We start from the raw sequence: 224811 nt of genomic DNA, 5'->3' as shown, positions 1-224811 counted from the left end.
GAGGTAAAGCCCCCGGTCGCGCGCCTTGTTCAATTCATTGATCAGCTGTACGGCTTCGCCAAAGTTTCCTTGCTCGAGGCTGTCGACCAGTTGGCGGGCATTGCTTTTCAGGGTCGACTCGAGGTCAACCTCGTTGGAGTCATCGTGTTCCATAACAACCTCGCGGCAGACATCAGCCGTTAACTCGCTCGAAGATTTTTTCGATCTTTTCCTTGAGCACCTGAGCGGTGAAGGGCTTGACTACGTAGCCATTCACACCGGCTTGTGCGGCCTCGATGATCTGATCGCGCTTGGCTTCCGCCGTCACCATGAGCACCGGCAACTGCTTGAGTCGCTCGTCGGCACGCACGGCGCGCAGCAGATCGATACCGGTCATGCCCGGCATGTTCCAGTCGGTTACCAGAAAATCGAAATTGCCGCTCTGCAGCATGGGCAGCGCGGTTACCCCGTCATCAGCCTCTGCCGTATTGGTGAACCCCAGATCACGCAAGAGGTTCTTGATGATCCGTCGCATCGTCGAGAAATCATCGACGATGAGGATTTTCATGTTCTTGTCCAAGTCGACCTCCGTACAGTCCTAAAACGCCTACACCTTGTGCAGCGCTTATTAATCGTGAAACCGGCCTGGCTGAACGCCGCAAACCATTGCGCTCGGCTTTGCTGCGTTCACTGTGTGCCCCGCCCTGCTGTGCTGCATTTACCACAAGGACTGGCTCGACCAACTCCAGTCCCTGTACAAATTCCTATGCGCGCCACTCCCCCAACCGCGCCCGTAAGCGCGCGGCACACTGACTATGCAGTTGGCTGACCCGCGATTCACTCACCCCCAGCACCTCGCCGATTTCCTTGAGGTTCAATTCCTCGTCGTAGTACAGCGACAACACCAGCCGCTCACGTTCCGGCAGATTGCTGATGGCATCGGCCAATGCAGCCTGGAAACGACTGTCTTCCAGTTCATGCGAAGGCCCGTGATGCAGGGAACTCGTGTCTTCCTGCAGACCGCCGTTTTCGCCCTCCTGCAAGAGGTCGTCGAAACTGAACAGGCGGCTGCCCAAAGTGTCGCCAAGAATGCCGTAGTAATCTTCGAGACTCAATTGGAGTTCGGCAGCAACCTCGTGATCTTTAGCGTCACGACCGGTTCTGGCCTCAATTTTTCGTATTGCATCACTGACCATGCGGCTGTTGCGGTGCACCGAACGCGGCGCCCAGTCACCCTTGCGTACTTCATCGAGCATGGCGCCGCGGATGCGGATACCGGCAAAGGTCTCGAAACTGGCGCCCTTGCCGGCATCGTACTTACGCGACGCCTCGAGCAGACCGATCATGCCGGCCTGGATCAAGTCGTCGACCTGTACGTTGGCGGGCAGACGGGCCAGCAGGTGGTAGGCGATGCGTTTTACCAGCGGCGCGTGGCGCTCGATCAACTGATGCTGTGAATCTCGTGCTTGTGCCTTGCTGTACATTCGGAGTCCAGAGGCTGTCGTCATACAGCCGTGTCTGCAGTCGGTTGTTGCACCAGGCGCTCCACGAAAAATTCCAGATGGCCACGCGGGTTGGCCGGCAAGGGCCATGCATCGACCTTCTGGGCAATCGCCTTGAACGCCAGCGCGCACTTCGAACGAGGGAACGCCTCATACACCGCACGCTGTTTCTGTACGGCCTTGCGAACCGATTCGTCGTACGGCACCGCGCCCACGTATTGCAGCGCGACGTCCAGAAAACGGTCGGTCACTTTAGTCAGCTTAGCAAAGAGATTGCGGCCTTCCTGGGGGCTGTGCGCCATGTTGGCGAGGACCCGGAAACGGTTCATGCCGTGGTCGCGATTGAGTAGCTTGATCAGCGCGTAGGCATCGGTAATGGACGTCGGTTCGTCGCACACTACCACCAGCACTTCCTGGGCCGCGCGCACGAAGCTGACCACTGAGTCACCAATACCGGCAGCGGTATCGACGATGAGCACGTCAAGGTTCTCGCTGATGTCGCTGAAGGCCTGGATCAGGCCGGCGTGCTGCATGGGCGTAAGCTGCACCATCGCTTGAGTACCGGAGGCGGCGGGCACGATACGAATGCCGCCAGGCCCCTGCAGCACCACATCACGCAGGTCGCACTCGCCGTCGATCACGTCAGCCAGGGTGCGCTTGGCGGTAAGACCAAGCAGCACGTCCACGTTGGCAAGGCCCAGGTCGGCGTCCATGAGCATGACGCGCCGACCAAGGTCGGCCAGTGCCAGCGACAAGTTCACCGACACATTGGTCTTGCCAACGCCGCCTTTGCCGCCAGTCACCGCGATCACCTGTACGGGATGCATACCCATGTTATCTACACACCTTATTCTGACTTCACTGTGGGCCCTGGGGCCATTGTGCGCTGTCGCGGCGAGCACGACCAGCGCGTCACCGTATTCAATCCGTTCAACCGGCCTGTCTGGCAGGGTTCTGATAGAGCCCTGCGAACATATCGGCCATGGTGTCTTCGCTCGGCTCGTCCGGCGCCTGCAGACCGACAGCGCGACTGACCAACTGATGGCTGCGCGGCACGTGTACGTCATCCGGGATGCGCGGGCCATCTGCCAAGTAGGCTACCGGCAGACGATGGCCAATAGCCAGCCCCAATACCTCACCCATGCTGGTAGCCTCATCCAGTTTACTCAGAATGCAGCCCGCCAGCCCACAGCGCTTGTAGCTGTGATAGGCCGCCTTGAGAACCTGCGCCTGGCTAGTGGCGGCCAGCACCAGGTAATTGCGTGCGTTGACGCCGCGGCTGGCCAGCGCCTCAAGCTGCATGCGCAGCGCCGGATCATTGGCGGGCAGGCCAGCGGTGTCGATCAGCACCACACGCTTGCGAGCCAGCGGTACGAGCGCCTGGGTCAGCGACTGACCCGGATCGACCTGGGTCACCGAGACGCCAAGAATCCGGCCCAGGGTCTTTAGCTGTTCCTGAGCGCCGATACGGTAGCTGTCCATGCTCACCAGCGCGATGCTGGCCGCGCCATACTTGAGAACGTAGCGCGCGGCCAGCTTGGCCAGGGTGGTGGTCTTGCCCATGCCGGCGGGGCCGACCAGCGCGATCACGCCGCCCTCTTCCATCGGCTCCTGCTTGGGCGTCTGAATCGAATGGGCAAGGTGCGCCAGCACCATGCGCCAGGCTTTGCGCTGATCGGCAATCGAGGCGACCCGCTCGAGCAGCACGCGCGACAGCTCTGCTGGTACGCCCATACGCTGCAGACGGCGCCACAGTGTGGCCTGCTGCGGGCGACGGCTCTGCATCTGCCCCCAGGCCATCGACCCCATCTGCATTTCGATCAGCTCACGCAGGCCATGCAGCTCGGAGCGCATGGAATCCAGCGCCGACTGATCGACTGCCGCCGCAACCGGCTTCTGCTGTTGACGCTTGAGCACGGCATCCAGGCTGTCGGCAGGCGGCGTGGCAGCTGCCGCGCCAAACAGCTGACGGTCCTTGCCGGCATCGGCCTGGGTACGCATGGTCAGCTCGGCATGGGCCGACGCTATCTTCGACTGGGTCTTGCGCAACTCGGCTTCCAGCGCAGGGTTGGCCTGACGTGCTGGCACAGGCGGAGCCTGATAATCGAGTGCAGCCGTCAATTCCACGCCACCGGCCACACGGCGGTTGGCGATGATGGTCGCATCGGCGCCCAGCTCATCGCGAACCAGCTTCATGGCTTGGCGCATATCGGCAGCGAAAAAGCGTTTGACCTGCATGGCCCGTACCCTCGATTAGTTCTGCCCCACCGTCGCAACGATGGTGACCTGCTTGTTGTCCGGAATTTCCTGGTACGCCAGAACATGCATGCTCGGGACGGCCAACCGGGCGAAACGCGAGAGCATTCCCCGAACCGGCCCGGCCGCCAGCAGAATCACTGGCTTGCCAAGCATCTCCTGACGCTGCGCTGCTTCCACCAGGGAACGCTGCAGCTTCTCGGCCATACCAGGTTCGAGGAGGATGCCATCCTCGGAGCCCTGACCGGCCTTCTGAAGACTGTTTAGCAATATCTGTTCCAACCTTGGCTCAAGGGTGATCACAGGCAGCTCCGGCTCTAGTCCCACGATGTTTTGCACGATTGCACGAGACAGCGCGACGCGAACTGCCGCGACCATGGCGGCGGGATCTTGACTCCTCGGCGCGACGTTGGCGATGGCTTCAGCGATGGTGCGAATGTCACGCACTGGCACCTGCTCCTGCAGCAACGCCTGCAGCACCTTGAGCAGGGTCGACAGGGAAATCAGCCCGGGCACCAGCTCTTCGGCGAGCTTGGGAGAGCTTTTCGCCAGCAATTGCATCAGTTGCTGGACTTCCTCATGCCCCAGCAGCTCGTGGGCGTGCTTGTGCAGGATCTGATTGAGGTGGGTGGCCACCACGGTGCTGGCGTCCACCACGGTGTAGCCGAGCGATTGCGCCTGGTCGCGCTGGCCCGGATCGATCCACACGGCTTCGAGGCCGAACGCCGGATCTCTGGCGGCCACCCCGTTGAGGGTGCCGAACACCTGGCCGGGGTTGATCGCCAGCTCGCGATCCGGGTAGACCTCGGCTTCAGCGACGCTGACGCCCATCAGCGTCAGGCGATAAGCGTTAGGTTGCAGATCCAGGTTGTCGCGGATATGCACCGACGGCATCAGGAAACCCATTTCCTGGGAAAGCTTCTTGCGTACGCCCTTGATGCGCGCCAGCAACTGGCCACCCTGATTGCGGTCGACCAGCGGGATCAGCCGGTAGCCGACTTCCAGGCCGACCATGTCCACCGGCACCACATCGTCCCAGCCCAGCTCCTTGACCTCCTGGGCGCGCTGGGCTGGCAGCAGCTCCTGCTGGCGCTGCACTTCGATGACTTCGGCTTCCTTGACCTTGCGCTGCTTGTTGGCGATCCAGTAGGCAGCGCCAGCCGCCACCAGCCCGAGGCTGATGAACGACATGTGCGGCATGCCAGGCACCAGGCCCATGGCGATCATGATGGCGGCGGATACGGCCAGGGCACGCGGCGAGGCGAACATCTGGCGGTTGACCTGGGCACCCATGTCTTCGGCGCTGGATACGCGTGTCACCATGATGGCGGCGGCGGTGGACAGCAGCAGCGAGGGGATCTGCGCGACCAGGCCGTCACCGATGGTCAGCAGGGTGTAGATGCGCCCGGCATCGCCGAAACTCAGGCCGTGCTGCAGCATGCCGATGGCCATGCCGCCGATGAGGTTGATGAACAGGATCAGCAGGCCGGCGACGGCGTCACCGCGCACGAACTTGCTGGCACCGTCCATGGAGCCATAGAAGTCGGCTTCCTGGGCCACTTCGCTACGGCGCTTCTTGGCCTCGACCTGATCGATCAGTCCGGCATTGAGGTCGGCGTCGATGGCCATCTGCTTGCCGGGCATGGCGTCCAGGGTGAAGCGTGCGCTCACCTCGGAAATACGCCCGGCCCCCTTGGTGACGACCACAAAGTTAATGATCATGAGGATCGCGAACACCACGATACCGACCACGTAGTTGCCGCCGATCACCACCTCACCGAAGGCCTGGATCACCTTGCCCGCAGCGTCGTGACCGTCCTGGCCATGCAGCAACACAACGCGCGTCGACGCCACGTTGAGCGCCAGGCGCAACAACGTCGCAGCCAGCAGGATGGTCGGGAACACGGCGAAATCCAGCGGCCGCAGTGCGTAGATCGCCACCAGCAACACGACGATCGACAGCGCGATGCTGAAGGTAAACAGCACGTCGAGCAGAAACGGCGGGATCGGCAGCATGACCATGGCGAGCATGACCAGCAGCAACAGCGGAATGCCGAGATTGCCGTTGCGCAGCCCCGACAGGTTGCTGCGAACGTTGCCAATCATCTGTGCGCGATCTACTGCCACGTGTTTACCCCGACTGATTCAATCTTTTGACGTCCAGAACGCCTTTGCAGCCGGTATTGCAAGAACCTTTCCAATTCGTGAAAAAGCCCGGCCCAGAAGGCACGGCACAAATTCCCCGAGCGCTGTGAAGACGAAAACACGAACCCCGCTGGCGAAGCCCAGTCACAGCCAATGAACGTTGGATTCACCCATCAAGGAGAACACCATGAAACGCTGGATGATGGCCGCACTGGCCAGTTGCTGCGCGGCGAGCCTTCAGGCTGCCGACAAGACGGTCGAACTCAATGCCGTGGATGCCAATGGCATCGGCAGTTCGGTAGGTAAGGTGGTGATCAGCCAGAGCACCTACGGTGTGGTGTTCACGCCTGAGCTGCATGATCTGGAACCTGGAATTCACGGCTTCCACGTACACGGCAAACCCAGCTGCGAGCCGGCGCCCAAGGATGGCAAACCATCGGCAGCCGAAGCCGCTGGCGGCCACTGGGATCCGAAAAACACCGGCAAACACGACCTGCCATGGGGCGACGGCCATATGGGCGATCTCCCTGCTCTACTGGTGACCGCTGACGGCAAGGCCAGCCAGCCGGTATTGGCGCCGCGCATCAAGAGCGTGGACGAGCTCAAGGGCCTTTCTCTGATGGTCCATGCCGGCGGCGACAACCATGCCGATCATCCCAAGCCTCTGGGCGGCGGCGGCGCACGCGTCGCCTGCGGCGTGATCGAGTAACGGGCTGGGCGCAGTCTGCCAGATGCAGGCTGCGCTCACTCATTCGTCGCGGCGCAGATCAGGCGGGATTGGCAGATCCTTGAGCGGCGCCGGACGCTTGCCCTTGCCGGCCTGGAACTGGCGAATCTGATAGACGTACGCCAGCACCTGCGCGACGGCGAGGTAAAGACCGGCAGGGATTTCCTGATCGAGCTCGGTGGTGTGATAGATCGAGCGCGCCAACGCCGGCGACTCCAGTATCAGCACATTGTGCTCGGTGGCGATCTCGCGGATTTTCAACGCAGTGAAGTCGCCGCCCTTGGCCAGCAACATGGGCGCCTGGCCGGTTTGCGGGTCATATTTAAGAGCCACTGCGAAGTGGGTCGGGTTGGTAATCACCACGTCGGCCTGGGGGACGGCCTGCATCATGCGCTGCTGAGTCATCTGGTGCTGCAGCTGGCGGATGCGCTGCTTGACCTCGGGTTTACCCTCGCTGTCCTTGTACTCGTCCTTGACCTCCTGCTTGGTCATCATCAGCTTTTGCTTGTTGTCCCAGAGCTGAAACGGCACATCCACGGCAGCGATCAGGATCAGCCCGAACGACATCCACAACGCGCTCCAGCCGACGACTTGCGCCGAGTGCATAATGGCCGACTCGATCGGTTCGTTGGCGATCGCCAACAGATCAGCGCGGTCCTTCGACAGCACCACCAGCGCCACCAGCAGGATGACGATGAACTTGGCCAATGCCTTGAGCAGCTCGATCAACGCCTTCATCGAGAACATGCGTTTGAGCCCGGAGAGCGGGTTCATGCGGCTGAACTTGGGCGCCATGGCCTTGGCCGAGAACAGCCAGCCACCCAGGGCAATGGGCCCTACGATGGACATCACCAACAGCACGACCAGCAGCGGCAACAGCGCATCCAGCGCCAGCTGCCCGGAGGCGGCCAGCCACAGCGCCATATTGCGCTCATCCATCAGGATTTCGCGTGGCAGCGAAAAGTTGCCGCGCATGATTTCCAGCATGGCATTGCCGATCGAGCCACCGGTGGCCAGCAGCCCGCCAGTGCCGGCCAGCATGATGGCGAAGGTGTTGAGCTCCTTGGAGCGGGCGATCTGCCCTTTTTCACGAGATTCCCGGCGGCGTTTCTCCGTGGGTTCCTCGCTCTTGTCGGCACCGCTTTCCGACTCGGCCATCAGCGGGCCCTCGCCAGTTCACGCAGCATGATCAGCGCCTCGCTCGCGATGGCCTGATAATGCGCCAGGATGTCAGCTAGAGAAATCCATACGATCACCATGCCTAGCACTAAGGTGAGCGGGAAACCGATGGAGAAGATGTTCAGTTGCGGCGCGGCGCGGGTCATCACCCCGAAGGCGATGTTCACCACCAACAATGCGGTAACGGCCGGTAGCACCAGGATCAGCGCGGCGCCCATTACCCAGCCGAGCTTTGTGGCCAGCTCCCAGTAGTGCTCGACTTGCAGGCCGGAGCCCGGCGGCAGGGTCACGAAACTCTCGGCCAGTACCTCGAACACCACCAGATGCCCGTTCATGGCCAGGAACAGCAAGGTCACCAGCATGGTGAAGTACTGGCCGATCACCGGCACCGAAATGCCGTTGGCCGGATCGACCATGGAGGCGAAGCCCAGGCCCATCTGCATGGCGAGGATCTGCCCCGCCACCACGAAGACGTGAAACAGCAGCTGCAGCACGAAGCCGAGCATCACGCCAACGAGAATTTCCTGTGCGATCAGCATGAAGGCCTGCAGGCTGATCGAATCGACCTGCGGCATCGGCGGCAAGGTGGGCACGATGACCACACTGATGGCGAGCGCGAGGTACAGGCGCACCCGAGTGGGCACCAACTGCGTGCCGATGATCGGCATGACCATCAGCAAGGCGCCGATGCGAAACAGCGGCAGCAGGAAGCTGCTGACCCAGCTGCCGATCTGCGCATCGCTCAGCTCGAACATCGAATCAGCCGATCAGCTGCGGAATGTTCATGATCAGGTTCTGCGTGTACTCCATCAGTTGCTGCACCATCCACGGCCCGGCAACGATAAGGGTCAGCAGCATCACCAGCAGGCGCGGCAGAAAGCTCAGGGTCTGTTCGTTGATCTGGGTAGCGGCCTGGAACATCGCCACCAAAAGGCCCACCAGCAGGCTGGGCATGACCAACAGCCCGACCATCAGGGAGATCAGCCAGAGTCCCTCACGGAACAGATCGACTGCAACTTCAGGGGTCATGTGAGCCTCGCTACAAGGTGCCGAAACTACTGGCTAGGGTGCCCATGATCAGCGCCCAACCGTCGATCAGCACGAACAGCATGATCTTGAACGGCAGGGAAATGATCAGCGGCGACAGCATCATCATGCCCATGGCCATGAGGATACTGGCCACCACCATATCGATGATCAGAAACGGGATGAAGATCATGAAGCCGATCTGGAACGCGGTCTTGAGCTCCGAAGTCACGAAGGCCGGCACCAGGATGGTCAGCGGCGCCGCTTCCGGCGTGGCGATGTCGGTACGCTTGGACAGACGCACGAACAGTTCCAGATCGCTCTCGCGGGTCTGCGCCAGCATGAAATTCTTGATCGGCACCTCGGCCCGCTCGATGGCCTGCTGCGCCGGCAGTTGCTGATTCAGATAAGGCTGCAAGGCCTCGCGGTTAATCTGGTCGAACACCGGCGCCATGATGAACATGGTCAGAAACAGCGCCAGGCCGATGAGGATCTGGTTGGACGGCGTCTGCTGCAAACCCATGGCCTGACGCAGGATCGAGAACACGATGATGATCCGCGTGAAGCTGGTCATCAGCATCAGGAACGCCGGGATAAAACTCAGCGCCGTCATGATCAGCAGGATCTGCAGGCTGACCGAGTATTCCTGCTGCCCGTCGGCGTCGGTGCTCAGGGTGATCGCCGGAATCGACAGCGGATTGCTGCCCTGCTGGATCAATGGGCTGGGCGATGATGGTTCCTGAGCGAAGGCCAGCGAAGTCCCCAGCGCGAACACCAGCACAAGCAGAAGTCGCAACATCAGGACTTGTCCTTCTGGTCCTTGCCCAGCAGTTCCATGAGGCGCTGGGAGAATTCGGTGGATGCCGGCTCGGCATCAGGCAGGTGAACCGGCTCGCCCATCACGTGCAGCGAGTTGATGCGCCCAGGTGTGAGGCCTAGCAGAATCTGCTCGTTGCCGACCTGCACCAGCACCAACCGATCACGGGGGCTCAGCGCCTGAGTGGCGACGATCTTGATCACCTTGCCATTGTTGGGGCCCAGACGCTGCACGCGGCGCATCATCCAGGCGAGCAGGAAGATCAGGCCAATCACCAGTAGCAGGCCAATCACCAGTTGCGCCAACTGGCCGGCGATACCGCCGCTGGCGGCAGGCGCCTGGGCAGCAGGTTCGGCGGCGAAGGCGAAGCACGGCAGCGCAAGGAGTGCGAGCAGGAGTCTGTTCATGGCGTCAGCGCAGCTTCTTGATGCGTTCGCTGGGGCTGATCACGTCGGTCAGGCGAATGCCGAACTTCTCGTTGACCACCACCACTTCGCCATGGGCAATCAGGGTGCCATTGACCAGCACATCGAGCGGCTCGCCGGCCAGGCGATCGAGCTCGATCACCGAGCCCTGGTTGAGCTGCAGCAGGTTGCGAATGGTGATGTCGGCATTGCCCACTTCCATGGAAATGGACACCGGAATATCGAGGATCACATCCAGATTCGGGCCTTCCAGGTTAACCGGATTGTTGACCTTGGGCATGCTGCCGAATTCTTCCATCGGCGCACGGGGCGCCGACGGCTGGCTGGCCGCACTGGCGGCCAGCATCGCGTCGATATCGTCCTGCCCGCCTGCATCTCCGGACTCGGATAGCGCGGCCGCCCACTCATCGGCGAGCGCTTGTTCTTCGGGGCTGGTTTGTTCGTTCTCGTCTGCCATCGTTCAACCTCGGCTGGCGTTTATCGGCTTGGCTACGCACAGGGCGCGGCGGAAATAGTGGGCTAGCGGTGACGATCAACCGGATCGAGTACCTGTAGCGAGAGGTTGCCCTTGTGCGAACCGAGCTTGACCTTGAAGGACGGCACGCCGTTGGCGCGCAGAATCATATGCTCGGGCAGCTCTACGGGAATCACGTCGCCGGGCTGCATGTGCAGGATGTCGCGCACCTTGAGCTGACGGCGCGCAACGGTGGCGCTCAAAGGAACGCTGACATCGAGAATGTCTTCGCGCAGGGCCTTGACCCAGCGTTCATCCTGATCGTCCACGTCGGACTGGAAGCCGGCGTCGAGCATCTCGCGAATCGGCTCGATCATCGAATAAGGCATGGTCACGTGCAGATCACCGCCACCGCCATCGAGTTCGATGTGAAAAGTCGACACCACGATGACTTCGCTGGGGCTGACGATGTTGGCCAGGGCAGGATTGACCTCGGAGCCGACGTACTCGAAGTTGATGTCCATTACCGCCGCCCAGGCTTCACGCAGGTCGACGAAGGCCTGATCGAGCACCATGCGCACAACACGCAGTTCGGTGGGGGTGAATTCACGCCCTTCGATCTTGGCGTGACGGCCGTCGCCGCCAAAGAAGTTATCGACCAGCTTGAACACCAGTTTGGCGTCCAGAATGAACAGGCCGGTTCCGCGCAACGGCTTCATTTTCACCAGGTTGAGGCTGGTAGGCACGTACAGGGAATGCACGTACTCGCCGAACTTCATCACCTGCACGCCACCAACCGCCACATCGGCCGAGCGGCGCAGCAGGTTGAACATGCTGATGCGGGTATAACGGGCGAAACGCTCGTTGATCATCTCCAGGGTCGGCATGCGCCCGCGCACGATGCGATCCTGGCTGGTCAGGTCATATTGCTTGACGCTGCCGGGCTCGACGAACTCCTCGGTTTCCACCAGGCCATCGTCGACGCCGTGCAGCAGCGCATCGATCTCGTCCTGGGACAGCAGGTCTTGTACAGCCATTAGCGAACTCCCGCCCTATTGCAACACGAGGTTGGTGAACAGCACCTGCTCGACAGCCACCTTGCCGGTTTCCTTCTCGGCCACTTGCTGCACGCTGGCGGTCGCCTGCTGGCGCAGCATTTCCTTGCCAACCGGGGTGATCAGGCTGGCGAAATCCTGGCTGGAAAACAGCATCACCAGGTTGTTGCGCAACACCGGCATATTTACTTTGAGCGCGTCCATGGCTGCCTGGTCGCGCCCCATCAGCGCAACGCTGACCTGCATGTAGCGCGGCTTGCCGTTCTGGGTGAAATTGACCACGAAGGCCGGCGTCAGCTCTTCGTAGATTGCCGGCTGCTTGACGGGCGCGGCGTTCTCGGCCTGCGCATGCTCGGCCTCTGGCTTGGCGTTGTCCTTGCTGAGAAAGAACCAGGTGCCGCCGATCGAGGCGCCCACGGCCAGCAACAGGGCCAATACGATGGCGATGATGAGCTTGAGCTTGCCTGGCGGCTTGCTGCCTGCTTCGGGAGCAGCGGCGGGAGGCGCGTTCTTCTTTGCCATGCCAAAAATCCGTCACGGAGCGGAGAACCCTCCGCTTTCAATGGGTTAAGAGCAAGTGTTATGCCAGCTCATAGATGCGGCTGCAATCACCGAGCGCGCCATGTTACGCGAAAGCGTGATGCCTGACCCGACTCGCAGCGCGCCTTAAAACGCAAATCACCCTGCCGATATATCGAGCAGGGTGATTCGAAGTCTAGAACAGCCGCCACAAAGCGGGGTCGTCAGGCGTAATAGTCGACCATACCGCGACCAGCGCCCTGAGCCGGGTCGCGGATCTCGACACTACCGATCACCCGATCCTCGCCCTCGCCACTCGCGCTGCCCTCATCCACCATGCGGCTACCGCGGCCACGGCCATCGCCTTCCTGTCCCTGCCAGGCACGGCCCTGGGACTGGTCGGAAACGTTGACGTCCGCCAGGTTCATGCCCTGCTGGGTGAACATCTCGCGCAGGCGATGCATCTGGCCTTCCAAGGCCTCGCGCACGCTGGGGTGTGCGCTGGCGAAGCTGATCTGGGTCTGATCCTGGTTGAGGCTGATGCGAACGTCGAGACGCCCCAGCTCGGCGGGATCAAGCTGAATCTCCGCGGACTTGAGGTTTTGGCTGGACATCCACATCACCTTGTCCACCACACCCTCGCTAAAGCCAGCTTGTTGCATGGCCAGCGGCTGGCCAGGCACCACGGGCGCCCGACCGACCTGAGCGGTCTGCTGACCAATTGCCTGACTCAGCGCGCTGAGCTTGCTGACGAATTGTTCGGGCGGGGTGTCGGCCGAACTCTCCTTAAGCGCTTCCAGCCCTTCGGTGCTGAGTTCGAAAGACGGCAACGGCGTCGTTTCGCTGGATTCACCTTCCATAGCGCTGCTCTTCACGCCCATTGCAGCCATGGCACTGGCGAACGCCTGGCCGCTGCTGGCCGATGATGAGGTCGCCGCGCCGCCTGGCGTGGCGGTGGATTGGGCAGCGGCTTTCTCCTGAGCGCCGACCTCAAGCGCCAATTGCACGGCAGGCTGCTGGTTTAGTGCGTCGATTTCCGGATCGAAGCTGGCCTCGGTCATGGCAGCCGGGGCAGAGCCGATCAGACTGGGCGATACATCAACAGCCGGCGCAGCCTCGGGCTGCTCTTCGAGTACCTCGGCTTGTGGCTCAGGCTGGAACAGGCCCAGCAGCATCAGCGGATCGACAGCGCCCTCTTCGAGTTTAGGTTCTTCGGGCAAATCCTTGCCGCTATCGGCAACCACTGGCTCGGCGGCAACGGCCGCTGCCGGATCGCTGGCGCTTGCCTGGGGGTCGGCCTTGCCGTCGCGTGCTGACTTGGCGGCAGCGTCCTGACGCTCGGCGGCCTTGGCCTGACGCTCCTTGGCGTAGACCTGGGAGAAGCTGGAACCCTCCTGCTTACGCGGTTGCGCTGCGCTCTGCGGGGCATTGGCCGGCGCAGCCTTCGGCTTGGGGGCAGCCGCAGGGGTCAGCAAAAGATCTGGGGCAACGGGCATGAACGCTCTCCGCTTGAATAATGGCGTATACCTTGGCAAAGCAAAGGTCGGGCCAATTATTTCCAATAGCGGTCAGGCGGCAGGAAACCGCTGACGTTCGGACTTCAGCAGAATGCGCAGAATGGCGAACTCGCGTTGGATACGCGCAACCAGTTGCGCCGACTCGTCCAGTTCGCCACGGCGGGCCAGCTCCTCAAGCTCCCGGCAGGACTCGGCCAAGGCTCTGGCGCCCATATTGCTGCAACTGCCCTTGAAACTGTGGGCGGCGCGGCGCATCTCGACGGCGTCCTGGTGCTTCTCAGCCAGATGCAGCAGGCGCAGGCGTTCCTCAGAGTCGGTCATGAAGGTATCCAGCAACACCGGATACTCATCCTCCATGATCTCCTGCAGGGAATTGAGTACATCACGATCAAGATGATTGTCGGACACCCTAGACTCCAGGCCGGCCTCGAATGACGGTACGTCATTACGCGAGCCCGCTGGGGTCGCGCGCGAAAGCCGGGATTATGCCTGCGTGGTCCAGGAAAACTCCACACTGACCCGACGTCCGTCAGGCGACCACTCGCAACGCTCGCTGAACTGTCGGATCAACGCCATGCCACGCCCGCTGAAGCCACCGGCAGTGTGCTCGCGAGCAAGTACCTCCGCAGGATCGAAGCCCACGCCGCTGTCCTCGACACTCAGTGTCAGACGCCCACCACCCGGCTGCTGAGTCACATCGAAGACTACACTGACGCAGCCATCCTGCAGACTGTCGAGCCGCTCGGCACGCAACCGATAATATTCGGCGAAACCTGCCGCATCACGCTTGAGCGAAGAATCCAGCCCCAGCACACCATGTTCCAGCGCATTGGTATACAGCTCGCACAGCACGCTGTAGAGATTGCCGCCGCTGCCGCGCAATCCAGGCACTTCGAGCAGCAACTGCAACAGATGGGGCAACGGATAATAGTCGCGCAGGGTGGGGCCGCGGAAATCATAGCGTGCCGACCAACTCTCAGGGCCGCTCTGGGACTCACTCGCCGCTAACGGCGGTCGGCTGACTGCACTCTCCTGGACCATCGTCACTTCGACCAGGCTGACATCGTCGCGGGCTTCACCGTGGAATGCTTGCAGGGCCTGTTGAATATCGGCGAACAGCCGCGACGGGTCGTGACTGGCATCCAGCACGCCAAGTAGGCGCTGCTCTCCGAAGAGCTCGTCATGCTCGTTCTGCGCCTCGAGCACACCGTCAGAAAGCAGAAAGACCCGGTCGCCCAGCTCCAGCGAATAGGACTCGTAGCCGTCACGAAAACTGTCCGGGTCGAGCACCCCCAAAGGTAAGTGATGCGACACCAGCGGTACCCGCTCACCACCCTTGCGCAGTACATAACCGGCGGGCAAGCCACCGCCCCAAAAATCGACCATGCGCCGGCGAAAGCTAATGTTCAAAAGCGTTGCACAGCAGAACACGCCGCGAGGCAAAATGCGGCGTAGCTTGGCGTTGCCTTCGTGGAGAATCTCCACCAGCGAGTGCCCCTTGCCAGTCATGCGGTAGAACACTTCCGCCAGCGGCATGGCACCGATCGCCGCCGGCAGGCCGTGACCGGTGAAGTCCCCAAGCAGTACGTGCATGTCGCCGCTGGGATGAAAGGCAGCCAGCAGCAGATCGCCATTGAACAGCGCATACGGCGATTGCATATAGCGCACATTGCCAGCGCCCAGACAGCCGGAGTGCGCCACCTTGTCAAAAACAGCCTTGGCGACCAGTTGTTCGTTCTGCAGGTGCTCGTTGTGTCGGGCGATCTGGTCGCGCTGACGCAACACCTCCTGATGAAGGCGCCGCAACCGATCCATGGCGTTGATTTTGGCTTCGAGGATCACCCGACTGTAGGGCTTGGCGAGAAAATCATCGCCGCCCGCCTCCAGGCAACTGGCCAGAGCCTCCTCCTCGCTCAATGAGGTCAGAAAGATGATCGGCACCATAGCCTCGCCCGCCATGGCCTTGATCCGCTTGGCGGCTTCGAAGCCATCCATCAGCGGCATCAGCGCGTCCATCAGCACCAGCTGTGGGCGCTGCGATTCGAATAGCGCCACCGCTTCCAGGCCATTGGCGGCAGCCAGCACCCGATGCCCCTGGCGACCTACGATGGTCGACAGCAGCATGCGGTCGGTGGCGCTGTCCTCGGCGATCAGGATGGTGAGCGGTGAGGCCTTCATAGCGCCTCAGTCGATCTGGAAAAGCTGTTCGAAGTTGGAAATGGAGAGAATCTTGCGCACATCGGCATTGCAGTTGAGCAGCCGAATCTGCGCACGGTCGCCACCGGCATGGTCACGCAGCAGCAGCAGCATGCCGAGCGCCGAGCTGTCGAGGTAGGTGGTCCCCTTGAGGTCGACCGTGTAACGCTTGGGGCGGATATCGACACGCTCGTAGGCGCGGCGAAATTCCTGATGGGCGCCAAAATCGAAGCGACCTTGAATGGTGATGGTCAACTCTTGCCCGTCTTCCGAGGGCAGCGAGGTGATGGGCATGAAACACTCCTTGATATCCGGGATACCCGCAGCCCGCTATGGCGAGCCAACCTGGCCAAAAGCTGCTATGGCGAGCAGCCGATAGCTTGTTGACCCGTATGGTGATGCGGTGTCTCACCTGTTTTTCCTGGCCCTGCCCAGCCCGCACTCCGGCGTACTGAATATCGGCAATAGAAGATTTAGCACTAGCCTGCGTCAGCGGCAACCATCATTCCAGGGAATCACGTCGTGGTATGCGCTGGGACAGCTCATCGAGCAGCTTCTGCTCGCGCTTATCCTCGGCCAGACGCGCCTCGTCCAGATAGCGCTGCACCAGTTTGCGCAGCCCTTCGAGCCGCGCATAGCGCTGTTGCCAGACATCACGAACCTTGTCCACGTTGTTGCGATGCCAATTCACCGCCTGCTGCTGCTGGGCAATAGCCACGTCGAGCTGTGACAGGAAGCGCTGGTAGTTCATCAACCACTGGCCAGAGACCCCGCGCTGGCCCTCGCCCATCCATTGCTGCTGATAGCCCTGCAGGTATCTATCCAATTCGGCCAATTTGCTCTGTGCCTGCCCTAACAGCCCCTGGGCACGGCCAAGCTGCAGCGCCGCCTCGCGCTCGGCCTTCTCGGCCATATCGACTACCGGCGCCAGGCGCGCCGCTCGGCTGTTGGCCACGGGTTAAGACGCCGCTGTGGGGTTGAGCACTGCCGCCAGCAACTCGCGACTGCTATCCAGGCTCTCGCTCTCGCCAAGGGCCTGACGCAGGTAGCGCACCATCACTGGTTGACGGGCAATGGCCAGGTCGGTGTCGGCATCGCCGCCCGGGACGTAGGCACCAACGCTGATAAGGTCGCGGCTCTGCTGATAGCGCGACCACAGCTGCTTGAAGCGCTGGGCGTTGCGCATATGCTCGGGGCTGACCACCTGGGGCATCACCCGGCTGATCGAGGCTTCGATATCGATGGCCGGATAATGGCCTTCTTCGGCAAGGCGCCGGGACAGGACGAAGTGACCGTCGAGCACCCCGCGCGCGGCGTCGGCGATGGGATCCTGCTGGTCATCGCCCTCGGAGAGCACGGTGTAGAACGCCGTGATCGAGCCGCCGCCAGCCTCTGCATTACCGGCGCGCTCGACCAGACGCGGCAGCTTGGCGAACACCGAAGGTGGATAGCCTTTGGTAGCGGGTGGTTCGCCGATGGCCAAGGCGATTTCCCGCTGGGCCTGGGCGAAACGGGTCAGCGAATCCATCAGCAGCAAAACGTTCTTGCCCTTGTCGCGGAAGTATTCGGCGATGCGCGTACAGTACATGGCGGCACGCAAGCGCATCAGCGGCGCATCGTCGGCTGGCGAGGCGACGACCACGGAGCGCTTGATGCCCTCCTCGCCAAGAATCTCGTCGATGAATTCCTTCACCTCGCGACCCCGCTCACCGATCAGGCCGACCACGATGATCTCGGCTTCAGTGAAGCGGGTCATCATGCCCAGCAACACCGACTTACCCACCCCGGTACCGGCGAAAAGGCCCAGACGCTGGCCACGGCCGACGGTGAGCAGGCCGTTGATGCTGCGAATGCCGACGTCCAGTGGCTCGCTGATCGGGTGGCGCTTGAGCGGGTTGATGGTCGGCCCGTCCATCGGCACCCAATCCTCGGCCTTCATGCCGCCCTTGCCATCCAGGGCGCGCCCGGCGCCATCGAGCACCCGACCAAGCATCGACATGCCCATGGGCAGGCGGCCGGTATCCGGCAGCGGCACCACACGGGCGCCCGGCGCGATACCGGCCAGGCTGCCGACCGGCATCAGGTAGATCTTGCCGGAGGAAAAGCCCATCACCTCGGCCTCGACCTGCACCGGGTGATAGCTGTCGTCGTTGATCACCAGGCAGCGGCTACCCAGCGCGGCGCGCAGGCCTTCGGCTTCCAGGGTGAGGCCGACCATGCGCAGCAGGCGCCCTTCGACGATAGGCTGGGTCGGCAGTTTGACGGCCTCGCCGTAACCTTCCATGCGGCGGGCGAAGCTCAGGCGCTCAAGGCGCATCGCTGGCGTCCAGATCGATGACCATGTCGGGAGTGCGTGGCGTGGTGGCATGCTCGCGTTGCTGCTCGAACAGCTGCTTGATTGCCTGATTCAGCCGGGTTTCCACGCTGGCGTCGATACGGCTGTGCTCGCTTTCCACCCGGCAGCCGCCCGGCAGCAGCGAGTCATCCTCGAGAATCCGCCAGCTTTCCTCGTGACGATCGCGCAGTGCCTTGACCAGCTCGAAATCCTGGGGATTAAGGTGAATGCGGATATTTTCCGCGCCCATTGGCAACAGCTTGAGCGCCTCGCGCAACACTTGGCGAATCTGGCTGGAGTCGCGGCTCAGTTCACGCTGGATGACTTCGCGGGTGATCTGGCCGATCAACGTGACCAAGGCGAGCTCCAACTGCTTGTCCTGCTCGGCGATTGGCTCGAACAGATGCAGCATGACCTGCTCGAGCGCCTGCACGCGCCCGGCCAGAGTGGTATCAGCTTCCTGCTTGGCTTTGAGTTGGCCGGCGCGAAAGCCATCCTTCTCGCCCGTGGCGAAGCCCTCGTTGTAGGCGTCCTGGCGGATGGCCTCGAGCTCGTCGAGCGTCAAGGGTTTGACATCCTCGAGGGCCACCTCCTCGCTTTCCTGAGGCGGAGGTGGCGCCTCGGCAGCCAACGGCTCAGGGTCCGGCGCCTGCTCTTGAGACTCATCGTTTTCGTCGAAGCTAGGCAACGACCAGCGATCGACGCTGCGCACATCCTTGGCGCGAATCAGTTCGCTGACAGGTTCCTTGCCGGCCATGGGTTACACCATCTCCTCGCCGCCCTTGCCGCCCAGCACGATCTCGCCGGCCTCGGCCATGCGTCGGGCGATGGTGAGAATTTCCTTCTGCGCCCCTTCCACGTCGCTGACCCGCACCGGCCCTTTAGCCTCCAGGTCATCTCGCAGCAGCTCGGCGGCGCGCTTGGACATATTCTTGAAGACCTTTTCCTTGATCGCCTCGTCCGCGCCCTTGAGGGCCAGCACCAGCACATCGGAGGAAACCTCGCGCAGCAGCGCCTGGATGCCGCGGTCGTCGACGTCGGCCAGGTTGTCGAAGACGAACATCAGGTCCTCGATCTGCGACGACAGGTCCTCGTCGATCTCGCGGATCGAATCCATCAGCGGCCCTTCGACCGAGCTGTCGAGGTAGTTCATGATATCCGCGGCGCGCTTCACACCGCCCATGGTGGCACGGGTAGTGTTGGAGCTGCCGGAGAACTGCTTCTCCAGAATCAGGTTGAGTTCCTTGAGCGCCGCGGGCTGTACGGTATTCAGGGACGACACGCGCAGCACGATGTCCAAGCGCACCTTGTGATCGAAATGGCTGAGTACTTCGCCGGCCTGATCGGGGTCCAGGTAGGCGACCACGATGGCTTGAATCTGCGGGTGCTCGTAGCGGATCACGTCGGCGACCGCTCGCGGCTCCATCCACTTCAGGCTGTCCAGACCGCTGGTGCTGCCACCGAGCAGAATGCGGTCGATCAGGTTGCCGGCCTTGTCCTCGCCCAGCGCCTGGGTGAGCATCTTGCGAATGTAGCCGTCGGCGCCCACACCCAGGCTGGTCTGGTCGCCCACGGTGTCGACGAACTCACCCATCACCTGCTCGACCTGCTCGCGGTGAATATTGCGCATGGCAGCCATGGCCACACCCACGCGCTGAACCTCCTTGGGGCCCAGATGACGAAGCACCTGGGCGGCGTCGGTCTCACCCAGCGAGAGCAGAAGAATCGCGGCCTTCTCGACCTTGCTCATCTTGGCGGCAGTGCGGTTCTCACTCATCGGCATTGATCCAATCTTTGACTACCTGGGCGACACGGCCCGGATCTTCGGCGACCAGACTTTTGATCGCGTTCAGTTGTGCATCATACCCCTCGCTCGGGCTCGGCAACATAATGCTTTGCGGCCCGCCGAGGCTTACCCGATCAGAGGACAGGCCGTCGAGACCGCCCATTTCGCCGAGGTCGACGTCGCCGTCGCGGCCGCCACCCGCCAGAGCCAGATCCTTGCCTTTGCCACCACCGGTGATGTTGTTGAGTACCGGGCGTAGCACGAACCACACCAGGAGGAAGATCAACAGCGCAGGGAACAGCGACTTGAGACCGCCCATGGCCATCAGGAACAGATCGCTCTGGTACCACGGTACATCGATCACTTCCGCGGTTTCGCTGCTGAACGGCGTGTTGATCACGCTGACGCTGTCGCCACGGCTGGCATCGAAGCCGACCGAGTCCTGAACCAGGCGGGTGAAGCGCGCCAGATCGTCGGTGGTCCACGGTACGCGCGTGGTTGCGCCGGTGGCCGGGTCGACACGCATCTGGTCATCGACCACCACGGCGACAGAAAGCCGGCGCAGGCGACCCTGCTGCTGCTTGGTGTAGCTGACCGAACGATCGAGCTCGAAGTTGCGGGTCGACTGGTCACGCTTGTCGGCCGGATACGGCGCCAGCATCGGCTGGCCGGTAGCCGGGTCCATGATCTGCTGACCATTGGCATCGACCAGTGGCTGACCGGGGGCGATCGGGCCGCCAGGCGCCGCGGCGCCGCCAGTTTGCTGCGGGGCGGTAGCCGGGCCAGGCGGCTGATTGCTCAGGGCACCGGGTACGCCCTGCGGGCCGCTGCCGCTGCTGCGCTGTTCATTGACCTGCTGCTCGCTGCGCAGGGCCGGCTGGTCCGGATTGAAGGTTTCCGAAGTCGACTCGACGGCGCTGAAATCCACGTCGGCGGAGACTTCAGCCTTGTAGCGGCCGACGCCCAGCACCGGTTGCAGAATGTTGTGCACGCGCTGGGTGAACAGGCTTTCCATGCGGCGGCTGTAATCGAACTGCTTGCCGGCCATGCTCAGCTCGGACATTTCCTGCTGATCGGACAGCAGATTGCCCTTCTGGTCGACCACGGTAACTTGGGCCTTGTCCATTTCCGGTACGCTGCTGGCGACCAGATTGACGATGGCCATCACCTGGCTCGGTTCCAGGCTGCGCCCGGCGTACAGTTCGACCAGTACCGAGGCGCTGGGCTTGCGCTCGTCACGCACGAACACCGAACTCTTCGGAATCGCCAGGTGCACGCGGGCGGCCTTGACGTTGTTCAGGCTCGACACGGTGCGCGCCAGCTCGCCCTCCAGGCCACGGCGATAGCGGGTGGCTTCCATGAACTGGCTGGTGCCCAGGCCCTGCTCCTTGTCGAGGATCTCGAAACCGATGCTGGTATCGGTCGGCGCTACGCCGGCAGACGCCAGGCGAATGCGCGCCTGGGCCAGATCCGAGGACTTGACCAGTAGCGCGCCGGAGTTCGGTTCAACGGTGTAATCGATATTGGCGGCGGTCAGGGTTTCCATCACGCTGCGCGCATCCATGCCCTCGAGGCTGCCATATAGCGGCTTGTACTCGGGCTGTTGCGACCACAGCACCACGGCGAAACCAATCGCTACGCTGGCGGCCAGGCCGATCAGCAGGCCGGCTTGGCGCAACAGCGGCATGTCGGAGAGGTTTTCCAGAAAGGTCAGCCCGAACAGCGGCTTCTTCGGCGCGTTGTCAGCGGCAGTGGCGGGTACGTTTGCAGCGAGCGTGTCGGCCATGATGGAAATCTACCCCTTAAACCGGCATCTGCATGATGTCTTGGTAGGCCTGGACCAGCTTGTTGCGCACTTGGGTCATGGCCTGAAACGAGACACTGGATTTTTGCGAGGCGATCATCACGTCGGTCAGGTCGACGCCGCTTTGGCCCATCTCGAAAGCGGTAGCCAGTTGGCTGGCGGCATTCTGGGTTTCGCTGACCTTGCTCACCGCCTGACCGAGCATGTCCGAGAAACTCGGCGCGCCAACTTCTTGAGCCTGGGGCACAGCCGGTTTGCGCGCCATGGCCTCGGCCTGCATCGAGCGCATTTCCAGCATTAGACGATTGAACGCGACACCCTGACTCATGACCTTTCCTCCACCTGACCGCGGTTTTTTGACGCCGCGAGTGCTTTGCTGAGGGTGATTGCAACAAAGGTGCCAACTACTGGAAGCGCCATAAACACGTTGCTTGCCAAGGGCTTGAAGCAGAAAGCAGGCCAGCTCTGGCGAAGCGACGCCAGGAAAAGCGCCCCCATAAAAAAGCCGCGCCTTTCCAGCAAAAGGCGCGGCAAGGATGGAGGGATTACTGGCTGACGGTCAGTTTGGCGCGGTTGCGTTCGAGCAAGGCTTCACCGATGCCTTTGACTTCGAGCAGCTCGTCCACCGAGGCGAATTCGCCGTGGGTATCGCGATAGGCGACGATAGCCTGCGCTTTCACCGCGCCCACGCCGCTAAGCTCGCGCTGCAGGGTTTCGGCGTCGGCGGTATTGAGGTTGACGGGATTGAGCTCGGCCACTTGCTGGGCCACCGGTTCGGTAGCCGGCGCCTTGGTCGACTCGTTGGCGCCGGCCAGCAACGTGGCGCTGGCGGCCAGGGAAAACAGCAAGGCTTGCAGGGTAGTTTTCAGCATGATTAGACGTCCTTTTCGTGTTCGACTCGAGTTGAGCGACGCGGGTACTCCATACGCCGCATGATCAAAACTAGTCCGCCCGAATCGGGTGTCAACGAATGGCTTTGTAACCACTCTTTCCGCGGCTATCTAAACCCCCCTCTCGCCGCTAAGATGCGCGTCTCCATTTACCATGCGTGTTCGACCATGCCCGCCAACGCCCGCTTTCCCCTGCTCCCGTACCTCTGTGCCTGCATCGTCGGGCTTCTTGCGCTGGGCAGCCTCTGGCAAACCATCGGCAAGCCCGTGGTGCTGGCCGACGCCGCCACGCCGACCCACAAACTGCAATGTGCGTCTTACACGCCGTTCGGCAAGGATCAGTCGCCGTTCGATCTGCCCCTGCAGATCAACCCCGAGCAGATGGACACCGACCTGGCGCTGCTGGCCCAGCGTTTCCAGTGCATTCGTACCTATTCGGTCACCGGCCTGGAAAAGCTGCCGGAGCTGGCCCGCAAGCATGGCCTGAAGTTGATCACCGGCGCCTGGGTCAGCCGCAACCCGCATGACACGGACGTCGAGATCCAGGGCCTGATCAAGCTGGCCAAGGAAAACCCGGATGTGGTCGAGGCGGTCATCGTCGGCAACGAAGCCCTGCTGCGCAAGGAAGTCACCGGCGGGCAGCTGGTCGAGCTGATCAACAAGGTCAAGGCTGAAATCACTCAGCCGGTCACCTACGCCGATGTCTGGGAGTTCTGGCTCAAGCACCCGGAAGTCGCGCCGGCAGTGGACTTCATCACCATTCACCTGCTGCCGTACTGGGAAGACAACCCGGCCGGCATCGACGCGGCCTTGCACGAAGTGACCGAAGTGCGCGAGCTGTTCGGCAAAAAGTTCGCGCCCAAGGACATCATGATCGGCGAGACCGGCTGGCCCAGCGAAGGCCGCCAGCGGGAAACCGCCGTGCCGAGTCGCGTCAACCAAGCCACCTTCATTCGCGGTTTCGTCGCCCTGGCCGAGCAGCACGGCTGGCGCTACAACCTGATCGAAGCCTTCGACCAACCCTGGAAGCGCGTCAGCGAAGGCGCGGTGGGTGGTTTCTGGGGCTTGTACGACGCGGATCGCCAAGACAAGTCGGTTCTCGCCGGCCCGGTATCCAACCTACCGCACTGGCCGCTGTGGCTGGCCATCAGCGCAGGCGTTCTGGCCGTCGGCCTGCTGATCGGTGGTCGCCCGAGTTCGACGCGCAACGCTGTGCTTCTGCCGCTGATGGCGGCACTGGGCGCGGCCTGTATGGGCCTATGGGCGGAGTTGGCCTGGGTGACCAGCCGCTATATCGGCGAATGGCTGTGGGCCGCCGCCCTGCTCGCCCTCAATCTGCTGGTGCTGGCCCATGCCACACTGGCGCTATCCACCGCGCAAGGCTGGCGAGCAAAGGCTTTCGGCTGGCTGGAGCGGCGTGCAGGCTGGTGGCTGGCGGCAGCCGGCTTCGCCGGTGCGGTGATGATGCTGGCAATGGTCACCGATGCGCGCTACCGCAGCTTCCCCAGCGCCGCGCTGCTGCTGCCGGCAGTGGTCTATCTGCTGCGCCCAGTAGCGGCCCCGCGCCGGGAAATCGCTCTGCTGGCCGTGCTGATCGCCGCCGGCATCGTGCCGCAGCTCTATGAAGAAACCCTGGGCAACCTGCAGGCCATCGGCTGGGCCATCACCAGCGCACTGCTGGCTGCCGCGCTGTGGCGTAGCCTGCGACTCTCGAAGAACCGCTAGAAATGCCGCGGGTGCTGCGCTTGCCGCGCAGCGCCCGATTTGGTTAGTGCGTCGCCGTGACAGCCGGCGCGCGTACCAAACGCAGCAGCGCCAGCACCACAGCGAATACCGCCAGGCTAGCGGTGTACAGCGCCAGCGCCGGCACGCCGAGCAGCAGCCCCGGCACCGCCAGGCGCCAGCCCCAGACGCCAGGCACCACGAATGCCAGCAGCGCACAGCCCAGGGCAGTCAGGGCAATGATTCGCAGGTGAATCATCCAGCCCAGGGTGCCACGCACCTGGCAGGCCAGAAGGCCGGGATCGTCGACGCAGCGACCGACCCACTGATCGCCCTCCATGAGCAGGTAGCGCAACGCATAACTGGCGACCACGCAGGCGAGCGCTGCAATCACCAAGGCGACGATGGATGAACGACGAGGCATGCTGCACTCCAGAGGGCTTGAAAACGGCGCTCAGCATAATCTCACGGCAGGCGGATGCAAGCGGCAAATAAGGAGGTGCCGATAGTGACGTGAGTGCCCGAGTGCAAGGCCGTTGGCGGCTCAACCGCCTTCTGGTATACCCATTGCCAGCGCAGCGAAATTTCCCATGGCACTTTGACACAACCGCGATTGTCCTACTCATCGCGGCTGATGCCGAAAGCACCGGCTTGCCGGCCACCTCTGAAAAGAATGTTCTCTTCCAAAGGGACTTTGTATGTCTTTCATTCCCCGTCTTGCAGCCCTGCTCGGCGCCCTGCTGTTCAGCGTCTCCGTCTGGGCCGCCGACGTTGACCCGCAAACCTACGGCTATCCGCTGACCAACCCGTTCGAAGCCACCATCGCCACCACACCACCGGATTTGCGCCCCAAGCTGCCCGAAGACGCGGATATCAAGCAGGGCGATTACCAGGTTCGCCTGCGTCCGGAGCGTGAGTTTCAGCTGCCTGACAACTTCTGGGCGGTAACCAAGATGAGTTATCGCCTGGCCGAGCAGGATGGCCCGGCACCGCTGATCTTCATCATCGCCGGCACGGGCGCGCGTTATTCGAGCAGCACGCCCGAATACCTGAAGAAGCTGTTCTATGGCGCGGGCTACCATGTCGTGCAGCTGTCCTCGCCTACCAGCTACGACTTCATGACCTCCGCCTCGCGCTTCGCCACACCCGGCATCAGCCGCGACGATGCCGAGGACATGTACCGCGCCATGCAGGCGGTACGCGCCCAGCACCCGCGCCTGCAGGTCACCGATTACTACCTGACGGGCTACAGCCTGGGCGCCCTGCATGCGGCGTTCGTCAGCCAGCTGGACGAGACGCGCCGCAGCTTCAACTTCAAGCGCGTGCTGATGCTCAACCCGCCGGTCAACCTTTACACCTCGATCACCAACCTGGATCGACTGGTGCAGACCCAGGTGAAAGGCATCACCAACCGCACCACCTTCTATGAACTGGTGCTGGCCAAGCTGACCCGCTACTTCCAGCAGAAGGGTTACGTAGATATCAACGATGCCCTGCTCTACGACTTCCAGCAGTCCAAGGAACACCTGACCAACGAACAACTGGCCATGCTGATCGGCACCTCGTTCCGCTTCTCGGCCGCCGACATCACCTTTACCTCGGACTTGATCAACCGCCGCGGCCTGATCACTCCGGTCGATTATCCGATTGGCGAGGGCACCAGCCTGACGCCGTTCTTCCGCCGCGCGCTGCAGTGCGACTTCGACTGCTACATGTCAGAACAGTTGATCCCCATGTGGCGAGCCCGCTACGACGGCGGCAGCATGAGCCAGCTGATCAACGAGGTCAGCCTGTACGGCATCGAGGACTACCTGAAGAACAGCCCCAAGATCGGTGTGATGCATAACGCCGACGACGTGATCCTCGGCCCTGGCGACCTCGGCTTCCTGCGCCGCACCATGGGCGATCGCCTGACCGTGTACCCCTACGGCGGCCACTGCGGCAACCTCAATTACCGCGTCAACAGCAACGACATGTTGGAGTTCTTCCGTGGCTAAGTCCTTTACTACTCTCGCACTGTTCGCTGCCGTGTTGAGCTGCGGCACCGCCTCCGCCCAGACCACCGTCGAGGACGATGGCTTCAAGCAGCCGCTCAAGGAACTCAAGTTCAACCCGGGCCTGAACCAGCGCGAGTTCGAGCGCTCGACCCTTTCGGCACTGGAAATCCAGGATCCGCTGGAGTCATGGAACCGCCGGGTCTACCACTTCAACTACCGCTTCGACGAATGGGTGTTCCTGCCTGTGGTCGACGGCTACCGCTACGTCACGCCGACCTTCATGCAAAAGGGCGTGACCAACTTCTTCAGCAACCTGGGCGACGTGTCCAACCTGGTCAACAGTGCCCTGCAACTCAAAGGCGAGCGCGCCCTGAACACCACCGCGCGCCTGCTGTTCAATACCACCATCGGCGTGGTCGGTCTGTGGGACCCGGCCACCCTGATGGGCCTGCCCAAGCACCGTGAGGACTTCGGCCAGACCCTGGGCTTCTATGGCACCCCGGCAGGCCCCTACCTGATGCTGCCGATTCTCGGCCCGTCCAACCTGCGCGACACCACGGGCCTCGTGGCGGACTTCGGCATCAACCAGCAGATCAACTACCTCAACGTCGCTGAGGCTAGCAGTGCTCACCCCGAGATCATCGTTCTCAGGGGCATCGACCAGCGCTCCACCACCAGCTTCCGCTACGGCCAACTGAACTCGCCATTCGAATACGAGAAGCTGCGCTTCTTCTACACCGAATCGCGCAAGCTGCAAATCGCCGAGTGAACACTCGGGTGGCGCTGCAAGGCGCCACCCGCTACATCGATATTCTCGATAGATGAGTTGACCTTTTCCCAACCATCTGACGGATCGGCTGGCCTACCATGGACGCATCACTTTTCACGGGAGACAGCCCCATGACCCAACTACGCCGAGTCCTTGCCATTCAGCCAGGGCAGCCTGCCTCAGACGGTGCCGGCGTGCGTCTGAACCGGGTCATTGGTGGTGCTGGTATCGAACGTTTCGATCCGTTTCTGATGCTCGACGAGTTCAGCACCGACAATGCCGACGACTACATCGCCGGCTTTCCGCCCCATCCCCACCGTGGCTTCGAGACCATCACCTACATGCTTGAAGGGCGCATGCGCCATGAAGATCACCTCGGTAACGTGGGCCTGCTGCAGGGCGGTGACGTGCAATGGATGACTGCCGCGCGGGGCATCATCCACAGTGAAATGCCCGAGCAGGAACAGGGCGCCATGCGCGGTTTCCAGTTATGGCTGAACCTGCCTGGCCGCGAGAAGATGGCCGACCCGCAGTACCGCGACATCCCCAACGCGCAGATTCCGCGTCTGCACACTGAACAGGGTGTCGAGGTCGTGGTAATCGCCGGCAGCTTCGCCGAAGGCCAGCAGCGTCAGGCCGGTGCCGTGCAGCGTCCGGATACTGAGCCCCAGGTCTTAGACCTGCGCCTGCCCGCTGGCAGCGTCGTACGCCCCGAGCTTCCCGCCGGCCACCGCGCCCTGCTGTACGTCTACCAGGGTAAGGCACAAGTGCAGGACAGCCACGAGGCCCACGCTGGCCGACTGGTACGCCTGGATGATCAGGGCGAGCTGCTGATCAGCAGCGCTGATGGCGCCGGCGTGCTGCTGATCGCCGGCAAGCCGCTGAACGAGCCGATCGTGCAGTACGGGCCTTTCGTGATGAACAGCCGGGAAGAGATCGAACAGGCGCTGCGTGATTTCCGTGATGGCACCTTTGGCTGAAATCTCCTTCAGCGCTGGTGATTGCGCTTGAACGTGTCCTCGCCCATCGCAGCGATATGCCCTTCGATCAGCGCATCGAAGGGCTTGAGCAGCGCCCGGTAGTCAGCGGGCGCTTCGAGTACATTCAGGGCTTCGACGATGGCCTCCAGTGTCGACAGCGAGCCCTCCATCGGCGCCTTGCGCAGGCGATAGCGTGATGGCGGCGCGTCGGCCAAGGTCACCCGTGGCAGGCCTGCCAACAGAGGATTCATATAGAGAATTTTGCGAGCCTTGCGCCATGTGCCATCAGGCACGATCAACCGCACAGGCAGTGGGTCTGCATCACCAGGCAGTTCGCTGATCGCCCGCGCCTGCTCACCCGGAAACAGCAGGCAGGTGCGATAGCCGGGCTCTGCCACCCACTCCGGTAGCGCCTCGAATACCTCACCAACCCACAACGCGGCACTACGCAGCCCCAGTACAGCGAGATTCGCGGTATTGAGCGCGTGGTCGACTTCAGTAGGGTGCTGCAGCACCAGCACTTCGGTGCGACTGGGCAAATCGGGAATCAGGGCGCACAGGCAGTGGCTGGCCGGGCGCCTGCAGCGCGAACAACGGGGGCGTGGCATAGGGCGGGTCTCCTCGACCGCGCAGTGTGCCACAGCACGCCCGCGCAGCCGAGGGCAGAGGGTCAGCGGTTGAAACGCTCGGCCAGGCTGTGCAGGTAGTCGGCCATGCTTTCCAACTCCTTGCCGATCGCCGCGCCCTGATGGGCCTGCTCGGCGCCCTGCTCGGAGAGCTGGGCGATGCGGGTAATCTGCCGGCTGATATCGTCGGCCACCTGGCCCTGCTCCTCGGAAGCCGCGGCGATCTGCTGGCTCATGCCGCTGATGCGACTGACAGATTCACTGATGCCGTCCAGCGCAATGCGCACCGCTTCTACGCTCTGCACGCTTTCACGGGAGATCTCCTCACCGCGACCGGCCGTGGCGACGGCGCGCTCGGCACCGGCCCGTAGCGACGCGATGATCTGGTGAATCTGCTGGGTCGATTCGCGAGTACGCGAGGCCAACGAACGAACCTCGTCGGCCACCACGGCGAAGCCCCGCCCCTGCTCGCCGGCACGGGCTGCTTCGATGGCGGCGTTGAGGGCTAGCAGGTTGGTCTGCTCGGCAATCGAGGTGATCACATCGGCCACGCTGCCGATCGATTGGGTGGAGTTGGCCAGATCGTTTACAGCCTGGCCGATATCCACCACAGCCTTGGCCATGTGCTGCATGGATTCCAAGCTACCACCGGCCAGCTGTCGCCCTTCCCGAGCCAATCTGTCGGCCTCTTCGGCCGCATGGCTGGTAGTCTGCACGTTCTGGGATACTTCTTGAATGGTCGCTGCCATCTGGTTGATGGCGGTGGCCGACTGGTCAGTTTCGCTGCGCTGCTGATCGAGCATCTCGGCGCCTGAGCGCGAGAAACCCGCGGCCTGGGCCGCCTGCCGCTTGACGTTGACGCCGGCATCTTCGAGTCGCGTCAGCGCCGTCTGCAAGCGCGCCTCTTCGCTGATCATCGCCATGTCGAGCAAGGCCTGGGCACCGCGGCTGTCGCTATAGGTGAGCGCCACCAGGCTGCTGGTAAACGCCTTGGGATGCTCCGCCAGGGTACGGCGAATCAGTGCGCGCTTGCTGTACAGCTGATAGGAGCCCAGCGCAGCCATCACCGCGACCACGAGCGCCGCCAGCCACACGCCGGAAAGCGTGCTCTGGGCGGCGAGGATTACCAGCGCGGTGACAATCAGCGGCCAGGAGCGAATCAGGTCATAGGTCAGGTGTTCGATTTTCGGCACGGGCGCTTTGCCGGCGCGCAACCTTGCATACAGCGCCTCGGCGCGACGCTTCTGATCTTCGCTGGGCAGTGAACGCACGGATTCGTACCCGGCCACCTTGCCATTCTCGTAAACGGGCGTGACATAGGCGCTGACCCAGTAGAAATCGCCATTCTTGGAGCGGTTCTTGACGATACCCATCCAAGGCTTGCCCTGCTTGATGGTGTCCCACATGTGGCCGAATACAGCTGGCGGCATATCGGGATGGCGCACCAGATTGTGCGGCTGGCCGATCAGCTCTTCACGTGTAAAGCCGCTGATCGCCACAAAGGCATCGTTGCAATAGGTGATCTTGCTGCTCAAATCAGTGGTGGAAATCAACCGCTCGTGGCCGGGAAAAGTCCTTTCCCGCTGAGTTACCGGAAGATTCTGACGCATGGTTGCAGTCCTTTAGTACGTGAAGGGTACGTCCTTTCCGCTCAACTATGTCTAGCACAGCAAAATAGCCGCGCCAGCACGGGCAGGCGGTAACGCTCAAACGCTGAACAGAAGACAAGCGCGAAGCCGCCAGCCGGCTCCGTGCCATACCCTCCCGAACGGGTCTGCTTTTTTGTCGGCAATTTTTTGAACGACTTGAGAATACGTTGAACCAAGTTCACGGCCGCTTGTCGGCAACGCGCGCGTCTCAGCACGCTGGGTACCAGCAATAAGGGCTATTGGAATAGGCAAAGGGTAATGCCGGATACATAAGTGAAAGGGCGAGCCCCCATGAAAATGGTTCGATGCTTACGTATCGAACCGATCAACATGTCACTTATCGATAAAAGAAAACGAGCGCCAATCACCTCCAAGGCGTTGACGACTCAAAACAAGCGCCTAAAAGGACGCTTGTGGGGGAATTTCACGGGGGTGGATCAGTGGCGGCGACGGCGCTCTTCGGCCAAGCGACGCTGCTCTTCGCTACGAATTGGAATGGGCTGCATGCGCGGGGCAAACAGGGCATTGAGCTGGGCAGTGATTTTTTCGAACCAGTTTTTCATAAGTGCATCCTCGAACTGCGCACGGCTTTGGTGACCGCTTGACTTGAGAGTAGCCCAAACCCTGGCGCGAGTGGAGAGCCAAGCAGCCTCAAAGCGTTGCAAGTCGCTACCGACTGTCGCTTTGTTTGTCAGCCAGCACGTCCCGCCTCGCCTTAAAACTGATATTCGATGCCCGCACCCGCATACCAGGAGCGCCCGGGCGCCGCTTCGTAAAAACGGCTGTTGCCATCGCCGACAATTACCGAGCCGACGTATTGGCGATCCAGCAGGTTATCCAGGCGCAGGGTCTGGTGGGTTTTCCAGGGGCCGAAGTGCTGCTCGAATCGCGTGCGCCAATTGAACACTGTGTAGCTCGGCGCCGCTTTCTCGGTATTGGTGTCTTCGACGTAGACCTTGCTGCGGTAAAGCCCCTCAAATGCCGTACTGATACCATCGACCGGCTTCCAGGCCAGCTCGCCAAATAGCGTGGTGCGAGGTACGCCGGGCAAATCGTTGCCTTTATCGATGCTGTTGTTGCCGGCGACGAAGCGCGAATCATAAGTCGCGGCCAGGTAGGTGTAGGCCAACGCAGCCGACCATTGTTCGGTGAACTGACTTTCGACGCCCAGCTCGAAACCGCGCCGCAGGGTCTTGCCGGCGTTCTGGTAGCTGGTACGGCCGTCGCGATTTTCCAGCACGACGATCTCGTCGTCAGTGTTGATCTGGAAGATTGCGGCATTGATGCGAGTATCTCTGGCGACTCGGGCTTTCAGGCCGATTTCGTACTGAGTGCTTTCAGAAGGTTCTAGGCTGTAGTTGAAACCGGCATTGCCCTGGGAATAAGCCAACTCGGCCTGGCTTGGCGTTTCAAAACCCTTGCCGACGCTGACGTAGCCATTCAGATCCGGCGTAAAAGCGTAGCCAACGCTTACCGATGGCGTGGCCTTTTCGTAGCGTTTGGTGCCACTGTCATCGCCATTGGCGCCGACGATGTACTTGTCATCGACATCCACTTCCACGGTGCTGTAGCGCAGGCCGCCCTGCATAGTCCAGTTGCCGATGGTCCAGGTCGCTTGGGCGTATGGATCCAGGCTGGTAACGGTGTCGACTTCATCGCGTCGCAAGTTGCCTTTTACCCCATTACTGGCACCCGAAAAATTCTCATATCCACGGCGATCATCGCGACTCTGATCGTAATCGAGCCCGAACACCAGACGCAGGTCCCCGCTTATCCCGTCCACCGGCTGCAGCCAACGAATGCTGCCGCCATGAAACTCACGGTCGAAGTCGACGACGCCGCCGCTGTTGTTCGGGTTGTTTTGCGGCCCACGTGGAATGGCCAAGTACTGAACCACCCTGCGTTTGCCCGCATAAACAGTGGTCTGCAGCGTAGAGTCTCCAAAATAGCGCTCGTAGTTGGCGCCCAGCTGCTGATGATCGATGCTCTTGCGAGTATTGAAATCCAAGGCGTTGGTCGCCACAGAACGCGGATCCGCCTTATAAGCCTCCCACGCCTGCCCCAGCGGATCCTGGGTGCCGTTCTGCTCCAGGCTGCTATAGATCAGCGCCAGCTTGCTGTCTTCATCGGGCTTGAAATTGAGCTTGGCGAAGGTCTGGTCACGGCGCGCGGCGCTGTGGTCGCGATAGCCGTCGGTGTCCATGCGCGAGGCGTCGAGCACGAAGCCCACGCCGTCAGCTTCGCCTTCGGCGGTGAGGTGATTGCGGCTCAGGCCGTCGCTGCCAATCAGCGTCTCGGCGCCGATACGCGGGCGACCCGCACCATCGCGTGAGAACACCTGGATCACCCCACCGGCGTTGCTGCCGTACAACGTGGAAGCCGGCCCGCGCAGCACTTCGATGCGTTCGGCGGTGTCGAGGTTGAAGGTCGCCGCCTGGCCCTGCCCGTCCGGGGTGCTGGCGGGAATGCCATCGGTGATCAGCTTCAGCCCCCGCACGCCAAAGGCCGAGCGCGCCCCGAAGCCACGGGACGATATCTGCAGATCCTGCGCGTAGTTCTGGCGGTTCTGCACCACCAGCCCGGGCACCCGCGTCAGCACTTCCGAGGCGTTGATGCCCAGCTGACCGTCACTGATCTGTTCGCGGTCGATGCTGTCCACCGAAAACGGCAGGTCGAAGCTCTGCGCCTCGCTGCGCGAGCCGCTGACCACGCTGGGCTCAAGCACCAGCGTATCGGTCGCCTCCTGCGCCTGCGCAGTGCCCGCCGCCGCACAGCCACATAACAGGATGGCGCGGCTCAGGTGGGAGAGTTCGAAGGGGCGCGATGGGGGGCTACAGCTCATTGGAAGATCCTTTCATAGTTCGACTCGGCGCCCCGTGGCGCAGCCACCCGGATCGAGTGGCCCAGGCAAGCGGGAGACTGACCGCTGGCCAGCTCAGCCACGCGGTCGCAAAGCCCGCCATTGTGACCGGTGCAGGCCTGAGGTGCGACCTGCAGGCCTGCGCCGTCGTTCAAACAATAGTGAGTCCCGGGCGCCTCGAGCACGCGACCATGGGCACGCCGCGCATTGCGACGGTAAGCCTATACCGGCGGACGGTGAGCTTGCCTTGCGTGCATCATCCAGCAACACTGCCGCCCTTCTTTAGATGACTGGAGCCCGCCGTGCGCCCTGCCGACATGCTGCGCCTCTTGCTGCTCGCTGCAATCTGGGGGGCCAGCTTCCTGTTCATGCGTATCGTCGCGCCAGTGATTGGCAGTATGCCGACCGCCTTCTTTCGCGCCTCCATCGCCATGCTCGGCCTGCTGGCAATCCTGCTGCTGATGCGGGTGAAATGGGACTTTCACGGCAAACTTGGCTTTTGTCTGGTACTCGGCGTGATCAATGCCGGCATCCCCTCGGCCATGTACAGCATGGCGGCGCTGGTGCTGCCGGCGGGTTACTCGGCGATCATCAATGCCACCACGCCGATGATGGGCGTGCTGATCGGTGCCTTGTTCTTCGCCGAAGCGATGACGATGAGCCGCGCGGCGGGTGTCGCCCTGGGCCTGTTCGGCGTCGCCGTGCTGACCCGCAGCGGGCCGGCGGAACTGGACATGGGCTTGCTGCTGGGCGCCTTCGCCTGCTTGCTGGCGACAGCCTGCTATGGCGTGGCCGGTTTTCTGACCCGGCGCTGGATCGCAGGCCGGCTGGATAACCGACTCACCGCGTTCGGCAGCTTGTTGGGCGCCAGCCTGTTCCTGTTGCCGCTGTTCGCCGGCTCACTGGCCTTGGGAGCGCCAACCAGCTGGGGCGGCTGGCTGGAATGGGCATCGCTGCTGGGCTTGGGGCTGGGCTGCACGGCGTTCGCCTATGTGCTGTATTTCCGCCTGCTCAACGACATCGGGCCGATCAAGGCATCGACCACCACCTTTCTGATCCCGATCTTTGGCGTGCTGTGGGGCGCGCTGCTGCTCGGCGAGCCGTTGTCCTGGGCGCATCTGTACGGCGGCGTGCTGATCGCTATCGCGTTGTGGCTGGTGGTTCGGCCTACGAAGAATCTGGCGACCTAGGTAGAGCCCTTCGTGATTAGGCGGGAGCCGATACTTTTTCGTCCGACCTAAACGCGGTGTCGAACGGTGAAGTTGGTGGGCTGCGCCCACCCTACGGGGAGGCGCGAAGTTGAAGGCAAGCCGAGATTAGCGGCCTACCGTGGGAGCGGGCTGGGACGCCTGGTTCATGCCCGCGAATCGGGCGCATGGTTCCCTCCCACATTCGACAGAACCGGCTCGACTCTCCGTCGGTTCGTGACCAGGCAATATCTACGCGTTAGCTCGTCACTCGTTCAGCTTGATCGGCTCGCCCCTGGCGGGCGCTGGAGACGAGCCAATCAATAGTGCCGCCAGCTACTTACTGCTGCAGTTCCTGCTCGGTGAACAGGTCGCTGAACAGCATGCTGGTCAGGTAGCGCTCGCCGGAATCGGGCAGGATCACCACGAGGGTCTTGCCCTGCATCTCCGGCTGTTCGGCCAGGCGTACCGCTGCGGCCATCGCCGCGCCGCAGGAAATCCCGCAGAGAATGCCTTCTTCACGCATCAGGCGCAGGGCCATGGCCTTGGCGTCTTCGTCGGTGACCTGCTCGACGCGGTCGACCAGCGACAGATCGAGGTTCTTCGGCACGAAGCCGGCGCCGATGCCCTGGATCTTGTGCGGGCTGGGTTTGACTTCATCTCCGGCGATGGTCTGGCTGATCACCGGCGAAGAAACCGGCTCGACCGCCACGGACAGGATCGCCTTGCCCTGGGTCTGCTTGATGTAGCGGGAGATGCCGGTGATGGTGCCACCGGTGCCGACGCCGGACACCAGCACATCGATGGCGCCCTCGGTGTCGTTCCAGATTTCCGGGCCGGTGGTTTTCTCGTGGATCGCCGGGTTGGCCGGGTTCTCGAACTGCTGGGGCATGTAGTACAGCTCGGGGTTGGAGGCGGCGATTTCGGCGGCTTTCTCGATGGCGCCCTTCATGCCCTTGGCCGGCTCGGTCAGCACCAGCTCGGCACCCAGCGCCTTCAATACCTTACGGCGCTCCAGGCTCATGGAGGCCGGCATGGTCAGCATCAGTTTGTAGCCACGGGCGGCGGCGACGAAGGCCAGGCCGATGCCGGTGTTGCCGGAGGTCGGCTCGACCAGGGTCATGCCCGGCTTGAGCACTCCGCGGGCCTCTGCGTCCCAGACCATGTTGGCGCCGATCCGGCACTTCACCGAATAGGCCGGGTTTCGGCCTTCGATCTTGGCCAGGATGGTCACGCCCTTGGGCCCGAGGCGGTTGATCATCACCAGCGGAGTGTTGCCGATAGCCTGGGCGTTGTCTGCGTAAATGCGGCTCATGGTATACCGGTTCCTTGTCATGACTGAGCCCGTCAGCCTATGCCTCAAGCCCAGGCGCGTCCAGCGTCTGGAAAGTCGAACTCAGGCCGATCGGCGGCAGTCCACTTCCACACACCGCGCAACCGGACACCTCCGATGAAACGTCGCTACAGCCTGCCCCTGTGGATCTGCCTCGGCCTGCTTGCCCTGCTGCTGGCGGTGCACGTCGCCCTGCCCTACATGGTGCGCGACTACCTGAACGAAAAGCTGGCCGAAATGGGCGACTACCGCGGCCATATCGATGACATCGACGTGGCACTGTGGCGCGGCGGCTATCGGATCAACGGCTTGCGCATCGTCAAGGTCAACCAGGACCTCCCCGTCCCTTTCGTCGACGCACCGCAGATCGATATCTCGGTGAGCTGGAACGAACTGCTGGAAAAACGCGCCGTGGTCGCCCGGGTGGTATTCGAGCGCCCGGAGGTCAACTTCGTCGACGGCAAGAGCCGCGAGGATTCGCAGACAGGTGAAGGCACCGACTGGCGCGAACAGCTGAACAAACTGTTGCCTATCACCCTAAACGAAGCGCGAATCAACGACGGCACCCTGGGTTTCTACAACTTCAATTCCTCGCCGCCGGTGAAGCTCAAGGCCAACGCCATCCAGGCCAGCTTCTACAACCTGACCAACGTGGCGGACGAACAGGGCGACCGCGTCGCGCGTTTCGAGGGCAAGGCCAAGCTGATGAACCAGGCACCGCTGGAAGCCAGTGCCGTGTTCGACCCTTTCCACAACTTCCAGGATTTCGAGTTCCGCGTGCGCGCCACCAACATCGAGCTGCCACGCCTGAATGACCTGGCCAACGCCTACGGTAAGTTCGACTTCAAATCGGGCACCGGCGATATCGTCATCGAGGCCTTCGCCGAGGACTCCCAGCTCAGCGGCTACATCAAGCCACTGCTGCGCAACGTCGAGGTGTTCGACTGGCAGCAGGACGTAGAGAACCAGAACAAGGGTTTTTTCCGCTCGATCTGGGAAGCGGTGGTCGCCGGCAGTGAAAAGGTGCTGCGCAATCAGCCGCGTGACCAGATCGCCACCCGTGTGGAACTGCGTGGCAGCACCAAGCAACAAAACGTCAGCGCCTTCGAGGCCTTTATCGGCATCCTGCGCAACGGCTTCGTGCAGGCCTTCAACAGTGGTTTCGAACGGGACGCCGCTGAAGAGCCGTGAGCCGTCCATTCAGTGACTGAATACCTCGGCGGCGTTCACAGTTACAAGCTGCACGAGCTATAGTCGGCGCTTTCGCATTCGCCTGCCCCGCGTGAGGATTCCCGATGAAGTTCGAAGGCACCGAGCACTATGTCGCCACCGATGACCTCAAGCTGGCGGTCAATGCCGCTATTACCCTGCAGCGCCCGCTGCTGGTCAAGGGCGAACCGGGCACCGGCAAGACCCTGCTCGCCGAGCAACTGGCCGAGTCCTTCGGCACGCGGCTGATCACCTGGCACATCAAGTCGACCACAAAGGCGCACCAGGGCCTGTACGAATACGATGCGGTCAGCCGCCTGCGCGACTCGCAACTGAGCTCCGACAAGGTTCACGACGTTCGCAACTACATCAAGAAAGGCAAGCTCTGGGAAGCATTCGAGGCCGAGGAGCGCGTTGTCCTGCTGATTGACGAAATCGACAAGGCCGACATCGAGTTTCCCAACGACCTGCTGCAAGAACTCGACAAGATGGAGTTCTACGTTTACGAAACCGACGAGACGATCAAGGCCAAGCACCGGCCGATCATCATCATCACCTCGAACAACGAGAAGGAGCTGCCGGATGCCTTCCTACGCCGCTGCTTCTTCCACTACATCGCCTTTCCGGATCGCCAGACCCTGCAGAAGATAGTCGACGTGCACTACCCCGGTATCAGCAACAGCCTGGTGGCCGAGGCGCTGGACGTGTTCTTCGACGTGCGCAAGGTACCGGGCCTGAAGAAGAAGCCATCGACCAGCGAGCTGGTCGACTGGCTCAAGCTGCTGATGGCCGACAACATCGGTGAGGCGGTACTGCGCGAGCGCGACCCGACCAAGGCCATTCCGCCGCTGGCCGGTGCATTAGTGAAGAACGAGCAGGATGTACAGTTGCTCGAGCGTCTCGCCTTCATGGCTCGTCGCGGTAATCGCTGATGCATAGTGGCAGTTGCCTGTGCGGCACGGTGAAATACCAGATCGACGCCCCCATCGAGTCGGCCAGTCATTGCCATTGCAGCCAGTGCCGCAAAGCCCATGGCGCGGCGTTCGCCAGCTACGGCAATGTGCGCCGCGAGCATTTTCGCTTCACCGAAGGTGAGGCATCGGTCAGCACCTTCAGTTCTTCGCCCGGCGTGAGCCGTACCTTCTGCCAGTGCTGTGGCTCGAACCTGCAATGGTTTTCCGAGAAGCCTTACCCCAAGTGGGTGTCGGTGGCACTTGGCACCCTGGACACGCCCCTGCCGACGGTCGAGCAGAAGCACATCTACACCCGCTCGAAGGCCGACTGGTACTGCCTCAACGACGGCCTGCCCGTCGATGACCGCCACTGAGGACGCGCCATGCTGCTCAACCTGTTCAACGAAATGCGCGCGGCCAAGGTGCCGGTGTCCCTGCGCGAGTTGCTAGACCTGATCAGTGCGCTCGAGCACAAGGTCGTGTTCGCCGACATGGACGAGTTCTATTACCTGGCTCGTGCCATTCTGGTGAAGGACGAGCGGCACTTCGACAAGTTCGACCGGGCCTTTTCCGCCTACTTCGACGGTTTGCAGAACCTCGATCAGCCCCTCGAAGCGTTGATTCCCGAAGAGTGGCTGCGCAAGGAATTCGAGCGTTCACTGACCGACGAGGAACGCGCGCAGATCCAGTCGCTTGGCGGTCTCGACAAGCTGATCGAGGAGTTCAAGAAGCGCCTGGAAGAACAGAAGGAACGCCACGCTGGCGGCAATAAATGGATCGGCACCGGCGGCACCAGCCCCTTCGGCTCGGGCGGCTACAACCCGGAAGGCATCCGCGTCGGCGATGCCGGCAAGCGCCAGGGCAAGGCGGTCAAGGTGTGGGACCAGCGCGAGTACAAGAACCTCGACGACTCGGTGGAGATCGGCACGCGCAACATCAAGGTCGCACTGCGCCGCCTGCGCAAGTTCGCCCGCCAGGGCGCCCAGGACGAGCTGGACCTGGACGGCACCATCGACCACACCGCCCGCGACGGCGGCCTCTTGAACATCCAGATGCGCCCGGAGCGACGCAACACCGTCAAGCTGCTCCTGCTCTTCGATATCGGCGGCTCGATGGACGCTCACGTGAAGGTCTGCGAGGAGCTGTTTTCGGCCTGCCGTACCGAGTTCAAGCATATGGAGTATTTCTACTTCCATAACTGCGTGTACGAATCGGTGTGGAAGAACAACCTGCGCCGCACGTCCGAGCGGGTGTCCACCCACGACCTGCTGCACAAGTACGGCGCCGACTACAAGGTGGTGTTTATCGGTGACGCGGCCATGGCGCCCTACGAGATCACCCAGCCTGGCGGCAGCGTCGAGCACTGGAACGAGGAAGCGGGTTACCTGTGGCTGCAGCGCTTCATGGAAACCTACAAGAAGCTCATCTGGATCAACCCCTACCCGCGCGAAGCCTGGGACTACACCAGTTCGACGCGCATCATACGCGATCTGATCAACGACCAGATGTTCCCGCTGACCCTGCAGGGCCTGGAAGACGGCATGCGTTTTCTGGCCAAGTAGTTGCGCACCTGTAGCCTGGGTCGAGCGAAGCGGCACCCTGGAGATGGGCAACCTGGGTACCGCTTCGCTCGACGCAGGCCACGCAACTTGCGCAATACCGAATATCGCGTGGTGGGTTCATGCACGCACTAGCGCATGCGCGGCGTCTGTCGCTCGGGCACGCTGCGACGCTCGCGGCGCCGGAATGGCAGAGCCAGCAACAGCAGGATGCTTTCCACCACCCATGCGAGGAACAGTGCGCAGGCGATACCCCAGGCGATTGCTTCAGGCGCGAGGAGCACCTGGTAGCGATAGGCTGCGCGGGTTTCCGCCAGCAACTGTGAGTCGGCCGCGGTCGCCAGGTGCCAAACCTGTCGATACCACGGCCCCTGCATGGCCAGGGACTCCTGCTCCAGCAGCGCCGAGCGTTCGACCAGCAGGCCGACGCTGCGCGCATCGCTTTGCATCACCGGGTCGCTGCTATTGCGGTAGTGGCCGACCAGTCGCTGCAAGTCGCCATCGAAGAAGCGCCGGGCAGTGTCGCGAAAGCCGCTCAGGCTCTGCTCGGACTCCAGGCGGTGGGCTTCGACGCGCTTGGCGTAGTCATCGATGAAGCCGGGCACCTGAACGCCCAGGAGCAGCCCCAGAGCGAACAACGCCAGACGCAGATAACTTCGAATCATCCTTCCCTCGCGGCCCCGCCACGCGGGACATCTGTCAGTTGCTCAGGCCCTGGGCGATGCACTCGCCCGCGCGCCACAAACGCCATTCACCCGGCTGGTAGACCGACCAGGCTTCGTTGTCGGTCAACGGCTCGGTGGCCAGCACCGAAACTACGTCATCGGGCGTGGTTTCGGCGTGAAAATCCACGCTCATATCGGCGTCACGCAAGTGCGCAGGGCCGAACGGCGCACGCCGGGTGATGTGCGCCAGCTTGGTGGAGCAGAAGCTGAACAGCCAGTCGCCGTCGCTGAGCAGGCAGTTGAACACGCCATGCTGTCGATAGGCCGCGCACGCCGCGACAAGTTCAGGCAACAGCACCTCGACCGGCACGGCTTCCGGGAAGGCGGTGCGAATGCGGTTGAGCAGATCGCAGAAGGACGACTCGCTGTCGGTGTCGCCCACTGCGCGATAGAAGCTCAGGGCTGGGCGGAAGTCGGCCAGTTGGCCGTTATGGGCGAAGCACCAGTTGCGCCCCCACAGTTCACGCACGAAGGGATGGGTGTTGGCCAGGCACACCCGGCCGACGTTGGCCTGGCGGATATGGCCGATTACCACTTCGCTCTTGATCGGGTAGCGCTGCACCAGTTGCGCCACTTCCGACTCGCTGCTCGCCCGCGGATCCTGAAACAGGCGCAGGCCGCGCCCTTCATAGAAGCCGATGCCCCAGCCATCACGATGCGGCCCGGTACGCCCGCCCCGCTGCATCAGCCCGGTAAAACTGAAAACGATATCGGTAGGGACGTTGGCACTCATGCCGAGCAATTCACACATGGCCGGGCTCCCGACTGGTCAGGCTTACAAACGCGGTTCGACGCGCGCGCCGCGGCCGCTGCGTGGCGCCGAATAAGTGGGTTCTTGCTCCTGATGCAGACGCTCGCGCAGGGTCAGGTCGCTGTCCTCGCCCTCCTGCTCTTCACGCGCCGCCTTGCGCGCCTTGGCGCGACTCAGGAACGGCCAGCGAATGGCCACGAACACCAGGTAGACGGCAAAGGCGATCATCCCGTACATGGCCAGGTCCGCCACCGCGCGCCAGGCATTGCTGCCGACCTTGAACAGCAGATCGAGGGCGACGATCGCCACGGCCGGGGCGAACAGATCCTTGGCCGGGTCGACGATGGTCGGGCAAAACAGAAGGATCGCCACCAGCACGCGCAGCGGCTCGCGCAGGTAGCGCCACATCCAGCTGGTCAGCTTGAACCACACCAGCAGGCAGCCCAGTGCGGCAATCGCATAGGCGCCCCAGGCGAGGAGATAGTCGTTTTCGATCATGAGGGCGGTGTTCCCTGGCTTGACTGGGCTCGCGCAGGCGGCAGCGCATTTACGCGGTCGCCAGACGACAAAGGCGCTTATGATAACGGCTTTTACCCGGTTCGGCGCCTTCGCAGCCTTCCTAAAAACCAGTCGCAGCAGTTTTTGGAAACGCCCCAAGGTCGCCCCGCGCTCTGGAGACACTCATGACCACCGCCCCCATCGCCCGCAAGGCCTCTGGCGCCGATCCCTATAACTGGCTGGAAGAACGCGATAGCGACGAGGTACTGGAACACCTGGGTGCCGAGAACGCCTACCTGGAAAGCCAGCTGGACGACCTGCCGCTGCGCGAGCAGCTGTTCCAGGAAATCAAGGCGCGCATCCGCGAAACGGACCTGTCGCTGCCCACGCCCTGGGGCGACTACCTCTATTACCAACGCACCACGGCAGGCGATGAGTACCCGCGCCACTATCGCTGCCCTCGCCCGACCGATGACGGTTTGGCTATCGATGAAAAGGCCGAGCAACTGCTGCTGGATCCCAACGAGATTGCCGCAGGCGGCTTTCTGTCCCTGGGCGCCTTCAGCATCAGCCCAGACCAGCAGCGCCTGGCCTACAGCCTGGACACCAGCGGCGACGAGATCTATCGGCTGTTCGTCAAGGAGCTGGCTAGCGGCACCATCACCGAGCTGCCGTTCGAGAACTGCGACGGCAGCATGACCTGGGCCAACGACAGCCAGACCTTGTTCTACGGCGAACTGGACGACACCCACCGCCCTGCCACCCTGCATCGTTTTCGCCTGGGCGATGCGCGCAGCAGCCAGGTTTTCCACGAAGCCGACGAGCGTTTCTTTCTCAGCTGCTATCGCAGCAGCTCCGAGCGCCAGCTGGTGCTACTGCTGGGCAGCAAGACCACCACGGAATGCTGGGTTGTCGATGCCGAAAGCCCCGACCGGGCCTTTCAGTGCCTGGCACCGCGCGAGGAAGGCCACGAGTACTACGCCGACCACGGCAAGCTGGACGGCCAGTGGGCCTGGCTGATTCGCAGCAACCAGAGCGGCATCAACTTCGCACTGTACAGCGCAGCGCCCGAGCAGCCCAGCCGGCCTCACTGGCAGGAACTGGTGGCGCATGACGAACACGTCATGCTCGAAGGGGTCAGCCTGGCGGAGTCGGCGCTGGTACTCAGCCTGCGCGAAGGCGGCTTGCCGGTGATCGACGTGCGTCCGCAGGGCATGGCCGGCTACCGCGTCAGCCTGCCGGATGCGGCCTACAGCTTGTACGTTCAGGACAGCCTGGCGTTCGCCAGCCCGGTGATTCGCCTGCGCTACGAGGCGCTCAATCGGCCAGCGCAGATCCGCGAGCTGAGCCTGGCCGACGGCACCCAGAAGGTGCTCAAGGAAACACCGGTACTTGGCGACTTCGATGCTGATGACTACCTGAGCCAACGTCTGTGGGCGACCGCGCCGGACGGCACCCAGGTACCGATCAGCCTGGTGGCGCGCCGTGATGCCCTGGGCCAGGCAGCGCCACTTTATCTATATGGCTATGGCGCCTACGGCGAAAGCCTCGACCCCTGGTTTTCCCACGCACGGCTGAGCCTGCTCGACCGCGGCGTGGTGTTCGCCATCGCCCATGTGCGCGGTGGCGGTGAACTGGGCGAAGCCTGGTATCGCGCTGGCAAACTCGCCTACAAGCAAAACAGCTTCAGCGATTTCATCGCCTGCGCCGAACACCTGATCGCCAAGGACTTCACCAGCGTCTCGCAGCTGGTGATCAGCGGCGGCAGCGCCGGTGGTCTGCTGATCGGCGCCACGCTCAACCTGCGCCCGGAGCTGTTCGCCGCCGCCATCGCAGAGGTGCCCTTCGTCGACGTGCTCAACACCATGCTCAACCCGGAACTCCCGCTGACGGTCACCGAGTACGACGAATGGGGCGACCCCAACGAGCCCGAGGTGCACGCGCGGATCAAAGGCTACGCCCCTTACGAAAATGTAAAGGCACAGCGCTATCCGGCGATCCTCGCCGTGGCCGGCTACAACGATAGCCGCGTGCAATACTGGGAGGCCGCCAAATGGGTGGCGCGGCTGCGTGAGCTGAAGACCGACAACAACCTGCTGCTGCTCAAGACCGACCTCGAAGCCGGCCACGGCGGCATGAGCGGCCGCTACCAGGCCATTCGCGATGTGGCCCTGGAATACGCCTTCATCTTCAAGGTGCTCGGCATAAGCGCGGCAGGCTGATAGCGGGTGATCGCAGCGGACGGCGTCAGTCAGGAACCTGCTCGCCTGGCTGCTCGGGGATCAGCTCATGCGGGTCCTCGGAAGCGTCATCGGCCGCTTCGGTGGAGCCGTCGTTGTCGCGCCCGTCACGAATCACCGGCGGGGTATCGGGGTCGACCTTGGAAGGGTCCGGTACCTGCGGCGTCTGAGTGGCGCCAGCCGGCTCGGGTGGTGCCGACTGAGGCTGCTGCGCCTGGGCAATGCCGGCCATCGACAGCAGGCTGATCAGCACGAGTGACGGGGTGCGCATGGTCTGTACTCCAAAAAGTGGAACGTGCTGCGTTGGGCATTGGCCGCCGACGGAAAGTGCAGACTGATTGCACAGCCCCAACTATATACTGCGCCAAACGCCAGCCAGGAACGATCATGAGCAGCCCAACCACGCCGACCTCCAAGCTCGACCGCATTCTCGCCGAAGCCCAGCGCAGCCGTGAAGAAGGCTACCGGGACAAGGCGCTGGGCATGTACCCTCACGTCTGTGGCCGCTGCGCCCGCGAATTCTCCGGCAAACGCCTGAGCGAGCTGACCGTGCACCACCGTGACCACAACCACGACAACAACCCCCAGGACGGCTCCAACTGGGAGCTGTTGTGCCTGTTCTGTCACGACAACGAACACGCCCGCTATACCGATCAGCAGTATTTCAGTGAAGGCTCCACGGCCAGCCAGACCGGACCGAAGACTACCCATAAGGCGTTTGCCAACCTGGCCGAGCTGCTGCAGAAAAAGTCCTGAGAAGCGTATAAAGCCCACAAACCGTATAATGCCGACCCTTTTCTCGAGGCCTGGTCCGTGGGCAACAAACGATACAGCTGCATCGGTCTCTACAATCCGAAATCGCCGGAAAACGTCGGCGCCGTGATGCGCGCCGCTGGCTGCTACGGCGTGGCGTCGGTCTTCTACACCGGCAAACGGTATGAGCGCGCCCGCGACTTCGTCACCGACACCAAGCGTGTGCACCTGGATATTCCGCTGATCGGCATCGATGACCTGCAGAAAGTCATCCCCTTGGGCTGCACGCCGGTCGCCGTGGAACTGGTCGATGGCGCCCGTCCCCTGCCCACCTACACGCACCCGGATCGTGCCTTCTATATCTTCGGCCCCGAAGACGGCTCGCTCGACAAGAGCATCCGCGACTGGTGCGAAGAAGTGGTCTACATCCCCACCGAGGGCTGCATGAACCTGGCGGCCACGGTCAACGTGGTGCTCTATGACCGCCTGGCCAAAGGCAACAACACCCGCACCGGCGCCAAGTACTGAGTCAAATCGCAGGCAAAATAAAGCCCGGCTAATGCCGGGCTTTTCGCATAAGGGCCTAGAGCTAGCAGCGATCAGGCGAAGGTCTGGCCTGCTGGGGTACGGTCGAAACCATCTTCGGCGACAGTCTGGCCTGCCGGGGTGCGGTCAAAACCGTCTTCAGCAACGGTCTGACCTGCTGGAGTACGATCAAAGCCATCTTCAGCGACAGTCTGGCCTGCCGGAGTACGGTCGAAACCATCCTCGGCGACAGTCTGACCTGCCGGGGTGCGGTCAAAGCCATCTTCAGCGACAGTCTGACCTGCCGGGGTGCGGTCAAAGCCATCTTCGGCCACTTTCTGAGTGCTGATCGAGTGCGAAGTGTTGGCGTCTACCGGGCCTTGGGGCAGTGCGAATGCAGCGCTGGCAAGGGTGGCGATGAACAGGCTGGCGATAAATTCAGTTTTCATGGTGAGCTCCTTGGGAGGACGTAAGTGGGTATGGAGCTCATGTTACTCAAGAAAATTTGATCAAAAACTTGATCGCGCAAATAGTAAAGATCGACTCCATTGATATCTATATAAGCCCTTGTAAATAAAAAAATTTATTCTTTTAAACATGTCCTAAACGGCAGCATACCGGGCATTTTAGGCACAAAAATAAAGATCAAAAAAATAGATAAATCTAGAGATATGTGGGTTTTAACGCTGGAACCAACAGTTTTTCAGCGCACTGAGATGCAGATCCAGGGCTGGAACGCGAAGTTTTCGAGAGCAGAAGCGCCTATGCGTACAGAGATCATGCATAGGGCTGGGGAGGGATCGACCACCGCGCATCATCTGCGCGATGGCCTAAAGGATCAGCGCAGCAGCCGGGTATCCAGCACCTTGGAGCTGCGGCCCATGACGTTTTCGGTAATTTCGATAAAGTCCTTGGTGCTGGCCTTGTCCAGGCGCATCAGGCCGCGGGCCACGTCGTCGAGGGAGCGCTGCTGGCCATCCTTGGTCGCCTGGCGAATCTCACGGTCGAGCTCCTGCAGCAGCAGTACTGCCCGGGCGGTAACTGGCCCGGTGGAGGTTTCGGTACGCAGCGACTTGACCGGCTTGCTCCATTTGATCAGGTGCTCGCGGACTTTCTGGTAGCGGTCTTCGCTCAGCCCACCGGCGCGACGCATCACCTCAATAGCGTAGTACTCGGCGATGCCTTCGCTGATCCAGTCGCTCTTGTCGGTGTCGCTGATGCGGCTGAACACGTGCACCAGCTCGTGCACCAGGGAGCTGGTGCCGTTCTCGCTGACCAATGGGCGGTCGGCATGCATGAAATAGGAATTGGGCGCCGACAGGCCACCGCGCCACATCGGGTCACCGGCGCCGACCACCAGCAGCTTGGCGGGGTCGCGCGGGAATACTGCCTGCATTTCCGGCCAGACGAAGGTCAGCAGGGTCAGCGCATCCATCCGGCGCATGCCCTCGCCCACCGGTGCGGCGACGGTCACCTGGGTTTCGCCGAGCTTGGCGCGGCGGGTGCCGATCTTGCCAGCCAGGATCCAGCCCGTAGGCCGGTCGAACTTGCGCTGCGGGTTGTCGATGCGAAACTTGTTCTTGCCGACTCGCGGCCAGCCGGTCTCGACGCTGCGCCAGCCCTTGGGCAGGTCGAACTCCAGGCGCGCGACCAGATCAAGGCCGTCGACCTGATTGAGTACCGCGCTGGGAATCAAATCATCACCGCGCAGCAGTGCCCAGTCCTCGGTCATGCGCGCATCGAAACGCCCTTCCCCGCGCGGATGATCGACACGCACCTTGTAGCTCAGCGTGCTCTTGCCCTTGGCCGGCACCCACAGGCCGCGGTCATCGCCTTCCGGCTTCCACTCGCCATCGGCCTTGAAGTCGCTGTAATAACCCTCGTCGCCGAGGTTGAAATTTAGCCCGCGCACACGCTCGCCCTTTTCCAGGGTGATGCTCACTTCTGCCTCGTCGCTCTGCGGCAGGAATTTGACCTTGTAATCCAGATCGACCTTTTCGGCGGCCCACAAGGGTGTGCCGGTACTCAACAGAACAGCGGACAGCAGCAGGCAGCGAATCGACATACGGGAGACTCCAGAACGGACAAGCGATACGTCACGGGGATCAGCGCACAAAAGACTATGCGCAACGGGGTCATCAAACACCAGCGCGCTTATACGAGCCTTAACGGCTCACCACAGACACTCAGCCGGCGCGAAAGATCAGGTGATCTTCCCAGTCATCCTCGGCCACGGCGTTCTCACTGAGCATGCGCCCGGCCTGGGAAATGCGCTCGCGGTGCACGGCGTCGGGGTCGCCGCATACCAGGTGATGCCAGGACGGCAGATCCTTACCCTCGCTGACCAGCCGATAACCGCAGGTCGGCGGCAGCCACTGGAACTGATCGGCCTGGGCCGGAGTGAGCTGGATACAGTCGGGCACGAAGGCCTTGCGATTCGGGTAGTCGCTGCAGCGGCATGTCTGCAGATCGAGCAGCTTGCAGGCGATGCGTGTGTAATACACCGCGCCGTCGTCCTCATCCTCCAGCTTCTGCAAACAGCACAGCCCGCAGCCGTCGCACAGCGACTCCCACTCCTGGTGGTCGAGCTGCTCGAGGGTCTTGTGTTGCCAGAAGGGATGCGCAGGTGCGGCCATGGTCGAGCTTGCAGGGAGGAAACGAAAAGGCCGGCAGTCTAGGTCTGCCGACCGCACAGTACAAGCTGCGCGCGACGGCGCGCTCAATAGCCGCGGGCGAAATCCACCAGACCGTGCAGCTCGGCACCGGCCTGATAACGCTGCAGGTTGGCCAGGAACAACTCGACCAGCAGGTGCGGCAGGGTCGGCGCCGCGCTGTGCCCGGTCAACGTCAGATTGCGCGCGGTCCAGAATGGATGGCCGGGCGGCAGCGGTTCTTCGCGGCAGACATCGATCACCGCCGCGGCCAGTTGGTCAGCAGCCAGCGCGGCGACCAGATCCTCATCGACCACCGACGTACCACGCCCGGCGTTGATCAGCACCGCCGAGGGCTTGAAGCCAGCCAGCAAGGCGGCGTCATAGATATCCCGGGTCGCGGGCGTATTGGGCAGCAGGTTGACGACGTAATCGGCCTGGGCCACCAGCCGAGGCAATTCGCCGAGCGCGGCCACTTCCGTGAACGGCGCAAGGGTTCGCGGGCTGCTGGCAACGCCGCTCAATTCGACGTTGAACGGCTGCAGAAAGCGGGCGACCGCTGCGCCGATTTCACCGGTGCCGACGATCAGCACCCGGCGCCCGGCCAGGCTGCCCGGCAGGCGGCCATCCCAGCGCTGCTCACGCTGCGCCTGCTGGCGGGCGACCAGCTCGCGCTCATGGGCGAGCATATGGCACAGCACGTACTCGGCCATGATCTGCCCGAACACGCCGACCGCTCGAGTGAGCGGGTAGTCCTGGGGCAGGTCGTCCGCCAGCAGCGCTGTAATGCCTGCCCAAGTCGACTGCAGCCAGGCCGGCTTGTGGCCGGCGCGCAGCACGCTGGCGAACAGGTCGGGCTCGCCCAGCCAGATCGGGCAACGGGCGGCCTGTTCGGCCAGCGCCGCGCCCTCGCCCACGACGAGTTCGAGCTGTGGCGCAGCTTGCTGCAGCAATCGCTGGTACTCGGCGTGATCCTGCTCGGCGATCAGTACACGCATGGCATCGCTCTCCCCTCAGACCGGATCGTTACGGCGCAGCAGTTCCTCGGGAAGATGCTGGATGTAATCCTCTTCCGGCGGCGGCATCTGCAGGTGATAGCCCTGGTTGTCGAGGTTCTCCAACACCTTGGTGATGTCCTCGCGGGCCAGGGTGCGCTCTGGCGTGAGCACCATGTCGAAGGCATGCACGGGCGCGCCGAAGGCACCCAGCAGTGGCTCGGGCACCCGGCTCAGCGCGTCGGCACGCAGCACGTAGAGGTACATCTCGTGCTTGCGCGGGCTGCGGTAGATCGAGCAGATACGTTTCAAGCAGCTTCTCCTTCATCGGCCAGGCAATCGAGCAACGCCTGGCCCATCAATTCACGCCGCCAGCCGCGCAGGCTGTCGGGCAGGCGGTAGGGGCCGTTCGGGTAGCCGCTCTTGAGCAGCGCCTCGAGGGTCTTCTTGCGCAGCATCAGCTCGGGGACGATTTCCAGGCGCTCGCCTTCACGCTGGCCGATCGCGCGCAGCTTCTTGAGCAGCCCAGAGGCTTCGATCGGCAACGGCTCGGGCATTGCAGGCGGCCACTCGGCCGGTGGCAGTGCGGCGGCCTCGCGAATCAACTGCAGGATGGTCTCGCCATCCTGGCGCACGGTTTTCGGGTGCATGTCCTCGATGCGCGCCAGGCTGACCAGGTCGTTCGGCTGATGGCGCGCCAGCGGCCATAGCGAATGCTCGCGCAGGATACGGTTGCGCGGCTGATTTCGCGCCCGCGCCTGACGTTCACGCCAGGCACACAGCGAACGCAATACGGCCAGTTGCGCGCGGGACAGCTTCCAGGCCAGCTTGGCTTCGCGGTAGGCGTCCTCGGGCGAGGTCTCGCGGCGCAACCCGGCGGCCAGCTCAGCGCCGTCCTCGAGCACCCAGGCGTTCTTCTCGGCGGACAGCCTGGCCTGCAGGCGACGATAGAGTTCGGCCAGGTGCACGACGTCTTCGGCGGCGTAGCTGACCTGGGTCTCGGACAACGGGCGCTGCAACCAGTCGGAGCGGGTCTCACCCTTGGGCAGTTCGATCTCCAGCACGGCCTGCACCAGGCGCGAATAGCCCATGGAGAAGCCGAGATTGAGGTAGCCGGCGGCCAGTTGGGAGTCGAACAGCGGTGCCGGCAGGCTGCCGGTCAGGCGCAGGAACACCTCCAGATCCTCGCTGCAGGCGTGCACTACCTTGACCACCTGCGGGTCTTCGAGCAATGCGGCGAACGGTGCCCAATCGCCGATCAGCAAGGGGTCGATCAGGTAGGCACGCTCGCCCTCGCTGACCTGCAGCAGACCGGCGATCGGGTAGAAGGTATCGACACGCATGAACTCGGTGTCCAGCGCCACGAAGGGCTGTTTGCGCCAGACAGCGCACTGCGCTGCCAGGCTGGCGTCGTCTCGAATCCAGACAATTTCGATGGTCACGCGGCTCTCCCGTAAAGATTGCCGCGCAGTATATCCCGTGAGCCTCTGCCGTGCGCTCATGGCAACTCATTGCGCAGTTGCGCCCGCAAGCCATCGGAAACGCACAGCATGGGTTCGCGCAGTTCATCGGCGATCATGCCCTGCAATGCCAACGCGGCCTTGACCGGCGCGGGATTTGGCTCGCTGAAGGCCAGGCGTATCCACGGCAACAGCTCACGGAACAGCGTACGCCCGGCAAACAGGTCACCCTCGCGCAGCAGGCTGACCACCCTGGCGAAGTCGGCGGTACGCAGGTGCGCGGCTGCGGAAATGGCGCCGCTGCCGCCCAGGCACAGGGTGGCGAAGATCTGCTCGTCCTCGCCGGTGAGCACATCGAGCTGGCCATCGGCGATCAGCGCCTGGGTCTTGCGCACGTCACCACCGCAGTCCTTGATCGCCACGATGCGCGGGTGCCGGGCCAGTTGCCGCAGGGTCTGCAGTTCCAGGGTCACAGAGCTGCGATAAGGAATATCGTAAAGAATGATGGGCAGCCGCGAGGCCTCGGCGAGAGCCAGGAAGAACGCCTGCAAACCGTCTTGCGACGGCCTTATGTAGTACGGCGCCGGTACCAGAATGCCGGCCAGCGGGCGGCGCTGGATCCGCTGCAGGCGGGCCAGCACTGCCGCCTGGTTGTTGCCGGCAAGACCCATCACCACGCGGCTGGCCGGCACCACCTCGAGCACGGCATCCAGCACCGCCAACTGCTCCTGTTCATCCAGGGCTGCCGCCTCGCCGCTGGTGCCGCAGACCACCAGCCCGGCCGCACCGCTTTCGATCAAATGCGCCGCCAAGGATCGCAATGCCGGCAGATCCACCTGCCCGCCGCGAAACGGCGTTACCAACGCAACCCAGATACCGGAAAATGTAGACATGCTTGCAACTCCTCGGTGTAGACCGTCTGGTCACCGTCGATGGAGTGCGGGAAGGGAGTGTAGCGAAGGGATGCTTCGACTCTGCGCCTCTGTCCTGTCAGCCCATCTGACGGGACAGCGCGCCCCGGTCAAATGAGCGACTGTTTCTTCGACTTGCCAGCGTCCAGGCACACGCACGCATCCATGGCGACAAGGCCAGGATTGGGGCACGTGGGCAGGGAGATGATGAACATGGACAGCTCGGCAGGACGATATGGGCCTGATACTGCCGAAGCCGACGCAGCGGTGTCAATCAGGTCGATGCGAAGTTTCAACCGTGGCTGCAGTTCCAATTCGATCTATGCAGGCCGCGCCAAATCTTCAAACGATTTAAAAACAGCCCTTTACTGCATGAATATCCCACTACGCTTCAAGTTGAGCGGCTAAGATCCGCTCCCAGTGGGATTTATCGATTATCACACCAGAGCATCGACGCCTAAGGCAGCTTTAATTCTGCCGCCAGCACCCTCCCCCACCGGTCACCTCTGTGTAGAGGCTCGTATGGGAATCGCCGCCAGTGACCTGAACCAGCACGTTATCCGCCCGACCTTGATGTATTTGAACTGCCAATGCGTTGCCGCCGAAGCCCTGCTATTGGGCGTTGCCGCCTGCCAGACGTCCCTGGGCGCAGAACTCGACAACCATAGCGGCTATGGCCTGTATCGGATTTCCGCCACTCATCACCAGCAACTCTGGGATCACTATCTGGCTACCGACCCGGAGCTGGCCAGTCGAGTCAGAGGCCTGGCCAGTCAACACGCGTTCCTGGGCGCGCCGCATTTCGAACTGACGGTCAACCTGCGCTACGCCACGGCCATCGCCTGGCTGTTGATCGAGCAGCGCTGCAAGACCCTGCCGGCAGCCGATGATCTGGGCGCTCAGGCACTGATCTGGCAGCAGGTTTTCGCGCCCTGCAGGCAGCCGAACGAATTCGTTCGCGCCTGGCAACGCTGCATCCGGCACAGCGCGACCGCCGCTTGAAAAACTGACTATCTGGTCACAGGTGCCAAGCGGCGAAAGGCTCTATATCCTGCATTTCAGGGACAGCAACACCTCGACGGATCGTGTTTACCCTGAACTTTCGAAAGTGGCCCCGAGTCAGCAGCGAGAGTTCCCCGACCCTGCCAAGGAGTACCCCGTGAGTAAAACAATGCTAAGAACCGGCCTGGCAATCGCCATCGCAACCACCTCCACCTACGGCCTGGCCAGCGGCTTTGCGCTCAACGAGCAAAGCATCTCTGGCATGGGCCTGTCGTTTGCCGGCCGTTCTTCCGCCGCTGACGATGCCAGTACTGTCTTCGGCAACCCGGCCGGTATGGCGCGCATTCAGCGCGAACAGGTCAACTTCGGCGTCGCGGCTATTCATGCCAAGAGCCGGATCAGCAACACCAGCAGTACGACAGCCCCAGCTGCGGGCGGTGGTGGCGCAAACGTTGGTAGTAACGACGGCGATATGGTGCCGGACACCGGTGTGCCAATGGGTTATTACGTCAAACCACTGGATGAAAAAGTGGCCTTTGGCGTGGGTGTCTATGTGCCCTTCGGCCTGGCGACCGATTATGAGAATGGTTTCCAGGGTCGCTATTTTGCCGACAAGAGCTATGTACGCGTCATCACCGTACAACCGACGCTCAGCTATCGCTTCAATGACAAACTGTCGGTGGGTTTCGGCCCGACTTTCAACCATATCGAGGGTGAACTGAGTTCTTCGCTGACCAACCCCTTTGGCCCGGCTGGCTCAAATGACGGCAAGGTCAAGGTTAAGGGTGACGACACAGCAGTGGGCTTCAATGCCGGCGTGCTTTACGAGTTCACACCCCATACTCGCGTCGGTGTGACCTATCGCTCTCGGGTAAAATACGAACTTGAAGGCGACACCCGTGTATCCGGACCAGGGGCTGCAATCGCTACATCTGCTGGCAAATACGACGCTTCGCTTGATGTGACAACACCCGAATCGGTGGATATGTCCTTCACCCACGAACTGAACGATGCTTGGACACTTTACGCTGGTAGCACTTGGACTCGCTGGAGCCGCTTCAAGGAGCTGCGTATCGAAAACGAAGGTGTCGGCGGTGCCTTTGCAGGCTCGTTAGGCACCATTGTCGAAGAACAGAACTGGCACGATACCTGGGCGCATGCCGTTGGCCTGTCCTACAAGGTCAACCCACAGTGGGTGCTACGTACCGGCCTCGCCTTCGATCAGTCGCCAATCAACAATACCGATCGTTCGCCGCGCATCCCTTCGGGTGACCGGACCATCTTCAGCCTCGGCGCAGGCTGGAGCCCAACCGATGACATGACCATCGACGTGGCCTACTCCTATCTGAAGGAAGAGGACGTCGACGTCAACCGCAGCAGCGCGGCGCGTGGTAGCTACAACGCCACCTACAAAAACAGCGCTCATGGTCTGGGGGCCTCCCTGACCTACCGATTCTGATAGAAGCAAGCCCGTGCTCAAAAGGCACGGGCTACGCAGTTTTAGTCAGCTAAAAAAGCATCGCGGCCATGGGCCGCTCCCACGATCAGGTAGGAGCGGCCCATGGCCGCGACGCATTCCGATGGCGAGCAAAGCCTCAAGGCTTTGAAGCAATCGCCTTCTCGATAGCCGAGATCAGTTCGGGATCGTCCGGCTTGGTCATGCTGGAGAACCGCGCAATCACCTGCCCCTGGCGATCGATCACGTACTTGAAGAAATTCCAGCGCGGTGCGGCCGTCTGCCGGGCCAGTTCCTTGAACAGTGGGATGGCCTTGTCACCGGTAACGGGCTGAGTCTCGCTCATGGTAAAGGTCACGCCGTAATTCACGTAGCAGACCTTGGCCGTTTCCTCGGCATCGTCAGATTCCTGCTTGAAGGAGTCCGACGGCACGCCAAGAATTTCCAAGCCTTTGTCGCGATAGCGTTTGTTGAGCGCTTCCAGCCCCTCGAACTGCGAGGTGAAGCCGCAGAAGCTCGCAGTATTGACCACCATCAGCGGTTTGCCGGCGAACTGCTCGCACAGGTCGATCTTGTCCTTGGAGCGCAACTTGGGCAGCTCGCCCTGGTCCGCCAACAGCGCTGGGCATTGGGCAGCCTGCAGCGGAGCGCTCAACGCCAGCAAAGCCAGGGGCACGGTAAACAATGAGAGTCGCATCGAATCGCTCCTTATCGGTAGTCGCTCAGCAAAGGCTCATGTTCAGCTGCATGATCGCCAGCCCACCTGCGCGCCAGGCCCAGAAGATCAGAGTCAGCACGACAAATCCGACCAGTGCTGCCAATGCGAAGGTAGGCTTGAGGGTCATGCCTGGGCTCCTTGCAGACGCGCTACGGGTTGCTCGCGAACCGGCCAGTTGAGCGCGGCGGCAAGCACGCTGAGCAGAATTGAGATCTGCCAGACCAGATCATAGCTGCCCGTGTGGTCGTAGAGGTAACCGCCGAGCCAGCCGCCCATGAACGAACCCAGCTGGTGGAACAGAAACACGATACCGCCGAGCATCGACAGGTTGCGCACACCGAACAGGGTCGCCACGGTGCCATTGGTCAGCGGCACCGTGGACAGCCACAGCAGCCCCATGGCGATGCCGAACGCATAGGCCGTCCATACGCTCAGCGGCACGCTGATGAACAGCGTGATGACCACACCGCGGGCCAGGTACAGGGCGCTGAGCAGCCTCGGCTTGGAACGGCGCCCGCCGAGCCAGCCGGCAATGTAGGTGCCGAACACGTTGAACAGCCCCACCAGCGCCAGCACCGTGGTACCGACGATGGCCGGCAGATGCTGGTCGACCAGGTACGCTGGCAGGTGCACGCCGATGAAAACCACTTGGAAGCCGCAGACGAAAAAGCCCAGCGCCAGCAACCAGAAACCGGAATGGCTGCAGGCCTCGCGCAGTGCCTCGCCCAGGGTCTGCTGCGGGCCCAGGCTCACCTGCGGGCGATCCTTGATCATCAGCGCCAGCGGTACGATCAGCGCCACCATCATGCCCAGGGCGATCAAGGCAGCCGACCAGCCCAGCCAGCCGATCAGCCCCAGGGTGCCCGGCAACATGGCGAACTGGCCGAAGGAGCCGGCCGCCGCAGCGATGCCCATGGCCATGCTGCGCTTCTCCACCGGCACGGCCCGACCGACGACGCCGAGAATCACCGAGAACGAGGTGCCCGACAGGCCGATGCCAATCAGCAGCCCCGCGCTGAGCGACAGCGACAGCGGCGAGTCCGCCAAGCCCATCAGCACCAGGCCCGCTGCATAGAGCACGCCGCCAACGATGATCGCCCGCTGCGCGCCGAAACGGTCGGCCAGGGCCCCGGTAAACGGCTGTGCGATGCCCCAGATCAGGTTCTGCAAGGCGATGGCGAAAGCGAACACGCCACGCCCCCAGCCGAAATCCGCGCTCATCGGCGACAGGAACAGGCCGAAGCCGTGACGGACGCCAAGGGACAGGGCGAGGATCAGCGAAGCCCCCAACATGATCCAGACGCTGGTACGCCAAACCGAATTCATTGCATGTCCTTTTGTTGTAGGTCGAAACGGGAAATGGCAGTGGCACCGCCCTGCCCGTCAATCCAGGCTGGCGAGCAATTCGTCCAGCGCTTGCAGATGATGCGGTTGTAGCCGTTGCTTGAGCTCGAGCTGCACACCCTGCCAGGCGTCCAGCGCCTCGGCGATTAGCTTCTCGCCTCTGATGGTCAGGCTCACCAGGCGATTACGCTGATCGGCGCCGTCCGCGAGGGCCACCAGGCCGCGCCCTTCGAGCACCCTGAGGTTGCGACCCAGCGTGCTGCGCTCCAGGCCCACCGCGTCGGCCAGACCAGTGATGCTCGGTTGATCGAGCCGTTGCAGGTGGCGCAGCAGAGAATACTGGGCAACGCTCAGCCCGACACCGCTCAAGGCGTCGTCGTAGAGCTTGCTGACGCCACGACTGGCGCGACGCAAGCGAGTGCACAGGCATTCGGTCGGCAACATGAATATAGGTATATACCCGTAATTTGGCTTTAACAAGCTATGCGCTGCCGAATCGGGCGAAAGCCGAACACGGTGCCGTTCGGGCTTAAGTCCTATTCACAATTTTTATGCGCTGAAGCGGTAACTACAAGGCAGAAGCGGACATCACTGACCCATTGTGGGAGCGGGCCATGCCCGCGAAAAGTCACGGGCATGGCCCGTTCCCACAGGATAGGTGGACGGCCGCTTCCGCCCCACTCAGCTTCCAAAATCGGCGAACCTGGGCCGGAAGATCATGAACTGGCTCTTAGCTGACCTGCAGCGCCGCAGCGAGCAGCACAGCGCACTCGATCAGTTCCAGCAACGCACCCGCCGTATCGCCGGTCGTGCCGCCGAGGCGCTGCAGCATCATCCGGCGCAGCCAGAGGAAGACGCCCGCTACCGCCACCATCACCCAGAAACCGCCGAGCAGCAGGCCGAACAACGTGGTAACGGCCAGCGCGACCGTGGCGCTGAAGCGCGGCAAATGGGCTTTCAGCGCATCGCCCAGCCCGCCGGGTCGCACATAGGGCGTGTATAGAAACAGCGCCAGCAGCGCCCCTCGCCCCAGCACCGGCGCCAGCAGCAACACGAGGTGATCACCCTGTTCGAGCAGTGCCAGCAAGGCGGTGAACTTGAGCAGCAGCAGCAATGCCAGCACCACCACGGCAATCGGGCCGCTGCGCGGATCCTTCATGATCGCCAGGGTGCGCTCGCGGTCACCGAAGCCGCCCATCCAGGCATCGGCGCTATCGGCCAGGCCATCGAGGTGCAAGGCTCCGGTCAGCCCTACCCAGAGGGTCAGCAACAAAGCCGCCTGCAAAGGCACCGGCGCACCGTCGAGAAGATGAATGGCAACGAGCAAGAACCCACCGATCACCGCGCCTACCACTGGATAGAACAGCAGCGAGCAGCCCATCTGCTGCGGCGTGGGCATGCCCGCCAGGCGCACCGGCAAACGGGTGAGAAATTGCAGGGTGATCCACAATGGCGTCATGGCAGTTCCTGTAACCCGTGCCCATCGAACTGCAGGTGCACGCGCTGGCCGTGGGCCACGCTGACCTGCAGTAGTTGCTCGCGCGGCAAGCCCCGCGCCCGGGCCAGCAACAGGCGCATTACGCCACCGTGGGTGATCACCAGCAGTTGCCGCTCACGGTACTCGGCGTGCAATCGTTGCAGCGCAGCCAATACCCGTGCTTCGAAAACCGGCAACGGCTCACCGCCCGGCGGTGTGAACCCGTAGGGATCGGCCCAGAAGCGGCCAAGATCATCCGCATTGGTCTCCATCAGTTGCGCGGCCGTGCGCCCTTCCCACTCGCCGAAATGCAGCTCCTGCAGACCCGGCTCGAATTGCAGCGGCAGGTCGCGGGCAGCCGCCAGCTCCTCGGCAAACCGCGCACAGCGCTGCAGCGGCGAGCTGACCAGCGCATCCCAGTGCTCATCGGCCTGCACGGCCGCACTTAACTGCGCCCAGCCTGCTGCGGTCAGGGCGTCATCGAGGCTGCCACGCAGGCCGCCACCCTGCTCGGTCTCGCCGTGGCGTAGCAGATGCAGGATCACGCCGGACGATCCGCAACCGCCGCTTCGGCGAAGGTAGCCATGCCGTTATGCAGCGCGCAGGCCAGGCGCAGCATCGGCACCACCAGCGCCGCGCCGCTGCCCTCGCCCAGGCGCAGACCGAGGCTGACGATCGGCGTGGCCTGCAACGCAGCGAGCACCCGCTGATGGCCAGGCTCGGCGCTCTGGTGGGAGAACAGTAGCCAGTCGCGGCAGGCCGGGTTCAGGCGCACCGCCAGCAAGGCCGCAACGCTGCAGATGAAACCATCGACCAGCGCCACCACGCCCTTCTGGGCGCAGGCCAGGTAGGCGCCGGTCAATGCGGCGATCTCGAAGCCGCCCAGGCAACGCAGCGCTTCCATGGACTCACCGGCAGCGCTCTGGTGCAGCTTAAGCGCCGTTTCGATCACCTGCGCCTTGTGGGCAACGCCGGCCGCCGCCAGGCCGGTGCCGGGGCCAACCAGCTCGCTTACCGGGCAGTCGAGCAACAGGCAGGCCAGCGCCGTGGCTGCCGTGGTATTGCCGATGCCCATTTCGCCACCGATGAACAGCTCATGGCGCTGTTCGGCAGCACGAATCACACTGTCGCGCCCGGCCTGCATGGCGATCAGCGCCTGGGCCGGGGTCATCGCCGCCTCGCGCATCAGGTTGGCGGTACCCGCGCCGACTTGCAGATGACGGACGCCCGGCAACGGTTCGAGCGGCTCGGCAGTGCCCAGATCGGTCACTTCCAGGGCAGCGCCCAACTCGCGGGCCAGCACGCTGATCGCCGCCCCGCCGGCCACGAAGTTGCGCAGCATCTGCCCGGTCACCGCCTGCGGATAGGCGGAAACGCCTTCGGCGACCACGCCGTGGTCACCGGCGAAAATGGCGATCCACACCTTGTCGATCAGCGGCCGCTCACGGCCCTGTAACGCTGCCAAGTGCACCGCCAGGCGCTCCAGTTCACCAAGCGAGCCAGCCGGCTTGGTCAACTGGGTCTGGCGAGCCGCGGCCTTGTCGCGCGCCACCGGGTCAAGCGGCTGCGTGGAATTGAGCCACCAGTCGAGGGTCATAACGGGTCTCCCTTGAGAATCATCGGCAAGCCGGCAACGGTAAGCACCACGCGCTCGCAGCGTTCGGCAACGGCCTGGTGCAGCAAACCGGCGGCATCCACGTAACGGCGGGTCAGCTCGCCCATCGGCACCACACCAAGTCCGGTTTCGTTGCTGACCAGAATCACCCGGCCAGGCAAAGTTTGCAGGCCCGCCAGCAGCGCGTCGCACTCGCGGTCCAGATGCGCCTCGTCGTCCAGCATCAGCAGGTTGGTCAGCCACAGGGTCAGGCAGTCGACCAGCAGGCAACGCTCTGGCGAAGCCTGCTCTTCGAGCACTTGCGCCAGCGCCAAAGGCTCCTCGACCAGCCCCCACTCGACCGGGCGGCGGTCACGGTGCGAACGGATACGGCTGTTCATTTCACCGTCGAGCGGTTGGCTGGTTGCAACATAGACGACCTCCAGCCCGGACTCAGCAGCCATGCGTTCGGCCAGGCGACTCTTGCCCGAGCGGGCGCCGCCAAGAATCAGCTCACGCATCTAGCGCGCCTCCTCGTCCAGACCGCAGAGCGCGCGCAAGGCGGCCGTATCCAGATGATTTTCGACCAGATCGGCCAGGCGCTCGATATCGCGCTCGCGCAGCGCGTGGTAATCCACGGTCTGCACGTCACGCAGCCCGGCCCAACGCAGCAATGCGCTGCACGCCGCCGAGGACTCGAACAGCCCGTGCAGGTAGGTGCCCATGACTTGGCCATCTTCGCTCAGCGCGCCATCGCTGCGGCCATCGTCGAGCCTCACCGCGGCGCGCTGCAGGCCAGCGCCGGCAGTCACCCCGGCATGGATTTCGTAGCCGCTGATGGGAGCATCTTCCAGGCACAGCCGGCCACTGACGTTGCGCAGCTGCTTGTGCGGCTCCAGCACGGTATCAATGTGCAGCAGGCCGAAGCCGTCGCTGCCACCCGCCGGCCCTTCCAGCCCTTGCGGGTCCTCGACCCGACGCCCGAGCATCTGCAAGCCGCCGCAGATGCCCAGCAGCTTGCCGCCATAGCGCAGGTGCCGGTCGATGGCCGCCGCCCAGCCGCCGCTGCGCAGGAAGGCGAGATCGGCGCGCACGCTCTTGGAGCCGGGCAGGATGATCAGGTCGGCCGGCGGAATGGCTTCGCCGGGGCCGACGAAGGTCAGCTCGACCTGGGGGTGCAGGCGCAGCGGATCGAAATCGGTGTGGTTGCTGATCCGCGGCAACACCGGCACCACTACCTTGAGCACCTGATCGGCCTTGCTCACCTGACGCCGGTCGATGGCGTCCTCGGCCTCCAGGTGGAAATCCATCAGGTACGGCAGCACGCCCAGCACCGGTTTGCCGGTGCGCTGCTCGAGCCAGTCCAGCCCTGGTTTGAGCAAGGCGATATCACCGCGAAACCGGTTGATCACGAAGCCCTTGAGGCGCGCCTGCTCACTCGGCGACAGCAGCTCCAGGGTGCCGACCAGATGCGCGAAGACGCCGCCCTTGTCGATATCGGCGATCAGGATCACCGGGCAGTCGACCGCCTCGGCGAACCCCATGTTGGCGATATCGTTGGCGCGCAGGTTGATTTCGGCCGGCGAGCCGGCACCCTCGACCATCACCACCTGGTGGTTCGCCCGCAGGCGAGCGTGAGAGGCCAGCACCGCTTCACGGGCGACGCGCTTGTAGTCGTGATAGGCCACGGCATTCATGTTGCCGACGGCCTGGCCATGGATGATCACCTGGGAGCCGGTGTCGCTGTTGGGCTTGAGCAGCACCGGGTTCATGTCGGTGTGCGCTGGCAGGCCGCAGGCCTGGGCCTGCACCGCCTGGGCCCGGCCGATCTCGCCACCGTCGGCGGTCACCGCGCTGTTGAGCGCCATGTTCTGCGGTTTGAACGGCGCCACGCTGACGCCCTGGCGCTGCAACCAGCGACACAGGGCGGTCACCAGGGTGCTCTTGCCCGCATCCGAGGTGGTGCCCTGCACCATCAGGGTGGCGCCGGCTTGCAAATGACTCATCGCGCCTCCTCGGCAAAGACCTGTAGCGCGGCGGCCAGGCGCTGCCAACCGGCCTCATCGGGTGGCAGGCCGAAGCGAATGCTGGCCGGGCGCTCGAACAGGCGGGTGAAGATGCCATTGCAGGCCAGGAACTCATGCAGCAGCGCGGCGTGCTCGCTGGCGATCCACTGGAACAGCGCACAGCCACCGGTGGGCGCCAGACCATGCTCACGCAGCAGGCTGGCCAGGCGCTGGCCGTCAGTGCTCAGGCGCTGGCGCTGGGCTTGCTGAGCGGTCTTGTCTTCGAGCATTCGGGCCGCCAGCCAGCGGGTCGGGCCGCTGATCGTCCAGGGCCCGAGCATTTCTTCCAACTCATCGAGCAGCGTGCGTTCAGCCAGCACGAAGCCCAGGCGGGCACCGGCCATGCCGAAGAACTTGCCGAACGAGCGCAACACGATCAGCCCCGGCAATTGTGCGTGAGCCGCCAGGCTCTGCTCCGGGGTGCAGTCGATAAAGGCTTCATCGACGATCAGCCAGCCACTCCGCTCGGCCAGGCGCGCATGCCAGGCATACAGCTGCTCGGGGGAAAAGCGCCGACCGGTAGGGTTGTTGGGGTTGACCAGCAAGAGCACGTCGAGCCGTTCCAAGGCGCGGTTGACGCCGGCCTCGCTGATCTCCAGCACCCGATGCCCTTCACGCTGCCAGGCTGCCGCATGCTCGGCGTAGGCCGGCGAGACGATGCCGACCCGTGCCTCGCGGCGCAGCCGCGGCAGGCACTGGATCGCAGCCTGGGAGCCGGCCACCGGCAGCAGATCGGCGGCGCCGTAATAGGCGCAGGCGGCGGCTTCCAGACCATCGTCCTGCTCCGGCAAACGGTTCCAGGTCTGCGCGGGAACCTCCGGAAGTGGCAGGCCGTATGGCGCCACGCCGGTCGAAACGTCCAGCCAATCGCTCAGCGGGATGCCATAACGAAGCGCTGCCTTGCGCAACCGTCCGCCGTGCTCAAGCAATGCATACCTCCACGATCAGCATCAGCATCAACCAGAGCAGCACGCCGCCCCACACCAGGTTCATTGCCCGCTCGATATCCCGCGCCCGTGGTGGCGGACCTTCGCCCAGCTCAGGGCGCTGGTGCAGTTCACCGTGATAGACCGCCGCGCCGCCGAGGCTGACGCCCAGCGCGCCCGCGCCCGCGGCCATCACCGGCCCGGCGTTGGGGCTGTCCCATCGTGGCGCCTGGCGCTGCCAGCAACGCATCGCCAGGGCGCTGCGACCGAGGACGACATAGGTCAGCGCCACCAGGCGGGCCGGCACGTAATTGAGCAGGTCATCGATCTTCGCGGCGGCCCAGCCGAAGCGCTCGAAGCGCTCGTTGCGGTAGCCCCACATGGCGTCCAGAGTGTTGCTCAGGCGATAGAGCAGCACGCCCGGCGCCCCGGCGACGAGAAACCAGAACAGCGCGGCGAACACCGCATCGCTGCCGTTCTCCAGCACCGACTCGGTACCGGCACGGGCCACGCCAGTGGCGTCCAGGTCCTCGGTACGTCGGCTGACCATGTAGCCCACTCGCTGGCGCGCCACCGGCAGATCACCCAGGCGCAGCGCCTGGGCCACCGGCTGGGCGTGCTGATCGAGGCTGCGCAGCCCCAGGGCGGCGTAGAGGGCGACGATCTGCACCAGCCAGCCGATCCACGGTAGCTGCACCAGCAGCACGGTAAGCAACGTCAACGGCAGCACCGCCAGGCACCAGGCGCTCACGCCATGGCTGCGCCAGCCGCCCCCGGACGGGTTGAAGCGCTGCTCCAGGCGGTTGGCCAGCTTGCCGAAGCCCACCAGCGGGTGCCAGCGCTTCGGCTCGCCGAGGGCGGCATCCAGGGCCACGCCCGCGACAGCGCTGAGGATCAGGCTCATGGACGGCTCTCGTTATTCATGGTGATCCCAGCGATCCTCGAACAGCAGCTCGTGCAGCGGCCGTACCTGCGCCCAACCTTCCTGGGCCAGCATCGGCACCGGGTAAAAGGCCTGTACCGGCCCCAGGCAGAGCACCGCGACCGGCTTGCTGCCCGGCGGCATGCCCAGCAGCTCGGCCAGGGCGACGGGGTCGAACAGCGACACCCAGCCCATGCCCAGGCCTTCGGCACGGGCCGCCAGCCACAGGTTCTGGATCGCGCAGGACAGCGAGGCCATGTCCATTTCCGGCAAGGTGCGCCGGCCGAACACATGGGCCTCGCGGCCTTCCATCAAGGCCGCAACCAGCACTTCGGCGCAATCGCGAACGCCCTCGACCTTCAGCCGCATGAACTCGTCCGAACGTTCGCCCAGTGCCTCCGCAGTCAGCTGGCGTTCGTGCTCGACCAACTGGTAGATGTCTTCTCGCAGCGCCGGCCGGGTGATGCGGATGAAACGCCACGGCTGCATCAGGCCGACGCTGGGCGCCTGGTGCGCCGCTTCGAGCAGGCGGGCGAGCAAGTCGGGCGCGACCTCGCCGCCGCTGAAATGGCGCATGTCGCGGCGCTCGGCAATGGCGCGGTAGACCGCGGCGCGCTCCTCGGCGCTGAAGGCGTGCGCGGTCATGGACGAAACAACGCCGCGGCGGCTGGCGGATTGGAAGGCAGGTAGAAATGGATGTAGGACGCGGTCAGGCGCTCGAGTCGGAACACCGCCTCGCTGACCGGCTTGTCGTTCGGGCAGCTCCCACGGGCCAGCGGCTGCAGCGCAGAGTCCAGGCGCGAGTGATGGTAACTGTGCCCGCGCAGCACGCCCTCGGGCAGTTCGACGCTCTGCAGGGCCAGGGCGACCAGGCGCTTCTGCATCTGCGCAGTGCCAGTCAGCAGACCGGCCAGTTCCGCGCGCTCACCAGCGACATCGCTCAGCGACTCGAGCAGATACAGCATGCCGCCGCACTCGGCGAGCAGCGGTTTGCCGGCCTGCTGATGCGCCTTGATCGCGTCGATCATCGGCCGATTGGCGGCCAGCGCCTGCAGATGCAACTCTGGGTAACCGCCCGGCAGGTAGAGGCTGCCCACGTCAGGCAGTGCCTTGTCGGTCAGCGGACTGAAGAACGTCAGCGTTGCGCCCATCTGCTCGAGCAGGTCGAGGTTGGCCTGGTAGATGAACGCGAAGGAAGCATCAAAGGCCACCCCGATGCGTACGCCAGCGAGCAGCGGCGCCAGCGGTTCGATCGAGGGCGCGGCGAAGGTCACGGGCGGCGGCAGCGTGATCGTCGCCGTCTGCTCCAGGGCGTCGGCCGCGGTATCCAGGCGCGTATCGAGGTCAGCGAGTTCGCCAGCCTGCACCAGGCCGAGGTGCCGGCTGGGCAGCTCGATGGCCGCACTGCGTGGCAGCGAGCCATACCAGCGAATCGAAGCCGGCAGGCTGTCACGGATCAGGTCGTTATGGCGACCCGGATTGACGCGATTGCCGAGAACGCCGGAGAACGGCAGGTCAGGTTGATAGCTGGCAAGGCCGACCGCCAGGGCGCCGAAGGTCTGGGCCATGGCCGAGCCATCGATCACCCCGAGCACCGGCACACCGAAACGGCGCGCCAGGTCAGCCGCCGACGGCGAGCCGTCGAACAGTCCCATCACGCCCTCGATCAGAATCAGATCGGCTTCGCCCGCCGCTTCCCATAAAAGACGACGGCTCTCGGCCTCGCCGACCATCCACAGGTCCAGCTGATAGACCGGGTTGCCGCTGGCGCGGGAAAGAATCATCGGATCGAGAAAGTCCGGCCCGCACTTGAACACCCGCACCCGCTTGCCTTCTCGGGTGTGCAGGCGCGCCAGGGCAGCGGTGACGGTGGTCTTGCCCTGCCCCGAGGCGGGCGCGGCGATCACCAGGGCCGGGCACTGCCGTGGCGCCCCAGGCTCGGCGGAAAGCGCGTCTATCGTGCTCAAAATTCCACGCCCTTCTGCGCCTTCACACCGGCCTTGAAGGCATGTTTGACCAGAGTCATTTCGGTCACCGTATCGGCCGCTTCGAGCAGGGCCGGCGGTGCGCCCCGACCGGTCACCACGACGTGCTGCAGCTCCGGGCGCGATTCAATATCGCGCAGCACCACGTCCACGTCCAGGTAGCCGTGCTTGAGGGCGATGTTCAGTTCGTCCAGCACCACCAAGGCGATCTGCGGATCGTTCAGCAGCTGCCTGGCAACATCCCAGGCCAGGCGTGCCTTCTCGATATCACGCTGGCGATCCTGGGTATCCCAGGTGTAGCCCTCGCCCATCACGTGGTAGCTGACTTCATCGGGAAAACGCCGGAAGAAGTGTTCTTCGCCCGTGGCCATGCCGCCCTTGATGAACTGCACCACGCCCACCTTCAGGCCATGGCCGAGCGCGCGGGCAACCATGCCGAAAGCCGAACTGCTCTTGCCCTTGCCGTTACCGCTGTGCACCAGCAGCAAGCCGTATTCTTCCTGGGCCTGGGCGATCTTTTCGTCCATCAGCGCTTTCTTGCGCGCCATGCGGGCGTTGTGGCGCGCGTCGCGCTCGGCCGATTCGCGGCTGGGGGATGGGGTCGATTCGCTCATGGGATCTCCTCGGCGCCAGCAAGCTCGCGCGCTTCGAGCACGTATCGGTGCCCGACGATAAAAACGATCACGCAGGAGCAGGCAGGGGCTGGCCCTGGGGCCGCGCACCGGCCGCGCCCACCGCGCAACCTAAGGAAAAAGCGACAGGCCGGTCTCCGGGCTCACGAGTGCGGCGTTCAGGGAACACGACGAACCACGCCGCCTTCCCGCATCGAAGATACAGTGGCCAGAAGCATGGTTGGGCTCGTTTACCGTTGCGGGGGCAGCGTCGGCATTGCTCGTTTGGCGGCAGCGCACCGACTTCCCAGTTTCACCCCTGGCCGAGACCAGGGACACCTGAAGCAGGTCGCAAAGGGTAAGGACTGACGGCATAAGCGTCAATCGGAGAGTCGGCCATAGCGCGCTGCTCTGGGCGACGACGCCTCAGGGATGACTGGCGAGCTCCACCGGAAAAACGCGCTTGGCCTCGATATAGGTACGCTGCCAATAACTGTTGCCTAGACTGTCCAGGCGTACGGTGCCGCCCGAGGACGGCGCATGCACGAAGCGGCCCTCACCGACGTAGATACCGGCATGGCTGACCTGCCGGCCACCGTTGGTAGCGAAGAACACCAGGTCACCACTACGCAGGGAATCGCGGCCGATGGTCGGAGCACGCATGCTGATCAGCTCGCGGGTTGAGCGTGGCAGCTTGATGCCTGCTGCATCGCGGTACACATAGCCGATCAGGCCGCTGCAATCGAAACCGCCATCAGGCGTGTTGCCGCCGTAGCGGTATGGAGTGCCCACAAGCCCCAGAGCGCGAAACAGCACATCGTCCGCGCCCCCCTGGTAGGCACCAGGCGCAGGCATGACGACAACGGGTTGCGGGGTGGGTGCGGGTGCTCGACTGGAACAGGCACTGAGCAGTGCTGCAAGCAGGAGGAAGGCGATGCGGATGGTGGCAGTCATGGACGGACGATCCTGGAGCCTGAATGCGCCCTACTCTGCCGCGTTCGCAACTGCAGTGCAAGCTTTAGCTTTGCACTGCATTCGCTTGAAAACATTCAAATTGTTGCTCGACCGACCTGATCGGGCGACGATCGATCAATGCTGGGAGGCCAGATTCTCGGTCGGCGCCAGCGCCAGAACGCGCTTGGCTTCGATGAACGTACGCTTCCAGTAGCCGTCATCCAGGCTGTCGATGCGCACGCCACCGCTACGGCGGCTGGAGGAATGGATGAACTGATCATCACCCAGGTAGATGCCAGCATGGCTGACGCGGCCACGCCCGGCGGTACTGAAGAACACCAGATCACCCGGCTTGAGCGCCTTGCGGTCGACCAGTGGCGCATCGATTTTGATCATCTCGCGAGTCGAGCGCGGCAGCTCCATACCCAGCTCCTCGCGGAACAGGTAGCCGATGAAACCGCTGCAATCGAAACCAGTTTTCACCGACGTGCCGCCGAAACGGTAACGTGTGCCGATCAGGGATATGCCCTTTTCCAGAACACTGTCCGCCAGTTGCGGCAACTCGTAAGGCGCACCATTGGAGAAATCGGCAACGACATCGTCTTCGCCGGAGTCATTTTGTTCGACGGCCGGCGCAACTACCACTGGTCTGGCAGGCAATGAAGCCTGGGCCTGAGGCGTGTCGATTTGAGATTGCGTTGCATGGTTAGCGCAGGCGGCGAGAACCATTGTGAGTGCGAGAGGCACGAGGGGTGCGAAGCGTTTGCGCATGGGCACGACCGTGGCATGGAAATTGATCAGCCGCGACTATGCCCGCGAACGGGATCATTTGCAAATTTTATGATCAGCAATGTGACCCAGTAGTTCCGGAAAAACATCTAAGGCCCGTTCTTCCAGCCTGAAGTCAACCAGTGCACTGACTTCCGTGTGCGACAAATTAACCTCGACCGTGACCTTGCCCGAACGGCGCGCCTGCCGCAACGGCTCGGCTATATAAGGAAAGCTGGCGCTGGTTCCGACACTGATCACCAGGTCGAAACCCTCCCGCAATTGCCCATATAGACGCTCCACGGCCAGCGGCGGCAGTCGCTCGCCAAACAACACCACGGGGGGCCGCAACACCCCGCCGCAAGCCACGCACCGTGGCGGCAGGGGCTGCTGCAGATGCTCGCCCAACCGCTCGTCGGCTTCCCGGCAAACCTGGCAATACAGGGGCGCCAATTCACCGTGAATCTCGATCAGCCGATCCCCAGGGCTCCCGGCCAGGCGATGATAGCTGTCGATGTTCTGGGTCAGCACCCAGCAACCCGGCTTGAGCGTCTGCAGCTCGGCAATCGCCCGGTGGGCGGCATTGGGCTGGGCGCCCAGGCAGGCACTGCCAAGCTGCGCCAGGTACTTCCAGCACAGCGCCGGATCGCGGCGCAGCATGTCGCCGGACATCGCCACCTCGATCGGCACACCGTCATCGGTATGTTCGTTGTAAAGGCCGCCGATGCCGCGGTAGGTCGGCAAGCCGGAATCGGCCGATATTCCCGCCCCGGTGATGATCAGGATGCGCTGCGCGTCGATGAACGCCGTCACCAGGCGCTGCAATTGCGCCGCCATCAATGATTGACCGTGTGCGCCAGCATCACCGACAGCTGACACATCGGCCTGCCGCTTTCTGCATGCCACTGATTGAAGGCGGCCTGCACCGCCGCCCGGTCGCGCTGGCTATTGGGCGACTTGTCGATGATCTTCTGGGCCTTGAGGGCGGCGACCATGTCATCGCTGGGGATGAAAGTATCCTTGCCGACCATGCGCAGGAAACGCGGTGCGGAAAGCCCGCCCAACTGGCTGCCCTGCTTGGCCAGCCAGTGCCAGAGACCGACGATATCGGTCACCGGCCAATCGGCGATCAACCCGCCAAAGGCGAAACCTGGCTTCGGCGTATCGGCCCTCACGGCAGCAACAGGCCCGCTCAGCGCACCACGTTCGACGTCGAGGATGAACTGCGCATTGCGCGGCACGCTCTTGAGCTTGCCCAGGTGGCGAATCAGCCGCGCATCCTGCATCAGCCGCTCCAGGCGCTCGCCCCCCATCAGCACGACCTTTTCCGGATCGAAGCCGAAGAACACTTCCTCGAAGGCCGGCCATTTGGCGTCGACCAGGCTGTGCTTGAGGCCAGCGCGGAAGATGCGCAGGCTCATTATCGACAGGTAACGATCATTGCCCAGCGCACGCAGCTTTTTGTCCGAAACCGGCTGCGGCAGGCGCGCCTCGAGTGCCTCGAGCGAGCCGAAGCGGTTAACGCAGTATTCATGCAGCCATCGGTAGTCTTGCATCGATTGGGGTCAGCTCTCGAAATTACAGGTTCATCACGTTCAGAAAGCGCGGCGTGGCCTGCTCGTCGATCTTCAAACTGGCGAAATCGAACAGGTTGCGGTCGGCCAGCTGCGAAGGCACCACGTTCTGCAGGGCGCGGAACATGATCTCGGTACGCCCCGGCGACTTGCGCTCCCACTCCTGCAACATGTCCTTGACCACCTGGCGCTGCAGGTTCTCCTGAGAACCGCACAGGTTACATGGGATTATCGGGAACTCCTTGAGCATGCTGTACGCCTCGATGTCGGCCTCGCTGCAGTAAGCCAGCGGGCGAATCACCACGTTGCGGCCATCGTCGGCACGCAGCTTGGGCGGCATGGCCTTGAGCGTGCCGCCGTAGAACATGTTCAGAAAGAAGGTCTCGAGGATGTCGTCGCGGTGGTGCCCCAGGGCCATCTTGGTCGCACCGATCTCATCGGCGAAGGTATACAAGGTGCCACGGCGCAAACGCGAGCATAGAGAGCAGGTGGTCTTGCCTTCCGGGATCTTCTCCTTGACCACCGAATAGGTGTCCTTCTCGACGATGTGGTACGCCACGCCGATGGACTCCAGATACGCCGGCAGCACGTGCTCGGGGAAGCCCGGCTGCTTCTGGTCCATGTTCACGGCGACGATCTCGAAGTTGATCGGAGCGACCTTCTGCAGGTAAAGCAGGATGTCGAGCATGGTATAGCTGTCCTTGCCACCGGACAGACAGACCATGACCTTGTCGCCCTCCTCGATCATGTTGAAGTCGGCGATGGCCTCGCCGGCCTGACGACGCAGGCGTTTTTGCAGCTTGTTCTGATTGACCGAGAGGGTGCCCATGGCGCGCAAGAATCCGCTATAAGTACTGAAGCCGCGCATTTTACCCAGAAAACGAGGCGCACCCCAGCTACAAAACGGCTAACCGTCGGCCTGCCGGCGAAACCGGCCAGCAACGCACCTTCTCATCGACCAAGGAAAGCCGATGAACCAGGAAACCTTACCCGGCTGCCGGTTGCTCGATTTGCTGGAGGCCGCACCCGAAGGCCTCTCCGAGTACGAGCTGATGCTGCGACTGAGCCGCTGGCAGGGTCGTGACGAGCGCCTGCCCAGCGACACCTTGGAGCTGTTTCGCAGCCACTTTCTGCTCTTCCACACGCTGTACCGGCTGCGCGACGAGCTACATGCCGAAGGCCGCGCGTCATTGCAGATCAGCCCGCTGTGCATCCGCCTGCTGCCCTATCAGGCCGCAGAGAGTGCCTTGAGCGAGCAGGAACCGCTGCGCGAGTACTACCTCGACCTCACCCATTTGCGCGACACCGGCGCCGAGGATGTCGAGCAGATGCTCGGCGCCTTCTGGGTGCGCCTGCACGGCGCCGAAGATCGGCAACAGGCGCTGGCGGCGCTGGAGTTCGACGAGCAGGCTGGCGAGCTCGACCTGAGCGTCATCCGCCAGCGCTACCGGCAGTTGGTGAGCCTTCATCACCCGGACCGAGGCGGTTGCACGCAGCGCCTGCAGCGCATCAACAGCGCCATGGAAACACTGCAGCGCTACTACCGCTGAGCCTTACCGCTCGGCTCATGGCACTGCAGCGGGCGGCGATCTGCGGCATAATCGACGCCAGTTACCCGCCCCTGAAGCCGCCATGCCCGATCAGATCCACACCCGCGTCGAAGCCTGCTACCAGCAGGCGGAAACCTTCTTCAAGCGGCGCTTCGCCCGCCCGCAGGTGAGCTTCAAGCTACGCGGGCAAAAAGCTGGCGTGGCGCATCTCACCGAAAACAAGCTGCGCTTCAACCCGCAGCTGTATCGCGAGAATCAGGAAGACTTCCTGCGCCAGACCGTCGCCCATGAAGTGGCCCACTTGATCGCCCACCAATTGTTCGGCCTGAGCATCCAGCCCCACGGCGAGGAGTGGCAGCTGATCATGCGCGGCGTCTATGAACTGCCGCCGCACCGCTGCCACACCTATGAAGTGAAGCGCCGTCAGGTCAGCCGCTTCATCTACCGTTGCCAGTGCCCGCAAGGCGAGTTTCCGTTCTCCGCCCAGCGCCACGCGCTGGTGTCCAAGGGGCGCCGCTACTTCTGCCGGCGCTGCAAGATCACCCTGCAGTTCACCGGTGAGCAGCGCGTCGAATAACGTCAGCCATTCAGGCGCTGAAAGGCGCGCAGCAGCGCCTGGCTGAGGTCGACACTGGAGAATTTGGTCAGTACGTCGTTGGCGCCTACCGAGCGAGCCTTCTCTGTGTTCATGGTGCTATCCAGTGAGGTGTGCAGCAATACGTAGGTATCGGCCAGCTGGCTGTCCTTACGGATTTGCTGAACCAGGGCATAGCCATCCATTTCCGGCATTTCGATATCCGAGACCAGTACCTCGACGGGTCGCCCCTCCTCGCGGGCGCTCCTGAGCACGTCGAGGGCACTGGCCGCGCTGCGTACGGCCTCGCAATCGAGATCCAGCTTGCGCAGGGTCATCAGGGTCTGCTGAATGGCCACCTGAGAGTCATCGACGACCAGCACGCGGCGCCCCTGCAAAAGCTGTCGCTCGGCTGGGGTGAGCAATTCCTCACTAACCTCTTCCAGCGGCGCCGGGGCGATTTCATGTAGCACCTTCTCAATGTCGAGAATCTGCACGATTGAGCCGTCAATCTGCGTCACCCCAGTAATAAAGGCGCGAGAACCGGCCCCCGAGGGGGGCGGACGCACATCGCGCGTCGAACACTGCACGATGCGTTCGACGCTGTGCACGTGCAGGCCCTGCCGCGAGCGGCTCAACTCGGTGACGATCAGGCAACCATCACCATCATCGCTGCCACCGCGCTCGCCAATCGCACGAGCCAGGTCGATAACCGTCAGCGCCGAGCCACGCAGTGTAGCGACGCCGCGTACATGGGGATGACGGCTGGGCATCTTAGTCAATGCTGGACAGGGAATGATCTCGTTGACCTTGAGCAGGTTGATGCCCAACAGGCGGCCATTGTGCAGACGAAACAGCAGCAGCGACAGCGCGTCGCCGAGCACCATGTTCATACCCGTGATTCCCCATGCAAAAACTTTAAAAAGTGGCCTGACTGTAAAGCGCCGGGCTCGTTGCTCTAGATGGCAGTTGTCACTGCAGAAACGCGGCGACCTGCGACGCCTCGAACGGCCAATGGAGCTCGGCGCCCGTATCCATGCGGCGCAGAACAGGGATGATCAGCGCATAGCGCTCCATTAACCCAGGCTCGTCGGCGATATCCAGCAATTCGACCAACAGGCCGTTTTCCACGAACGGCATCAAGACCGCCTCTGCGTAATCACACAGGTGACAGCCGAGAGTGCCGAGCAGCCGGCATTCGGGAAGCATGATTGAGGCAACCTGCGAAGGTAACTAGAGTCGCAGTTTAGCACTTTGCCATGCCTGATCAGGCTTTCTCGCTACCCTCGCCCGACTGCGGTGTCAGCGTCGAACTCAACAAGCCCTGCAGGCCATCAAGCAGACGACCATTGATCTGCTCGGCCTTCTCGAGCCGGCCGGCATCGAAGCGATCGTCCAGCGAGAAGCCGCCCTTGAGCAGGTCCTGCAATAATCCCTTGCCATCACTGACCAAGGCATCTGCCGTACGCAATGCGTCGAGCAGGCCCTGGGCATAATCGGTCAGCGCACCGTTGGTCGCGCTGGCCGGCTGCCCACCCTGATTCGATACGGCGCCATAAGTATCGGTGGCTTGGCGCACGCTGGTCTGGGTCAGCCGCAGCGACATGGAGGCCAGCTGCGAGCTGTCCATATCCAGCGCCATAGCGCGGTCGAAGGCTCCAGCCATGTCGCCCGAATAGAAAGAATTGGACAGATCCTGCACCTGGCTGAAGAGTTTGCCGAGCGCGGCTTTTTCCTCATCATCCAGCTCACCCTCAACCTCCACCTGCCAACCGCCGATCTGCAAGCTGCCGGACTGGCTGTTCGCGCCCTCGGTACGTGACCAGGCCGCAGATGCTTGAGCCACCGATACGCGTAAGCGGTCGCCATCGCGGGTGGTGATGTTGAGTTCGAAACTTTCCGCTACCGCGGCGAAGCGATCGCTGGAGGTGGGCGTCACGCCGTTGCCCTCGCCTGCACTCGGCACCGAGCCGTAAAGCTTGTCGAGCCCGGCGAAGCCTTGCTGAATGCGCTTGAACGTGTCGTCGATATCGCTGGCGATCTTGTCCTTGAGCACACCCATGCCGTCGAGGATCTTGCGCGCCTCGTCGAAGCCTTTCTGCACACCGGAACGCGCCTGGTCGAGCAGTTGCTGCAATTTCTCGGGGCTGGCACCAGACGCCGCCTCGCTCTTGAGCCGTTGCTCGACGAAGCCCATGACGCGATCGGCGACCTTCTCCGGCGAAAAATCGTCCTGCTTGGCCGTCAGCGAACCGGGCGGCAGGCCGAGGCGCTCGGCCAGTCGATTGGACAGCGCCGCCTGGGCGTCGGCCGCATTGCGAATGGTAGTGGGCTGGCCACCGAGCTGTGGCGAGCGGCCTGTCGTATTGGTCGACAGCGGGATTGAGATAGCCATGGCAAGTCACCGAAACGGAGCATGTCCAAGATTGACGGCAGCCCTCGGCAAAAGTTTAGGGCTAGCATTCAACCAATCGACCGGGCGGCTCGCGCATCAATCCTGGCTTACCGAGCCAATCTTGTGAATCGACAGATCGGCGCCGTAATACTCTTGCTCCTGGCTCAGGCGAATGCCTACCACCTGCTTGAGCAATCCATACACCGCAAAGCCGCCACTCAGCGCCACGGCGACGCCAGCCAGGCTACCCAACAATTGGCTGGCGATGCTGACGCCGCCCAGACCGCCCCACAGCGGCTGGCCGAAGATGCCGCAGGCGATACCACCCCAGACGCCACACAGGCCGTGCAGCGGCCAGACGCCGAGTACATCATCTACCTTCCATTTAACCTGTGTCGCGGTGAAGGCCCAGACAAACAGCGCACCGGCGATGGCGCCGGTGGCCAGGGCGCCCACCGGATGCATCAGGTCGGAGCCGGCGCAGATGGCGACCAGCCCGGCCAGCGGGCCGTTGTGTAGGAAGCCCGGATCATTGCGGCCGACGATCAGCGCGGCCAGGGTGCCGCCTACCATCGCCATCAAGGTGTTGACGGCCACCAGGCCGCTGATGCTGCCCAGGGTCTGTGCGCTCATCACGTTGAAGCCGAACCAGCCGATGATCAGCACCCAGGAACCCAGCGCCAGGAAGGGAATGCTCGACGGCGCCATGGCCACCAGGCGGCCGTCGCGGTAGCGGCCATCGCGGCGCCCCAGCAGCACCACCGCGGCGAAGGCCAGCCAGCCGCCGACGCCGTGAACGACCACCGAGCCGGCGAAGTCGTGGAACGGTGCACCGAAGGTCGTCTGCAGCCAGGCCTGGAAACCGAAGTTGCCGTTCCAGATCATGCCTTCGAAGAACGGGTAGACGAACGCGACGATCAGGGCGGTGGCGCACAACTGCGGGCCGAAACGCGCACGCTCGGCGATGCCCCCGGAAATGATCGCGGGGATCGCTGCCGCAAAGGTCAGCAGGAAGAAGAATTTCACCAACGCGTAGCCGTTGCCCTCGACCAGTACGCTGGCCGGATGCAGGAAGCTGACCCCATAGGCTATCCAGTAGCCGACGAAGAAATAGGCGACGGCCGAGATCGCGAAATCCGAAAGAATCTTGGATAGCGCATTGACCTGATTCTTCTGCCGCACGGTGCCGACTTCCAGAAAGGCGAAGCCGGCATGCATGGCCAGGACCATGATGGCGCCGATCAGGATGAATAAGGTATTCGAGCCATGAATCAGGATTTGCACGGCACTGTCGAGGTTTTCCATCGAAGCACAGACTCCGCAGCGAAAAAGCACCAAAAAGGAACACCAGCCCAGCGATAAGCACCATTTACAAGCACGCCATCTCGCCTTATTGCGCACCCATTGGGAGCGCATCGGCATCACGGCGCTCCATCGCCCCACCTTTTGAAGACTTATTCTTGGTTTATCAAGTAGTTAACAAGGCACCAGGCAGATGCCAGGAAAGACGCCAAGCACCATAACCATGCATGCCGGCCCGCTTCGCCGTTCGCCAATGCAATGCCTGTGCCCTCTGAGGCGGCCTCCGCGTCCATCCCGGCAGATAGAGTGAACCTGCCAGGGGTGGGCCACTCGAAACCCTTACACCGCCCCCATACCTACAGGAGATTGATCAATGGCCCGCCCACTCCCCTCGCGCCCCGTAGCTCCAGCCAACAAGGAAGAGCTGCTCGAAGAGTTCCAGGCACTGGTACGTGACACCGAAACCCTGCTGCAACATTCGGCCAGCCTGGTCGGCGATCAAGCCGAAGAGCTGCGCGCGCAGATCCGCGACAGCCTGGGCCGTGCACGCACCACACTGAAGAACACCGAAGAAACCGTGGTTCAGCGCGGCCGCGCGGCCGTAGGTGCAACCGAAGACTATGTGCAGACCCATCCATGGCAGACCATCGGCATTGCCGCTGGCATTGGTATACTGATCGGCATGCTCATTAGCCGACGTTGATCAGGACAGCACATGGATGAAAGCCAGACAGCAGCATCTCCCAGCCGCGGCCCCTCGCCACGGCGCCTGGCCGGTGCGCTGCTCGGGCTGGTTCATGGCCATGTCGCGCTGTTCAGCGAAGAGTTCCGGGAGCAGCAGGCGCGCACCGTTACCCTGCTGATCCTGACCGGCCTCTGCGTCCTGTTCGGCCTGCTGCTGATCATCGGCCTGTCGGCTGCCCTGCTGATTGGCTTCTGGGACACCCACCGCATTCTGGTCATCACCCTGCTCTGCCTGTTCTATGCAGCCGGCCTGCTGGTTTGCGGCTGGAGCCTGGTACAACGCATGCGTAATGCCCCGGCGCCGTTCAGCGCCAGCCTCGAAGAACTGGCCCGCGACCGCGAGCAACTGCTGCCATGAGCGACAAAAATACGCAGGAACTTCGCAAGACCATGTTGCGGCTGCGCCTGGAAATGCATCGCCAGGAAATCCGCTATGAAACCCAGGTCATGCTGGAGCCGCTGCGCAAGGCCAAGGACTTGGGTACTCACTGGCGCCAGGAACTCAAGGGTAGCCACGCACCAATCTGGATCACCGGAGGCGTGTTCGCTCTGACCGTCTTGGGCATACGCGGCGGCCAATGGCGACGCTGGCTACGCATGGCGCTCGCCGCGTTCCCTGACCTGCGCAAACGCTCGCCTGGCCATGAAAGCGAAAAGCCAGCAGAGAAATCCGATCAAGCCTGAAATTGGCCACCTTCTTGCTAGGAAAGAGCACAAAAAGCCTGGGTAACGCCTGGCTAACCTGCCCTTTCAATAAGGATGTGCCCGGTGCTCGACGGTCAACCCATCGCCGTCTTCCAACCCTTCATCGATACCGCTACCGGACAGATCGCCGGCATAGAGGCCCTGGCTCGATTGCGCGACGCCGCTGGCCGCCTGCATTCTGCAGGGCCGCTGTTCGCTGATCCGAAAACGCCCGCCGCGGCCTTGCGCAGGCTGGACCGAGCGATCCGTGAGCAGGCGTTCATGCGCTTTCGTCATGCGCCGCCCGACTGGTTCCTGAGCGTGAACATTTCGCCACGCTGGATTGGTCGCCTGCGCCCACAGCAGGCGCTGCCGAGCCTCAAACAGCTGGCGAGCAGTGGCGTCGATCCCACTCGCGTGGTGTTCGAGATCACCGAACTGGGCGGCGCCAGCCAGCGCCTGGCCGCAGTGGCCGCGCGCTACCGCGAGGCCGGCGTGCGTATCGCCATCGACGATTTCGGTGCCGGCTACTCGCAACTCGACCGTGTGCTGGCACTGCGCCCCGACATCCTCAAACTGGACATGCGCCTTTTCCAGGAAGCGGCGCGGGGCGGGCCCTGCGGCGAAGTGGTCAAGGCGCTGGCGATGATGGCGGAAAAGACCGGCTGCTGGATCATCGCCGAAGGCGTGGAAACCGAAGCCGAACTGCATTTCGCCTTGGAGTGCGGCGCTCGCTACGTGCAGGGCTATCTGTTCGCCAGGCCGGAGCTGGAATTCTTCGACAGTGGCGCATTCGTCGAGTGCTTCGCCCGCCTGCGTGACGCCTATGTGCACAAGAAACTCGCCGACCGCATGCAGCTGATGACCCTGCGCCGCCAGCTCGCCGAGCTGTTCACCCAGCTCAAGCACAGCCCCGATGGGCTTGCACCGACGGTGACGCCGGGCGCCTACCCCTGGCTGATTCGCCTGTATCAGTGCGACCGCCACGGCACGCAGATCAGCCCCAACCTGGAATGGCGCGACGGCGCCTGGCAGGCCGACGATCGCTACCTGGGCCACAACTGGTCATGGCGCCCCTACTTCTATCAATTGCTTGCCGAAGGCTGGGAAGAGCGCCGCTTGATCCTCTCCAACACCTACCGCGACGCCACCACCAACCAGTACTGCCTGACTGCCGGGCAGTTCATCGACAACGGCAGCCGCCTGCTGCTGGTCGACATCGACGCCAGTGGACTTTAGTGGATGCGGCCTTGCAGTTGCGGGACCGAACAGGGAAGCTAACGGACATTCGCGCATGCGCCGCCTTTGCAAGGCCACACGCGCCCGACTCGTCGTATCCGGTAAAGGAAGCACGCTTGGACTGGCAAACCCTGCTCACCCGTGAACGTCTTGGCAAACCGGCGCCCAGCGCCGATGAACTGGGCCGCAGCCCCTTCCACAAGGATCACGACCGGATCATCTTCTCCGGCGCCTTTCGCCGGCTGGGCCGCAAGACCCAGGTGCATCCGGTGTCCAGCAACGACCACATCCATACCCGCCTGACTCATTCGCTGGAAGTCAGCTGCGTGGGCCGCTCCCTGGGCATGCGTGTCGGCGAGATGCTGCGCGGTGAACTACCGGCCTGGTGCGAGCCCAGCGATCTCGGCATGGTGGTGCAGTCCTCCTGCCTGGCCCACGACATCGGCAATCCGCCGTTCGGCCACTCCGGCGAGGACGCCATCCGCCACTGGTTCCAGCAGGCCGCGGGGCGCGGCTGGCTGGATGCCATGAGCGATGCCGAGCGCGGCGACTTTCTCAGCTTCGAAGGCAATGCCCAGGGCTTTCGCGTTCTCACCCAGCTGGAGTATCACCAGTTCGATGGTGGCACACGACTGACCTACGCCACCCTCGGCGCCTACCTCAAATACCCCTGGACGTCACGGCACGCCGAGGCGCTGGGTTACAAGAAGCACAAGTTCGGCTGCTACCAGAGCGAGTTGCCGCTGCTCGAGCAGATCGCCGGCAAACTCGGTCTGCCGCAGCTCGAAGAGCAGCGCTGGGCGCGGCACCCACTGGTCTACCTGATGGAGGCCGCGGACGACATCTGCTACGGCCTGATCGACCTGGAAGACGGCCTGGAAATGGAGCTGCTCGACTACGCCGAGGTGGAATCGCTGCTGCTCGACCTGGTCGGCGACGATCTGCCGGAAACCTACCGTCAGCTCGGCCCCCAGGATTCGCGGCGGCGCAAGCTGGCGATCCTGCGCGGCAAGGCCATCGAGCACCTGACCAACTCGGCCGCCCAGGCCTTCGTCGAACAGCAGCCTAGCCTGCTTGCCGGCCGCTTGGAGGGCGATCTGGTCGAGCACATGCACGGCCCTGCCAAGCACTGCGTGCAGGCTGCGAAGGCCATGGCCCGCGAAAAGATCTTTCAGGACAAACGCAAGACGCTGCACGAGATCGGCGCCTACACCACGCTGGAAATTCTCCTCAATGCCTTCTGCGGCGCGGCGCTGGAACAGCACGGCGGACGCACGCCGTCGTTCAAGAATCGGCGCATTCTCGACCTGTTGGGCCATAACGCACCCGATCCTCACTGGCCGTTGTACCGCTCGTTCCTGCGCATGATCGATTTCATCGCCGGCATGACCGACAGCTACGCCACCGAGATGGCGCGGGAAATGACCGGTCGCTCGAGTCCGGTCTGAGCATGCGCCAGGTGTTCAGGCAGTTGTTCAGTTGGCACGCCGGGCCACCCGCCTGGGGGCCGGCGGTGGTCGCCGGTCTGGGCTGTGCACTGCCGCTGCTGCTCGGTCTGTTCAGCGCCCATCCGGGCTTTCTGTGGGCGTCGGTGGGTGCTTTCCAGGCGGCCCAGGCCAACCCGCTGCACCGCTTCGGCATGCTACGCATGCTGCTGCTCACCGGCCTGGGCGCCTGCAGCGCCGGCCTGGGCTTCTGGTCGGCGACCCACCCGCTGATCAGCCTGTCGCTGTTCGCCGCCTTCGGCCTGTTGCTGGCCTGGCTGCAGCGTTACGGCACCGAGGCCGGCAAGCTGGGCATCGGCCTGACCGTCTGCCTGTGCCTGGGGCAAGGCCAGTACGGCAGCAGCATGCTCAACAACCCTAATGCCATCGCCATGCTATTCATGCTAGGCGGGCTGTGGGTAATGCTGCTGGCTTTCGGTTTGCGCGGCCTGCATGGCCTGCGCATGTGGCCGCACATGCCGCGCCTGATCAGCCTGCTCAAGGTGCTACGCCGGCATGCGCAGCGGCAGTCTCGCCAACAATGGGGCCTGTACGCCCTGGGCTGTACGGTGGCGGTTTCCATGGCCGGCTTGATCGTCAATCTGGCCCATCTGCAGCGCGGTTACTGGCTGACCCTGGCGGTGGTCACCACCCTGCAACTGGAATTCAGGGGCAGCCTGGTGCGCGCGTTGCAGGCGAGCATGGCCAGCCTGACGGCCGCCGGCCTGCTGATCCTGTTCGGCCATAGCCTGCAGAGCCCACCGCTGATGGTCGCCATCATGCTGCCGCTGATCATGCTTAGCCGCGCCCTGCAGGCCAACCACTATGGTCTGTTCGTGCTGCAGACGACGGCCTGCTTCGTGCTGCTCGCCGAAAGCCTGGCCAAGGACTGGCACCTGCCACAGGTGCGCCTGTTCAACGTCACCCTGGGTATCGTGCTGACCCTGTTCATCGCCCTGCTGATGCACGGCTTGCGCCAATGGCTGGATAACCGCAACGCCGCCAGGCTACGAACCGCGGCAGCAGGCGAGCGAGCGCCGGCGCAGCAATCGGAAACAAAGGCAACGAACGACGAGTGACCCAGGGCGGGCACAAAAGAAAAGGGCCTCGAACGAGGCCCTTTGTCGTGGATCAGGAAGCGGAGTTGATCTCTTTTTCCGGGTACCACACGTCCAGGAGCGGGCTGACGCTGAAATCGACCAGCTCGGAGCGGCCCTTCAGCCAGGCTTCCACAGCGGCGCGTTGCTCTTCGCTGACCGAACCACGCTTGGCCAGGCACACCAGGCCGTAGTCGTCGCCGCCAACATAGCCCAGGCCATTGGCGTTCATCGCGTCGCTCAGGAAGGCATCGAGGAAGGCGTCGACCGCTTCATCGCTCAGGTCTTCCTTGAAATTCAGGTTCAGTTCGAAACCCAGCTCCTGAAACTCGTCCACACAGAGTTTCTTGCGCAGACGACGGGAACGATTGGTAGCCATGGGTATAAATCCTTGCAGAGTGATAACGCGCGGCACTCTACCAGTTTAGTGGCGGCGATGCCTGCCAGCCGACGAAAAATCGACCGGGATCGCCGTCTCGATCGCTCACACCGACAACGGATGGATGACCGACCATAAAATCCCGCAATCACGGCCCTTGGCGGCCTGGTGATGGGGCATAATGCGCGGCATTGTCCCAAACCGCTGTGGGAGCTCGTAATGCGATTTTCCGTTGTACCTGCCGTTCGGAGGCTGCGCATCCTCCGCCCTCTGGCCCTCGCCTGTCTCGTTCTGCCCACCGCCCTGCCCGCCTACGCGGCGACCAACGCCACACTCCCCGAGGGCGTGGCCAAGAGCCTGAAGGCCAACAAGATTGGCCAGCAGTCGTTATCGGTGGTGACGCTGCCACTCAACGGCCCGGGCAACGGCACCATTTTCAATGCCGATGTGTCGGTGAACCCGGCCTCGACCATGAAACTGGTCACCACCTTCGCCGCTCTGGAACTGCTCGGCCCGACCTACCAGTGGAAGACCGAGTTCTACACCGATGGTCAGCTCAAGAACGGCGTGCTCAACGGCAACCTGTACCTCAAGGGCGGCGGCGATCCCAAGCTGAACATGGAAAAGCTCTGGCTGATGCTGCGTGACCTGCGCGCCAATGGCGTGCGCCAGGTGACCGGCGATCTGGTGCTGGACCGTGGCTACTTCGTACAACCGGACCTGCCGGCTTTCAACGATGACGGCGGCGATGCCAACAAGCCCTACCTGGTCACCCCGGATTCGCTGCTGGTCAACCTCAAGGCCCTGCGCTTCATCGCCCGCGCCGAGGACGGCAAGGTCAGCGTGGCCGCCGAGCCGCCCCTGGCCGGCCTGAAGCTGGACAACCAGGTCAAGGTACTCAAGGCCGGCAAATGCCCGGCCTGGCCGGACGTGCGCTACAACCCGGTGAAAGAATTCGACGGCACCCGGGTGATCGTTACCGGCCAGCTGACCGATGGCTGCAGCGCCCAGACTTACCTGTCGTTGCTCGACCATCCGTCCTACGCCGCCGGCGCGGTACGGGCGATCTTCAGCGAGCTGGGCGGCAGCATCCTCGGCAAGGACCGTCAGGCCGAAGTGCCGAAGAGCGCCACCCTGCTGGCCCGCGCCTTCTCGCCGGACCTGGTGGAAATCATCCGCGACATCAACAAGTACAGCAACAACACCATGGCCCGCCAGCTGTTCCTCAGCATCGGCGCCCAAAACCGCAACGAGGCGGACATCGACGATGCCCACGCCGCGCAGCGGGTGATTCGCGCATGGCTGGCACGCAAGGGCATCACCGCGCCGCAGCTGGTCATGGAAAATGGTTCCGGGCTGTCCCGAGCCGAGCGCATCAGCGCCCGGGAAATGGGACGGATTCTGGAAGCGGCCTGGAAGAGCCCTTACGCGCCCGAGTTCATCAGCTCGATGCCGATCGTCGCGCTGGACGGCACCATGCGCAAACGCCTACGCAACACGCCGCTTGCCGGCCAGGCGCACATCAAGACCGGCACCCTGAACAACGTGCGCGCCATCGCCGGCTTCAGCCGCGACAACAACGGCAATGCCTGGGCCGTGGTAGCGATCCTCAACGACCCCAAACCCTGGGGCGCGTCGGTTATTCTCGACCAGGTGCTGCTCGACCTCTACAAGCAGCCGAAAAGCGCTGCCCGATAAGCGCCTGAGGCAGCCCGGGTCGAGCTAGGCGAAGCCTGGGAAAGCCTCCTGGGTATCGCTACGCTCAACCCAGGCTAAGGCTGTAACAGACTTACTTCGCCATGATCTTCCAGGCACGGTGGATCTTGGCGTTGCGAGCGAAGTCCGGGTCGATGGTCTCGGCGCTGATTTCCTCGACCCGATAACGGGCCGGCAACTGCTCGTCGAGCAGGAACTTGCGGAAGTTGTTGGAGAAGTACAGCACGCCACCCGGCGCCAGGCGCGCCATGGCCATGTCCAACAACTGGACGTGGTCGCGCTGCACGTCGAACACCCCTTCCATGCGCTTGGAGTTGGAGAAGGTCGGCGGATCGATGAAGATCAGGTCGTACTCGCCACGATCATCGCCCAGCCAGCTCATCACATCGCCCTGCTCCAGACGGTTCTTGTCCGAGAATCCGTTGAGCGACAGGTTGCGCCGTGCCCAGTCCAGGTAAGTCTTCGACAGGTCGACGCTGGTGGTACTGCGCGCGCCACCCTTGGCCGCATGCACACTGGCCGTGGCGGTGTAGCAGAACAGATTGAGGAAGCGCTTGCCGGCCGCCTCTTTCTGGATACGCAGGCGCAGCGGGCGGTGGTCAAGGAACAGGCCGGTGTCCAGGTAGTCGGTGAGGTTGACCAGCAGCTTGATGCCGCCCTCCTTCACCTCCATGAACTGGCCCTGGGCCGCCTGGCGCTCGTACTGCTTGGTACCGCTCTGGCGCTCGCGACGCTTGATCACCACCTTGCTCTTGTCGATACCGAGCGCCTGGGGAATCGCCGCCAAGGCATCGAACAGGCGCGCCTGGGCTTTCTCCGGGTCGATCGAGCGCGGTGCGGCATATTCCTGCACATGCACCCAATCGTGGTACAGGTCGACGGCCAGGGCGTATTCGGGCATGTCGGCATCGTACAGGCGGTAGCAGTCGACGCCTTCGCGCCGCGCCCACTTGCCGAGCTGCTTGAGGTTCTTCTGCAGGCGATTGGCGAACATCTGCCCGCCCTCGCTCAAGCGTGCCTGCTCGACCGGTGCCGGCGCGGGCTTGATCGGATTGCCGTTGCGGTTGAGCTTTGGCGCCTCGGCCTGCAGCTCGTTCTGCTCACGTTCGCGCTCACGCTGCTCGGGCGTGCGGCGCTCGCCAGTGACGAACTGCTCGGGCTGCACCTTGATCAGCAACAGCTTGCACGGCAGCGCGCCGTTCCAGAACGAGTACTGCTTGTGGCTGCGGATGCCCATGCGCTTGCCCAGGTCGGGCGCACCGGTGAACACCGCCGCCTCCCAGCCCATGCACGCCTGGCGCAGGCGCTCGCCGAGGTTCTGATAGAGATACAACAGGCTCGCTTCGTCGCCCAGGCGCTCGCCATAGGGCGGGTTGCTGATCACCAGGCCTTTCTGATTCTGGTCCGGGCGCGGCTCGAAGGTTGCCACTTCGCCCTGATAGACCTTGATCCAATCGCTTAGCCCAGCGCGGTCGATATTGTTGCGCGCCGGCTGGATCAGCCGCGGGTCGGCCTCGTAGCCGCGAATCCACAATGGCGGCTTGGCCATACCGGCTGCCGCGCGCTCCTCGGCTTCGGCACGCAGGCGGTTCCAGGTGGCCGGTACGTGACCCAGCCAGTTGCTGAAGCCCCACTGCTCGCGCGTCAGGTTCGGGGCGATATCGGCGGCGATCATCGCCGCTTCGACCAGAAAGGTGCCCACACCGCACATCGGGTCCGCCAGGGCACCGCCCTCGGCGGCGATACGCGGCCAGCCGGCGCGGATCAGCACGGCCGCGGCCAGGTTTTCTTTCAATGGCGCCGCACCTTGCTGCAGGCGATAACCACGCTGATGCAGGCTGTGACCGGAGAGATCCAGTGACAGGATCGCTTCGCCGCGATCCAGGCGCAGGTGCACGCGTAAGTCCGGGTTGAGCTTGTCCACCGACGGACGCGTGCCATCGGCCTGGCGCAGCTTGTCGACGATGGCATCCTTGACCTTAAGGGCGCCGAAATGGGTGTTGTCGATGCCTGAGCCGTGGCCACTGAACTCCACCGCGAGGCTGCCACTGGGTTCCAGGTGCTCGAACCAGTCGACATTGAGCACACCTTCATAAAGGGTCTCGGCATCGCGCACCGGGAAACGTGCCAGCACCAGCAGCACGCGGTTGGCCAGACGCGACCACAGACACAGCCGATAAGCGGTTTCCATACTGGCCGTGCCACGAATGGCCGAAGTGTGCTCGCGAGCCTCATCCAGGCCCAGCGCCTTGGCTTCCTCGAGCAGCAGGCCTTCGAGCCCCTTGGGGCACGTGAGGAAGAGTTCGTGTTGGTCCGACATCATAGATCCAGTGCCCGAAGGCGGTAATGGGTTGGCCCAACGGTGGGCGCAACCAAAAATAAGTGACAAGAAGTCGCAATGCGACCCTTCGTCCGAATAAATTGCAGCTGCAATCGATAGCCATTCACGATGGCAAATCACCAGCAGATTTCGCGAGGCCCAGTAACTGCGCGGGTTTGCACGGTCACTTTGGCTGTCGCCAAATCACCTTATGGCCTCACCCTCAAAAGCGTTACGTCCTTATGACAAATCGATCATTCACAGCGCCCCGTGCATTCGATAGAAATCTACCCAGGCCGTCGTCGCAACGACGATGGCACATGGAGGCTCGCGACGCCGGCAGCGGACTCCAACGGCAGACCTTCTGCCTGACCTCCTGGAGGTCAACGGGACATAAAACAGTCAACAAGTGAGGGCAACACCCTATGAGAAGACTTAAGCGTGATCCGTTAGAAAAAGCATTTTTGCGCGGCTATCAGTACGGTATCAGTGGTAAATCCCGCGAGCTGTGTCCTTTCACTCTTCCGTCCGTGCGTCAAGCCTGGCTCAATGGCTGGCGTGAAGGCCGCGGTGACAACTGGGACGGTTTGACCGGCGCTGCCGGTATTCATCGACTCAACGAACTTCGCGCAGTCGGCTAACGCCAGGGACCTACCGACTTCACCAAGCACGCTCCATCCGAGCGGCGGGCGCAAGCCCAGGGGCTCCCCAAGGGAGCCCTTTTTATTATCTGCGATTCAACGCCGCGCCGCGGCGATGGCGTCCACCGCCTCGCGAATCAGCGCAGGTCCTTTATAGATGAAGCCCGAATAGATCTGCACCAGGCTCGCGCCTGCGGCGATCTTCTCCGCCGCATGCCGGCCCTCCGTGATGCCACCAGCGGCGATGATCGGCAACCGACCGCCCAGCTCTCCTGCCAGCACGCTAACCGTGTGGGTGCTTTTGTCGCGCACCGGTGCACCAGACAGACCACCGGCTTCGTTGGCGAATGCCAGGTTCTCGACGCCCTCACGGCTCAGCGTGGTGTTGGTGGCGATCACCGCATCCATACCGCTTTCCAGCAGCGCCGCAGCGACCTGCACGGTTTCTTCATCGCTCATGTCCGGGGCGATCTTGATCGCCAGCGGCACGCGGCGACCATGGCTGAGGGCCAGTTCGTTCTGGCGCTTGTGCAGGGCATCGAGCAACTGCTTGAGCGAGTCGCCGAACTGCAGGCTGCGCAGGCCCGGGGTATTCGGCGAGCTGACGTTGACCGTCACGTAGCTGGCGTGGGCATAGACCTTGTCCAGGCAGATCAGGTAGTCGTCCACCGCGCGCTCGACCGGCGTGTCGAAATTCTTGCCGATATTGATGCCCAGCACGCCACGGTACTTGGCCGCCTGCACGCGGGCCAGCAGGTGGTCGACGCCATGATTGTTGAAACCCATGCGATTGATGATCGCCTCGGCTTCTGGCAAGCGGAACAAACGCGGCTTGGGGTTACCCGGCTGCGGCCGAGGCGTGACAGTGCCGATCTCGACGAAGCCGAACCCCAGCTGCGCGAAGCCATCGATGGCGTCACCGTTCTTGTCCAGGCCGGCGGCAAGCCCCACCGGGTTGGCGAACTGCAGGCCCATGACCGTCACTGGCAAGCTGCTCGGCGCCTTGGTCAGGCGCCCGGCCAGGCCCAGACGGCCAGCGGCACCGATCAGATCGATGGACAGCTCGTGGGAAGTTTCGGGGGACAGTTTGAACAGCAGCTCGCGGGCCAGGTTGTACATGGGCAGGCTCAGATCGGCAGTGGCGAAATCGAAAGGCGCGAATTATAGCCGGCCAAATCACCCGGTAGCGAGGATTAGAGCCTGTTCACGATCTAGCGAGCTAGAGCGATACAAGAGCTAGGCGCCCCCGCAAAAACAGGCGAGAAACGCAGCGCAGCGGAGTAACAGCCAACGGCTGGCCCGCAGGGTGAGCGCAGCGAATCAAGCGGACTGGGCTCGCACACGAGTTTACGAGCTGTAAATGAGCATTACTCGCTTCGCTCGCCCTTCGGGCCGCGCTAAAGCGCGTTAGCCGCAAGCGGCTTTCCGCTGGGCTGGCAATCCAGCTTGTTCTTAACGCTGTAGCGCCGACGCGCAGCAGATCGCGAATAGGCTCTTAGACTAGGCGCCGCAGGCTGAGCAACTCACCAGCATCATTGAACTCGAGTTCGAAGGAACCATGGATACCGGCGTGGGTCAGAAACGTCCGGAAATGGTGAGCCGGAATGCTGACTCGCCGCCCGTCGCGGCTCAGCGCCTGAATGCGGTTGGCCCGCCCCTGATAGATCGCCTGCACGCGGTCTGCGGGTAATGCGATATCCAGTACCAGGCTTGCCATGGAGGCTCCTTGCAGATGAATGAACGGATTGTGCCATATTCGAACCTGTCGCACCGATCAGGTCCGGGCATTTCGGCCATGACCTGGACATTGTGCTGCGAGGGTCGTGCAACTCCTGGCAGGCTCTGCCACACTGCGCCTGGCACACTGACGTACGCGAGCTGCCATGAGCCTGCCTGAACAGCCCAGCCCTCTAGCCTCACGCCTGGCCGCCCTGGCTCAGCGCGTCGGCCTGCTTGGCCGCGGCTGCAAGCCCATCTTCGAGCGCGCCAGTCAGCTGCAACTGCCCTTCTCCGAAATCCCCACCTTTGGCGACAACATCTGCTGGCTGGGTGGCCCTCCCCTGCAGCGCCTCAAAGATCTACCGCGCAGCGCGCTGTCCGGTCCGGTGCAGGAAGACAAGGCCGAAGCCCACGCCGCGCTGGTCCAGCTGATCGAGGTCGAACACCGCCATCTGGAGCAGTTCGACCTGCGCCTGGTCGACAGCCTGGTGCACTGCGACGGCAGTTACGGCAGCCTCGAGGACTACGCGGCCAGCGAAGCCTGCCGACAGATCCGCATCATCAGTTATCGCGATTTTCTCAAGCACCTGAGCAAGGCACTGCCCGAGTACCCTCACCAGAGCCTCGAACTGTTTCACGCCCAGTGGCGCGGTGAGCGGTTGTTCTGGGCCGGCGAATCGCACCCGGAGGCCTTTGCCAGTGCCGTGGCCTATGCGCGCTTGCGCGGCCTGGAAATCACCCTGCCGGCGCACATCACCTACTACCGCATCAGCCCCGACGGCCTGCGCGATCTGGAGCAGCGTTATCACGCTCTGGCAATGCCCTGCGCGGCCTGGAGCGACGCCAGCTTCATGCAGTTGCTAATGGAGCATGAAGTGCCCTACGCACGTCTGAGCCTGTTGCGCACGCCGGGCGCGCCCGAGTTCCTGCTGCTGCCCAAGCACTCACCGCAAGCCTGCGCACTGGGCGAAGGCCTGCTGCAGGCCGGCGCACCGGACATGCTGCAGTACGTGCGCGAGCTGAGCTGATCGACAGGTTTTGTAACTTCTCGCGCGGGATGTGTACGGCAATGGCAGGTCAGTCTTTGCTCCCTCTCTGTTTGGAGCATCACCATGCGCATTGCCCTCGCGTCTTTGCTCATCGCCGGAAGCCTGCCTGCCCTTGCTGCTGAAACACTGCGCTATGGCGCCGAGCTGCAGGGTTTCGACTACCCCCATGAAGTCAAACGCTTCAAGTTCGGGTCGCAAGGCGTCTCGTTGCAGATGGCCTACATGGACGTGCAGCCCGAGAAGGCCAATGGCCGCACGGTGCTGCTGATGCACGGCAAGAACTTCTGCGCCGCAACCTGGGAAGGCAGCATCAAGGCGCTGAGCGATGCCGGTTACCGCGTGGTAGCGGCGGATCAGGTCGGTTTCTGTAAATCCAGCAAGCCAGCGCATTACCAGTACAGCTTCCAGCAACTGGCCAGTAATACCCACGCGCTGCTCGAACAGATTGGCGTCGACAAGGTGACCGTCATGGGCCACTCCATGGGCGGCATGCTGGCCACCCGCTACGCCCTGCTCTACCCCGATCAGGTCGAGCAACTGGTGATGGTCAATCCGATCGGCCTGGAAGATTGGAAAACCCTCGGCGTGCCCTACCTGAGCGTCGATCAGTGGTACCAGCGCGAGCTGAAAACTACTGCCGAGGCCAGCCGCAACTACCAGAAGAGCACCTACTACGCCGGCCAGTGGCGGCCCGAGTTCGATCGCTGGGTCGACATGCAGGCAGGCATGTTCAATGGCGACGGCAAGGAAATCGTCGCCTGGAACTCGGCGCTGACCTACGACATGGTCTACACCCAGCCCGTGGTCTACGAACTTTCCGAGCTAAAAATGCCCACACTGCTGCTGATCGGTGAGCAGGACAATACTGCCATCGGCAAGGACGCCGCACCCGAAGCGATGCGCAGCAAACTGGGAGATTACAAGGCTCTGGGTCCGGCCACCGCCAAGCGCATTCCAGATGCGACCCTGGTGACCTTCCCGGATCTTGGCCACTCACCGCAAATTCAAGAGCCAGAGCGTTTTCACCAGGCGCTGATCAAAGGCTTGTCCATCTCCAGCAAGCCGAGCTCCTCAAAAGGCAATTGAGATCAGCCCCACGCTGTCAGTACGGCCACTACAGATCAGGATGGTCGCCGGGAATATCCGGCGACCTAGCACTTCACGCAATTTTTATTGTTTTTTGACACGCGCATGACTTAGCCCCCAGCACAGTGGCCCCATGTCCGAATCCCTCGGACCGAGCGAGGCCGCTATGAACAAGCTCCCACAGATCACCCTGGCATTCTGGGTCATGAAGATTTGCGCCACGACCCTTGGCGAGACGGCAGGCGACCTGCTGTCCATGACGCTCAACATTGGCTATGCGCTGAGCTCCCTGCTGCTCATCAGCCTGTTCATCCTCTCCCTGCTCGGCCAGCTGAGCAGCCGCCGTTACACACCAGCGCTCTACTGGACCGTCATCCTGATGACCAGCACGGCCGGCACCACCATGTCGGACTTCATGGACCGCACCCTCGGCCTCGGCTACGCCAGCGGCTCGCTGATTCTCGTCTCCATGCTGGTCAGCGTCTTGCTGGTCTGGCGCCTTAGCGAGAAATCCCTGTCAGTCGAACATATCGTTTCGCGGCGTGCCGAGCTGTTCTACTGGGCGGCGATTCTGCTTTCCAACACCCTGGGCACGGCGCTGGGCGACTACCTGGCCGATGATTCGGGCCTGGGTTTCGCCGGCGGCGCCCTGCTGATCGGCAGCCTGCTGGCTGTGGTAGCAGTGGCCTACTACCGCACGCAACTGTCGCGAGTGGCCCTGTTCTGGATCGCCTTTGTGCTGACGCGGCCGTTTGGCGCCACTTTGGGTGACGTACTGACCAAGAGCACCGAAAAGGGTGGGCTGGACCTCGGCACCGTAGGCTCCTCGGCTGTGCTATTCGCAACCCTGGCTGTGCTTGTCTGCTTTGCCATCTGGGCGCAGCAGCAGCGCTCTGCGCCCATGGCGATTCGTACCGAACAGCGATAAACGCCGCACAATGAAAAACGCCCCGAACCAGTCGGGGCGTTTTCATTTCAGCGCTTACTCAGCTCAGCTTGGCAGCACCGGCGGCTGGCTTTGCGCCAGGTCACCCAGCTCGCGGTTGGCCACCGCGTACATGGCGTAATCGCTGCCAGTTGCCGCGTGAAGCTCGGCGAGCATGGCCTTCCAGCGGTCGACCAATCGGCGGTTCTGCTCGATCCACAGCTCGACCCGCGCCTCGATCGACTCCGGCCCGTTGGCCAGTTGCAACACCGAGACGGTAATGGCGCGTTGCTGTGCGTCCAGGTCGTCGCGGAAGGCTTCGCGGGCCAGGGCCTGCCAATTGCTTTCCACGCTCAGACTGCTGATCTGCTGCAGGTACCACGACAGGTCCAGGGCATCGGACACGGCAAAGTAGGCCGAGGCCACCTCGGTCGGCTCGTGGCCGGTGAGGTCCGCCGACTCGATGATCGGCAGCAGCGTGTACAGATGGCCGGTGCCTGCCACAACGCGGGACAGCAGCTCCGGTACGCCAGCCTCGACGTAGGTCTGGTAGCGCGCCATCCACTCGTCGCGGGCCGGGCCTTCCAGCAGCTCATCCAGACGCATGGCCAGTGCCTTGACCCGCGGACCGAGGTGCGCCACGTCACGGGCGGCATCCAGATCGTTGCGGCGGCTGCGCAGGTACCAGCGCGTGGCGCGGCGGCCCAGGCGCATCAACTCGTCCATCATGGTCAACTGCAGATCGGCCGGCACCTGGTTGTCCAGAGCCTCGATCTGGCGCCACCAGAACGGCAGGTGGAAGACGTCACGCACCACCACATACGCCGCGGCGACTTGCGCCGAACCGACCCCGGTGGACTCCTTCAGGCGCTGCACGAAGGTGATGCCCATGTGGTTGACCAGATCGTTGGCGATCTGCGTGCTGACGATCTCGCGCTTGAGGCGGTGACGGCGCATGGCCTCGCCATATTCCTGCGCCAGGCGCGCCGGGAAGGCGGTTTCCATCTCCCGCGACAGGTACTCGTCATCGACGATATCGGATTTGATCAGCGCTTCCTGCAGCTCGATCTTGCTGTAGGAAATCAGCACCGACAGCTCGGGACGGGTCAGGCCCTGGCCCTTGGTCGCGCGCTCGTTGAGTTCCTCCTCGCTAGGCAGGAACTCAAGAGCACGATCCAGCTTGCCGGAGGCTTCCAGCGCGGCCATCAGGCGCTTGTATTCACCCTGACGTTCGCGGGCGCGGCGCTCGGCCAGTGACAGCGCCTGGGTCTGCTTGTAGTTGTTGCCGAGCACCAGACTACCCACGTCCTCGGTCATTTCGGCCAGCAGCGTGTTGCGCTGCTTACCGGTCATGTCGCCGGCCGTGACGATCTCGTTGAGCAGGATCTTGATGTTCACCTCGTGGTCGGAACAGTCCACACCACCGGCGTTGTCGATGAAGTCGGTGTTGCTGGCACCGCCATTGAGACCGTACTCGACGCGACCGAGCTGGGTCATGCCCAGGTTGCCGCCCTCGCCCACCACCTTGGCGCGCAGTTCGCGGCCGTCGACGCGCAGCAGGTCGTTGGCCTTGTCGCCGACGTCGGCATGGGTTTCGCGGCTGGACTTGACGTAGGTGCCGATACCGCCGTTCCAGATCAGATCCACCGGTGCCTTGAGCAGTGCGTTGAGCAGCTCGGTCGGCGCCAGCTTGTCAGCCTGGATATCGAAGCGTGCCTTCATCTCCGGGCTGATGGCGATGCTCTTGGCGCTGCGCAGGAAGATGCCGCCGCCCTGGGAAATCAGAGAGGCATCGTAGTCGGACCAGCTCGAACGCGGCAGGTCGAACAGACGCTTGCGCTCGGCGAAGCTGCGCGCCGCATCCGGGTTGGGGTCGATGAAGATGTGCAGGTGGTTGAAAGCCGCCACCAGTTGCAGCGATTCGGACAGCAGCAGGCCGTTGCCGAACACGTCACCGGCCATGTCGCCGATGCCGATCACAGTGGTCAGGTCCTTCTGCACGTCGATGCCGCGCTCACGGAAGTGACGCTGCACCGACACCCAGCCGCCCTTGGCGGTGATGCCCATGCCCTTGTGGTCATAGCCGGCCGAACCGCCAGAAGCGAAGGCATCGCCCAGCCAGAAACCGTATTCGTTGGCGATGCCGTTGGCGATGTCGGAGAAGGTGGCGGTGCCCTTGTCGGCGGCGACGACCAGATAAGGATCATCGCCGTCATGGCGTACCACGTTGGCAGGAGGCGCGACTTCGCCTTCTTTCAGGTTGTCGGTGATGTCCAGCAGGCCGCTGATGAAAATGCGATAGCAGGCGATGGCCTCGGCCTGAATCTCGTCACGGCTGCCACCCAGCGGCAGGCGACGCGGCACGAAACCGCCCTTAGCGCCGACCGGCACGATCACCGCGTTCTTGACCTGCTGGGCCTTGACCAGGCCGAGCACTTCGGTACGGAAGTCCTCTTCACGGTCCGACCAGCGCAGGCCACCACGGGCCACGTTGCCGAAGCGCAGGTGCACGCCCTCGACGCGCGGCGAGTAGACGAAGATCTCGAACTTCGGCACCGGGCGTGGCAGCTCGGGAATCGCGCTGGGGTTGAACTTGAAGCTGAAGTAGCTCTTCACCTCGCCCAGGGCGTCCGGCTGGTAGAAGTTGGTGCGCAGGGTGGCTTTGATCAGGTCCAGATAGCGACGCAGGATGCGGTCTTCGTTGAGCACCGCGACATTGTCCAGAGCGCCGAGAATGGCCTGCTCGAGCTTCTGCTGCTTATCGTTAAGGTCATTGGCGCTGAGCTTGCGGGCCAGATAGAAGCGCGTGCGGAACAGGCGCACCAGCTCGCGGGCGATGTCGGCATGGTTGAGCAGCGTGTTGGCGATGTAACCCAGGTCGAAGCCCAGACGAATCTGCTTGAGGTAGCGGGCATAGGCACGCAGCAGCGCCACGTCACGCCAGGCCAGGCCGGCGGTCAGCACCAGACGGTTGAAGGAATCGTTCTCGGCGTCCCCGCGCACGATGTGCACGAAGGCGTCCTGCAGGGTGTCGTTGAGCTGCTGGATGTCGAGATTGACGCCTTCGGCGTAGGTGAAAGCGAAGTCGTGAATCCAGAACTCGCGACCGCTCTGGTGCTGCAGGCGATACGGGAACTCGCCCAGCACGCGCAGGCCGAGGTTCTCCAGCACCGGCAGCACGTCGGACAGCGCCAGCGGCGTGTCGGCGTGGTACAGCTTGCAGTGCAGCTGACGTTCACCGGGCACCAATGGCTGGTAGAAGCTCATGACCAGCGGGCGCTCCTCGGAGAGGCTGCGCAGGTGCTGCATGTCGACCACCGCCGAGTGCGGCGCGAAGCGCTCGCGGTAGCCGGCCGGGAAGCTTTTCGGGAAGTCGGTGAGCACGCGGGTGCCCTTGGCTTCGCCGAAGTTCTCCACGGCCAGGGCGGCGTAGTCATCGGTCCAGGAACGGCAGGCCTGAACGACTTCGCGCTCGAGCTGCTGCGGGTCGATGTCCAGCTTGTTCTTAGGATCCACGCGCAGGATGAACTGCACGCGGGCCAGCACGGATTCGGAGAAGTAGGTCCAGAACTCGCAATCGCTGGCCTGCAGGCGATCGACCAGCACCTGCTGGATGCGCAGGCGGGTTTCGGTGGAATAGATGTCGCGCGGCACATACGCCAGCGCATAGACGAAACGCCCGTAGGGGTCGAAGCGCAGGAACAGGCGGACCTTGTTGCGCTCCTGAATCTGCACGATCGACAGCGCCGTGCTGGCCAGCTCGTCGACCGGCGTCTGGAACAGGTCGTCGCGCGGCAGCACTTCGAGAACCTTGACCAGCTCCTTGCTCAGGTGGCCCTGGGAGATGAAGCCGGAGCGTTTCTCGACCTCGGCGACCTTGCGGCGGATGTAGGGAATCTCGCGCACGCTCTCGCTGTAGGCGGTCGAAGTGTAGATGCCGAGGAAGCGGCACTCCTTGACCACCTTGCCGGAGGCATCGATTTCGCGGATGGAGACGAAATCAGGGTAAGCCGGGCGATGCACGCGGCTCGGCTGCGCGGCCTTGGCGAACGACAGCAGGGTCGGCTCGCGCAGGTAGGCCAGCGCGTAGGGTTCGATGTGCAGCTCGTCCTGGCTCAGGCCGCTGCGCAGGCGTTTGGACAGCCCCAATAGGGAGCTTTCGTCGTACTGCAGGTGCCCGCCGTCGGCCGCGTCGTGAACGGTGAATTCTTCGTAGCCAAGGAAGGTGAAGTGGTTGTCCTGCAACCAGGAAAGAAACACTTTGATCTCTTCCACTTCGGCCGGGTCGATGGCGCCGTGGCCGAAGCTGCCGTCACCGAGCTTGCCCAGCAGTTCCTGGGCCTTAGCCTTCATCGGCTGGAAGTCGGCGACGCTCAGGCGCACTTCCTCGAGCACTTCGAGCAGGGTCTTCTGCAGCGACTTGATCTCGGCGTTGCTGGCGCAGCGGTTGATCTCCAGGAACATCAGCGATTCGAGGCTGACGCCCTCGCCCGTGCTGCCCTTGGGCAGCAGTTCGAGCAGCGCGCCCTGGGCATCGCGGCGCACGCTGAGCACGCTGTTCTGCAGGGTATGAATGCTGTAGCCGCGGCGCTTGAGTTCGATACGTACGGAATCGACCAGGAACGGGATGTCCGGGTGCAGCACCTCGATGCCGGTGTGAGTGCTCTGCCAGCCGTGCTTTTCATAATCGGGGTTGAAGACGCGGACCTGCGGCTGGCTCGAGTCGAACTGGGCCAGCAGGCGCCAGGCCGAGAGGGTGCAACCAACGAGGTCGGACAGTCGCCGCTGCGTCAGTTCTTCGAGTGCGATGATGCCAAAGAACTGTTCAGCGAACAGGGCCACTTGTGGCAGGTCCTGCTCGCTGACGTGCTGCGCCAGGGCCGCTTGCAGTTGATGCTGGAAGTCGGCTTTGCTGGCCGCGGTGAAGAACGCCATGCTTGTACTCCGTCTGTAGGCTTGGTAGGTGCGATTGTTGTTTCCGTACGTAGTTCAACCTTAGACCGGCTACCTGCAAACGCTACCCGTTGTACAAATGACGCGCCGGTCACAGGCGCCGCACGAGCTTAACGAGGCGGTGGCAGTGCACGCTTGCGGTGCAGCGACATTTTCGTTCACGCTGCCCGCCCCATAGCAGACATCGTACAACCCTCTTGCGCTGTGCTGGCACAACGCCTAAAGTCTGGCGTCAATAAAAATAAAGCCAACCTGGACACCCGCCATGTCACTGTTCCTTTCCTGGAAACAGAAGTTTCGCCTTCTTATCCTTATCACCCTGTCCAGCCTGGCGCTGATGACGGCGGCTTCGTTCTGGGCCAGCCAGACCCTCGACAACGCCCTGCAGGCCCGCGAACGCGCCACCGCCTACGCAGGCGATTCAGCCACGCTGATGAATCAGTGGCTGAAGCTGAACGCCGAACGCCGCCAGCTCACCCCCGATGGCGAAGCCGAGTTCCAGACCGCACTGACCGCGCTCGGCGATCTATCCCGCCAATACGTACAGCGCGCAGAATTGCTCGACGATGCCACCCTGCTCGACAGCTCCCGGCGCCTGGATGAGCTTTTGCAACAGGACATCGCCGTGCAGCAGAACTGGCTCAAGCAGTCCCACGCACTGGGCCTGACGCCCTTTATCGGCCTGCGCGCCAAGCTGGCGGAAAGCGGCAAGGAGCTGGAGCGGGTCAGCATCAGCCTGATCCAGGCATCGATTGCCGAGGCGCTGAGCAACCAGCGTGATTACCTGTCCACCTTCGATGCCAAATACGCCGACGGCGTGCGTGCGGCACTGGGCAAATTGCAGGCGCAGATCGTCGATCTGGAATGGCAAGAAAGCCGGGTGGGCAAAGCAGCCAGCGCCTTCACCGACAACTTCACCGCAGCCGATACGCTGATCCAGCAGATCGTGGCCAGCGAGAAACAGCTGCAGCAGCAGGGCCAGCAGATCGAGGCCAGCATTGAGGCGCAGAACAAGCACCTGCAGGACACCGTGCTGACGGGCGCCACCCGACAGGCCGAGCAGGCGCGCAGCACCGCACGCTGGATGATGGGCCTGACCTTCGTGCTGGTCTCGGCCTTCATGCTACTGACCCTGGGCCGCGCCTCGCGCCTGCTGATGGCGCAGCTGGACCGGGTCAACCGCCTGCTCGCCCAGGTCGCGGCGGGCAACCTGACTGCGCGGATCGACGTCGGCGCAAACCACCGCGACGAATTCAACCAGCTCGGCAGCGCCTCGAACCAGATGACCCAGGGCATCGCCGGGGTGATTCGCCAGGTGCTGGACGGCAACAAGGAACTCAACCAGTTACACCACTACCTCAACGACGCCATGCGTCGCCTCGAGGAAAACAGCACCCAGGTGGAGATGCAGACCGAACAGGCCGCCTCGGCCTCTCAGCAGATCTCCGCCACGGTCAATGAAATGGCCCAGCGCACCACCGATGTCGGCAACGCCACCCAAGCAGCCTACCAGTCGGCGCGCGACGGCGCTTCGGTGATCAATGCCAGCGCCGACAACATGCGCCGCCTCTCGCAGCTGATCCAGGACACTCACGCCCAGGTCAGCGCCCTCACCCAGTCGAGTACCAAGGTCACCAGCATCATCGACGTGATCAACGGGCTGGCCGACCAGACCAACCTGCTGGCACTCAACGCCGCCATCGAAGCAGCCCGTGCTGGCGAGGCCGGCCGCGGCTTCTCGGTGGTCGCCGATGAAGTGCGTTCCCTGGCCCAGAAAACCGTGGCGGCCACCACCGATATCGCGGTGATCGTCAACGAGTTGCGCGAGCAGACCCAGCAGATGGACCAACTGATGACCAGCGGCCTGAACCTCGCCACCCAGGGCGAGCGCAGCTCCGGCGAAGTGGCCCAGGCCATCGACGGCATCACCGGATCAATGGAGCACCTGAGCGCCGAGATGAGCCAGGTGGTGGTGGCCATCGAGCAGATTTCCTGCACCACCGAGGAAATCGCCGCCAAGGTCGAGGACATCAACCTGCACACCGGCAAGACCAAGACCCTGCGCCTGAGCCTGGACGAACACACCCAGGGCCTGTCGCGCCAGGTCGAGGCGCTCAACCACAGTGCCGGCCAGTTCCGTATCGTCTGAGGCAGTGCCGGCCACGCGCAGCGCTGGCCGGCTGGCAACCCGGTCACAGGTCGGGCAGGCCCGCATGGCTTACGCCCCTGCCTTCGATTATCATGGGCGACCCTGACGAGCGGGGTTCGTCGCTCGCGATTCGCATCTGGACAGCCCCATGGAACACAGAGACGCGCTGCTCGCTCTTCGCCACTTTCTCGCCAGCCAGATCCTCGGTCAGGAAAAGCTCATCGATCGCCTGCTGATCGCCCTGCTCGCCGACGGCCACATGCTGGTCGAGGGCGCTCCCGGCCTGGCCAAGACCAAAGCGATCAAGGAGCTGGCCGAAGGTATCGAAGCCGAGTTCCACCGCATCCAGTTCACTCCCGACCTGCTGCCCGCCGACATCACCGGCACCGAGATCTATCGCCCGGAAACCGGCAGTTTCGTGTTTCAGCAGGGGCCGATCTTCCATAACCTGGTGCTCGCCGACGAGATCAACCGCGCGCCGGCCAAGGTGCAGTCGGCACTGCTCGAAGCCATGGCCGAACGCCAGGTATCGGTGGGCCGCAGCACCTACGACCTGTCGCCGCTGTTTCTGGTCATGGCCACCCAGAACCCCATCGAGCAGGAAGGCACCTATCCGCTCCCCGAAGCCCAGCTCGACCGCTTCCTGATGCACGTGAAGATCGGTTTCCCCGACGCCAGCGTGGAGCGCAAGATCCTCGCCCAGGCCCGCGGCGAAGCGCTGCACGGCGAAACCAAACCCGATCATCGCCTCAGCCAGCAGGCAATCTTCTCCGCGCGCAAGGAAATCCTCGGCCTGTATATGGCCGATGCGGTGGAGGAATACCTGGTGCAGCTGGTGATGGCCTCGCGCACCCCCGGCAAGTTCGACGCCGAGCTGGCCGAATGGATCGCCCACGGCTCTAGCCCGCGCGGCTCCATCGCCCTGGACCGCTGTGCGCGGGCCCACGCCTGGCTGGCCGGCCGCGACTTCGTCAGCCCCGAGGACATCCAGGCCGTGCTGTTCGACGTGCTGCGCCACCGCATCATCCTGTCATTCGAGGCCGAGGCCTCGGGCATCGATCAGGACCGCGTGGTGCAGCGCATCCTCGACGTGGTCGCGGTGGCCTGATGCTTTCGCATGCGGATAACCCTGAGCTGCAGGCGGGCATCCGTACCGATCTCAAGCAACTGATCGACATGCGCCACCGGGTGCGCGAGGTGCAGCTGTTCTCCACGCCCGGCCGGCGCAGCCCGCTGATCGGCCTGCACCACTCCAAGCTGCGCGGCCGCGGCGTGGACTTCGATCAGGTGCGCGTCTACCAGCCGGGCGACGACGTGCGCACCATCGACTGGCGCGTCACCGCACGCACCCAGGAGCCGCACACCAAGCTGTTCCACGAGGAGCGCGAGCGGCCCATCTACCTACTCGTAGAGCAGAGCCGCCAGCTGTTCTTCGGCACCGGGTTGATGTTCAAGTCGGTGCTCGCCGCCCGCGCCGCCGGGCTGATCGGCTGGGCTGCCCTGGGCCACAACGACCGCATCGGCGGGCTGGTGTTCGGCGGCCAGGACAACCACGAAATAAAACCGCGACGCAGCAAGCAGAGCCTGCTGCAGCTGCTCAGCCGCCTGGCCCGGGCCAACCAGGCGCTGTCCGCCGATACACCGCTGGTGCGCGACAGCTTCGGCCTGGCCCTGCGCCGTGCCCGGGAAGTACTGCGCCCCGGCAGCCTGGTGGTGATCCTCTGCGACGAGCGCACCCTGGGCGACAGCAGCGAGCAGCAACTGATGCTGCTGGCCCGCCACACCGATCTGCTGCTGCTGCCGGTTTCCGACCCACTCGACCACGCCCTGCCCGCCTCCGGCCTGCTGCGCTTCGGTGAGGGCGATGCCCAACTGGATGTGGATACCGAAGACGCCAACCTGCAACACAGCTACCGCGACCAGGCCCAGGCACGCCGCGCCCGCTGGCAGCGCCTGGCCAACAAGCTAGGTGTGCCGCTGCTGTCGCTGTCCACCGGCCAGGAGCTGGTCGAGCAGTTGCACGAGCACCTCAACAACCTGCGCCCCGGCAGGTCCGCATGAACCCGCTGGACCAGCTCGAACCGCTGATCGCCCCGGCCGCCATCAGTTGGTGGCCACCGGCGCCCGGCTGGTGGCTGCTCGCCGCCCTGCTCCCGCTGCTGCTGTGGGGCGCCTGGCGTCTGACGCCGCGGTTGCCGCGGCCACGCCGCAAGCAGGCTGCCGAACAACCCCTGGATCCCATGCGTGAGGCAGCCCTGCAGGAACTGCAACGCCTGAGCAAACCCTATGACGGCGCCCCTGCCGGCCCCTGGCTGCAACAGCTCAACGGGCTGCTCAAGCGTCTGTGCCGCGAGCGCTACCCGGACAGCCACAGCCATACCCTGAGCAGCCGCGCCTGGCTGGCGTTTCTCGACAACCGCTGCCCCGCCGCCGGCCTGACGCGCTGGATGATCCTCGTCGAGGGCGCCTACAAGCCGCATTGCACCCTGGACGACAAGGCCATCGAAGGCCTGCACCAGGCGGTCGCCACCTGGATCCGCAAGCATGTTTGAGTTCGCCTGGCCGTGGATCTTCCTGCTCGCGCCGCTGCCCTGGCTGCTGCGCCTGTGGCTGCCGGCCGCCGACAGCGGCGAAGCGGCGCTGCAGGTGAGTTTTCTTGGCGAACTGGAAAACCTATCCGGGCGCCGCGCCCGCCTGCAGCTGCCGCCCTGGAAGAAACAGGTGCACTTCGCCCTGCTCTGGTTGCTGCTGCTGATCGCTGCGGCCCGTCCGGAATGGGTCGGCGAACCCTTGCCACTGCCGGCCAGTGGCCGCGACCTGCTGATCGCCGTGGACGTGTCCGGCTCCATGGATTACGCCGACATGCGCCTGGGCGAAGAGGACGTCAGCCGCCTGACGCTGGTCAAGCAGCTGATCGGCGAGTTCATCGACGGCCGCACCGGCGACCGCGTCGGCTTGATCCTGTTCGGCAGCCAGGCGTACCTGCAGGCGCCGCTGACCTTCGACCGGCAGACCGTGCGCACCTGGCTCGACGAGGCGGCGATCGGCATCGCTGGGCAGAACACCGCCCTCGGCGACGCCATCGGCCTGGCGGTCAAGCGCCTGCGCCAACGCCCGGCCGACAGCCGCGTGCTGGTGCTGATCACCGATGGCGCCAACAATGGCGGGCAGATCGAACCGATGACCGCCGCCCGCCTGGCCGCCGAGGAAGGCGTGACCATCTACCCAATCGGCATCGGCTCCGACCCGCAGCAGGGTGGCAACTTCGCTGCCTTCGGCATGAACCCGAGCCTGGACCTGGACGAGCCGAGCCTGCGCGCCATCGCTGAACTGACCGGCGGTGAATACTTCCGCGCCCGTGATCAGCGCGAGCTGCAGCACATCGAAGCGACCCTCGACCGCCTGGAGCCGGTGGCCCAGCAACCGACCCTGGCGCGCCCGGCCCAGGCGCTGTACGCCTGGCCGCTGGCCGCCGCGTTGCTGCTGAGCCTGCTGCTGCTGGCCCGCAGCCTGTGGCCGCAACTGCGTCAGCAGGCCTTGAGCGCCGCACAACGTGTGGGGCGCAAGGCACCATGAGCGACTATCTGCCCCACCTGCTGCGCCCCTGGTGGCTGCTGGCGTTGCCCGTGCTGGCCTGGCTGCTGTGGTTGCTGGCGCACCGGGAAACCCGCAGCGGCCGCTGGCAGACCCTGTTGCCGCCGGCCTTTCACGCTGCCCTGCTGCGCGGCGGCCGCGGCCGGCGCAGCCGCCTGCCGCTGATCATTCTGGCACTGGCCTGGCTGCTGACCACCCTGGCGCTGGTCGGCCCGAGTTGGCAGCGCATCGAACAGAACGATGCCAAGCCGGCCGACCCGCTGGTGGTGATGCTCGAGCTGACCCCGCAGATGCTCGCCGGCGACGCCTCGCCCAACCGCCTGGCCCAGGCCCGTCGCAAGTTGCTCGACCTGCTGAAGGCGCGCGGTGACGCGCAGACCGCCATCGTGGTGTACGCCGGCAGCGCCCACACCCTGGTGCCGCTGTCCGATGACCTGGGCACCAGCCGCAACCTGCTCGAAGCCCTCAAACCGTCGATCATGCCCGAGCCCGGCAAGCGCGCCGACCTGGCGGTGGCAAGGGCGCTAGAGCTGCTCAAGAACGGCGCCCAGGGCCAGGGCCGCCTGCTGCTGATCACCAGCGGCCTGGACGAAGGCGAATTCAGCGCCATCGCCAAACTGCTCGGCAGTCGCGGCACGCGCTTGCGCATCCTCGGCGTGGGCAGCAGCGAAGGCGCGCCGATCGTGCAGGAAGACGGCACCTTCATGAAGGACGAGCAAGGCGCCATCCTCATACCGCGCCTGGATGTCAGCGGGTTGCGGCAGTTCGCCCGGGATACCGGCGCCCAATACCGCAGCGTCAGCCTCGATGACCGCGACCTGCGCAGCCTGGGCCTGCTCGATGGCCCCAAAGCGCTACGCGACAACGGCCACAAGACCCAGCTGCGCAGCTGGGCCGACCAGGGTTACTGGCTGCTATTGCCGCTGTTGCTGCTGGCCGCCTGCGCGGGCCGCCGTGGCTGGCTGCTGTGCCTGCCGCTACTGTTGCTCGGTACCCCGCAAACCGGCATGGCCATGAGCTTCGACGACCTCTGGCTGCGCGCCGACCAGCAGGGCCAGCGCCTGCTCGAAGCCGGGCGCCCCAAGGAGGCCGCCGAGCGTTTCGAGAATCCGCACTGGCGTGGCATGGCGCTCTATCAGGCTGGCGATTACGCGGCGGCGGCCGAACAATTCGCCAAGGACGACAGCGCGCCATCGCTCTATAACCGCGGCAACGCCCTGGCGCGCAGCAACGAGCTGGAAGCGGCCATCGACGCCTACGACCGCGCCCTGGAAATCGATCCGCAACTGCAGCAGGCGGCCAAGAACAAGGCCCTGGTCGAGGAACTGCTGCGCCAGCGCCAACAGCAGGCCGAGCAGCGGGACGAAGGCGAAGATCAGCAGCCCGAAGACAAGCCGGACGAGCAGCAGCCCCAAGGCCAATCATCCTCAAGCTCCAATGAAGACCAGCAGAGAAGCCAGGGCAAGCCCTCGACCGCCCAGGACCAGCAGCCGCCTGCCCAGGAGCAGCCACAGCCGAACCCGACCGGCGAAGGTGAACCTTCAGACAAGGCCGAGCCAGCGCAAAGCGCGCCACCTGAGAAAGCGGCGCCCGAAGCCGATACACCGCTCGATGGCGAGCGGCGTCAGGCTCTGGAACAATGGCTGCGGCAGATTCCCGATGATCCGGGCGAATTGCTGCGCCGCAAATTCTGGTACGAACAGCAACAGCGTCAGGAACAAGCCCGATGACCCGTCTGCTCTGCACCCTGCTCTTCTGTTTGCTGGCATGGCAGGCCAGCGCGCAGGAGTTTACCGCCAGCGTCGACCGCAGCCGGCTGAACCTGGGCGAAAGCCTCGACCTGACCCTCGAATCGACGGACGCCACCGAATTCGGCAAACCCGACCTGACCCCGCTAAACGAGCTGTTCGAGGTGCTCGGCACCCGCCAGGTCAATCGCCTGACCAGCCTGGAAGGCCAGGCGCGCGCCAGCACCCGCTGGATCGTCACGCTCAAACCGCGCCACAGCGGCTTCGTGGTGATTCCGCCGCTGCGCCTGGGCGACGCCCAGAGCCAGCCGGTCAGCCTGCATGTGGTAGAGGCCACCAGCCAGAACAGCGACGAGCAGATGGCGCCGATCTTCATCGACGCCAGCCTGGATCACGAGAGCGTCTACGTGCAGGCGCAGAGCGTACTGACCCTGCGCATCTACCACTCGGTGTCGCTGTACGACGACAGCAGCCTCACACAGCTGGAAATCCCCGATGCGCGGGTCGAATCCCTGGGCGAGCCGCGCACCTACGAGCAGGATATCGGCGGCGTGCGCCACGGAGTGATCGAGCTGCGCTACGCCATCTTCCCGCAGAAGAGCGGCCAGCTGACCATCCCCAGCCAGGTGTTCAGCGCCACCCTGGCCGACCGCAGCAGCCGCAACGGCTACACGCCGTTCGGCCCACGCCCGGGCAAGGTCACTCGCGTGCGCTCCCCGGAGATCCCGCTGACGGTCAAGGCCAAGCCCGCCGACTACCCGGCCGATGCTCCCTGGCTGCCGGCCCGAGCCCTGAGCCTGGCCGAGGCCTGGAGCCCGGAGCCGGGTGAGATCAAGGTCGGTGATTCGCTGACCCGCAGCCTGATGCTCAAGGCCGACGGGCTGTCCAGCGCCCAGCTGCCGCCGCTGCCGGCCACCGAGGTGGAAGGCTTGCGCCGTTACCCCGATCAGCCGCAGCTGACCAACGAAAGCAGCGAGCGCGGCGTGATCGGCAGCCGTGAAGAGCGCGAGGCGCTGGTCGCCAGCAAGGCCGACACCCTGGAGCTGCCGGCCGTGGACGTGGTGTGGTGGAACACCCACGAGGATCGCCTGGAGCACAGCAGTTTGCCGGCGCGCACCCTGAAAGTGGCCGCCGACCCGGCACTGAGCGTCGAGCAGCCGGTGGAAACCCGCCCGCGCGAGGGCGCCGCCGGCGACGTATTGCTGTGGCCCTGGCAGCTGAGCACCGTGCTGCTGGCGCTGACCACCCTGCTCGGCTTAGGCCTCTGGTGGCACGCACGCAGCCAGCCGGCCGTGCAACGCAGCGCCCAAGTTGGGCCCAGCCCGCGCACCCTGCTCGACGACCTCAAGCGCGCCTGCCTGGCCAACGACAGCCAGGCCACCCGCCAGGCCCTCGACGCCTGGGCGCGCCAGCAACCAGAAACCCTGGCCGACATGGCCGCCCGCTTCGCGCCGCTTTCCGAAGCACTGGACGGTCTCAACGGCGCGCTGTACAGCGAAGCCGGCCAGCATTGGCAAGGCAAACAGCTGTGGCAGGCAATCGGCGAACTGCCAGCGGCGGAAAAAACCCAGGACAATGGCCAGGACAGCGGCCAGCTGCCGCCGCTCTACCCGCGCTGAACGGAGACTGCATGGACGCTCGCCCCGCTTGCCCCCAGTTCTGGCGCGACGCCGCCCTGCCCTTTATCGAGCTGCGCTCCATCGAAGATGGCCGCCAGGTCTGCTACGGGCGGCACAGCCACGCGCTCTTTTCCATCGGCGCGATCACGAGCGGCCAAAGCACCTACAGCAACCGCGAGGTGGATCGCCAGGTCAGCCAGGGCACCGTGGTGCTGATGAACCCCGGCGACGTGCACGCCTGCAACCCCATCGACGGCCAGCCCTGGTCGTACCTGATGTGCTACGTCGACCCGCAGTGGCTGGGCAAGCTGCAGCACACCCGGGGCTTTACCGACGCACCCGCGTTCCAGCGCTTCGCCGATATCGCCAGCGACGATGCCGAGCTGTATCAGGGCCTGCTGGCATTGCGGCGCAGCCTGCTCGATCCATCGGCCAGCACAGCCGACAAGCGCGCCGAGGCCGAGGCATTCTTCGGCCTGGCGCTGCAGCGGCTGGTGCTCGAGGGCGAGCGTGACGACAGCCTGAACCCGCGCCTGGAAATCGCCGCCGAGTTGATCGAGCAGCACTGCGGCGAGCCGCTGCGCCTCGATACCCTGTGCGAAGCGGCGCAACTGTCGCCGTCGCAATTGATCCGCGGCTTCAAACAGCGCTACGGCCTGACGCCCCACGCCTACCTGCTCAACCGCCGCATTCAGTTCGCCCACGCCCGCCTGAAAAGCGGCGCAGGCCTGGCCGAAGTTGCCCAGGAAGCCGGCTTCGCCGACCAGGCGCACTTCCAGCGCACCTTCAAACAACTCCTCGCCGCCACGCCCGGCCAGTATCGCGGCTAGTGACCAGCCCGTAGCCTGACCCAACCCCGTAGCCTGGCGTTGAGTGCAGCGATACCCAGGAATCACTCGCGCGAATGTGCCCTGGGTATCGCTATGCTCAACCGCGGGCTACGTTTCTATGGTGCTCCCAAAACCGGCTCATAATCTTTCAGCCCAGATTCGCCGATTTTGGTGGCCGAGTGATGGGAGCAGCCGGTGGCGCCCATAGGATTGACTGGTGATTACCTGTGGGAGCGGGCCATGCCAGCGAAAAAGTCACGGCCCCCGCTCATTCCCACAATGAGTACAGTGTTGCTTGCGCACTCAGCTCGTAGGGCAGACTCAGGAGCGAAGCGAACAGTCCGCCAATTCATGCCGATCCTGAAACCGCCACAACGGCGTACTGCTTCGCGAGTACACCCTACCGTGCTATTCGCGATCTCGTGGGAGGGGCTTTAGCCCCGAGCTCTTTGTTTGCCTGAATAAAAACTCGAGGCTACAGCCTCTTCCACAGGTGAACGTCCGGTTCCGCCTTGTAGCTGCCTCTGCATGAGCATAAAGATAGTGACCGGGCCAACGGACTTACGCCAACACCAGATACCCCGCACTAGCCACCAGCAACCCCGCCAGCACCCGATTGAAAACCCGCACCCGCTGCGGCGCCTGCAGGTACGGCTGCAAACAAGTCCCGGCAATAGCCCAGCAAGCCAGCGACAAATAACAGACCACGCAATAGATCGCCGCGAACAGCCATACCCGCCCCGCATCGCCATCGGCGGCAAAAGCACCCGTGCCGGCAATCGCTGCCAGCCACGCCTTGGGGTTAAGCCACTGCATCAGCGCACCGCCAGCAAAGGACGCAACTGGCCCGCCTTCAGCGCTGTGCAACGCGCCGTTATCGACCGCCAACCGCCAGGCCAGATACAGCAGAAAGGCCACGCCAGCCCACTGGATCGCCGTCGTCAGCCAGGGCAACAGCACCAGCAACTGATGCAGCCCAAGGCCAATCAGAACCAGCAGCAACGTAAAGCCCAGCGTCGCCCCGGCGACATGCCGCATGGCCACCGGCAGGCCATGGCGAGCCCCCGTGCTCAGCGACACCAGATTGACCGGCCCGGGTGAAATGGAAGCAGCCAGCGCGAACGCCGCCATGGACAGATACAGACTTATCATCACGCCTACCTCACTGCTGATCGAGTGAGGCACGTTAAGCGGCGCCAGTGCGGGCGTATTGAAGAAAATTTGCATGCTCTGAAACGGAAAAACCGCGGGTAAGCCGCGGTTTTTTATTACCGATCATCTCTAAATAAGCGGACAGATTGACTTTAGACCAACGGCACAGTGCCATAAATAAATCTATCCCCTTTTTCCTCTTTGTTATGTGTGTAACTTTCCAATATTTTCTCCTAATTCATAAATGGCAGCCTTCAGAACTTGAAGGCATAGCTTCGCTGTATGTTCAGTTGGGCTAAACCCAGAACTCATTTACTGAAAAGGATGTATGTAGTTTCGAAAATCTCGCAGCGTATGGCTAAATTTCTGTGTATCGTGTTGAACAATGCGTAGTTCATGCGCAACATCTATAAAAGCGCTAAGCGTCCACTCGTGGAACTGCTTAGCTTTGCCCGCGCCGTCCTTCGGGGCGGCTTTCGCTGAATTGAATGATCTGGGGTAGTTGTTGGCCACACCCAATAACGCGCCCTCCAGTGTGCTCCCGGCCATTAGGATTACGGCTAGATATGCTTTTCCGAAGAAGCATTTCTCAATTTCTCTAATCCTTTGCTCGAGAACTCCGCTTACGGTGCCTTCAAGCCCGAGCTTGGAAACAGATACGCTGGTGAATTCACGTTTTAAAAACTCGTCTTCTGTTTCAGAATTTGCCTTTGGTGTTGGTTCGTCAACCTCTATCTTTTCGAGTCTTCGAAAAGTGATTTCCGCACCATTACGGACAACTTTCCATTTATCAAAAGCAAGATACTGATTGAAAGATGTGATATGTGCGTCTAAATCAGCCATTTTCCCGATGAAATTTGCCGGATTAAAAACAGCCTTAATACACTTGTCGAGTTCGGGCGACCCATTTATCAAATCTAAGCGCTGATCGGTGTACACCCAGCGTGAAGGGAGCTCTTGGCCATACGAATCTGAAAAACCCATATTATTGAAGAATTGCACGAGTTTTGGGCCTGAACGGTATTCAGTCTCCTCATTGATAAGTTCGCGCAATTTTTCCAACGTCTTTGAGCTGAGATTCATTTCTTCACTATGTCTCCTGGTTCACATAACGTTTGGTTAAGGGGCGGGCTTTAGCCCGTCCCAGTTAGCGAAGCGAGCGATTTGAACCAATCGTTATACGGCTGTGACTTTGAGTTTCCCTGAAACATTAAACTGAATATTGCTTCCAAATTCTGAATTCCACATTACATCTCCCGTGCCTGACCAGCTAAAGTTGAGTTCTTGCCCCGACGCACTGCCAAAAGTAATTTTATTGTTATTTGTTTCGGAGTGTCCAAACACGCTTAGTATTCCTACTTTTGGGTGAGGGTTATTTTCCGATGACCACTCACTCACAAGCCCATTAAGATCTTGCAACGATTTCGCTTTTAGAATCAAACCCTGATGGCTTAGTGATGGTGCCCAGTTGGATTCTTCGAATTCAATCTCTTTTGTGCTGATCTCTAAATAACAATGGAGTTCATTTTTCAAGAACTTCCCATGCATATTTGCCTCGTGGATTTCAAATACTCTATCTTTGAGATGAAACACGATGGCCTCCGAGGTATAACGATTAAGCGAACGGGCAGGCAAAAGCGCAGCTTTTGGCTGCCCAGCGAACGAAGTGAGCGACTGTTGAGGAAAAAAAGGACAGATTTATTTTAGACCAGCAAAACAGTGCCATAAATAAATCTGTCTCCTTTTCCCGAAACATCACCGCTTAAGGCATCCAAAATCGCACCATCATCGCTTCGCTCTTCAAGACGGATAGCGGGCATACTGATACCTTAAATTGAGCTAGATATAACGATTAAGCTAAGGGGCCGGCTTTAGCCGGTCCCAGCGAACGAAGTGAGCGATTTGAGCGCATAATTAGGTATTTACTCATAAATTTTTCCGCAGTAAAGAAAAACAGCAAATTGCTTCCACGGATTTGATAGAGAAAGACCTTGAGCTAGACCGAAGTCACTAGCCTCAGCCCATGCGATTGCACTTTCAAGAAAAGACTCGATGGTGGTGTTTTCCCAGCCATTAGCACCGGAGCCATATGGTGAACTCGGATTTGCCTTTTCCTGTACAACAGATGCAGCACGATCTGCTGCTAATGCGCGTGCAAAGACCAAAAAGCTTTCATTGTCTTTGACATCCTCAAGTAATTTGCTTACGTCCATTGTTTAGCACCTAACGTACAGGTTCACCCGCGCTGAGCGCGAGCGAGAGAAGCCACATCGGAGGCGTGGCCGTCGGGTGGAACTGCTGGTTGGGCGGCGAGCAGTAGCACAGCTGCTCCACTGCTTGCGATTTTAGCTATTGAGTCATAAATGCTTTTTAGCGGGCCATGAGCGAGAAGAGCTTCCGGGAGTGGCTGCCTCCCGTGTCCAGGATCGTTGTACGCAAAAAACTCCGCGTCCATTTCACACATGGCGAGAAACGAAGTGGCGACAATGGCGGTGCCGCAATGTGCACAACGTAGAACATAGGAGCCATGTTGCACGATGGCTTCGATCTGTTCGGAACTGCACTCGCTGCACTTCATGAGGATTCTTTCCTTCGACGCTCAACAGGGATTAGGTAAAATTCTTCGTCAACACGATAGTAAAGCGTTCTGTATAAGCGCGCCCTACCCGTATTTGCAAAAATTAAACTCCACGTCAATCAACAACTTACCCAGCTATAGAACGGCCTACCTGTATTCGCCTGACTTCCGCATCTCCACGGCCAGCACTGCCCTATAAAAATTTGCCCCATGTGTGCTGGCAAAACGCCCTCTACGACATACAAATGCCGTAGAGGGCGCGCCTTTACAGAGCCAACCCGTCAATGCGCCAGCAGCGAACCGCCCTTCTTACCCGCCAGTTTCTCGGGCTTGATCAGGAAGTGCGCCAGGGCTGGCAGTAGCCACAGTGCACCGAACATGTTGACGATAAACATGAAGGTCAGCATCAGGCCCATGTCGGCCTGGAACTTGATGGCCGAGAACATCCAAGTCGCCACGCCGATGGCCAGGCACAGGCCGGTGAACAGCACGGCTTTACCGGTGGAGCGCAGGGTCTGGTAGTAGGCTTCCTGCAGCGGCAGGCCGGCGCGCAGGAAGGTTTCCAGGCGGCTGTATATGTAGATGCCGTAGTCCACGCCGATGCCGACGCCCAAGGCGATCACCGGCAGGGTCGCGACCTTCACGCCGATCCCCAGGAAGGCCATCAGGGCGTTGCCGAGGATCGAGGTGAGGATCAGCGGCAGCACGATGCACACGGTGGCGGCGAAGGAGCGGAAGGTGATCATGCACATCACGCCGACGCACAGGTACACCAGCACCAGAATCAGCAGCTCCGAGGTGCTGATCACCTCGTTGGTGGCCGCTTCAATACCGGCGTTACCAGCGGCCAGCAGGAACTGCACGTTCTCGGACTGATGCTCGGCAACGAAGCCCTCGACCGCCTTCACCGCACGCTTGAGGGTTTCCGCCTTGTGGTCTTCGAGGAACACCAGCACCGGTGCCACCGAGCAGTCGCCGTTATACAGGCCGTCGGCACGGGCGATGGAGTTGTTGAGCACGTCCGGGTTGCGCGACAGGGTTTCCCATTTCAGGTTGCCCTCGTTCATGCCCTTGATCACCTGGCGCGACACGCTGACCATAGAGATCGCCGACTGCACGCCCGGGGTGTTGTCCATGGTCCACATCAGCTCGTCCATGGCGGCCATGGCTTCATAGGTCGAGCAGCCTTCCGGTGCGGTCTTGACCATTACCACCAGCACGTCGGAGCTGGTCGAGTAGTTGCGGATCACGAAGTCGTTATCCAGGTTGTAGCGCGAGTCCGGGCGCAGCTCCGGCGCGCCCTGGTCGAGGTCGCCGACCTGCAGGTGCTGGTGCTGGTACCAGAAGCCGCCGACCGCAGCGACCAGCGCCAGAGTCACGGAAATCGGTGCCACGCGGCCGCTGGCGAAATTGGACAGGCGGCGCCAGAACGGATGCTCGCAAACCGAATCGCGCTTGCTGCGCTCCACCGCCTTCTTGCTGATGCCGATATAGGAAATCGCCACCGGCAGCAGGATCAGGTTGGTGAACACGATCACCGCCACACCGATGGAGGCGCCGATGGCCAGCTCGCGGATCACGCCGATATCGATCAACAGCAGGGTGATGAAGCCCACGGCGTCGGCGAGGATGGCGATCATGCCCGGCAGGAACAGTTGGCGGAAGGTCAGCCGCGCGGCCATCAGCGGCGTATCGGCCGCACTGGACTGCAGGGCGATGCCGTTGATCTTCTGCACGCCATGGGAAATACCGATGGCGAAGATCAAAAACGGCACCAGCATCGAGTAGGGATCAATGCCGAAGCCCACCGTGTGCATCAAACCCAATTGCCACACCACCGCCACCAGGGTGGTGATCACTACCGAGATGGTGCTGCGGATGCACCAAGTGAACCAGTACAGCAGCACGAAGGTAATCAGCAACGCCACGCCGAAGAACAGAGCGACCATCATCAGGCCATCGATCAGGTCACCGACCTTCTTGGCGAAGCCGATGATGTGGATCTGCACGTCCGGGTTCTGCGCCTGGTACTTGTTGCGGATCTTTTCTTCGAGCTGGTGGGAGAACTGCTGGTAGTCGAGCTTGATCAGGCGGCCCTGGTCTTGCGGGTCCGGGTAGGACTCGAGCAGCGGCACGTCGATGATGCTGGACTTGAAGTTGTTGGCCACCAGGCGGCCGATCTGCCCAGACTTGAGCACGTTGCCGCGCAGCTCCTCGAGGCTCTGCGCGCTGCCGTCGTAGGTCTGCGGAATCACCTCGCCGCCGGCGAAGCCTTCCTCGGTCACTTCGGTCCAGCGCACGCTGGGGCTCCACAGCGATTTGAGCCCCGAGCGGTCGACGCCGGGGATGTAGAACACCTCGTCGTGAATCTGGCGCAGGGTTTCCATGTAGGACTTGCTGAAAATGTCGCCGTCCTTGGCCTCCACGGAAATACGCACGGTATTGCCGAGGTTCGCCAGGTCGTTGCGGTGCTCCATCATGTTCTGGATGAACGGATGGCTCAGCGGGATCATCTTCTCGAAGCTGGTCGAGGGGCGCACCTGGGTGGCCTGGAAGAACAGGAAGACGCTGACCAGCAGGCAGATTAGGATCACTGCCGGTCGGTTGTTGAAGATCAGGCGCTCCAGCAGGCTGGCCTTGTCTTGATCAAGATTACTCATCGAACACTACCCCAGCTTGTTATTGTTGTCCTGGATTGGCACCGGTCTCGGTGGTCAGGCGCACACCGCCCTGCCCGACCAGCACCAATTTGCCGTCTGCACCCGCAGTGACGCCCGCCACGGACAAACGATCAGGGCGGTTGAACACGCTGAAGCTGTTGCCGTGGTCGGCACTGCGCAGCACGCTGCCGCCATGGCCGACCACCACGATGCTGCCGTCGTCCAGGGTCGCCGCACTGGCCAGCCCGAACTCCAGGTCGCCGCCACCGGCTGTGGTCAGCGCAACCTGCTGCCAGGTTTCACCGGCGTCCTTGGAATGGAACAGGTGGCCGCGCAGGCCGAACATCAGCAGGCTATCGGCCTCGCCGCTGGCGATCACGCCGAACAGCGAGCCCTGATAGGGGCTTTCCAGGGTTTCCCAGCTTTGCCCGCCGTCGGTGGAGCGAAATACGCTGCCCGCCTCGCCGACGATGAACAGACCGGCGCCCGGTACATCGGCGATGGCGTTGAGGTGATAGGTGTCTTCATTGTCGAGACGGTCGCTGACGTCATCCCAGGTGGCGCCGCCATCGCTGGTTTCCAGCAGCGCGCCATAGGCGCCAATGGCGAAGCCGTGCTGGGCGTCCTGGAACCATACGTCGAGCAGCGGTGCTTCGCGCTGCAGGTCCTCGAACTGTTTGGTCCAGGTGGCACCGCCGTCGCTGCTGGCCAGAATCAGCGCATCGTGGCCGACCGCCCAACCATGCTGGTCGTCGACGAAATACACGGCGGTGAGCAACTGCCGGGTCGGCACCTTGGCCTGGGTCCAGTTGGCGCCGCCATCATCGGAGAACAGCACATGGCCGCGCTCGCCGACCGCCACCAGGCGCTTGCCGGCGTGGGCGACATCGAGCAGGAGACTGGAGACGGCCCGCGTCGACGGCACCGAGAAGGTCGCTGCGTCGGCAGCCTGAGCCTGCAGCACCGGCAGGCCGGCCACCAGCAGCGAGCACAGTGCCAGGGCCTGCAGCACGGGCCGCGGTTTCTTACCGCTTCGGGTGCGCCGCACCATGGGCTCACTCATACACAACTCCCCCTTGTTCTTGTTATATCCAGCGCCTTGAAAGCGCCGCCTATGCTATCGGCCTTTGCGGAACATGGTAGCCACCACGATCTGCTGTTTTGTAAGAAAAAGCCCGCGTTATCGACCGCGCGAATGCCTGTGGCACAACAGGCGGGCTTTGCCTTCTATCGGGTGCCGCGACGACGCAATGCTGCCGGTGTGAAGTAACTGTCTTCGGCCATCGGCTGGCTGAAGTCGATGGTGTTGGCTTCCTCGTTGTCTAGGTTCTGCACGTGGTAGCGACGCGCCTGCAGATCATGGAACACATCCAGCGCAGACCAGGTGGTCGGCAACTCGTAGTAGTTCTTCAGATAGGCCATGGACACGCGCCACAGCTCGCCGCGACCATCGTACTGGTCGACCACGGCGGCCTGCCAGCTGTCTTCATCGAGATAAAGGGTGCGCTTGGAATAGATGTGTCGCTGGCCCGGCTTGAGCGTGCCCTCCACCACCCACACGCGGTGCAGCTCGTAGCGCGTGTAGGCCGGGTTGAGGTGGCCGACCTGCAACAGGTCCTTGTACTTCACCTCAGGGCTGGTGAGCTTGTAGCTGTTGTAGGGAATGTAGATCTCGCGCTTGCCGAGCAGCTTCCAGTCGTAGCGATCCGGGGCGCCGTTGAACATGTCGGTGTCATCGGCGGTGCGCAGGCCATCGGCCGTTGAGATCGGCGTGTCGTAGGCGAGGTTCGGCGCGCGGCGCACCCGGCGCTGGCCGGCGTTGTAACCCCAGGCTTGGCGCGGCTCCTTGACCTGATCGAGGGTCTCGTGGACCAGCACCGCACCGCCAGCCAGACGCGCTGGGCTGCGGGTGAACGACAGGTAGTAGAACAGGATGTTGTTCAGGTTGGCGTAGCTGCCCTTGGGGTCATAGAACTTGAACAGCGCTTCCTGCTGCGAGGTGACCAGCGAGAAGGAGCCGTTGCGCTGCACCGCCACTTCCGAGGCACGGCGCACCACGTAGGTGCCGCGGTAGCGGGCGATGTGGTTCCACAGGGCTTCCACGCCGTTCTGTGGAATCGGGAACGGGATGCCGCCGTAGGCATCGGCGAAACCATTGTCTCCGTCGAGCAGCTTGGCGCTGACTGCGTTCTTGGCGGTGTTGGCATATACCCACTGCGGCGCCGAGCCCGAACGACGGCTGGGGTAGACCGGCATCTGGAAGCTATCCGGATAGGTCTCGAACAACGCCACCTGTCCAGGCGTCAGCTGATCACGGTACTGAGCCAAGTTGGCACGAGTGATGGTGAACAGCGGCTTGTCGGCGGCGAACGGGTCGACATGGTGGGTGCCCGAGCCCTTGTAACCGGCTGGTGCCTGGGTGATGCCACCGGTCCAGCCCGCAATGGTGCCGGCAGCGTTGCCAGCCTTTTCGGCACCCAGCGGCGTCAGGCTACTGCCGAGCTTGGCGGCGTCCTGCGGCGCTACCGCGGCCATGCTGTTGCCAGCCAGCAGCACCAGCGCGACGGCGACACCCTTGATGTTCAGCATGCTCTATCCCCGTGATCAGAAGGAGTATTTGACGTTGACGCCGATGTTGTCGCGGTCGCGCACGGCGTTGTTGTTGCCACCGCCGGAAAACTCGGTGTATTGCAGTTCGGCTTCCAGGCTGTTCATGTACGCCGCCTTCATACCGAGGGTGTAAGCCTTGCGGCCCTCGACGAAACGCCCGGTCTGGTAGGAGTTGCCTTCGAAATCGTCACGATAGACGACGTAGGGCGACAGGTTCACCCCGGCGAACACGTCGTTCCAGGTGCCCGACAGCACCAGGGTGTAGCCGTAAGCATTGCGGTTGACCTGGTAGCTGCGCCCGTAGCCGAAGGTATAGGACGAGTCGCCGCGGCCCGAGTAATAGCGGGTCGAGCCATCGAAGGCGGTGTACTTCAGGTCGCTGCCACGCAGGTGCTCGGAGGCCAGCTCGGCCACCCCGGTCAGCGCATCGAAACCCAAGGACGGCCCGAAGTTGTAAATGGTGCCAAGCGACGCGTCATAGGCCTCGACGCGCTCGTAGTTACGGATCTGGTCACCCAGCTGCAGCGCCTGGCCGCCGATGTTGCCCTGTTGCCCCTGCACCAAAAGCGGCGCCTGACGCAGCAGATCACCGAGCAAGTCGTTGGTGGCGGCAATGGCGATTGGCAAGTTGGGCCGGTAGGTCAGCTCACCGAACAGCGAGGCATCGCCCACGGTGGTGTTGAAGCTGAAGCCGTACATGCGGATGTTTTCGACATACTCGCGCTGGGCATTGATCTGATTGGCGGCATCGACGGTGGCGGCGCCGTTGACCAGACCGAGCAGTTGCTGAGCAGTGGTATTGCCTAAACCGGCCAATGTCTGCAGCGTCGAATAACTGCTGATCGCGTTGCTGCTGGCGGCTGCGGTAAGCGCATCCAGGTCAAGCCCCGAGAAGCCATTCAGATCGGCATGGAGCGTCGGCTCCTTGGAGTGGTAATTGACGAAGTAGAAGCCAAATTCGGTCGAGTTCAGCTGTTCGGCGATGTAACGGAAGGCAACGCCGAACTGGCCGTCGTCCTTGGCCTTCAGATCCGAGCCGATGGAGGCGGCCTTGAAGTAACCGTTGCTGTCCAGATACTCGGTGCCCTGCAGCCCGCCAGCCCTGAGCGCACTCAAAGCGCTGTAGTTGCTACGAAAATCGGTGCCGCCTAGCGCGGCGTTTCGCGCATACGCCGTACTGCCACCCTCGGCGAACAGATCGGTCTCCGAGAAATAGCTGCCCACCGGGTCGATGGCGCTTTCCTTCCATTTGAACTGGTAGAAGGTCTCCATCGACAGGTTGTCGGTCAGGCCGATATTGAAGCTGACCGCCTCGACGGGAATCAGCACTTCCTTGAGTTCGGCGCCGGGCAGGCGGAAGCGCGCGCCATCCACCGGGTTGCTGGTGTTCACCCCGCCGCGATAGAACAGGCCTTCGCCCCAGTTGAACACCTGGCGCCCCAGGCGCGCACTGAGCGGGTGCTCGGCGACGTCCCAGTTGCCGTAGATGTAGGCGTCGAGAATCTGCGCATCGCGACCTGCAGCATGCCGCGTGTCGCGGGTGAAACGGTCATCGTTGGGCGTGTTCTGGCTGGGCTGTGCGATCCGGTTGCCGTTGTAGTAGTCGTTGCGCTTGTCCATGATCTGCGTGTCATAGAACGCCGTGCCGCGCACGAACAGACCGTAGTTCTGGTAGTTCATCTCCAGATCGGAGGTGACCTTGAACACCTCGGAGACCAGCCCGGTGTCGAAATTGCGGTTACCGTCGTTGACGTTGACGTCGTCGTTGTCCCTGCTTTGCCCCTGCACGCGCCACAGCTGCCCGTAGGACAGGGTGGTGTCCAGCGAGCCGCTGATCTCGTTATCGGCGAAGCTGAACTCCGCGGCCTGGGCAGGCGCCGCCGCCAGCAACGGCAGCATGCCGGCCAGGGCGAAGCCGGCTCTTGCCCGCGGGGCCTGCTCGAGGGACTTGATACGCATTGAATACTTACTCCGCAGACAGACAGTCATTGTTCGTGCGACCCGTTTTTCTGGCAGGCCTTACGGGTGCCTGACTTGGCACCCGGCGATGACCTTGGACTGGCTGGCGTCACTGCACACTGCAGTGCAACCTTGGTGCCAATTCAAACGATCGTATTAGCTGAAAGCGCTTTTCTAGAGCAGCTCCGTAGCGTCCCTTTGTGACTGGTCGGCCACTGACCAGCAACAGCCGATTAGCGACCCAGAATGGCTCACAAACACTTTCAGCAGGCTGTCGAAACCCATCAGTGACGGAAAAAAATCACGGCTAAATGCCAGCATCGCGACAGCGGCGGCGATAGTAAGGGCGTCGCCAAGCGCGGCGTTAGCTTTTCATTCCTCGAAGTAACAAAAAATTGTTACCACCAAGGCCGCTGGTAACAGCGAGCAGGTGATTGGCGGGAAGAAAAACGGCGTCCAGAACGGACGCCGCGGGGAGATCAAAAAGCCTTGCTACCCAGGACGGCGATTGCCGCCCCGGGCACGGGCTCAGGCCAGGCTCTTGCTGACCACCTCGTAGACATCGGGCGACAGCTTGCCGGAGGCGAGAATGCGCTCAAGCTCGGCCTTCATCAGCGCCTGACGTTCAGCGCCGTATTTGCGCCAGCGGGTCAGCGGCGCCAGCAGGCGCGAGGCGATTTGCGGGTTCAGCGCGTTGAGCACGATCACCTGATCGGCCAGGAAGCGGTAGCCGCTGCCGTCGATGGCATGGAAGTTCACCAGGTTCTGCCCGGCGAACGCGCCGATCAGCGCGCGCACCTTGTTGGGGTTCTTCAGGGTGAACGCCGGGTGCTCCATCAACGCCTGCACACGGGCCAGCCCGCCCGGCAAGGTGCTGGCGGCCTGCACGCTAAACCACTGATCCATGACCAGCGCATTGTCCTTGAAGTGCTCGGCAAAGGCGTCGAGGGCCTTGCTACGCTCGGCCTCGAATGGCGAATTGACCAGCACCGCCAGGGCCGTCAGCCGCTCGGTCATGTTGTCGCTGTTCTCGAACTGATCGAGCGCCGCGACCAGCACCTCGGGCTTGTCGCTCAGCATCAGATAGGACAGCGCGATGTTCTGCAGGGCGCGGCGGGCGAAGTGCTCGGCTTCGGCCACGTACGGCGTGTTGCGCGACACCTCGCGGTTGGCCTGGTAGCGCTGCCGCAGCGGCTCGAACAGCGCGTCGGCCAACTGCTGACGGGCGAACTCGCGGGCGCCGTGAATGGCGTCGACATCGGCGATGTCGCTGATTTCGGTGAGGTAGGCCTCGCCCGGCAGCGACAGCATTTCGGCGACCATGGCCTGATCCAGCGTGTCGTCCTGCAGCAAGGTGCGCAGTGCACTGACCAGGCGCTGATCGAGCACCAGTGCTTCGCCGCGCTGGTATTGGCCGATCAGTTCCTGGAGCACTTGCACGCTGAGCTGCTGGCCGGCTTCCCAGCGGTTGAAACCGTCGCTGTCATGCTGCATCAGGAACATCAGCTGGTCGCGGTCGTAGGCGAAGCTCAGTTTCACCGGCGCGCTGAATCCGCGCAGCAGCGACGGCAAAGGCTTTTCGGCAACATCGACGAAAGTGAACGACTGCTGCGCCTCGGTCACCGACAGCACGCGGTTGCCGCCCACCGCGGCGGCTTCGCCCTGCAGGCGCAGCGGCAGGTCATTGCCCTGCCCGTCCAGCAGGCCCAGCTCCACCGGAATCACGAACGGCAACTTGCTGCTCTCGCTCTGCCCTGGCGTGGCCGGGCAGCTCTGGGTGAAGGTCAGGGTGTAGGTCTTGGCGGCGGCATCGTATTGCTCGGTCACCGCCAGGCGCGGCGTACCGGCCTGGGTGTACCAGCGCTTGAACTGGGTCAGGTCGACGCCGCTGGCATCTTCCATGGCCTTGACGAAATCGTCACAGGTCACGGCCTGGCCATCGTGGCGCTCAAAGTACAGGTCCGAGCCCTTGCGGAATGCTTCGGCGCCCAGCAGGGTGTGGATCATGCGCAGGACTTCGGCGCCTTTCTCGTAGATGGTCAGGGTGTAGAAGTTGGAGATTTCCATGTACGCATCCGGGCGCACCGGGTGGGCCATGGGGCCGGCGTCCTCGGCGAACTGGTGGGTGCGCAGGTAGGCGACGTCCTGGATGCGCTTGACCGTCGGCGAGTTCATGTCCGCCGAGAAGCCCGCGTCACGGAATACCGTGAAGCCCTCCTTGAGCGACAGCTGGAACCAGTCGCGGCAGGTCACGCGGTTGCCGGACCAGTTATGGAAGTACTCGTGGGCGACGATCGCTTCGACACGCTGGTGCGCGGCATCGGTGGCGGTCTCGGCGCGGGCCAGCACGGCGCTGGAGTTGAAGATGTTGAGGCCCTTGTTCTCCATGGCCCCCATGTTGAAGTCGTTGACCGCGACGATCATGAAGATGTCCAGGTCGTACTCGCGGCCATACACCTCTTCGTCCCACTTCATGGACTTCTTCAGGCTGTCCATGGCGTGCTGCACCTTGTCGATGTTTTCCGGCTCGACGTAGATGCGCAGCGTCACTTCACGGGCGCTCATGGTGGTGAATTTGTCTTCGACGCACCACAGGTCGCCGGCCACCAGGGCGAACAGGTAGGCCGGTTTCTTGAACGGGTCTTCCCAGGTCGCCCAGTGGCGGCCGTCGTCTTCCTCGCCACTAGCGATCGGATTGCCGTTCGACAGCAGGATCGGGTACTTCTGCTTGTCGCCGCTGAGCGTGGTGGTGAAGCTGCTCATCACGTCCGGGCGGTCGAGGTAATAGGTGATCTTGCGAAAGCCCTCGGCCTCGCACTGGGTGCAGAACATGCCACTGGACTTGTACAGGCCTTCCAGCGCGGTGTTGCTTTCCGGGTGGATGCGCACGGTGCTGTCGATGACGAAGCTGGCCTGGGTCGGCTGTACGCTGAGCGTGCTGTCGGTGAGCTGATAGTCGCCAGCAGCGAGTTCACGGTCATCGAGCTTGAGATGCAGCAGCTCCAGCTGCTGGCCATCGAGCACCAGCGCCGGTAGCTCGGCGGACAGCGCCGGATTGCGGCGCATCACCAACTGGGCGTGCACAAGGGTGTGATCCTCGAACAGCTCGAAGGTCAGGTGGGTTTCGTCGATCAGGTAATCCGGCGCCTGATAGTCCTTGAGGTAGATGGTCTTCGATTGCTCGGTGCGCATGGGAACCTCTTCGATGCCACGCCAGCGGGCGCGGCAAGCGGGTGAATGGTGTCGGCCGCGCCTGCCGGTCAGGCGGCGCAGCTGGCGGCGATCTGGTACGCGGTGTACTTGCGAATGTTGATGACGCCCGTGTCGAACATCAGGTACTGGCCCTTGATGCCGAGCAGCGTGCCTTCGGCGATGGGATTCTTGTCCAGGTTGAAGCTGGTGATCTTCGCCGGATACGCCTCGATCGGGTAGCGGATTTCCACCACGCTCTGCTCATTGAGCGGCTGCACTGCCTGCAGGCCGAAGCGCTGTTGCAGCTCGGTGATGCCACCGGCGCAGGCATCGAAGATCTGCTCGCGCACGTGCAGCAGGTCGACCGGCGCCGCGTCGCCCTTGAGCAAGGCACGCCAATTGGTCTTGTCCGCCACCTGGCTGCGCAGCAGGTCTTCGACGAAGCCCGACTGCTGACGGGTGGCGACCCGCATGATCGGCAGCGCCTGGGTGGCGCCCTGGTCGATCCAGCGGGTGGGAATCTGCGTGGCGCGGGTGATACCGACCTTGATGCCTGACGAGTTGGCCAGGTAGACCACGTGGTCGGTCATGCAGAACTGCTCGCCCCAGCTCGGCTCGCGGCACGTGCCGGCGTCGTAGTGGCAGCGCTCGGGGCTCATGATGCACAGGTCGCACTGGGCCAGCTTCTGCATGCAGGGATAGCAATAGCCCTGGCTGTAGCTGGACTTGGTCTTGCGGCCACAATGGCTGCAATGAATGGCGCCGAGAAACTCCAGGCGCACGGTCTTGCCGATCATCGGGTTGACGGCGACCTGCTCGTCACCCAGGCGAAACGCGTATTGCACCGGCGCATCGAGCTGGGTTGCCATCTTGCTCAGGGCGCCGCGGGCTACTTCTAACATCAGTGCAGGGTTTCCGAGGATTTGAACAGAATGTTGGGAATCGGCGCGGATTTCGACGCGCATTCGGACGTGCCCATGTAACCGGTACGCTGGTCCTCGGGCAGGTTCTCGATTTCCCAGGCGATCATCGCCTGCAGGCTCAGCTCCTTCTGCTCCTGGGTGAGCTTGCGGCCGTCCGGCCACTTGCCGATCTCCACGGCCAGCTTGAGGCTTTCATACACGTCCGGAGTGATGTTGCGGATCAGTTCGACGAAGGAGGACATGGCTGACTCCAGGGCTGGAAAAGCCCCGATTCTACCCTATCTGACCCGCCAAGCCGAGGCGCTGGCGACGCTCAGCGCCGCGTCATTTGGCGAGCCAACAGCCCGCCGATGGCGCCGGTGAGGCAACCAGCGACGAGCCCGCCGACATGAGCGGCGTTGGCGATGGCGCCGAACTGCAGCAGCTCGAAGACGCCGGTCATGCAAATCAGCAGCCACACCAGCATGCTCACCAGCACACCTCGTGGCAACCGGTACGCCGCATTCGGCGCCAACCACTGGAACAACCAGCAGTGGCCAAGCAGCCCGTAGAGCACACCGGACAAACCGCCGAACAGCGCCGGCCCGCCGTAGACGTACTGCGCCACATTGGCGGCAAGCCCGAACCACAGCGTCAGCAACAACAGCATCAGCGCGCCCTGGTGCGCCTCGATGCGCCGGCCCAATTCCCAGTACCACAGGCCGTTCATCGCCAGATGCAGAATGCCGAAGTGCAGCAGCATGGGCGTCAGCAGGCGCCACCACTGGCCGCTGTCCATGGCCTGGGCGAAGGTCGCGAAATAGATGTACTGCCCGTCGATATGGAAGTCGACGAAACTCAGCCAGCGCACCACGTCGTAGTCTTCGCCGCCCCAGGTCAACAGCGCGACCAGCAGGGTCAGCGCCAGCACGACCAGAGTCAGCGGGCTGCGCCTGGCCTGGGCGGCGATGCCGGGTGGGGAGCTGGCAACCGGTGCATGTGCAGGCTGGAAATTCGGGTCGCCCTGGGGTACCCGCGCATACAGCTCGCGCACCTGACCGGCGATCTGTTCATCCGGCACCCAGAGCACCTGCTCGTTGCCCTGCTCGGCCACACGGTGCGGCACGCCCAGTCTGGCCAGCAAGGTGATGAATCCCGCCAGGTCCTCGTCCAGCGGCGCACGCAGGGCGATCACCGGGCTCATCGCGCCGGCCCCGGCCGTTCGACCTCGACCCAGACGAACTTGGCCGGGTCCAGACGCTTTTCCTGGTCCAGCCGGTAGGCCACCAACTTGCCGTACATCACCGCGCTGTAGTCGAGGCAGGCAATGTTGGGGCAGATCGGCGCCGGCGTGCCGCTGCGCCAGTAGTGGCCGACGAACAGCGGCGGCTGATCGGGGCCGTAGGTCAGCAGTTGCGCCCGGTCTTCTTCGCTGAGCGGCAGGCAGGCCACCTGCTCGGGCAGCGGGTCGGGCTGAAACTGCACGTCGCCGTAGGTCAGCGGGTTGCCGGCCCAGAACTTGGTGCGGAAGAACGAGCGGGTGAAGCCATCGCTGCTGGTCATGGTCAGCCCGCCCGGCAGACGCATGTCGGTGCCGCGCAGCAGGCGGTCGAGCACCGTGCAGGCGAAGCTGCCGGGAATGGCCGAGGCCTGCAGGAAGTGTTCGTCGATGCAGCCGCTGGGAAATTGCCCGCGCAGCGAGGCGATCATCGCCTCGTCCCAGCAGGCGTGCACCACGCGGAAATGGCCGGCGTCGAGAAACAGCGGCATTTCATAGAACCACGCCAGCATGTCGCGCCATTCATCCGGGTAGGCCTCGAACTGCCGCAAGGTCTCGCCGATCAGCCGTTCGTGCCGCGCCGTGTGCTCACGCACGAAGGCGCGTCCGCTGCCCGGTGGCGCCGGGGTCATCCAGCCCAGGGCGTTGAATTCATGATTGCCCATGATGCACAGCGCCTCGCCGGCGCGCACCATGTCGTGCACCAGGTGCACGGCCTCGCGGATGCGCGGCCCCCGGTCGATCAGGTCGCCGAGGAAGATCGCCATGCGCTGCGGGTGCCGCCACACGCCGTCCTGGCGGCGATAACCCATGCGTTCGAGCAGGCGCACCAGGGTGTTGGCGCAGCCGTGCACATCACCGATCAGGTCATAACCGCGAGACGGATCGAGCTGCATCAGTCGCCTCCGCCGAGTCGGCTACCCCAACCCAGCTTGGTACGGCAGACCTCGTAGTAGTTGTGATCCAGCGGATGGATCAGGCACAGCTTCTGGGATTTCTTGCGTACCGTGATGGTGTCGCCCGGCGCACAGGTGAAATGGTTCTGGCCGTCGCACGACACCTGCGGGTAGAGCTGCAGGTCCTTGGAGACGACGATCTTCAACTCGCTGTTGCCATCGACCACGATGGGCCGGCTGGACAGCGTGTGCGGGTACATCGGCACCACGACTATGGCATCGAGCTTGGGATGCATGATCGGCCCGCCAGCGGACAGCGCGTAAGCCGTGGAGCCGGTTGGCGTGGCGACGATCAAACCGTCGGCCTTTTGGCTACAGACGAACTGGCCATCGATATACAGCTCGAACTCGATCATCCGGTTCGACTTGCCCGGGTGCAGCACCACGTCGTTGAGCGCATCGCCCTGGCCGATGGCCTCGGAATGCCGGCGCACCTCGGTTTCGAGCAGAAAGCGGTTCTCGGTCAGGTAATTGCCTTCCAGTACCTCGGCGACCTTGGACTCCAGCTCGTCGGGGCGAATATCGGTGAGAAAACCCAGGTTGCCGCGGTTGATGCCCAGCACCGGCACCTTGTGGCGCGCCAGGGCGCGACCGGCGCCGAGCATGCTGCCGTCCCCGCCGACCACGATCACTAGATCGCAGAACTCGCCCAGGTGCTTGCGCGCCGAGGTCTGCAGGCCGTGGCCCGGCAGCACTTCGGCGATGGTGTCGTCGAGAATCACGTGCAGCTGGCGCTCGAGCAAGAATTTCTTCAGGCGGCGGATGGTGTCGAGCACCTGGGTGCTGCCCAGGCGGCCGATGATGCCGATATTACGAAACTGCTCCATGGGGCTCCCGCGAGGCTCTGGCTCTAATGGCCTGGATTATGGGCGAAGGCACCCTGCGCCAGCAAACCCTGACGCCAATGCCAGCTAGCGCCTATGCTACAGCGATGAATCCTTTCACCGCGCTTGCCGACCTGCCCCGCCACCTCAGCGAACCTGCCGTGCGCGACCTGGCCTGGACGCTGCTTTCGCCGCCCCTGCTCGCCCGTACGTCCTGGCCACAGCGCCATCCTCTCATCGCCAGTAGCTGGGCGGCCGAACCGGATCTACTGGCCGACTGGTTGCAGTGTCAGGACGAAAATCCGCAAGCGCTGTACGAATGGCTGTCGCGCAGCTCGGTGCGGCGTCTGGGCCTCTACTACGAGCGCCTGTGGCAGTTCGCCCTGCACGCGGCGCCGGGTATCGAGATACTGGCGGCCAACCTGCCGATCCGCCAGGGCGGCCATACCCTGGGCGAGCTGGACCTGCTGCTGCGCGATGGCAGCGGCGTGCACCATGTGGAGCTGGCGATCAAGCTGTACCTGGGCCAGCCGCCCGGTGCACCCGGACACTGGATCGGCCCGGGCGGCCGTGATCGTCTGGATCTCAAGCTCGATCATCTGGCCACTCACCAGTTGCCCTTGTCGGCTTCGCCCGAAGCGCGGCAAACCTTGCAGGCGCTAACCGACGCGCCGATCCAGGCCTCGATGTGGCTGGGTGGCTATCTCTTCTATCCTCACGGTCTGGATCATCCACCGCCGCCCGGCGCCGAAACCGCGCATCTGCGCGGGCGCTGGCTGCATCGCCGGCAATGGGCGGCGCTGCAGGCTGAGCATGGAGATGCCCACTGGCAACCGCTGCCGCGCAGTGCCTGGCTGGCACCGGCTAAACTGCCGGCGACGCAGAGCTGGTCCGAGGCTCATTTGCAGAGCTGGCTGCAAGCGCTGCCCGCGGAAGCCGGCGCCCAGTTGCTGGTCGATCTGCAGCCTGATCGCAATGGCGCGCTTGCCGAGCGCCAGCGCATTTTTCTGGTCGCCGATGACTGGCCCAACAGCGGCACCGAACCCGGTGGCGCGCCGCCTTCAGCGCGCTGAATCTGCCATGAGAGCGGCGCGACGGCCCTGCAGGCCGCCGGTGTGCACGAAAATCAGTCGCCTGCCTGCCCTGATGTCGCCTCGCCCAATGGCGTCACGCAAGGCCAGGAGCGCCTTGGCGGTGTATAGCGGCTCCAGCGGCAAGCCGCTCTGCACCTCGCACTGCGCCATAAAGGCCAGCAACTCGGCATCCTGACGCGCGAAGCCGCCGCGGCAAGCGTCCAGCAACTGGTATCCGATGTCGTCGCACCCCGCCTCGGTCAGTAGCGCACGCACCTGTTCGGGGACGCCATGGTCCAGCGGCACCGCCAGGGCGCCGTGCACGGTGCGCTGCCCGCCTTCGCCAATCACCAGCCCGGCCAGGGTGGTGCCGGTCCCCGCCGCAAGCCACAAGCCGTGATAGTCGTCCCAACCCAGCGCCGGCAATTGCGCAGCCACCATGCTGGGCAAATCCGCACAGCCCAGCGCACCGGGCAACCCTCCACCGCCCTCGGGCACCGGCATACAGCCTGGATAGCGCGCCTGCCAGGGTTCCCAGAAATTGGCCCGATGCCGCTCGCGATAGCCGCCATAGCCCAGCCAGTGCAGCTGCATGCCGAAACGCTGCAAATCCTGAGCAGTAGGCGTGTCTTGCGGATGACCGCGCAGCAGGCCGACCGTGGGGAACGAAAAGCGCTGCCCAGCGGCCGCCAGTGCATGCAGATGATTGGAGTGGGCACCGCCGAGACTGATGATGCCGCCGGCGCCCTGCTCAGCGGCAAGGCGCAGATGGGGCGCGAGCTTGAACCACTTGTTACCGCTGACTAGCGGATCGATCAGATCCAGACGCAGCACCGCCAGCTCGACGCCTGCCAGCCAGTCGAAATGCAGGCGCTGCAGCGGCGCCTGGGGATGCCAGGCGCTGATGGCGGAGCGTGGAATCGAGGTCATGAAGAAGCGGCCCGGAAAAGGCCGCTAGTTTAACAGGCCGTTGAAAAACGTAGGCGAGGCAGCCAGTGCAAGGAAAAAACCGCCAAAAAAGCGGAGTGTACGAGTTGTACATGAGCATTTTGAGGCGGTTTTTAACGCAGCAATGGCAACGTAGGTAGTTCTTCAACGGCCTGTTAACCCACGGTGCGCAGCAGCGCGCTCTTATGCAGCATGCAGCAGTTGGAGTCACCGGCGACAAAACGCCCGGGCGTCTCGACCCGTTCGAGGGCCGCACCGCAACGTTCACCATTGCTTTGCAAACCTTCGCAGCGCGGGCGCTGGTAGTGCTCCAGCCACTGGCGATACTGGCTTTCCGGCACGAAACATTTGCTCGCGGCATAAGCCAGCGGGCTGGCCAGGTAGCGGTCGACATCCTGCAGCGGCACGGTCAGGTGCCCGGCACCAGGGTGGAAGACCACGAACACCACGCCCTGGGCGGCCAGGCGCTCGAGCACCTGACTGGCGCCGCGCTGGGCGGCTTCGCTCTCACGGCGGCGCGCTTGTTCCTCGGCAACGGCCTGGGTGGCCAGAATGCGGGCGCGCAGTTCCTCGTCGAACTGCTCACGCAGAATCTCCCGCTCGGTGCGGGCGTGACGCTCGGCGGCGCGCACCCGCACCGCCATCTCCTCGCGTTCGCTCTGCTGCACTTCCAGCTGCTCGGCCAGCTGAGCCTTGAGGTTCTGGTTGAGCCCTTCCTGCTGGCGCAACGCTTGACGCAGTGCCTGCATCTGCCCCTGCAGCTCGGCCAGTTGCGCTTCGCTGCGGGCGGTCGCGCGGGCCAGCTCGGCCTGGTGTTCGGTGGCCAGGGCCGATAGCCGCTCACGTTGCTGGCGAACCAGTTGCGCGGCCTTTTGCCGGTAATCGTGGGAGAGCCGCTCGGCCAGTTTTTCGGCCATGTCGCGGGCGGGATCGACGGCGTACCACTGATCCTCGGACGCCACCTGCAGGCGTTCCGGCGTCACGGCCGCGGCTTCCTCTTCCTGCAGCACAATGCCGAGGCTGTTGGCGCGTACCGTGTCGCGCAGGGTGGCCAGATCGTTATTGCCAGGCACCAGGCTCGGGTCCCAGAGGTGCATCTGGTGCCAGGACACCGGGCACTGGCTGCGGCAGGCCAGGCGTATTGGCCCGCCGCCCAGGTCAGGGCCACGGCCGGCACGCTCGGCCATCTGCTGCAGGGGAATGTTCCATCCGGCGTCAGGTGCGCCGTGTTCGTCGAAATCCAGATAGAAGAACACTGCCGAGCGAATCTGCAGGCGACCGCTGATCACCACGTAGACCGCGCGCACCTGCTCGTCGGCCAAGGTCGGCATCTTCACCAGGCCATCGAGCAGGGTCTCGAACTCGGTGTAGAACATCTGCTTGCCGATGCTGCCGTCCGGGGCGAAGAACATCACGGCCTCGATCAGTTGCGGCTTGCTCATCGATGTTCTCCACAGCTAATGACGGTTTCGAGCCGCCGCAATAGAGCGGCAGCCAGGCAAGTCTAGGCGAGAACCTGTGACAGGCTGTGTGACCCGGTTGGCAGTCACTCGGCCACAGGACGAACGGTACGACCGAACTGTGACCGGTTCGGTGGAGATCGACCGAAAGTGCAAATTAGAGCCTGTTCACGATCGTTCAGCTCGGCTGCAGCGCTTTGATTGCAAAGTGGCGGGAGCGACCAATGTGCGGAATACTTTCGTAGGAGCGGCTTTAGCCGCGAGCTCTTTGCGCACACCAATATAGCTCGGGGCTAACGCCCCTCCTACATGCTCAACGACCGTTTCGGCCTTGCAGCAGCCTGTTTAATGTCGCCCAACAAGACCGCGAACAGGTTCCTAGAGCTCCGCCGCCAACCGCGACCCTTGGTTGATCGCGCGCTTGGCATCCAGCTCGGTAGCCACGTCGGCGCCGCCGATCAAGTGCACGGACTGGCCAGCCGCGACCAGCGCGTCCTGCAGTTCACGCAGCGGCTCCTGGCCGGCGCAGAGAATCACCGTATCTACCGGCAACACCTGGGGCTCACCTTCGCCGACGCGGATATGCAGGCCTTGGTCGTCGATCTGCAGGTACTCGACGGCGTTAATCATCTGTACCTGCTTGTTCTTCAGGCCCGCGCGGTGGATCCAGCCGGTGGTCTTGCCCAGGCCGTCGCCGACCTTACTTTTCTTGCGTTGCAACAGGAACACCTGGCGTGCCGCCGGCTCGACCTGCGGCTGCACGCCGGCGACGCCGCCGCGGGCTTCAAGGGCCAGGTCGATGCCCCACTCCTTCCAGAACGCTTCACGATCCAGGCTGGTCGCAGGCCCGGCGTGGGTGATGAATTCGCTGACGTCGAAGCCGATACCGCCGGCGCCGATCACCGCCACGCGCGGGCCTACTGGCTTGCGCTGCAGAATGGCGTCCAGATAGCTGATCACCTTGACATGCTCGACACCTGGAATCGCCGGCGTGCGCGGAACGATGCCGGTGGCCAGGAGAATCTCGTCGAAGCCGCCGTCGATCAGCTCGCTTGCGCTCACCCGAATATTGAGGCGCACGTCGACGCCGGTGACTTCCAGCTTGCGCTTGAAGTAGCGCAGAGTCTCGAAGAACTCCTCCTTGCCCGGAATGCGCTTGGCGACGTTGAACTGGCCGCCGATTTCACTGGCAGCATCGAACAGCGTCACGCTGTGCCCACGCTCGGCCGCCACGGTGGCAGCGGCAAGGCCGGCAGGCCCGGCGCCGACCACGGCGATCTTTTTCAACGTGGCGGTAGGAATGTAGTTCAACTCGGTTTCATAGCAGGCGCGCGGGTTGACCAGGCAGGTGGTCAGCTTGCCGCCGAAGGTATGGTCCAGGCATGCCTGGTTGCAGCCGATGCAGGTATTGATCTCGTCGGCGCGGCCTGCGGCGGCCTTGTTGACGAACTCGGGGTCAGCCAGGAACGGCCGCGCCATGGACACCATGTCGGCATCGCCTTCGGCCAGCACCTGCTCGGCCACTTCCGGAGTGTTGATGCGGTTGGTGGTGATCAGCGGGACCTTCACCTCGCCGCGCAGCTTGGCGGTGACCTTGGTGAACGCCGCGCGCGGCACCTTGGTGGCGATGGTCGGGATGCGCGCCTCGTGCCAGCCGATGCCGGTGTTGATGAGGGTGGCGCCGGCCGTCTCGATGGCCTTGGCCAGGGTCACGATCTCGTCCCAGGTGCTGCCGCCCTCGACAAGGTCGAGCATCGACAGGCGATAGATGATGATGAAGTCGCGGCCGACCGCTTCGCGCACCCGGCGCACGATCTCCACCGGCAGGCGCATGCGGTTGGCGTAACTGCCGCCCCAGCGATCGGTGCGCTGGTTGGTGTGGGCGACCAGGAACTGATTGATGAAGTAGCCTTCGGAACCCATGATCTCGACGCCGTCATAGCCGGCCTGCTGGGCCAGCGACGAGCAATTGACGAAGTCGGCGATCTGTTTCTCGATGCCCGCCTCGTCCAACTCCTGAGGCTTGAACGGGTTGATCGGTGCTTGAATGGCGCTTGGCGCCACCTGTTTGGGGCTATACGCATAGCGCCCGGCGTGCAGGATCTGCATGCAGATCAGCCCGCCCGCCTTATGCACCGCCTCGGTGACGATGCGATGCTTGTCGGCTTCCTCAGGCGTGCTCAGCTTGGCCGCGCCAGCGTATACGCCGCCCTCCTCGTTCGGCGCGATGCCGCCGGTGACCATCAGGCCGACGCCGCCGCGGGCGCGCTCGGCGAAATACGCAGCCATACGCTCGAAACCACCCGGTTTCTCTTCCAGGCCAGTGTGCATGGAACCCATCAGGGTGCGGTTCTTCAAGGTCACGAACCCCAGATCCAGGGGTGCGAGCAGGTGCGGGTAGGCGGTCATGGTGTCAGTCCATCGGCGTCGGTCACGGAATTGCCGCAGCCTGCGCGGGCAGCGGTCGTATGGCACAGACGATAGTGAAGCAGATGCACCTGCTCAATGATCGTAAATAACAAATTAATGATCATGTATAACAGCGCCGCTGGCAGCCCGCCGGCGACCAGGCTACGCTGGCGCATCTCCTCCAACGCCTTACTTTGATGAAACCTGCCGCCATTCGCCTGGGCGATCTCTCCGTTGGCTACCTGCACAGCCTGGCCGATGCCATCGAGCACCTTGGCCACGCCGCGCAACCACTGCTCGAGCACTACGGTTTCGACGCCGCGCGGCTGGCCGAACCGCGGGCGCGGCTATCGATTCCCCGCTATATGCATCTGGGCCATGCCGCCGTCGTGCTGACTGGTGAGCCGGCCCTGGGCTTGGTGATGGGCCGCTTTGCCTACCTGCATCGCCTGGGGCTGGCCGGTATCGCCGCAGCCCAGGCGCCTACCGTACGTGAGGCGGCCCGCACGCTGATCCGTTTCGAGGCGCTCTATGCCTCCAACTACCGGGGCCGCTCCAGCCTGCAGGAAGACAGCAGCGGCGCCTGGCTGCGCTTTCACTCCATCGGCCCCTATAACGCCTACAACCGCTTTGTCGTCGACACCGTGCTAGCCGCCTGGCTACAGCAACTGGGCACGTTGGTGCGCACGCCACTGACCGCCCAGGCGCTGCAGCTGGAATTCAGCGCACCGGAGTACGCCGAGCGCTATCCGCTGGAGTTTGGCTGCCCTCCTCTCTTCGAAGCCGACTTCAATGGCCTGCGGCTCGACCAGAAAGCGCTCAATCTGCGCAATCCCGTTCATTGCCCCGGCACATGGAATGAATTGTTACAACTTTGTGAGCAGGCGCTCGAGCGCCTGACCCAGCCGAAAAGCATGCGTGATCGGGTCATTCAATTGATCGGTCCGCGCCTACATGGCCGTGAGCCGGACATGGACGATATCGCCCGTCAGCTGCAATTGCCGAGCTGGACGTTACGTCGCCGATTGGCCGAAGAAGGCACGCGTTTCAGCACGATCATCAATGAAACCCGGCGTGATCTGGCCGTTGCCTATGTGCGCGACACCGAGCTGTCGTTCGGGGAAATCGCCTATCTGCTCGGCTTCGCTTCTGCCGAAGCCTTCCAGCGCGCCTTCAAGCGCTGGCTCCAACAAACGCCCGGGGAAATGCGCCGCGTCTATCGGCAAACCGGCAACAGCACATCCGAATCTATAAAATAACTATTTTCATTTGCAGCTGCGGGTTTTAGGCTTCTCATCCGTCTTAACAAGTAACTGACCGCTGGGTGCGTGCCATTGGCCGCAGTCGTCGGTTAACACGCCTCGCTGCCGACCGGTTGGCGAGGCGTCGTTCGTACCAAAATCGCCCTGCCATGCTAGTGGCGGCGGCGCACAGACAAGACTGATATTCATGTCCAAGAAGTCGCGTTCAAAAATCTGGTTCCTGGTGCACAGCTGGCTCGCTCTGCCGATCTGGTTCTTCGTGCTGATCGTCTGCGTCACCGGTACCCTGGCGGTGGTCAGCCAGGAAATCGTCTGGTTGGCCAACCCCGACGTACGCGCCAGCAAACCCTCGGACGACGCCGAGCTGCTGACCTTCGGCCAGGTGCTGGCCGAAATCAAGAAGGCCCAGCCGGAGCTGGTGGTGCAGTCCATCGCCCGCCCTGACGAATCGCACTTCGCCCTCACCGCGCGGGTCAGCTACCCGGACGGCAGCAACCCGACCATCTACGTCAACCCCTACACCGGCGCCATTCAGGGCGTGAGCCCCGAGTTCGACTTCCGCCAGTTCACCCGCGCCCTGCACGGCTGGTGGCTGGTGCCCTTCACCAACGGTTTCAGCTGGGGCTGGTACCTGGTGTCGATGATGGGCATCCCCATGCTGCTGTCGCTGATCACGGGCCTCGTGGTCTACAAGAAATTCTGGAAGGGCTTCTTCAAGCCGCGCCTGCGTTTCAACCAGGGCGCGCGGATCTTCTGGGGCGACTTCCACCGCCTGAGCGGCATCTGGTCGATCTGGTTCATCGCCGTGGTGTCGATCACCGGCATCTGGTTCCTGATCCAGGCGATCTTGTTCGACAATCAGATTTCCATCTCCACCGAAGGCGTGCCCGCCGTGGTGGCCCGCGAGGACGTGCCGAACGTGCGCCCCGGCGAGCCGATCCCGATGCTCGACGTGGACGAAGCGGCGCGCATCGCCATCGGCAAGGTGCCGAGCCTGGACGTCAGCTTCACCCGCCTGCCCAGCAACGCCTATGACCATATCTCCGTCGGCGGGCGCGGCTGGTACCCGCTGATGATGCAGAGCGCCTCGATCAACCCCTACACCGGCGAAGTGGCCCAGCAGCGCCTGCTCGAGGATCGCTCCAAGCTGGAGTTCGTCACCGAATCCATGCGCCCGCTGCACACCGGCGACTTCGGCGGCCTGTGGGTGAAGATGATCTGGTTCTTCTTCGGCCTGATGCTGAGCATGATGGTGCTCAGCGGTCTGCTGATCTGGACCAAGCGCACCGCCCAGGCCACCGCCAAGGTGATCAAGCGCCCGGCGCGGGTGCGTGAGCCGCAAACCGCAAGCGACAACGGGGAGGTTCAGGCATGAGCAAGGCCATGGCAGCACAACCCGCTTCGCCACTGAGCCGCTTCTGGTACAAGTGGCGCTTCCACATCAACATCCTGCTGGTGCTCATCCCGTTGGGGTTCATGCCCAAGTACTTCGCCGACGTCGCGCTGTTTCGCGGCACCAGCGGCCTGGGCGAGCGCACGGTAGGTGAATTCCCGGTCGGCCCCTGGTCGATCACCCTGGCGGAATTTCGCGCCGCGCCACCGGAACTCGACGGCCCGGCCGGTTACATGAAGACCTTCACCGGTGCGCTGTGCAAGGAATGCATCGGCCAGGTCAAGGCCACCTACCTGCGCATCGGCAAGCCCCGCAGCCTGCGCGCCGCCGGCGGCATCTTCTTCGGTAGCGCCTACCGCATGGGCGCCACCGTGCCGTTGCCGAACCGCACCAAGCCCGACGCCGAGCTGTGGATCACCATGGAGGGCTGGGACGGCTCCGTGCATCAGGCCGCCGTACCGCTCGAACAGGCATCCCCATCCACCGTCGCGTGGCTGCAGAAACAACAAGGAGGCAAACCATGATCAAGCCCAACGTCCTGCGCAGCGTCGCAGGTATCGCCCTGCTGTCGCTGAGCGGCCTGGCCCTGGCTCACAACCCCATGTGCCAGTGCGAGGAAGTCGATGCCGAGAACATCCGCTGCACCGGCGGTTTCTCCGATGGCAGCGGCGCTGCCGGCGTGACCCTGGATGTGATCGGCTATGACGAGAGCATCCTGGTGCCCGGCAAACTGGCCGACGACTCGACCCTGACCTTCAAGAAACCCGAAGGCGAGTTCTACGTGCTGTTCGACGCCGGCCCCGGTCATATCGTCGAAATCGATCACACGGAAATCGAGACTCCATGACGGTTCAGATCGTACGCCCCGCCGGTGCCGGTCATGAAACCCTCTACGTGCTCGTCCTGTGCCTGGTCATCGTGCTGGTGGCCGGCTCGGTGGTCGCCTGGCATGGCGAAACGGACAGCGAAACCGCCATCGCCAGTCACCAGATCGATGCCCGCCGCGACCTGACTGCCGCCGAACAGGGCATCTATGCCGACCTGCGCGTGGCCGCCGACGAAATCCGCATTCGCCGCGACGAAGAGCAGCCCCTGCTGAGCCCCGCCGAGCTGGCCGACGAAGGCTTCCCGCCGTTCGTAAGCGACGCCAGCGCCACCAGCCGCGGCAGCCATCAGTGGCACTTGCTGCCCGGTGACGAGGCCGCCTACTTCGGTGCCAGCCAGGCGCTGGACGTCGCCGGCTCCCTGCTCATGCGCCTCGACGCCGAAGGAGAGCAGGCCGACGTGTGGCTCAATCGCAACACCGCCAGCGCGCCCGCCAGCCTCGATGCGCCGGCCCTGATCGCTGCCGGCTGGCAGCAGATCGCCTCCCAGTACGACGCAGGTGTGACCCGGCAACATCGCCACTGACACCTCCGACTCATCCGACAGAAGACCGCCCGCCCATGCCCATTTCCCGCCTTTTCCGCGCACGCCCTCTGTTATCACGCCTGAGCATCGGCGCCCTGCTGCTGCTCGGCGCTGCCAGCGCGGCCGATGCCAAGCTGCGCATCGGCATCACCCTGCACCCCTACTACAGCTACGTGAGCAACATCGTCGGCGACAAGGCCGAGGTGGTGCCGCTGATTCCGGCCGGCTTCAACCCCCACGCCTACGAGCCGCGGGCCGAGGACATCAAGCGTATCGGCTCGCTGGACGTGGTGGTGCTCAACGGCGTTGGCCATGACGACTTCGCCGACCGCATGATCGCCGCCAGCGAGAAGCCGGATATCGAAGTGATCGAGGCCAATGCCAACGTGCCGCTGCTGGCCGCCACCGGCATCGCTGCTCGTGGCGCCGGCAAGGTGGTCAACCCGCACACCTTCCTGTCGATCAGCGCCTCGATCGCCCAGGTCAACAACATCGCCCGCGAACTCGGCAAGCTCGACCCGGACAACGCCAAGACCTACACCCAGAATGCCCGCGCCTATGGCAAGCGCCTGCGCAAGCTGCGCGCCGATGCCCTCGCCCAGCTCACCGAAGCGCCAAACGCCGACCTGCGCGTGGCCACCGTGCATGCGGCCTACGATTACCTGCTGCGCGAGTTCGGCCTGGAAGTCACCGCGGTGGTGGAACCGGCCCACGGTATCGAGCCGAGCCCGAGCCAGTTGAAGAAGACCATCGACCAATTGCGCGAGCTGGACGTCAAGGTGATCTTCTCCGAGCTGGATTTCCCGTCCACCTACGTTGAAACCATCCAGCGCGAGTCGGGCGTCAAGCTCTACCCGCTGTCGCACATTTCCTACGGTGAATACAGCGCCGAGAAGTACGAGAAGGAAATGGCCAACAACATGAACACCGTGGTGCGCGCCATCCAGGACGCCGGCCAATGACCGCAGCCGAGAACCTGAGCGTGGCGGCCATCGGCCCGACCCTCGACTTCCAGCAGGTCAGCCTGGTGCTGGGGCGCACCCAGATCCTCGACAACGTCAGCTTCAAGGTGCGCCCGGGCAGCGTGCATGCGCTGGTCGGCCCCAACGGTGGCGGCAAGAGTTCGCTGATCAAGACCCTGCTCGGCCAGATGCCCCACCAGGGCACGCTCAGCCTGGCCTGGCAGGGCGAGGTCGGCATCATCGGCTACGTGCCCCAGGCATTGGAGTTCGACCGCGGCCTGCCGATGACCGTCGACGACTTCATGGCCGCCATGTGCCAGCGCCGACCTGCCTTTCTCGGCCTGTCGAAGCATTACGCCAGGGCCATCGACGAAGCCCTGACCCGCGTCGGCATGCTGGAAAAGCGCAAGCGGCGCATGGGCGCACTGTCCGGCGGTGAGCGCCAGCGCGTGCTGCTGGCCCAGGGGCTGATTCCCGCGCCACAGTTACTGGTGCTCGACGAGCCGATGTCGGCCCTCGACGAAGCCGGGATCCAGGTGTTCGAGCGCCTGCTCGGCGACTGGCGCCGCGCTGGCATGACCGTGCTGTGGATTGAGCACGACCTGGAAGCGGTCAAGCGCCTGGCCGATCGCGTCACCGGCCTGAGCCGCCGCGTGCTGTTCGATGCGCCGCCAGGTGAAGCCCTGACCCCGGAGCGCCTGCTCAGCCTGTTCTCCACCCATGCCCGCACCGTGGAGGCCGCCCAGCCATGATCGACTACGAACAGTTCCGCCTGTTGATCCAGGGCTGGGCCTCATCCGGCTACCTGCCCGCCGCGCTGGCCTATGGCTTCGTGGTCAACGCCCTGCTCGCCGGCCTGCTGATCGGCCCGGTGCTGGGTGGCCTGGGCACCCTGGTGGTGGTCAAGCGCTTCGCCTTCTTTTCCGAGGCGGTAGGCCACGCCGCGCTGACCGGCGTGGCCATCGGCATCCTGCTCGGCGAGCCCTACACCGGCCCCTACGGCGCGCTGTTCGGCTACGCGCTGTTGTTCGGCATCCTGCTCAACTACCTGCGCAATCGCACGGGCCTGGCGCCGGACACGCTGATCGGCGTGTTCCTGTCGGTGTCCCTGGCCATGGGCGCCAGCCTGCTGCTGGTGCTGGCCGGGCGCATCAACGTGCACATTCTGGAAAATGTGCTGTTCGGCTCGGTGCTCACCGTCAACGGCACCGACCTGTTGGTGCTGCTGGTGGTCGGTGGCCTGGTCATGGGCCTGGCGCTGCCGCTGTACAACCGCATCATGCTGGCCAGCTTCAACCCGCAGCTGGCCGCGGTGCGCGGCGTGGCGGTGAAGACCCTGGATTACCTGTTCGTGATTCTGGTGACGCTGATCACCGTGGCCGCGGTCAAGGTCATCGGCGCGATTCTGGTTGGCGCCCTGCTGGTGATTCCAGCCGCCGCCGCGCGCCTGCTCAGCCAGTCGCTGAAAGGCTTCTTCTGGATCTCGGTGCTGATCGCCACCGTCAGCACGCTGCTCGGCATCCTGTTGCCCATCGTGCTGGATCTGCCGATCCCCTCCGGCGCCGCGATCATCATGATCGCCGGTATCGCCTTCGCCCTCGCCGCCATCGCGCGCGGCGTCGTACCAAGCTTGAAAGGGAACCTGGGATGACCCATCGACTCCACCAACTGGGCCTCGCCCTGCTCCTCAGCCTGCCGGGCCTCGCTCTCGCCAAGGACGTGACCGTGCTGGTTTCGCAGCCGATCACCTTTGGCCTGGCCAGTGATCTGCTCGACGGCACCCAGGTGCACATCGAGCGCGCCGCGCCGGCCAATCTGCCGGCCAGCCGCCAGGTATCGTACTTCGCCGGGCGTGGCGCCGCTGCGCTGCAGAAGGTCGCCGTCGATGCCGACGCGGCCATCGCCCTGCGCTCACTGTGGTCCGAAGATCCGCTCTACCCCATGGCACGACGCAGCAACATCCGTATCGTCGAGATCGACGCCGCCCGCCCGGTGGATGGCGCACTGCCAGGCATCGCCACCCAGGCCGAAAGCGCCGGTGACAACGATCTGGCCAGTTACCCGTGGCTGGCGATCAACAACATGGGGCGCATGGCCGACGTGATGGCTGCCGACCTGGTACGCCTGGCGCCGGACGCCAAGGGCAAGGTCGAGCAGAACCTGGCGGCACTCAAGCAGCGTCTGCTCAAGCTCAACGCCCACAGCGAGCGCGAGTTGGCCAAGGCCGACAACCTGTCGGTGTACAGCCTCAGCGATCGTCTGGACTACCTGATCAGCGGCCTCAACCTGGATCTGGTCAGCAGCGACAGCCGCGATGACCGCGACTGGGACGCCGAGGCCCTGAAAACTCTGACCGGCGCCCTGAAAGCCGATGACGTGGCCCTGGTGCTGACCCACCGCAATCCGCCCAAGCCGGTGGCTGATGCAGTGCAGGCCGCCGGCGTGCCGCTGCTGGTGCTAACAACCGACAGCGACGACCCCGTCGCCGAGCTGGAAGGCAACGTCGATGCGCTGGTCAAGGCGCTGAGCCAGTAAGCACTTCAGCAGCTGTAACGAAAAAGGCCCGATGCATGTGCATCGGGCCTTTTGTTTTGATCGTGGCCAGGGTTCGCCCCCAACCTTTCACCGAGCCTAGAGCTCGGTGGCGTCTTCGGCGAACTCGGGCACGTCCTGCTCCAGGGCACGGGACTCGAGCAACTCTTCCTGATAATCGTCCATCGCTTTCTCCTTTCTTTCTCTTCGGTCTCGTACCGATTCTAGTGGATCCCCGTGACCTTCCTGTGACAGGGATCAGCAACCGCTGCGTTCAGCGCTCGCCTGGGACACATTACTCCCAGGCTCGACACTGCGCGTCAACCAGACGTTACCGCCGATGACAGAGCCCTTGCCGATGGTGATACGCCCCAGGATGGTCGCGCCGGCGTAGATCACCACATCGTCCTCGACGATCGGGTGACGCGGCTGGCCCTTGTGCAACTGCCCGCTCTCGTCGCTGGTGAAGCGCTTGGCGCCCAGAGTCACGGCCTGGTAGATACGCACGTGGTTGCCGATGATCGCCGTCTCGCCAATCACCACGCCGGTGCCGTGATCGATGAAGAAGCTGTGGCCGATCTGCGCACCCGGATGGATGTCGATACCGGTGGCGCCGTGGGCGGTCTCCGCTGCGATGCGCGCCAGCAACGGCAGCCCTGCGCGGTACAGATGATGCGCCAGGCGGTGATAGATCACGGCCAGCACGCCGGGGTAGCACAGCAGCACTTCGTCGACGCTGCGCGCCGCCGGGTCGCCGTTATAGGCGGCCACCACATCCTGATCGAGCAAGCGGCGCAGCGCCGGCAATGCGGCGGCAAAATCACGCACGATGGCAACCGCCTGGCCATCCACGTCATCGCCGGACTCACCGCGCTGGCGCGCCGCGTAACGCAACTCCATACGCACCTGGGTCACCAGGGCATTGAGTGCGCGGTCCAGGGTATGGCCGACATAGTAATCCTCGCTTTCCTCGCGCAGCTCCGCAGGCCCCAGACGCATGGGGAACAGCGCCCCGCACAGGCCCGTGAGGATCGCCGCCACGGCCTGGCGCGAAGGCAGCTCGCGGCCACCCAGTTCCGTGTGGCGGCCCGAGCGGTTGCGCCATTCGGCACGCGCCGCGCGCAGGCCGGCCACGGTCTGCTCCAGGTCCCAGTTGACGGGACGGGAGCAGTAATCAACCTCGGCGCCATCGTCATTGCGGATGGCAAACTCGCCGTTCATCGACACCTCAACTCGACAGGTGGCCGGCGCCAACGGCCGGCCAGAACACGGACAATACGGCGCACCCGCAGGCGCGCTCAACTACTCGCAGGTTATGAGTTTAGTGCGCAAAGGCATATCGCTCAGCCGTCCATGGGCGCGATACCGGGCGCCATGCTGGCGATACGCAGCGCCAGCCCCTCATAGGGCTCGAGCTCGATGTGCAACTCACCATCGGCGGACAGATCACCCATCAGCCTTTCGTGAATGATGTCCACCACCGGGCCCGGCTCGACGTGCTCCAGCGTAATCACCTCGCTGAGCGGCTCGGCGCCGAAATTCAGCGCCGTGACTTGGATGCCGCGCCCGGCCGGCAGCTCGTGCACCATGATCAGCAGCGCGGGATGCTCGGTGACCGGCACGGCGATCTGCCGGCTGGAGGCCACGCCGTGGGAGCGCCGCGCCGCGAACAGCCGGCGCGCCTGGGAGGCGAACGACTGCGGGTCCTGCAACTGCTCGCTGAGGCTGCCGTACAGCTGGCGTGAACGCGGCAGGCCTTCGGCGGACAGCAGCGCATCGGGGTCGAGATCGACCAGGTCGTAGCCGCCGCGGTTGATCCAGCGCGTGTCGCCATCGGCGATCAGCTCGGCCACCTGCTCGGCTTCCAGCGGCAAGGCGCCGACCAGGTCCCAGCCCGACAGCGCCACCACGCCCGGCTGCATGGCATTGAACATCAGCAGCAGCAGGTGCACGCGGCGGATCTGCTCGATGTCGGCGTCGGTGATGGCGTTCAGGTCACGGATGCCCAGCGCCGCGGTGATGATGCTCACCGTGGTGCAGGCCACGCCGTTGGTGACGAACTTCAGGTTGTAAGGCGCGTGGTCGCCGGTCAGGCGCTCGTACATCTCGCCGCGGATGTGCTCGCGCAGGATGCTGCCTGGCAGGCTCTGCCCACGGAACACGTAGGTGTCGTTGGCATGCAGCGTCCAGAAATGCACCAGTTCCAGGGTCAGTTCGTCATGGTTCTGCAGGGCGTGGATCAGCGACGCCGGGTCGATGCCGAAATCGTGCATCTGCTGCAGCATCAGGCGCAGGAACTCGACTTCCCCCGTCAGCAAGGCGTGCTGGTAGGCCGGCCGGGTGATGAAGTCGTAGGACAGATCCGCACCGCCCTGGGACATCGAGGCGATGTCATCCAGAGTCAGGTTGAGCTCTTGAAAACTGAAAGCGCCGGCCTTGCGAATCATCCCGGCGAGCAACTGGTTGCCGGTCAGCGACAGCGGGTGGCTCTCCGACCACGCATTGCCCTGGCTACGCCGCTCGACACCGAGGAAACCGTTGGCATCCAGGCGCAGCACTCGCGAGCCGATCACGTCGATGGCGTGCAGCGACTCACCGGTGACCAGCTGCTGGGCGGCAAAGGTCGGGTCCAGCCAGTTCAGCGACGGCTGGCCTTCCTTGAAGTAATGCAGATACACCCAACGCCGCACCTTGCCATCGACGCCGATGATCTCGCCGGTGGCGCTCCAGTCGGTTTCCTTGACGCCCGGCTCGAAGAAGATCACCCGCTGCAACTGGCCGACGATGTAGTGCTTGTCGCGCAGCGCATCGACGGTGGCCGGCGACAGGTTCACCGAATCGCAGCCTTCGGGCAGCGGCGGCAGCAGCTCCCAGTCGGCCTCGGCGATTTCCACCATGTGGTAGAGGCCGGGGTAATCGCCATAGGCCATTTCCGCCAGGCGGAAATCCGCGCCCTTGCCGGTGTGCGACGGGATCGAGTCGTCGATGGTCACGGCGTTATGGGCCGCCGCCACACGGCTCAGGTGCACCAACTCTTCCTCGCTGCCGAAGCGCGGGTCGATCTCCAGGCTGATCCGGTCGAAATTGCCGTCGACGGTGGGCGTGTACTCGCGCCCCTGCAAACCACCCGAACGGCGCAGCGGCCCGGTGTGGATGCCCTGAACGCCAAGTTCGGAGAGTGCCGCCCACAAGCGCTCGTCGCCGAGCGCCTGCAGTACCGAGCCATCGGGCGACGTGATGATCGAGGCGGGATAGACCGCCAGCCACACCGAAGCTACCGCGGTGACGCTGCGCGGCCGTGCCAGTGCATAAGGTTGCTGCCACAGGCGGGCCTGGCCCGAATACAGGCGCATGCGTTGGCGGGCGGTGTGCAGCATGGACTGCTCGACCAGCCAGTTGATCTGTTGTTCATCTGCCATAGCGATCCCGGGGTGCGAAAGGGAGGATCGCGAACGGCCAGGCCGTCCGCTGGTTCAATTTCAGAGCCAGCGGTGAGGGCTTCGTTCAGATTGATTGCTGCCGTTCAGTGATCCTGCTGAGCCTTCAGATATAGCAGCAGGCCATCGATCTTGTCCTGATCGTCAATGCCCCAGAAGCGCATCTTGTTGCCCGGCACCACGCTGTCGGAATCCTTGATGAAGGCGCTCAGGGTGTCGTGATCCCACACCACGTCCGCCTGCTGCATGGCAGGCGAATACTTGTAGTCCTGGGTGGCGCCAGCGTGGCGGCCGAAAATCCCGTTGAGTTGGGGCCCGAAGGCCGCCCGCGCGCCCGGCCCGACGTTGTGGCAATTACCACAGACGCGCTTGAACAATGCCTCGCCGGCAGCGATGTCGGCTTCGGCCAGGGCCGTCTGGGTGAACAGCGCGCTCGCCACGATGAGCAACCCGTGTCGCAGGAGGCGCCGGCCCGGTAGGTGAATCAGTACAGAAACGGTCATTGGCACGCAGCAAGTCGATGCGAAGAAGCCGCCAGTATGCCCCAGCACCCGCACCGATTCATTGATCTGCGCTAGCGAAAGATCAGCGACTGATGCGCCCCCGCCCCTGCCCTCGCCCCCGTGCCGACCGCGAGTGCCACCGAACCGGCAGCCAATGCCGCATCGCCGCAGGAGAATACGCCAGGCACGCTGGTTTCCTGGGTTTCCGAGGTTTGCAGGTAGAGTCCCATCGGCCCTTCCAGCAGCGCGCAGCCCAGCTGGGTGGCCAGCGGATTGTTCTGGTGCGTACGCGGCATCACGAACAATCCGTCCAGTGACACGCGGCGGCCGTCAGTCAAGTTGAGGTCCACGCGCTCGCCACTGATCGACTGTACGCGATCCGGCTCGACCACCACGCCGCGGCGCGCCAGCTGCTGCAGCTGCTCGGTATCGGGCACGAAGACGCCGTTGAGAAAGAAGGTAGTACTGCCCCAGTCCGGCAGCATCAACGCGTGGTGAATCGACATGGGCGAGACGGCCAACACGCCGATGCGTCCCTGCTCCAGCTCGTAGCCATGGCAATACGGGCAATGAAACACATGGCGGCCCCAGCGCTCGGCCAACCCTTCGATGGCCGGCAGTTCATCGCGTACGCCGCCGGCCAGGATCAGTCGACGGGTGGCATGAGCCTGGCCACCGCGCAGTCTGACCACGAAACCGTCGCCCTCGCGCTGCACCTCGGCGGCTTCTCCGACCTGCCAGGTGACGCTGGGGTAATCCATCAACTCGGCTCGCCCGTCGGCGGCGATGTCGTCGGGCGCGCGCCCGTCCTGGCCGAGAAAGCCGTGGGAATGGCTGGCAAAGCGGTTGCGCCGCACGCCGGCGTCGATCACCAGCACGCGGCGTCGGGCGCGGGCCAGCTGCAGGCCGGCGGACAAACCGGCATAGCTGCCACCGACGATGATTACGTCATAACTCATGGCGTCATTCCTCTTTCTTACGGCTCGGGGAAATACCAAGCCTTCATGAAACACCATAAGTTACGAATAAGAAAAGCGTCAACCTCTCGTAACTCTATTCATTACGAATCATACTCGGCGCGACTGCCTTCAGCCTGAGACACCCATGAGAAACGACACCCGCCTATCGCGCATGCTGCACGTGCTGATCCACATGGATCGCCACGAAGAGCGCGCCACCTCGGAAACCATCGCCCGCATGCTGGAAACCAATCCGGTGGTGGTGCGGCGCACCATGGGCCTCTTGCGCGACAGGGGCTACGTGACCTCCGACAAGGGCCACAATGGTGGCTGGTCGCTGGCACGACCGCTGGCCGAGATCACGCTGCTGGACATTCACGAGGCGCTGGGCTCGCAGTCGATCTTCAGCATTGGCCTGGCGACCGATAATCCCACCTGCCTGGTCGAACAGGCCGTCAACCAGGCCCTTGGTCAGGCGTTCGACGAGGCCCAGGCCCTGCTCCTAAAGCGGCTGGCGTCGATCAGCGTGGCCTCGCTGGCGGAAGATTTCGACGCGCGTTACCAGGCCCTCGGGCAGCCCTGCAAGAACCTGTAGACGAGCTCAAAGATCGCGGAACAGGTCATGGGCGTTGAGCAGTGCGTAGGCGATTTCCGGGCGGCGCTCCAGACCGCGGCGGATGGCTGCCGGGATCGCCTGGCGGGTCTTGCGGCACAAGCCGGGAAAGTTGCGCACCTCGATGGTGATGCCGCGCATGCTGCGCACTTCGTTGAAGCCCGGTGCCACGTCGACGCGAATGCCCAGCTGCTCGAACATGCGCTGCTGCATGCGTTCGAGGTCTTCCAGGCTGGCGAGATTTTCCAGGCGCTCGAGCAGGCGCTTTTCCTCGGCCTTGGTCAGCAGCAGGATGCGCCGATCCGCCTCGGGCTGTTCCAGCAACTGCTCGCGCTCGCAGTCGCAAGCGCCCGGTGGGCAGGGATGACGGATTGGCAGGGAGGCATTCATGGCCTGCATCATAGCCACGCCGGCGGCGCGTTGACCATGGTCAACGCGCCGCCAATCAGTGCTTACTCACTCAGGCGCTGAGCTTGAAGCGACCCACCAGGGTATTCAGGCCCTGGGCCAGGTGCGCCAGCTCGCTGCAGGCCGCAGCGGTCTGATTGGCGCCCGAGGCGCTCTGCATCGACAGGTCGCGGATGCTCACCAGGTTGCGATCCACCTCGCGGGCCACGTGAGCCTGCTGCTCCGAAGCCGTGGCGATCTGCAGGTTGCGCTCGTTGATCATGCCGATGGAATCGACGATCTGCCCCAGGGCAGCGCGTGCCTCGTCGGCCACCTGCAGGGTGTTGGTGGCCTCCTGACTGCTGCCGCGCATGGCCTGCACAGCCTTCTCGGTGCCGGCCTGAATCGCCGCGATCATCTGCTCGATCTCCTGGGTCGAGGCCGAGGTGCGGTGGGCCAGCCCGCGTACCTCGTCGGCCACCACGGCGAAACCGCGGCCATGGTCACCGGCACGGGCAGCCTCGATGGCAGCGTTGAGCGCTAGCAGGTTGGTCTGCTCGGCGACGTTGCGGATCACGTCGAGCACCTTGCTGATATCGCGCGCCTGATCGGCCAGGCCCTGCACCTGATCGGAGGCCTCCATCACGTTACCGGACAGATTGCGGATTGCCGCTACGGTGCGGGCCACATGCTGGTTACCGGCATTGGCCGACACCGTCGACTCGCGGGACGCATCGGAGGCGCCGCTGGCGTTGCGCGACACTTCATCGACCGCCGAGCTCATCTGCGTTACCGCCGTGGCGGCCTGGTCGATTTCGGCGTTCTGGCTCTGCAGGTTGCGAGTGCTTTCCTCGGTGACCGACGCCATTTCCTCGGCAGCAGCGGCCAGCTGAGTGGAGGACTCGCTGATCTGACGGATCGCGTCATTGAGGTTCTTCTGCATGGTCGCCTGGGCGGCCAGCAGGCGCGAGGCTTCGTCCTTACCGCTGACCAGCACGGCGCGGGTCAGGTCGCCGGACGCGATGGTCTCGGCGCTCTGCAGCGCTTCCCTGATCGGCGCTGCGATGGAGCGGGTCAGCAGGGTCGCCAGCAGCACGGTCAGCAGCACCGCGATACCAATGGTGATCAGTACGCCGTTACGGCCATGGTCGAAGATGGTGCTGGCATTGAGGCCCGCCTGCTTGGCGCCCTGCATGTTGTAGGCAGTCAGCTCGTCGAGCTGATGCTGCAGCGAATTGCCATCGTCGCGCACCTTGCCGTTAGCCAGTTCCAGCGCCTGGGGCAGCTGCTTCTGGTGCAGGAACTGGACGATCTGCTGCTGCCCGTCGAGGTAGGCCTGAGCGCTGGCGCTGATGCGGTTGAACATGGCGCGCTCGGCCTCGGTGGACACCATGTGGCGATCGTACTGACCGAGCACCTGCTGCAGGGCGCCGCGGTACTGCTGGGCGACGCTTTCGTCAATGGCCTGGCCGGTGTTTTCTACCACGGCGAGCATGCGCAAGGTTTCCAGGCGGATATTGAGCAGATCCTTCTGCATTTCGCCGGAGGCCTGGATGCTGGCCATCCAGTTGGTTTCAATATCCTGCTCGGCGTCGTAGAGGTCGGCGAGCTTGAACAGTGAGAAGACGCCCAGCGCCATCACCAACAGGGTGATGAGCGCGAAACACAGAGCGGCACGGGGGGCGATATTAAGGCTACGAAGATTCATGGCGGCACCATATAAGGAACGTTTTACCAACCACTCCCTGTTGGCCCAGCACACACTTTCTATGTTCTGGCAGACACGACCAAACAATATCAAACAGCCATCATCTTGTGCGTTAAATAAATCTATCGCCCACCCACAACAGCCTGCATAACTGCAATCGATCCTGACCAGCTGGCCAATAACATGGGTACTGGCGCTTTGCTGTGCAATCTTTATCATCCGCGACGCGAGTATGGGGAACTCCAGCCCACCGCCCTGGTGTCGAACCCGAGTCCGATGCCAGGCGTGCCGCCACAGCCGCCCGGCCCTTTTACCCCGTCAAAGGAACGATTGATGAGCATCCACAGCACCGCGGGCCAACTTCCCGACGAGCACAGCCTGGTCAACCTGCCACGCCTGGTGGCGCGCTACTACAGCGACCGCCCGGACCCGAGCGACCCCGCTCAGCAGGTGGCCTTCGGCACCTCGGGCCACCGCGGTTCGTCGCTGAAGAATAGCTTCAACGAATGGCACATCCTCGCTGTTACCCAGGCAATCTGCGATTACCGCCGCGGCCAGGGTATCGACGGCCCGCTGTACATCGGCATGGACACTCACGCGCTGTCCGAGCCCGCCTTCGTTTCCGCCCTGGAAGTGCTGGCCGCCAACCGCATCGAAACCCGCATCGATGCCGGCTGCAGCGAAACCGCCGGCGAGACGGGCTACACCCCTACCCCGGCGATCTCCAAGGCGATCCTCGATTACAACAAGGGCCGTAGCAGCGGCCTGGCCGACGGCATCGTCATCACCCCGTCGCACAACCCGCCGGCCGATGGCGGCTTCAAGTACAACGCCACCAATGGCGGCCCGGCCGACACGGGCGTGACCAAGTGGATCCAGGAACGCGCCAACGAACTGCTGGTGGCCGGCCTCAAGGGCGTGCAGCGCATCGACTACGCCAGCGCCCTGAAAGCTCCGACCACCCAGCGCCACGACTTCATCGAGCAGTACGTCGGCGATCTGGAGCAGGTGCTCGACATGCAGGCGATTCGCGGCTCGGGCCTGAAATTCGCGGTCGACCCGCTCGGCGGCGCCGGCGTGCATTACTGGACGCGCATCGCCGAGCGCTTCGGCCTGCCGCTGGAGGTGCTGTCGACCCGTATCGACCCGACCTTCCGCTTCATGCGCGTCGACTGGGACGGCAAGATCCGCATGGACTGCAGTTCGCCCCACGCCATGGCCGGGCTGATCGAGAACAAGGACCGCTTCGACGTGTCCTTCGCCTGCGACACCGACCACGACCGCCACGGCATCGTCGCCCGCTCCGTGGGGTTGCTCAATCCCAACCATTACCTGGCCGTGGCCATCGAGTACCTGTTCACCCACCGTCCGCAGTGGGCCGCCCAGGCTGCCATCGGCAAGACCCTGGTGTCTTCCTCGATGATCGACCGCGTGGCCAAGGGCATCAGCCGCGACGTGGTGGAAGTGCCGGTGGGCTTCAAGTGGTTCGTCGACGGCCTGATCGAAGGCCGTTTCGGTTTTGGCGGTGAAGAGTCCGCCGGCGCCTCGTTCCTGCGCAAGGACGGCAGCGCCTGGTCCACCGACAAGGACGGCATCATCCTCGGCCTGCTGGCGGCGGAAATCACCGCGGTGACCGGCAAGGACCCGGGCGAGCGTTACCAGGCGCTGACCGAGCGTTTCGGTGCGCCGGTCTATCAGCGTATCGACGCCCCGGCGGACCGTGAACAGAAAGCGCGCCTGAGCAAGCTGTCGGCGTCCCAGGTGACCGCCAGCGAGTTGGCCGGCCAGCCGATCACCGCGATTCTCACCGAGGCGCCCGGCAACGGTGCGGCCATCGGCGGACTCAAGGTGGTGACCGACAATGGCTGGTTTGCCGCCCGCCCGTCCGGCACCGAAGACGTTTACAAGATCTACGCGGAAAGCTTCGAGGGCGATGCGCACCTCAAGCGTATCCAGAGTGAGGCCAAGGCGCTGGTCGACAGCGTGCTGGCCGGCTGACCAAAGAAAACGCCCGGCTGATGCCGGGCGTTTTGTTTAAGTCGCTTCAGCGCGCCTGGACTCAGGACGAATAAACCTGCGCACCCTGTACAGTCTTGGCGCGACGCACGCTCTGCTGCTGTCGGCTCATCTGCTTCTGCACCTTCGCCACGGCGCCCAGCACCTGCTGCGCCCACTGCGGGTCATCGGGGCGCACCACCACCACGCGGAAGCCATGATGCTGGCCTTCTATCTGCACGCCTTCGGAATCGTCGACGTGCAGGTCGATATCGAAGGCCGATGGCAGTTTCGAGGGCGCGTGGGACAACCCGCGCGCCGTCAGCGCATGCTTGTGGCGCACGCTGTTCACCACGCCATCGACGTGAATGCCGTGGAGCATCAGCCAACGCCGTATGTATGCAGGCGTGCGCCCTGAGGAGGTGTAGATCCACACGCTGCAGTTCTGCCGACGCAGCTCGCGAATCAGCGAGCGGGTGCCGATGCGCAGCGGCTCGCCGAGCCAGCGATGGACGAACGCCGGCAACCTGCTCGGCTCGGCATCGCTGTGCAGGGCCTGGCAGGCCAGGGTGTCGTCGATATCGAAGGAAATACGCAGGCGCTGGCGCTTGAACGAAGCCAGCGGCACCAGAGCTTTGAAGGTCTGCAGGGTCGGCAGATCAGTGAGGTGAGACAGGCGAGCTGCAAAACGCTTGTTCATTACGCCTCCCACCGCTGCTCGGCAGCGAGCTTCTTCTCGCTGAGGAAGAATTTCTTGCGCTCGGGCGACTGGTCTTCCAGAAAGGCGGCGTATTTCTTCTTGATCTTGGGCAGTTCGTACAAGGCCTTGACCCCGTGCTTGGCGGAGTTGCGGATCACCGACGAGGGGTTGAAGTAGCCCTCGGCATTTTTCAGGGTCAGCACGAAAGGCGGTTGACCATCGCGCATCAGCAGGTAGCTGACGATCAGCGAGCCGGTGCGATTGTTGCCCTCGATGAACAGCTGCGGCTTGCTGAGAATCCGCACATAGACGCCGGCGGCACGCTTCCAGACCGACTCGCTGCGGTGTGCGCAATACCAGTTGAACACGTCTTTGATCCCGCCTTCGATATTGTTGAAGAAGTGCGCTTCAGTCGCCGCCAGGTGCTGGGCGAACTCCTGCCGATGTGCCGCGTTCTGCCCGCAGAGCACGGTGGCATTGAGCTCCAGCATCAGGTTCAGATTCTGCAACTCGAACAGATCGATACCGCGGGCGACATAATCGTCAATCAGCGCGTAGCCCTCAAGCACGTTTTCCAGCACTTCGTCGGTCAGCGGATCACGGGGCTCGGTGAAGTGCCGGCTGAGCTCGGCGAAGCGGCTCTGCACCTCGCGCAGGGCGTGCTCCACAGCAGGTAAATCAAGGCGACGCTTGGCAGGCATTGGCATTCCTGAAAAAAGTCTTGAACCGGTAAAACGGCCGGATACCCGTTCGAGCCTTTCGGGCTCGTGCTGGCATGCGGCCTGCAACGATTGGCGGCGCTTAGCTGAACTTGCCGCTGATGTAGTCCTCGGTCATCTTCTCTTTCGGGCTGCCGAAGATCTGCTCCGTCGCGCCCATCTCGACCAGATAACCGGTACGGGTACCCTGGGAGATATCCACCGAGAAGAACGCCGTGGTATCGGCCACCCGGATGGCCTGCTGCATGTTGTGGGTCACCAGGGCGATGGTGTAATCCTTCTTCAGCTCGACCATCAGTTCCTCGACCCGGCGCGTGGCGATCGGGTCGAGCGCCGAGCAGGGTTCGTCGAGCAGCAATACTTCAGGCTCGGTGGCGATGGCGCGGGCGATGCACAGGCGCTGCTGCTGGCCGCCGGACAGCGACAGGCCGCTGACCTTGAGCTTGTCCTTGACCTCATCCCACAGCGCTGCGCCTTGCAGGGCGTGCTTGACGCGATCACCCAGGTCGCCCTTGTAGCGGTTGAGGCGCAGGCCGAAGGCGACGTTGTCGAAGATGCTCATCGAGAACGGGTTGGGCTGCTGGAACACCATGCCGATGTAGCGACGCACCACCACCGGATCAACGCCCTTGCCGTAGACGTCCTGGCCGAGGAAGTGCACGTGGCCCTCGAAGCGAAAGCCTTTGACCAGGTCGTTCATGCGGTTGAGGCTGCGCAGCACGGTGCTCTTGCCGCAACCGGACGGGCCGATGAAGCCGGTGATCTTGTTCTTCTCGATCGGCACATGGCTGTCGCGCACGGCCAGGAAGTTGCCGTAGAAAATCTTGTCCAGCTTGCAGTCCATGACCACGGGTGCGTGGGTTTCGGACGGCGCGGCGATTGGTGCGGATAACTGGTTCACTATCAGAGTGCTCCGATTCTCAATACTTGGGCTTGCCGAAAATACGGCTGATGACATTCACCATGAGCACGATCAGCACCAGGACCAGCGAAGCGGCCCAGGCGAGCTCAAGCTGGTTGTCGAACGGCATACCGGAGAAGTTGTAGATGAGCACGGCGAGCGAGGCCGTGGGATTCATCACGGCCAGTTCGCCGTCGTGATAGATCCAGTAGTTGCTGAACAGCGCGGTAAACAGCAGCGGTGCAGTTTCACCAGCAGCACGGGCCACGGCCAGCATCACGCCGGTCAGGATCGCCGGCAGGCCGGTCGGCAGGATGATCTTCCAGATCACCTGGGAGCGGGTGCAGCCCATGCCGTAGGCCGCGTCCTTCATGACCTTGGGCACCATCTTCATCGCCTCTTCGGCGGTCAGCACGACGATGGGCAGCATCAGTACCGCCAGCGCCACACCACCGGCCGGGGCCGAGTAGGTGCCGGTGGTGACGACCACCAGCGCGTAGGCGAATACCCCGGCGAGAATCGACGGCAGGCCGGTGAGCATCTTGGCGGCGAAGCGTGCGGCATTGGCCAGCTTGCTGTGCGGGCCCAGTTCGGCCAGGAAAATCGCCGCCAGAATGCCGACCGGCACGGCGATGGCCGCCGCGATGCCGACCATCACGAAGGTACCGGCCATGGCGTTACCAAAGCCGCCACCTGTCTCGAAACCGGTGGGCGGCAGTTCGGTGAACACTTCCAGGCTCAGGCGCGCGCCGCCACGTGTGATCAGCATGTAGAGCACGGAGAGCAGAGGCACGCTGGCCAGCAGCGCCACGACCCAGACCACGCTGGTCAGCATCAGGCTACGCAGCGCGCGGCCCTCGAAGCGGCGCTGCAGGCTCGGCATTTCAACGGGAGGAACGGTCAGGTTGGTCATTGTTTATTGCCCCGCTGGGCGTAGACCATCAGCATCGAGCCGATGATGTTGACGATCAGGGTGATCAGCATCAGCACCAGGGCGGCGTACATCAGCACCTCGACCTCGCGCGGCCCGGCTTCCGGGAAGTTCAGGGCCAGCAGCGCGGCCAGGGTGTTGGCCGGGGCGAAAAGCGACAGGGAAATGCTGTTGGCGTTACCGACCAGCATGGCCAGTGCCATGGTTTCCCCCAGCGCGCGGCCAAGGCCGAGCACCAGCGAGCCGAAGATGCCGGTCGCGGCGGACGGCACCATCACCTTGAGAATCGCCTCCCAGTGGGTGGTGCCCATGCCGTAGGCGGCCTGCTTGGTCTTCATCGGTACGCTGGAAAGCGCGTCCTGAGAAACCGCTGCGATGGTCGGCAGAATCATGATCGCCAGCACCAGGGCGGCAGGCAGCAGGCCCGGGCCGCTCAGCGATGTGCCGAAGAAAGGGATCCAGCTCAGTTCGGTGTGCAGCCAGGTGGTCAGCGGGCGGATGGCCGGGATTACCACATAAATACCCCACAGGCCGTACACGACGCTGGGGATGGCCGCCAGCAGCTCGACGATGGTGCGAAACACCGCCGCGAGCTTGGCAGGCAGAAAATCCTGGGTCAGGAAGATGGCCATGCTGATACCGAAGAACCCGGCGATCAACAAGGCGATAAAGGCGCTGTACAGCGTGCCCCAAATGGCAGGAAGAATGCCGTACTTGTTCTGATTGACATCCCAGACGGTGCCGAACAGTACGTCGAAACCATATTCCTGCATGCCGGGCAATGCCTTGCGCCCAACCTCGAACACCAGGGCGAAGACCACGGCCAGAATCAGAACCACGCCCACTCGGGAGAGTGCGCGGAAGGTCCGGTCAACCAGAAAATCCTTCGTAGAAGGCGGCTGACAGGCAGAGTCGGGGTTGTCTGGAACAACGAAAGGGCTGGTCATTGGCTAATTCCAACGCAATTGCAGGCCCCTTGCGGCTTGCACCGCAAGGGGCCGGGCGAGCATTACTTGATGTTGGCAGACGCTTTGCGAACCTGATCGACGACCGATTGCGGCAGCGGGATGTAGCCCATCGAGTCGGCGATCTTCTGACCTTCGGTCAGGCTGTACTCGACCATGTCACGCAGGGCCTTGGCCTTGGCCGGGTTGCCGTTGTCCTTGCGGAAGATCATCCAGGTGTAGGTGGTGATCGGGTAGGACTTGGCACCGTCCGGGTCCGGCAGCCAGGCCACCAGGTTTTCCGGCATTTTCACGGCGGCGAGCGCCTCGGCACCGCTTTCCGCGTTCGGCACCACATACTGGCCGGCCTTGTTCTGCAGCACGGCGAAGTCGACCTTGGCGAGTTTGGCGAAGCCGTATTCGATGTAGCCGATGGAGCCCGGGGTCTGGCGAACGGTGGCGGTCACGCCATCGTTTTTCGGCGACTTGATGAACTTGTCGCTGCCAGGCCAGTTGACGGTGTTGCCCTCGCCCAGCTCTTTCTTGAAGTCGGCGTTGATGGCCGACAGGTGCTTGGTGAATACGGCGGTGGTGCCGCTGGAGTCAGCGCGCACAACAACGGTGATCGGCAGGTCGGGCAGTTTCAGCTCAGGGTTGGCCGCGGCGATCTGCGGATCGTTCCACTTGGTGATCTTGCCCAGGAAGATGTTCGAGTAAACGTCGCGCGGCAGCTTAACGCCCTTCGGGTTGCCTGGCAGGTTGTAGGCCAGCACGATTTCGCCTGCCGTCATCGGCAGCAGCTGCACGCCTTCGGCGACCTTGGCGATATCGGCGTCCGACATCGCCGAATCGCTGGCAGCGAAGTCGACGGTCTTGTTCAGGAAATCCTGTACGCCGGCACCGCTACCCTTGGATTGGTAGTCGACGGTGACGCCGGGGGTGTTCTTGCTGAAGTCCTTGAACCAGCTCAGGTAGATCGGGGCCGGGAAGCTGGCACCGGAGCCGGTCAGGCGCACGTTTTCCGCGGCGAAGGAGACGGAACTGGCACAAAGAGAAACCGTGACGGCGATGGCGGCAGACTTGAATAGCTTTTTCATTGGGGACTCCTTGTGAGCGGGAGTCCGCACTTTGCATCAATCCTGTGACGCTTTTGTGACAGGTACTGGCTGATCGCCGCACTGCGCTTTTAAAACGTTGAAAGCCTTTCGCGCCAGCACGAAAAAGCCCCGCCGAAGCGGGGCTTTTATTGAGCCGTGGGGTGACAGTCAGGCGGTAGCGCGGTAGCTGCCATCGCGGCCACGACGGGCCCACATCATCTTGGCGGCAGTCGGGTTGATCGGCGCGCCGGTGAAGGTCGGCAAGCTGCGATCGATCCACTGGGCGCCCTGCCCCTTCCAGTTGATCTCGCCACTGATCAGCTTGCTGTCACGCTGAATCTCATGCAGCAGCGCCTGCACGCGGGTTTCACAGAACACGGTCTGGCGGTCGATGGCTTTGACGAAAGCCACTTCACCATCCTTGCGCAACGTCATCAGCAACATCCCGTCGGGGCGCTTCTTGAAATCGATGGCGTAGTCCGGGAGGCTTTCGATCAGATGCTGGATGGCGTATTGCATGGCTCTTACCCTCTGAGTGGTGTTCCTTGTACGAGGGATATTGCAGAGTGCATGCCAGCTATTAAGAAAAGCTAAGAGCCTGATTTAAAAGGACTATTTAGATTAAAAAAAGAAATGAACTTTGCATCCTGCACGATAACCAGATTCTGGTCGTGCAAGATGCAATGTCGAATAGGAGAAGGATTACTGTATAGATAGGTAAATGGCGCAGAAGTGCCCTGCCTCCCGACACAAGGTAATCCATGACTAAGCCCACCCTGATCATCATCGACATGCAACGCGGCATGCTCGAGCCGGCCGCCGGCGAGCGCAACAACCCCGAGGCTCCGGCACGCATCGCCGAACTGCTAAAGGCCTGGCGGCTGGCCGGCGCGCCGCTGGTGCATGTGCGGCATATCTCCAGATCACCAGACTCACCGTTCGCGCCTGGCCAGCCAGGCGTGGAATTTCAGCCCGCGCTACGGCAGCTGCCCCATGAACATGTGGTCGAGAAGAATGTGCCCGATGCCTTTATCAACTCCGGGCTGGAGCGCTGGCTGCGGGTGCGGGACATCCAGTCGCTGGTGATCGTTGGCGTCAGCACCAACAACTCCGTTGAAGCAACCGCACGTTCGGCAGGCAACCTGGGGTTCGCCACCCACGTGGTCGCCGATAGCTGCTTCACCTTCGCCAAGACCGACTACCACGGCGTGCGGCGCAGCGCCGACGAGGTGCATGCCATGGCCCTGGCCAATCTGCAGGATGAGTACGCGCAGGTAATAGAAAGCCAAGCAGCGCTAGCACTACTCAAGCAACTATAAGAAAGGATTGAGGCAGCCATGAACGGCCGCCTCGGCATGAGGATCAGAAGCGCGGCTTGAGCGCCTTCCAGCTCGGATCGTACTTCTGCATCTGGGTCACGTCATTGCGCGAGCGGATGCCGCAGGTCAGGTACTGGTCGTTGAGCTTGGCCAGCTGGTCGTAATCCAGCTCGACGCCCAGACCCGGCGCACGGGTCAGCGCCACGCAGCCGTCGACGATGGGCAGCTTGCCGCCCTTGATCACTTCTTCGTCCGGCTCCTGCCACGGATAGTGGGTGTCGCAGGCGTAGGACAGGTTCGGCACCGCCGCCGCCACATGGGTCATGGCCATCAGGCTGATGCCCAGGTGCGAGTTGGAGTGCATCGACACGCCCAGGCCGAAGGTGTCGCACATGCGCGCCAGGATCTGCGTGTCGCGCAGGCCGCCCCAGTAATGATGGTCGGCCAGCACGATCTGCACGCTGTTCAGCGCCACGCTGCGGCGGAACTCGTCGAAGTCGGTGACCACCATGTTGGTCGCCAGCGGGATTCCGGTGCGCTTGTGCACCTCGGCCATGCCTTCCAGGCCGGGGCACGGGTCTTCGTAGTATTCCAGGTCATCGCCCATCAGCTCGGCCATGCGCAGCGAGGTTTCCACCGACCAGTTGCCATTCGGGTCGATACGCAGCGGCGCCTCCGGGAAGGCCTGGCGCAGCGCCTTGATGCACGCCACTTCATGCTCCGGCCCAAGCAAGGTGCCGGCCTTGAGCTTGATGCTCTTGAAGCCGTTCTCTTCGATCATGGTGCGCGCCTGCGCAACGATCTGTTCGGGGCTGATGCCCTCGCCCCAGCGGTCCGGCTTGTAGGGCGAGCCCACGTGCTCGGCGTACTTGAGAAACAGGTAGGCGCTGAACGGCACACGATCGCGCACCGCACCGCCAAGTAGATCCACCAGCGGCATGCCCAGGGAACGCGCCTGCAGATCGAGAAAGGCCACCTCGAAAGCCGAATAGGCATTGGCCACCTGCTTGCTCGGGTGCGAGCCCGGCGCCAGTTCGGCGCCCGCGGTGCCTGGCTTGAGCGTGGCTACGGTCTTCACCACACGAGCGCGCAGGCCGTTGAGGTCGAATGGGTCCAGGCCGACCAGCGACTCCTGCATGGCCTGCAGCACACTGAGCACCGGCACATCGCCGTAGCTTTCGCCCAGGCCGATGTAACCGTTGTCGCTTTCCACCTCGATGATCGAACGCAATGCGTAGGGCTCGTGGATGCCGCTGGCGTTGAGCAAAGGTGCGTCACGAAAGGCAATCGGCGTCACGCGTACCTGTTTGATCCTCATCATTCAAATTCCTTGTACTGGTAATAGCGGCGCTGGCCCGGCCAGCGCCCATGCATGTCAGGCCGGCGATACGGCCGGTTTGGGGCTCACGCCGTTGCCGCTGCCCTTGGCGCTTTTGCTGGTCTTGGTCATGAACACCAGGATGCCGGCGACCAGCGAGACCACGGCCAGGCCGATCAGCCCGCCTTCGATGGAGCCGGTATGCTCTTCCAGATAACCGAAGGTGGCCGGCGCCACGAAACCGCCCAGGCTGCCCACCGAGTTGATCAGGGCGATCACCGCCGCGGCGATACGCGCATCCAGATAAGCCTGGGGAATCGGCCAGAACAACGAGGAAGCCGCCTTGAAGCCGATCGCCGCGAAGCAGATGGCGATAAAGGAGAATACCGGCCCGCCGGTGGTGGACATGAACAGCCCGAACGCCGCGATCACGAACGCCGCCGAGGCCCAGGCCTGCTGCCATTTGTAGCGTGCTGCCAGGGCCGCGAAGGCGTACATGGCCAGCACCGAGATGATCCAGGGAATGGAGTTGAACAGGCCGACCTCGAAATCGCCCAGCCCGCCCATGGAGCGGATGATGCTCGGCAGCCAGAAGGTGCAGCCATAGATGGTCAGCGAGATCGAGAAGTAGAGGAAGCAGAACAGCATGATCTGCGGGTCACGCAAGAGCTTGAAGGCCGAGTGCTTGACCGTGCCGGTCTCGCCTGCGGCCAGTTGGCGCTGGCGCTGCTCTTCGTCGATGCACTCGCTCAGCGCCTGGCTTTCCTCGCGGCTCAGCCACTTGGCGTCCTTGGGCAGCGAGTCCAGCCAGAACCACACGAAGCCACACAGCACCACCGAGAACATGCCCTCGATGAAGAACATCCACTGCCAGCCCTTCATGCCCAAGCCGTCGATCTGCAGCAACGCACCCGAGAGCGGCCCGGAGATGATCGAGGCGATCGCCGAGCCACTCAGGAAGATGGCCATGGCCTTGCCGCGCTCGCCGGCCGGCAGCCACTTGGTGAAGTAATAAACCACGCCTGGGAAGAACCCGGCCTCGGCGACGCCGAGCAAGAAGCGCAGGATGTAGAACCAGGTTTCGTTGGGCACGAAGGCCATCGCGGTAGCGACGATGCCCCAGGTGAACATGATGCGGGTCAGCCACACCTTGGCGCCGTAGCGCTGCAGCAGCATGTTCGAGGGCACTTCGAACAGCGCGTAGCCGATGAAGAACAGGCCGGCGCCTAAGCCATAAGCAGCGGCTCCGATACCCAGGTCGGTTTCCAGGTGACTGCGCACAAAGCCGATATTCACCCGGTCGATGTAGTTGACGATGAACATGACCACGAACAGCGGCAGCACGTGGCGTTTCACTTTCGAGACCGCGCGGGCGACAACCTGCGGGTCGGCTGAACCTTGGACGTTATTCAATTGGGGCGACTCCCGATCATTGTTTTTGTGGGATGCGCTGATCATGTACGCGGGTATTGATCCCGTCTAATCTATATTGGCATTCGATTGATACCTGGATTAGATCAATGTTCGAGCTCGCCCAACTACGCTGCTTTACCACCGTCGCCACCGAACTCAACTTTCGCCGCGCCGCCGAACGGTTGAACATGACCCAGCCGCCATTGAGCCGGCAGATCCAGCTGCTCGAACATAGCTTGGGCGTCGAGTTGTTCACCCGCAGCACGCGCAGCGTCGCGCTCACCGCCGCCGGCCGGGCGTTCTTCATCGAAGCGCAGAACCTGCTGGAGCGCGCCCATCAGGCCGCCGCCTCGGCGCGGCGCTTCGCCGCCGGCGATATCGGCTCGGTGAGCATCAGCTTCGTGGGCAGTGCGGTGTACGAGTTCTTACCCCGGGTGATCGCCGAAGCGCGCCTCAATCAGCCTCAGGTGAAGATTTCCCTGAGCGAGATGAACACCCACCAGCAACACGAAGCGCTGCGCACCCGGCGCATCGACCTGGGCATCGTGCGCCAGCCACTGCTGCAGGCCGGCTACGAAAATGAATGCCTGGTACGCGAACCCTTCGTGCTGGCCATCCCCCGGCAGCACCCGCTGGCCGCGGTCGGTCAGGTAAGCGTCGGGGATCTGGATGGCGCGCCCTTTCTGATGTACTCCCACGCCGCCTACCCACCTTTCAACGAGCTGCTGACCGGTATGTTTCGCTCGGCCGGTGTGGCCCCGGAATACGTGCAATGGCTGGGCTCGTCACTGACCATCCTGGCCCTGGTCAACGCCGGCATGGGCCTGGCCCTGGTACCGCGCTGCGCCACCAACGTGGTGTTCAAGGACGTGTGCTTTCGTGAGATCGACCTCGGCGAAGGTATCCAGAGCGAGCTGCACCTGACCTGGCGCAGCAACAACGACAACCCCGCCTGCCTGATGCTGCTCGAAGCGATCAGGGCAGCGGTGGCGGCGGAGATGCATTGAAGGTCGGGATTTGCTCAGTTGCAGTGGTCAGTGAAGCGTCCACTGGATGCGAAAGAGCAGCGACTGTGGAGTATGCGAAGAATGTGGGAGCGCGCCATGCGCGCGAACTCCCATCAGCTGCCCCAGTTATCTGAACAGGCATACCGAGTCGCTGTAACTGCCTTTCGCGGGCATGGACTGGGCGCCCCCGCCCTCTCCCACAGATAGGACAGAGGTCGCGGACCGCTGAATCCTTCGCCTATGCGAAGCACAGGCGAAGCGCGAAGCTTTAAAAGTCTATCGACTCAAATCCACTGATCATTACGCTTACGACGCACGCGCAGCATGGTCGGCAGTATCAGGCCCAGCAGCAGGCCGGCGCCGGCGATGCTGCCGCCGTAGACCATATAGCGCATCAGCACCTGTTTCTGCTCGCTGCCCAGCTGGGCCTGGGCTTCGCGCAGTTCCGAGCGGGCCTGGTTGAGTTCGATATCTTGGGCGCTGCGGCTCGCTTCCAGTTCGTCGATCAGTTTCTTGCGCGAGTCGAGGGTCTCCTGCATGCCCTGCACGCGGGTTTCCCAGGTTTCGTTGATGTTCTTGAGCTCGGTGCTCAGTTCGGTGACCTTCTGCTCCAGCGCCGGCAGTCGCTCGGCCTGGCCGGGCACTTCCTGCAGGTCGCTGTTGGGAATCCACACCGCATCGCCGTTCTCGCCACGCACCTGGCTGAAGTCGCCCTGGGTGCGCAGCAGCTGCACGCGAGTACCGGAGCTCAGGGTACCGACGATGCGGTAGCCCTCGGTCGGGCCACTGCGCACGTAGGTGTTCAGTTTGTCGCTGACCCAGCGCACGTTGTCGCTGGCTTGTTGGGCATGGGCTGGTGCTGCAATCAGCAGCAGGCCGGATAGAACACAGGTCCCCAGCGCGCGAACGGTCGGCAGGGAAAAGGATGCAGAAAAGGGGCGGGCTAGGGACATAAAAACCATCTTCACTCGGCGGTGGAACACAATGCGACGCAGCGCGCGAACGTCGGCCAGGCGAATTGTTGTAACCGGCGCGAAAGTGGCGCAACGCCATGCCTGCCACCGGTTTGGCCGACTGCTGAAAGACCGCAGCAGATCGGTCGGGTTCCTCAGCGCCCAGCAGATTGGCGGCGCACCAGCGGATGATCGGCGCGCCGCCTTCGTCCCTTACTTGCCGACGGCCAGCCCCTGTTCACCAGCCGCGCGCCGCCCGTGCCACAGCGCGAGCAGCAGCGCCAACGCCGGAAACGCTGCGCCTGCCAGCGCCGCGCCCTGCCAGCCGTAGCTCTCGTAGATCGGGCTGGCGATGGCCGAGCCGCTGGCACCGCCAATAAAGATGCTGGTCATGTAAAGCGCGTTGAGACGCGCTCGGCTGTTCTGCTCCAGGGCATAGACCTCGCGCTGGCCAAGCACCATGTTCAGCTGCACGGCAAAATCCAGCAGCACAGCGCACAGCACCAGACCGATTACCCCGCCTAGCGGGCCAGCCAACGTCAGCGCGAAGGCCAGCGGCGCCAGCACGAGGGCTACCAGCGTGGCGCGGCGGGTGTGACCGGCATCGGCCAGGCGCCCGGCAATCGGTGCGGCAATAGCGCCGATGGCACCGACCAGGGCGAACAGCGCCACGTGCGTCTGGCTGAAGCCGTAATGGCGCACCAGCTCCACCGGCGCCACCGTCCAGAACAGGCTGAACGAGGCGAACATCAGGCCCTGGTACAGCGCGCGCTGACGCAAGGTGGCGTAACGGCGCAGCAGGCCGAACAGCGACAGCAGCAGATGGCCGTAATGACCGCGGTTATCCGGCGCATGGCGGGGAATGGTGGTGGCGATCACCGCCACGATACCGAGCATCAGCGCCGCCGCCATGAAGTACACCGCGCGCCAGCCAAAATATTCGGCGATCAGGCTGGCCACCGGCCGCGCCAGCAGAATGCCCAGCAGCAGACCGGCCATGATGTTGCCCACCACCCTACCCCGGCTCGTCTCTGGCGCCAGGTGCGCGGCCAGGGGAATCAGCATCTGCACCGATACCGAGCTCAGGCCGATCAGCAGCGACAGCGCGAGAAACACGCCGGGCGTGCTCGAAAAGCCTGCCAGTAGCAGGCAGACCATCGCCGCCAGAGTGGTCAGCAGCATCAATCGGCGGCTTTCCAGCAGGTCGGCCAGGGGCACCAGAAACAGCAGGCCGACGGCGTAGCCGATCTGGGTCAGCGAGACGATCAGGCTGGCCTGGTGCATCGACAGGCCGACCGCAGGCGCGATCAGCTCGATGATCGGTTGGGCGTAATAGAGGTTGGCGACGATGGCGCCGCAGCAGAAGGCGAACAGCAGCACCAGCGCCGGCGAAAGGCTGTTGGGCTGGCTGGAGGATGATGTGCTCATGATGACCTCGCGATGAGACGGCCCGGACCGGGCGCGGATCGCTCAAACAGATGAAGAATCAGTGGAGCCCGGGCGCTGCGCTTCGCGATTGCCCAGGGTTGATAAAAGGTTACGACGCCTGCCGCCTCGGCAGAATCCACCAGCGGCGCAACGCTGCGTTGCACCAGGTCGAACACTGCCACCGCTGCTCAACCTGCCAGCACCTCGCGCAGGAACTCGACGAAAGCAGCCACCCGCCGCGAGCCACGCTGATTGGGCAGATACAGCACGCTGATCGCGCCACTGGCCGAGCCCGGGCTGACAGAGTAGGACTGCAGCACGCGTAGCAGCCGGCCGCTGGCAACATCCTCGCGGACCAGCCAATCGGCCAGCAGCGCCACGCCCTGCCCAGCCAGCGCCGCCCCACGCAGCACGTCGGCGTTGTTGCTGTGCAGGCGACCGCGCACCGCCACCTGCTGTATCTCCCTGCCGGCGCTGAACTGCCAGCTTTGGCCGGCAGCGCCGTAATCGAAGCGCAGGCAGTCGTGCGCCAGCAGGTCCTGCGGCGCGCTGAGCGGCTCATGGCACGCCAGATACTCCGGGCTGGCCACCAGCCAGCGCTGGAACTGGCCGACACCGAGGCTGACCACATCGTCGCTGACCAGCGTGCTGCCCAGGCGCACCGCGACATCCACACGCTCGCCGAGCAGGTCGACCACCTCATCGCTCAGGCGCAGATTCAGCTCGAGCTGCGGATGCCGGTCGAGCAAACGCCCGAGGCGCGGCGCGATGATCCGCCGGCCAAACTCCACCGGCACGCTGACATTCAACCGGCCCCGCGCCTGGCTACCGCGATCGGCGATGGCCGCATCGGCTTCTTCAAGCGCCTCAAGAATCGCCACCGCTTTGGTGAAATACGCCTGCCCGGCCTCGGTCACGCTGACCTGCCGCGGGCTACGGTTGACCAGCACACTCTGCAGCTCGGTCTCCAGGCTGCTGACCAGCCGGGTCACCGACGAAGTCGCCACGCCAAGAGACCGCCCAGCCGCGGAAAACCCGCCACAGCGCACGGTTTCCACAAAGGCTTTCAAGGCCATCAGTTTATCCATACCTGCCTCCCCGCCTCGCTCGGCGGCAATTTGCTCGGGCATCGTCCGCCACGGTCACAACGACTCGACGAGAAAATCGATCAGCGCCTGCAGCCGCGCGGTGCGTCGCTGACGGGCCGGCACCAGCAGATTGATCGGCGCACCGTCGAACGTCCAGTCCGCCAATACGCGCAACAAGCGCTGACTGGCGATGGCCTCGCTGACATCCCATTGCGAGCGCAATAGCAGGCCTTGATCCTGCTCGGCCCACTGGCGGGCGACGCCACCATCATTGCTGAGCATCGCCGGCTCGATCCGCAGGGTGCGCAACGTGCTGCCCTTGCGCAGGTGCCAAAGCGTTACGTCATCGTCGTTTTCACGAATGCAGATGCAGCGATGCTGCGCCAACGCCTCGGGCTCCAGCGGAACGCCGTGCCGCTGGAGGTAGGCCGGACTCGCACACAGCCAGCGCTGATTGTCAGCAAGCAGGCGAGCGGCCCAGGCCGAATCGTCGACATGACCGATGTGGATGACTGCGTCACTATCGTGCCGGTCCGGCCACGGCGCCTCACGTAGATCCAGTTGCACCTGCACCTGCGGATGCAGCCGGGCGAAACGAGCCAGCACCGGTGCCACGCGTTTGCGGCCGTAGCCAAAGGGCGCGGCCAGACGCAGGGGGCCAGCCAACTGGGCGTCTGGCTGGCGGAAAGAATCGGGCAGCGCGTCGAGGCGTTCGAGCAGCGCCGCGCTTTCCCTGGCAAAGCGCTCGCCTTCCAGCGTCAGGCTCAGGCGCCGCGCGTCGCGATTGGCAAGGGCCACGCCCAGCCGAGCCTCGAGTTTGCGCAAACGCATCGATAGCGCCGGCGCCGAGACGTTGAGCGCACGAGCCGCGGCACTGAGTGAGTCAGCCTTGGCCAGGGTGGCCGCCAGGCGTAGATCCTCGATGGCGATCATTAATCAGCACTTAATGAAAGATGACAGCTGATTTAACCACAGGCTTGGCTCACCGCCCTAAAGTGCCGTCACTACCCGCCAGGAGTTCATCATGATCATGCCTCCCGCAACGTTGCAGACGCCCGCCGCCCTTCTCGACGTGCCGCGCCTGGAGCGCAATATCCAACGCATGCAGGGGCGCATGAACGCCCTCGGCGTGCGTCTGCGCCCCCATGTCAAAACCAGCAAGTGCCTGCCGGTGATCGCCGCGCAGATCGCTGCCGGCGCCACAGGCGTGACCGTTTCGACGCTCGGGGAAGCGCAGCGGTGCTTCGAGCACGGCATCGACGACATTCTCTATGCGGTCGCCATGGCCCCGGACAAGCTGCCTCAGGCCCTTGATCTGGCGCGCCGTGGCTGCCGGCTCGGGCTGCTCACCGACAGCCTGCAGGGCGCCCAGGCCATCTCCCGCTTCGCCAGCGAACAGGGGCAAGCCTTCGACGTCTGGATCGAGATCGATTGCGACGGCCACCGCGCCGGCCTGCGCGCCGACGAGCCGGCCCTGCTGGCGGTTGCCAGGGTGATTGCCCAGGGCCGGCTGTCGCTCGCTGGCGTTCTGACCCATGCAGGCTCCAGCTATGCACTGAGTGATCCCCAAGCACTGGCGCAACTGGCCGAACAGGAGCGCCTGGCCTGCGTCACCGCCGCCGAGCGCCTGCGTGCCGCCGGGCTGCCCTGCCCCGACGTCAGCGTCGGCTCCACCCCAACCGCCCTGTCGGCCCGTGAACTCGACGGCGTCACGGAAGTGCGCGCGGGCGTCTACGCCTTCTTCGACCTGGTGATGTACAACATCGGCGTCTGCCAGGCCGAGGAGCTGGCGCTGAGCGTGCTGACCCAGGTGATTGGTCACCAACCGGACAAGGGCTGGATCATCGTCGACGCCGGTTGGATGGCCATGAGCCGCGACCGGGGCACCCAGCATCAGAAACACGACTTCGGCTATGGCCAAGTCTGCACGCAGGCGGGTCACTGGATCGACGGCATGCTGCTCAGCGCGGCCAATCAGGAGCACGGTATCGTCACTCTGCCCGGGGTGAGTGGCGCCGAGCTGGCCAGGCGATTTCCGCTGGGCGCCCGCCTGCGTATCCTGCCCAACCATGCCTGTGCAACGGGCGCGCAGTTCCCCCATTACCAGGCGATCAGCGCCTGTGGCGAAGCTCGTCCGTGGAGTCGCTGGCATGGCTGGTAAGCTGATAACCCAGGTGCATAGCAACCAGGCGGCGCCTCCCGGAGGCCACTATGCCCAGGCCATCGGCCATGCCGGCCTGCTCTACGTATCAGGGCAACTGCCGGTTAGGGCCGACGGCAGGCACCAGCCCGAGCAGCCGTTCGTGGAACAGGCCCGGCGTGCCCTTGGCAACCTCCTGGCGATCCTCGATGAGGCCGGTTCCAGCCCCGACGACCTGCTGAAAGTCACCGTGTATCTGGTGGGAGTGGAGCACTGGCCGGCCTTCGACCAGCTGTACCGGCAACTGATCGGAAGCCACCGCCCGGCTCGCGCCGTGGTACCGGTAGCCGGTCTGCACCATGGTTACCTGGTGGAAATAGATGCCATCGCCCGCTGCGATACCACCTGAGCTAGCGCAAGGCGAGCTGCATGTGAGTGGTTTGCCAGACTGGATCGGCTTCGATATCCAGCACCTCGAAATCCTGCCGCTCCCAAAAACGGACGGCGCCCGGCAAAAAGGGATGGGTGTGCAGGTAGAGCATTTCTACGCCCTGGCTGACGGCGTGCTCGCGCAGGTGACGAAATAGCCGTGCGGCCAGGCCAGTACGTCTCATGGCCGGCGCCACGAACAGCCGCACGATCTCCACCGTGCGCACGCCCCGGTAGTCGAGCTGGGCGAAGCGGTGGTCGTATGGCAAGTAGCCCACGGCCGCTACGATGTCGCCTGCGCAGCGTGCCAGCCAGAAAGCGCCCGCCTCGCCCTGCACGTAAGTCTCGGCAAAACGCTGCAGGTCGGTCGGCAGCACGCTGTTATCGAGCATCGGGAAGATCTCGGCGCGGGCTGCCATCACGAAACGAATCGCCTCGTCGATGTCTGCTGTGCTGGCTCGGGCTATCTCTATGCGGGAAGTCGTCATCGTTGAACCTGAAGCAGCCAAACGCCTGCCTTGAAAGGCTGCGCAACATAGCGCGCGCCTCTAGCGCCGCACAAGCACACGCACATTGCAGGCAGCTGGGGCACCAATGGCCCGCCAGCTTGTCACTGCAAGCCTGGCGACGGGAATCGGCGCGACATTTGTCCTTGAGCCCCGCCGCCGTTCTCGTTATAAGTCCCGCTAATTTTCCAAGGCCCATCAGGCAGACCATGAGCCAAGCTGATCTCCTCGACCAAGACCCCGTGTTCCAGCTCAAAGGCAGCATGCTGGCCATCACCGTGATGGAGCTGGCGCACAACGACCTGGCCCGCCTCGATGCGCAACTCGCCGAGAAGGTCGCCCAGGCGCCCAACTTCTTCAGCAATACGCCGCTGGTCCTGGCCCTCGACAAACTGCCACGCGAGGAAGGTGATCTCCATCTTGGCGAGCTCATGGCCCTGTGCCGCAAGCACGGTCTGCGCACACTGGCCGTGCGCGCCAGCCGCGAGGAAGACATCGCCGCCGCCAATGCTCTGGATCTGCCGGTACTGCCGCCGTCCGGCGCCCGCGAGCGGGTCATCGACCCGGCGCCCAAACCGGTCGAGCCGCCCAAGCCGGTGGAACCCGAGGTCAAGCCGACCCGCGTCATCACCAGCCCGGTGCGCGGCGGCCAGCAGATTTACGCCCAGGGCTGCGACCTGGTGGTGCTGGCCCCGGTGAGTGCCGGTGCGGAACTTCTAGCCGACGGCAACATCCATGTCTACGCCCCAATGCGTGGCCGGGCACTGGCCGGCGTCAAGGGCAACCGGCAAGCACGAATTTTCTGCCAGCAGATGGGCGCCGAACTGCTCTCCATCGCCGGCCAGTACAAGGTTGCCGAAGACCTGCGCCGCGACCCGAACTGGGGCCGCGCCGTGCAAGTCAGCCTGATGGGCGACGTGTTGAACATCACCCGTCTTTAACGGATACTGCCCGGCACTTTTAACTGTCACACAGGGCCCTCGAACGCCTCTGGGCGGGCTGTCAAAACAATCATCGGCCACACCTGGCGAGCACCGCGCACGCCGCCGCCGAGCGATTCTTTCGACAGACCGCCAATCGCGGCAGGTTCCTGCTTTTATTCATTTTTAGGGTGAATCACCTTGGCCAAGATCCTCGTAGTCACTTCCGGCAAAGGTGGCGTCGGTAAAACCACCACCAGCGCTGCCATCGGTACCGGTCTCGCCTTGCGCGGCCACAAGACCGTCATCGTCGACTTCGACGTCGGCCTGCGTAACCTCGACCTGATCATGGGCTGCGAACGCCGCGTGGTGTACGACTTCGTCAACGTCGTCAACGGCGAAGCCACCCTCACCCAGGCCCTGATCAAGGACAAGCGTCTGGAGAACCTCTACGTGCTGGCCGCCAGCCAGACCCGTGACAAGGACGCCCTGACCCAGGAAGGCGTCGAGAAGGTCATCGCCGAGCTGTCGCAGAACTTCGAATACGTGGTCTGCGACTCGCCGGCCGGTATCGAGAAAGGCGCCCACCTGGCCATGTACTTCGCCGACGAAGCCATCGTGGTCACCAACCCGGAAGTTTCCTCGGTACGTGACTCGGACCGTATGCTGGGCCTGCTGGCCAGCAAGTCGCGCCGCGCCGAACAGGGCGGCGAGCCGATCAAGGAACACCTGTTGCTGACCCGCTACAACCCTGAGCGCGTCACCAAGGGCGAAATGCTCGGTGTGGAAGACGTCGAGGAAATCCTCGCCATCCGCCTGCTCGGCGTGATCCCCGAATCCCAGGCGGTGCTCAAGGCTTCCAACCAGGGCGTGCCGGTGATCCTCGATGACCAGAGCGATGCCGGCCAGGCATACAGCGACGCCGTGGATCGCCTGCTCGGCAAGGAAGTGGCGCACCGCTTCCTTGATGTGAAGAAGCAGGGCTTCCTGCAACGCCTATTCGGAGGTCGCGAATGAATATTTTCGACTTCTTGCGTTCGCGCAAGAAGGAAACCACAGCCTCCATCGCCAAAGAGCGCCTGCAGATCATCGTTGCCCACGAACGTGGCCAGCGCACCCAGCCCGACTACCTGCCTGCCCTGCAGCAGGAGCTGGTCGAGGTGATCCGCAAGTACGTCGCCATCGATTCGGATCAGGTGCAGGTCGCCCTGGAAAACCAGGGCAGCTGCTCGATTCTGGAATTGAACATCACCCTGCCGGATCGTTAAACGAACCGGCAACGAAGCCTGAACGAGATGGCGGCCCTGGTGGCCGCCATTTTGCTGTCACAAGCCTGCCTGTGGGAGCGGATTTATCCGCGAGCTCTTATAGGCCAAGCGCATCGCGGATGAATCCGCTCCCACAGAATCTGTACACGCCTATGCCGCTCAGCCAAATCGAAATCGTCCACCAGGATGCCGCCCTGCTGGTGATCAACAAGCCCACCCTGCTGCTCTCGGTGCCCGGCCGCGCCGAGGACAACAAGGATTGCCTGGTCACACGCCTGCAGGAAAACGGCTACCCCGAGGCGCGCATCGTGCACCGCCTGGACTGGGAAACCTCGGGGCTGATCGTGCTGGCACGCGACGCCGACAGCCACCGCGAGCTGTCGCGCCAGTTTCACGACCGGGAAACCGAAAAGGCCTACACCGCGCTGTGCTGGGGCTCGCCCGAGGGCGACAGCGGCAGCATCGACCTGCCGCTGCGCTACGACCCGCCGACCAAGCCGCGCCACGTGGTCTGCCACGAACACGGCAAGCACGCCCTGACCTTCTGGCGCGTACTGGAACGCCACGCCGAACACGCCCGCGTCGAGCTGACACCGATCACCGGCCGCTCCCACCAGCTGCGCGTGCACATGCTGTCCATCGGCCACCCACTACTCGGCGATGGCCTGTATGCCCACGAACAAGCCCTGGCCGCCTACCCGCGCCTGTGCCTGCACGCCAGCATGCTCACCCTCACCCACCCACAAAGCGGCGAACGCCTGCGCTTCGAGTGCCCGGCGCCGTTCTGATAAGTACCCGCTAGCCAGGGCAACTCAATGCCCGCGAAAGCATCACGGGCACGGCCTGGGCATCCCGCCTGCTCCCATGGGGGGAATGCACTTAAATCGAGCGACCAACGGTCACGCCAAAGCACTTAAATAGAACACATAAGTCGTGATGGCACATTGGCCAAAAAGTTCAGTAAATAACCCCATATCTTGTGTTTATGCGAACCTGCGAAACCACCCGGCAAAAGCCCTAAAAAAATCTACCTGCGGCATTAATGCCCATGCCCGGGCGAGCGCCAGCAACCATGGGCATTTGCGCCACTTACCCCGGCATAACCCACAGATTTATCCACAACCCAAAGGGCTTGCCTTGCTGCCCACACCGCACTATCTTGTATCCCCAGTTTGCCAGACCCCTATATGTTGGGTTTCTGGCCAAAATGGACCCAAGCACAAATGTGCTGATGAAGTCCATGGCCCAAGCCCTTTTTTGCCAGGGTGGCGGCAACTCGGATACAGCGGCAGCGAACGAGCCGATCGTTCGTGCCACACGCAATACCAGAGGCTGCGCCCACACTACATCTAGTGGCTGCTTGCAGCAGGAAGCACCAGTTAACGCCAGGGATGAAGCGTTCCGGCAATCGAACAGTACCGACCGTCGCTGAGCCGCACGCCAGCCGGTCCATCACCGCCTTTTTGCAACACCCTGCTGCCCGCCTCGTGCAGGCGCAGGCTTTGTCGATTGGAATGAACGCCAGGTACCACGTCGATCAACGACACAACGCTTCGCCCCGAAAATTTCATTGATCATGGAGACCTTCATGCACACCGACACCACTCGTGAGAACCCTCAGGCCAATGTGCCTCAGGGCGACGCCCCTCAGGATCTGGCCGCTACCGCGCCGGGCCAACTGCGTGTGATCAAGCGTAACGGCACCGTGGTGCCTTACACCGGTGACAAGATCACCGTAGCCATCACCAAGGCGTTTCTCGCAGTGGAAGGCGGCAACGCCGCCGCTTCGTCGCGCATCCATGACACCGTCGCGCGCCTGACCGAGCAGGTCACCGCGACCTTCAAGCGCCGCATGCCGTCCGGCGGCACCATCCACATCGAAGAGATCCAGGACCAGGTCGAACTGGCCCTGATGCGCGCTGGCGAGCAGAAAGTTGCCCGCGACTACGTGATCTACCGCGAAGCCCAGGCCAACAAGCGCAAGAACGCCGACGCCGGCAGCGCCATCGCCGAGCCGCACCCGAGCATCCGCGTCACCCTCGCCGACGGCAGCCTCGAGCCGCTGGACATGGGCCGCCTGAACACCATCATTTCCGAAGCCTGTGAGGGCCTGCTGGAAGTCGACGGCGCGCTGATCCAGAAAGAAACCCTGAAGAACCTGTACGACGGCGTGAACCAGAAGGACGTCAACACCGCCCTGGTAATGACCGCCCGTACTCTGGTCGAGCGCGAGCCGAACTACAGCTACGTCACCGCCCGCCTGCTGATGGACAACATCCGCGCCGAGGCCCTGGGCTTCCTGGGCATCGCCACCAGCGCTACTCACCACGAGATGGCCGAGCTGTACGCCAAGGCCCTGCCGGCCTACGTCGAAGCCGGTGCGAAGTTCGAGCTGCTCGACCCGAAACTCAAGGAATACGACCTGGAGAAGCTGGGCAAGGCGCTGAACCACGAGCGCGACCAGCAGTTCACCTACCTGGGCCTGCAGACCCTGTTCGACCGCTACTTCATCCACAAGGATGGCGTGCGCTTCGAGCTGCCCCAAGTGTTCTTCATGCGCGTGGCCATGGGCCTGGCCATCGAAGAGCCGAAGAACCGTGAAGAGCGTGCCATCGAGTTCTACAACCTGCTCTCCTCGTTCGACTACATGGCGTCGACTCCGACCCTGTTCAACGCCGGCACCCTGCGCCCGCAGCTGTCGTCGTGCTACCTGACCACCGTGCCGGATGATCTGTCGGGCATCTACGGCGCCATCCACGACAACGCCATGCTGAGCAAATTCGCTGGCGGCCTGGGCAACGACTGGACCCCGGTGCGCGCGCTGGGCTCCTACATCAAGGGCACCAACGGCAAATCCCAGGGCGTCGTGCCCTTCCTCAAAGTGGTCAACGACACCGCCGTGGCGGTCAACCAGGGCGGCAAGCGCAAGGGCGCCGTGTGCGCCTACCTGGAAACCTGGCACATGGACATCGAGGAATTCCTCGAGCTGCGCAAGAACACCGGTGACGACCGTCGTCGTACCCACGACATGAACACCGCCAACTGGATTCCGGACCTGTTCATGAAGCGCGTCTTCGAAGACGGCAAGTGGACCCTGTTCAGCCCGAGCGAAACACCGGACCTGCACGACCTGACCGGCAAGGCCTTCGAAGAGCGCTACGAGTATTACGAAGCCCTGATCGAGTACGGCAAGATCAAGCTGTACAAGACCATCCAGGCCAAAGACCTGTGGCGCAAGATGCTCTCGATGCTGTTCGAGACCGGCCACCCGTGGCTGACCTTCAAGGACCCATGCAACCTGCGCAGCCCCCAGCAGCATGTGGGCGTGGTCCACAGCTCCAACCTGTGCACCGAGATCACCCTGAACACCAACAAGGACGAGATCGCGGTCTGCAACCTGGGCTCGATCAACATGGTCAACCACATCGTCGACGGCAAGCTGGACACCGCCAAGCTCGGCCGCACCGTGAAGACCGCCGTGCGCATGCTCGACAACGTCATCGACATCAACTACTACAGCGTGCCGCAGGCCCGTAACTCCAACCTCAAGCACCGTCCGGTTGGCCTCGGCCTGATGGGCTTCCAGGACGCCCTGTACCTGCAGCACATCGCCTACGGCTCCGACGCCGCGGTGGAGTTCGCCGACCGCTCCATGGAAGCGATCAGCTACTACGCCATCCAGGCCTCCTGTGACCTGGCCGACGAGCGCGGCGCCTACGAAACCTTCAACGGTTCGCTGTGGAGCAAGGGCATCCTGCCGCTGGACTCCCAGCAGATCCTCATCGAAGCCCGTGGCGCCAAGTACATCGACGTCAACCTGGACGAAACCCTGGACTGGGCGCCGATCCGTGAGCGCGTCAAGAAAGGCATTCGTAACTCGAACATCATGGCCATCGCGCCGACCGCGACCATCTCCAACATCATTGGCGTGTCGCAGTCCATCGAGCCGACGTACCAGAACCTCTACGTGAAGTCGAACCTCTCCGGCGAATTCACCGTGATCAACCCCTACCTGGTTCGCGACCTCAAGAACCGCGGCCTGTGGGACCCGGTCATGGTCAACGACCTGAAGTACTACGACGGCTCCGTGCAGCAGATCGAGCGCATCCCGCAAGACCTGAAAGACCTGTACGCCACCGCCTTCGAAGTCGACACCAAGTGGATCGTCGATGCTGCCAGCCGTCGCCAGAAGTGGATCGACCAGGCGCAATCGCTGAACCTGTACATCGCTGGCGCTTCGGGCAAGAAGCTCGACGTGACCTACCGCATGGCCTGGTACCGTGGCCTGAAAACCACCTACTACCTCCGTGCCCTGGCCGCCACCAGCACCGAGAAGTCCACCATCAACACCGGCAAGCTCAACGCCGTGTCCAGTGGTGGCGACCAAGGCCTCAGCGCAGCCCCGGCTGCCGCACCGGCCACCCAGGCCTCCCCTGGCCCGGCTCCGGTTCCGAAGGCTTGCGCCATCGACGAGCCGGACTGCGAAGCCTGCCAGTAATGGCCTAGCCGGCTGCAGCCACTGCAGCCGGCACCGATAACCCAAGAGCCGGGGTACAGCCCCGGCCCCTGATAATCAGCCGTAGCGCTCTGCGTGCACCGCAAGCTACCGACCGATTAGCCACAATCCACACAGGCCGGCCCTTCGCCGGCCTCTCGAGCAGGAGCCCCACCATGCTGAGCTGGGATGAATTCGACAAGGAAGACGGCGCCGAAGCCGCCTCCCCCGCCAAGAACAACGCTGTACAGGCCGGCGCCGACATGAGCCTGGAAAAACTCAACCAGGTCGGCGGCAATGCCGCCCTCGAAGCCCGCGCCGTCGACGCCAGCGACTCCGCTGCCGTAGCCCGCGCCAAACAAGCCCTCAACGACCTCGACATCCAGGAAGGCCTGGACGAGCTCGAAGGCAGCTCCGCGCGCGTGGAAGTCGGCGACAAGCAGATGATCAACGCCCGCGCCGACCTCAACCAGCTCGTACCCTTCAAGTACGACTGGGCCTGGCAGAAGTATCTGGATGGTTGTGCCAACCACTGGATGCCCCAGGAAGTGAACATGACCGCGGACATCGCCCTGTGGAAGTCCGCCGACGGCCTGACCGAAGACGAGCGCCGCATCGTCAAGCGCAACCTGGGCTTCTTCTCCACCGCCGACAGCCTGGTTGCCAACAACCTGGTACTGGCCGTATACCGCCTGATCACCAACCCCGAGTGCCGCCAGTACATCCTGCGCCAGGCCTTCGAGGAAGCGATCCACACCCACGCCTACCAGTACTGCATCGAATCGCTGGGCATGGATGAAGGCGAAATCTTCAACATGTACCACGAGATCCCGAGCGTCGCGAAGAAAGCCTCCTGGGGCCTCAAGTACACCCGTTCGATTTCCGATCCCAAGTTCGAAACCGGCACCCCGGAAACCGATCGCCAGTTCCTCAAGAACCTGATCGCCTACTACTGCGTACTCGAAGGCATCTTCTTCTACTGCGGCTTCACCCAGATCCTCTCCATGGGCCGCCGCAACAAGATGACCGGCACCGCCGAGCAGTTCCAGTACATCCTGCGTGACGAGTCCATGCACCTGAACTTCGGTATCGACATGATCAACCAGATCAAGATCGAGAACCCGAGCCTGTGGGACGCCACCATGAAGGACGAGGCGACCCAGATGATCCTGCAGGGCGCCCAGCTGGAAATCGAATACGCACGCGACACCATGCCGCGCGGCGTACTGGGCATGAACGCCGCGATGATGGAAGACTACCTCAAATTCATCGCCAACCGCCGCCTGACCCAGATCGGCCTGAAAGAAGAATACCCAGGCACCACCAACCCGTTCCCATGGATGAGCGAGATCATGGACCTCAAGAAGGAGAAGAACTTCTTCGAGACCCGTGTGATCGAGTATCAGACTGGCGGGGCGTTGAGCTGGGATTGATGCCAATTTGAAATCACGCTAAATTCACCCAACACCTGCCATGGATGTTGGGGTTGAAGCTTAATAAAGAGCCCCGCCTAGTGCGGGGTTTTTTATGGAAATACTAATGCTAGAACTATCAAAGACCGTACTACAAAGTAGTGTATGGAAGAATACTCTTGGGATAACTGACACTGACCATTCTATTGATATTGAAAGGTTAAGAAATTCATTTATACAATTTCGCGAACGCGCGGCTCAGTTAGCGAATGAAATCAGGACCGACCTTCCTGAACTCACAATCCATGACATAACTCACCTCGACTCTCTATGGGAGACAGGATCGCAAATCATTGGTGAGAATTACAAACTCACACCTACTGAAGGTTATGTTCTAGGCGGAGCAATTCTTTTGCACGATCTAGGAATGTCAATTGCAGCGACACCAGGCGGCGCAGAATCCTTAAAAAACACTCAGCGCTGGATTGACTTAATTCATAGCACATATCAGACAAGCATGGGCCGACAGCCCACGCTAGAAGAGGTTCAGTCCCCTCCCGCTGACATCTATAAAACTGTAGTATTCGAACTGCTTCGTAGAATCCATGCTGAGAATGCAGAGAAGCTCGCCTTTTCTACATTCAACTACAAGGGCACAAATTTATACTTAATCGAAGACCCAGAAATTAGACAGAGTTTTGGCAGAGTAATTGGGGAGATTGCACACAGCCACTGGTGGTCTATAAGTGAAATAGAGCGTCGCTTTACAGATCAGATTGGTTCTCCACCGTGGGCCTCTGCAAGTGACTGGCACGTCAACCCTTTAAAGCTAGCGTGTATTCTTCGAGCAGCCGATGCAGCCCATCTAGACGCCCGTAGAGCCCCAACTTTCGTTAGAAGTCTTACCACACTCAACTCTACATCCGCTCAACACTGGGACTTCCAAGAAAAACTATTAAAACCTTATTTAAAAGAAGATGCCCTGATTTTTACAAGTGGCGAAAGCTTCCCACTGCAAGAGGCTAGCGCCTGGTGGACATGCCTAGATAGTCTCCGAATGGTCGATAAAGAACTGAGAAATATAGATGCGCTCTTGACTGAGCATTCCGAGCCACGATTCTCAGCTAAAAGAGTTGCCGGCGCGGACCAACCAGAGCGTCTAGCAAAATATATAAGAACTCAAGACTGGCACCCAATCAATGCAACCATCAGTATATCCGACATACCAAATATAATTAAAAGCATAGGAGGAGAAGAGCTCTATGGAAAAAATCCACAAGTACCACTAAGAGAGCTAATACAAAACTCAAGCGATGCAATTCGTGCTAGGCGTTATTACGAAGACAGAACAGAAGACTATGGTGAAATTGTCGTCGAGCTAACGGAACTCAACAGCAGTCATTGGCTAACAATTAGCGACAATGGCACCGGAATGTCCATGACTGTTCTAACCGATTTTCTGCTAGATTTTGGGAAAAGTTTCTGGTCCTCCAATAGGGTTCATGAGGAATTTCCTGGATTGCTCTCGTCCGGATTTAAGTCAACAGGAAAATATGGAATAGGTTTTTTTTCGGCTTTTATGATTTCCGAAAAAATCAAAGTCATCACTAGACATGCTGAATCTGCAAAAAAGGACACGCTTGTACTTGAATTTGGCTCTAGCCTCAGAGAGCGCCCTATTTTGCGCCCTGCCTCATCGGAGGAGTGTATTAGAGATGGAGGAACCAAAATATGTCTTCAACTAAGAACTCCGCCTACCCATAAGGGCGGAATTTTATACACTAACGACGAGCAGTCTATATCCCTTAATGACTTGTGTACTTTCTTAGCACCTGCTACAGACGCCACCATATACACAATTGAGAATGGAACCAGAACCTTAACAGCAAAAGGAAATGACTGGAAGGAAATAGACGGAAAAGAACTGCTTAGCCGACTTCAAACCAGACATTTTAATATCTTTAAAAAACAAAATCTGCCCTTAGACACGCAAGAGAAAATCTCTCAAAACATAAGGCCTATAAAATCTTCTGATGGAGAAATAATAGGAAGAGCATGCATTAGCTCCTCGTTCGCAGAACATGATGCATATATCCGAGGCGCACTGGTAATTGGCGGCCTCGAGGCCTGCTTACTTTGGGGGATATGCGGAATACTACTAGGCAAACCACTAAGAGCTTCCAGAGATGAATCTGAGCCTCTTGCAACCCCAGAAGAACTATCTACCTGGGCATCAGAGCAAGCTCATCTTGTCCCTAACTTATTCCCCGAAAAGCAAGACCAGCTAGACTGCGCAGAGACAATATTAAATTGCGGCGGAGACTCCGGCCCACTTCCCATATGCAGATTCAAAGATCAGTACTATTCCGAGGAAGAGCTATCACAACTAACACTTCCCGAGGAACTAATCATAATACCATCTTACGAAATATATAGTGCAACAAGGAACATAGAGAACCCAAAATTAAACAACAACATCATTACCTGCTCCACATCACTATCCAGCCACATAATTCACTCAAGAAACCCTTTCATAAGCAGCAATAATTACTTCGAATCATCAATACACGGCAAGAAGAAGATAATACACCGCGTTCTTCGTGCAATAGCAAAAAGCTGGAATGTCGAGCAAGAAACCTTAATAGATTTCGTGATCAGGGAAAATGATGAGGACACGGTATTGATAGGAAATAGTCCAAGCGGCCCAATCTTGGCTGAAGGGGTTATGGTTACAAAGGCTGACTTCTTAGCCCAGCGGTCACCATCGAATGATGGAAAATCATCAGCCACCCTTTCATCGTAAGATAGGGCGGACGGATATAACAGGTAGTCCGGACAATCAGCGCAACGGCGGATGAAGAAATTTCATCCGCCCTAAATAACTGAAGTAGCAATATCTCAGACGACGCCAAGCGCCTCGTCAGCGAGTAGCCTGGACAACCGCAAACGGTGGATGAAAAAGCGTCATCCACCCTACGCCGCAATATCCACCGCGTAGGGTGGACAACGCGAAGCTTGTCCACCATGGTTCAGGCAACACATGGCTCAAGGACGAGCGACCATGCCCAACTACCGCCGCGCTCGCGCTCCCGGCGCTACTTACTTCTTCACCGTCAACCTGCGTGATCGCCGCAGCGATCTGCTGATCCGCGAGATTGATCTGCTGCGCGAGACGGTACGAGCTACGCGGGCTCGGCACCCCTTTCATATCGATGCCTGGGTGGTGTTGCCCGACCATATGCACTGCCTGTGGACACTACCGCCGGGCGATGCCGACTTTGCCCTGCGCTGGAAAATCATCAAATTCGCCTTCACCAAACGCCTCCCGGTCACCGAAACACGCACGGCTAACCAGCAACGCCGCGGCGAGCGCGGTATATGGCAACGACGTTACTGGGAGCATCTGATCCGCGATGAGCGGGATTACCGGCACCACTTCGATTACATCCACATCAACCCACTGAAACACGGTCATGTAGAGCGCCTTGAAGATTGGCCGTATTCGAGTTTTCACCGGGCAGTGGCAATGGGCGTCTATCCCGCCAGTTGGTGTGTAGAGCCCGAGCGGGATGACCATAATTACGGCGAGTAAGGGTTCGACGTCATATTGCGGTGGTGGATGAAAAAAGCGTCATCCACCCTACGTGATTCAGGCCAACAAACGATCAATCAACGCCTGCTCATACTCGTTGAGCGGCTGATCCTCATAGAGCTTGTCAGAGGCCGCGACCAACGCCCGCCCCTCGACTTCACGCCCACTGTCGCCATACACATGCCCAAGGTTCTCCAGCGACTGCAGGTTGCCGTGCTGCGAGAAGGAAATCAGATACCAGCGCTCAGCCGCCTCCAGCTCGCCCAGACGATGATAGGCCACCGCCAGATTGTGCTGGGCGTAGACGTGGTCGGATTGCAGGGCCTGCAACAGCGCCTGCTTGGCCTGCTGGTAATCCTCAAGCTGCAGATATAACAGGCCGAGATTGTTGTAGCCGTCGACATGCCCCAGTTCGGCGGCGCGTCGGTAGGCCTGCTCGGCCTGCGGATAGCGCTCGGCGTGCAAATGGATGTCGCCGAGCAGATTCAGGGCCTCCGGGTGACCATGCCGCACGGCGTTTTCGAGGTGCTCGACGGCGGCATCGTGATCGCCGTCCTGGTAGGCCATGCTGCCAAGGTAGAAGTGGCTGCGGGGGCAATCGTACTTGGCGGCCTGCTGGAAATAATGGCGGGCAGCATCATGATCGCCTTCCTGGAAGGCCATGGTGCCAAGGTTGTAATGGCTGCCCGGATAATCGTGCTCGGCAGCCCTCAGGAAGTGCCGGCGGGCGGCGTCCAGGTCATCTTGCTGATAGGCCATGATGCCGAGGTTGTAGTGGCTGCCGGGATAATCGTGCTCGGCAGCCATCTGAAAGTGTCGACGGGCGCCGGCGCGATCTTCACGGGCCAGGCTCACCGCGCCAACGCCGTTCATCCAGCGCGGGTCGGCAGGACACGCCTTGGCAAGGGTCTGGAAATGCTCCAGCGCGGTGTCCAGATCCTGCTCGCGAAACGCCGCCCATGCCTGCTCATTGAGCGCCGTCGCCTGCTCGTCACTGAGCGTCTTTTTCTTCGTGAACCACATGGTGTTTCCTGCCTTGCAAGGGCCGGCCATTTTAAAGGCGCGTATAGAAGCCAAACAAGGCAATGGCTCTGCTGGGCAGTTTGGGCCGTGCCAGCTGGGCCCAGGTTGCAGCGAGCAACCGCTGGCGCGAGTCCCGCTCCACCCTACCGGTTAGTCCCGAGTGCAGACCCGCAACCGATGCCCGTCGGGATCGAGCGCGACGAAAGTCAGGCCAAACACGGCCCGCGCCAGCGGTTGCTCGATACTGACGCCAAGCGCCTGCCAGCGAGCATAGAGCTGCTCCACTTGCGCCTCGGTCTCGACCATATAGCCGACTTCGAAGCGGTGCCCGCTGCCAGCAGAACGAAAATTGGCAGCCTGCTCGGACCAGAGCCCGAGGCTCAACTGGTCGGTCAGCACAAACGCCACATAGTTGGGAAAGCTGTCCGTGGGCGCCTGCTGCAGCAGGCCTTGATAGAAGGTGCTGCTGGCCGCTGGGTCGGCGACATAGAGAATAAGCAAGTTGGGATGACTCATGGCATGGCTCCTGTTGAATGAGAGCCCAGCCTAGTCGACGCTACTGACAGTTCCTGTCAGCATGGTGCCGATGAACCGTACCGAACGCTTGATGCATTTGCTCCAGCTACTGCGCTGTAAACGCCTGCCGGTCAGCGGGCAGGTGCTCGCCAATGAGCTGCAGGTAAGCCTGCGAACGCTGTACCGCGACATCGCCACCCTGCAACGCCAGGGCGCCGATATCCAGGGCGAGCCTGGCATCGGCTATGTGCTCAAGCCCGGCTATATGCTGCCAACGCTGATGTTCACGCAGGTGGAACTGGAGGCGCTGATACTGGGCCTGCGCTGGGTGCAGCGCAGAACGGATCCAGCCCTGGCGCAGGCCTCGCAAACGGTACAAGGCAAGTTGCGCACAGTGCTGGGTCAACAGGCGCTGCAGCAGCTGGAACAGGCGGCGCTATTCGCCGGCCCCGGACACGACGACAGCGATGGTGCCACCGCAGAGCTGCTGCGCGAGGCGATTCGTGACGAGCGCAAGGTGCTGATCGACTATGCCGACAGCAAGGGGGCCGTGACTCAACGTACCTTACAGCCCGTCGCCCTCGGCTATTTCGACGGCTTCCGGATTCTCGCCGCTTGGTGCGAACTGCGCAGCGACTACCGGCATTTTCGCCTGACCAATATCAGCAGCCTCAGCTTCTCGTCGCAGCGCTTCGTCGGCCAAGGTGGCTGGCTGCTGGCACGCTGGCGGTCAGACAATCTCAAACGTGGCGTGGTGGTACAGCCATAAGGCGATGCCCATGGCTGCGAGACCGTCGGCAGGGAAATCCTTTCCGCAAGTCATCCACAATCCCCTCATTAACTAAACCATTGCGCCGATATATCACTGTGGTGGATGAAAAAAGCGTCGGCTACGCGCCCCGCCCCCCCCCTACGTGACTACTTCCATACGGCTAATCGGACTTCTGCCCCTTGCCCTTCTTCTTGGCAATCGCCTTCATCCGCACCGCCGCCTTCTGCACCGTGGCCATCTTCTCCGGGCGTTTCATGCCGCGCCATTTGCGAATTTCTTCGCGGGTGCGGCCGCAGCTCACGCACATCTCACTGTTGAGCTGACACAGCGACACGCAGGGGTTTTCAATGTCCTTGGCCACGTTTGCCCCTTGCCGGCTGCTCGACCGAAAACGCCACGTGATCGGCGATGCGGGCCACACTGATGCCCACTGCCTCGAACGCGGCCAGGGTCAGCGCCAGCATCCTGGCCTGGTCCGCGCTGGCCAGCGCCCTCGCCTTGCTGGCTTCGCTGTCGAACATCCAGGTGACGAACAGACTCTCTGGAAAGCGCTCGTAGTCCACCTCATGGGTGAGCCACTGGAAGCCGACGATTTCGCTCTTTGCCGTTTCGCAGGCGTCAGTCAGGGTGCGAATCAGCTCGCGCTCGATACCTGCACATTTTCGTTTCGACGCTGCCATAAGGCCCTTCTGGATCAATGCTCGATGTGGCGCCATGTTACCCGAGACGGCAACCCCATAGACCCTCGGCGCCAACGCTCACCGGCACCACGCGTTACAATGCCGGCTGCCGTTTTTATCAAGAGCCCGCCCGATGTTCACCCTCACCCACCTCGATGCCCCGCCACCCGAGTCCCTCAAAGCCCAGGTGCTGCAGATGGTGGTGGACTACTTCAGCGATATCAGCCCGGTGCCGCTGACGCCCAGCAACCCGCTGTTCCAGCTGTACCAGTATGTGATCGGCTATGAAGTGCACCTGTACCTGCAGGCCATGAATGGCGAAGCCGATAGCCCGACGCACCTGCTGCTGGCCCTGGACGATCAGGACCCTGCCGTGGTGCTGGGTTTCGCCCTGTACCTGCCCAGCCAGGACGACGCCGAGGCCTGCACCCTCGCCTACATGGCCGTGGCCGCCAGCCACCGCCGTCGGGGTATCGCTCGCGCCATGCTGCAGCGCATCACCGAGCGGCATCCCCATCTGGAGCTGGCTTGCGTCGCCGGCAAGGTGCCGACCTTCGAGGCCATGGGCCTGCAGGTGCTAGCCGCCCAAGGGCCGCAGGTGCTGATGAACACCCGAGACCAGCGCTCCGATGGCCTGGTGGCCGTGCAGGATCTGGCGCCGGTGTTTCAGTCCACCGAAGTGCGGCAGATCCACGCCTACCTGCTCAAGCAGCATGGCAAGAAGGCCATGAGCGAGGCCGAGAAACAGCGTGACTATCACCTGGATCAGCTCGCCCATCAGGCCCGCCAGCTGGTCGCCGAACGGCTTACGCCGACGCTGCACTGATCAAGCACCCTGCCGATTTGCGTGACGGATCACGCAGCATGTTGGACAGATGTCATAACCTGCCGTGATTGCCGCGCACTCACGGGCAGGAGGTCGCCATGGAGGTAGCACCCTGCGCCTCCAGCAACGCCTTTAGTCAGACCTCGGGACGAGATTGACGCCATGGATATCCGCTTTCTGACCTTCCCCGATTTTCACAGCGTGTATTTCTATCGCTCGATCACCCTGGCGATTCTGGTGGCGATTGGCTGCCTGGTGCTGTTCAAGGCATCGGCCATGCGGCTGCCCGAACTGCTGCTGGTTGGCGGCTGTTTGCTGCTGATGGGTTGGCGATTTGCGCTGGAATGGCGAAGGCTGAACAAGGCCCGGCCAGCCTCTATTCACAACGATGAACTGATCATTGCCAGCGAAGGCGATCACCGGCAGATCCCGCTGAGCAGCGTGCGCTCTGTGACTTCGAAGCACAGCCTGTTTATGGTACGGCGCTATCGCTCGTGGACCGAGCATCTGGCCTTCGTGGAATTCACCCTGCACAACGGCGAGCGCCTTTACACGCTCGCCGAAAGTGCGGTGTTCGAGTCGCCGGCTGCGAAACGTAGCCTGGCGGCGATTCAGGCTGCTGTTATGGCGGCCAAGGTGAAAAGTGCAGCGGCTGACAGCTCTGCAGCGCTGGCCAGGTAAACCTGTGCCGCGCGGGTTCCAAGGCGCTCACCCAGCCAGCCGTTTCAGCCGCGGATCAGGCTTGAAGGCGATGAAAGGATCGCGGCTAAAGCCGCTCCCACGGATCAGTGGGCGTCCAAGAGCTACTCGCTAGCGCTTCACACAGACGAACAGCGCATTCCCGGCTTCATCGCCGAGCGGCAGGATGCGCTGGTAGTCATGTTCCAGCACATGCACCTCGAAGTGCGGCTCGAGCAGCGCCTCAAGCTCGGCGAAGCTCACCGCGACCATGGGGTGTTCGTCGTGCCAGGTCAGGGTTTTGTCGCCCTCGGTCTTTTCGATGCGCAAGCGCAGGGCCTGGCGCTCGCCCTCCCCGCTGTAGTGCCAGCCGGAGCTGAAGGTGAAGTGCCCGGCATCGCTCTGCACGGTGTGCGAGGCGAACAGGCGGTTGTCGATGCGCGTGCGGTCGACCGCATTGAAGCAGAACAGTCCGCCGGGCTGCAGGGCGCGGTGCACGCTGGCGATACAGTCGGCAAGCCGCGCGCGAGTGGCGCTGTAGTGCAGCGAGTAGAGAAAGCAGGTGATCAGGTCGAAGGGCTCGTCGCTGCTGAACGTGCACATGTCCTGTACGGCGAATTGCGCCTCGGGACAGCGAATGGCGGCCTTGTCGAGCATCGGCTGGTTGATGTCCAGCCCGCCGCTCTGAAAGCCCGCATCGAGAAAATGCCGCACGTGGGGCCCGGTGCCGCAGGCCAGATCCAGATGGCGCAGACCGCCGTTGCCGAACAGTTGCTGCAGGCGCTGGACGGCATCGCTTTGCGCACGGTAGTCGATATCAGCGCACATCAGATCGTAGTAATCGGACAGGTCCGTGTAGAGAGCATTGACGGGCATCGGGACCTGACCATGACGGGGGTGTTTTCGAGGGTGGCGGATCATAGCCGAAATCCCGCCCCATGGTCATTCACGGGACCAAATGGACGGTTCGATGTGCGGATAAACCAGCGTGATGGCCGCCCCACGCCAAAGGCCATGCTGGGCCGAACGGCAGCATACGCCGCGCTGGCGATCCATTAGACTGCCCGGCAAAATGGCGCCCCCCCCTGCATCTTTCCCCTCGCTCGGTCCCAGTCGATGCCCAAGGTTCACACCTACCTGCTCCGCTACCCGTCCGCCAGCCTGCTGTTCGTGCAGTTGCTGGGCATCGTGCTCTACCCCTTCATGGAACAGCTCTCCGAGGGGCGCGCCATCGTCGGCGCCTTCGGCATCGTGGTGCTGGCGATGTCGCTACGCATGGTGCGCAGCAGTCCGACCATTCAGTGGATCGCCTTTACCCAGGCAGCGTGCATCCTGGCACTGACCGTGGCCGTGGAGTTCGAGAGCAACACGGCGCTGTCGGTCCTCTTGGCGGGCCTGGAATCGAGCTTCTATTTCTACGCCGCTGGCGGGCTGATCGCCTACATGATGGAAGACGAGCGCGCCAGCACCGACGAGCTGTTCGCGGTTGGCGCCACCTTCACCCTGCTGGCCTGGGCCTTTGCCCATGCCTTTTCGGTGTGTCAGCTGGTCAGCCCCGGCAGTTTCACTGCGGCGATCAATCCCGAGGCGCAGCGCACCTGGGTGGAATTGCTGTTTCTGAGCTTCACCACCCTGTCCGGCGTCGGCCTGAGCGACATCATTCCACTGCGTCCCTTCGCCCGCGCCCTGGTGATGCTCGAACAGTTCACCGGCGTGATGTACATCGGCCTGGTGGTCACGCGGATGATCAGCCTGACCGTCAGGCCGAAACGCAGCTGACGCCATTAGCTGCATTTTCACAAAGCGTGACTATGCTCGAAGCCATGCCCCATCACTGTCGCAAGCCGATAGACCGTAACCCAGCACTGCAACGAAAGGCCGATACCCCGTGGCGCTCGATCCCCTGACGCTGTTGACGATGACCATTGCCCTGGCGCTGGCAGCAGCGCTGTACCTGGCGGTGGAGTGGCGCACCGTGCGTGAGCCGGCGCTACTGTTGTGGAGCGCCGGCTTCGCCTTGATCAGCGTTGGCTCGACCCTGGCGCTGCTGCGCAGCAGTGGCCTGCTGGTGATCGGCATCTGGTTCGCCAACGGCCTGCTGATCATCTCGCACGGGCTGTTCTACGCCGGTGTGGCGCGCTTCACCGAAACGAAACTGTCGCGTGCCTGGCTGCTGGTCGCCGCCATCTGGCTGGCGATGCTGCTGTTGCCGGAAGGCCCGCAATGGTCGAAGACCATGCTGCTGGTCAATTCGCTGCTGATCGCGCTGATCACCATCAGGGCCAGTTTCTTGCTGCGGCCCAAAGGCAAGTCATTCGGTGCCGGCGCCGCGCAACTGCGGTTCGTATTGCTGGGCCATGGGCTGTTCTATATCGCCAAGGCCATCCCGGTGCTGGTGCCCGGCACGCTGATCGACCTGGCCTCGTTTCACGGCCTGATCATTCAGATATCTCTGGTCGAGGGTGTGATGGCGCTGATGCTGATCGCCCTGTCGATGACCGGCACCGTGCGCATCCGCCGCGAGCAACGCATCGAACGCCTGGCCGCCCGCGACCCGCTCACCGCGATGTACAACCGCCGCGCTCTGGAGGCACGGGCCCCACACCTGCTCAATGCCGCCGCGCCCGCCCGGCCTGGTGCGTTGCTGCTGATCGATATCGACAACTTCAAGCTGGTAAACGACCTGCATGGCCATGCGGCCGGAGACCGCCTGTTGGTGGCGCTGGGCGAGGTGATCCGTGTGGCGCTGCCCGAAGGTGCACTCGCTGCGCGGTTGGGCGGTGACGAGTTCGTGATTCTGCTCAAAAACACTTCAACCGAGCAGATCGTCGAGCTGGGCGAAGCGCTGCGCGAGCGCTTTCGGGTAATTGCCGCTGAGGAGTTCGCAACCCCCGAAGCGGTCACCCTGAGCGTCGGCGCCAGCCTGTTCGACCAGCCGCCAGCCAGCCTGGCGGCGCTGATCGAACAAGGTGACGTGGCGCTGTACGCGTCCAAGCGCGGCGGGCGCGACAGCATTCGGCTGGTGGATCGCACCGCCAGCGCCGCGCCCCTGGCGGGCTAGTGTTGCCTGTTCAGCGGCGCCAGCCCTGCCTCAGCTGAACATGCTGTCGTCGTCGAAGAAGTCCGAGCTGTCGAAGGCATCGGTGTCGATGTCGCTGCTGTTGGAATACGACGTGTCAGCGAAGTTGTCGCCCATGGGCGTGTCGTCCAGGCCGTTGCCGAAGCTGTCCTGCATGGGCGCGTCTTCGCGGATTACCTCGACGATTTCCTGAGGCTGATTGTGGTGGAACATATTGGTGAGCAGATCCGCCACCATCACCCCACCAGCCACGCCCGCTGCGGTTTGCAGGGCGCCACGCATGAAGCCGCCGCCCTGGGCGGTTGGTGCAGCGCCGGGCATGGCCGCTGGCGCAACCGGTGCGGCTTGTGCAGCAGGCGTATTCTGGGAAAAGCGCGTTTCCCCCCAGCCAGCTGGACGTTGGCTCGCCTGCGGCGCGTTGGCTGGCTGACCACCGCCGAACAGACCGGAAAGGAAACCACCACTGCCGGAACGCTGGCGCTGGGCGTCGGCAGCCTGGGCTTCCAGTTCACGCACGCGCTGGTCCAGACGCTTGATGGCCGCTTCCTGAATCAGCAGCGCCTGGGCCATGTAATACGGCGCGGCCGGCTGTCGGCCCAAGTGGCTCTTGATCTGCGCCTCGGCGTCGCTATCGCGCAGCCCGCCCTCGTGCTCGGCCTCTTGCAGGCGAGTGAACAGGCCATCGATCAGGGTTTGCTCTTCGGAATTCATGATTGCCTCGCTTGAGCCACGGAAAATGCACATCCCTGTTCAAGGTGCCGCGCGGCGCCGGACGCCGCTGAAACGAGATATTGGAGTGGATTGCAAAATTACAAGTTCCGGGCTGGCCAGCGATATTTCAAGGCAGCTGCCGACCCGCCGAGCAGCGCTATCGCACACTGGAGCCAAATGGTTTGAATGAGCGGATTGTGTTAAAAACCTGCCACTGATTACCTCGCACCTGCTCTACGGTGCCCTTACGCAGGAGCGCGCATGCCACCGTCCGATAAGCAGGCCACGCCCAGCACCCCGATGATTCCCGAACAGCGCCGTGAACAGATACTGCGCCAGTTGCGCAAGCATCAGGTGCTGAGTGTTCATCAGTTGATGGAGATGTTCGAGTGTTCGCACATGACCGTGCGCCGTGACATTGCGCTGCTGGAGCAACAGGGCCGCGCCTATTCGGTCACTGGCGGCGTGCGTATCGCCAGCCAGGTGCACAGTGAGCCCAGCCATGATTCCAAGGCCGTGGTGGAATTGCCCCACAAGCAGGCCATGGCGCGCCTGGCAGCCGGCCTGCTGCACCCGGACATGACCGTGTACCTGGACGCCGGCACCACCACACTGGAGATCGTGCCGCACATCGTCGCGCTGTCCGGCATGACCGTGGTGACCAACGACTTCGGTATCGTCCAGGCCCTTGCCGAAGCCAATCACGTTGACGTGATACATACCGGCGGGCTGCTCGACCACCCCAACATCTCCAGTGTTGGCGGCCTGGCGGCAGCGACGCTGCGCCAGCTGGCCACCGACATCGCGTTCATCTCCACCAGTTCCTGGGACCTGCAGCGCGGCACCACCACGCCGTCCGGCCTCAAGGTCGAGGTCAAGCAGGCGGCCATGCAGTCGGCCTCGCGCAACGTGCTGATCGCCACCAGCTCCAAGTACGGCACCTTCGGCATGTACAAGGTCGCGGCGCTGGAACAGTTCGACACCCTGATCAGCGACGACGCCCTCCCTCCCGCCTCAGCCGACGCCATCCGCCGCCAGCGCATCGAGCTGCTGCTGGCCACTCCACAGGTTTCCTGACCTACCCGCTCGCCCCCTCCTGCCAGTACCTCTCCAAGCCGTCCGCAGCCCTGTGGGAGCGGCTTTAGCCGGGATAATCCATCTCGGCTGAAGCCACTCCCACAGGACCATCACTTCAATGTTAATATTTGTTAAATTTAAAAAATACTTCACATTATCCGCTCACTGATTCACTATCCGGCTCACATTTCAGAACAATCAAGCCGTCAGCCAGCATGACGCGCGACGGCACAGACCGAGGATGACTGCAATGACTCAATCGAATGTCGGTGTGATCGGCCTGGGCGCCATGGGTCTGGGCATTGCGCGCTCCCTGCTGCGCAATGGCTTCAAGGTGCATGCCTGCGACGTGCGCAACGAGGTGGTGCAGGCATTCGCCGCCGAGGGTGGTGTGGCCTGCGCCTCGCCGGCCGAGATGGCCGCCGCCTGCGACGTGATCATCACCGTGGTGGTCAATGCCGAACAGACCGAGACCGTGCTGTTCGGTGACCACGGCGCCGTCGCCGGCCTGCGCCCGGGCAGCCTGGTGATCGGCTGCGCCACCGTCGCCCCGACCTTCGCCGTGGAGCTGGGCCAGCGCCTGACTGAGCAGGGTTTGAGCTACCTCGACGCGCCCATCTCCGGCGGTGCGGCCAAGGCCGCTGCAGGCCAGATGACCATGATGACCTCCGGCCCTGCTGACGCCTACGCCAAGGCCGAAGCCGTGCTGGCTGGCATGGCGGGCAAGGTATACCGCCTCGGTGACGTCCATGGCCTGGGTTCAAAGGTCAAGATCATCAACCAGCTGCTGGCCGGTGTGCACATCGCCGCCAGCGCCGAAGCCATGGCCCTGGGCCTGCGCGAAGGCGTGGATGCCGATGCCTTGTACGAAGTGATCACCAACAGCGCCGGCAACTCGTGGATGTTCGAAAACCGCGTGCCGCACATCCTCAACGCCGACTACACGCCGCTGTCGGCCGTGGACATCTTCGTCAAAGACCTGGGCCTGGTGCTGGATACCGCACGCACCAGCAAATTCCCGCTGCCGCTGTCGGCCACCGCCCACCAGATGTTCATGCAGGCCTCCAGCGCCGGTTTCGGCCGCGAGGACGACTCCGCCGTCATCAAGATCTTCCCAGGCATCGAACTGCCCAAGGCCAAGGAGTAACCCATGAGCGTGACCTCCCGCCCACTGCTGGGCTGCATCGCCGATGACTTCACCGGTGCCACGGACCTCGCCAACATGCTGGTACGTGGTGGCATGCGTACCGTGCAGAGCATCGGCATTCCCAGCGCCGAAGTGGCTGCCGGCCTCGACGCCGATGCCATCGTCATCGCCCTGAAGTCGCGCACCACACCGGCTGCCGAAGCCGTCGAGGAATCCCTGGCCGCCATGCAGTGGCTGCGCGAGCGCGGCTGCGAGCAGATCTTCTTCAAGTACTGCTCGACCTTCGACTCGACCCCGGCCGGCAACATCGGCCAGGTCAGCGAGGCCCTGCTGGCCAAGCTGGGCGGCGACTTCAGCATCGCCTGCCCAGCCTTCCCGGAGAATGGCCGCACCATTTTCCGTGGCCACCTGTTCGTGCAAGACCAATTGCTCAACGAGTCGGGCATGCAGAACCACCCGCTGACCCCCATGGGCGACGCCAACCTGCTGCGCGTGCTCGATGCCCAGACCCAGGGCAAGGTCGGCCTGCTGCGCTACGACTGCGTGGCCAAGGGTGCCGATGCGGTGCGGGCGCGCATCGCCGAACTGCGTGCCGAAGGCGTGACCATGGCCATCGCCGACGCCGTCTCGGACACCGACCTCTACACCCTGGGCGAAGCCTGCGCCGACCTGCCGCTGCTTACCGGTGGCTCGGGCCTGGCCCTGGGCCTGCCGGGCAACTTCCGCAAGGCCGGCAAACTGCGCGATATCGACGCCGCCCAGCGCATCGACATTCCTGGCGGTGAAGTGGTGCTGGCCGGCAGTGCCTCGGTGGCCACCAACGGCCAGGTCATCGCCTGGCTGGAGGCCGGTCGCCCGGCGCTGCGCATCGACCCGCTGGCCCTGGCGGCCGGCCAGCCGGTGGTCGAGCAGGCCATCGCCTTCGCCCGCGACGCTGGCCAGACGGTACTGATCTACGCCACCAGCACCCCGGACGAAGTCAAGGCTGTGCAACACAAGCTCGGCGCCGAGCGTGCCGGCGCCATGGTCGAAGACGCCCTGGGGCAGATCGCCAAGGGCCTGTTGGACGCTGGCGTGCGCCGCTTCGTGGTCGCTGGTGGAGAAACTTCCGGCGCCGTGGTCCAGGCCTTGGGCGTGCAACTGCTGAAGATCGGCGCGCAGATCGACCCGGGCGTACCGGCCACGGTCAGCGACGGTGAACAACCGCTGGCCCTGGCGTTGAAGTCCGGCAACTTCGGTGCCCGTGACTTCTTCACCAAGGCCCTCAAACACCTGGCAGGAGAAGCCTGATGAGCAATGAAAAAGCCCTGCGCGAGGAAATCTGCGACGTCGGCCGGCTGCTCTATGGGCGCGGCTACACCGTGGGCAGCGCTGGCAACATCAGCGCACGCCTGGACGACGGCTGGCTGATCACTCCTACCGACGCCTGCCTGGGCCGCCTGCACCCGGACGACATCGCCAAGGTCAACCTGGCCGGCGAATGGGTGTCGGGCAACAAGCCGTCCAAGACCCTGGCCCTGCACCGCCAGGTCTACGACCGCAACCCCGAAGTCGGTGGCGTGGTGCACACCCACTCCACCCACCTGGTGGCGCTGACCCTGGCCGGCGTGTGGCGCGAAGACGACATCCTGCCACCGCTGACCCCCTACCAGGTCATGAAGGTCGGCCACATCCCGCTGATCGGCTACCAGCGCCCCGGTTCGCCCATCGTCGCCGAGCGCGTGGCGCAGCTGGCCAACAGCGTGCGTGGCGTGATGCTCGAACGCCTGGGCCCGGTGATCTGGGAAAGCTCGGTGGCCAAGGCCTGCTATGCCCTCGAAGAACTCGAGGAAACCGCCCGACTGTGGCTGATGAGCGATCCCAAACCCGCTCCGCTGCCTGAACAGGCGCTGCAAGAACTCAACCAGGTCTTCGGCGCGAACTGGTAACGCCCCATGGCCGGGCGCCGCCCTGTCGTGCCCGGACAGCCCCGGAAATTCCGGACAACAATAAAAAACGAGAATTGAAATGACGCCACTCATGTTGATGCTGATCGCCGGTGCCGGTATCGCACTGCTGCTGTTTCTGGTCCTCAAGTACAAATTCCAGCCCTTCGTGGCGCTGATGCTGGTGAGCATCATCGTCGCACTGGTGGCTGGCGTGAAACCCGCCGACCTGGTGGCAACCATCGAAGGTGGTATGGGCAAGACCCTTGGCCACATCGCGATCATCATCGCCCTGGGCGCGATGATCGGGCGCATCATCGAGCTGTCCGGCGGCGCCGAGGCGCTGGCCAAGACACTCATCGAGCGCTTCGGCAACCGCCGCACACCACTGGCGCTGACCGTGGCGGGCTTCATGGTCGGTATCCCGGTGTTCTTCGAGGTGGGCGTGATCATCCTCATGCCGCTGGCCTACGGTGTGGCACGTGCCGCGCGCAAGCCGCTGCTGATCTTCGCCCTGCCGATGTGCGCCGCGCTGCTGGCGGTGCATGCCTTCCTGCCGCCGCACCCGGGTGCCGTGGCGGCTGCCAGCCAGTTGGGCGCCGACCTGGGTCGCGTGCTGCTGCTGGGCATTCCGCTGGTCGCCGTGGTGTGCATGGTCGGTTACTTCATTGCCGGGCGCATGACCCGCAAGACCTACCCGATGACCGACGACATCCGTGCCGAGGTCTATGGCCCCAATGTCACCAACGCCGACCTGGAAGCCTGGGCACGCAACGACTACTCCACCGTGCGCGAAGTGGTCGAGAGCAAGGCGTTCGGCGCCGAGGCCAACGCCGGCAGCTTGGCCAAGAGTCTGCCTCCAGCCCCTGCGCCCGGTTTCGGGCTGATCATCACCCTGATCCTGCTGCCGATCGTACTGATTCTGCTCGGCACCCTGGCCACCACCATGCTGCCGGCCGGCTCCATGCTGCGTGACGTGCTGACTGTGCTGGGCGCGCCGCTGGTGGCGCTGCTGATCGACACCCTGCTGTGCGCCTGGCTGCTCGGCTCGCGCCGTGGCTGGAGCCGTTCGCAGGTCTCGGATGTGCTGGGCTCGGCACTGCCAGGCGTGGCCATGGTGATCCTTATCGCCGGTGCCGGTGGCGTGTTCGGCAAGGTGCTGGTCGATACCGGCATCGGCGCGGTGGTCTCCGAGGCGCTGCGTCACACCGGCCTGCCGGTGCTGGCTCTGGGCTTCATCCTGACCATGCTGCTGCGTGCGGTGCAGGGCTCGACCACCGTGGCGCTGGTAACCACCGCCGGTATCCTCAGCCCGCTGATCGCCACCCTCGACCTGTCGGCCAACCAGCTCGCGCTGCTGTGCCTGGCCATGGGCGGTGGCGGCCTGGCGATGTCGCATATCAACGACGCCGGCTACTGGATGTTCACCAAGCTGGCCGGCCTGAACGTGGCCGACGGCCTGCGCACCTGGACCGTACTGGTCACCATCCTGGGCACCCTGGGCTTCGTGATGACCCTGATCCTGTGGCCATTCGTCTGAGACACGGGTGAGCGCCCAGGCGCTCGCCCTGCTCCACCTTCTGTCCATCTGCAAGAGAGAGCCCCATGCCTCGTTTCGCCGCCAACCTCAGCATGCTGTACCCGCAGCATGACTTTCTGGACCGCTTCGCCGCGGCCGCCGCCGATGGCTTCGCGGCGGTGGAGTACCTGTTCCCCTACGACTACAGCGCCCAGACGCTGAAACAGCGCCTGAGCGACAACGGTCTGGTGCAGGCGCTGTTCAATGCCCCGCCAGGGGACTGGGCGGCCGGCGAGCGTGGCATCGCCAGCCTGCCGGGTCGTGAGGCGGAGTTCCGTGCCGGCATGGCCAAGGCACTGGAATACGCCCAGGTGCTGGGCAACGACCGCATCCACGTGATGGCCGGCCTGCTGCCCGATGAAGCGCTGCGCGACAAGCACCAGGCGGTGTACCTGGAAAACCTCGCCTACGCCGCCGAACAGGCGCGCGGAGCGGGCGTGACAGTGCTGATCGAGCCGATCAACACCCGCGACATGCCGGGCTTCTTCCTCAACCGCCAGGACCAGGCCCAGGCCATCGTCCGCCAGGTGGGTGCCGACAACCTCAAGGTGCAGTTCGACTGCTACCACTGCCAGATCGTCGAAGGCGACCTGACCGTGAAACTGCGCCGCGACTTCGCCGGCATCGGCCACATCCAGATCGCCGGCGTGCCGGACCGTCACGAACCAAACCTGGGCGAGCTGAACTACGCCCACCTGTTCGAGGTGATCGACGAGCTGGGCTACACCGGCTGGGTCGGCTGCGAGTACCGCCCCAAGGGCGATACCAGCGAAGGCCTGCAGTGGCTGCGCCAGCTCAATACCTGAGCCAGTTGACCTGGCGGCGCCATGAGGTCGCTGCCAGGCTAGCGTCGCGATCCAATACCAGGTCGCAAACGCCTTAGCGGGCGGCGTATCTGGGCAGGCCAATGCACCAACGTGGGGCGATCATCCAGGCAGCGGTTAAATAACGACAAGGAAAGCCGGGATGAAAGATTCAGCGCGCGGCCTGCTGATGGTTACCAGCGGCATCATGCTGCTTAGTTTCGATGGGCTGCTGGTGCGCTTGGTACAGGCCGATGGCTGGAGCATCGTGTTCTGGCGTGGTCTGCTGATGTTCATCGCCCTGGGCGCCTTTTCGCTGTCAGCCGGCAGCCGCGCGAGCCTGCGGGCCAAGCCGCTGCCCAGTGCCATGTCGGCGGTGCTGATGGCGCTTATCTCGCTGTTCTTCGTGCTGGCGATCATCCACACAACAGTGGCCAACGTGGTGGTCATCCTTGCCACGGCTCCGTTGTTCGCTGCGCTGTTCACGCGCTTTTTCCTGCATGAGGCGGTCGCGCTGCGCACCTGGCTGGCCATTGGGGTGGCGACCCTGGGCATCATGCTGGTATTCGCCGGTTCCTTCAGCACCAGCGACCTGTTAGGCAATGGCTATGCGCTGCTGTCCTCGGCCGCGCTGGGCGCCAACCTGACGCTGCTGCGCCGCCACTCCAGCCTCGCCCGGATGCCGCTGATCGCACTGGGCGGGCTGGTCGCGGCGTTGATCGCCCTACCCAAGGCTCAGCCCTTCGGCCTGAATCAAACGAGCTACCTGGCGCTGGGCATCATGGGCCTGCTGCAGATGCCGCTGGCCACCCTGCTGATCAACAGCGCGACGCGCTATCTACCGTCCGCCGAGGTGGCGCTCTTCTATCTCCTTGAAAGCGTGCTGGGCACCCTATGGGTCTGGTACTTCCTGAACGAGGTGCCGGCCCAGGCCACGCTGTATGGCGGCATGCTGGTGATCGTCACATTGATGGTGCATGCCGGTTTAACCCTGCGTGCCCGCCCAGCGTTGCCGGCCTGAGCGTGAATACACACGCCCATGTCGACCCCAGACAATCGGCTGACCCACTCGCCCCCTAAGGTGAACCACCTTTGTCCAACACCAGGAGCCGTTCATGGCCAACAAACCGATTACCGTTCTGCGCGACACCCAGCCCATGCCCGTGGTCGATGCCTGCAAGTGGGAGCGCATCGAGGGCGAGCCGCACACGGTCAACCTCAACGCCTACACCAGCGACGACGGCAGCAAGATCATGGGCACCTGGATCTGCACACCCGGTAAATGGCGGGTCGAGTACGTGAAGTGGGAGTACTGCCACTTCCAGGAAGGCTATTGCATTATCACCCCGGACGGCATGGCGCCGATCCATCTCAAGGCCGGCGACATCTTCGTCGTCGAACCAGGCATGAAAGGCACCTGGGAAGTGGTCGAGACAGTACGCAAATACTTCGTGTTCGCCTGAAACCCCGGCGAATTCCCAAGCTGGACGCCTAGCCACCATCGATGGTGCGCTAGGCGGCGCAGCAGCGGCGCAAGGCCGCTAATGTGCGCTGTCTGCCAAGGCCAAGCGCCGCGTTTACAGCGAAATAACCCTAGTAGCAGGTGGCCACCTTCAGGCAAAATTATCCACCAATCTACCTCTCAACCAGACGGCGCAATCGCCAGGACGCGCCGGTGATATGCGTGTGCCAAGGTGGCCCGAAGGACGTTTCGATGCTGGCCCCAATCGATCACACCGATCAATCCCGACGCAGAATGTTCAAGACCCTGCTGTGGGTGACCATGTGTTTCGGGGTACTGTTCTCGATCTTCAATGCGACCCGCGGGCTGTGGCTGCTGGTGGGCATCGAGGTGGTCTACACGGCACTGGCGCTCTACATGCTGGTGGTCGTGGAGCGCACACGGCACCTCAAGACCCTGACCATCGTCTATCTGATCCCTTTCCTAGGTGTCATGATGGCCACCCTGGCCAATCCAGACACCTCGGTCGGCATATTCGCCTGGATCCAGACCATCCCGATCATCCTCTACCTGCTGCTTGGCCTGCGTCTGGGGCTGATCGGCTCGCTGATCTTCGTCAGCCTGGGCCTGTACATTTACACCCAGCATTACACCGAGAAGAACCCCAGCGACAGCATCGGTTTTCTGCTCGACATCGGCATGGCAACCCTGGCCATCACCGTCTTCTCACATACCTATGAACACACTCGTGCCCAGACCGAAAAACGCCTGATCGAGCTGATCAGCACCGACTACCTCACGGGCCTGGCGAACCGCTCCAAGCTGACCGAAATCTTTTACCGCGAACGTGCCCACGCGCTGCGCAACCAGTCGCCGCTGGCTCTGGTTTATCTGGATATCGATCATTTCAAGCAGATCAACGACCGCTTCGGCCATGAAACCGGCGACCAGGCGCTGCGCCATTTCGCCAGCGTGCTGTCGCAGCGCCTGCGCAGCACAGACCTGCTATGCCGGCTTGGCGGTGAAGAGTTCGCCGCCCTGCTGCCCGACACCAGCGCCACCCAGGCGGCCACGATTGCCGAAACGCTGCGTGAGCAACTGGCCAGCACGCCGATGATGGTGGAGGACGCGCCCCTGCAGATGACCCTCAGCGCCGGCGTGGCCAGCCTCGGCCAGGACGGCGAACGTCTGGACCAGTTGATGAGCGCAGCGGACAAACGCACCTATGCCGCCAAACGCGCCGGCCGCAACCAAGTGGTGAGCGCCGAGAGGCCAGCTCTCGGCTGACCGTGCCTGCAGGACGCCGTCCGATCCAGCGAAAAAGCCGGCGCAGGGCCTGGCAAGCGTGGTCAGCGCGACTATGCTGAAACTCCATATAGTCCCCGGATTCACCCAGGAGCTTCATATGGATATAGCCAGCCTGTTTGCCGAGCTACACACCCTGCCCACTGTTCCGAAAGTCGCCCAGGACCTGATCCAGCAATTCGACAACCCCACCACCAGCCTGGAAAGCGTGGCGCGCAATATCGAGCGTGACCCGGTGATCGCCGCCAAGGTGCTGCGCCTGGCCAACTCGGCACGCTTTCGCGGCTCGCGTGATGCCAGCAGCGTGGAAGATGCCGCCATGCGCTTGGGCTTCAACACCCTGCGTACCCTGGTACTGGCTTCGGCCATGACCGGCGCCTTCAAGGTCGATACCGGCTTCAACCTGAAAAAATTCTGGCTGCGCAGCTTTCGTGTGGCGAGCATCGCCCGCGCCCTGGCCAAACAGTCGAAGCTAGACCCGGACGCCGCCTTTACCTGTGGAATGATGCATAACATCGGCGAACTGCTGATCCAGACCGGCGCCCCGGATTTTGCCCGCCGCCTCAACCGCCACCCACAGCGTGAAGCTGCGGCCCTGGCCGCCGAGGAAACGCTGCAGCTGGGCTTCGGCTACCCAGAGGTTGGTGCCGAGCTGGCACGCCGCTGGCAATTGCCGGCGCTGATCCAGAACGCAATTGCCTACCAGAACAAACCGACCCAGACGCCGGGCGACGGCCAGTATGCGCGCCTGGTAGCGCAGTCTATCCATGTCGAAGAAAGCCTTGAGGCCCACGGTCTGAGCGATGCAGCCAAACAGGATCTGGAAGGACCACTATTCGAGGGCGTGGACCTGGCCAAACTGTTCGACGCCCTGCCCGCCGTGCTGGAGGCGGACAAGGCGTTTGGCGACCTGCTGAACTAGGTCGCACCAAAAACTGATGGGGTCATGCAGATACGTTGGCTGGCTCCCTCAGCACAAGAGCGCGCCGGTTCATGACACCAGCGACACGCTCGCCTTCAGCACAGCGGCTCCCTCTGCTTGCTGCCTGCCCAGCCGATATCGCATCGACACTGGAAACCGGCGCTCCGGCTCTCGACATTCCGGGTGCTCGGCCGCCCCAAGCCCGGGATGCATAGACCCATCCGACGTCGTGCAGTAGGGCCAAATGGGACTAGTTGGAGGCATCCGGACGCTTGAGGGTCTGCGCGAAGGTCATGATTACATCGCGCACTACCTTGCGCTGCGCGGCAGGCAGGGCAAGGAAAGCCTCAATGGCGTCTCGCTCCGGGTAAAACTTCGGGTCCTCCCAGCGCCCACGCTGCTCGCGCACCGCCATGGCCGCACGCTCGCCGAAACGCAGCGCCTGCGGTTCGATGCGCAGCCAGTCGGCCAGCACCTGCAGCTTGTCCTGGGAGGGAATGGCCTGGCCGCGCAGCCATCGCGACACAGCCTGGAACGTCACCGAACGTCCCCAGTAACGGGAATTGAACTCCCGCTCCAGCACGGCGGGACGATCAGGGTAGCCCGCGGCGAGCATGGCATCGCGCAGGCGCTGGGCAAATTCGGTTTTCTCGGTCATGGGCGGACGTTAAATTCCGCTTCCATGCTAGATTGAACATACGGTTTAATTGTAAATTAAATTCATGGTTTCATCATAGATTCAGTAAGGCTGATCATGCACAAGGAGGTGCCATGAAATACGCACGGTCATTTGATTTCGAGGGACAGCAAGTTGCCGTTCGCGCAGGCACCGACGGGCGCCTGTGGTTTTGTGCGCAGGCCATCTGCTCGGCCCTACGCTTTTCCGATAGCCAGGCAGCGATGCTCAATCACTGCAGACCCAGCGGTATTCTATTTGGCAACGAATCAGCGCCTCAGGCGATGATCGACTTGCGCAATGTTCTGCAGCTCAGCCACCACAGCTCGCCAAGCCACGCCGCCCAGGTCTACGACTGGCTATGCAACTGTGTGCTGGCTTCACAGCTCGACCATACGAGCAAACCGCAGCTCCACCAACTCATGGCCAATGACCAGCAACTGCAGGTATTACGCTGGCAAGGGAGTTGGTGGCTGGCCATGCAGGACGCGGTTGGGCTGTTCGGCAGCGCGGATGAACCACCGCCTCGCCCTGCACCCTCCTGAATCAGCTGCTCAGCTACGCATGCAGCACTGTTTGTACTTCTTGCCACTGCCGCAGCTGCACGGGTCGTTGCGACCAACCTTGGCCTCGTCGCGGCGAACCGGCAACACCGGCTCCAGATGCTGCTGCCAGTAGTCGTACAGTGCCAGGGCCGCTGGCTCGACGGTGGCGACCGAGGCGTCGTATTGCTCATCGGACATGGCGTTGAGCGCATCGACGCCCTCTTCGCTGCCGTGCAGGGTGATGTTCGCCAGTGCTGTCTGCTGCGTCTCGGGCAGCTCGGCATCGATCCAGCCCGCCACCTGGGCGCCGCGCAGATAACCGGCGCACCACTGCGAGACGATGAGTTTCTCGCCCATGCCATTGTCGTCGGCCAGGAAGATGGCCTCGTAGTCGTCCGGCTCCTCGCCGAGCATGTAGGCAGCTTCGCTCATCAGCTCGACGGCCAGCTTGGTGAAACGCTCGCCTTCCTTGTCGTTGGCCCATTTGGGCAACTGTTCGGCCCAGATGTGCGGATACCAGATGCCGGGATCGATCTGCCGAGGCCCGGACACGATGGCCGCGAAATAACCGTCCAGTTCGCTGGCGGAAAGAATCGAGTCGTCGTTGCCATACTTGAGCAACAACTGATCGAGCTTTTCGAGCCCTCTGTTATCCATCGCAAACGCCCTCAGAAAAAAGGCCGCTACTTTCCCACAGATGGCCGGCCGCCGACAGCCTCACCAGCCGTCCGGCACATCACGGGTGCCGAGGCGGCGATGGCCCGGTACAATGCGCGCCAAACCGTGCCCCAAGAGGAGCGCTGCGTCGCCTGCAGTTCCTCGCTGCCTATAAAGAAAAGCCATGTCCTTGCCCAAGAACCACCTGGAACTGCTCAGCCCTGCCCGCGACGTCGAGATCGCCCGCGAGGCCATCCTGCATGGCGCCGACGCCGTCTATATCGGCGGCCCGAGCTTCGGTGCTCGGCACAACGCCTGCAACGAGGTGGCCGATATCGCCAAGCTAGTGGAGTTCGCCCGTCGCTATCACGCGCGCATCTTCACCACCATCAACACCATCCTGCATGACGACGAGCTGGAGCCGGCGCGCACGCTGATCCACCAGCTTTACGACGCGGGCGTGGACGCGCTGATCGTGCAGGACCTCGGCGTGCTGGACCTGGACATTCCGCCCATCGAGCTACATGCCAGCACCCAAACCGACATCCGCACCCTGGGCCGCGCGAAATTTCTCGACCAGGCCGGTTTCTCCCAGCTGGTGCTGGCCCGCGAGCTGAACCTGCAGGAAATCCGCGCTATCGCCAATGAAACCGATGCAGCCATCGAGTTCTTCATTCATGGCGCGCTGTGCGTGGCGTTCTCCGGCCAGTGCAACATCTCCCACGCCCAGACCGGGCGCAGCGCCAACCGCGGCGACTGCTCCCAGGCGTGCCGCCTGCCCTACACCCTCAAGGACGAAAAAGGCGGCGTGATCGCCTACGAGAAACACCTGCTGTCCATGAAGGACAACAATCAGAGCGCCAACCTGCGCGCCCTTGTCGAGGCCGGCGTGCGCTCGTTCAAGATCGAGGGTCGCTACAAGGACGTGGCCTACGTGAAGAACATCACCGCCCACTACCGCCGCGAGCTCGACGCGATTCTCGAGGATCGCCCGGACCTGGCCCGCGCCTCCAGCGGCCACACCGCACACTTCTTCGTGCCCGACCCGGACAAGACCTTCCACCGCGGCAGCACCGACTACTTCGTCACCGAGCGCAAGGTGGACATCGGCGCCTTCGACTCGCCGACCTTCACCGGGCTGCCTGTCGGCCAGGTCGAGAAGGTGAACAAGCGCGACCTGATCGCCGTCACCCATGAGCCGCTGTCCAACGGCGACGGTCTCAACGTGCTGGTCAAGCGCGAGGTCGTCGGCTTCCGCGCCAACATCGCCGAACTCAAAGGTGAGTTCGAAGAGGATGGCGAGAAGCGCTATCGCTACCGCGTCGAGCCCAACGAGATGCCCGAAGGGCTGTTTCGTCTGCGCCCCAATCATCCGCTGTCGCGCAACCTCGACCATAACTGGCAGCAAGCGCTGCAGCGCACCAGCGCCGAACGCCGGATCGGCGTGAACTGGAAAGCCGAGCTGCGCGAAGACGCACTCAAGCTCACCGCCACCAGCGAGGAAGGCATCAGCGTCGACGTCGCCCTGCCCGGCCCGTTTGGCGTGGCCAACAAGCCGGAACAAGCGCTCGATGGTCTGCGTGACCTGCTGACCCAGTTGGGCACCACCATCTACCACGCCCAGGGCGTGCAGCTGGACGCGCCGCAGGCGTTCTTCGTGCCCAACTCGCAGCTGAAAAGCCTGCGCCGCGAGGCCATCGAGGCACTGACCGCAGCCCGCGTCGCCGCGCATCCTCGTGGTGGGCGCAAGGCCGAGAGCAACCCGCCGCCGGTGTACCCGGAATCGCACCTGTCGTTCCTGGCCAACGTTTACAACCACAAGGCCCGCGAGTTCTACCATCGCCACGGCGTGCAACTGATCGACGCCGCCTACGAAGCTCACGAAGAAGAAGGCGAAGTGCCGGTGATGATCACCAAGCACTGCCTGCGCTTCTCCTTCAACCTCTGTCCGAAACAGGCCAAGGGCGTCACCGGCGTAAAGACCAAGGTCGCACCGATGCAACTGGTACACGGCGACGAGGTGCTGACCCTGAAGTTCGATTGCAAGCCGTGCGAGATGCACGTGATCGGCAAGATGAAGGGCCATATCCTCGACCTGCCGCAACCGGGCAGCGCGGCAGCCCAGGTGGTTGGCCATATCAGCCCGGAAGATCTGCTGAAAACCGCGCGACGCCAGGCGCCGCACTGAGGCAAATGACGCGAGCGCCAGGCTTCATTGGCTGACGCTTCCCCACCTCCAGGCGCGCAAACTCCACCCCTGCTGCATCCCCGCCGCTGCCAGCAGGATGGCCGCGACGCCCAGCCACTGCAGCACACTGAGCTGGTGATCGAAGGCGACCCAGTCGACGGCAATCGCCGCGATCGGGTAGATGAAGGACAGCGCGCCGGTCAAGGCCGTGGGCAGTTTCTGGATGGCGCCGTAGAGCAGCACGTACATGCCGCCGGTGTGCACCACACCGAGGGTGAGCAGGATCGACCAGCTCTGCTGGCCCTGGGGCAGCGTGGTGAAGTCGGCCAGCGGCGCCAGCATCAGCACGCCAACGCTCACCTGGATCAGCGCGATCAGGTGCGGCGGAACGCCCTTGAGCTTCTTGATGATCAGAGCGGCCACGGCGTACAGAAAGGCCGCGCCCAAGGCGAAGGCGATGCCCGTCAGGTAGTCGCCGCCGCCCTGCCCGACGCTGCCGTGGGCGCTGACGATGGCCAGCATGCCGAGAAACGAGATCGACAGCCAGGCGAGCTTCTGCAGGGTCAGTTTCTCACCGAGAAACAGTGCCGCCAGAATCACCAGCATGAACGGCTGCACGTTGTAGACCGCGGTACCGATGGCGATCGAGGCGCGGGAATAGGAGGCGAACAGCAGCAGCCAGTTACCGACGATGGCCACCCCGCTGACCACCGCCAGCATCGCCGTATAGCGGCTGAGCAGGCCCGGGCGCAGGAAGCCGAGCATGGCGCAAACCACCAGCAGGGCCAGCGCACCGAACACGCAGCGCCAGAACACCACCTCGAGTACCGGCAGGCCGGCGAGCAGAACGAACCAGCCGATGGTGCCGGAAATGAGCATGGCGGCGACCATTTCCAGCGTGCCTCTATGAATCTGCTTGTCCATCATCGTGCTCCTTGAGTGAGGCACGAATTATGGCAATCGGCGCAGCGGCGCTCCATGGCGAAAGGCAGGCAAAAGAAGCCATCCGGCTTTACTATCAAGGCCAAAACGCATAATCGCCTTTGGAGCCAATATGATCGACGAAATCGACCAGCAACTGATCGTCGCCCTGACCGAAGACTCGCGTCGCTCGCTGAAAGCGCTGGCGCAGATCAGCGGCCTGTCCTCGCCCAGCGTGGCGGAGCGGCTGCGCAAGCTCGAAGATAAAGGGGTGTTGAAAGGCTACGGCGTGGACATCGACCCACGCGCGTTCGGCTACCAGCTGCAGGCGATCGTGCGCATCCGCCCGCTACCCGGCCAGTTGCATGAGGTGGAACGGCAGATCCAGGCCACACCGCAATTCACCGAGTGCGACAAGGTCACCGGCGAGGACTGCTTCATCGCCCGCCTTCACGTGCGCTCGATGGAGCAGCTGGACGAGATACTCGACCACATCAACGTCTACGCCCTGACCAACACAGCTATCGTCAAGAAGACCACGGTCAAGCGCCGGCTGCCGCCGATGGCGTGATCAAGATGGCGAGATGGCTCGCCATCTCGCCCGGCCTCACTTCAACTGACTGGCAAAACGCTCCACCGCACCAAGCACCTGCTTGGCGCCTTGGCGGATTTCGACGATCACGTCGCCGGCCTGGTTGGCCAGTTCCAGCCCGGCTTCGGCCTGCTGGCGGCTGCTCGCCATGTCGCGCACGGCGGCGTCGACCAGCTTCTGATTTTCCTGCACCACACCGACAATTTCCTCGGTGGCCTTGCTGGTGCGGCTGGCCAATTGCCGAACCTCGTCGGCAACCACGGCAAACCCTCGTCCCTGCTCGCCCGCGCGCGCTGCTTCGATCGCGGCGTTGAGCGCCAGCAGGTTGGTTTGCTGGGCGATACTGCCGATGGTCTGCACCATGGTGCTGATCAGCACCGACTGCTTGCCCAGCGCCTCGATACCTTCGGAGGCCGAGCCCACCTGTTCGGAGATGCGCTGCATGGTCTTCACCGTGTCGGTCACCACCTGGGCGCCACGCTGTGCGGTAGTGTCGGTCTGCTGGGAAATGCCGTAGGCAATCCCGGCCGCGTCGTTGACCTCCTCCTCACGGTTGACCTGATCGGTCACCACGGTGGCGAACTTCACCACCTTGTAGAGTTTGTCCTGGGTGTCGTGCACGGGGTTATAGGTTGCTTCCAACCACACTACGCGGCCGTGGCTGTCGATGCGCTTGAAGCGACCGGCGACGAACTCGCCACGGTTCAGGCGCTCCCAGAACTGCTTGTAGTCGGCCGAGTGGGTTTCCTGAGCGTCGCAGAACATGCTGTGGTGCTTGCCCTTGATGCGATCCAGGCTGTAACCCATGCCATGCAGGAACTGGTCGTTGGCCGTCAGAACGTGGCCACCGAGGTCGAACTCGATCACCGCCGTGGAACGCAGTAAGGCGTTGATGAAATCCTCATTTTCACGGGCGCTGTTCATGGCATCGGTAATATCCGTACCAAAGCAATGAACGCGGCAAACCACCCCACGCTCATCGACCACAGGCTGCCAGCAGGCTCTGGTCCATACCAGTGCACCATCGGCGCCCAGGAAGCGATAACGGTCGCTGATCGACTTGCCTGTGCGAATAGCTTCAATCAACTTCTTGAAACACGGCAGGTTCTTTACATAAGCCGGCAATATGTCGTTCATCGATCGATTGATCAGTTGCTCGGGAGTGTGGCCGATGAAACGCGAAAAATTGGCGTTGGCGTCGATAATTCGAAAATCGGGATCGATGGTCAGAGTGATCATCTCGTTGTCGATGCCCTTGCAGAGCTGGCGGAGCAACGACAGTTCGGCATCCTTGGCCTGCAATTCTTTTTTCCATTGGTTACCGAACATGCTCTTTCTCCGGGAAGCAATCACGTTGACATGCCATCGGCTGCCCAGCCGATTTATTGAGGACCGTCCAGCGCCCAGGCTGCAGACTTTTCTGCTTTACAAGCATAGAAGGCCGATGCGCTGTCGTCTGGTGATCATGGGCTGAAACCACTGCTCTCGGACGAGCGCAGAAATAAAGGCATATTGGCATCACATTTTAGTTCGCCTGCGTCAATTGCAAGCTGCGGCGAAAGATTCTTTTAGTAGGCTGGCACCGCGGCCGTTCAGGCTGTCGACCTAAACGGCCGATGAACGGGACAACTGCTGTACGTTCGATATCTGCAACGCTTGGAGGCAGCTCGTGACTCATCCACCTCACCTACAACCCGGTGATCGCGTCATGCTGTTCGATGGCGTGTGCAAGCTGTGCAACGGCTGGAGCCGTTTTCTGATTCGCCATGACCGCGCACGCCGGCTCAAGCTGTGCAGCGTGCAGTCGCCTCAGGGCCAGGCGATTCTGGCTTGGTTCGGGATGCCATTGGACCGCTTCGACACGCTGCTTTATGTCGAAGGCGACAAGGCCCTGCAACGCAGCGACGCCATTCTGGCCATCCTCGGTCAGTTGCCAGCCCCCTGGCGCTGGGCGACGGTGGCGCGCGTGATACCGCGCCATTTGCGCGACTGGCTGTACGACCCCATCGCCCGCAACCGCTACAGATTGTTCGGCCGCCACGACCACTGCCAGGTGCCACGCCCCGAAGACCGCGAGCGTTTTCTGCATGACTGATGCCCTGCTGGCGCGCCTGACGCTGGGCGCGATCTTCATCTATCACGGGCTGGTGCCCAAGCTGCTGTTTCGCGATGCCAGCGAGCTGCAGCTGCTCGACGCCCACGGCCTGCCGCACAGCCTGCTTTTGCTGGCCGGGGCTGGTGAAGTGCTGCTGGGGCTGATCATCGTGTCGCTGCGGCAGCAGCGCTGGCCGCTCTACATGGCGATGGCTGGATTGGTAGTGCTGCTGGTGGATGTGGTGATCTTCGCGCCTGCAGTGCTGGTTCAGGCGTTCAACCCGCTGAGCCTGAACCTCGCTGCCCTGGTGCTCGGCGTGATCGCCCTGCGCGAGCGCCCGCGCGGTTAACGGCCCGCCTGTTCGCGCAAGATGCGCGCGATCTCGGCCTGACGGCGATAGGCCGGCGCCTCGACGGCGTTGAAGTCGCGGCTGTAGCGCGCCGCGAAGCCCGCCGTGCCCCACTCCCGATATTGCTGCACGTGGAGCAGTTCATGGGCCCATAGCGCGGCGTCGTGCTCGGCCATGTCGGCGTTGCGAAACACGATAATGTCGACCAGGGTGACGGCGCGGATATCCGGGTTCTGCATCACGTTGCGGGCGGCGCTCAGCTCGTCCAGATCACCGACCTTGTAGCGCACCGCGTCGAGCAATTCGGCCGAGTAGAACGGCAGCAGCTGCTCACGGATCAGCGGCGGAATTGGCAGCGTACCCTGGCGCACCGCCGACTCGCGTGAACGCAGGATCCAGCCCTCCAAGGCGTTGGCGGTAATGGTGCCGGCGCGCTCCTGCATCGGCCCGAGCACGCCATTGGGGTCCGGCACGCAGATGCAGCCACCCAGGCACACCTGGGTTTCACCCGGCGCGCAGGCCAGGGCGGCAGGCACCTGAACCGCCGTCAGCAAAACACACAGCAGAACGCGTTTGAACATGCATCGCTCTCGATGAAAAGGCAGACGCGACCATGGCGTCAGCTGCTGCGCTTGTCCAGTCTTCGCAGCGGCTTAAATCAAGTGCTGGCCGATGACGAGCTGAGCATCTCGATTTCGCGGAGCTCGAAGTCCCGGCTCAGGTACTCCATGCGTCGCTCATGGAAGTCGCGCATATGCGGCAAGGCGGTGTGCACCGCCAGGTGCTCGCGGGACTGCCAGACCTCGAAGAAGATGAACAGTGCAGGGTCGTTAGCATCGCGCAGCATGTGGTACTCGATGCAGCCGGGCTCGGCGCGACTGGGCTCGACGTAGGCGCGAAACAGTTGCTCGAAGTCATCGGCGCGTTCCGGGCGGGTATGGGCGTGAAGAATGAAACCGTACACGGGCACCTCCTGATTGGGTATTGCCGCACCCTAGCGCAGATAAACCACGGACACTCATGCATTTCAGTCAAAAATCATTTGCCCGCTGCGGTATTTTTCACCTGGGTGATAACCCGTAACCTGCGGCCATTCAATCAGTTACTGAGATGCCTCCATGAAAAAGATCCTGCTCCTCAACGGCGGAAAGCAATTCGCCCACTCCGACGGCCGCCTCAACCGCACCCTGCATGAAACCGCCGCCTCATTTCTCGACCAGGCCGGTTTCGAATTCAAGACCACCGACATCGACGCAGGTTACGACGTCGCCGAGGAAGTGAAGAAAATCCTCTGGGCCGATGTGGTGATCTACCAGATGCCGGGCTGGTGGATGGGTGCGCCGTGGATCGTCAAGAGGTACATCGACGAGGTGTTCACCGAAGGCCATGGCAGCCTGTACGCCAACGACGGCCGTACCCGCTCCGACGCCTCGCAGAAATACGGCAGTGGCGGCCTGATCCACGGCAAGCAGTACATGCTGTCGCTGACCTGGAACGCCCCGCAGCAGGCCTTCGACGACCCCAGCGATTTCTTCGAGGGCAAGGGCGTGGATGCGGTCTACTTCCCGTTCCACAAGTCCCAGCAGTTCCTAGGCATGAGCGCACTGTCGACCTTCCTGTGCGTCGACGTGATGAAGCGCCCGGATGTCGAGCGTGACGTGCAGCGCTACCGCGAACACCTGGCGGGCGTGCTGCAGAACGCCTGACACGACATGACAAACGGGGCGGCGGCCGGCACTATCGGTCGCTCCACTCTGCCACGGACTGCCCCCATGCCCCTCCCCAGCCTCCACACGCCACGCCTGCTGTTGCAGCCCCTGCAACTGGCCGACGCCGAGCAGATCCAGCCGCTGTTCGGCCAATGGAAAGTGGTGCGCTACCTCAATGCCCAGGTGCCCTGGCCCTACCCGACCGATGGCGCGCTGGGCTACCTGCGTGATGTCGCCCTGCCCGCCATGGCTGCCGGCCAGGAATGGCATTGGACGCTACGGCCCATCGCCGAGCCCGAGCGGGTGATCGGTGTGGTCAGCCTGATGGATACGCCGGGCAACAACCGCGGCTTCTGGATAGCGCCAGGCTGGCAACGCCAGGGCCTGATGGGCGAAGCCTGCGTGGCGGTCAACCGCTACTGGTTCGAGGTGCTGCAGCGCCCACTGATGGAGGTGCCCAAGGCCCTGGAAAACATCGCCTCGCGGCGGCTATCCGAACGTGAAGGCATGCGCCTGGTGGCGACCGGCGAGAGCGATTACGTCAGCGGCCGGCTGCCTTCCCAGACCTGGGCGCTTAGCCGCGATGAGTGGCTAGACCAGCAGACTTAAAATTTGCTGGTGTTTGCATCACAACGGCTGAGGTTTGAGCGGCCGGGAAAAGCGGTAGGTGGTCACTCCGCACAGCAGCAGGCCGGAAATGCCCAGCAGGCCGCCGACGACACCCACATTGGCCACGCCCAGCTGGCTGCTCACCAGGCTGCCAAGCAAGGCGCCCCCGCCGATGCCGACGTTGAAGATACCCGAGAACAGCGCCATGGCCACGTCGGTAGCGTCCGAAGCGAGGTTGAGTACCTTGGCCTGCAATGCCAGGCCGAAGCACATCATGGCAACGCCCCAGATCACGCTCAGGGTCGCCAGGTAAGCGTGCTCACGGGCGACCGGCAGCAGCAGGAGCATGCACAGGCTCAGGGTGCCGATCGCGGTGATCACGAACCCTCGTGGGAAGCGTGCGCTATAGCGGCTGAACAGAATGGAGCCGATGATCCCGGCGCAGCCGAACAGCAGCAGCAGGACCGTGACCATGTCCGCCGCGATGCCGGCGACTTCCAGGGCGAACGGTTCGATATAGGTGTACGCGGTGAAGTGAGCGGTAATCACCAGCGCGGTAAGCACGTAGACGGTGACCAGCGCCGGGCGCTTGAACAGCATCGGCAGGCTGCGCAGGGAGCCGGAGTTCTGGCTCGGCAGCAGCGGCAGGCTCTTGATCAGACACAGCACCACCATACCGGCCACCACCGCGATGGTGGTGAAGGTGGTGCGCCAGCCCAGTACCTCGCCGATCACTCGGCCCAGCGGAATACCCAGCACCATGGCCAGCGCACTGCCGGTCGCCAGCAGACCGAGGGCTTGCGCCTGCTTGCCAGGTGGCGCTACCCGCACCGCCAAAGACGCGGTGATCGCCCAGAACAGCGCGTGGGCCAGGGCGATGCCGATGCGACTGATCACCAGCACGGTGAAATTCCAGGCGATGCCGGACAGCACATGGCTGGCGATAAACAGCACGAACACGCAGGCCAACAGCTTGCGCCGCTCGATATTGCGGGTCAGCAGCATCAGCGGCAACGAGGCCAACGCCACCACCCAGGCATAGATGGTCAGCATCAGGCCAACGCTGGCGGTGGTCATCTCGAAGCTGTGGCCGATCTGGCTCAGCAAGCCGACCGGCACGAACTCGGTGGTATTGAAGATGAAGGCGCCCAGCGCCAAGGCGATCACGCTCAGCCAGCTACCGCTGTGCGCTTGTTCCGGTGTGTTCATTTGGCTGATATCCGCCCTTGGGGAACGCCTCGGCTACAACGGCCAATCGCCCGAAGCCGGATGGCAACGAGCGCGGTAGGAAGCGAACGGGAAAAATGTAAATTCCATACCTGACGAACACGCACACGGCAGCTCGCGCCCCCAATGGCGATGGACGCTGGGAGTGGCAATGCGGAGAGCGGAAAATTATAGGTATGGGATGGCCTGCGGCGGCGATTCTACGCACGGCCTGGCGGCTGAACAATATGCTCGGGAAAGCGTTATTTGGATGGGCGACGACTGGTCTTCATAATGAGTTTAAGAGCGCGGGGAGAGGCAGGTTCGAGGCAGAAGTGGTCATGAGATTGTAGGAGGGGCTTTAGCCCCGAGCTTTATGAGGACGTAAAGAGCTCGCGGCTAAAGCCCCTCCTACGCATTACGTGAACGGCAGCTTCCGACACTTCCCGCCCTGCTCCGGCACTTCCACAACTGATATGAATCGCATCATGGCGCCAGCTACGTAGGGTGGATGACGCTCTTTTCATCCACCATTGCGATCGCAGAGCGGCGGACGGTTCGGGCCGCGTAGGTGAGGCGTCGTCCACCCTACGAACTGTGGGAGCGCGCCATGCGCGCGAAAAATCGCGGGCATGGCCCGCTCCCACAGATACTGTGCCGGTCTCTGCTCCGCCACTTCCCCGCCCTAATCCGGCACTTCCACACTGATATGTATCGCATCATGGCGCCAATACTCCAGGTCGCAGTCGATCAACCGGCCGTGCTGGTCGCGGTTAACCCGGGTGATGCGCAGTGCCGGGCTGCCGGCGGCGACCTTGAGCGCGGCGGCGGCGTCGGCGTGCAGCGCGGTGGGTACCATGTCGAAGCGCACGCGGCCGTAGCGCACGTCGTATTCGCTGGCGTACAGCTCGGTCAGCGAACGGGTCAGGTCGAAGTCGAGAATTCCGGGAAAGTACTCGGGGTTCAGATAGTGCTCGACATACAGCACCAGGCGCCCGTCGATACGCCGCGCGCGGCGTATCTGGTAAACGCTCGACAGCCCCGACAGCCCCAGCACCTGGCAGATCTGCGCGTTGGCCGGTATCAGCCGCGCGCCCAGCACCTCGGTGGCCGGCACCCGGCCCTGCTCGGCGACCATGGCATGAAAGTGGGTGCGCACCAGTGGGTTGTAGGCCACCCGCGCCGGCGACACGAACCAGCCGCGGCGCTCCTCGCGGTACACCAGCCCCTGGGCTTCCAGCTGCCCGAGCGCTTCACGCAGGGTGATGCGCGTGGTGTCGAACAACTCGCTCAGGCGACGCTCGGCAGGCAGCTTGCCGCTGGCGGGCAGCAGGCCGTGTTCGATCTGTTCCTGCAACGCGCGGCAGATGGTGGTAACGGCCCGCGGCGTGTCGTCGCGCATCAACCTGGTTCCTTTTGGACTAGACCAGCCCCATCGCGGGGCACGCGGCGGCGCTGTCTGCGCCGCATCTCTCGCCGGCAAGGCTAGGCAAACACCATGACCGGCAGATGACAGCCAGGCTGCAAGCATGGCTCATGCCAGGTAATTCAATGCCTTGGGCTGGTCTACGCTCTCTAAGCGCAACGCCGATGAGTGGCTGGCGGCCCTGCCGACACAAAACTGTCATTGGCAACGCCTACATTGGCTTGGCTCTTGCTGATCTAGACCAACCTCGCAAACGCAAAGGAGTTTCCAATGAAACAACTGCTACTGGCATCGCTGATAGGCAGCGCCATCGCTCTGGCCTCCCACGCCATGGCCGCCGAGACGGATTTGACTGCACTGGAACAGGCCGCACGCAAAGAAGGCGCCGTGAACAGCGTCGGCATGCCTGACAGTTGGGCCAACTGGAAGGACACCTGGCAGGACCTGGCCGACAAGTACGGCCTCAAGCACATGGACACCGACATGAGCTCGGCCCAGGAAATCGCCAAGTTCGCGGCCGAGAAGGACAACGCCACCGCCGACATCGGTGACGTGGGCGCCGCATTCGGCCCCATCGCCGTAGCCCAGGGCGTGACCCAGCCCTACAAGCCGAGCACCTGGGATCAGGTACCGTCTTGGGCAAAAGATAAAGACGGCCACTGGGCACTGGCCTACACCGGTTCGATCGCCTTCATCGTCAACAAGCAGCTGGTCAAGGACGTGCCGAAAAGCTGGGCCGACCTCAAAACCGGCAAGTACCGCGTCGCCATCGGCGACGTCAGCGCCGCCGCCCAGGCGGTCAACGGTGTGCTGGCCGCGGCCATCGCCAACGGCGGCGACGAGAAGAACATCCAGCCGGGCCTGGATTTCTTCGCCGAGATCGCCGAGCAGGGTCGCCTGTCGCTGGCCAACCCGACCATCCAGACCCTCGAGAAGGGTGAAGTGGAAGTCGGTATCGTCTGGGACTTCAACGGCCTGTCCTACCGCGACCAGATCGACCCGAACCGCTTCGAGGTGCTGATCCCGTCCGATGGCTCGGTAATCTCCGGCTACACCACCATCATCAACAAGTACGCCAAGAACCCCAACGCCGCCAAGCTGGCCCGCGAGTACATCTTCAGCGATGCCGGGCAGATCAACCTGGCCAAGGGCAACGCCCGGCCGATTCGCGCCGAGCACCTGACCCTGCCGGCCGAGGTCCAGGCCAAGCTGCTGCCCAACGAGCAGTACGCCAAGGTCAAGCCGATCAAGGATGCCGCCGCCTGGGAAGCGACCTCCAAGGCCCTGCCGCAGCAGTGGCAGGAAAACGTGATCATCAATATGGAGTGATTCGGGAGACCGCATCCACCCGCTACGTGGCACGTAGGGTGGATGACGTTTTTCCATCCACCATTGCGTTCGTGAAATGGTGGGCGGATCGGACCGCGTAGGCAAGCGTCAGCTATGCGCCCCGATCCCCCTACCCCAACACCCTCTCAACCCAGGATTACCCATGCCGTCCAAGGTCATCCTCGTCCTGCTCGACGGCCTCAATTTCGAGGTCGCCCGGCATGCCCTCGGTCATCTGCAGGCCTATCGCGCTGCTGGCCGTGCCGCGCTGTACAAGCTCGAGTGCGAACTGCCGTCGCTGTCCAGGCCGCTCTACGAGTGCATTCTCACCGGCGTCGCGCCCATCGACAGCGGCGTCGTGCACAACAACGTGGTGCGCCTGAGCACCGAGCGCAGCGTGTTCCATTACGCCCGCGCCGCCGGGCTGAGCACCGCGGCTGCCGCCTACCATTGGATCAGCGAGCTGTATAACCGCGCGCCCTTCGTGGCCGCCCGCGACCGGCATACCAGTGATACCGAGTTACCGATCCAGCACGGGCACTTCTATTACGTCGACCACTACCCGGATTCGCATTTGTTCGACGATGCCGAAAGCCTGCGCCTCAATCACGCACCCGATTTTCTGCTGTTGCACCCGATGAACATCGACGACGCCGGCCACAAGCATGGCCTGAACAGCAGCCAGTACCGCAATGCCGCGCGCGTCGCCGACATTCAGCTGGCCAACTACCTGCAAGGCTGGCTGGACGCCGGTTACCAGGTGCTGGTGACCGCCGACCACGGCATGAACGACGACCGCTCCCACAACGGCCTGCTGCCCGAAGAGCGCGAAGTGCCGCTGTTCGTGCTCGGTGATGCCTTCAGCCTTAGCGAGGCCGCCGCGCCGAAGCAACTGGAGCTATGCGGCACGATCTGCGAGCTGCTCGGCGTGGCCCATGACAAACCTCTGTGCCGGGAGCTGCTGCGATGAGCGCCACCCACAACCCCCGCGGCAAATGGCTGGCAGCGCTGTGCCTGCTGCCCTTCGCGCTGTTCTTCTTCGCCTTTCAGGTCGCCCCGCTGATCTGGGTGGCGATCAACAGCCTCAACACCCCGGACGGCTGGGGGCTGGGCAATTTCGAGAAGGCCTTCGCCTCCAAATTCTACATGCAGGCGGTCAAGCACAGCTTGCAGATCGCCTTCTGGTCGAGCGTGTTCGGCATGCTCATCGCCATCGTCGGCAGCTACTCGCTGCGCCAGGTGGACTCGAAACTGCGCGACTTCGTGATCGCCTTTTCCAACATGACCAGCAACTTCGCCGGCGTGCCCCTGGCCTTCGCCTTCATCATCCTGCTCGGTTTCAACGGCGCGCTGACCCTGCTGCTGATCCAGGCCGGGCTGATCGACAGCTTCAACCTGTACTCCAAGAATGGCCTGATCGTTCTCTACACCTACTTCCAGATTCCCCTCGGTGTGCTGCTGCTCTACCCCGCCTTCGACGCCCTGCGCCAGGACTGGCGCGAGTCCGCCGCGCTGCTCGGCGCCGGCACCTGGGCCTTCTGGCGACATATCGGCCTGCCGGTGCTGACCCCGGCGCTGCTCGGCACCTTCGTGATCCTGCTGGCCAATGCCCTGGGCGCCTACGCCACGGTGTATTACCTGACCACAGGCAATTTCAACGTGCTGCCGATCCGCATCGCCGCGATGATTTCCGGGGACATTTCCCTCGACCCGAACATGGCCAGCGCCCTGGCGATGATCCTGGTCGGCCTGATGGCGGCGATCACCCTCGTCCATCAGTTGCTGCTGAGGAGGAGCTACCATGTCCCGCGCTGATGCCCCGGCTGCCAGCCTCTACCACCGCGTGGTGGTCTGGCTGCTGTTCCTGATCCTGCTGCTGCCGCTGGCCGGCACCCTGCTCTACTCCCTGGCCACCAGCTGGTCGGCGACCATCCTGCCGGATGGCCTGACCTTCAAGTGGTACCTGGAGCTGTGGGGCGAGCCGCGCTTTCTCAAGGCTTTCGGCCAGTCGCTGCTGGTCTGCTTCGGCGCCCTGGCGTTGTCGGTGGTGCTGATCCTGCCGCTGCTGTTCGTGGTGCATTACCACTTCCCGAAACTCGACGCGGTAATGAACGTGCTGATCCTGCTGCCGTTCGCCGTGCCGCCGGTGGTGTCCGCCGTGGGGCTGCTGCAGCTCTACGGTTCCGGGCCGCTGGCGATGGTCGGCACGCCGTGGATCCTGATCGGCTGCTACTTCACCATCGCCCTGCCGTTCATGTACCGGGCCATCACCAACAACCTGCAGGCGATCAATCTGCGCGACCTGATGGACGCCGCCCACCTGCTCGGCGCCAGCACCTGGAAAGCCGCCTTTGTGGTGGTGCTGCCCAACCTGCGCAAGGGCCTTATGGTGTCGCTGTTCCTGTCGTTCAGCTTCCTGTTCGGCGAATTCGTGTTCGCCAACCTGCTGGTCGGCACGCGCTACGAGACGCTGCAGGTGTATCTGAACAACATGAAGAACAGCAGCGGCCACTTCAACAGCGCCCTGGTGATCTCCTACTTCTTTTTCGTCCTGGTGTTCACCTGGGCGGCCAATCGACTGAACAGGGACAAGGCATGAGCTTCCTGAGCATCCAGAACCTGCACAAGAGCTACGGCGGCACCGCGATTTTCAGCGACATCAACGCCGAGATCGAGAGAGGCGAATTCGTCACCCTGCTCGGCCCCTCGGGCTGCGGCAAATCCACCCTGCTGCGCTGTATCGCCGGCCTCACCGAGGTCAACGGCGGCAAGATCCTGCTCGGCGGCGAAGACCTGGTGCCGCTGTCGCCGCAAAAGCGCGGCATCGGCATGGTGTTTCAGAGCTACGCGCTGTTCCCCAACATGACCGCCGCGCAGAACGTCGCCTTCGGCCTGCGCATGCAGAAGGTCGGCAAGGAAGAGTCCGCGGTCCGCGTGCAGGAAGCCCTGGCGATGGTCGAGCTGGGCGACTTCGCCGGCCGCTACCCGCATCAGCTGTCCGGCGGCCAGTGCCAGCGCGTTGCCCTGGCCCGCTCGCTGGTCACCCGCCCACGGCTGCTGCTGCTCGACGAGCCGCTGTCGGCCCTCGATGCGCGTATTCGCAAGCACCTGCGCGAGCAGATCCGCAGCATTCAGCAGGAGCTGGGCCTGACAACGATTTTCGTCACCCACGATCAGGAAGAGGCGCTGGTGATGAGCGACCGCATCTTCCTGATGAACGCCGGGCGCATCGTCCAGAGCGGCGACGCGGAAACCCTCTATACCGCGCCCGCCGACGCCTTCGCCGCCGGTTTCATCGGCAACTACAACCTGCTCGACGCACCCAGCGCCAGCCGCCTGCTCGGCCGCCCGGTGAACGGCCAGGTGGCGATTCGCCCGGAAGCCATCGTGCTCGGCCAGGGCCCGATCAGCGCAACCATTCGCAGCCACGCCCTGCTCGGTAATATCATCCGCTACCGGGTGGACGCCGGCGGCGTGGAACTGCTGGTCGACGTGCTCAACCGCAGCGCCGACGACCTGCACGCCAACGGCCACCCCATCTCACTGGATATCGCGGCGCATGCCGTAAAAGAGGTAGCTTGATGGCTTTGGCAATTTTCGATCTCGACGACACCCTGATCGACGGCGACTGCGCCAGCCTGTGGAGCGAGCACATGGCAACGCTGGGCTGGGTCGACGGGGAAAGCTTCATCGCCAAGGATCACCAGCTGATGGCGCTGTATGCCGAAGGCAAACTGGCCATGGAAGACTACATGAGCTTCAGCCTGTCGCCGCTGGTGGGGCGCACGCCGGAAGAAGTCGCCTTCGTGGTCGAGCCGTTCGTGGAGGACGTGATCGAGCCGATCTTCTACAGCGACGCCACCCGCTGCCTGGCCACCCATCGCGAGGCCGGCGACCGCATTCTGATCATCTCCGCCTCGGCGTACTTCCTGGTCAGTGCCATCGCCGAACGCCTCAAGGTCGACGAAGTGCTGGCCATCGATCTGCACGAGGAATACGGCCATTACAGCGGCAAGACCGAAGGCGTACTCACTTACCGTGAAGGCAAGGTCACCCGCCTGCACGCCTGGCTGGAAGAACACGGCGAAACACTGGAAGGCGCCTACTTCTACTCCGACTCACGCAACGACCTGCCGCTGCTGCAGCGGGTCGACAACCCCCACGCAGTCAACCCCGACCCGGTGCTGCGCGAACATGCCGAACGCGAGGGCTGGCCGATCCTGAGCTGGAGGTGAGGCAGAGGTCGATAGCCGCAACGGGCGGTAGCGCCGCTCACGATCGTGGGAGGGGCTTTAGCCCCGAGCTTTTACTCCTAGCCTGGCAAAGAACGAGGCTAAAGCGGATCGCCGCCCGGCCTTTCCCACAAAAGCTCCGCCCACCGTCCGCTTTCGGCGGCGGACTGTTGCCCAATAAATAAATCTGTCCCCTATTCCGCTAGATGACGAATGTCTATCTATAGCTGAGTGGATGAAAGATGCGTTCGAAACACCGGCTAAGGTTAACTAGCGCAAGACGCGGGTTATTGAGGCTTGCCTGCAGGCGATCATGCCGTTCCCGAGCGCGGGTTTTGATTGCAAGAAAGATATTTCCTTTAAAGTGCTTTCCGAGGTCATTGACCCGTCGACGACTAAGGGCAAATAAAATGGCAGTAGGAATCCCCGCAAAAAAAGCGACCTTTCGTTTTGCGCAGAAATTCAACGGTGTGGTGTCCACCGCTATTGGTGGTGATCAACTGTATGTGCTGTACAGCAGTAAAGGCACCGAGGGTGAGCGTTACTTCAAGGCTTTTGACCTGCCTCGGTACAACGGCCTGGAGGACAATGTGCCGGCACGTCTGAGACGCAAGGCGGAGCCACACTGGCGGCCGATGTTTCTGGAAAGTGGCTTGTTGTATGTCTTTGGGGAATCCCCCGAGCTGATCGATGTGGCTGACTGGCAGCCGCGTTACAGCGAACATGAATCGGTCGCCAACCCTGAATGGGCAACCGACGGCCGCTTTGCCTACGACGGCAAACGGATCTACCGCGCTTTTGGCTGGAATGACTACAGCCGTGGCCTGGATATCGTCGAGAACGGCAAGGTGGTCGATCATGTTGACATCGATATCCAGTATTTCATGCCGGCCGCTGACGGCCTGATTTACGGAGTACGACTGTCTGCTCCGGTTTTCTGTGTGTACTCACTCACAGAAAAAACCGTAAAGCTCGAAATTCCTCTGGGCTGTTTCGAGTTTGCGCCTGGCGTTACCCTGGCTCCGACTTCGCGTGACGGTGACACGCTCTACGTGCTAGCAGGTGATCATGTACTGGTCATTGATTTGACCTCTTTCACCCTCGTCGGCGAGTTTGCTTACTTCAATACCGCGTTCATGCAAACGCTGGTGGCTGGCATGAAGTACAAGAATCAGGCATTTCCGCGCTACATTAGCGCCCATGGCGGCACCGCCCTCTTGAGTAACGTCAACAGCAGCGGCTTCGTACTCTGCTTGTCCACGGTTGATGGGACCCAGCTTTGGGCACGCAAAAGCAACGATGAAATACTCGCCGCGAATACCGATGGCGACCTGGTGTTCGGTCTGGAGGAGCGCCGACCTCGCGCCTGGGACAAGTACACCGGCGAGGAGGTTTGGCAGGCATCGGCGGGGACCATTGCCAATACCATCGAGGTGAGTGGCGACTGGGTGGTCTACCACCAGCCTGCCGGCGATATTCAGTGCTTCACCTGGAAAAAGCCCTATTCGTCACCTCATCGTCGGGGTTGAGGGATGTCCAGCGTCGTCACGTCGTTGTTGAAAGCCGCCAGCTGGCAAGAGCAGGCCAATGAGCATGGTTTGCTTCATTCGCCGTTGTCTGTGTCGGTATCGCCTGCCCAGGCGCCGTTGCTGACGTATGCCATCGACCAGCGCGAAACCGTGGCGTATGTGTCGGCCAGTGAGGTGGATGTCGCGCAGCGGGCAGACTTTCATCAGTCTGCTGGCGGCGTTACGCCAGCGTCTGAGCCAGCTGGATTGGGTGCCTGTCGCCGAGCATGAGCACACGCTGATACTGGCGGGCGATTTCAATGCCGCAGAAGGCCTGCTGCTGCCAGAGCGCCTGCAGGAAGCACAAGCCTTGCTTGGCGTCACGGCGTTGCTGGCGTATACACCCAAGCGCGGTGTGTTGCTGGTGGCGCCTATGAGACCGACGATAAAGCGGGTGTCGTGTAGAGGCTAAAAGGATTATGTCGCTGGGTTTGAAAGTTGCAGCGACTGGCCAGCCGTTTATATCCATTGGAATTGACCAGCACGCGTTGCTCCCTCGACAGGCAGGAGTCGGCCAAAAGCAGACGGTTTAGCAACCCTTATCTGGCGTCTTTAAGGCTCAAGAAGTAGGAAAATCTTGCTTCCACGAGGTACGTCCACTGTTCCAACATCGTTTTCTAGCGAAAACGGTATGTGGGTAAACGGTGCATTCCGTCTAATCATCAACATGTCCTTCACTGAGGCATCCATCCATTTTCCAGTAGGTTCTTCGATGGCAAGCCTTGCTCCTCGCGTTACAGAATGTTGGAAATCAACGGGCACGCCGGGAGCGATCACGCAGCCCAGGCGTGGCAGATCGAAGGTGTCTTCGACTTCACAGATCAAGTGCATCGCTACTCCCAGTCTCGCCGAATGCATTGGATCTTCATCGGTCAATATAACTTCCGCTTCTGGCCGGTAGCTGTCAGCGGCTGCATTGCCTTGAAGCGGCCAAGTGAAGCGTTCAAGAAGACCCTGAGCAGCTTCTAGAAAGTCACACCCGCAATCAACGCAATATTGCTATAAGGCCGGCATTCACCGGTACGGATCTGCACCCGCGCGGTGCGGCACGCGGCCTTGAGTTCGTCGTGGCTGACCAGTTGCCGCTCGCCCAAATCCCCGGCTGCGGTCAGCGCTTCGATGGCCTCGAGCGCCAGGGGCGCAACTTCCAGAGTTTCTCGGGCCAGCAGATGGCCCTGCACCTGCATTTCGCTGAGTACCACTTTCAGGGTAGTGACGAAGTCCGGTACGCCGGCGGTCAGTGCCAGGTCGATGCACGGGGTGCCGGGAGGGATCGGCATGCCGGCGTCGCCGATGACGATCACATCGCCATGGCCGAGCCGGGCGATGGCGGCGGAGAGTTCGGCGTTGAGCAGTGGAGTCTTTTTCATGCGGGCAACTCGTGACGATAAGGGATCGAAGGTTGTGCACCCGGCCGGGTAACCGCCAGGGCGGCGGCCTGCTGACCCAGGGCGATGGCGGCTTCCAGCGGCTGGCCGGCGGCCAGGGCCGCGGCGAAGCCTCCGACGAAGGTGTCGCCGGCCGCGGTGGTGTCCACGGCGGCTACCGGCGCCACGGCGAAATGTGCATGGCGCTCGGCGTCGGCGTACAGCACGCCCTGGGCGCCGAGGGTGATCAGTACGCGGCGTGCGCCGGCCTGCAGCAGGCTGCGCGCTGCCGGCAGCGCCGACTGGGGCGAGCCCACCGGCAAGCCGGTCAGCGCAGCGGCCTCGCTCTCGTTGGGAATCAGGTAATCGGCCATTCCATACCAGTGGGCCGGCAGCGGCCCGGCCACGGGCGCCGGGTTGAGGATCACCGTGCAGCCGGCCTCGCGGCCCAGCTTCATGGCGGCCTCGACGGTGGCGTCCGGCACTTCCAGTTGCACGATCAGCACCTGGGCATCGGCCAGCAGCTGCGCCTGTGCGCTCAGGTGCTGCGGGGTCAGCGCACCGTTGCCGCCAGCGACGATGACAATGGCGTTCTGGCCAGCGTCGTCCACCAGAATCGAGGCGATGCCGGTGGGCACGCCGTCGATTTCGCTGACCGCCTTGCAGTCGATGCCTTCGCTGATCAGCCCGGTGCGCAGCCGTGCGCCATAGGCGTCGGCGCCCACGCAGCCGACCATCGCCACCTGGGCGCCGAGGCGCGCCGCGGCCACTGCCTGGTTGGCGCCCTTGCCGCCGGCGGCGGTGGAGAAATCATGCCCGGTGAGGGTTTCACCGCCGCGCGGCAGGCGTGGCGCTCGCACGATCAGGTCCATGTTCAAACTGCCGACCACCACCACTTTGCCTTGCATCTGTACCTGCTCCTCTCGGGCGCCTGCGCCCTCTGCAAAATATTCAGCCGCCAATGGTCGCGGTGGACTCACGCAGCATCAGGGTCGGCTCGACCAACCATTGTTCGGCCGCGAGGCCAGGTTTACGGATGCGCGCCAGCAAGCGCTCGGCCGCCTGCTCGCCGAGCTGGCCGATGCGCTGGCCGACGGTGGTCAGCGCCGGGTGCAGGTAGCGGCTCACTTCGATGTCGTCGAAGCCCACCACCGACAGTTGCTGGGGCACCTGCAGGCCGCGTTCAGCAGCGGCGCGCAGCACACCCAGGGCGATCATATCGTTGCCGGCGAAGATCGCCGTGGGCCGCTGCTCGCCTGCCAGCAGCACCTGGGCGGCGGCGTGACCAGCCGGGCTGGTAAACGCGCAGTCCACCACCGCCTGGGCCTCGATGCCCGCCTCGTCCAGGGCGCGGCGATAACCGCCGGCGCGTAACTGGGCCACCTGGGTACTGGCCGGGCCGCCGATGCAGGCGATGCGTCGATGGCCCAACTCCAGCAGGTGACGGGTGGCCAGATAGGCGCCCTGCTCGTGGTCGACCCGCAACTGGTCGGCGCTGACGCCGTCCAGGGAACGGTCGACCAGCACCAGCGGCACCCGCAGATTGGCCAGGGCTTCGGCGAAGGCCGCGTCACTGGCCACGGTGGCGACGATCAGGCCGTCGATGCGCCGCTCCAGCAACACGCGCAAGTAGCGCAGCTGCTTGTCGGTGTCGTCGTCGGAGTTGCACAGGATCACGCTATAACCGTTGCGCTCGGCGTGGTCCTCGATGCCGCGGGCCAGCTCGGCGAAATACGGGTTGCTGGCGTTGGGCACCAGCAGGCCCAGGGTGCCGGTGGCGCGTACCCGCAACGAGCGCGCCACGCCGCTGGGCACGTAGCCCAGCTCGGCGATGGCCGCCTCCACCTTGCTGCGCACCGGGTCGCTGACCGGGCGGGTGCCGTTCACCACGTGGGACACCGTGGTGTAGGAAATGCCCGCCCGGGCGGCGACGTCCTTGATGGTGGCCATGAGCGGTCAGGCCCGGCGCTTGGCGCGGTAGCTGCGGTAGGTGTCGAGAATCACCGCGACGACGATCACCGCACCGGTGATGATGCGCTTGGTCGGCTCGCTGGCGCCGATCTGCGCCAGCCCCGCGGCCAGCACCGAGATGATCAGCACGCCGAAGAAAGTGCTGATCACCGAACCGCGCCCGCCCATCAGGCTGGTACCGCCGATCACCACCGCAGCGATCACCTGCAGCTCCAGGCCGGAACCGGCATTGGGGTCGGCGGCTTCCAGGCGGGAAATCTGGAACAGCGCGGCCAGGCCGGCGAGCAGGCCCATCAGGGCGAACACCGAGATCTTGTATGGCTTGGGGTTGATGCCGGCCAAACGTACCGCTTCCTCGTTGGTGCCGATGGCCACCAGATAACGGCCGAACACCGTGCGGGTGAGCAGCAGGTGCGCGGCAGCGATCACCAGCAGGGCGATCACGAAGGATGGCGAGATGCCCGCAGCGAACGGCGTCGACAGCCAGGCATAGGCGTCGCCGATATAGGCGGTGCGCGAGTCGGTGAGCTGGTAGGCCAGGCCGCGGGCCATCTCCAGCACACCGAGGGAGACGATGAACGAGGGAATGCCCCAGGCCACGGTGATGATCCCGGTCACGCTGCCGGCCAATGCGGCGCAGGCCATGCCCAGTAGCGCGGCAGGCAGGATGCCCCAGCCGAAACCGAGGGTGGCGACGCTGACCACGGCAGCCGCCAGGGCCAGTACCGAGCCCACCGACAGGTCGATGCCGCCGATGATCAGGATCAGCGTCATGCCCACCGCCAGCACCATCAGATCGGGAATCTGGTTGGCCAGGGTGGTGAACGTCGCGTAGGACAGGAAGTGGCTGCTCAGGCTAGAGAACAGCACGATCATCGCCAGCAGCGCGCCGGCCAGGCCCAGGTAAGTGCCCAGGCCCTGATGCGTGCCGCTGCGCTTGGCCGGCGTGGCGGATGGAGTGGTCATTGGGAAAGCTCCTGTAACGGGGGGGCGACGTCGCCGAGCAAGGCCTCGCGGCTGCGGTAGCCGGCGAAGGCAGCAGCCAGCAGACGGTCCTGGGTCCAGTCATCGCGGTCGAAGGTTTCGATCAGGCGGCCAGCGGACAGCACACCGATGCGGTCGCAGATCAGCATCAGTTCGCGCAGGTCGCTGGACACCACCACCAGGGCCTTGCCCTGGCGCGCCAGCTCACCGAGCAGGCCGTAGATTTCGAATTTGGCGCCCACGTCGATGCCGCGGGTCGGCTCGTCGAAGAGCAGCACCTGGCAGTCACGCTCCAGCCAGCGGCCGATCACCACTTTCTGCTGGTTGCCGCCGGACAGCTCGACCACCGCCTGGTGGGCGCCGTTGCAGCGAATGCGCATGGCGTCGATCTGTCGCTGCGCCAAAGCCTGCTCCGCCGCTGGGCGCATCACGCCGTGCCTGGAAACGGCCGGCATGTTGCCCAGCGCCAGGTTGACGGCAATCGGCTGGCCGAGCAGCAGGCCTTCGCCCTTGCGGTCTTCGGTGATCAGCGCGATGCCATGGCGCACCGCTTCGGCGGGCGAACGCACCTGCACCGGCACCGGCGGATTGCCGATGGCCACCTGGCCGCTGTCGGCGCGGTCGGCGCCGTAGATCAGCCGCAGCAACTCGGTACGGCCAGCGCCGATCAGCCCGGAAATGCCGTAGATTTCCCCGGCCCGCACGGTGAACGACACGTCGTCGACCTTGCCGCGGCGGCTCAGATTCTTGACCTGCAGCAGCGGCGCACCGATCTGCCGCTCACCCAGGTCGATGGCTTCGCCGACCTCGCGGCCGACCATCAGGGTGACCAGTTCGTCGCTTGAATAGCGGTCGATAGGTTCCACCGCCACCAGCTGGCCGTCACGCAGCACGGCGACGCGCTGCGCCACCTTGGCCAGCTCTTCGAGGCGATGGGAGATATAGACGATGGCCACCCCGGCCTCGCGCAGGCGCTGGATCTGCTCGAACAGCAGATCGACCTCGCGGGCGGTGAGCATGGCGGTCGGCTCGTCGAGCACCAACACGCGGCACTCGCCGATCAGGTTGCGGGCGATCTCGACCATCTGCTGATGACCGACGCCCAACGATGCCACCGGCGTATCCGGGTCGATGGCCTCCAGGCCGACCCGCGCCATGGCCTCGCGCGCCATCTCGCGCAGGCGGCCACGGGCAATCCAGCCGCCGCGGCTGGGCAGGTTGTCGAGAAACAGGTTCTCGGCCACGGTCAGGGTGGGCAGCAGGTTGAGCTCCTGCAGCACCATGCGCACGCCGAGGCGTTCGGCATCGCGGCGACTGGCCGGTGCATAGGGCTGCCCAAGAAAGCTCAGGGAGCCCGTGGTCGGTTGCTCCAGCCCACAGAAAATCTTCGAGAGCGTACTTTTGCCGGCGCCGTTCTCGCCGGTCAGCGCCAGCACTTCACCGGCGCGCAGCTCCAGCTCGACCCCGCCCAGCACAGGCTGGACGTAGGTCTTGCCGATATCGCGGGCGGCGAGAACGGTCTCGCCGCCGGTTACCGCATGGGTCACGGCTTGGTCACGAGTTCGACGGGGGTTTCGATCACACCGTCCTTGGCATCGGTGGGCTCACCCTTGACCAGCTTGAGCGCCGCTTCGATGCCGAACACCGCCTGGCGCGCCGCGAACTGATCGGCGGTGGCGAGTACGCGACCGTCCTTGAGCATCGGCTTGATGGCGTTGATGTTGTCGTAACCGACCACCTGCACCTGATCCTTCTTGCCAGCGGCACGCACGGCGGACACCGCGCCGAGGGCCATGCTGTCGTTGCCGGCCAGCAGCGCCTTGAGGTTCGGGTACTCGTTGAGCATGGCCGAGGCCACGGCGTTGCCGCGGTCGATCTCCCAGTTGCCGGACTGCACGCCGACGATCTTCATGCCAGCGGCTTCCATGGCGTCCTTGAAGCCCGCGGTGCGCTGCTGGGCGTTGGTGGTGGTGGACACGCCTTCGATGATGCCGACTTCGTCACCGGCCTTGAGTTTTTCCTTGGCCAGGTATTCGCCGACCAGGCGCGCGCCCTTGCGGTTGTCCGGGCCTACGAACGGCACGTCCAGGCCCTTGCTCTTGACCACTTCCGGGTCGAGGCGGTTGTCGATGTTGACCACCTTGATACCGGCATCGCTGGCCTTCTTGATCACCGGCACCAGCGCCTTGGAATCGGCGGGCGCGATCACCAGGGCATCGACCTTGGCGACGATCATCTGCTCGACGATGCGGATCTGCGCGGAGGTATCGGTTTCATCCTTGATGCCGTTGGCGACCAGTTCGAACTGGTCAGGGTGTTCTTTCTGGTAAGCCTTGGCGCCGTCTTCCATGGTGCGGAAGAACTCGTTGGCGAGGGATTTCATCACCAGCGCGACGCGCGGCGGCTCGCCTTCGGCGGCATGGGCAGTGGAGAAACTGACGAGGGCTGCGGCACCAAGGGCGATGGCGGCGCACAGACGGGCAGGACGGAAACCGGACATGGGCGAACTCCGTGGTTATTGTCGTTTTTACGGGCACGCAAACGTTTGCGCATGGATAAAATTATTTAACGCCCGAGCAATTGTCAAATTTTCCGAACGGCCGCTGTCGCTGGATCAGCAAGTCCTGAAGAATGTGAGCGTTATCAGGATTCTGCGCACCGCGACGAACTTTTCCCGTTCACACCCGTCAATCACAGCGGCCGCTGCGGCGGCAAAAGTGGGCGCCCCGCGCGCCGGATGCAACCTGACCAAGGACTGTCACCATGTTCAAGCCTCTCCTCCTGGGCGCGAGCCTCGCTGCCCTCCTCGCTGGCTGCGCCAGCCATTCCCCCCAAGCGCTGGACCAACGCCTACTTGGCGAATGGCAAGGCATGCGCGACAAGAACGGCCCTTGCCAGTTCTTCGCCTGGAACTCCAGCTTTCGCCCTGACGGCCGATTCGAGATCAGCTTCTTCGCCGACGAGGACAGAACGCGCCTGATCCAGACCGAGCGCGGCACCTGGACGGCCAGCAACGGCAAGAACCACCTGACCACCGACGGCGTGAAAACCACCGAGGTGTACGACTACCGCTTCGTCGATGCCGACACTGTCGAGTACGTCAACACCAAGGCCGACCCGACCGCCGATTGCCAGGCCGACTACCGATTCACCGAGCACCGCGTCGGTCATTAATAAAGCGGGCGCCGCCGGCCAGTCCGACAGCGCCCGCCTCAAGGAGGAACATCATGAAGAACCTGATCACCCTGTTAAGCGCCGGCGCCCTGCTCGGCGGCTGCATGACACTGTCCGGCACCTATCAGCTCACGCTGCAGGACGCCAACGGCCAGCCGCTTGCAAAGAACGTCAGCATGGTCGCCGAGGGCAGTGGCATCTATACCGCGCGCAATGCCCTGTGTTCGGCGTATCCGGATGCCATGGTCATCATCCGCGATGCCAAAAACGGCGAAGAACTGAAGAGCGAAAGCCCTTACAAGTGCTGAGGCAAGGCGGCGGTCACTCGATACGAAAGCGGTATTCGACGGCCCGCCGTTCCTGCTGATCGGGGAAGGAGGAGAAGCTGACCGAATCCTCCCCGGGCGTGTCACCGGCCAGGTAGATGTAGCGATCCACCTTGGCCACATCGCCCTCGACCTGGTACTCACGCTTCCAGCGCCCCAGCTTCGGCGTGCTGTTGCCGATTTTTTCCACCGGCGTCCAGAGCTCGCTGCGCGTCTTGCGCCCCTCCTCGCTGAGCTGGTCGAGCACCACACAGCGCTCGCCGGGCTTGACCCGCACCGGGATCACGAAATTGCCATGCACTTCATCGCGAAACGCGGCGCCGGTATCCACCTCGCAGGCCAGGCTCTGCAGGCTGACCGAGAGCAGCGCCGCTGCGCACCACAACTTTTTATTCACGGGCTCACCACTTCATTAGCCTGGTAGCGCTGCGCAGGCTGGACAATCTGCTCCTGGGCGCTGACCAGCGGCAGGTCGCGCGAACCTTCAGCGGTGGCCTCTACCAAGGCGTACAGCGTAGCGGTAGCCAGCTCCAGCGCCTGGGGCAAGGCATGGCCGGACAGCAAACGCGCCAGCAGGGTCGCCGAGAACACGTCGCCCATGCCGTTGGGCAGCGGATGCAGCGCCAGGCGCGGCGTGTTTACCAGCCAGGCGCCTTCGCCATTGACCGCCAGGGTGCACAGCTGGTCCGCGGGAATGTCCGGCGTGGCCAGGCTGGTGATCACCACCACGTCCGGCCCGCGGCCGCGCAATTGACGCGCCACGCGCACCGCTTCGTCGACGCTGCCCAGCTTGCTGCCGGTGAGCAGCTCGAACTCGAACTGGTTGGGGGTGATGATGTTGGCGCAGGGAATCGCCAGGTTACGCAGGAAATCGGGGATCGCCGCATTGACGAACACGCCCCGCCCGACGTCGCCCATCACCGGGTCGCACAAGTAACGCACGCCGGGGTTGTCGCGACGGATCTCGTCCACCCCCTCGAGAATCACCGCGCCGATGGCCGCATCGCCCAGGTAACCGGACAACACCGCCGAAACCCGCGACAACGCACCGCGATCGCGCAAGCCGGCGAGCACTTCGCGAATATGTTCGGCGTCGAACACCTGGCCGCGAAACTGGCCGTAACCGGTGTGGTTGGAAAACTGCACCGTGTGCACCGGCAACACTTCGAAGCCCAGGCGCTGCAGCGGAAACACGGCGGCGTCGTTACCGACGTGGCCGAGGGCAACGTGGGACTGGATGGATAGCACCAGAGGTGGTTGAGTAGCGCTCATGGGCGGGCGGGATCCTGTCATGGACGGCGCAAGGCCAGTGGCGGCATTATTCGCCAATCCCCCCTGAGATTCCATGGCAAACGGAGTACCCAATGCCCTACCCCATCGACCCGGTCATTCAGGAACAGCCCTCGGGTTGCGGCATCGCCGCCTGTGCGGCGCTGGCCGGGGTCGGTTATGAAGAAAGCCGTCGTATCGCCAACGGGCTCGGCATCTACGCCGAGGACCAGGCGCTGTGGTCGGACACCGAATACGTGACCCGACTGTTGCACGCCCAAGGCCTCGAGGCCCAAGCACCGGCGCCGTTTCCGGGCTGGGAGCGTTTGCCGGATCGCGCATTGCTGGCCATCCGCTGGCGCCTGGAAAACGGCCGGCCGTTCTGGCACTGGGTGGTGTTCGCCCGCGACGCCGGGCAAGCCCGTGTGCTGGACTCCAAGCGCGCCCTGAAGCACAACGTGCGCACCGACTTCTGGCGTATGCAGCCCAAGTGGTTCATGGCTGTCACTATCGACAAATAGAGAACGTCACGCCAATGACCGCACGAATACGCGCCATCCAGGCGGATATCACCACGCTCGCAGTCGATGCCATCGTCAATGCCGCCAACTCGTCACTGCTCGGTGGCGGCGGCGTGGATGGCGCCATCCATCGTGCCGCCGGCAGCGACCTGCTGCACGAATGTCGCCTGCTCGGCGGCTGCAAGACCGGTGAGGCCAAGCGCACCGGCGGCTACCGATTGCCAGCGCGCTTCATCGTGCACACCGTGGGGCCCGTCTGGCGTGGCGGCGAGCAAGGCGAAGAGGCGCTGCTGATCGCCTGCTATCGCAACGCCCTGCGTCTGGCGGCCGAGGTGGACGCCCATTCCATCGCTTTTCCAAGCATCAGCACCGGTATCTTCGGCTACCCCATCGAGCAGGCGGCTCGCACCGCGGTGAGCACGGTACAGACCGAGCTGGCGCGGTATCCCGGCGTCGACGAGGTGCTGTTCTGCTGTTTTTCGGCTAATGACTTGGCGGTCTACCAGAAGGCATTAGCCGAACGGCACTGATTCAGCCGGGCAGGCACCAGCCAACGGTACGGTCAGGCCCTGGCGATCTCGGGAGCCAGCAGCCACTCGGCACTGTCGTTCCAGACGTCCATGCGAGTGATCTTGCCGCTGCGCACTTCGAAACGATCGAGATAGCGGTTACCGGAAAAACTGCTGCCATCCGGCCACTCGCCATACAGCGTGCCGTTCGAATAGACGACGGTGTGGTCGTCACGCTCGGTCCAGTCGAACTGACCGAGGGCCTTTTTCACCCAGGCGTAACGCGAGCCGTTGAAGGCGGTGATGTCCTGGGGCGTGGGCATATGCCGCCCGCCAGTGAAGGTGATGCGCACGTCATCACTCATGTAGGTGGCGGCCTTGACCGGGTCCGGCGCCATGGAAGCTGCTAGGAAATCGCTAACAATCTGCACCGCTTCATTCATCTCGCTCATGAATTGCTCTCCTGCTTCATTGATTGGCCGAGACACCTTTCGTGCCTGGATGTGGTGCGACATGCACGCTATTCGTGCATATCTGCCCTGATCTGTGCGGGACAACCCCGGCAGCACCAGTCTGCGCGTTATGGCACCAGGCTTGCTAGCAAATTATATACAAATGCTAGCAATCAGGAGAAAGGTCATGCGCAAACTGTTACCCCCACTACGCCGACTGCTGCCTTGCGCGGCGGCCGCCAGCCTTGCCATGGCGCTGAGCGCTCCACTGCTCGCCGAGGAGCCGATCAAGGTCGGGCTGGTGGCCGCCCTGTCCGGGCAGTCGGCGAAATCCGGCGAGGCGCTGACCCGCGGCTTGACGGTGGCGATAGATGAAATCAACGCCAAGGGCGGCATCCTCGGCCGACCGGTGCAATTGATTCGTCGCGACGATGAAAGCAACCCGGCCAAGGGCATGCTGGCCGCCCGCGAACTGGCGCAGCGGGAAAAGGTCGCCGTGTTGTTCGGTGGCCTCGACACTCCGGTTTCCCTGGCCATCGTGCCATTGGCCAATCAACTGAAGGTGCCGTTCATGGGCATCTGGGCTGCTGGCACCAAGATCACCGAGAACGGTGCGAAGGACAATTACGTATTCCGCGTCTCGGCGGTGGATGAGCTGGTCGACGAAGCACTGGTCGAGTACGGCGCGAAGAAAGGCATGAAGAAGCCAGGGATGATCCTGATCAACAATCCCTGGGGCGAATCCAACGAAATCGGTTTCAAGGATGCCCTGGCCAAACGCGGCATGGATTACGCCGGCATCGAGCGCATCGAAGACAGCGACCTCGACGTGGTGCCGCAACTCACCCGCCTGAAGAATGCCGGCACCGACACCCTGCTGATGGTCGGCAACGTCGGCCCCTCGGCCCAAGTGGTCAAGTCCCTCGATCGCATGGGCTGGGACGTGCCGGTGGTTTCCCACTGGGGCCCGGCAGGCGGCCGCTTCAGCGAGCTGGCCGGCCCCAATGCCAGCCGCGTGCACTTCATCCAGACCTACGTGTTCACCGAGAACAACAGCGCCAGGGGTGACAGCGTGCTGGCGGCCCTCAAACAGCGCTTCCCGGAGATCAAGAGCCTGGCCGACGTGACCCCGGCAGTAGGGATCGCCAATGCCTACGACGCCATGCACCTGGCCGCCGCGGCCATCGAAAAGGCCGGCGACACCCAGGGCAGCAAGGTTCGCGATGGCTTCTATGCAATCGACAGCTACCAGGGCCTGATCAAGGACTACGCCCAGCCCTTCACCCCGACCAAGCATGACGCCCTGGGCCCGGACGACTACGTCTTCACCCATTTCGTCGACGGTCGCATCGTTCCGCTCGCCCCCTGAAGCCGTGAACGGGCGAGCCCTTGCGGCGCGCCCGGAGGATTATCGACATGATCACCGCCGCCATCATCACCGGGCTTGGATTGGGCAGCATGTATGCCCTGCTGGCCCTGGGCTTCCACATCACCTACGTGGTGTCACGCACGGTCAACTTCGCCCAGGGCAGCGCCATGATGGTCGGCGCCGTACTCGGCTACAGCTTCCACATCACCTGGGGCTGGCCGCTGTGGCTGGCAATTCCGGCCACCCTGGCGCTGTGCGCCCTGTATGGGCTGATCATCGAGCGTTTTCTGGTTCGCCCCTTCCATTCGCGCGGCTCCGAAGCCTGGCTGATGGCGACGGTGGCGGCAGGCATCCTGGTCG

At 63.1% G+C, this 224811-nt stretch carries 228 protein-coding genes and 1 riboswitch (2 of these 229 cut by a window edge); of the genes, 96 read left to right on the top strand and 132 right to left on the bottom strand.

Annotation, left to right across the window (positions count from 1 at the left end; genetic code table 11):
• From BM279_RS10435 to flhA, 6 genes are all read right to left on the bottom strand, one after another.
• Positions 1–153, bottom strand: the start of a protein-coding gene (locus tag BM279_RS10435; RefSeq protein WP_093503458.1) for a protein phosphatase CheZ. Its footprint begins 636 nt before the window's first position; 153 of the gene's 789 nt are visible here — the first part of the coding sequence; its start codon is at positions 151–153; its stop codon lies beyond the left edge, outside the window.
• A gap of 19 nt (positions 154–172) precedes the next feature.
• Positions 173–547, bottom strand: a complete 375-nt coding sequence (locus BM279_RS10430) for a chemotaxis response regulator CheY (protein WP_013791048.1) — start codon at positions 545–547, stop codon at positions 173–175.
• Positions 548–743: 196 nt separating this feature from the next.
• Complete coding sequence (gene fliA, locus BM279_RS10425) at positions 744–1487, bottom strand: RNA polymerase sigma factor FliA (protein WP_093503456.1); 744 nt, start codon at positions 1485–1487, stop codon at positions 744–746.
• Positions 1484–2314, bottom strand: a complete 831-nt coding sequence (gene fleN / locus BM279_RS10420) for a flagellar synthesis regulator FleN (RefSeq protein WP_178109916.1) — start codon at positions 2312–2314, stop codon at positions 1484–1486. The genes fliA and fleN overlap by 4 nt, the downstream gene beginning before the upstream one ends.
• 97 nt (positions 2315–2411) lie before the next feature.
• Positions 2412–3719 (bottom strand): flagellar biosynthesis GTPase FlhF, encoded by a 1308-nt coding sequence (gene flhF / locus BM279_RS10415; protein WP_093503454.1) that lies wholly within the window; start codon positions 3717–3719, stop codon positions 2412–2414.
• A gap of 15 nt (positions 3720–3734) precedes the next feature.
• Positions 3735–5843: a flagellar biosynthesis protein FlhA gene (flhA, locus tag BM279_RS10410; protein WP_093503452.1), complete on the bottom strand. Its 2109-nt coding sequence runs from the start codon at positions 5841–5843 to the stop codon at positions 3735–3737.
• A 226-nt stretch (positions 5844–6069) separates the two neighbouring features.
• Here flhA and sodC point away from each other — a divergent pair, with 226 nt between their 5' ends.
• On the top strand, positions 6070–6591 hold the full coding sequence (gene sodC / locus BM279_RS10405) for a superoxide dismutase family protein (protein WP_093503450.1): 522 nt from the start codon (positions 6070–6072) through the stop codon (positions 6589–6591).
• Positions 6592–6630: 39 nt separating this feature from the next.
• Here sodC and flhB read toward each other — a convergent pair whose 3' ends face one another.
• The 19 genes from flhB to BM279_RS10310 all read right to left on the bottom strand — a co-directional run bounded on the left by flhB (position 6631) and on the right by BM279_RS10310 (position 22594).
• Positions 6631–7767: a flagellar biosynthesis protein FlhB gene (flhB, locus tag BM279_RS10400; RefSeq protein ID WP_093503448.1), complete on the bottom strand. Its 1137-nt coding sequence runs from the start codon at positions 7765–7767 to the stop codon at positions 6631–6633.
• Entirely contained in the window at positions 7767–8543 is a 777-nt protein-coding gene (gene fliR / locus BM279_RS10395) for a flagellar biosynthetic protein FliR (protein ID WP_093503446.1), read from the bottom strand. Before fliR ends, flhB begins: the two co-directional genes overlap by 1 nt.
• A 4-nt stretch (positions 8544–8547) precedes the next feature.
• Positions 8548–8817, bottom strand: a complete 270-nt coding sequence (gene fliQ / locus BM279_RS10390; RefSeq protein ID WP_013791040.1) for a flagellar biosynthesis protein FliQ — start codon at positions 8815–8817, stop codon at positions 8548–8550.
• Positions 8818–8827: 10 nt separating this feature from the next.
• Complete coding sequence (gene fliP, locus BM279_RS10385) at positions 8828–9613, bottom strand: flagellar type III secretion system pore protein FliP (protein ID WP_093503444.1); 786 nt, start codon at positions 9611–9613, stop codon at positions 8828–8830.
• Positions 9613–10038: a flagellar biosynthetic protein FliO gene (gene fliO / locus BM279_RS10380; protein ID WP_093503442.1), complete on the bottom strand. Its 426-nt coding sequence runs from the start codon at positions 10036–10038 to the stop codon at positions 9613–9615. Before fliO ends, fliP begins: the two co-directional genes overlap by 1 nt.
• 4 nt (positions 10039–10042) lie before the next feature.
• A complete protein-coding gene (gene fliN, locus BM279_RS10375; protein ID WP_093503440.1) occupies positions 10043–10513 on the bottom strand; it encodes a flagellar motor switch protein FliN in 471 nt (156 codons plus the stop codon).
• Between the two features lie 62 nt (positions 10514–10575).
• Entirely contained in the window at positions 10576–11547 is a 972-nt protein-coding gene (fliM, locus tag BM279_RS10370) for a flagellar motor switch protein FliM (RefSeq protein WP_073268173.1), read from the bottom strand.
• A gap of 15 nt (positions 11548–11562) precedes the next feature.
• Positions 11563–12087, bottom strand: coding sequence for a flagellar basal body-associated protein FliL (gene fliL, locus BM279_RS10365; protein WP_093503438.1), 525 nt, complete (start codon positions 12085–12087; stop codon positions 11563–11565).
• Positions 12088–12308: 221 nt separating this feature from the next.
• Positions 12309–13580, bottom strand: a complete 1272-nt coding sequence (locus BM279_RS10360; protein ID WP_093503436.1) for a flagellar hook-length control protein FliK — start codon at positions 13578–13580, stop codon at positions 12309–12311.
• A gap of 72 nt (positions 13581–13652) precedes the next feature.
• Positions 13653–14009 (bottom strand): Hpt domain-containing protein, encoded by a 357-nt coding sequence (locus BM279_RS10355; RefSeq protein WP_093503434.1) that lies wholly within the window; start codon positions 14007–14009, stop codon positions 13653–13655.
• A gap of 75 nt (positions 14010–14084) precedes the next feature.
• Positions 14085–15779 (bottom strand): ATP-binding SpoIIE family protein phosphatase, encoded by a 1695-nt coding sequence (locus tag BM279_RS10350; protein WP_093503432.1) that lies wholly within the window; start codon positions 15777–15779, stop codon positions 14085–14087.
• Between the two features lie 6 nt (positions 15780–15785).
• Positions 15786–16091: an STAS domain-containing protein gene (locus BM279_RS10345; RefSeq protein ID WP_013791031.1), complete on the bottom strand. Its 306-nt coding sequence runs from the start codon at positions 16089–16091 to the stop codon at positions 15786–15788.
• Between the two features lie 208 nt (positions 16092–16299).
• The gene (gene fliJ, locus BM279_RS10340) at positions 16300–16752 is read right to left on the bottom strand and encodes a flagellar export protein FliJ (protein ID WP_013791030.1); all 453 of its coding nucleotides are present in this window, start codon (positions 16750–16752) and stop codon (positions 16300–16302) included.
• A 3-nt stretch (positions 16753–16755) separates the two neighbouring features.
• Positions 16756–18114, bottom strand: coding sequence for a flagellar protein export ATPase FliI (gene fliI / locus BM279_RS10335; protein ID WP_093503430.1), 1359 nt, complete (start codon positions 18112–18114; stop codon positions 16756–16758).
• Positions 18104–18889, bottom strand: coding sequence for a flagellar assembly protein FliH (gene fliH, locus BM279_RS10330; RefSeq protein ID WP_093503428.1), 786 nt, complete (start codon positions 18887–18889; stop codon positions 18104–18106). The genes fliI and fliH overlap by 11 nt, the downstream gene beginning before the upstream one ends.
• Positions 18890–18892: 3 nt before the next feature.
• Positions 18893–19909, bottom strand: coding sequence for a flagellar motor switch protein FliG (fliG, locus tag BM279_RS10325; protein WP_093503545.1), 1017 nt, complete (start codon positions 19907–19909; stop codon positions 18893–18895).
• Positions 19902–21704 carry a flagellar basal-body MS-ring/collar protein FliF gene (gene fliF, locus BM279_RS10320; protein ID WP_093503426.1) on the bottom strand — a complete coding sequence of 601 codons (1803 nt, stop codon included), beginning with the start codon at positions 21702–21704 and terminating at the stop codon, positions 19902–19904. Before fliF ends, fliG begins: the two co-directional genes overlap by 8 nt.
• 16 nt (positions 21705–21720) lie before the next feature.
• Positions 21721–22050, bottom strand: a complete 330-nt coding sequence (fliE, locus tag BM279_RS10315) for a flagellar hook-basal body complex protein FliE (RefSeq protein WP_093503424.1) — start codon at positions 22048–22050, stop codon at positions 21721–21723.
• 217 nt (positions 22051–22267) lie between these two features.
• Positions 22268–22594: a ComEA family DNA-binding protein gene (locus BM279_RS10310; RefSeq protein WP_093503422.1), complete on the bottom strand. Its 327-nt coding sequence runs from the start codon at positions 22592–22594 to the stop codon at positions 22268–22270.
• A 186-nt stretch (positions 22595–22780) separates the two neighbouring features.
• On the opposite strand from BM279_RS10310, the gene BM279_RS10305 reads away from it, so the two are divergent.
• Positions 22781–24337: a glycoside hydrolase family 17 protein gene (locus BM279_RS10305; protein WP_093503420.1), complete on the top strand. Its 1557-nt coding sequence runs from the start codon at positions 22781–22783 to the stop codon at positions 24335–24337.
• Positions 24338–24380: 43 nt separating this feature from the next.
• Here the strand turns inward: BM279_RS10305 and BM279_RS10300 are convergent, their stop codons facing one another.
• A complete protein-coding gene (locus BM279_RS10300) occupies positions 24381–24758 on the bottom strand; it encodes a hypothetical protein (protein WP_093503418.1) in 378 nt (125 codons plus the stop codon).
• A 274-nt stretch (positions 24759–25032) separates the two neighbouring features.
• Here BM279_RS10300 and BM279_RS10295 point away from each other — a divergent pair, with 274 nt between their 5' ends.
• The 3 genes from BM279_RS10295 (at position 25033) to BM279_RS10285 (ending at position 28080) form a co-directional block, all read left to right on the top strand.
• The gene (locus BM279_RS10295) at positions 25033–26331 is read left to right on the top strand and encodes a serine/threonine protein kinase (RefSeq protein WP_093503416.1); all 1299 of its coding nucleotides are present in this window, start codon (positions 25033–25035) and stop codon (positions 26329–26331) included.
• Positions 26324–27100: an MlaA family lipoprotein gene (locus BM279_RS10290; RefSeq protein WP_093503414.1), complete on the top strand. Its 777-nt coding sequence runs from the start codon at positions 26324–26326 to the stop codon at positions 27098–27100. The genes BM279_RS10295 and BM279_RS10290 overlap by 8 nt, the downstream gene beginning before the upstream one ends.
• A gap of 131 nt (positions 27101–27231) precedes the next feature.
• Positions 27232–28080, top strand: a complete 849-nt coding sequence (locus BM279_RS10285) for a pirin family protein (RefSeq protein WP_093503412.1) — start codon at positions 27232–27234, stop codon at positions 28078–28080.
• Between the two features lie 8 nt (positions 28081–28088).
• On the opposite strand, the gene BM279_RS10280 is transcribed toward BM279_RS10285, so the two are convergent.
• The 4 genes from BM279_RS10280 to BM279_RS10270 all read right to left on the bottom strand — a co-directional run bounded on the left by BM279_RS10280 (position 28089) and on the right by BM279_RS10270 (position 33197).
• Positions 28089–28688, bottom strand: coding sequence for a tRNA-uridine aminocarboxypropyltransferase (locus tag BM279_RS10280; RefSeq protein WP_093503410.1), 600 nt, complete (start codon positions 28686–28688; stop codon positions 28089–28091).
• Positions 28689–28750: 62 nt separating this feature from the next.
• Positions 28751–30316, bottom strand: coding sequence for a methyl-accepting chemotaxis protein (locus tag BM279_RS10275; protein ID WP_093503408.1), 1566 nt, complete (start codon positions 30314–30316; stop codon positions 28751–28753).
• 476 nt (positions 30317–30792) lie between these two features.
• Entirely contained in the window at positions 30793–30918 is a 126-nt protein-coding gene (locus BM279_RS23670; RefSeq protein ID WP_279626494.1) for a PA1414 family protein, read from the bottom strand.
• Positions 30919–31070: 152 nt separating this feature from the next.
• Complete coding sequence (locus BM279_RS10270; protein WP_093503406.1) at positions 31071–33197, bottom strand: TonB-dependent receptor family protein; 2127 nt, start codon at positions 33195–33197, stop codon at positions 31071–31073.
• A gap of 320 nt (positions 33198–33517) precedes the next feature.
• Here BM279_RS10270 and BM279_RS10265 point away from each other — a divergent pair, with 320 nt between their 5' ends.
• A complete protein-coding gene (locus BM279_RS10265; protein WP_093503404.1) occupies positions 33518–34405 on the top strand; it encodes a DMT family transporter in 888 nt (295 codons plus the stop codon).
• A 337-nt stretch (positions 34406–34742) separates the two neighbouring features.
• On the opposite strand, the gene cysK is transcribed toward BM279_RS10265, so the two are convergent.
• Positions 34743–35717 (bottom strand): cysteine synthase A, encoded by a 975-nt coding sequence (cysK, locus tag BM279_RS10260; RefSeq protein ID WP_093503402.1) that lies wholly within the window; start codon positions 35715–35717, stop codon positions 34743–34745.
• Between the two features lie 135 nt (positions 35718–35852).
• Here cysK and BM279_RS10255 point away from each other — a divergent pair, with 135 nt between their 5' ends.
• The 4 genes from BM279_RS10255 to BM279_RS10240 all read left to right on the top strand — a co-directional run bounded on the left by BM279_RS10255 (position 35853) and on the right by BM279_RS10240 (position 39459).
• Complete coding sequence (locus BM279_RS10255; RefSeq protein WP_093503400.1) at positions 35853–36926, top strand: AsmA family protein; 1074 nt, start codon at positions 35853–35855, stop codon at positions 36924–36926.
• A 104-nt stretch (positions 36927–37030) separates the two neighbouring features.
• Complete coding sequence (locus BM279_RS10250; protein WP_093503398.1) at positions 37031–37876, top strand: AAA family ATPase; 846 nt, start codon at positions 37031–37033, stop codon at positions 37874–37876.
• The gene (locus BM279_RS10245) at positions 37876–38271 is read left to right on the top strand and encodes a GFA family protein (RefSeq protein WP_093503396.1); all 396 of its coding nucleotides are present in this window, start codon (positions 37876–37878) and stop codon (positions 38269–38271) included. The genes BM279_RS10250 and BM279_RS10245 overlap by 1 nt, the downstream gene beginning before the upstream one ends.
• Positions 38272–38280: 9 nt before the next feature.
• Positions 38281–39459, top strand: coding sequence for a vWA domain-containing protein (locus BM279_RS10240; RefSeq protein WP_093503394.1), 1179 nt, complete (start codon positions 38281–38283; stop codon positions 39457–39459).
• Positions 39460–39587: 128 nt separating this feature from the next.
• Here BM279_RS10240 and BM279_RS10235 read toward each other — a convergent pair whose 3' ends face one another.
• Genes BM279_RS10235 through BM279_RS10225 form a run of 3 tightly spaced genes read right to left on the bottom strand, consistent with a single transcriptional unit; the run spans position 39588 to position 41430 of the window.
• Entirely contained in the window at positions 39588–40121 is a 534-nt protein-coding gene (locus BM279_RS10235) for a DUF2937 family protein (RefSeq protein WP_093503392.1), read from the bottom strand.
• 34 nt (positions 40122–40155) lie between these two features.
• The gene (locus BM279_RS10230) at positions 40156–40932 is read right to left on the bottom strand and encodes a class II glutamine amidotransferase (RefSeq protein WP_093503390.1); all 777 of its coding nucleotides are present in this window, start codon (positions 40930–40932) and stop codon (positions 40156–40158) included.
• A 24-nt stretch (positions 40933–40956) separates the two neighbouring features.
• Positions 40957–41430 carry an MFS transporter gene (locus BM279_RS10225; protein WP_093503388.1) on the bottom strand — a complete coding sequence of 158 codons (474 nt, stop codon included), beginning with the start codon at positions 41428–41430 and terminating at the stop codon, positions 40957–40959.
• Between the two features lie 185 nt (positions 41431–41615).
• On the opposite strand from BM279_RS10225, the gene BM279_RS10220 reads away from it, so the two are divergent.
• The gene (locus BM279_RS10220; RefSeq protein ID WP_093503386.1) at positions 41616–43652 is read left to right on the top strand and encodes a S9 family peptidase; all 2037 of its coding nucleotides are present in this window, start codon (positions 41616–41618) and stop codon (positions 43650–43652) included.
• 25 nt (positions 43653–43677) lie between these two features.
• Here the strand turns inward: BM279_RS10220 and BM279_RS10215 are convergent, their stop codons facing one another.
• Positions 43678–43941 carry a hypothetical protein gene (locus BM279_RS10215; RefSeq protein WP_093503384.1) on the bottom strand — a complete coding sequence of 88 codons (264 nt, stop codon included), beginning with the start codon at positions 43939–43941 and terminating at the stop codon, positions 43678–43680.
• 116 nt (positions 43942–44057) lie between these two features.
• Here BM279_RS10215 and BM279_RS10210 point away from each other — a divergent pair, with 116 nt between their 5' ends.
• Positions 44058–44426, top strand: a complete 369-nt coding sequence (locus BM279_RS10210; protein WP_093503382.1) for a YajD family HNH nuclease — start codon at positions 44058–44060, stop codon at positions 44424–44426.
• Positions 44427–44483: 57 nt separating this feature from the next.
• A complete protein-coding gene (locus BM279_RS10205; protein ID WP_027905051.1) occupies positions 44484–44951 on the top strand; it encodes an RNA methyltransferase in 468 nt (155 codons plus the stop codon).
• A gap of 71 nt (positions 44952–45022) precedes the next feature.
• Here the strand turns inward: BM279_RS10205 and BM279_RS10200 are convergent, their stop codons facing one another.
• The 7 genes from BM279_RS10200 to dapA all read right to left on the bottom strand — a co-directional run bounded on the left by BM279_RS10200 (position 45023) and on the right by dapA (position 50947).
• Positions 45023–45397: a hypothetical protein gene (locus tag BM279_RS10200; RefSeq protein WP_093503380.1), complete on the bottom strand. Its 375-nt coding sequence runs from the start codon at positions 45395–45397 to the stop codon at positions 45023–45025.
• 389 nt (positions 45398–45786) lie between these two features.
• On the bottom strand, positions 45787–47013 hold the full coding sequence (locus tag BM279_RS10195) for a hypothetical protein (protein WP_093503378.1): 1227 nt from the start codon (positions 47011–47013) through the stop codon (positions 45787–45789).
• Between the two features lie 121 nt (positions 47014–47134).
• The gene (locus tag BM279_RS10190) at positions 47135–47584 is read right to left on the bottom strand and encodes a YcgN family cysteine cluster protein (protein WP_093503376.1); all 450 of its coding nucleotides are present in this window, start codon (positions 47582–47584) and stop codon (positions 47135–47137) included.
• A gap of 83 nt (positions 47585–47667) precedes the next feature.
• The gene (locus tag BM279_RS10185) at positions 47668–48597 is read right to left on the bottom strand and encodes a D-2-hydroxyacid dehydrogenase (RefSeq protein ID WP_093503374.1); all 930 of its coding nucleotides are present in this window, start codon (positions 48595–48597) and stop codon (positions 47668–47670) included.
• Positions 48598–48612: 15 nt separating this feature from the next.
• Entirely contained in the window at positions 48613–48906 is a 294-nt protein-coding gene (locus BM279_RS10180) for a YcgL domain-containing protein (RefSeq protein ID WP_093503372.1), read from the bottom strand.
• On the bottom strand, positions 48903–50036 hold the full coding sequence (gene rnd / locus BM279_RS10175; protein ID WP_093503370.1) for a ribonuclease D: 1134 nt from the start codon (positions 50034–50036) through the stop codon (positions 48903–48905). The genes BM279_RS10180 and rnd overlap by 4 nt, the downstream gene beginning before the upstream one ends.
• Before the next feature lie 56 nt (positions 50037–50092).
• The gene (gene dapA / locus BM279_RS10170) at positions 50093–50947 is read right to left on the bottom strand and encodes a 4-hydroxy-tetrahydrodipicolinate synthase (protein WP_093503368.1); all 855 of its coding nucleotides are present in this window, start codon (positions 50945–50947) and stop codon (positions 50093–50095) included.
• A 540-nt stretch (positions 50948–51487) separates the two neighbouring features.
• Here dapA and BM279_RS10165 point away from each other — a divergent pair.
• Together BM279_RS10165 and BM279_RS10160 are read left to right on the top strand one after the other, a co-directional pair.
• Positions 51488–51967: a hypothetical protein gene (locus BM279_RS10165; RefSeq protein WP_093503366.1), complete on the top strand. Its 480-nt coding sequence runs from the start codon at positions 51488–51490 to the stop codon at positions 51965–51967.
• Positions 51968–52124: 157 nt separating this feature from the next.
• The gene (locus tag BM279_RS10160) at positions 52125–53426 is read left to right on the top strand and encodes an OmpP1/FadL family transporter (RefSeq protein WP_093503364.1); all 1302 of its coding nucleotides are present in this window, start codon (positions 52125–52127) and stop codon (positions 53424–53426) included.
• 136 nt (positions 53427–53562) lie between these two features.
• On the opposite strand, the gene BM279_RS10155 is transcribed toward BM279_RS10160, so the two are convergent.
• From BM279_RS10155 to ttcA, 19 genes are all read right to left on the bottom strand, one after another.
• Positions 53563–54120 carry a glutathione peroxidase gene (locus BM279_RS10155; protein ID WP_093503362.1) on the bottom strand — a complete coding sequence of 186 codons (558 nt, stop codon included), beginning with the start codon at positions 54118–54120 and terminating at the stop codon, positions 53563–53565.
• A gap of 25 nt (positions 54121–54145) precedes the next feature.
• A complete protein-coding gene (locus BM279_RS23665) occupies positions 54146–54268 on the bottom strand; it encodes a hypothetical protein (RefSeq protein WP_256662788.1) in 123 nt (40 codons plus the stop codon).
• Positions 54265–55467 (bottom strand): MFS transporter, encoded by a 1203-nt coding sequence (locus BM279_RS10150; protein ID WP_093503360.1) that lies wholly within the window; start codon positions 55465–55467, stop codon positions 54265–54267. Before BM279_RS10150 ends, BM279_RS23665 begins: the two co-directional genes overlap by 4 nt.
• 57 nt (positions 55468–55524) lie before the next feature.
• Positions 55525–55929, bottom strand: a complete 405-nt coding sequence (locus BM279_RS10145; protein WP_093503358.1) for a MarR family winged helix-turn-helix transcriptional regulator — start codon at positions 55927–55929, stop codon at positions 55525–55527.
• Positions 55930–56215: 286 nt separating this feature from the next.
• Positions 56216–56944 (bottom strand): adenosylcobinamide-GDP ribazoletransferase, encoded by a 729-nt coding sequence (locus BM279_RS10140; protein ID WP_093503356.1) that lies wholly within the window; start codon positions 56942–56944, stop codon positions 56216–56218.
• A complete protein-coding gene (cobC, locus tag BM279_RS10135; RefSeq protein WP_178109918.1) occupies positions 56941–57507 on the bottom strand; it encodes an alpha-ribazole phosphatase family protein in 567 nt (188 codons plus the stop codon). Before cobC ends, BM279_RS10140 begins: the two co-directional genes overlap by 4 nt.
• The gene (gene cobT, locus BM279_RS10130) at positions 57504–58559 is read right to left on the bottom strand and encodes a nicotinate-nucleotide--dimethylbenzimidazole phosphoribosyltransferase (RefSeq protein WP_093503354.1); all 1056 of its coding nucleotides are present in this window, start codon (positions 58557–58559) and stop codon (positions 57504–57506) included. The genes cobC and cobT overlap by 4 nt, the downstream gene beginning before the upstream one ends.
• Positions 58556–59077, bottom strand: a complete 522-nt coding sequence (cobU, locus tag BM279_RS10125; RefSeq protein WP_093503352.1) for a bifunctional adenosylcobinamide kinase/adenosylcobinamide-phosphate guanylyltransferase — start codon at positions 59075–59077, stop codon at positions 58556–58558. The genes cobT and cobU overlap by 4 nt, the downstream gene beginning before the upstream one ends.
• A complete protein-coding gene (locus BM279_RS10120) occupies positions 59078–60562 on the bottom strand; it encodes a cobyric acid synthase (protein WP_093503350.1) in 1485 nt (494 codons plus the stop codon).
• Positions 60559–61551: a threonine-phosphate decarboxylase CobD gene (gene cobD, locus BM279_RS10115; protein WP_093503348.1), complete on the bottom strand. Its 993-nt coding sequence runs from the start codon at positions 61549–61551 to the stop codon at positions 60559–60561. The genes BM279_RS10120 and cobD overlap by 4 nt, the downstream gene beginning before the upstream one ends.
• Complete coding sequence (gene cbiB, locus BM279_RS10110; protein WP_093503346.1) at positions 61544–62452, bottom strand: adenosylcobinamide-phosphate synthase CbiB; 909 nt, start codon at positions 62450–62452, stop codon at positions 61544–61546. The genes cobD and cbiB overlap by 8 nt, the downstream gene beginning before the upstream one ends.
• 12 nt (positions 62453–62464) lie before the next feature.
• Positions 62465–63115 (bottom strand): 5,6-dimethylbenzimidazole synthase, encoded by a 651-nt coding sequence (gene bluB / locus BM279_RS10105; protein ID WP_093503344.1) that lies wholly within the window; start codon positions 63113–63115, stop codon positions 62465–62467.
• Entirely contained in the window at positions 63112–64428 is a 1317-nt protein-coding gene (locus tag BM279_RS10100) for a cobyrinic acid a,c-diamide synthase CobB (protein WP_093503541.1), read from the bottom strand. The genes bluB and BM279_RS10100 overlap by 4 nt, the downstream gene beginning before the upstream one ends.
• A gap of 5 nt (positions 64429–64433) precedes the next feature.
• Entirely contained in the window at positions 64434–65069 is a 636-nt protein-coding gene (gene cobO / locus BM279_RS10095; RefSeq protein WP_075933771.1) for a cob(I)yrinic acid a,c-diamide adenosyltransferase, read from the bottom strand.
• Positions 65070–65198: 129 nt separating this feature from the next.
• Positions 65199–65424, bottom strand: a riboswitch (cobalamin riboswitch).
• A gap of 68 nt (positions 65425–65492) precedes the next feature.
• Positions 65493–66020, bottom strand: coding sequence for a C40 family peptidase (locus BM279_RS10090; protein WP_093503342.1), 528 nt, complete (start codon positions 66018–66020; stop codon positions 65493–65495).
• A 135-nt stretch (positions 66021–66155) separates the two neighbouring features.
• A complete protein-coding gene (locus tag BM279_RS10085; RefSeq protein WP_093503340.1) occupies positions 66156–66791 on the bottom strand; it encodes a C40 family peptidase in 636 nt (211 codons plus the stop codon).
• 54 nt (positions 66792–66845) lie between these two features.
• Positions 66846–67625: an NAD-dependent deacylase gene (locus tag BM279_RS10080; RefSeq protein ID WP_093503338.1), complete on the bottom strand. Its 780-nt coding sequence runs from the start codon at positions 67623–67625 to the stop codon at positions 66846–66848.
• A complete protein-coding gene (locus BM279_RS10075; RefSeq protein ID WP_093503336.1) occupies positions 67625–68344 on the bottom strand; it encodes a DNA-3-methyladenine glycosylase I in 720 nt (239 codons plus the stop codon). The genes BM279_RS10080 and BM279_RS10075 overlap by 1 nt, the downstream gene beginning before the upstream one ends.
• Positions 68345–68366: 22 nt before the next feature.
• Positions 68367–69191, bottom strand: a complete 825-nt coding sequence (gene ttcA / locus BM279_RS10070) for a tRNA 2-thiocytidine(32) synthetase TtcA (protein WP_093503334.1) — start codon at positions 69189–69191, stop codon at positions 68367–68369.
• A 142-nt stretch (positions 69192–69333) separates the two neighbouring features.
• On the opposite strand from ttcA, the gene BM279_RS10065 reads away from it, so the two are divergent.
• Together BM279_RS10065 and BM279_RS10060 are read left to right on the top strand one after the other, a co-directional pair.
• Positions 69334–69912 (top strand): DNA-J related domain-containing protein, encoded by a 579-nt coding sequence (locus tag BM279_RS10065; RefSeq protein WP_093503332.1) that lies wholly within the window; start codon positions 69334–69336, stop codon positions 69910–69912.
• An 82-nt stretch (positions 69913–69994) separates the two neighbouring features.
• Positions 69995–70489 carry a SprT family zinc-dependent metalloprotease gene (locus tag BM279_RS10060; protein WP_093503330.1) on the top strand — a complete coding sequence of 165 codons (495 nt, stop codon included), beginning with the start codon at positions 69995–69997 and terminating at the stop codon, positions 70487–70489.
• 2 nt (positions 70490–70491) lie between these two features.
• Here BM279_RS10060 and BM279_RS10055 read toward each other — a convergent pair whose 3' ends face one another.
• From BM279_RS10055 to BM279_RS10040, 4 genes are all read right to left on the bottom strand, one after another.
• The gene (locus BM279_RS10055) at positions 70492–71379 is read right to left on the bottom strand and encodes a chemotaxis protein CheV (protein WP_093503328.1); all 888 of its coding nucleotides are present in this window, start codon (positions 71377–71379) and stop codon (positions 70492–70494) included.
• Between the two features lie 79 nt (positions 71380–71458).
• Complete coding sequence (locus BM279_RS10050; protein WP_093503326.1) at positions 71459–71695, bottom strand: glutaredoxin family protein; 237 nt, start codon at positions 71693–71695, stop codon at positions 71459–71461.
• 58 nt (positions 71696–71753) lie between these two features.
• A complete protein-coding gene (locus tag BM279_RS10045; protein ID WP_093503324.1) occupies positions 71754–72881 on the bottom strand; it encodes a DUF5610 domain-containing protein in 1128 nt (375 codons plus the stop codon).
• A 96-nt stretch (positions 72882–72977) separates the two neighbouring features.
• A complete protein-coding gene (locus BM279_RS10040; protein WP_093503322.1) occupies positions 72978–74186 on the bottom strand; it encodes an ammonium transporter in 1209 nt (402 codons plus the stop codon).
• A 370-nt stretch (positions 74187–74556) separates the two neighbouring features.
• Between BM279_RS10040 and BM279_RS10035 the strand changes: the two genes are divergently transcribed.
• From BM279_RS10035 to BM279_RS10010, 6 genes are all read left to right on the top strand, one after another.
• Positions 74557–74886 (top strand): ElaB/YgaM/YqjD family protein, encoded by a 330-nt coding sequence (locus tag BM279_RS10035; RefSeq protein WP_075930724.1) that lies wholly within the window; start codon positions 74557–74559, stop codon positions 74884–74886.
• Positions 74887–74898: 12 nt separating this feature from the next.
• Positions 74899–75285, top strand: a complete 387-nt coding sequence (locus tag BM279_RS10030; RefSeq protein ID WP_093503320.1) for a phage holin family protein — start codon at positions 74899–74901, stop codon at positions 75283–75285.
• Positions 75282–75611: a hypothetical protein gene (locus BM279_RS10025; RefSeq protein WP_093503318.1), complete on the top strand. Its 330-nt coding sequence runs from the start codon at positions 75282–75284 to the stop codon at positions 75609–75611. Before BM279_RS10030 ends, BM279_RS10025 begins: the two co-directional genes overlap by 4 nt.
• 84 nt (positions 75612–75695) lie before the next feature.
• Positions 75696–76850, top strand: a complete 1155-nt coding sequence (locus tag BM279_RS10020; RefSeq protein ID WP_093503316.1) for an EAL domain-containing protein — start codon at positions 75696–75698, stop codon at positions 76848–76850.
• A 116-nt stretch (positions 76851–76966) separates the two neighbouring features.
• Positions 76967–78298, top strand: a complete 1332-nt coding sequence (locus BM279_RS10015; RefSeq protein ID WP_075930728.1) for a deoxyguanosinetriphosphate triphosphohydrolase — start codon at positions 76967–76969, stop codon at positions 78296–78298.
• Positions 78299–78300: 2 nt separating this feature from the next.
• Positions 78301–79413 (top strand): FUSC family protein, encoded by a 1113-nt coding sequence (locus BM279_RS10010; protein ID WP_093503314.1) that lies wholly within the window; start codon positions 78301–78303, stop codon positions 79411–79413.
• Positions 79414–79465: 52 nt separating this feature from the next.
• Here the strand turns inward: BM279_RS10010 and BM279_RS10005 are convergent, their stop codons facing one another.
• A complete protein-coding gene (locus BM279_RS10005) occupies positions 79466–79810 on the bottom strand; it encodes a YggL family protein (protein WP_013790960.1) in 345 nt (114 codons plus the stop codon).
• A gap of 219 nt (positions 79811–80029) precedes the next feature.
• On the opposite strand from BM279_RS10005, the gene dacB reads away from it, so the two are divergent.
• Positions 80030–81508, top strand: a complete 1479-nt coding sequence (gene dacB, locus BM279_RS10000) for a D-alanyl-D-alanine carboxypeptidase/D-alanyl-D-alanine endopeptidase (RefSeq protein ID WP_093503312.1) — start codon at positions 80030–80032, stop codon at positions 81506–81508.
• Between the two features lie 91 nt (positions 81509–81599).
• On the opposite strand, the gene rlmKL is transcribed toward dacB, so the two are convergent.
• Positions 81600–83846, bottom strand: coding sequence for a bifunctional 23S rRNA (guanine(2069)-N(7))-methyltransferase RlmK/23S rRNA (guanine(2445)-N(2))-methyltransferase RlmL (gene rlmKL, locus BM279_RS09995; RefSeq protein WP_093503310.1), 2247 nt, complete (start codon positions 83844–83846; stop codon positions 81600–81602).
• A 425-nt stretch (positions 83847–84271) separates the two neighbouring features.
• Here rlmKL and rmf point away from each other — a divergent pair, with 425 nt between their 5' ends.
• Positions 84272–84487, top strand: a complete 216-nt coding sequence (gene rmf, locus BM279_RS09990) for a ribosome modulation factor (protein WP_013790957.1) — start codon at positions 84272–84274, stop codon at positions 84485–84487.
• 96 nt (positions 84488–84583) lie between these two features.
• Here the strand turns inward: rmf and BM279_RS09985 are convergent, their stop codons facing one another.
• Both BM279_RS09985 and BM279_RS09980 read right to left on the bottom strand, forming a co-directional pair.
• Positions 84584–85606, bottom strand: coding sequence for a quinone-dependent dihydroorotate dehydrogenase (locus BM279_RS09985; protein WP_093503308.1), 1023 nt, complete (start codon positions 85604–85606; stop codon positions 84584–84586).
• A 376-nt stretch (positions 85607–85982) separates the two neighbouring features.
• Positions 85983–86204 (bottom strand): DUF2835 domain-containing protein, encoded by a 222-nt coding sequence (locus tag BM279_RS09980; RefSeq protein WP_093503306.1) that lies wholly within the window; start codon positions 86202–86204, stop codon positions 85983–85985.
• Between the two features lie 166 nt (positions 86205–86370).
• On the opposite strand from BM279_RS09980, the gene BM279_RS09975 reads away from it, so the two are divergent.
• The 3 genes from BM279_RS09975 to BM279_RS09965 all read left to right on the top strand — a co-directional run bounded on the left by BM279_RS09975 (position 86371) and on the right by BM279_RS09965 (position 89269).
• Positions 86371–87234: a DUF6685 family protein gene (locus tag BM279_RS09975; RefSeq protein ID WP_093503304.1), complete on the top strand. Its 864-nt coding sequence runs from the start codon at positions 86371–86373 to the stop codon at positions 87232–87234.
• Positions 87235–87318: 84 nt separating this feature from the next.
• Positions 87319–88341, top strand: coding sequence for an alpha/beta fold hydrolase (locus tag BM279_RS09970; RefSeq protein ID WP_093503302.1), 1023 nt, complete (start codon positions 87319–87321; stop codon positions 88339–88341).
• Between the two features lie 166 nt (positions 88342–88507).
• Positions 88508–89269 carry a COG4705 family protein gene (locus BM279_RS09965; RefSeq protein ID WP_093503300.1) on the top strand — a complete coding sequence of 254 codons (762 nt, stop codon included), beginning with the start codon at positions 88508–88510 and terminating at the stop codon, positions 89267–89269.
• A 63-nt stretch (positions 89270–89332) separates the two neighbouring features.
• Here BM279_RS09965 and BM279_RS09960 read toward each other — a convergent pair whose 3' ends face one another.
• Positions 89333–94201 (bottom strand): NAD-glutamate dehydrogenase, encoded by a 4869-nt coding sequence (locus BM279_RS09960; RefSeq protein WP_093503298.1) that lies wholly within the window; start codon positions 94199–94201, stop codon positions 89333–89335.
• 283 nt (positions 94202–94484) lie between these two features.
• Here BM279_RS09960 and BM279_RS09955 point away from each other — a divergent pair, with 283 nt between their 5' ends.
• The 8 genes from BM279_RS09955 (at position 94485) to BM279_RS09920 (ending at position 104159) form a co-directional block, all read left to right on the top strand.
• The gene (locus tag BM279_RS09955) at positions 94485–96368 is read left to right on the top strand and encodes a methyl-accepting chemotaxis protein (protein WP_093503296.1); all 1884 of its coding nucleotides are present in this window, start codon (positions 94485–94487) and stop codon (positions 96366–96368) included.
• 148 nt (positions 96369–96516) lie between these two features.
• Complete coding sequence (locus BM279_RS09950) at positions 96517–97476, top strand: AAA family ATPase (protein ID WP_013790950.1); 960 nt, start codon at positions 96517–96519, stop codon at positions 97474–97476.
• Positions 97476–98429: a DUF58 domain-containing protein gene (locus tag BM279_RS09945; protein ID WP_093503294.1), complete on the top strand. Its 954-nt coding sequence runs from the start codon at positions 97476–97478 to the stop codon at positions 98427–98429. The genes BM279_RS09950 and BM279_RS09945 overlap by 1 nt, the downstream gene beginning before the upstream one ends.
• Positions 98426–98920, top strand: a complete 495-nt coding sequence (locus BM279_RS09940) for a DUF4381 domain-containing protein (RefSeq protein WP_093503292.1) — start codon at positions 98426–98428, stop codon at positions 98918–98920. Before BM279_RS09945 ends, BM279_RS09940 begins: the two co-directional genes overlap by 4 nt.
• Complete coding sequence (locus BM279_RS09935) at positions 98913–99944, top strand: vWA domain-containing protein (protein WP_093503290.1); 1032 nt, start codon at positions 98913–98915, stop codon at positions 99942–99944. Before BM279_RS09940 ends, BM279_RS09935 begins: the two co-directional genes overlap by 8 nt.
• The gene (locus tag BM279_RS09930) at positions 99941–101692 is read left to right on the top strand and encodes a VWA domain-containing protein (protein WP_093503288.1); all 1752 of its coding nucleotides are present in this window, start codon (positions 99941–99943) and stop codon (positions 101690–101692) included. The genes BM279_RS09935 and BM279_RS09930 overlap by 4 nt, the downstream gene beginning before the upstream one ends.
• Positions 101689–103329, top strand: a complete 1641-nt coding sequence (locus tag BM279_RS09925; protein WP_093503286.1) for a BatD family protein — start codon at positions 101689–101691, stop codon at positions 103327–103329. The genes BM279_RS09930 and BM279_RS09925 overlap by 4 nt, the downstream gene beginning before the upstream one ends.
• An 11-nt stretch (positions 103330–103340) precedes the next feature.
• Entirely contained in the window at positions 103341–104159 is an 819-nt protein-coding gene (locus BM279_RS09920; RefSeq protein ID WP_093503284.1) for an AraC family transcriptional regulator, read from the top strand.
• A gap of 561 nt (positions 104160–104720) precedes the next feature.
• On the opposite strand, the gene BM279_RS09915 is transcribed toward BM279_RS09920, so the two are convergent.
• The 14 genes from BM279_RS09915 to BM279_RS09850 form a co-directional block, all read right to left on the bottom strand.
• The gene (locus tag BM279_RS09915) at positions 104721–105308 is read right to left on the bottom strand and encodes a LysE family translocator (RefSeq protein ID WP_093503539.1); all 588 of its coding nucleotides are present in this window, start codon (positions 105306–105308) and stop codon (positions 104721–104723) included.
• 315 nt (positions 105309–105623) lie between these two features.
• Entirely contained in the window at positions 105624–106394 is a 771-nt protein-coding gene (locus BM279_RS09910) for a hypothetical protein (RefSeq protein ID WP_244154150.1), read from the bottom strand.
• Between the two features lie 93 nt (positions 106395–106487).
• Positions 106488–106904, bottom strand: a complete 417-nt coding sequence (locus BM279_RS23135; protein ID WP_143103582.1) for a hypothetical protein — start codon at positions 106902–106904, stop codon at positions 106488–106490.
• Between the two features lie 329 nt (positions 106905–107233).
• On the bottom strand, positions 107234–107524 hold the full coding sequence (locus tag BM279_RS09905) for a DUF7660 family protein (RefSeq protein ID WP_093503282.1): 291 nt from the start codon (positions 107522–107524) through the stop codon (positions 107234–107236).
• A 646-nt stretch (positions 107525–108170) separates the two neighbouring features.
• A complete protein-coding gene (locus BM279_RS09895) occupies positions 108171–110549 on the bottom strand; it encodes an efflux RND transporter permease subunit (RefSeq protein WP_093503280.1) in 2379 nt (792 codons plus the stop codon).
• A gap of 19 nt (positions 110550–110568) precedes the next feature.
• The gene (locus tag BM279_RS09890) at positions 110569–111612 is read right to left on the bottom strand and encodes a YCF48-related protein (RefSeq protein WP_093503278.1); all 1044 of its coding nucleotides are present in this window, start codon (positions 111610–111612) and stop codon (positions 110569–110571) included.
• A 164-nt stretch (positions 111613–111776) separates the two neighbouring features.
• A complete protein-coding gene (locus tag BM279_RS09885; RefSeq protein ID WP_093503276.1) occupies positions 111777–113138 on the bottom strand; it encodes a DUF1329 domain-containing protein in 1362 nt (453 codons plus the stop codon).
• A gap of 15 nt (positions 113139–113153) precedes the next feature.
• On the bottom strand, positions 113154–115118 hold the full coding sequence (locus BM279_RS09880) for a DUF1302 domain-containing protein (RefSeq protein WP_093503274.1): 1965 nt from the start codon (positions 115116–115118) through the stop codon (positions 113154–113156).
• 528 nt (positions 115119–115646) lie between these two features.
• Positions 115647–118310 carry an aminopeptidase N gene (gene pepN / locus BM279_RS09875; protein WP_093503272.1) on the bottom strand — a complete coding sequence of 888 codons (2664 nt, stop codon included), beginning with the start codon at positions 118308–118310 and terminating at the stop codon, positions 115647–115649.
• 68 nt (positions 118311–118378) lie between these two features.
• Entirely contained in the window at positions 118379–119212 is an 834-nt protein-coding gene (locus BM279_RS09870; RefSeq protein ID WP_093503270.1) for a DUF2797 domain-containing protein, read from the bottom strand.
• Positions 119212–119475 (bottom strand): YeaC family protein, encoded by a 264-nt coding sequence (locus tag BM279_RS09865; protein WP_013790930.1) that lies wholly within the window; start codon positions 119473–119475, stop codon positions 119212–119214. Before BM279_RS09865 ends, BM279_RS09870 begins: the two co-directional genes overlap by 1 nt.
• Positions 119476–119546: 71 nt before the next feature.
• The gene (locus tag BM279_RS09860; protein ID WP_093503268.1) at positions 119547–120416 is read right to left on the bottom strand and encodes a rhomboid family intramembrane serine protease; all 870 of its coding nucleotides are present in this window, start codon (positions 120414–120416) and stop codon (positions 119547–119549) included.
• Positions 120413–121387, bottom strand: coding sequence for a metallophosphoesterase (locus BM279_RS09855; protein ID WP_093503266.1), 975 nt, complete (start codon positions 121385–121387; stop codon positions 120413–120415). Before BM279_RS09855 ends, BM279_RS09860 begins: the two co-directional genes overlap by 4 nt.
• The gene (locus tag BM279_RS09850; protein WP_073268818.1) at positions 121387–122274 is read right to left on the bottom strand and encodes an NAD(+) kinase; all 888 of its coding nucleotides are present in this window, start codon (positions 122272–122274) and stop codon (positions 121387–121389) included. The genes BM279_RS09855 and BM279_RS09850 overlap by 1 nt, the downstream gene beginning before the upstream one ends.
• Before the next feature lie 38 nt (positions 122275–122312).
• Here BM279_RS09850 and BM279_RS09845 point away from each other — a divergent pair, with 38 nt between their 5' ends.
• Complete coding sequence (locus BM279_RS09845) at positions 122313–123344, top strand: DUF1853 family protein (protein ID WP_093503264.1); 1032 nt, start codon at positions 122313–122315, stop codon at positions 123342–123344.
• Here BM279_RS09845 and BM279_RS09840 read toward each other — a convergent pair.
• The 4 genes from BM279_RS09840 to BM279_RS09825 all read right to left on the bottom strand — a co-directional run bounded on the left by BM279_RS09840 (position 123333) and on the right by BM279_RS09825 (position 128337).
• Positions 123333–124274 carry a 1-aminocyclopropane-1-carboxylate deaminase/D-cysteine desulfhydrase gene (locus tag BM279_RS09840; protein WP_093503262.1) on the bottom strand — a complete coding sequence of 314 codons (942 nt, stop codon included), beginning with the start codon at positions 124272–124274 and terminating at the stop codon, positions 123333–123335. The genes BM279_RS09845 and BM279_RS09840 overlap by 12 nt on opposite strands.
• Before the next feature lie 173 nt (positions 124275–124447).
• Positions 124448–125734: a chromosome partitioning protein ParA gene (locus BM279_RS09835; RefSeq protein WP_093503260.1), complete on the bottom strand. Its 1287-nt coding sequence runs from the start codon at positions 125732–125734 to the stop codon at positions 124448–124450.
• Positions 125735–126130: 396 nt separating this feature from the next.
• Positions 126131–128161, bottom strand: a complete 2031-nt coding sequence (locus BM279_RS09830; protein WP_093503258.1) for an NADPH-dependent 2,4-dienoyl-CoA reductase — start codon at positions 128159–128161, stop codon at positions 126131–126133.
• Positions 128158–128337 carry a hypothetical protein gene (locus BM279_RS09825; protein ID WP_093503256.1) on the bottom strand — a complete coding sequence of 60 codons (180 nt, stop codon included), beginning with the start codon at positions 128335–128337 and terminating at the stop codon, positions 128158–128160. The genes BM279_RS09830 and BM279_RS09825 overlap by 4 nt, the downstream gene beginning before the upstream one ends.
• Positions 128338–128358: 21 nt before the next feature.
• On the opposite strand from BM279_RS09825, the gene BM279_RS09820 reads away from it, so the two are divergent.
• The 9 genes from BM279_RS09820 to BM279_RS09780 all read left to right on the top strand — a co-directional run bounded on the left by BM279_RS09820 (position 128359) and on the right by BM279_RS09780 (position 135723).
• On the top strand, positions 128359–129420 hold the full coding sequence (locus BM279_RS09820) for an AraC family transcriptional regulator (protein ID WP_093503254.1): 1062 nt from the start codon (positions 128359–128361) through the stop codon (positions 129418–129420).
• Positions 129421–129610: 190 nt separating this feature from the next.
• On the top strand, positions 129611–130798 hold the full coding sequence (locus BM279_RS09815; protein WP_093503252.1) for a PepSY-associated TM helix domain-containing protein: 1188 nt from the start codon (positions 129611–129613) through the stop codon (positions 130796–130798).
• On the top strand, positions 130795–131340 hold the full coding sequence (locus BM279_RS09810; RefSeq protein ID WP_075930758.1) for a thiamine pyrophosphate-binding protein: 546 nt from the start codon (positions 130795–130797) through the stop codon (positions 131338–131340). Before BM279_RS09815 ends, BM279_RS09810 begins: the two co-directional genes overlap by 4 nt.
• Complete coding sequence (locus BM279_RS09805) at positions 131337–131663, top strand: hypothetical protein (protein ID WP_093503250.1); 327 nt, start codon at positions 131337–131339, stop codon at positions 131661–131663. The genes BM279_RS09810 and BM279_RS09805 overlap by 4 nt, the downstream gene beginning before the upstream one ends.
• Positions 131660–132226 carry a DUF6162 family protein gene (locus BM279_RS09800; protein WP_093503248.1) on the top strand — a complete coding sequence of 189 codons (567 nt, stop codon included), beginning with the start codon at positions 131660–131662 and terminating at the stop codon, positions 132224–132226. Before BM279_RS09805 ends, BM279_RS09800 begins: the two co-directional genes overlap by 4 nt.
• 35 nt (positions 132227–132261) lie before the next feature.
• Positions 132262–133188, top strand: a complete 927-nt coding sequence (locus tag BM279_RS09795) for a metal ABC transporter substrate-binding protein (RefSeq protein WP_093503246.1) — start codon at positions 132262–132264, stop codon at positions 133186–133188.
• Entirely contained in the window at positions 133185–133940 is a 756-nt protein-coding gene (locus BM279_RS09790) for a metal ABC transporter ATP-binding protein (protein ID WP_093503244.1), read from the top strand. The genes BM279_RS09795 and BM279_RS09790 overlap by 4 nt, the downstream gene beginning before the upstream one ends.
• Complete coding sequence (locus tag BM279_RS09785; protein ID WP_093503537.1) at positions 133940–134839, top strand: metal ABC transporter permease; 900 nt, start codon at positions 133940–133942, stop codon at positions 134837–134839. The genes BM279_RS09790 and BM279_RS09785 overlap by 1 nt, the downstream gene beginning before the upstream one ends.
• Entirely contained in the window at positions 134836–135723 is an 888-nt protein-coding gene (locus BM279_RS09780; protein ID WP_093503242.1) for a metal ABC transporter solute-binding protein, Zn/Mn family, read from the top strand. Before BM279_RS09785 ends, BM279_RS09780 begins: the two co-directional genes overlap by 4 nt.
• 255 nt (positions 135724–135978) lie before the next feature.
• On the opposite strand, the gene epsC is transcribed toward BM279_RS09780, so the two are convergent.
• The 4 genes from epsC to BM279_RS09760 form a co-directional block, all read right to left on the bottom strand.
• Positions 135979–136941 (bottom strand): serine O-acetyltransferase EpsC, encoded by a 963-nt coding sequence (gene epsC, locus BM279_RS09775; RefSeq protein WP_244154149.1) that lies wholly within the window; start codon positions 136939–136941, stop codon positions 135979–135981.
• A 122-nt stretch (positions 136942–137063) separates the two neighbouring features.
• Positions 137064–139139 carry a maltose alpha-D-glucosyltransferase gene (gene treS, locus BM279_RS09770; protein WP_425272677.1) on the bottom strand — a complete coding sequence of 692 codons (2076 nt, stop codon included), beginning with the start codon at positions 139137–139139 and terminating at the stop codon, positions 137064–137066.
• Between the two features lie 104 nt (positions 139140–139243).
• On the bottom strand, positions 139244–139660 hold the full coding sequence (locus tag BM279_RS09765) for a c-type cytochrome (RefSeq protein ID WP_093503238.1): 417 nt from the start codon (positions 139658–139660) through the stop codon (positions 139244–139246).
• A 71-nt stretch (positions 139661–139731) separates the two neighbouring features.
• Positions 139732–140619 (bottom strand): NAD(P)/FAD-dependent oxidoreductase, encoded by an 888-nt coding sequence (locus BM279_RS09760; protein WP_093503236.1) that lies wholly within the window; start codon positions 140617–140619, stop codon positions 139732–139734.
• 145 nt (positions 140620–140764) lie between these two features.
• On the opposite strand from BM279_RS09760, the gene BM279_RS09755 reads away from it, so the two are divergent.
• A complete protein-coding gene (locus tag BM279_RS09755; RefSeq protein ID WP_093503233.1) occupies positions 140765–141214 on the top strand; it encodes an Rrf2 family transcriptional regulator in 450 nt (149 codons plus the stop codon).
• Between the two features lie 6 nt (positions 141215–141220).
• On the opposite strand, the gene BM279_RS09750 is transcribed toward BM279_RS09755, so the two are convergent.
• Together BM279_RS09750 and BM279_RS09745 are read right to left on the bottom strand one after the other, a co-directional pair.
• Positions 141221–141622, bottom strand: a complete 402-nt coding sequence (locus tag BM279_RS09750; RefSeq protein ID WP_093503533.1) for a hypothetical protein — start codon at positions 141620–141622, stop codon at positions 141221–141223.
• 70 nt (positions 141623–141692) lie between these two features.
• Positions 141693–143327 carry a methyl-accepting chemotaxis protein gene (locus BM279_RS09745; RefSeq protein WP_093503231.1) on the bottom strand — a complete coding sequence of 545 codons (1635 nt, stop codon included), beginning with the start codon at positions 143325–143327 and terminating at the stop codon, positions 141693–141695.
• Positions 143328–143660: 333 nt separating this feature from the next.
• Between BM279_RS09745 and pgm the strand changes: the two genes are divergently transcribed.
• Positions 143661–145325 carry a phosphoglucomutase (alpha-D-glucose-1,6-bisphosphate-dependent) gene (gene pgm, locus BM279_RS09740; RefSeq protein WP_093503229.1) on the top strand — a complete coding sequence of 555 codons (1665 nt, stop codon included), beginning with the start codon at positions 143661–143663 and terminating at the stop codon, positions 145323–145325.
• A 61-nt stretch (positions 145326–145386) separates the two neighbouring features.
• Here pgm and BM279_RS09735 read toward each other — a convergent pair whose 3' ends face one another.
• From BM279_RS09735 to BM279_RS09705, 7 genes are all read right to left on the bottom strand, one after another.
• Positions 145387–146022, bottom strand: a complete 636-nt coding sequence (locus BM279_RS09735; protein WP_244154148.1) for a hypothetical protein — start codon at positions 146020–146022, stop codon at positions 145387–145389.
• Positions 146022–146723 carry a hypothetical protein gene (locus tag BM279_RS09730; RefSeq protein ID WP_013790904.1) on the bottom strand — a complete coding sequence of 234 codons (702 nt, stop codon included), beginning with the start codon at positions 146721–146723 and terminating at the stop codon, positions 146022–146024. Before BM279_RS09730 ends, BM279_RS09735 begins: the two co-directional genes overlap by 1 nt.
• Positions 146724–146823: 100 nt before the next feature.
• Positions 146824–147585, bottom strand: coding sequence for a phosphate ABC transporter ATP-binding protein PstB (gene pstB / locus BM279_RS09725; protein ID WP_218571915.1), 762 nt, complete (start codon positions 147583–147585; stop codon positions 146824–146826).
• 76 nt (positions 147586–147661) lie between these two features.
• Positions 147662–148555: a phosphate ABC transporter permease PstA gene (gene pstA, locus BM279_RS09720; protein ID WP_093503225.1), complete on the bottom strand. Its 894-nt coding sequence runs from the start codon at positions 148553–148555 to the stop codon at positions 147662–147664.
• On the bottom strand, positions 148552–149520 hold the full coding sequence (gene pstC / locus BM279_RS09715; RefSeq protein ID WP_093503223.1) for a phosphate ABC transporter permease subunit PstC: 969 nt from the start codon (positions 149518–149520) through the stop codon (positions 148552–148554). The genes pstA and pstC overlap by 4 nt, the downstream gene beginning before the upstream one ends.
• 62 nt (positions 149521–149582) lie before the next feature.
• A complete protein-coding gene (pstS, locus tag BM279_RS09710; RefSeq protein ID WP_013790900.1) occupies positions 149583–150614 on the bottom strand; it encodes a phosphate ABC transporter substrate-binding protein PstS in 1032 nt (343 codons plus the stop codon).
• A 168-nt stretch (positions 150615–150782) separates the two neighbouring features.
• Complete coding sequence (locus BM279_RS09705; protein WP_027904981.1) at positions 150783–151133, bottom strand: DUF3509 domain-containing protein; 351 nt, start codon at positions 151131–151133, stop codon at positions 150783–150785.
• Positions 151134–151375: 242 nt separating this feature from the next.
• On the opposite strand from BM279_RS09705, the gene BM279_RS09700 reads away from it, so the two are divergent.
• Positions 151376–151933 (top strand): cysteine hydrolase family protein, encoded by a 558-nt coding sequence (locus tag BM279_RS09700; RefSeq protein WP_093503221.1) that lies wholly within the window; start codon positions 151376–151378, stop codon positions 151931–151933.
• Between the two features lie 43 nt (positions 151934–151976).
• Here the strand turns inward: BM279_RS09700 and BM279_RS09695 are convergent, their stop codons facing one another.
• Together BM279_RS09695 and BM279_RS09690 are read right to left on the bottom strand one after the other, a co-directional pair.
• A complete protein-coding gene (locus tag BM279_RS09695) occupies positions 151977–153251 on the bottom strand; it encodes a glucarate dehydratase family protein (RefSeq protein WP_093503529.1) in 1275 nt (424 codons plus the stop codon).
• Between the two features lie 57 nt (positions 153252–153308).
• Complete coding sequence (locus tag BM279_RS09690) at positions 153309–154664, bottom strand: MFS transporter (RefSeq protein ID WP_093503219.1); 1356 nt, start codon at positions 154662–154664, stop codon at positions 153309–153311.
• A gap of 107 nt (positions 154665–154771) precedes the next feature.
• Here BM279_RS09690 and BM279_RS09685 point away from each other — a divergent pair, with 107 nt between their 5' ends.
• The gene (locus BM279_RS09685) at positions 154772–155671 is read left to right on the top strand and encodes a LysR family transcriptional regulator (protein ID WP_093503217.1); all 900 of its coding nucleotides are present in this window, start codon (positions 154772–154774) and stop codon (positions 155669–155671) included.
• Positions 155672–155955: 284 nt separating this feature from the next.
• Here BM279_RS09685 and BM279_RS09680 read toward each other — a convergent pair whose 3' ends face one another.
• From BM279_RS09680 to BM279_RS09665, 4 genes are all read right to left on the bottom strand, one after another.
• A complete protein-coding gene (locus BM279_RS09680) occupies positions 155956–156624 on the bottom strand; it encodes a TIGR04211 family SH3 domain-containing protein (RefSeq protein ID WP_093503215.1) in 669 nt (222 codons plus the stop codon).
• 213 nt (positions 156625–156837) lie between these two features.
• Complete coding sequence (locus tag BM279_RS09675) at positions 156838–158052, bottom strand: MFS transporter (RefSeq protein ID WP_093503213.1); 1215 nt, start codon at positions 158050–158052, stop codon at positions 156838–156840.
• A gap of 188 nt (positions 158053–158240) precedes the next feature.
• Entirely contained in the window at positions 158241–159140 is a 900-nt protein-coding gene (locus tag BM279_RS09670) for a LysR family transcriptional regulator (protein ID WP_093503211.1), read from the bottom strand.
• Positions 159141–159194: 54 nt separating this feature from the next.
• Positions 159195–160073: a LysR family transcriptional regulator gene (locus tag BM279_RS09665; protein ID WP_093503209.1), complete on the bottom strand. Its 879-nt coding sequence runs from the start codon at positions 160071–160073 to the stop codon at positions 159195–159197.
• Positions 160074–160164: 91 nt separating this feature from the next.
• On the opposite strand from BM279_RS09665, the gene BM279_RS09660 reads away from it, so the two are divergent.
• Entirely contained in the window at positions 160165–161301 is a 1137-nt protein-coding gene (locus BM279_RS09660) for an alanine racemase (RefSeq protein WP_093503207.1), read from the top strand.
• Entirely contained in the window at positions 161291–161689 is a 399-nt protein-coding gene (locus BM279_RS09655; RefSeq protein WP_093503205.1) for a RidA family protein, read from the top strand. The genes BM279_RS09660 and BM279_RS09655 overlap by 11 nt, the downstream gene beginning before the upstream one ends.
• Position 161690: 1 nt before the next feature.
• On the opposite strand, the gene BM279_RS09650 is transcribed toward BM279_RS09655, so the two are convergent.
• Positions 161691–162197, bottom strand: coding sequence for a GNAT family N-acetyltransferase (locus BM279_RS09650; RefSeq protein ID WP_093503203.1), 507 nt, complete (start codon positions 162195–162197; stop codon positions 161691–161693).
• 227 nt (positions 162198–162424) lie between these two features.
• On the opposite strand from BM279_RS09650, the gene minC reads away from it, so the two are divergent.
• From minC to BM279_RS09610, 8 genes are all read left to right on the top strand, one after another.
• Positions 162425–163156, top strand: coding sequence for a septum site-determining protein MinC (gene minC / locus BM279_RS09645; protein WP_093503201.1), 732 nt, complete (start codon positions 162425–162427; stop codon positions 163154–163156).
• 180 nt (positions 163157–163336) lie between these two features.
• Positions 163337–164152, top strand: a complete 816-nt coding sequence (minD, locus tag BM279_RS09640; RefSeq protein WP_013790889.1) for a septum site-determining protein MinD — start codon at positions 163337–163339, stop codon at positions 164150–164152.
• Positions 164149–164403, top strand: coding sequence for a cell division topological specificity factor MinE (gene minE, locus BM279_RS09635; protein WP_013790888.1), 255 nt, complete (start codon positions 164149–164151; stop codon positions 164401–164403). The genes minD and minE overlap by 4 nt, the downstream gene beginning before the upstream one ends.
• A gap of 152 nt (positions 164404–164555) precedes the next feature.
• A complete protein-coding gene (locus BM279_RS09630; RefSeq protein WP_027904616.1) occupies positions 164556–165191 on the top strand; it encodes an RluA family pseudouridine synthase in 636 nt (211 codons plus the stop codon).
• 800 nt (positions 165192–165991) lie between these two features.
• On the top strand, positions 165992–168901 hold the full coding sequence (locus BM279_RS09625) for a ribonucleoside-diphosphate reductase subunit alpha (protein WP_093503199.1): 2910 nt from the start codon (positions 165992–165994) through the stop codon (positions 168899–168901).
• A 173-nt stretch (positions 168902–169074) separates the two neighbouring features.
• Positions 169075–170331: a ribonucleotide-diphosphate reductase subunit beta gene (locus BM279_RS09620; RefSeq protein WP_093503197.1), complete on the top strand. Its 1257-nt coding sequence runs from the start codon at positions 169075–169077 to the stop codon at positions 170329–170331.
• Between the two features lie 94 nt (positions 170332–170425).
• Complete coding sequence (locus tag BM279_RS09615) at positions 170426–173113, top strand: HD domain-containing protein (protein WP_093503195.1); 2688 nt, start codon at positions 170426–170428, stop codon at positions 173111–173113.
• Between the two features lie 258 nt (positions 173114–173371).
• Positions 173372–173902, top strand: coding sequence for an REP-associated tyrosine transposase (locus tag BM279_RS09610; protein ID WP_093503193.1), 531 nt, complete (start codon positions 173372–173374; stop codon positions 173900–173902).
• A gap of 57 nt (positions 173903–173959) precedes the next feature.
• Here BM279_RS09610 and BM279_RS09605 read toward each other — a convergent pair whose 3' ends face one another.
• On the bottom strand, positions 173960–174925 hold the full coding sequence (locus BM279_RS09605; RefSeq protein ID WP_093503191.1) for a tetratricopeptide repeat protein: 966 nt from the start codon (positions 174923–174925) through the stop codon (positions 173960–173962).
• 150 nt (positions 174926–175075) lie between these two features.
• Positions 175076–175441, bottom strand: coding sequence for a VOC family protein (locus BM279_RS09600; RefSeq protein ID WP_093503189.1), 366 nt, complete (start codon positions 175439–175441; stop codon positions 175076–175078).
• Between the two features lie 70 nt (positions 175442–175511).
• Here BM279_RS09600 and BM279_RS09595 point away from each other — a divergent pair, with 70 nt between their 5' ends.
• The gene (locus BM279_RS09595) at positions 175512–176210 is read left to right on the top strand and encodes a helix-turn-helix transcriptional regulator (protein WP_093503187.1); all 699 of its coding nucleotides are present in this window, start codon (positions 175512–175514) and stop codon (positions 176208–176210) included.
• A 163-nt stretch (positions 176211–176373) separates the two neighbouring features.
• Here the strand turns inward: BM279_RS09595 and BM279_RS09590 are convergent, their stop codons facing one another.
• On the bottom strand, positions 176374–176574 hold the full coding sequence (locus BM279_RS09590; protein ID WP_093503185.1) for a DUF1289 domain-containing protein: 201 nt from the start codon (positions 176572–176574) through the stop codon (positions 176374–176376).
• Positions 176558–176893, bottom strand: coding sequence for a hypothetical protein (locus BM279_RS09585; RefSeq protein WP_093503183.1), 336 nt, complete (start codon positions 176891–176893; stop codon positions 176558–176560). Before BM279_RS09585 ends, BM279_RS09590 begins: the two co-directional genes overlap by 17 nt.
• A 133-nt stretch (positions 176894–177026) precedes the next feature.
• On the opposite strand from BM279_RS09585, the gene BM279_RS09580 reads away from it, so the two are divergent.
• Both BM279_RS09580 and BM279_RS09575 read left to right on the top strand, forming a co-directional pair.
• Complete coding sequence (locus tag BM279_RS09580; protein ID WP_093503181.1) at positions 177027–177719, top strand: GNAT family N-acetyltransferase; 693 nt, start codon at positions 177027–177029, stop codon at positions 177717–177719.
• A 162-nt stretch (positions 177720–177881) separates the two neighbouring features.
• Positions 177882–178400 (top strand): hypothetical protein, encoded by a 519-nt coding sequence (locus BM279_RS09575; protein ID WP_093503179.1) that lies wholly within the window; start codon positions 177882–177884, stop codon positions 178398–178400.
• 129 nt (positions 178401–178529) lie between these two features.
• On the opposite strand, the gene BM279_RS09570 is transcribed toward BM279_RS09575, so the two are convergent.
• On the bottom strand, positions 178530–179273 hold the full coding sequence (locus tag BM279_RS09570; RefSeq protein WP_093503177.1) for a class I SAM-dependent DNA methyltransferase: 744 nt from the start codon (positions 179271–179273) through the stop codon (positions 178530–178532).
• A 240-nt stretch (positions 179274–179513) separates the two neighbouring features.
• Here BM279_RS09570 and BM279_RS09565 point away from each other — a divergent pair, with 240 nt between their 5' ends.
• Together BM279_RS09565 and BM279_RS09560 are read left to right on the top strand one after the other, a co-directional pair.
• Positions 179514–180176, top strand: a complete 663-nt coding sequence (locus BM279_RS09565) for an ion channel (RefSeq protein ID WP_093503175.1) — start codon at positions 179514–179516, stop codon at positions 180174–180176.
• Between the two features lie 109 nt (positions 180177–180285).
• On the top strand, positions 180286–181458 hold the full coding sequence (locus BM279_RS09560) for a GGDEF domain-containing protein (protein WP_093503173.1): 1173 nt from the start codon (positions 180286–180288) through the stop codon (positions 181456–181458).
• Between the two features lie 30 nt (positions 181459–181488).
• On the opposite strand, the gene BM279_RS09555 is transcribed toward BM279_RS09560, so the two are convergent.
• Positions 181489–182187, bottom strand: a complete 699-nt coding sequence (locus BM279_RS09555; protein WP_093503171.1) for a DUF2076 domain-containing protein — start codon at positions 182185–182187, stop codon at positions 181489–181491.
• Between the two features lie 261 nt (positions 182188–182448).
• On the opposite strand from BM279_RS09555, the gene BM279_RS09550 reads away from it, so the two are divergent.
• The 10 genes from BM279_RS09550 (at position 182449) to BM279_RS09505 (ending at position 192407) form a co-directional block, all read left to right on the top strand.
• Positions 182449–183264, top strand: a complete 816-nt coding sequence (locus BM279_RS09550) for a DeoR/GlpR family DNA-binding transcription regulator (protein ID WP_167363126.1) — start codon at positions 182449–182451, stop codon at positions 183262–183264.
• 175 nt (positions 183265–183439) lie between these two features.
• Positions 183440–184411: an L-threonate dehydrogenase gene (ltnD, locus tag BM279_RS09545; RefSeq protein ID WP_279626495.1), complete on the top strand. Its 972-nt coding sequence runs from the start codon at positions 183440–183442 to the stop codon at positions 184409–184411.
• A gap of 3 nt (positions 184412–184414) precedes the next feature.
• Positions 184415–185701 (top strand): 3-oxo-tetronate kinase, encoded by a 1287-nt coding sequence (gene otnK, locus BM279_RS09540; protein ID WP_093503167.1) that lies wholly within the window; start codon positions 184415–184417, stop codon positions 185699–185701.
• On the top strand, positions 185701–186339 hold the full coding sequence (gene otnC, locus BM279_RS09535) for a 3-oxo-tetronate 4-phosphate decarboxylase (RefSeq protein WP_093503165.1): 639 nt from the start codon (positions 185701–185703) through the stop codon (positions 186337–186339). The genes otnK and otnC overlap by 1 nt, the downstream gene beginning before the upstream one ends.
• A 79-nt stretch (positions 186340–186418) precedes the next feature.
• Complete coding sequence (locus BM279_RS09530; RefSeq protein ID WP_093503163.1) at positions 186419–187876, top strand: GntT/GntP/DsdX family permease; 1458 nt, start codon at positions 186419–186421, stop codon at positions 187874–187876.
• 65 nt (positions 187877–187941) lie between these two features.
• Positions 187942–188721, top strand: coding sequence for a 2-oxo-tetronate isomerase (gene otnI / locus BM279_RS09525; protein WP_093503161.1), 780 nt, complete (start codon positions 187942–187944; stop codon positions 188719–188721).
• A gap of 160 nt (positions 188722–188881) precedes the next feature.
• A complete protein-coding gene (locus tag BM279_RS09520; protein WP_093503159.1) occupies positions 188882–189739 on the top strand; it encodes a DMT family transporter in 858 nt (285 codons plus the stop codon).
• A gap of 94 nt (positions 189740–189833) precedes the next feature.
• Positions 189834–190181 carry a cupin domain-containing protein gene (locus BM279_RS09515; RefSeq protein ID WP_070886495.1) on the top strand — a complete coding sequence of 116 codons (348 nt, stop codon included), beginning with the start codon at positions 189834–189836 and terminating at the stop codon, positions 190179–190181.
• Between the two features lie 251 nt (positions 190182–190432).
• Positions 190433–191467, top strand: a complete 1035-nt coding sequence (locus BM279_RS09510) for a GGDEF domain-containing protein (protein WP_093503157.1) — start codon at positions 190433–190435, stop codon at positions 191465–191467.
• A 118-nt stretch (positions 191468–191585) separates the two neighbouring features.
• Positions 191586–192407, top strand: a complete 822-nt coding sequence (locus tag BM279_RS09505; RefSeq protein WP_093503155.1) for an HDOD domain-containing protein — start codon at positions 191586–191588, stop codon at positions 192405–192407.
• Between the two features lie 250 nt (positions 192408–192657).
• Here BM279_RS09505 and BM279_RS09500 read toward each other — a convergent pair whose 3' ends face one another.
• Positions 192658–193065, bottom strand: a complete 408-nt coding sequence (locus BM279_RS09500) for a transcriptional regulator (RefSeq protein ID WP_093503153.1) — start codon at positions 193063–193065, stop codon at positions 192658–192660.
• Positions 193066–193178: 113 nt separating this feature from the next.
• Here BM279_RS09500 and BM279_RS09495 point away from each other — a divergent pair, with 113 nt between their 5' ends.
• Entirely contained in the window at positions 193179–193628 is a 450-nt protein-coding gene (locus tag BM279_RS09495) for a BRO family protein (RefSeq protein ID WP_093503151.1), read from the top strand.
• A 9-nt stretch (positions 193629–193637) separates the two neighbouring features.
• On the opposite strand, the gene BM279_RS09490 is transcribed toward BM279_RS09495, so the two are convergent.
• Positions 193638–194285 (bottom strand): YecA/YgfB family protein, encoded by a 648-nt coding sequence (locus tag BM279_RS09490; protein WP_093503149.1) that lies wholly within the window; start codon positions 194283–194285, stop codon positions 193638–193640.
• Between the two features lie 184 nt (positions 194286–194469).
• Here BM279_RS09490 and BM279_RS09485 point away from each other — a divergent pair, with 184 nt between their 5' ends.
• A complete protein-coding gene (locus BM279_RS09485; RefSeq protein ID WP_093503147.1) occupies positions 194470–196473 on the top strand; it encodes a peptidase U32 family protein in 2004 nt (667 codons plus the stop codon).
• Positions 196474–196497: 24 nt separating this feature from the next.
• Here BM279_RS09485 and BM279_RS09480 read toward each other — a convergent pair whose 3' ends face one another.
• Positions 196498–197397, bottom strand: coding sequence for a DMT family transporter (locus BM279_RS09480; RefSeq protein ID WP_093503145.1), 900 nt, complete (start codon positions 197395–197397; stop codon positions 196498–196500).
• 130 nt (positions 197398–197527) lie between these two features.
• Here BM279_RS09480 and BM279_RS09475 point away from each other — a divergent pair, with 130 nt between their 5' ends.
• Positions 197528–197965, top strand: a complete 438-nt coding sequence (locus BM279_RS09475; protein WP_093503143.1) for an Lrp/AsnC family transcriptional regulator — start codon at positions 197528–197530, stop codon at positions 197963–197965.
• Between the two features lie 36 nt (positions 197966–198001).
• On the opposite strand, the gene BM279_RS09470 is transcribed toward BM279_RS09475, so the two are convergent.
• On the bottom strand, positions 198002–199315 hold the full coding sequence (locus BM279_RS09470) for a methyl-accepting chemotaxis protein (RefSeq protein WP_093503141.1): 1314 nt from the start codon (positions 199313–199315) through the stop codon (positions 198002–198004).
• A 379-nt stretch (positions 199316–199694) separates the two neighbouring features.
• On the opposite strand from BM279_RS09470, the gene BM279_RS09465 reads away from it, so the two are divergent.
• Both BM279_RS09465 and BM279_RS09460 read left to right on the top strand, forming a co-directional pair.
• Entirely contained in the window at positions 199695–200081 is a 387-nt protein-coding gene (locus BM279_RS09465; protein WP_425272678.1) for a thiol-disulfide oxidoreductase DCC family protein, read from the top strand.
• Complete coding sequence (locus BM279_RS09460; protein WP_093503137.1) at positions 200074–200430, top strand: DoxX-like family protein; 357 nt, start codon at positions 200074–200076, stop codon at positions 200428–200430. The genes BM279_RS09465 and BM279_RS09460 overlap by 8 nt, the downstream gene beginning before the upstream one ends.
• On the opposite strand, the gene BM279_RS09455 is transcribed toward BM279_RS09460, so the two are convergent.
• Together BM279_RS09455 and BM279_RS09450 are read right to left on the bottom strand one after the other, a co-directional pair.
• A complete protein-coding gene (locus BM279_RS09455; RefSeq protein ID WP_093503135.1) occupies positions 200427–201011 on the bottom strand; it encodes an eCIS core domain-containing protein in 585 nt (194 codons plus the stop codon). The genes BM279_RS09460 and BM279_RS09455 overlap by 4 nt on opposite strands.
• Before the next feature lie 77 nt (positions 201012–201088).
• Positions 201089–201394 (bottom strand): putative quinol monooxygenase, encoded by a 306-nt coding sequence (locus BM279_RS09450; RefSeq protein ID WP_093503133.1) that lies wholly within the window; start codon positions 201392–201394, stop codon positions 201089–201091.
• A 154-nt stretch (positions 201395–201548) separates the two neighbouring features.
• Here BM279_RS09450 and mdaB point away from each other — a divergent pair, with 154 nt between their 5' ends.
• The gene (gene mdaB, locus BM279_RS09445; RefSeq protein ID WP_093503131.1) at positions 201549–202136 is read left to right on the top strand and encodes an NADPH:quinone oxidoreductase MdaB; all 588 of its coding nucleotides are present in this window, start codon (positions 201549–201551) and stop codon (positions 202134–202136) included.
• A gap of 66 nt (positions 202137–202202) precedes the next feature.
• A complete protein-coding gene (locus BM279_RS09440) occupies positions 202203–202748 on the top strand; it encodes a GNAT family N-acetyltransferase (RefSeq protein ID WP_093503129.1) in 546 nt (181 codons plus the stop codon).
• Positions 202749–202766: 18 nt separating this feature from the next.
• On the opposite strand, the gene BM279_RS09435 is transcribed toward BM279_RS09440, so the two are convergent.
• Together BM279_RS09435 and BM279_RS09430 are read right to left on the bottom strand one after the other, a co-directional pair.
• The gene (locus BM279_RS09435; protein WP_093503127.1) at positions 202767–203957 is read right to left on the bottom strand and encodes a sugar transporter; all 1191 of its coding nucleotides are present in this window, start codon (positions 203955–203957) and stop codon (positions 202767–202769) included.
• A gap of 682 nt (positions 203958–204639) precedes the next feature.
• The gene (locus tag BM279_RS09430) at positions 204640–205356 is read right to left on the bottom strand and encodes a UTRA domain-containing protein (protein WP_093503125.1); all 717 of its coding nucleotides are present in this window, start codon (positions 205354–205356) and stop codon (positions 204640–204642) included.
• Positions 205357–205650: 294 nt separating this feature from the next.
• Here BM279_RS09430 and BM279_RS09425 point away from each other — a divergent pair, with 294 nt between their 5' ends.
• The 8 genes from BM279_RS09425 to BM279_RS09390 all read left to right on the top strand — a co-directional run bounded on the left by BM279_RS09425 (position 205651) and on the right by BM279_RS09390 (position 212921).
• Complete coding sequence (locus tag BM279_RS09425) at positions 205651–206709, top strand: ABC transporter substrate-binding protein (protein ID WP_093503123.1); 1059 nt, start codon at positions 205651–205653, stop codon at positions 206707–206709.
• 163 nt (positions 206710–206872) lie between these two features.
• Positions 206873–207679 (top strand): alkaline phosphatase family protein, encoded by an 807-nt coding sequence (locus BM279_RS09420; RefSeq protein ID WP_093503121.1) that lies wholly within the window; start codon positions 206873–206875, stop codon positions 207677–207679.
• Entirely contained in the window at positions 207676–208524 is an 849-nt protein-coding gene (locus BM279_RS09415) for an ABC transporter permease (RefSeq protein ID WP_093503119.1), read from the top strand. Before BM279_RS09420 ends, BM279_RS09415 begins: the two co-directional genes overlap by 4 nt.
• Positions 208511–209308: an ABC transporter permease gene (locus BM279_RS09410; protein ID WP_027904657.1), complete on the top strand. Its 798-nt coding sequence runs from the start codon at positions 208511–208513 to the stop codon at positions 209306–209308. Before BM279_RS09415 ends, BM279_RS09410 begins: the two co-directional genes overlap by 14 nt.
• The gene (locus BM279_RS09405) at positions 209305–210291 is read left to right on the top strand and encodes an ABC transporter ATP-binding protein (protein WP_093503117.1); all 987 of its coding nucleotides are present in this window, start codon (positions 209305–209307) and stop codon (positions 210289–210291) included. Before BM279_RS09410 ends, BM279_RS09405 begins: the two co-directional genes overlap by 4 nt.
• Entirely contained in the window at positions 210291–210944 is a 654-nt protein-coding gene (locus BM279_RS09400; protein ID WP_093503115.1) for an HAD family hydrolase, read from the top strand. Before BM279_RS09405 ends, BM279_RS09400 begins: the two co-directional genes overlap by 1 nt.
• A gap of 407 nt (positions 210945–211351) precedes the next feature.
• Positions 211352–212470, top strand: coding sequence for a hypothetical protein (locus BM279_RS09395; RefSeq protein ID WP_143103581.1), 1119 nt, complete (start codon positions 211352–211354; stop codon positions 212468–212470).
• A gap of 178 nt (positions 212471–212648) precedes the next feature.
• A complete protein-coding gene (locus BM279_RS09390; protein ID WP_093503111.1) occupies positions 212649–212921 on the top strand; it encodes a hypothetical protein in 273 nt (90 codons plus the stop codon).
• 140 nt (positions 212922–213061) lie between these two features.
• On the opposite strand, the gene BM279_RS23130 is transcribed toward BM279_RS09390, so the two are convergent.
• The 7 genes from BM279_RS23130 to BM279_RS09355 all read right to left on the bottom strand — a co-directional run bounded on the left by BM279_RS23130 (position 213062) and on the right by BM279_RS09355 (position 219331).
• On the bottom strand, positions 213062–213385 hold the full coding sequence (locus BM279_RS23130) for a hypothetical protein (protein ID WP_143103580.1): 324 nt from the start codon (positions 213383–213385) through the stop codon (positions 213062–213064).
• 89 nt (positions 213386–213474) lie between these two features.
• On the bottom strand, positions 213475–213879 hold the full coding sequence (gene rbsD, locus BM279_RS09380; RefSeq protein ID WP_093503107.1) for a D-ribose pyranase: 405 nt from the start codon (positions 213877–213879) through the stop codon (positions 213475–213477).
• Positions 213876–214784: a ribokinase gene (rbsK, locus tag BM279_RS09375; RefSeq protein WP_093503105.1), complete on the bottom strand. Its 909-nt coding sequence runs from the start codon at positions 214782–214784 to the stop codon at positions 213876–213878. The genes rbsD and rbsK overlap by 4 nt, the downstream gene beginning before the upstream one ends.
• Before the next feature lie 43 nt (positions 214785–214827).
• The gene (locus BM279_RS09370; protein WP_093503103.1) at positions 214828–215826 is read right to left on the bottom strand and encodes a LacI family DNA-binding transcriptional regulator; all 999 of its coding nucleotides are present in this window, start codon (positions 215824–215826) and stop codon (positions 214828–214830) included.
• A gap of 6 nt (positions 215827–215832) precedes the next feature.
• The gene (locus BM279_RS09365; RefSeq protein ID WP_075931898.1) at positions 215833–216813 is read right to left on the bottom strand and encodes an ABC transporter permease; all 981 of its coding nucleotides are present in this window, start codon (positions 216811–216813) and stop codon (positions 215833–215835) included.
• Positions 216810–218378 carry a sugar ABC transporter ATP-binding protein gene (locus BM279_RS09360; protein ID WP_093503101.1) on the bottom strand — a complete coding sequence of 523 codons (1569 nt, stop codon included), beginning with the start codon at positions 218376–218378 and terminating at the stop codon, positions 216810–216812. Before BM279_RS09360 ends, BM279_RS09365 begins: the two co-directional genes overlap by 4 nt.
• A complete protein-coding gene (locus BM279_RS09355; RefSeq protein WP_093503099.1) occupies positions 218375–219331 on the bottom strand; it encodes a sugar ABC transporter substrate-binding protein in 957 nt (318 codons plus the stop codon). Before BM279_RS09355 ends, BM279_RS09360 begins: the two co-directional genes overlap by 4 nt.
• A gap of 263 nt (positions 219332–219594) precedes the next feature.
• Between BM279_RS09355 and BM279_RS09350 the strand changes: the two genes are divergently transcribed.
• Positions 219595–220005: a hypothetical protein gene (locus tag BM279_RS09350; protein ID WP_093503097.1), complete on the top strand. Its 411-nt coding sequence runs from the start codon at positions 219595–219597 to the stop codon at positions 220003–220005.
• A gap of 53 nt (positions 220006–220058) precedes the next feature.
• On the top strand, positions 220059–220313 hold the full coding sequence (locus BM279_RS09345; protein ID WP_093503095.1) for a hypothetical protein: 255 nt from the start codon (positions 220059–220061) through the stop codon (positions 220311–220313).
• Positions 220314–220326: 13 nt separating this feature from the next.
• Here the strand turns inward: BM279_RS09345 and BM279_RS09340 are convergent, their stop codons facing one another.
• Positions 220327–220728, bottom strand: coding sequence for a hypothetical protein (locus tag BM279_RS09340; RefSeq protein WP_093503093.1), 402 nt, complete (start codon positions 220726–220728; stop codon positions 220327–220329).
• A complete protein-coding gene (gene pdxY / locus BM279_RS09335) occupies positions 220725–221603 on the bottom strand; it encodes a pyridoxal kinase PdxY (protein WP_093503091.1) in 879 nt (292 codons plus the stop codon). The genes BM279_RS09340 and pdxY overlap by 4 nt, the downstream gene beginning before the upstream one ends.
• Positions 221604–221695: 92 nt before the next feature.
• Between pdxY and BM279_RS09330 the strand changes: the two genes are divergently transcribed.
• Positions 221696–222121, top strand: coding sequence for a hypothetical protein (locus BM279_RS09330; protein WP_093503089.1), 426 nt, complete (start codon positions 221696–221698; stop codon positions 222119–222121).
• A 14-nt stretch (positions 222122–222135) separates the two neighbouring features.
• Positions 222136–222651 (top strand): O-acetyl-ADP-ribose deacetylase, encoded by a 516-nt coding sequence (locus tag BM279_RS09325; RefSeq protein ID WP_093503087.1) that lies wholly within the window; start codon positions 222136–222138, stop codon positions 222649–222651.
• A gap of 32 nt (positions 222652–222683) precedes the next feature.
• On the opposite strand, the gene BM279_RS09320 is transcribed toward BM279_RS09325, so the two are convergent.
• Positions 222684–223082, bottom strand: a complete 399-nt coding sequence (locus BM279_RS09320; protein WP_075931906.1) for a nuclear transport factor 2 family protein — start codon at positions 223080–223082, stop codon at positions 222684–222686.
• Positions 223083–223269: 187 nt separating this feature from the next.
• Between BM279_RS09320 and BM279_RS09315 the strand changes: the two genes are divergently transcribed.
• Together BM279_RS09315 and BM279_RS09310 are read left to right on the top strand one after the other, a co-directional pair.
• Positions 223270–224451, top strand: coding sequence for an ABC transporter substrate-binding protein (locus tag BM279_RS09315; RefSeq protein ID WP_093503085.1), 1182 nt, complete (start codon positions 223270–223272; stop codon positions 224449–224451).
• A gap of 47 nt (positions 224452–224498) precedes the next feature.
• On the top strand, positions 224499–224811 hold the start of the coding sequence (locus BM279_RS09310) for a branched-chain amino acid ABC transporter permease (protein WP_093503083.1). Its footprint extends 557 nt past the window's final position; the window shows 313 of its 870 coding nt (coding positions 1–313); its start codon is at positions 224499–224501; its stop codon lies off the right edge, out of view.

It is taken from the genome of Phytopseudomonas straminea (assembly GCF_900112645.1).
GTDB lineage: Bacteria > Pseudomonadota > Gammaproteobacteria > Pseudomonadales > Pseudomonadaceae > Aquipseudomonas > Aquipseudomonas straminea.
Note: the sequence above shows the minus strand (reverse complement) of the source record. Positions and strands in the feature narration are given on the sequence as shown.

Excerpts from the sequence above, each read along its gene's own strand:
- BM279_RS09390 (WP_093503111.1), top strand. The coding sequence starts at position 212,649 with ATGTCGCGCAGCGGGCAGACTTTCATCAGTCTGCTGGCGGCGTTACGC.
- rbsK (WP_093503105.1), bottom strand. The coding sequence starts at position 214,784 with ATGCAAGGCAAAGTGGTGGTGGTCGGCAGTTTGAACATGGACCTGATC.
- BM279_RS09500 (WP_093503153.1), bottom strand. The coding sequence starts at position 193,065 with ATGACCGAGAAAACCGAATTTGCCCAGCGCCTGCGCGATGCCATGCTC.
- BM279_RS09700 (WP_093503221.1), top strand. The coding sequence starts at position 151,376 with ATGACTAAGCCCACCCTGATCATCATCGACATGCAACGCGGCATGCTC.
- BM279_RS10225 (WP_093503388.1), bottom strand. The coding sequence starts at position 41,430 with ATGATCGAAAACGACTATCTCCTCGCCTGGGGCGCCTATGCGATTGCC.
- fliR (WP_093503446.1), bottom strand. The coding sequence starts at position 8,543 with ATGTTCGAGCTGAGCGATGCGCAGATCGGCAGCTGGGTCAGCAGCTTC.
- BM279_RS10140 (WP_093503356.1), bottom strand. The coding sequence starts at position 56,944 with ATGACGCCATTGTGGATCACCCTGCAATTTCTCACCCGTTTGCCGGTG.
- BM279_RS09370 (WP_093503103.1), bottom strand. The coding sequence starts at position 215,826 with ATGGCCACCATCAAGGACGTCGCCGCCCGGGCGGGCATTTCCTACACC.
- BM279_RS10155 (WP_093503362.1), bottom strand. The coding sequence starts at position 54,120 with ATGCGACTCTCATTGTTTACCGTGCCCCTGGCTTTGCTGGCGTTGAGC.
- BM279_RS10005 (WP_013790960.1), bottom strand. The coding sequence starts at position 79,810 with ATGGCTACCAATCGTTCCCGTCGTCTGCGCAAGAAACTCTGTGTGGAC.
- BM279_RS09895 (WP_093503280.1), bottom strand. The coding sequence starts at position 110,549 with ATGAGTAATCTTGATCAAGACAAGGCCAGCCTGCTGGAGCGCCTGATC.
- BM279_RS09750 (WP_093503533.1), bottom strand. The coding sequence starts at position 141,622 with ATGAATGCCTCCCTGCCAATCCGTCATCCCTGCCCACCGGGCGCTTGC.
- BM279_RS09395 (WP_143103581.1), top strand. The coding sequence starts at position 211,352 with ATGGCAGTAGGAATCCCCGCAAAAAAAGCGACCTTTCGTTTTGCGCAG.
- BM279_RS09615 (WP_093503195.1), top strand. The coding sequence starts at position 170,426 with ATGGAAATACTAATGCTAGAACTATCAAAGACCGTACTACAAAGTAGT.
- BM279_RS10200 (WP_093503380.1), bottom strand. The coding sequence starts at position 45,397 with ATGAAAACTGAATTTATCGCCAGCCTGTTCATCGCCACCCTTGCCAGC.
- fliO (WP_093503442.1), bottom strand. The coding sequence starts at position 10,038 with ATGAACAGACTCCTGCTCGCACTCCTTGCGCTGCCGTGCTTCGCCTTC.
- BM279_RS10040 (WP_093503322.1), bottom strand. The coding sequence starts at position 74,186 with ATGGAAAACCTCGACAGTGCCGTGCAAATCCTGATTCATGGCTCGAAT.
- BM279_RS09855 (WP_093503266.1), bottom strand. The coding sequence starts at position 121,387 with ATGCAGCTCGATCCGTCTCGCGGTTATGACCTGATCGGTGATGTGCAC.
- BM279_RS09980 (WP_093503306.1), bottom strand. The coding sequence starts at position 86,204 with ATGGCAAGCCTGGTACTGGATATCGCATTACCCGCAGACCGCGTGCAG.
- BM279_RS09960 (WP_093503298.1), bottom strand. The coding sequence starts at position 94,201 with ATGGCGTTCTTCACCGCGGCCAGCAAAGCCGACTTCCAGCATCAACTG.
- BM279_RS09790 (WP_093503244.1), top strand. The coding sequence starts at position 133,185 with ATGACCGCAGCCGAGAACCTGAGCGTGGCGGCCATCGGCCCGACCCTC.
- rlmKL (WP_093503310.1), bottom strand. The coding sequence starts at position 83,846 with ATGTCGGACCAACACGAACTCTTCCTCACGTGCCCCAAGGGGCTCGAA.
- BM279_RS10045 (WP_093503324.1), bottom strand. The coding sequence starts at position 72,881 with ATGGCTATCTCAATCCCGCTGTCGACCAATACGACAGGCCGCTCGCCA.
- BM279_RS09595 (WP_093503187.1), top strand. The coding sequence starts at position 175,512 with ATGAACCGTACCGAACGCTTGATGCATTTGCTCCAGCTACTGCGCTGT.
- fliE (WP_093503424.1), bottom strand. The coding sequence starts at position 22,050 with ATGAGTCAGGGTGTCGCGTTCAATCGTCTAATGCTGGAAATGCGCTCG.
- BM279_RS09620 (WP_093503197.1), top strand. The coding sequence starts at position 169,075 with ATGCTGAGCTGGGATGAATTCGACAAGGAAGACGGCGCCGAAGCCGCC.
- BM279_RS09945 (WP_093503294.1), top strand. The coding sequence starts at position 97,476 with ATGCTTTCGCATGCGGATAACCCTGAGCTGCAGGCGGGCATCCGTACC.
- BM279_RS10090 (WP_093503342.1), bottom strand. The coding sequence starts at position 66,020 with ATGACTGCCACCATCCGCATCGCCTTCCTCCTGCTTGCAGCACTGCTC.
- cobO (WP_075933771.1), bottom strand. The coding sequence starts at position 65,069 with ATGAGCGAATCGACCCCATCCCCCAGCCGCGAATCGGCCGAGCGCGAC.
- BM279_RS09730 (WP_013790904.1), bottom strand. The coding sequence starts at position 146,723 with ATGCCTGCCAAGCGTCGCCTTGATTTACCTGCTGTGGAGCACGCCCTG.
- BM279_RS09825 (WP_093503256.1), bottom strand. The coding sequence starts at position 128,337 with ATGCGCCAGCGTAGCCTGGTCGCCGGCGGGCTGCCAGCGGCGCTGTTA.
- BM279_RS10305 (WP_093503420.1), top strand. The coding sequence starts at position 22,781 with ATGCCCGCCAACGCCCGCTTTCCCCTGCTCCCGTACCTCTGTGCCTGC.
- fliF (WP_093503426.1), bottom strand. The coding sequence starts at position 21,704 with ATGGCCGACACGCTCGCTGCAAACGTACCCGCCACTGCCGCTGACAAC.
- BM279_RS09405 (WP_093503117.1), top strand. The coding sequence starts at position 209,305 with ATGAGCTTCCTGAGCATCCAGAACCTGCACAAGAGCTACGGCGGCACC.
- BM279_RS23665 (WP_256662788.1), bottom strand. The coding sequence starts at position 54,268 with ATGACCCTCAAGCCTACCTTCGCATTGGCAGCACTGGTCGGATTTGTC.
- BM279_RS09420 (WP_093503121.1), top strand. The coding sequence starts at position 206,873 with ATGCCGTCCAAGGTCATCCTCGTCCTGCTCGACGGCCTCAATTTCGAG.
- BM279_RS09330 (WP_093503089.1), top strand. The coding sequence starts at position 221,696 with ATGCCCTACCCCATCGACCCGGTCATTCAGGAACAGCCCTCGGGTTGC.
- BM279_RS09355 (WP_093503099.1), bottom strand. The coding sequence starts at position 219,331 with ATGTCCGGTTTCCGTCCTGCCCGTCTGTGCGCCGCCATCGCCCTTGGT.
- BM279_RS10215 (WP_093503384.1), bottom strand. The coding sequence starts at position 43,941 with ATGCGCACCCCGTCACTCGTGCTGATCAGCCTGCTGTCGATGGCCGGC.
- pstB (WP_218571915.1), bottom strand. The coding sequence starts at position 147,585 with ATGGACTGCAAGCTGGACAAGATTTTCTACGGCAACTTCCTGGCCGTG.
- BM279_RS10120 (WP_093503350.1), bottom strand. The coding sequence starts at position 60,562 with ATGAGTCATTTGCAAGCCGGCGCCACCCTGATGGTGCAGGGCACCACC.
- cysK (WP_093503402.1), bottom strand. The coding sequence starts at position 35,717 with ATGAGCCGCATTTACGCAGACAACGCCCAGGCTATCGGCAACACTCCG.
- BM279_RS10245 (WP_093503396.1), top strand. The coding sequence starts at position 37,876 with ATGCATAGTGGCAGTTGCCTGTGCGGCACGGTGAAATACCAGATCGAC.
- fliP (WP_093503444.1), bottom strand. The coding sequence starts at position 9,613 with ATGTTGCGACTTCTGCTTGTGCTGGTGTTCGCGCTGGGGACTTCGCTG.
- BM279_RS10300 (WP_093503418.1), bottom strand. The coding sequence starts at position 24,758 with ATGCCTCGTCGTTCATCCATCGTCGCCTTGGTGATTGCAGCGCTCGCC.
- BM279_RS10295 (WP_093503416.1), top strand. The coding sequence starts at position 25,033 with ATGTCTTTCATTCCCCGTCTTGCAGCCCTGCTCGGCGCCCTGCTGTTC.
- pstC (WP_093503223.1), bottom strand. The coding sequence starts at position 149,520 with ATGACCAGCCCTTTCGTTGTTCCAGACAACCCCGACTCTGCCTGTCAG.
- BM279_RS09650 (WP_093503203.1), bottom strand. The coding sequence starts at position 162,197 with ATGACGACTTCCCGCATAGAGATAGCCCGAGCCAGCACAGCAGACATC.
- BM279_RS09515 (WP_070886495.1), top strand. The coding sequence starts at position 189,834 with ATGGCCAACAAACCGATTACCGTTCTGCGCGACACCCAGCCCATGCCC.
- BM279_RS09970 (WP_093503302.1), top strand. The coding sequence starts at position 87,319 with ATGCGCATTGCCCTCGCGTCTTTGCTCATCGCCGGAAGCCTGCCTGCC.
- BM279_RS09610 (WP_093503193.1), top strand. The coding sequence starts at position 173,372 with ATGCCCAACTACCGCCGCGCTCGCGCTCCCGGCGCTACTTACTTCTTC.
- BM279_RS09685 (WP_093503217.1), top strand. The coding sequence starts at position 154,772 with ATGTTCGAGCTCGCCCAACTACGCTGCTTTACCACCGTCGCCACCGAA.
- BM279_RS09665 (WP_093503209.1), bottom strand. The coding sequence starts at position 160,073 with ATGATCGCCATCGAGGATCTACGCCTGGCGGCCACCCTGGCCAAGGCT.
- BM279_RS09745 (WP_093503231.1), bottom strand. The coding sequence starts at position 143,327 with ATGAATCTTCGTAGCCTTAATATCGCCCCCCGTGCCGCTCTGTGTTTC.
- BM279_RS09845 (WP_093503264.1), top strand. The coding sequence starts at position 122,313 with ATGGGCGAAGGCACCCTGCGCCAGCAAACCCTGACGCCAATGCCAGCT.
- BM279_RS10010 (WP_093503314.1), top strand. The coding sequence starts at position 78,301 with ATGCGCCAGGTGTTCAGGCAGTTGTTCAGTTGGCACGCCGGGCCACCC.
- dacB (WP_093503312.1), top strand. The coding sequence starts at position 80,030 with ATGCGATTTTCCGTTGTACCTGCCGTTCGGAGGCTGCGCATCCTCCGC.
- BM279_RS10350 (WP_093503432.1), bottom strand. The coding sequence starts at position 15,779 with ATGAAGGCCTCACCGCTCACCATCCTGATCGCCGAGGACAGCGCCACC.
- BM279_RS10430 (WP_013791048.1), bottom strand. The coding sequence starts at position 547 with ATGAAAATCCTCATCGTCGATGATTTCTCGACGATGCGACGGATCATC.
- fliQ (WP_013791040.1), bottom strand. The coding sequence starts at position 8,817 with ATGACCCCTGAAGTTGCAGTCGATCTGTTCCGTGAGGGACTCTGGCTG.
- BM279_RS10210 (WP_093503382.1), top strand. The coding sequence starts at position 44,058 with ATGAGCAGCCCAACCACGCCGACCTCCAAGCTCGACCGCATTCTCGCC.
- BM279_RS09985 (WP_093503308.1), bottom strand. The coding sequence starts at position 85,606 with ATGTACAACCTGGCCCGCGAGCTGCTGTTCAAACTGTCCCCCGAAACT.
- BM279_RS09430 (WP_093503125.1), bottom strand. The coding sequence starts at position 205,356 with ATGCGCGACGACACGCCGCGGGCCGTTACCACCATCTGCCGCGCGTTG.
- BM279_RS09580 (WP_093503181.1), top strand. The coding sequence starts at position 177,027 with ATGTTCACCCTCACCCACCTCGATGCCCCGCCACCCGAGTCCCTCAAA.
- BM279_RS09840 (WP_093503262.1), bottom strand. The coding sequence starts at position 124,274 with ATGACCTCGATTCCACGCTCCGCCATCAGCGCCTGGCATCCCCAGGCG.
- BM279_RS09460 (WP_093503137.1), top strand. The coding sequence starts at position 200,074 with ATGACTGATGCCCTGCTGGCGCGCCTGACGCTGGGCGCGATCTTCATC.
- BM279_RS23670 (WP_279626494.1), bottom strand. The coding sequence starts at position 30,918 with ATGAAAAACTGGTTCGAAAAAATCACTGCCCAGCTCAATGCCCTGTTT.
- BM279_RS09695 (WP_093503529.1), bottom strand. The coding sequence starts at position 153,251 with ATGAGGATCAAACAGGTACGCGTGACGCCGATTGCCTTTCGTGACGCA.
- BM279_RS09705 (WP_027904981.1), bottom strand. The coding sequence starts at position 151,133 with ATGCAATACGCCATCCAGCATCTGATCGAAAGCCTCCCGGACTACGCC.
- BM279_RS09410 (WP_027904657.1), top strand. The coding sequence starts at position 208,511 with ATGTCCCGCGCTGATGCCCCGGCTGCCAGCCTCTACCACCGCGTGGTG.
- BM279_RS10035 (WP_075930724.1), top strand. The coding sequence starts at position 74,557 with ATGGCCCGCCCACTCCCCTCGCGCCCCGTAGCTCCAGCCAACAAGGAA.
- BM279_RS10235 (WP_093503392.1), bottom strand. The coding sequence starts at position 40,121 with ATGATTCGAAGTTATCTGCGTCTGGCGTTGTTCGCTCTGGGGCTGCTC.
- BM279_RS10195 (WP_093503378.1), bottom strand. The coding sequence starts at position 47,013 with ATGTCGATTCGCTGCCTGCTGCTGTCCGCTGTTCTGTTGAGTACCGGC.
- BM279_RS10060 (WP_093503330.1), top strand. The coding sequence starts at position 69,995 with ATGCCCGATCAGATCCACACCCGCGTCGAAGCCTGCTACCAGCAGGCG.
- BM279_RS10345 (WP_013791031.1), bottom strand. The coding sequence starts at position 16,091 with ATGCCCATCACCTCGCTGCCCTCGGAAGACGGGCAAGAGTTGACCATC.
- BM279_RS09850 (WP_073268818.1), bottom strand. The coding sequence starts at position 122,274 with ATGGAGCAGTTTCGTAATATCGGCATCATCGGCCGCCTGGGCAGCACC.
- otnI (WP_093503161.1), top strand. The coding sequence starts at position 187,942 with ATGCCTCGTTTCGCCGCCAACCTCAGCATGCTGTACCCGCAGCATGAC.
- flhA (WP_093503452.1), bottom strand. The coding sequence starts at position 5,843 with ATGATTGGCAACGTTCGCAGCAACCTGTCGGGGCTGCGCAACGGCAAT.
- BM279_RS09565 (WP_093503175.1), top strand. The coding sequence starts at position 179,514 with ATGCCCAAGGTTCACACCTACCTGCTCCGCTACCCGTCCGCCAGCCTG.
- fliM (WP_073268173.1), bottom strand. The coding sequence starts at position 11,547 with ATGGCTGTACAAGACCTGCTGTCCCAGGACGAGATCGATGCGCTGCTG.
- otnK (WP_093503167.1), top strand. The coding sequence starts at position 184,415 with ATGAGCGTGACCTCCCGCCCACTGCTGGGCTGCATCGCCGATGACTTC.
- BM279_RS09965 (WP_093503300.1), top strand. The coding sequence starts at position 88,508 with ATGAACAAGCTCCCACAGATCACCCTGGCATTCTGGGTCATGAAGATT.
- epsC (WP_244154149.1), bottom strand. The coding sequence starts at position 136,941 with ATGAACGGCGAGTTTGCCATCCGCAATGACGATGGCGCCGAGGTTGAT.
- BM279_RS10150 (WP_093503360.1), bottom strand. The coding sequence starts at position 55,467 with ATGAATTCGGTTTGGCGTACCAGCGTCTGGATCATGTTGGGGGCTTCG.
- treS (WP_425272677.1), bottom strand. The coding sequence starts at position 139,139 with ATGGCAGATGAACAACAGATCAACTGGCTGGTCGAGCAGTCCATGCTG.
- BM279_RS09625 (WP_093503199.1), top strand. The coding sequence starts at position 165,992 with ATGCACACCGACACCACTCGTGAGAACCCTCAGGCCAATGTGCCTCAG.
- fliH (WP_093503428.1), bottom strand. The coding sequence starts at position 18,889 with ATGGCCGGCAAGGAACCTGTCAGCGAACTGATTCGCGCCAAGGATGTG.
- BM279_RS09470 (WP_093503141.1), bottom strand. The coding sequence starts at position 199,315 with ATGTTCGGTAACCAATGGAAAAAAGAATTGCAGGCCAAGGATGCCGAA.
- BM279_RS09955 (WP_093503296.1), top strand. The coding sequence starts at position 94,485 with ATGTCACTGTTCCTTTCCTGGAAACAGAAGTTTCGCCTTCTTATCCTT.
- BM279_RS10055 (WP_093503328.1), bottom strand. The coding sequence starts at position 71,379 with ATGAACATGGTGCTCGGCGACGCGCTGTCGCTGCTGCTGTTTCGTCTG.
- BM279_RS09885 (WP_093503276.1), bottom strand. The coding sequence starts at position 113,138 with ATGCTGAACATCAAGGGTGTCGCCGTCGCGCTGGTGCTGCTGGCTGGC.
- BM279_RS09810 (WP_075930758.1), top strand. The coding sequence starts at position 130,795 with ATGAGCAAGGCCATGGCAGCACAACCCGCTTCGCCACTGAGCCGCTTC.
- otnC (WP_093503165.1), top strand. The coding sequence starts at position 185,701 with ATGAGCAATGAAAAAGCCCTGCGCGAGGAAATCTGCGACGTCGGCCGG.
- BM279_RS09480 (WP_093503145.1), bottom strand. The coding sequence starts at position 197,397 with ATGGACAAGCAGATTCATAGAGGCACGCTGGAAATGGTCGCCGCCATG.
- BM279_RS10285 (WP_093503412.1), top strand. The coding sequence starts at position 27,232 with ATGACCCAACTACGCCGAGTCCTTGCCATTCAGCCAGGGCAGCCTGCC.
- flhB (WP_093503448.1), bottom strand. The coding sequence starts at position 7,767 with ATGGCCGAGTCGGAAAGCGGTGCCGACAAGAGCGAGGAACCCACGGAG.
- BM279_RS10050 (WP_093503326.1), bottom strand. The coding sequence starts at position 71,695 with ATGCTTCCCGAATGCCGGCTGCTCGGCACTCTCGGCTGTCACCTGTGT.
- BM279_RS09435 (WP_093503127.1), bottom strand. The coding sequence starts at position 203,957 with ATGAACACACCGGAACAAGCGCACAGCGGTAGCTGGCTGAGCGTGATC.
- BM279_RS09660 (WP_093503207.1), top strand. The coding sequence starts at position 160,165 with ATGATCATGCCTCCCGCAACGTTGCAGACGCCCGCCGCCCTTCTCGAC.
- BM279_RS09815 (WP_093503252.1), top strand. The coding sequence starts at position 129,611 with ATGTCCAAGAAGTCGCGTTCAAAAATCTGGTTCCTGGTGCACAGCTGG.
- BM279_RS09415 (WP_093503119.1), top strand. The coding sequence starts at position 207,676 with ATGAGCGCCACCCACAACCCCCGCGGCAAATGGCTGGCAGCGCTGTGC.
- BM279_RS09440 (WP_093503129.1), top strand. The coding sequence starts at position 202,203 with ATGCCCCTCCCCAGCCTCCACACGCCACGCCTGCTGTTGCAGCCCCTG.
- BM279_RS09670 (WP_093503211.1), bottom strand. The coding sequence starts at position 159,140 with ATGGATAAACTGATGGCCTTGAAAGCCTTTGTGGAAACCGTGCGCTGT.
- BM279_RS09485 (WP_093503147.1), top strand. The coding sequence starts at position 194,470 with ATGTCCTTGCCCAAGAACCACCTGGAACTGCTCAGCCCTGCCCGCGAC.
- fliI (WP_093503430.1), bottom strand. The coding sequence starts at position 18,114 with ATGCGCCTTGAGCGCCTGAGCTTCGCCCGCCGCATGGAAGGTTACGGC.
- BM279_RS10190 (WP_093503376.1), bottom strand. The coding sequence starts at position 47,584 with ATGGCCGCACCTGCGCATCCCTTCTGGCAACACAAGACCCTCGAGCAG.
- BM279_RS09925 (WP_093503286.1), top strand. The coding sequence starts at position 101,689 with ATGACCCGTCTGCTCTGCACCCTGCTCTTCTGTTTGCTGGCATGGCAG.
- BM279_RS10255 (WP_093503400.1), top strand. The coding sequence starts at position 35,853 with ATGAAACGTCGCTACAGCCTGCCCCTGTGGATCTGCCTCGGCCTGCTT.
- BM279_RS10145 (WP_093503358.1), bottom strand. The coding sequence starts at position 55,929 with ATGTTGCCGACCGAATGCCTGTGCACTCGCTTGCGTCGCGCCAGTCGT.
- BM279_RS09880 (WP_093503274.1), bottom strand. The coding sequence starts at position 115,118 with ATGCGTATCAAGTCCCTCGAGCAGGCCCCGCGGGCAAGAGCCGGCTTC.
- BM279_RS09800 (WP_093503248.1), top strand. The coding sequence starts at position 131,660 with ATGACGGTTCAGATCGTACGCCCCGCCGGTGCCGGTCATGAAACCCTC.
- BM279_RS09795 (WP_093503246.1), top strand. The coding sequence starts at position 132,262 with ATGCCCATTTCCCGCCTTTTCCGCGCACGCCCTCTGTTATCACGCCTG.
- BM279_RS09510 (WP_093503157.1), top strand. The coding sequence starts at position 190,433 with ATGCTGGCCCCAATCGATCACACCGATCAATCCCGACGCAGAATGTTC.
- BM279_RS10360 (WP_093503436.1), bottom strand. The coding sequence starts at position 13,580 with ATGCCCGTTGCCCCAGATCTTTTGCTGACCCCTGCGGCTGCCCCCAAG.
- pstA (WP_093503225.1), bottom strand. The coding sequence starts at position 148,555 with ATGACCAACCTGACCGTTCCTCCCGTTGAAATGCCGAGCCTGCAGCGC.
- BM279_RS10250 (WP_093503398.1), top strand. The coding sequence starts at position 37,031 with ATGAAGTTCGAAGGCACCGAGCACTATGTCGCCACCGATGACCTCAAG.
- BM279_RS09830 (WP_093503258.1), bottom strand. The coding sequence starts at position 128,161 with ATGACCGCCTACCCGCACCTGCTCGCACCCCTGGATCTGGGGTTCGTG.
- BM279_RS09365 (WP_075931898.1), bottom strand. The coding sequence starts at position 216,813 with ATGACCACTCCATCCGCCACGCCGGCCAAGCGCAGCGGCACGCATCAG.
- cobU (WP_093503352.1), bottom strand. The coding sequence starts at position 59,077 with ATGCGTGAGCTGATTCTTGGCGGCGCCCGCTCGGGCAAGAGTCGCCTG.
- bluB (WP_093503344.1), bottom strand. The coding sequence starts at position 63,115 with ATGACCGCGCACGCCTTCAGCGCCGAGGAGCGCGCCGCGGTCTACCGC.
- BM279_RS09765 (WP_093503238.1), bottom strand. The coding sequence starts at position 139,660 with ATGACCGTTTCTGTACTGATTCACCTACCGGGCCGGCGCCTCCTGCGA.
- BM279_RS10085 (WP_093503340.1), bottom strand. The coding sequence starts at position 66,791 with ATGCGCAAACGCTTCGCACCCCTCGTGCCTCTCGCACTCACAATGGTT.
- BM279_RS09425 (WP_093503123.1), top strand. The coding sequence starts at position 205,651 with ATGAAACAACTGCTACTGGCATCGCTGATAGGCAGCGCCATCGCTCTG.
- BM279_RS09570 (WP_093503177.1), bottom strand. The coding sequence starts at position 179,273 with ATGCCCGTCAATGCTCTCTACACGGACCTGTCCGATTACTACGATCTG.
- BM279_RS09905 (WP_093503282.1), bottom strand. The coding sequence starts at position 107,524 with ATGGACGTAAGCAAATTACTTGAGGATGTCAAAGACAATGAAAGCTTT.
- fleN (WP_178109916.1), bottom strand. The coding sequence starts at position 2,314 with ATGGGTATGCATCCCGTACAGGTGATCGCGGTGACTGGCGGCAAAGGC.
- ttcA (WP_093503334.1), bottom strand. The coding sequence starts at position 69,191 with ATGGGCACCCTCTCGGTCAATCAGAACAAGCTGCAAAAACGCCTGCGT.
- rbsD (WP_093503107.1), bottom strand. The coding sequence starts at position 213,879 with ATGAAAAAGACTCCACTGCTCAACGCCGAACTCTCCGCCGCCATCGCC.
- BM279_RS09320 (WP_075931906.1), bottom strand. The coding sequence starts at position 223,082 with ATGAGCGAGATGAATGAAGCGGTGCAGATTGTTAGCGATTTCCTAGCA.
- pepN (WP_093503272.1), bottom strand. The coding sequence starts at position 118,310 with ATGCGCACCGAGCAATCGAAGACCATCTACCTCAAGGACTATCAGGCG.
- BM279_RS09890 (WP_093503278.1), bottom strand. The coding sequence starts at position 111,612 with ATGAGTGAGCCCATGGTGCGGCGCACCCGAAGCGGTAAGAAACCGCGG.
- BM279_RS09870 (WP_093503270.1), bottom strand. The coding sequence starts at position 119,212 with ATGTTAGAAGTAGCCCGCGGCGCCCTGAGCAAGATGGCAACCCAGCTC.
- BM279_RS09555 (WP_093503171.1), bottom strand. The coding sequence starts at position 182,187 with ATGAATTCCGAAGAGCAAACCCTGATCGATGGCCTGTTCACTCGCCTG.
- dapA (WP_093503368.1), bottom strand. The coding sequence starts at position 50,947 with ATGTCTACATTTTCCGGTATCTGGGTTGCGTTGGTAACGCCGTTTCGC.
- BM279_RS09490 (WP_093503149.1), bottom strand. The coding sequence starts at position 194,285 with ATGGATAACAGAGGGCTCGAAAAGCTCGATCAGTTGTTGCTCAAGTAT.
- BM279_RS10310 (WP_093503422.1), bottom strand. The coding sequence starts at position 22,594 with ATGCTGAAAACTACCCTGCAAGCCTTGCTGTTTTCCCTGGCCGCCAGC.
- BM279_RS09605 (WP_093503191.1), bottom strand. The coding sequence starts at position 174,925 with ATGTGGTTCACGAAGAAAAAGACGCTCAGTGACGAGCAGGCGACGGCG.
- BM279_RS09600 (WP_093503189.1), bottom strand. The coding sequence starts at position 175,441 with ATGAGTCATCCCAACTTGCTTATTCTCTATGTCGCCGACCCAGCGGCC.
- fliN (WP_093503440.1), bottom strand. The coding sequence starts at position 10,513 with ATGGCAGACGAGAACGAACAAACCAGCCCCGAAGAACAAGCGCTCGCC.
- BM279_RS09575 (WP_093503179.1), top strand. The coding sequence starts at position 177,882 with ATGGATATCCGCTTTCTGACCTTCCCCGATTTTCACAGCGTGTATTTC.
- BM279_RS10230 (WP_093503390.1), bottom strand. The coding sequence starts at position 40,932 with ATGTGTGAATTGCTCGGCATGAGTGCCAACGTCCCTACCGATATCGTT.
- sodC (WP_093503450.1), top strand. The coding sequence starts at position 6,070 with ATGAAACGCTGGATGATGGCCGCACTGGCCAGTTGCTGCGCGGCGAGC.
- BM279_RS09860 (WP_093503268.1), bottom strand. The coding sequence starts at position 120,416 with ATGAGCCCGGTGATCGCCCTGCGTGCGCCGCTGGACGAGGACCTGGCG.
- BM279_RS10080 (WP_093503338.1), bottom strand. The coding sequence starts at position 67,625 with ATGGCGGCGCAATTGCAGCGCCTGGTGACGGCGTTCATCGACGCGCAG.
- BM279_RS09935 (WP_093503290.1), top strand. The coding sequence starts at position 98,913 with ATGTTTGAGTTCGCCTGGCCGTGGATCTTCCTGCTCGCGCCGCTGCCC.
- BM279_RS09735 (WP_244154148.1), bottom strand. The coding sequence starts at position 146,022 with ATGAACAAGCGTTTTGCAGCTCGCCTGTCTCACCTCACTGATCTGCCG.
- BM279_RS09950 (WP_013790950.1), top strand. The coding sequence starts at position 96,517 with ATGGAACACAGAGACGCGCTGCTCGCTCTTCGCCACTTTCTCGCCAGC.
- BM279_RS09350 (WP_093503097.1), top strand. The coding sequence starts at position 219,595 with ATGTTCAAGCCTCTCCTCCTGGGCGCGAGCCTCGCTGCCCTCCTCGCT.
- fliG (WP_093503545.1), bottom strand. The coding sequence starts at position 19,909 with ATGAGTGAGAACCGCACTGCCGCCAAGATGAGCAAGGTCGAGAAGGCC.
- BM279_RS09865 (WP_013790930.1), bottom strand. The coding sequence starts at position 119,475 with ATGTCCTCCTTCGTCGAACTGATCCGCAACATCACTCCGGACGTGTAT.
- BM279_RS09780 (WP_093503242.1), top strand. The coding sequence starts at position 134,836 with ATGACCCATCGACTCCACCAACTGGGCCTCGCCCTGCTCCTCAGCCTG.
- fliA (WP_093503456.1), bottom strand. The coding sequence starts at position 1,487 with ATGACGACAGCCTCTGGACTCCGAATGTACAGCAAGGCACAAGCACGA.
- pstS (WP_013790900.1), bottom strand. The coding sequence starts at position 150,614 with ATGAAAAAGCTATTCAAGTCTGCCGCCATCGCCGTCACGGTTTCTCTT.
- mdaB (WP_093503131.1), top strand. The coding sequence starts at position 201,549 with ATGAAAAAGATCCTGCTCCTCAACGGCGGAAAGCAATTCGCCCACTCC.
- BM279_RS09455 (WP_093503135.1), bottom strand. The coding sequence starts at position 201,011 with ATGTTCAAACGCGTTCTGCTGTGTGTTTTGCTGACGGCGGTTCAGGTG.
- BM279_RS09630 (WP_027904616.1), top strand. The coding sequence starts at position 164,556 with ATGCCGCTCAGCCAAATCGAAATCGTCCACCAGGATGCCGCCCTGCTG.
- BM279_RS10220 (WP_093503386.1), top strand. The coding sequence starts at position 41,616 with ATGACCACCGCCCCCATCGCCCGCAAGGCCTCTGGCGCCGATCCCTAT.
- BM279_RS09680 (WP_093503215.1), bottom strand. The coding sequence starts at position 156,624 with ATGTCCCTAGCCCGCCCCTTTTCTGCATCCTTTTCCCTGCCGACCGTT.
- BM279_RS10270 (WP_093503406.1), bottom strand. The coding sequence starts at position 33,197 with ATGAGCTGTAGCCCCCCATCGCGCCCCTTCGAACTCTCCCACCTGAGC.
- flhF (WP_093503454.1), bottom strand. The coding sequence starts at position 3,719 with ATGCAGGTCAAACGCTTTTTCGCTGCCGATATGCGCCAAGCCATGAAG.
- cobT (WP_093503354.1), bottom strand. The coding sequence starts at position 58,559 with ATGACCCTCGACTGGTGGCTCAATTCCACGCAGCCGCTTGACCCGGTG.
- BM279_RS09505 (WP_093503155.1), top strand. The coding sequence starts at position 191,586 with ATGGATATAGCCAGCCTGTTTGCCGAGCTACACACCCTGCCCACTGTT.
- BM279_RS09530 (WP_093503163.1), top strand. The coding sequence starts at position 186,419 with ATGACGCCACTCATGTTGATGCTGATCGCCGGTGCCGGTATCGCACTG.
- BM279_RS09930 (WP_093503288.1), top strand. The coding sequence starts at position 99,941 with ATGAGCGACTATCTGCCCCACCTGCTGCGCCCCTGGTGGCTGCTGGCG.
- BM279_RS09315 (WP_093503085.1), top strand. The coding sequence starts at position 223,270 with ATGCGCAAACTGTTACCCCCACTACGCCGACTGCTGCCTTGCGCGGCG.
- BM279_RS09585 (WP_093503183.1), bottom strand. The coding sequence starts at position 176,893 with ATGGCAGCGTCGAAACGAAAATGTGCAGGTATCGAGCGCGAGCTGATT.
- BM279_RS10025 (WP_093503318.1), top strand. The coding sequence starts at position 75,282 with ATGAGCGACAAAAATACGCAGGAACTTCGCAAGACCATGTTGCGGCTG.
- BM279_RS09820 (WP_093503254.1), top strand. The coding sequence starts at position 128,359 with ATGAAACCTGCCGCCATTCGCCTGGGCGATCTCTCCGTTGGCTACCTG.
- minC (WP_093503201.1), top strand. The coding sequence starts at position 162,425 with ATGAGCCAAGCTGATCTCCTCGACCAAGACCCCGTGTTCCAGCTCAAA.
- BM279_RS09675 (WP_093503213.1), bottom strand. The coding sequence starts at position 158,052 with ATGAGCACATCATCCTCCAGCCAGCCCAACAGCCTTTCGCCGGCGCTG.
- pdxY (WP_093503091.1), bottom strand. The coding sequence starts at position 221,603 with ATGAGCGCTACTCAACCACCTCTGGTGCTATCCATCCAGTCCCACGTT.
- BM279_RS09920 (WP_093503284.1), top strand. The coding sequence starts at position 103,341 with ATGGACGCTCGCCCCGCTTGCCCCCAGTTCTGGCGCGACGCCGCCCTG.
- BM279_RS09520 (WP_093503159.1), top strand. The coding sequence starts at position 188,882 with ATGAAAGATTCAGCGCGCGGCCTGCTGATGGTTACCAGCGGCATCATG.
- BM279_RS09475 (WP_093503143.1), top strand. The coding sequence starts at position 197,528 with ATGATCGACGAAATCGACCAGCAACTGATCGTCGCCCTGACCGAAGAC.
- BM279_RS10165 (WP_093503366.1), top strand. The coding sequence starts at position 51,488 with ATGGGAATCGCCGCCAGTGACCTGAACCAGCACGTTATCCGCCCGACC.
- BM279_RS09940 (WP_093503292.1), top strand. The coding sequence starts at position 98,426 with ATGAACCCGCTGGACCAGCTCGAACCGCTGATCGCCCCGGCCGCCATC.
- BM279_RS09465 (WP_425272678.1), top strand. The coding sequence starts at position 199,695 with ATGCTGTTCGATGGCGTGTGCAAGCTGTGCAACGGCTGGAGCCGTTTT.
- BM279_RS09495 (WP_093503151.1), top strand. The coding sequence starts at position 193,179 with ATGAAATACGCACGGTCATTTGATTTCGAGGGACAGCAAGTTGCCGTT.
- BM279_RS09760 (WP_093503236.1), bottom strand. The coding sequence starts at position 140,619 with ATGAGTTATGACGTAATCATCGTCGGTGGCAGCTATGCCGGTTTGTCC.
- fliL (WP_093503438.1), bottom strand. The coding sequence starts at position 12,087 with ATGGCAAAGAAGAACGCGCCTCCCGCCGCTGCTCCCGAAGCAGGCAGC.
- BM279_RS09325 (WP_093503087.1), top strand. The coding sequence starts at position 222,136 with ATGACCGCACGAATACGCGCCATCCAGGCGGATATCACCACGCTCGCA.
- minE (WP_013790888.1), top strand. The coding sequence starts at position 164,149 with ATGAATATTTTCGACTTCTTGCGTTCGCGCAAGAAGGAAACCACAGCC.
- BM279_RS09910 (WP_244154150.1), bottom strand. The coding sequence starts at position 106,394 with ATGAATCTCAGCTCAAAGACGTTGGAAAAATTGCGCGAACTTATCAAT.
- BM279_RS09655 (WP_093503205.1), top strand. The coding sequence starts at position 161,291 with ATGGCTGGTAAGCTGATAACCCAGGTGCATAGCAACCAGGCGGCGCCT.
- BM279_RS09835 (WP_093503260.1), bottom strand. The coding sequence starts at position 125,734 with ATGAGCAAGCCGCAACTGATCGAGGCCGTGATGTTCTTCGCCCCGGAC.
- BM279_RS09805 (WP_093503250.1), top strand. The coding sequence starts at position 131,337 with ATGATCAAGCCCAACGTCCTGCGCAGCGTCGCAGGTATCGCCCTGCTG.
- BM279_RS10030 (WP_093503320.1), top strand. The coding sequence starts at position 74,899 with ATGGATGAAAGCCAGACAGCAGCATCTCCCAGCCGCGGCCCCTCGCCA.
- BM279_RS09345 (WP_093503095.1), top strand. The coding sequence starts at position 220,059 with ATGAAGAACCTGATCACCCTGTTAAGCGCCGGCGCCCTGCTCGGCGGC.
- BM279_RS10185 (WP_093503374.1), bottom strand. The coding sequence starts at position 48,597 with ATGCGTGTACTGATCGCCGAGCAGGATCACGCCGAGTACCAGCGATTG.
- cbiB (WP_093503346.1), bottom strand. The coding sequence starts at position 62,452 with ATGAGCCTGATCCTCAGCGCTGTCGCGGGCGTGGCCCTGGATGCCGCC.
- BM279_RS10275 (WP_093503408.1), bottom strand. The coding sequence starts at position 30,316 with ATGCGTCAGAATCTTCCGGTAACTCAGCGGGAAAGGACTTTTCCCGGC.
- rmf (WP_013790957.1), top strand. The coding sequence starts at position 84,272 with ATGAGAAGACTTAAGCGTGATCCGTTAGAAAAAGCATTTTTGCGCGGC.
- BM279_RS10065 (WP_093503332.1), top strand. The coding sequence starts at position 69,334 with ATGAACCAGGAAACCTTACCCGGCTGCCGGTTGCTCGATTTGCTGGAG.
- BM279_RS09975 (WP_093503304.1), top strand. The coding sequence starts at position 86,371 with ATGAGCCTGCCTGAACAGCCCAGCCCTCTAGCCTCACGCCTGGCCGCC.
- BM279_RS10075 (WP_093503336.1), bottom strand. The coding sequence starts at position 68,344 with ATGCAAGACTACCGATGGCTGCATGAATACTGCGTTAACCGCTTCGGC.
- BM279_RS09755 (WP_093503233.1), top strand. The coding sequence starts at position 140,765 with ATGAGAAACGACACCCGCCTATCGCGCATGCTGCACGTGCTGATCCAC.
- BM279_RS09400 (WP_093503115.1), top strand. The coding sequence starts at position 210,291 with ATGGCTTTGGCAATTTTCGATCTCGACGACACCCTGATCGACGGCGAC.
- BM279_RS10240 (WP_093503394.1), top strand. The coding sequence starts at position 38,281 with ATGCTGCTCAACCTGTTCAACGAAATGCGCGCGGCCAAGGTGCCGGTG.
- pgm (WP_093503229.1), top strand. The coding sequence starts at position 143,661 with ATGAGCATCCACAGCACCGCGGGCCAACTTCCCGACGAGCACAGCCTG.
- BM279_RS10280 (WP_093503410.1), bottom strand. The coding sequence starts at position 28,688 with ATGCCACGCCCCCGTTGTTCGCGCTGCAGGCGCCCGGCCAGCCACTGC.
- BM279_RS09550 (WP_167363126.1), top strand. The coding sequence starts at position 182,449 with ATGCCACCGTCCGATAAGCAGGCCACGCCCAGCACCCCGATGATTCCC.